Genomic DNA, 229,006 nt, shown 5'->3' with positions numbered 1-229,006 from the left:
GCAGAGCGGAATCGTACGCGCCTGCAGCGGGCTTGTCCTGGCGTCTGATCGCCGCGAATCAGCTCAGACCCAGTACGGCACCCGCGCGCGGTACTGCCGCATTGCGAACGCCGCCATCACCCAGCCGACGACCGTGAGCACTACCACCACCATCCAGTGCCGCAGCTCCTGCGGCGCGCCCAGCAGTGGCGCCCGCACGATGTCGAGGTAGTGCAGCAGCGGGTTGAGTTCGACGATCTTCGACCAGCGCCCGGCGCCCTGCTGCCGCAGGGTGTTGTCGTTCCAGATGATCGGCGTCATGAAAAACAGCAGTTGCACAACGGAATTGAGCAACGGGCCGATGTCGCGGTAGCGGGTGGCCAGGATGCCGAAGCACAGCGACACCCAGATGCAATTGAGCATGATCAACGCCAGCGCGGGAAGCACTGAGAGGTCCGCCCACGACCACGGCTTGGGATAGATGATCGCGATGACGACGTAGATGACGATGTTGTGCGCGAACAGGATCATCTGCCGCCACACCAGCCGGTACACGTGCACGCTCAACGGCGTCGGCAGTTGCTTGATCAAGCCCTCGTTGTGGACGAAGACGTCAGCACCCTCCAGAATGGCGGCGTTGATCAGGTTCCACACGATCAAGCCGAGCGTGACGTAGGGCAGGTGCTCGGAGAGGTCGAGATGGAACAGCTTGGAGTACAACCCGCCCATCGCGACGGCTGTGGTGCCGGTGGCGATCGTGATCCAGAACGGTCCCAGCACCGAACGGCGGTAGCGCTGCTTGATGTCCTGCCAGCCCAGGTGCAGCCACAGTTCGTGACGCCGGAACCCGGCGGTGAGATCACCCCAGGCACGGGCGAACGTCTTGGATTGGGCAGCAGCGTCAACGAACGTCATCGCGAACCTCCCGGCCGGGCGAACTTTTCCTGCCGGCCGAGCCGGCGCAGCCGCACCCATTCCAGCAGCCCCCGGGGATCGCGGCGGGTCACCAGGAAGAACCAGCCGAACCGGACCCACTCCTGGAACAGCAACTTGCGCAGCCCAGGCTGCGACAGCACGTAACCGCGATTGCGGTAGGTGAAGTACCGCTTGTTGGTGTCATCGGGGTACTGCGTGTGCATGCGCCCGCGCAGGATCGGCTTGAATTCGTCCGAGCCGCAGGGATGCAGGTAGACGGCGTCCAGGCAGGTCCCGAACGGCAGGCCGGAACGCACCAGCCTGCGGTGCATCTCCACTTCGTCGCCGCGGATGAACAGCCGCAGATCCGGGACCCCGATCGCCTCGAGTGTCGACGCGCGGAACAGTGCGCCGTTGAACAGCGACGCGATCCCGGGCAGCAGGTCCTGGCCGGCGCCCCCATCCGACGTGCGCAGTTCGCTGACCCGCCGCCGCCACACCAGGCCGCGGCGCAACGGGAACGCCAGCGCCTCGGGATCATCGATGTTGCAGACCATCGGGGACACCTCGGCCAGGCCGTGTTGCTGCGCGCACGCCATCAGCGTCGCCAGCACTTCGGTGTCGGCGGCGCGCCCGTCGTCGTCGGCCAGCCAGATCCAGTCCGCGCCGTGCGCCAACGCCAGCAGCATGCCCAGCGCGAAACCCCCTGCCCCCCCGAGGTTTCGCCGCGAGTTCAGATAGATCGACGGAACCTCTTGTGCGGCAACGAGATAATGCACCCGGCTGTCGCCGGAGTCGTCGTTGTCGATGACGATGAGCCGGTCCGGCGGCCGGCTCTGGGTGGACAGCATCTCCAGCGAGCGAGCGAGTTCCTCGGGACGCCGGTGGGTGACCACGACGGCGAAGACGTAATCACTCACGGTCACTCGCGCGCGTTCTCGGCGAGCACTTCGCGCACGTGCCGCGCGGCGTCGTCGCCCTCGTAGGCGCGCACCACGTCCTCGATCCCACCGCTCTGCCGGATCACGCCATGGTCGATCCACATGGCGGTCTTGCACAGCCGGGCCAGGAATTCGTTGGAATGGCTTGCGAACACCAGGATTCCGGATCGTTCCACCAGGCTCTGCAGGCGGGACTGCGCCTTTTTCAGGAATTCGGCGTCCACCGCGCCGATGCCCTCGTCGAGCAACAAAATCTCCGGGTCGATGCTGGTGACCACGCCCATCGCCAAGCGCACGCGCATACCGGTGGAGTAGGTGCGCAGCGGCATCGACAGGTAATCGCCCAACTCGGTGAACTCGGCGATCTCGTCCACCTTGGCCAGCATCTGCTTGCGGGTCTGTCCCAGAAACAGACCGCGGATGATGATGTTCTCGTAGCCCGAGATCTCGGGGTCCATGCCGATGCCTAGGTCGAACACCGGCGCCACCCGGCCGCTGACCTTCGCCCAGCCGCGCGTCGGTTCGTAGATGCCCGAAAGTAGCCGCAGCAGAGTCGATTTGCCGGCGCCGTTATGGCCCACCAACCCGACGCGGTCGCCGAGTTCCAGCGACATGGTGATGTCGCGCAGCGCCTCGATGACCACCACGTTGGATGCGTTGCGGCCGATCGCGCCGCCCGCCTTGCCCAGAAATGCCTTCTTCAGCGAACGGGACTTGGCGTCGAAGATCGGGAATTCGACCCACGCGTCGCGGGTTTCGATGTGTGGACCGCTCGACACGGCTTAGAGGTACTGTCCGGTGCCGTGTCCGTGCGGACCCGGCTTGCCGATCCCCGGCGGCAGCGCGCCCTGCCGCATCTGCTCCAGCTGTGCGCGGGCGGCCATCTGTTGTGCGAACAGCGCGGTCTGGATGCCGTGGAAAAGCCCCTCTAACCAGCCGACCAGCTGCGCCTGCGCGATCCGCAGTTCGGCATCCGACGGCGCCGCGTTCTCGTTGAACGGCAAGGTGAGTCGTTCGAGTTCTTCGCGCAGCTCCGGTGCCAGGCCGTCCTCGAGTTCGCGGATGCTGGTGGCGTGGATGTCCCGCAGCCGGGTGCGGCTGGCCTCGTCCAGCGGTGCGGCGCGCACCTCTTCGAGTAGTTGCTTGATCATGGTGCCGATGCGCATCACCTTGGCCGGCTGTTCGACCAGGTCCGTCAGCGAGCGCTCTTCGTCCTCGGCGTCCCGCATCGCCATCAGACGCGGATCGACGCCGCCGATTACCTCGATGCCGTCACTGTCTTCGGCATGGTCGTCATTGCCGTTGCCCACGCAATCACCGTCCTTGTGTGTCGTCTAGGGGTGCACCGGTGTGTCGCCGTGCCATTCGTAGATCTGGGCGCCGCCGTTGTCGTAGATCATGGTCCAGTACGGCGACTTGTCCAGAAAATATAGTCCTTCGGGCACTTTGAACCCCCGAATCGTCGGGCCGCTGGCCAGGACGTAACGGATGTTGAGGGCTTTGATCGCCTCCACCACCCGCGGATCGGAATCGCCCTTCTTGGCGTACGCCCAGAAGATGTAGCGGTGGTAGCCCGGGCCCATCTGCACCGGGTAGTCGTAGTGCGTCCACAGCGGGTGCAGATCGGCCACCGCGTACATCCACGAGGTGCCGTCGACGTTGGAGTCGCCGATCATGGTGTCGTGGGCGCCGGGCAGCTTCGCCAGGTATGCCATGGCCTCGAGGTCGCGTTGGTCGACGATTATCGAGTCGTATTTGTCGCCGAACAGGAACCGGTGCCGTGGGAAATAGTGCACCGCCAGCCCGACGCTGAGACCGACCAGCAGCACCGCCGTAGCCGTCGCCCAGAAACGCGACGGCATGGGTTTGCGCGGTTGGACGAATCTCTTGGCCAGGGCGACCGCGCCCGCCACGAGGGTAACCAGCGCGACCGCCGCCATCAGGTTGAACAACGGGGTCGTGGCAGCGGCGATGCGGCGCGGGTCCTTGTAGAAGAATTCGCCGAAGGCGCCCGCAATGCGACCGAACGGACCCCACAACGGAGTGCCGGCGTCGACATTGATCACGATGAACAGCAGCCACACGGCCAGCGGCCACCAGATCTTTTTAAGCAGCATGATGAGCCCGCCGACCGCACACAGGAAGCTCAGCGCCCACTGGTAGGGGAAGTCGTTGAGATGCCGGGAATGCATGAACACGGCGTCGAAGAGACCGTGCCTCATGCTGAGGTAGGTCAGGAACGAGTGCCCGGCGATGATGTCTTCCTGCTTGGTGACGCTGAGGAACTGCGGTAGCAGGATCAGGCCCGAGATCAGCCCGACGCCGGCCAGCACCGCCAGGTCCCGGACGCGGCCCCGAACCGGGTGCCGCAAGGGCTCGAACAGCCACCAGGCGCCGACCAGCAGCACGGTGATGATGCCGCCGGTGATGTGTGCCGAGAAGACACCGACCAGGGCCAGGACGGCCAGCGGGATGCGGTCGCGGTGTTGCAGCGTCGAGGTGATCAGGGCCATGGCGGGGATGGCCACCCCGTAGGCCGCGAGGTTGGGCATCGCGGCCGTGTCGAACTCGACATAGGGCACGGCGGTGAACGACGCCGAGAGCGCCGCGGCGGTGGCCGCGGTGATTGCGGTACGCCACTGGGTGGTGTGGCTGCGTAACGCGCGCCAGGTGAGCACGGCCGCGCTCACGGGAAACAGCCAGATCGCCGCCGCCAAGGAGTTCAACGTGTAGCCGGTGGTGGCCGCCGCGCCGGTCAGCTGACAGAAGACGGCCGTCAGAGCGTGGAAGACCGACGGGTAGTAGAGCACCGCGTGGGTTTCCACGTTGCGCAACTCGCCCATGTGGTTGGACGACGCCTGACCGACGTCGAGGATCCAGCGCACCTCGTTGGCGTGCCACACCGCGTCCCAGGTGCTGGGTATCGACTGCCAGTGCGGGATGCCGGCGAAGGCTGCCCAGCCGATGAGCACGGCGCCCAACAGCACACCGGCCGCGACGACGATCGCCGGGCCGGGGTTCATGGCGTGCGCTTCGGCCTGTTTATCCCGGAAGCGCGCCAGCAGCAACTGCAGCACCGTCGCCAGTAGGCAGACGACGGCCAGCGCCAGCAACGCTGTCCAACCGTTCCACGGGATGCCGAGCGCACCGTAAGGGATGATCGCAAGTGCCACTACGCCGTACGTCAGCGCTGGCCCGGCCGCGATGGCGATCGGCCAGTTCAACTGCGCGATACGTGCGACGATGGCACCCGGTGCGATCAGCACGACCAATGCGATCAGCGTTCCGAACCACAAGCTCACTCGACTAGTATGGCTGCCCGGGTGAGTTGACTCGGGAGGCCGGTAACGGCTGGAGCGTCTACGGCGCACCCGCTACCGACACCCATTTGTGGAAATTGCGTTAGCTCTAAGGTGGCTGGCATGGCCTACGACGTCGCCCGGGTGCGCGGACTGCACCCGTCGCTCGGTGACGGATGGGTGCACTTCGACGCTCCGACGGGCATGCTCATTCCCGATTCCGTGGCGACCACGGTGTCCACGGCGTTCCGCAGGTCCGGGGCCAGCACGGCCGGGGCACACCCGTCGGCGCGGCGCAGCGCCGCGGTCCTGGACGCCGCACGTGAGGCGGTCGCCGATCTGGTCAACGCCGATCCGGGCGGCGTCGTGTTGGGTGCCGATCGCGCCGTGCTGCTGGCGTCGCTGGCCGAGGCGTCGTCGGCCCGCGCCGGGCTCGGGTACGAGGTGGTCGTCAGCCGACTGGACGACGAGGCCAACATCGCTCCGTGGCTGCGCGCGTCGCACCGCTACGGCGCCAAGGTCAAGTGGGCCGAGGTCGACATCGAGACCGGCGAGCTGCCGACCTGGCAGTGGGAGAGCCTGATCAACAAGTCCACCAGGCTGGTCGCCGTGACGTCGGCCTCTGGGACTCTGGGCGCCGTCACCGACCTGCGGGCCATGACCAAACTGGCGCACGACGTGGGTGCGCTGGTAGTGGTCGACCACTCTGCCGCGGCGCCCTACCGGCAGATCGACGTCAAGGAAACCGAAGCCGACGTGGTGGCGGTGAACGCGGTGAATTGGGGCGGACCGCCGATCGGGGCCATGGTGTTCCGCGAGCCGGCGCTGATCAACACCTTCAGCTCGGTTTCCACCAACCCGTATGCCACCGGCCCCGCGCGGCTAGAGGTGGGGGCGCACCAATTCGGTCTGCTCGCCGGCGTGGTCGCCAGCATCGAATACCTCGCCTCCCTCGACGAGTCGGCCCGCGGCACGCGACGGGAACGGCTGTCGGTCTCGACGCAGTCGGCGTCGGCGTATCTGAACCGGATCTACGACTACCTGATGGTGTCGCTGCGGTCGCTGCCGCTGGTGATCATGCTGGGCCGCCCGGAGTCACGGATTCCGGTGATCAGCTTTGCCGTCAACGAGGTCCCGGCCGACCGGGTGGTGCAGCGGCTGGCCGACAACGGCATCCTGGCCATTGCCAATGCGAATTCCCGCGTGCTCGACGTGCTGGGTGTCAACGACATCGGTGGCGCGGTCACCGTCGGCCTGGCGCACTACTCGACGATGGCCGAGGTCGACCAGCTGGTGCGGGCGCTGGCATCGCTGGGTTAAACCGTCAGCAGGATCTTCCCGAACGTCTCGCCCGACTGCAGCAGGCGGTGGGCTTCGGCCGCGTCCTGGATCGGCAGCCGCCGACCGATGATCGGCCGGACCCGCTGGCTGGCGAACATCGGCCACACCGACGTCGTCACCGCGTCGACGATTGCGCTCTTGCTGTCGGGCCCCCGGACCGGCCGGGCGCGCAGGGTGGTCCCGATGACGCGGGCCCGTTTGGCCATCAGCTTGCCGATGTTGAGTTCGGCCTTCACCCCGCCTTGCATGCCGATGATGACCAGCTGACCATCGGTGGAAAGCGCCTCGATATTGCGGTCCAGGTATGCCGCACCCATGATGTCGAGGATCACGTCGGCACCCCTGCCGCCGGTCTCCTGCATCAGCCTCGCGACGAAGTCTTCGTCCTTGTACGAGATGGCGATGTTGGCACCCAACTCCCGGCACAGTTCGAGCTTCTCCGCCGAGCCGGCGGTGACCGCCACTCGGGCCCCCAACGCGCGCGCCACCTGGATCGCGTGGCTGCCGATGCCGCTGGCTCCGCCGTGCAGCAGCACCAACTGCCCCGGGCCCAGGTGCGCCGTCATCACCAGGTTGGACCAGACCGTGCAGGCCACTTCCGGGACGCCGGCGGCGTCGACGACGTCCAGCGGCCCCGGAATCGGCATCACCTGGCCGACGGGAACGGCGACGTACTCGGCATATCCGCCGCCGGCCAGCAGGGCGCAGACATCCTGTCCGACCGTCCATTCGGTGACCTCGGCGCCGATGTCGGCGATGGTCCCGCTGACCTCCATGCCGATGATCTCGCTGGCGCCCGGTGGCGGCGGATACTTGCCGGCGGCCTGCAGCACGTCGGCCCGATTGACCCCGGCGGCCGCCACCTTGATCAGTACCTCACCGGGTCTGGCGGACACGTCGGGCACGTCTTGCCAGAGCAGCTGCTCGGCGGATTCGGCGACGATGGCGCGCATGCCGGCCACGCTACAAGCACCGCTACCCTTATCTGCGGTGGCGTGGCAGAGCGGCCTAATGCACTCGCCTTGAAAGCGAGAGACGGCTAAAACCGTCCGGGGGTTCAAATCCCTCCGCCACCGCTCACCTGACTGCCGTGAGTCTGTGCAGAGGGCGCCTTCGTTCGAGTGTTAACCGCCCTGATCGCCGGCTCGATGCCGCAAGCGCAGGCTCAGTGCAGTGTCGGTGCGTACCGCAGCACCGCGGCGATACCGTCGGCCGGCGCGATCCGCTCGTCGGTGCGCACCAGCGACGCCCCGACTGATACCGCGAACATCGGCAATGCCTCGTCGGCGCGTAGCGTTTTGGCGGGAGCGGCGCCCTGTTCGGACAACACATTGGCATTGGGGGCCACGGTCGTCATGCCTTCGTCGGCGACCACTGTGGCGTCTCCGATGTCACCCACGATCAATGTGTCGACGGCGCCTTGCCGCAGCGCTGAGCAGACGGCGTCCAGGCCCTCGGCGGCGCGCCCGGATTGCCTACCCATTTCGGCGTCGAAACGCTGGGCGGCTTCGTCGACTTCGCGCAGCCTTCGCTTGGTGAACCACGATTCGATGTGGCCTTGCACCTCGGTGTGGTCGTGCCCGCTGTTGCGTGCTCCCACTTCCAGCGGCACCGCACGCTCTTGTACCCGCTCCGCGAAGGCATTGAGCAGGTCCGACCGCGACCGCACTTCCCCCACCACGAACACCGCATCGGCCGTCATTCCGGTCGAGGCTCCGTCCACCAGCTCGGTGACACGGTCGGCCACCGCGCGGATGTTCTTGCGCGCGGCTTCGTCGGTGCGCTGCTGAGGGTCTCCGTATCCGGCGGTTTCGGCGCCCGAGGCTTTGTGCACCGGATGGCCGCTGCCGTCGACGGCTTCGGTCTCGAAGACGCCGTCGACGTGTGGGTGATATCGGCGCCGGTGTGGTCGACCTCGACCAGGAGGTAATCGGGGGCGACGAAGCCGTGCTCGACGATCGGGACGATGTAGGGCAGCTCCGAGACCCGGACAACTGTGGTCGCGGTGGAACGCAACAGGTGCTCGTTGACCACGACCCCGTCGGCGCCCGCCACCACACCCCTACCGCTCCAGCCGACGGGTGGCCGCAGGTCTATGACCGCGCGCTCGATGTCACCGGTGACCGCGTCGGTGACGCCCTGGTTCTCCAACTCCTCGCGCAGCGCCCGCCATCTGAGCTCGAGTAGCTCCTCGGCGTCGGGAGTGTTGTGCGTGTCTTCGAAGTACACCGACACGAATGGGCCGGGCGTGTCCAGAAGCTTTCGGAAGCGTTCGGAATCCATCCGCGGTGGTTGCCCGCGCAGGTCTGGCACAAACGTTCAGACGCGTGCAATCGAGGAGGCGATCGTGTCCATCAGGGCCTTGTAGCGCTTGAGCTCGGGGTCCTTGCCGGGCTTGCCGCTGCTGATCAACCCAGCGGACATGCCGCGCGCCGGATCGGCCCAGATCGCGATGTTGGCCAGGCCGAGGTTGCCGAACGCCTGCGGGGCATTGCGGCCGAACGGACCGAACCGGTCGGTTCCCAGCATGTATCCAGTACCCCAGCGGGCCGGCATCAGGCCCACCGCGACGTCGGGCCGCAGCCGCCGGGATTCCTGCACGGCGCCGTACATCCGTTCCGGGCTCATGATGCGCACACCGTCGAGTTCGCCGCCGCGACGCCAGATCTCGGCGAACCGGGACAGTTCGTCGGCGGTGGAGATGGTGTTGGACGAGGGCACCACGGTGGACAGAAACGCCGGGGTGTTGGTGTAGGGGATGATCTCGTGCACGGTGCCGCCGATGGCCTTGCGGAAGATCGCCGCGATGGCCGGTGGCAACGGCTTGCCGGTCGGGTGACTGGGCGCGACCAGCGGGATGTCCTTGGGTGCGACGCCGAAGTTCGTCCAGCGGAAGTTCAACGGCTCCAGGATCTCGGTGGCCAGGATGTCCCGGATGTCTTTGCTGGCGGCGGCGTAGACGATCTCGCGCATGAGCGGACCCCAGGTCAGCGCGTGGTACATGTGCATCCGGCCCGGCGGGTACAGCGGCCGGAGTTTGCCCAGCTGTTCCTGCGCATAGTCGTGGTCGTCGGCGCGGCGCAGGTCCGGCTTGGGCCCGGTGGGGAACGGGACGCCGGCGCTGTGGGTGAGCACGTGGCGGATCGTCGTCCGGTCCTTGCCGTGGCTGGTGTAACTGGGGATGTATTCGCAGACGCGGTCGTCGAGGGCGAAGACTCGCTGCTCCACAAGCATGTGCACCACGGTCGCGGTGATGCCCTTGGCCGCCGAGTACACGCAGAAGGGCGTGTCGGTGGTGACGGGGACCTTGTCGGCGTCGGGTTCGTCGGTGGGCGCGTTGCCCCAGCCATGGCCGATCGCGCGGTTGAGCACGACCTTGCCGTTGCGCCGGATGCAGAGCTGGATGGCGGGATGCATGCCGGCCCGATACCAGTGCCGCGCGGCCTGCCAGATCTTGTCGGCGGCGACCTTGTCGATCTCGGAGTGATCTTCTTCGCCGATCGCGGTGACGGCGTCCAGGTCGGCCGGCACACGGATCCGGCCATCGGGTGTCGAGGTCATTCGGCGCCACTCCTCCTCATCGCTACGCTCTGCATCGTCGTTGGCGCGTCATTCGGCGCCACTCCTCCTCATCGCTACGCTCTGCATCGTCGTTGGCGCGTCATTCGGCGCCACTCCTCCTCATCGCTACGCTCTGCATCGTCGTTGGCGCGTCATTCGGCGCCACTCCTCCTCATCGCTACGCTCTGCATCGTCGTTGGCGCGTCATTCGGCGCCACTCCTCCTCATCGCTACGCTCTGCATCGTCGTTGGCGCGTCATCACCGCTCAGCCTAACTTTGAAGCCATGACCGGCCGCTCACGCTATGTCGAGGTGATCCTGATCGTCTTCGGCGCCTACTCGGTGGGCCTCGGATTGTTCATGATCGTGGCGCCGGGCGTTTTCTTCGACAGCCTCGGCGCCTTCGGCGCCCGCAACGACCACTACATCTTCGACAACGCGTCGTTCGAGTTGCCGTTGGGCCTGCTGCTGCTCGCGGCGCTGCGCTGGCCGTCCTGGCGAGTGCCGGCGTTGGCGTTCGCCACCGCGCACTGGGCGTTGCACGCGCTCAGTCACCTGGTCGACACCGGTCACCGCGACGGTGCGACGGTGGGATGGCTGGAGTTCGCCGGGTTGGTGATCTCGACGGGGTGGTTGGCCGGTGCCCTCTGGGTCACTACTCGCCGGTGAACTGCGGCGGACGCTTGGCGAACGTCGCCGAGATGCCTTCGGTCAGGTCCTTCGACGGCAGGAACGCCGCGTTCCAGGCGGCCACGTAGCGCAGGCTCTCCGACACCGCTGAGATGCGCTGCTGGTCCAGCACATCCTTGATGCCGTGCACGGTCAGCGGCGGGTTGGCTGCGATCTCGGCGGCGGTGGCGTGGGCCGCGGCCAGTGTGACCTCGGCGTCCTGGTAGACGTCGTTGACCAGGCCGATCTTCTCGGCTCGGGCCGCGTCGATGTCCTTGCCGGTCAACGCGAGCTCGCGCAGGTGTCCGTCGTTCAGGATGAGCGGCAGGCGGGCCAGGCTACCGACGTCGGCGACGATCGCCAGCTTGACCTCGCGCACCGAGAACTTGGCGTCGGCGCTGGCATAGCGGATGTCGACCGCCGAGATCAGGTCGACCCCGCCGCCGATGCACCAGCCGTGAACCGAGGCGATGGTGGGCGTGCGGCAGTCGGCGATCGCGGTGATCGCGCCTTGCATGCGCTTGACTTCACGGTGGAAGACCGCGCGCGGCCCGGCCAGGGCGTCGCCGGAGAGCAGCGGGGTGAACGAGCCACCCATGGCCGGCACGTCCAGGCCGTAGCTGAAGTTCCGACCCGACCCGGTGATGACGATGGCGCGCACGTCGGGGTCGGCGTCCAGCGTCTGGAACACGTCCGGCATCTCCGACCAGAAGGCGGGCCCCATGGCGTTGCCCTTGCCGGGACCGATCAGGGTTACCTGCGCTACCTGGTCCTTGATCTCGACGGTGACGGATTCGTATGTTTCGCCCATGCCGAGACCGTAGCGTGGCTGGCATGCCCGATGACTTGGTACCCGGTCCGGAATCTCCGCCCACCGACGAGCTGCGCAGCGCCGAATTGTCCCTCGGGGTGTTGCAACAGGTGCTGCACACCGTCGCCGGCTCGGACAAGTCCAAGCAGACGCCGTGCTCGGAGTACAACGTCAAGGACCTGACCGGCCACCTGGTCAATTCCATCACCAGTTTGGGCGGCATGGCCGGCGCGGCATTCGACGTGCACCCGGACACCGATTCGGTGGAACAGCTGGTGGTCACCGCCGCTAGGCAGGCCCTGGATGCCTGGCACAAGCGCGGTCTGGACGGTGAGGTCGCGTTCGGATCCGGATCGATGCCCGCGCGGGTCGCCGTCGCCGTCTTCTCCATCGAGTTTCTGGTGCACGCCTGGGACTACGCACGCGCCGTCGGACACGACGTCGAGGCCCCGGACTCGCTGGCCGAATACGTGCTGGGATTGGCCCAGGGCGTGATCAAGCCGGAACAACGCGGCTCGGCCGGGTTTGACGACCCGGTCGGGGTGTCCGCCGACGCCGGCGCTCTGATGCGGCTGATCGCTTTCACCGGCCGCAATCCCGCTTGGCGGGCCTGAGCCAGCTCCGCTGTCGCCGAGCGTGAACACAGGGCGGAAAAACCGCCGAGAAATCGTCCTCACTTCACGTTCGGCGTGCCGGCGTCCTCAGATCCAGCCATGGGCGAACCTCAGCAGGGCGTCGTTCTCCTCCGGCGCGCCGATGGTGACGCGGACACCGTCGGCGCCGTACTGGCGCACGACGATCAACTCCTTGGCGGCCTGCTCGACGAAGTCGTTCGTGCGGGGGCCCAACGGCAGCCAGACGAAGTTGGCCTGGGAGGCCGGCAGCTCGAAACCGGCGTCCCGCAGTGAGGCGCTGACGCGTCGGCGTTCGGCGACCACCGCGTCGGTGCGTTCCAGCAGTTCGTCGGCGGCCCGCAGCGACGCGATGGCGGCTGCCTGCGAGACGCTCGTCGCGGTGAACGGCACGTAGACCTTGTCCAGCGCGGTGATCACCTCGGGATGGCCGACGGCGTAGCCGATCCGCAGGCCCGCCAGACCATACGCCTTGGAGAAGGTCCGCAACACCACCACGTTGTCGCGGACGCGGACCAGGCCCAGGCTGTCGGGGGCCATCCCGTCGCGGACGTATTCGATGTAGGCCTCATCGATGACGATCAGGATGTCCGACGGCACGGCGTCGACGAAGCGGATCAGCGCCGCCGGATCGACGACGGTGGAGGTCGGGTTGTTGGGGTTGCAGACGAAGATGAGCCGGGTGCGGTCGGTGACTGCATCGAGCATCGCGTCGAGGTCGTAGGCGTGCTCGCACAGCGGCATCTGGATCGGGGTGGCGCCGGCGACCTGGACCTGCGGCGCATACAGCTCGAAGCTGCGCCACCCGAAGATCACCTCGTCACCCCCCGACGCGGTGATCTGCACGAGCTGCTGACACAGGCTGACCGAACCGCAGCCGACAGCGACATGCGCCGCCGTGAACCCGTCGCCCAGGTGCTCGGCCAGCGCGACTTTCAGCTGCACGCAGCCGTTGTCGGGATAGCGGTTGATCAGGTCGGTGGCGTTCTGAATGGCGGCGCGGACGCTGGGCAGGGGGCCGAATACGGTCTCGTTGCTCGCCAGCTTGATGGCGCCGGGCACGGTCTTGCCGGGAACGTAGACGGGCAGCCCGGCCAGCGCGGGCCGCAGGCGGGCGGTCACTTCGACAGCATATGTCGCGGCTGTGTACGCTATGCCTCCGGCGGCTTCGGTATCCGGGGTCGGGTACCCTTTGGAAGGCCATGGAGGCGTGCCAGAGCGGCCGAATGGGGCTCACTGCTAATGAGTTGTCCCCCTCAAAGGGGACCGGAGGTTCAAATCCTCTCGCCTCCGCCACGCAATACCTGCTAGACCACAACTGAAGACCGGCGCCCGTAGCTCAACGGATAGAGCATCTGACTACGGATCAGAAGGTTAGGGGTTCGAATCCCTTCGGGCGCGCTCGTGAGATTTCCCCGGCCGGTGGTCGGGGATTTTTTATTGGCCCGGGACCGCGTGTAAAGCCATTTTACAAGCGGCCGGCCATCTATAACGTTCCAATAACGATCCCGCGTCTATCAGCGATGAACCATTAGTATCGCTGAATTCCAGTCACCACATAGACCGAGAGCTGCCGCATGTCTTTTTTGTTTACACAGCCCCAATTGTTGGCGAGCGCGGCGACGGATTTGGCCGGGATCGGTTCGACACTCAGTGCGGCCAACGCGGCAGCGGCCCTGCCGACGACGAGTGTGATGGCGGCCGGAGCCGACGACGTCTCCGCGGCCATGGCGACCATATTCGGCGCCCACGCCCAGCAGTACCAGGCGATGGGAGCGCAGGCGTCGAAGCTGCATGACCAGTTCGTCCAGGCGATGAACGGCGCCTCCGGTGCGTACGCAGACGCCGAGTCGGCGAACGCGAAGCCCCTGCAGCCGGTTGCGCCGGTCACCGCACCGGCTCGGGCAGCGGTAAATTACTGCAGCACCCGAGCGGCCACTGTTAGCGCCGGCAGGCCCGTGGGATTGCTATCGGCGAGTCGCGCTAGTGTCGGGCCGGTTGGGCCGCCCAACCGGGGTGCGACCGGCGGCAGCACCAGGGCGAACGCCTTGGGACCGGCCGGCGCGACAACGATCGCGGGCAGGCGAGCCACGGCCGGCGGGCCCGGCGTCATCGCGGCCGCCGCCAAACGGCCTCACAGGTCCTTCGGGGCCGGTGGCCCCGGCGCCCGCGGCAACGCGACCGACCTGCGAGCCCGCTAAGCCCGTGTCTCGATCAGCGTCAGCGCCCGCTCGAACAGGTGCACCGTCGCCGCGTGCAGCTGATCGCCGACCGCCTTCTCGGCCTGCCCCGCGCACGCACGGGCCAGCGTGCCCTCGATGACTATGCCGAGCTTGAAGCACGCCAACACCGTGTACCACGCGATGTCCGACAGATCCCGGGTGGTGTTGGCGGCGTAGCGCTCTAACAACTCGTCGGTGCCGGCCAAGCCGTCGGTGCCGCCCAGGGCGTGGCTGAAGACGCTCGATCCGTCTGATTGCCGCCAGGTGGCCAGCAGCCAGCCCAGGTCCAACAGCGGGTCGCCGATGGTGCACATCTCCCAGTCGACGATGGCCACGACGTCGGGTCCGGTGCGGGAGAACATCACGTTGGCCGCGTGGTAGTCGCCGTGCATGATGCCCGGCGCCCAGTGGGTCGGCCGGTGCCGCTCCAGCCAGCTGGACACCTCGGCGATGCCAGGGATGTTCGGACCGGGATAGCTGTCGTATTCCTGGTAGGACTCGAGCTCGGCAAGCCAGCGCGGCACTTGGCGTTCCAGGAAGCCGTCGGGCTTGCCGAAGTCCGCGAGCCCGACGGCGACGTGGTCGACGGCACCCAGTCTGGCCAGCGCGTCGGCCATCGACAACCCCATCCCGTGCCGCACTTGCGGGTTGCCGGCGTGCAGCGGCGGCAGGCCTTCCCCGGCATTGAACCCGTCGATCGGCTCCATCAGGTAGAAGACCGCGTCACCGAGCACGCCGGTGTCCGCACACGTCGCGATCAACCGGGGGTGCGGCACGTCGGATCCGGCCAGCGCGGCCAGCACGCGTGTTTCCCGCAGGATCACGCTGTTGGTGCGGGGGCGCAGGTGCCGCGGACCCCGTCGCAGCACGTAGGGCCGCCCGGACCGGGTGAACCGCAGCATGACGTTCTGGGTGCCGCCGGTCACCGCGGTCACGTCCTGCAGTGGGCCCTCGCCCAGTCCCTGCTCCGTCATCCACCGGGCGACGGCGTCCAGGGCGTCCGTATCCATCGCTGTCATGCGTTGGCGCGCAGGGTGTAGCGCACCGTTTGCGCCCAGATCATGCCGTCGCGGAACACGAAGGTGTCCACGCCGTCGTCGGCTCGGCTACCCGCCGCCACGGCCGCCCATTCGAGGAAGAGCACATCGCCGGCAAAGATCTGGGACTTCAAATCCCAGTCCGCCTCGGGCAGATCGTCGAGCACCTTGACGAACACCTGGCGGATCTCGTCACGACCTCGCGCGACGCCGGCGGAGGTGATCACCACCGAGTCGTCGGCATAGTCGGCGACGATCTCGTCGAGGTCCCCGGTGACGAGCGACTGCCCGTGATGTGCGAAAACTTCCTGCGGCGTGCGTGTCATGCTGCTCCCTTGCAACCTGTAGACCCTCTGGGAAAAGGGTAGGCGAGCGGCGCGCGGCGCCCGCGGCGGGAAGAATAGTTTGCGAAACTCACTACTTGGCGAGGGGGCCGACATGCCGCGCACCGACAATGATTCGTGGGAGATCACCCAGAGCGTGGGATCGACCGCGCTCGGCGTGGCCGCGGCTCGCGCCGCCGAAACCGAGAGTGAGAACCCGCTGATCCAAGACCCCTTCGCGCGGGTTTTCCTGGACGCGGTCGGCGACGGCATGTGGAGCCTTTACGCCGATCCCGAGCTGCTGGCCCAGGCATCCGAGATCGACCCCCAGGTGCAAGCGCGGGCCCAGATGCTGGTCGACTTCATGGCCACCAGGACGGCGTTTTTCGACGAGTACTTCCTCGCGGCCGCCGACTCCGGGGTCCGGCAGGTGGTCATCCTGGCCGCCGGACTCGACGCGCGGGCGTGGCGGCTGCCCTGGCCCGACGGCACCGTCATCTACGAACTCGACCAGCCCAAGGTGCTGGAGTTCAAGACCGCCACCTTGGACCGGCACGGTGCCACGCCGACTGCGCGACTGGTCAACGTCCCGGTCGATCTGCGGCAGGACTGGCCGACAGCCTTGCAGGAGGCGGGGTTCGACCCCAGCCGGCCGTCGGCCTGGTCTGCTGAGGGGCTGGTGCGTTACCTGCCCGCCCAGGCCCAGGACCTGCTGTTCGAGCGGATCGACCACCTCAGCGCGCCCGGCAGCTGGTTGGCCTCCAATGTCCCCGGGGAGGGATTCATCGACCCCGACTTGGTGGCGCGCCAGCGGGAAGAGATGCAGCGCATGCGTGCGGTGGCGGCCCACGTCACGCACGCCCAGCTGCCGGCCGTGGAGGATCTCTGGTACGCCGAGGAGCGCACCGCGCTGGCCGAGTGGTTGGGCGATCGTGGCTGGGAGGCTTCCGCGGTGGATTTCCCCGGACTGATGGCCCGCTATGGTCGCCGGGTCGCCGACGGCGCCGAGGTCGCCATGCCCCCGACGCTGTTCGTGTCCGCGCAGCGACCGAAATAGCTGATCTGCCAGTATCTCCCGCAGACTCGGGAGGACGCGGTTATCGTGCGCCCATGGCATATCTCGAGGTGGTGCCGGAGCTTCTCAGTTCCGCGGCGACGGATCTGCACAGCATCGGCTCGGCGCTCGCTGCCGCTAACAACGCCGCGTCAGTGCCGACGACCGCAGTGCTGGCCGCCGGCGCCGACGACATCTCGGCCGCCGTTGCGGCGCTGTTTGCCGGGCATGCTCAGCGCTACCAGGCGCTGAGCGCACAGGTCGGCGCGTTCCATCAGCAGTTCGTGCAACTGCTGAGTTCGGGAGCGTCGTCATATGCGGCGGCCGAAGCGGCCAGCGCCGGCCCCCTGCAGCAGGCACTCGACCTGGTCAATCAGCCAACCCAGACGCTCTTCGGTCGTCCCCTGATCGGTGCTGGCGCCGACGGCACGGCGGCCAAGCCGAACGGCGCCCCTGGGGGATTGTTGTACGGCAACGGCGGCAACGGGTTCTCGCAATCGGCGCCGGGCGTCGCGGGCGGGGCCGGCGGTTCCGGCGGACTGATCGGCAACGGCGGCCGCGGTGGTTCCGGGGGTGCCAATGCAGCCGGTGGCGCGGGCGGCCACGGCGGATGGCTGTTCGGAAACGGCGGTGCTGGCGGCCAAGGTGGGGCGGGCGCAGCCGGAACCGCGGCCGCGGCGCCCGCCGGCGGCGGGACCGGAGGTGCCGGGGGCGCGGCGGGGCTGATCGGCACCGGGGGCGCCGGGGGTGCTGGCGGACTGGGCGGCAGCACCGCGGTGAATATCGCCGGGCCGCAGGCGATTGGCAGCGGTGGCAACGGCGGCGCCGGAGGGCGCGGCGGCTGGCTGTCCGGAAACGGCGGAGCCGGTGGTCTCGGCGGCAACGCCGGCAACCCCTATGTGGACGACGGCGCGACCATTCTCGCCGCGACGGCGACGTCGGGCGCCGGCGGACACGGGGGTGCGGGGGGCGCTGCGGGACTGCTCGGTTCCGGCGGCGTAGGTGGTGCCGGTGGGAACGGTGGATTCGCCGGACCGGACAACATCTTCACCCCGCCGGGCGGGTCCTCGATTCAGCTCAGCGGCGGTGCCACGTTTGCCTATCCGCTACAAGCTCAGGTCGCCGGCGTCGGCGGGGACGGCGGAGCCGGGGGTGGCGGCGGCCGGTTGTACGGCCAGGGCGGGGCCGGCGGCGCCGGCGGAATCGGCGGACCCGCCGCTTACTCCAGCGCGGCCGGCACCTTGGAGGCCGCGATCGGTGGGGTCGGCGGGGGAGGCGGCGCGGGCGGCGCCGCCGGTCTGCTGGGCATCGGGGGAGCGGGCGGATCCGGTGGCACCGGCGGCCTCAGTGGAGCGACCGGCGCCGGGCCGGGGGGTGTCGGCGGGATCGGAGGCCGGGGCGCAGCCGTGGGCGGGGCCGCGGACCGGACGGCCCTGTCGGCCCCGCCGGCCCTGTCGGATAACAGGGATCCGGCGAAGTTCCGTCGGGCGATACCGACCGAATGCCGCTCGGGGGATCGGGTGGTATGGCAGCTCCGGCACTGTTGACTGATGCAGCGAGGGATCTGGCGACCGTGGCAGTCAACCTGGATTCCGCGAATCTTGCCGCGGCGGTGCCGACTGCCGACATTTTCGACCGCAGGCGCTGACGAGGTGTCAGCGGCAATCGCTGCAGTGTTCTCCGGTTACGCGCGGCAGTATCAGGCACTCAGCAGCCGAGTCGGGGCGTTTCACCAGCAGTTCTTGGAGACGTTGACCGGGGCTGCGGAAAGCTATGCCTCCGCCGAAGCGGCCAACGTGACGCTGCAAGCCTGGCAACGGGACATCCTCGGCGGCATCAACGCTCCCACACAGGCCCTGCTGGGTCGGCCGCTGATCGGAGGCGGTGCCGACGGCACGCCGTCGAACCCCAACGGCGGAGCCGGCGGCCTGCTGTATGGCGATGGTGGTAAAGGTTTTTCGCAATCCGCGACCGACGCTGTGGCGAGTCACCCCAGGGCGTCTACGGCGGCGCCGGCGGCGCCGGCGGTTCGGCCGGCTTGATCGGCAAGGGTGGCGCCGGAGCGGCGGAGGGATCCGGCGGACTCACCGGCTACGTCGATTCCGCGAACCCCGAGGAGAGCGAATTCTTCATCGGTAGTGGCGGTCGCCGCGGCGGATGGCTCGGAGGCGCCGGCGGCTCTTCCTTCACCGAAGGCGGGGGTGACGAGAATGGTGCCGCGGGAGGCGCGGGTGGCAACGGCGGGGCCGGCGGTGCGTCAAGGCTGGTCGGCAGCGGCGGCAGCGGCGGCAACGGCGGCAGCGGGGCGATGGGCGGGTCGTCGGCACCCCAGGGCGCCATGGGACCCAGCGGCCGAAACGGTAGCGACGGTGCGGACGACGTCGTATCCAGCGGTGTCGGTCTGCTCGGTTAATACTCGTCTTCGATCGTCGTCACCCCGGCGAGCGAGTTGACTGCAGCTGTTCCACGTCCTCCTTGATCGCTGCGATCGCGTCCACTGGGGTCAGGTTCTGCCCCTGGCTGTTCTGTCCCAGTTGCGGCCAGCCCGCACCGTCGGGTCCGCGCAACTGGTCCCAGATGTCGCGCACCTTAGCCAACAGTTCGGTCTGTTCCTCATCGGTAAGAGCCATCAACCATCCTTCGCTCGTTGCGATGCCACACGCGGCGGCAAACTGTTGCGGTGTCAGTCCGTTGGCCGAATTCATGTCGCAACGCCCGAACGGCGGCGCGCCCTGCGGCAGATTCGGGCTGTAGCCGCTGCCGTCGGTGTATTGATGCGCCACCTGGCCCGGCAGATTCGGGTTGGACCCGTATCCCGCCGCGACCACCCGAAGCCCGGGCGGGCGCACCCGCCACATATTGAAGAAGTCATAGGCGTTGGCATATCCGATGATTCGCGCCGCCGATCCGGTGTAGTCGGCCAGATTCCAATACAGCTGGTTGATCCAGCTCGACCCGTCGCCGGGCGGGTTGCCTCCGGATTCGACATCGAGCATCAAGGCCACCCGTGGATGCAGGCCACCCTGAGCGTCGATCATCGAACGCACCGTGGCGGCGTTGGCCTGCCAATTGGGGCGGACGTAGGTGTAGACGATGCCGAATGTCAGCCGGCCGCTGTCTATTGCGCCGCGCATCCACGCGTAGTTGCGCGAGAAGTTGTGGTCCCGGTAGGTGCCGTCACTGACGCGAATGGACAGCACCTGATACGGATATGAGTCATCAACCGGCACTTGATATTCCGAGACATCAGCGAACAAGGTATCAGTCACCGCACCGTTATCCCCCTCTACTGCAACCCATTTACCGGTTGACCATGCTACAGAAGCGGACGGTCAGACCCGGCCCGGTATCGTCGCAGGTATGGCTGATCGGCCCGCCACGGTCGGCGACGTGCACCGGATCGCCGCGTCCATGCCACACGTCAAACGGCTCGAGGGGCCCAAAGGTAATCCGATCTATCAGGTGGGGGGAAAGTCGTTCGTGTTCTTCCGTACGCCGCAGCCGGATTGCACCGATCCCGACACCGGAGAGCGTTGGGCCGACGTGATCATGCTGTGGGTGGAGTCCGACAGCGACAAGCTCGCCCTGACCCAGGACCCTGGGTCGCCGTTCTTCAGCACTCCCCATTTCGACGGGCACCCCTCGGTGCTGGTGCGCGCCGGCCGGCTGGCCGAGATCGACGTGACGGAATTGACCGAGCTGGTTCAGGACGCGTGGTTGTGCCGCGCTTCGACTAAGCGCGCCGCTGCCTGGCTGGCCGCGCAGCCCACGCGCGGCGGCTGAATCCGCGGCATCCTCCTGCCTTTTTCATGTTTAGGCATGAGTACAACGGGCAACGCTCCTGGGGCGGGAATTGTTTCGGGCAACAATGGAGGTCTCTATGTATCGCGGTCGCGGAATTGTCGGGGTAATTGTTCTGGCCTGGCTGCTCATCGGAGTCCTCGCAGCCTGGCAGCGAAACTACTTCAAGGGCGAGGAAACCAGTTGTGCCTCACTGGGAACCGTCGCGGTAACGGTGATAGCGGGGCCATTGAATTACATGGGCGTAAATCCGAAAGTCAAAGATTGCCATGCGCCCAAGTTGCCGCAGCCCAGTGCAATGCAATCGATCAGTTATGTCCCTGCTAGGTAAAGGAAAGTTGTCATGATTGTCGTCGGCGCTCTGTTGCTCATCCTCGGCTTCGTCTTCGGGGTGCATTTGTTGACGGTGCTTGGAGTGGTCCTGCTTGTTGTCGGTGCGGTGATGTGGGCCATGGGCTCCGTCGGCCGGCCCGTCGCCGGCAGGCGAAACTGGTACTGATCGCGGCACACCGGGAAGGTCCCGTGACCGCAGCTGCGGTCACGGGATCCTTTCGTTTCACAGCGGGGGCATAGGGACGGCATAGCCTCGGCCCAGTCCGGTGCGGATACTGGAACTCGTGGCGGCTCCCCGAACTGAGCGCGTGGTCATGTGCCGCGCCGACGGTCAACCGGTCACCGTGCTGGTGGTGGACGACGAACCCGTGCTGGCCGAGATGGTGTCGATGGCCCTGCGGTATGAGGGCTGGAACATCGCCACCGCCAGTGACGGTTCGACGGCCATCGCCGCCGCCCGCGCCGAGCGCCCCGACGTCGTCGTCCTCGACGTGATGCTGCCGGACATGAGCGGCCTGGACGTCCTACACAAGCTGCGTCAGGAGCATCCCGGTCTGCCGGTTCTGCTGTTGACGGCCAAGGACGCCGTGGAAGACCGGATCGCCGGATTGACCGCCGGCGGAGACGACTACGTCACCAAGCCGTTCAGCATCGAAGAAGTGGTACTGCGGTTGCGTGCCCTACTGCGACGCACCGGCGTCACCACCGTCGACAGTGGCGCCCAACTCGTCGTCGGCGATCTGGTCCTCGACGAGGACAGCCACGAGGTGACCCGGGCAGGTGAGCCGATTTCGTTGACCTCCACCGAGTTCGAGCTGTTGCGGTTCATGATGCGCAACGCCAAGCGGGTGCTGAGTAAGGCGCAGATACTGGACCGCGTCTGGAGCTACGATTTCGGCGGCCGGTCCAACATCGTCGAGCTGTACATCTCCTACCTGCGCAAGAAGATCGATAACGGTCGCGAACCCATGATTCACACGCTGCGCGGCGCAGGTTATGTCCTCAAGCCGGCGCGCTAGAAGCCCGCGGGTCTGGTCGCTTCGGCTGCGCCTGATCGTCGGTCAGGTCGCGGTTCTCGCGGTCGTGTGCGTCGGCATCACCGCCGCAACCGAACTCGCGTTACGCCACCACTTGCTGGCACAGCTGGACAGCCAGCTCAGCGGTACCTCCTACCGTTCCTCGCTGCTGTACCCCGAATCGCCCCGGCACCGCGAGCCGCGCTTTCCCAAGACCGGTCCCGGCCCCCGTTTCCTGGACGCTCCGGGCCAGCCCGCCGGGATGGTCGCGGCGGTGGTCAGCGACGGCAAAACGTTGGACGCCGGCTACCTGACCGGCAGCGGCGCCCGCGCTGCGTTGACACCGACCGCCCAGCGCCAGTTGGAGCAGATCGCCGGCAGCCGCTCGCCGGTGACGCTGAACCTCGACGGCTTGGGCCGTTACCGGGTGGTCGCCGCCCCGAGCCGCAACCGGGCCGACGTCATCGTGACCGGGCTGTCGATGTCCAACATCGACGCCACCGAATTCCGGATGCTGGTCATATTCGGCATCGTCACCCTGATCGCCGTGGCCGCCGCTACCGTCGCCGGCGTCGTCATCATCCGGCGGGCACTGGCGCCGCTGCAGCGGGTGTCTCAGACCGCGACGAAAGTCGCGGATCTGCCGTTGGACCGCGGTGAGGTGGAGCTGCCGGTGCGGGTGCCGGAGTCCGATGCAAACCCGTATACCGAGGTGGGCCAACTCGGTTCGGCGCTCAACAGGATGCTCGATCACATCTCTGCCGCTCTGTCGACCCGGCAGGCCAGCGAGACCCGGGTCCGCCAGTTCGTCGCCGATGCCAGCCACGAACTGCGTACGCCGCTCGCGGCGATCCGCGGCTACACCGAACTCGCTCAACGCATGGGTGACGACCGCGAGGCCGTTGCGCACGCCATGAGCCGGGTGGCATCCGAGACCGACCGGATCACCCGCCTGGTCGAGGACTTGCTGCTGCTGGCCAGGCTGGATTCCGGTCGGCCGCTCGAGCGCGAACCGGTCGACCTGTCCCGCCTCGCGGTCGACGCCGTCAGTGACGCACACATCGCCGGGCCGGACCACCAGTGGGAACTCGATCTGCCGCCGGAACCCGTGTTGGTCACCGGAGACGAGGCACGCCTGCGACAGGTGATGGCAAATCTGCTGGCCAACGCCCGCATTCACACGGCGCCGGGCACGGTGGTCACCACCCGATTGAGCACCGAGCAGACTCAGACGCTACTGCAGGTCATCGACAACGGCCCGGGAATTCCGGCGGCGCAGCAGTCAGAGGTTTTCGAGCGGTTCGCACGCGGGGACAGCTCACGCTCGCGCAAGGGCGGCAGTACGGGGCTGGGTTTGGCGATCGTCTCCGCTGTCGTCAAGGCACACGACGGAACAATCACGGTGAACAGCCGGCCCGGCCGCACCGAGTTCGCGGTGCGGTTGCCGGGCAACGACCGGCAACCGTCCGCGAACGACTTTCAAGACACTGCAGGACGTCGAACTATGAGCAGGTGACGTCGATCTCGAAGGGCTTGTTCACCGGGGACATCGGGTTGGCCATGTCCACCCCGGTGGCGGTGCCGGTGATCTTGTAGGCGTTGCCGTTCTTGGTCGCCTCGGCCTTGCCCTGGCCGGTGCCGGATGTGTAGGCGAGGGTGACGCCGTTGACGTTGCCGAGGCCGACGGACTTCACCTCAGGCGGATTGGCGTCGGTGAGCACCGCGGCGATGCCTGTCGCCGCCCCACCGATCGCGATGTTGACGTTGCCGGCCGCCGTCGTGCACACGGTCGTGCCGGTCACGTGCTGGTCCTGCCCGTCGATGATCACCTTCGTGCCGGATGCGCCGGAGGATGCGCTTGCGCTCGAGGACCCGCTGCCCGTGTTGGACTTGTTGCTCGAACATCCGGAAAGACCCGCGACCAGAATGGCCGCTCCGGCCACCGCGACCGTCAGCCCACGCTTCACCTGTGTGCTCCTTTGCCTGTTGTAGCGGTCCATCGTCATTGCGGACCGCCACGGCAGTATGCGACTTCACCGGACGGAATGGCTAGGGTCCAACGAAAAGAATTTGCGCGCGAGTTGCCACTCAGGACGGCTCGATTAATGGCAAGGTAGTGCCGGTGGATCACAAGCCTCCTGCCCAGACAATCGAATCGGCACATAGCCGGCATCCGCTACCATTCGATGACACAAGGGATTTCGACGACGCAGACCGGGGTTTTATCGCCGCTCTGACGCCGTGCGTCATCAAGGCGGCCGACGGCCGCGTGGTGTGGGACAACGACGTTTACGCGTTCCTCGACGGGCCGGCGCCCACGTCGGTGCACCCCAGTCTCTGGCGGCAGTCCACGCTGGCTGCCAAGCAGGGCCTCTACGAGGTGGTGCCGGGGATCTATCAGGTGCGCGGGTTCGACATCTCCAACATCAGCTTCGTCGAAGGTGACACCGGAGTGATCGTCATCGATCCGCTGGTGTCCACGGAGGTGGCCGCCGCCGCACTGGACCTGTACCGCGCCCATCGGGGTGGCGACCGGCCCGTGGTCGCGGTGATCTACACCCACAGCCACGTCGATCACTTCGGCGGCGTGCTCGGCGTGACCTCGCAGGCCGACGTGGACGCCGGGAAGGTGGCGGTGCTGGCGCCGGAGGGCTTCACCGCACACGCCGTCCAGGAGAACGTCTACGCCGGTCCGGCAATGACCCGCCGCGCCACCTACATGTACGGCACGTTGTTGGAACGCGGTCCGCAGGAGCAGGTCGGGTGCGGACTCGGCCAGACGCCGTCGACCGGTGAAGTCGGGCTGATCGTCCCGACCGTCGATATCAGGCAGACGGGCGAGACGCACACCATCGACGGCGTGCAGATCGAGTTCCAGATGGCGCCGGGCACCGAGGCTCCCGCCGAAATGCACTTCTACTTCCCGCAGTTTCGCGCGCTGTGCATGGCCGAGAACGCCACGCATAACCTGCACAATCTGCTGACCCTGCGCGGTGCCCTGGTGCGGGACCCCCATGCCTGGTCGGGTTATCTCACCGAGGCGATCGACGCCTTCGCCGACCGCGCGGACGTGGTTTTCGCTTCGCATCACTGGCCCACCTGGGGGCACGACCACATCGTCGAGTTTCTCTCGCTGCAGCGCGACCTGTACGCCTACCTGCACGACCAGACGTTGCGACTGCTCAATCAGGGCTTCACCGGTGTGGAGATCGCCGAGATGTTCCAGATGCCACCGGCGTTGGACCGGGCCTGGCATGCGCGCGGCTATTACGGCTCGGTCAGCCACAACGTCAAGGCCGTCTACCAGCGTTACATGGGATGGTTCGACGGCAACCCGGGCCGGCTGTGGCCGCACCCGCCCGAGGCGCTCGGCCCCCGCTACGTCGCAGCCCTCGGTGGCATCGACCGGGTGGTCGAATTGGCCCGCGCGGCCTTCGATTCCGGCGATTTCCGTTGGGCGGCAACGTTACTCGATCACGCCATGTTCACCGACGAGCACCACGGCGCGGCCCGCGAGCTGTACGCGGACACCCTGGAACAGTTGGGCTACGGCGCCGAGAACGCGACGTGGCGCAACTTCTTCATGAGCGGTGCCACCGAACTGCGCGTCGGCAACTTCGGCACCGCGACCCAAGCTACGTCGCTGACCCTGCTGTCCCAGTTGACGCCCGAGCAGATTTTCGACGGCCTCGCCATCCGGGTGAATGGTCCACGCAGCTGGGATTTGGATATCGCCATCGACATCACGTTCGCCGACCTGGACGCCAATTACCGGCTGGCGTTGCGCAACGGCGTCCTGGTGCGGCGCCAGGTACCCGCCGATCCCGACTCCGCCACGGTTACGGTGAAGCTGGACACGACGTTCCGGCTTCTCGGTGTCGCGATGGGCGACTTCAGCTCGCCCGGCCTCGAGGTGTCGGGTGATGAGAGCGCCCTGCAATCGCTGTTGGCGGTGCTCGACGAGCCGGACCCCAACTTCAACATCGTGGTCCCCTAGACGGTATGGAGGCGACTTGAGGCCGAAGGCCTCGGGCTGCAATCGGTCGTGGGTTGCCGGTGTCGAGTGAACACTCGCACTGGTAGAGCCACAGTTGCAGATCAGGAGGCCTCCGGTGAGTTTCAACGGTACGAGTGTCGGGTTGGACGTGCACGCACTTTCGGTGGTTGCGCATGCATTCGATGAACAGACGGGTCGCGTTGAGCGGGCACGGTTGTGTCCGGATCAAGCCGAGATCCTGGATTGGTTGCATAGGCTGCCTGGCCCGGTCAGGGTCGCTTATGAGGCGGGTCCGACGGGTTTCGGGTTGGCCCGTGCGTTGGCCGAAGCTGACATCGAGTGCACGGTTGCCGCGCCGTCGAAATTGATCCGCCCGGCTGGGGATCGGGTCAAGACCGATGCGCGGGATGCCGCTCATCTGACTCGGCTGCTTCGCCTGGGTGAGATCACTGCGGTGTAGGTGCCCGAGCGGGAGGTGGAGGCAGCGCGGGATCTGGTGCGTGTTCGTGAGGACGCCCGCACTGATCTGATGCGCGTTCGCCATCGGCTTTCCAAACTGCTCCTGCGCCACGGCCGGGTCTATTCAGGTGGTAAGGCATGGACTGGGGTGCACGAAACGTGGCTTCGGCGGCAGCGTTTCGACAATCCGCACATTGTGGCGGCGTTCGATCATCACTTCGACGCGGTCCTTCACGCCACTGCCGCCCGGGATCGGCTCGACACCCAGATCATCGAGGTTGCCGCGTTGCCACGATTCGTCGACACCGTCAATCGCCTGGGTTGTCTGCGTGGAATATCGGCACTGACCGGCCTAGCGCTGACCGTGGAGATCGGTGATTGGACTCGGTTCACCGGTTCGTCCATCGGCGCCTATGTCGGGTTGGTGCCCTGCGAATACTTCTCGGGATCTTCACGGGTGCAGGGTTCGATCACCAAAGCCGGCAACGCCCACGTACGACGGTTGTTGATCGAGGCGGCCTGGCACCACCGCGCGGCCTACCGTAACCCCGGTCCGACCATGCGAGCCCGGTGGGCCAAAGTCGATCCTGCCCTCAAAGCCCGCGGGCATGCCGGGAACCGGCGTCTACACCAACGATGGTGTCGGTTCAACGAGCGCAAGAAGCCGCACGTGGTGGCCAACGTCGCTGTCGCACGCGAGCTGGCCGGCTGGTGCTGGTCACTGGCGACCCTGGACTAAGCGACCGCCACCGGGCTTGATCGGAGTCAGCCGGTCCACGGGCGAGGTAAGCGAACCGGATCTGCGTTACAGCTATGAGCCACAACGTAATCCAACTGGATTTCTGTGTGACGCCCGTCCCTAGAGAGCAGCCACCGTTCGCGCCGCACCATCGTCTTGCGGTAACCAACCCGCGTATATCAATCTGACACCACCGTCGTTGAGCAACGACCGCCAACAAACCGGCTGACACCGATCAAACGTAAGCCGCCCCGACATTCGCCGGGGCGGCTTTCACCTGCCTATTGACAAACCGTGCCTACATATCAGCTGTTCGCCGCGAGTCAGGCGACGTCGATGATGACCTTGCCCAGCACTTTGCGGTCGGCCACAAAGCGCAGCGCCGCGGCCGTTTCCGCCAACGGGAAGCGCGCGCCGATGTACGGGCGGATCTTGCCGTCGGCGAACATCTGTGACAGCTCGGCTAGATCGCGCGCGCACTCGTCGGGATAGTCGTCGGCGAATGTGCGGATCTCCATGCCGCGAATGGTGATGTCCTTGAGCATCACCAGATTCAGCGGAATGGCCGGTATGGATCCGGCCGCATAGCCGAGGGTGACGAACATGCCGCCGCGGGCCAGGCCCCGCAGCGCGGGCTCCGCATAGGATCCGCCGACCGGGTCCAGGACCACCCGGGCGCCCCCGCCGGTCAGCTCCCGGATGCGCAGCTTCAGGTCCTCGTCGTCGTAGTCGACGGTGGCCTCGGCGCCGCGCTCGCGGCACAGGTCCAGCTTCTTCGGACTGGACGCTGCCGCCAGCACCCGCGCCCCCATCGCTACCGCCAGATCGACGGCGGCCAGCCCCACGCCACCCGCCGCCCCCAGCACCACCACCCATTCCCCCGGGGCGACCCGGGCTACCGAGCGCAACGCGTGATACGCCGTGCGGTAGGTCACGCCGAACGCTGCGGCGGAGGCGAAGTCGACACCGTCGGGCACCGATGCGGCCGTCGCGGCGTCCAGCACCGCCGCCTCCGCGAACGCCCCGAACGTCGTGCCGAAGACCCGGTGGCCCGGCGTCGTGGTCGCTCCTGCGCCGACCGCTATGACCTCGCCGGCGATCTCGTTGCCGGGTATGAACGGCGGCGGGATCTTGACCTGGTACTTGCCCGCGATGAAGAGCACGTCCGGGAAGTTGACCGCCGCGGCATGTACCCGGACCAGCACCTGACCGGGTGCGGGCACCGGGTCGGCAACCTCGGCGAGCACCAGGTCCTCCGGGGGCCCGTAGGCGTTGCAGACGATGGCGCGCATCAACGGACTCCCAGCCCGAGCAGGCAGAACTTCACCAGGTGCTCGATATCTTCCCGGCCCGGCCGGTCGGCCGACCCCACGTACCGCCGCATCATCGCGACGGTGCCACCGTAGACCGCCTCGACGTCGCGCTCGATGTCGGTGCTACCGAGTGCGGTGATCGGTTCGGTGAGTAGATCGCGCAGCGGCCGCATCATTTCCCGGTCTGCGGCAAGCCAGTTCGACAGCTGCCCCGCCACCGCCCGGCTCATGCTGATCAGGTGCGGATCGGCGACCTGCGCCAGCGTCCCTTCGATCCAGCGGGCAATCTGGTCTCGTGGCCGGGGCTCTTTGGCCATCTGGTGCTGCAAATAGGACACCACGATCGCTATGCCGCGCTCCATCACCGCCAGGATGAGGTCGTCCTTTCCGGCGAAATACCGGTAGAACGCCTTGTTCGACGAACCCGACTCGGCCACGATATCGCTGACCCGGGGAGGGTCGGGAGCTACCCGCTCCATCACTCGTACCGCGGCGGCCAGGATGCGTTCCACTTCCTCGGTGGCCTCACGCTGGCGGTCGTCGAGGGCGCGCCCGACGGCCGCGGATACTCGGTCAGTCACGGCTAATCGGGAAGCGCCGGAACGCGATCGATCAGCCCGGCGTACTTCTTGCGCGCCGCCTCACGGCGAACGTCGAGCATCTCATTGGGCCATGCGCCTTCCTCGGCCTGGTAGTTCTTGAGCAACATCCGGGCCAAGTTGACCTTGTGCGCCTCGGTCGGCCCGTCGGCCAGACCGAGCGCAATGCCGCCCAGTAAGACGTTGACCAGCGGCAGCTGATCGCTGAGCCCCAGCGCGCCGTGAACCTGAATAGCGCGCAGTGCAATGGATTTCAGAACCTGCGAGGCCAGGATCTTGCAGACACCGATCTCGGCGCGAGCCGCGCGTTCGTCCCCGCTGTCGATCAGCCAGGCGGCGTGCAGCACCGTCAACCGGAACGGAATCAGCTCGGTGTGCGAGTCGGCGATGAACTCTTGCACCAGTTGCTTATCGGCCAGTGAACTGCCCTGCGTGAAACGGCTTTTCGCGCGGCGCGACATCATCTCGATGGCCCGCTGCGCCATCCCGATGGAGCGCATGGCGTGGTGCAGACGACCACCCGCCAGTCGGGTCTGCAGAATCAGGAAGCCCTGGCCCGGTTGGCCCAGCAGCGCATCCGCACCGACCCGGACGTCGTGGTAGCGCACCAGCGAGTGGCCGGGTTCGTGCGGATCGGCGCCGACCAGGTGGTGGTTGGCTTCGATGGTGAGACCCGGGGTGCCGGCCGGAATGAGGAAGGTGGATGCGCCGTGGTGCACCGGCACATCTGGGTCGGAGATGGCGACCACGATGAAGAACGAGGCGACCGATGCGTTGGACGAGAAGAACTTCTGTCCCGTGATCACCCAGGCGTCGCCGTCACGCACCGCACGGGTCGTGAAGACCCGCGGGTCCGCACCGCCTTGTGGTTCGGTCATCGAGAAGCAGGAGAAGATCTCCCCCGACAGCAGGCCGGCCAGATACCGGTCCTTCTGTTCCTGGGTGCCGAAGCGAGCCAGGATTTCCGCGTTGCCGGTGTCGGGCGCCTGGGTTCCGAAGATGATCGGCGCCCAGGGGCTGCGGCCGAGAATCTCGTTGATCAGCGTCAGCTTGACTGCGCCGAAACCCTGGCCGCCGAGTTCGGGCCCCAAATGTGGTGCCCACAAACCTTGCTCGCGCACCTGCTGCTTGAGTGGATCGACGATGCGGCGGCGTTCCTCGTTGAGCGGCAGGAACTCGCAGCCCGGAAACAGCACCTCGAGCGGTTCCACCTCGTCGCGTACGAACTCCCGGACCCACTCGAGCTTCTTCTCGAACGCCGGCTCGGTGGAGAAGTCCCATGCCATCGAATCACTCCTGCCTGTCAGGGAATGCCGCCGTCGGCCCGAACGATCGAGCCGGTAGTGAAACTGGACGCGTCAGACGCCAGAAACAATGCGGCACCGACAATTTCGGCGGGGTCCCCCGCGCGTTTGAGCGACAGGTGCCCGAACATCTCGGACCCGCGCTCCGCCAGGTTCCATGCCTTGCTGACGTCGGTCAGAAAGGGACCGGCCATCAGCGTGTTGACCCGGACGGTCGGCCCGAACGCGCGTGCGAAACCCTCGGTCATGGCGTTGAGCCCGGCCTTGGCCGAGGCGTAGGGGACGATGTCCGGGCTCGGACGCAGCGAGCCTGCCGAACTCACGTTGATGATCGAGCCGCGGCCGGCGGCCACCATCCGTTCGCCCACCAATGCCGAAAGTCGGAAGGGCCCTTTGAGATTGAGATTGAACACCGAATCGTAGAGCTTCTCGGTGACCTCCGAAAGCTTGCCGTACAACGGCGACATTCCGGCGTTATTGATCAGGGTGTCGACCTTGCCGAACGCGTCATAGGCCGCTTCCACCAATCCGTCGAGCTGATCCCATCGGCCCACGTGCACCTGGTAGGGCAGGGCGGTGCGGCCGGTCTCAGCCTCGATCTCCTTGGCGACGGCGACGCAGTTCTCCATGTTGCGGCTGGCGATCACCACGTCGGCGCCGCAACGCGCCAAGCCGAAGGCCATCTCCCGGCCCAGGCCGCGACTGCCGCCGGTGATCAGCACCACCTGGTCAGTTAGGTCGAAAAGCTGTTCCGCGTAGCCCATTTCAAGACCTCGTCAGCCCTGCGGCGGTCGCGATGAGCTGCGGGATCATCGCCCCGAACGTGTCCTTGATCTTCGGATCGACCTTCCCGGTGCGCACCCCCGCAGCGTAGGTCTTCTCCAGCACGATGCCCAGTTTCCAGTTCGCCAACACCAGGTAATAGCCGATGTGTTCGGTGGACAGCCCGCTGATCGACTCGTAGTGCGAAAGCAGTTCGCCGCGCCGGGGCATACCGGCCATGTCGAGGTAGAACCCGCCGGCGCGCGGTTCCTCACCGTCGTATCCCAGCAGCGCCCACGCCAGGTCTAACAGCGGGTCACCGACCGTCGTCATCTCCCAGTCCACAATCGCTGCCAGCCGGGCCGGCGCCCCGTGGGCGAACATCACGTTCGCGAACTGGTAATCGCCGTGCATGATGCCGGGCGTGTAGTGCGCCGGCCGGTTGCGGCGCAGCCAGTCCGCCGCCTCGTCGAGGCCGGGCAACTCGCGCACCTTGTAGGAGTCGAGGAAGGCCAGCCAGCGGTCGACCTGTCGTTCATGGAAGCCGTCCGGGCGGCCGAAGCCGTCCAGGCCCTGGCCGCGCCAGTCCACCCGGCCCAGCTTGGCGGCGCCTTCGACGAGCTGGAATGCCAGCTCTCGACGGGCCGCGAGGTCGGTGTCGAAAGGCGCTCGCCAGCCGCCGCCCATCGGGCTCCACCCGTCGATCGCGCGCATCACGTAGAACGGCATACCCAGCACCGAGCCGGTTTCGTCGGCGGCGATCAACTCCGCGTGCGGAACATCCGTGCCGGACAGGGCCCGCACCAGGCGGATCTCGCGGAGCAGGCCGTCGATGCGCGCGGCGTCGGCGCGCGGGCCGGGCATCCGCAGCACCATCCGTTCGGACCCCCGGCGGATGAGATACAGGGTGTTCTGTGAACCGCCGCTGAGCTGTTCTGAAGCCGCCCGTTCGCCATGCCCCGGCGCGTCATGCGCGTCGAGCCACCGGCCTAGCACACCGGCATCCGGTTCGGTTCCGCTCTCCGTCGACATGTCCGGCACACCCCACTCTCTCTGCAGAGAATAGCATTCTCCGCAGCGTCGCCAAGGGGATGCGACGTCGCGTGCGAGGCTTGGCGCATGCAACTGCTTCTGGTCCGGCACGCGTTGCCGTTGCGCAGCAACCACGGCGAGGGCGCCGATCCCGAACTGTCCGAAACCGGATTGCAGCAGGTCGCGCGGTTGCCCGAAGCGCTGGCCCGGTACCCCATCGCCCGGGTGGTGAGCAGTCCGCAGCGGCGCGCGATACAGACCGCGGAGCCGCTCGCCCAGGCCCGCGCGCTGCCCGTCGACATCGAGGATCGGCTGGCCGAATACGACCGGGACCAGACGTCCTACATTCCGATCGAGCAGATCCGCGCGGAGTTCCCCGACGAGTGGGCGCGTATGGCCCAGGGGCACCTGCCCAGCGCCGTCGACGAGGATGCTTTCCGTGCCCGGGTGCGTGGTGCGATCGACGACCTGGTGGCCGCCGCCGACCCCGACGAGACCGTCGCCGCGTTCAGCCACGGCGGAGTGATCAACGTGGTGCTGCACGAAATTCTGGGGACGGCCCGGCTGCTGTCGTTTCCCATCGATTACGCCTCGGTCACCCGGCTGCTGTTCTCCCGGACCGGGCAGGCGACCGTGGCCACGGTCAATGCCACCGAGCACGTGTGGGATCTGCTGCCCCGAAACCAGCGGGCGTGAGTCGACGATGCACGCCGCGCAGCGGCGTGCGGAGGAGCGAACATATGGCCGCGTGAGTCGACGATGCACGCCGCGCAGCGGCGTGCGGAGGAGCGAACATATGGCGCTGGTGAGTCACGGCCGTCCGGGCTTTGGTAAACAAGTGCGGTGACTTCCGTGGACCGACTCGACGGCCTCGAACTGGCTGCGCTGGACGGGTATCTGCGTTCACTGGATATCCCGCGGGAGGGGGAGCTGCGCGGCGAGTTCATTTCCGGCGGCCGCTCGAACCTGACCTTCCGCGTGTACGACGACGCCACGAGCTGGATCGTGCGCCGTCCGCCCTTGCACGGCCTCACGCCATCCGCGCACGACATGGCCCGCGAGTTCAAGGTGGTGGCCGCGCTGCAGGACACGGCGGTGCCGGTCGCGCGGGCGATCGCGCTGTGCGAGGACGACACGGTCCTGGGTGCGCCGTTCCAGATCGTCGAGTTCGTCGCCGGGCAGGTGGTACGTCGGCGTTCCCAGCTGGAATCGCTGGGGCGCCGCTCCATCGACGGCTGCGTAGATTCCCTGATCCGGGTGCTCGTGGACCTGCACAGCCTGGACCCCCCCGCCATCGGGCTCGGCGACTTCGGTAAACCCGACGGGTATCTGGAACGACAGGTGCGCCGCTGGGGCTCGCAATGGGATTTGGTGCGGCTGCCGGAGGACCGCCGCGACGACGACGTAGCGCGGCTGCATTCCGCGTTGGAGCAACACATTCCGCAGCAGAGCAGGACGTCGATCGTGCACGGCGACTACCGGATCGACAACACCATCCTGGACGCCGACGACCCGACCATCGTGCGGGCCGTCGTCGACTGGGAGCTTTCGACATTGGGCGATCCGATCAGCGACGCGGCCCTGATGTGCGTCTACCGCGACCCTGCGCTGGATCTGATCATCGACACCCAGGCCGCCTGGACGTCGCCGCTGCTGCCGTCGGCCGACGAACTGGCCGACCGGTACTCGCTGGTGTCCGGGCATCAGCTGGGGCAGTGGGAGTTCTACATGGCGCTGGCGTACTTCAAGCTCGCCATCATCGCCGCCGGCATTGACTTCCGTCGCCGCATGTCTGAGCAGGCCGAGGGGCAGGTCTCCGACGACGCCCCCGAGGTGGTGGCACCGCTGATCTCGCGGGGACTCGCCGAGATCGCCAGACTGGCCTAGCGGACGGCGGCGGTCAGGTTCTTCTTGGCCGCGCGGCGCAACTGAACGATCCGGGCCGTGCCCACCGCGACCGTGATCAACCCGCCGACGACGGCGGCGAGCAGGATCGCCACACCCAGCGGCAGGGTCCAGTGCCAGCCCAGGAAGGTGAACGGGGTGGGCGTGGTGTTCTGGGCGATGAAGACCAGTAGCAGGATCAGGACCAGGAACCCGACGATCAGCGACGACCACAGCGCCCCGGCGCGGGTGAACACCGATGCCTTGTCCTTCGGCAGCGGACGGGACTGGGGCGGCGGCGCCTTCCGGGACGGCGAAGGGTCGGGCCGGGACGCATCCGGTGGAAGCGAGCCAGGAGAGGTGCTGGTCATAGGTTCATCTTTCTCTATCCGGCGCGGAATGAAACCAAATCACGGGAAAACTCCTCACGTGGTGCGCCGCAGCACCTGGTGTGGCCACGTAGTCTCGGCAGGGTGAAAATGCTGCGGCGCGCAACGCTCGCCGCGGCCATGTGGTTGTTGGTGTACCCGGTGGCCGCCTGCGGCAATCCCGACCCCTTCGGTTCCGGAGCGGGCGGGCCGAAGTCCATCGTGGTCGGGTCCGGCGACTTCCCCGAGTCTCAGATCGTCGCCGAAATCTACGCGCAGGCGTTGCATGCCAACGGCTTCGACGTTGGGCGGCGGATGGGCATCGGCAGCCGCGAAACCTATATACCGGCACTCAAGGACCACTCCATCGACCTGGTGCCGGAGTACATCGGCAATCTGCTGCTCTACTTCGAACCGGACTCCAAAGCCACGGTTCTCGATGCTGTCGAGTTGCAGCTGTACCAACGCCTGCCCGGCGACCTGTCGATTCTGACGCCATCGCCGGCTTCCGACACCGACACCGTCACCGTCACCGCGGCCACCGCCGCCCGTTGGAACCTCAAGAGCATCGCTGACTTGGCGGCGCACTCCGCCGAGGTGAACTTCGCTGCGCCGTCAGCGTTCGCCACCCGTCCGTCCGGGCTGATCGGCCTCAAGCAGAAGTACGGGCTCGATATCAGTTCCACCAACTTCATGACGATCAACGATGGCGGAGGCCCGGTGACGGTCCGCGCGCTGGTGGACGGCACAGCGACCGCCGCCAACATCTTCAGTACCTCGCCCGCGGTGGTGCAGGACCACCTGGTGGCACTTGAGGATCCTGAGCACAACTTCCTCGCCGGAAACATTGTGCCGCTGGTCAATTCGCAGAAAAAGTCGGACCGCCTCAAAGACGTGCTGGATGCGGTCTCGGCCAAGCTGACCACTGGTGCGATCGCCCAACTCAACGCCGAAGTCTCGGGAAACGGCGGCGTCGATCCAGACGTTGCGGCCCGGAAATGGGTGCGCGACAACGGCTTCGATCGGCCGATCGAGCGATGACGTGATCACCTTCGACAACGTCAGCAAGGTGTATGCCGGTGGTGCCACGGCCGTCGACCGGTTGAATCTTGATGTTTCCGAGAGCAAGTTGACGGTATTCGTCGGCTCATCCGGGTGCGGCAAGACCACCGCGCTGCGCATGATCAACAGGATGGTCGACCCCACCTCGGGGACCGTCACTGTCGCTGGCAGAGACGTCTCGACTGTCGACCCGGTGCAGTTGCGCCGCGGCATCGGCTATGTGATCCAGAGCGCGGGTTTGATGCCCCACCAACGGGTTATCGACAACGTCGCCACCGTGCCGGTGCTGCGGGGTGAGTCCAGGCGAGCCGCCCGGGCTGCCGCCTATCAGGTCCTCGAACGAGTGGGGCTGAATCCGAAACTCGCGTCACGCTATCCTGCCCAGCTGTCCGGTGGCGAACAACAGCGTGTGGGTGTGGCACGGGCGCTGGCCGCAGACCCGCCCATTCTGTTGATGGACGAGGCATTCTCCGCCGTCGACCCGGTGGTCCGGCACACTCTGCAGAACGAAATACTCCGTCTGCAAAGCCAATTGCGGAAGACGGTGGTCTTCGTCACGCATGACATCGACGAGGCGCTGCGCCTCGCCGACCGCGTCGCCGTTTTCGGATCAGGCGGTGTACTACAGCAATACGACGAACCGGCACAACTGCTCGCGCGTCCGGCCAACGATTTCGTGGCGAGGTTCGTCGGCCTGGGCCGTGGCTACCGGTGGCTTCAGCTCATCGACGCGGCCGGACTGCCGCTGCACGATATCGACAAGATCCCGGCGGCCTCCATTGACACTGCCGCGACGCCGGACGGCTGGGCCTTGGTCATCGACGACGATGGCGCCGCGGCGGGCTGGATCGACGCCGAGGGACTGCGCCGACACCGAGGTGGCCAACCCCTGACGGAGGCCATGACGTCGGTCGGTTCGGTGTTCCACGTCGACGGCAACCTCAGTCAGGCGCTGGACGCCGCCCTGTCCTCGCCGTCGTCGATGGGCGTCGCCGTGGGCCGGGGGGAGAAGGTCGTCGGTGGGGTACTGGCCACCGATGTGTTGGCGGCGGCGCAAGCGCGCAGGCGGACCTAGGGCGGGCCGGATGCACTACCTCTTGACACACCTGGACGCCGCGTGGGCGCTGACCGTCATTCATCTGCGGCTGTCGCTGATTCCGGTGCTCGTCGGACTGGTTATCGCGGTGCCACTTGGTCTGCTCGTGCAGCGATCCGCGCTGCCCCGCCGGTTGACGACGGCGACCGCAAGCGTGATCTTCACGATCCCCTCGCTGGCGCTGTTCGTCGTTTTGCCGCTGATCATCGGAACCCGGATCCTCGACGAGGCCAACGTGATCGTCGCGCTGAGCGCCTACACCACCGCACTGATGGTCCGGGCGGTGCTCGAAGCTTTGGACGCGGTACCGGGGCAACTACGCGACGCAGCCATCGCCATCGGCTATGGTCCGCTGGCCCGGATGCTGAAAGTCGAACTGCCGCTTTCCATCCCGGTGTTGGTGGCCGGGTTGCGGGTGGTGGTGGTCACCAACATCGCGATGGTCTCGGTCGGTTCGGTGATCGGCATAGGCGGCCTCGGCAGCTGGTTCACCGCGGGATTCCAGACGAACAAGAGCGAGCAGATCGCCGCCGGCATCATCGCGATATTCACGCTGGCAGTGGTCATCGACAGCGTGATCAGCGTTCTCGGTCGGCTGGCCACGCCGTGGGAAGGTGGCCGCCAGATCCGGTCGCCGATCGTGGGTGGTGCCCGGTGAACTTCATCGGGCAGGCGCTGTCCTTCCTGACCACGGCGAGCAATTGGACCGGGTCCGCGGGCCTGGCGGCGCGCACCTGCGAGCACCTCGAGTACACCGCGCTGGCCGTGCTGGCATCGGCGGTCATCGCCATCCCGGTCGGGCTGATCATCGGGCACACTGGCCGTGGCCAACTGCTGGTGGTAGGTGCGGTCAACGGACTGCGTGCGTTGCCGACGCTGGGCGTGCTGCTGCTCGGCGTGCTGCTTTTCGGGCTGGGCCTGGCACCGCCGATCGTGGCGTTGATGCTGCTGGGCATTCCGTCGCTGCTGGCGGGCACGTATGCGGGGATCGCGAGCGTCGATCCGCTGGTGGTCGACGCGGCGCGCGCCGTGGGCATGGCCGAACATCAGGTGCTGTTCCGGGTGGAGGTGCCCAACGCGCTGCCGCTGATTCTGGGCGGCTTGCGGAGCGCGACCCTGCAGGTGGTTGCGACCGCGACGGTGGCCGCCTACGCGAGTCTTGGTGGACTGGGCCGTTATCTGATCGACGGGATCAAGGAGCGCCAATTTCACATCGCCTTGGTCGGAGCGGTGACGGTGGCGGTGTTGGCGCTGGTAATCGACGGGGTGATGGCGGCGGCGGTGTGGGCTTCCGTGCCGGGCAGCGGACGCCTGAGCAGGCGCAATCGAGGTTGTGATGCGGCAGTTGGGGACAAACCCGCCGCGGTTGACCGAGAGGTCCTACGGTAGAGATGTGACCGCAGCCCCTTCTGATTCGACGGCAAGCGTCTGGCCGCAAATGTTGACCTGGCGCGCGCAGGACATTTCGCGCATGGAATCGGTACGGATCCAGTTGTCAGGCAAGAGAATCAAGGCCAACGGCCGCATTGTGGCCGCGGCCACCGCAGCCAATCCCGCGTTCGGTGCCTTCTACGAGCTGCAGACGGACGAGAAGGGCGCCACCAAGCGGTTCGGGCTGACCGTAACGTTGGCCGAGCGCGAACGCCAGCTCGCCATCGCCCGCGACGAAGAGAACATGTGGCTGATCACCGACCACCAGGGTGAGCGGCGCTCGGGCTATAACGGCGCACTGGACGTCGACCTGGTGTTCAGCCCGTTCTTCAACGCCCTGCCTATCCGGCGGCTGGGTATCCACGAGCGGGCCGATTCGGTCGTGCTGCCGATGGTCTACGTGAACGTGCCGGAGATGACGGTCGACGCCGCCACCGTGAGCTACACCAGCGAGGGCCGGTTGGATGCCATCAAGCTGCGGTCGCCGGTGGCCGACACGACCGTGGTCGTGGACGCCGACGGGTTCATCGTCGACTATCCAGGGTTGGCAGAGCGGATCTGATCACCCCGCCGGCCCGGCCCGCCGCGGCCAATTGTTGTCGCCATCCGTCCGCGCCGACGACGACGGTGACGATGTCCGAGCGCGGGAAACTTTCGTACCGGGTGCGTGCCGCATGACCTTCGTCGACCAGTTCGGCCACCGATCCGTTGCGTGCCAGTGACTCGCGGGCGCGGCCGAGCAGTTCGATGACCCGGTCGGTGGCCGGCGTCAGTTGACTGGTATTGGCCTCGCACATGGCGCGCACCAGGTCCGGTGCGGTGCCCGCGACCCGGGTCGCGTCCCGGAACGAGCCAGCAGCCAGCGCGAACGCCAGGGGCACCTCGGCGGCGGTGATGGCCAGGGCTTCGGCCAGCAGGTGCGGCAGATGCGAAATGGCAGCCGCCGCGGCGTCGTGCTCGTCGGATTTGGCAGGCACCACGTGGGCTCCGCAGTCCAGGGCCAGCTCCGTCACCATCGACCACACCTGGGGGTCGACGTGGTCGTCCACGCTGACGACCCAGGGGGCTCGGTTGAACAGGCCGCCATGGCCGGCAGTCCAGCCCGAGTGAGCGGTGCCGGTCATCGGGTGTCCACCGACGAAGCGCGGCAGCAGGCCGGCCCCGACGACCTCGTCGAGCACCGCCTTCTTGACACTGGTGACGTCGGTCAGCGGGCAGTCGGGGGCCGACTCGGCGATGTGGGCCAGCATGTTGGCCAGGGCCGGCATGGGCACGGCCAGCACGATCAGGGCGCCGCTGCTCGCGGCGCGGTCCAGTGTCTCGTTGAGGTCGAGAGAAGCGTCGTACCCGTCCGCCCTGGCGCCGTGGGCGCCCTCCACCGAGCGGTTGTAGCCGAATACTTCGCGTCCCGCCCCGGCAGCGGCCCGCACGATGGAACCGCCGATCAGACCCAGCCCCAGCACGCACACCGGTGTCTTCCCCACAGTGCAAGGTTGGCACAGTTGGACCGGCGGCGGGTTGCTTGGGATGGCTTCATCTGGCCACCGGCCAGGTCAGGGACTAGCGTAGGCGGCCATGGGAGCACAACGGGCTTCAGCAGCAGGCCCGTCCACGGACACCCCCGACGGCTTCGGCGTCGCGGTCGTACGCGAAGAAGGCAAGTGGCGTTGCGCGCCGCTGGGCCCGAAAGCGCTGACCAGTTTGTCGGCCGTCGAGACCGAACTGCGGGAGCTGCGCAGCGCCGGCGCCGTATTCGGGTTGTTGGACGTCGACGACGAATTTTTTGTCATCGTGCGCCCGGCGCCGTCCGGAACGCGATTGCTGCTATCAGATGCCACGGCCGCGCTGGATTACGACATCGCCGCCGAGGTGCTGGATAGCCTGGACGCCGAGATCGACCCCGAAGACCTCGAGGACGCCGAGCCGTTCGAGGAAGGCGACCTGGGGTTGCTGTCCGATATCGGGCTGCCCGAGGCGGTATTGGGGGTCATCCTCGACGAGACGGACCTGTATGCCGACGAGCAGCTCGGCCGCATTGCGCGGGAGATGGGGTTCGCCGATCAGCTGTCGGCGGTGATCGACCGTCTCGGTCGGTGACCGCAAGCGCGGCCGTGGCGATCGCAAGCCCGGGGGAGCCGGGCGCCGCGGGTCGCCACGATGGGACGGAGCCGGGCGCAGCGGCTCGCTGCCATCAGAACGGGTCGGGGATTCCCGCTGACGAGGAGCTGATCCGCGCTGCGTTGGCGGTCGCCGAGACCGCCGGGCCCCGCGACGTGCCGATCGGTGCCGTCGTAGTCGGACCGGACGGCACCGAGCTGGCGCGGGCGGTCAATGCCCGCGAAGCCGACGGCGATCCGACCGCCCACGCGGAGATCCTGGCATTGCGGGCGGCTGCCCGAGTGCTGGGTGACGGCTGGCGGCTGGAGGGTGCGACGCTCGCGGTCACCGTCGAGCCGTGCACGATGTGCGCTGGGGCGCTGGTGTTGGCCCGGGTGGCTCGCCTGGTGTTCGGGGCGTGGGAACCCAAGACGGGTGCGGTCGGCTCGCTGTGGGATGTGGTGCGGGATCGACGGCTCAACCATCGGCCCGAAGTGCGCGGTGGCGTACTGGCCGCGGAGTGCGCCGCGCCGCTGGAAGAGTTCTTCGCCCGGCAGCGATTGGGGTGAGGGGCGGGTGGTTGGGTAAGCTGCTCGGCGGTGGCGTGTCCGAGCGGCCTAAGGAGCACGCCTCGAAAGCGTGTGACGGCTAAAACCGTCCGAGGGTTCAAATCCCTCCGCCACCGCTCATGTGATGAGTCGCGTCATAGGTGACAGACGAGTCGCGTCATTGGTTACAGATTCCCCGGCCATCGGCCGGGGTTTTTGTCTTGGTTGGGCCGTAGTCGGGGTCGATGGTGTGGCTGCTCAGGACCTGGTGCCCGGTTGTGCTGATGACGGTGACCGTGGTGGTGGCGAGCAGGATGAGGACTGGGGTGTGGACGTGGGTGCGGCCGATGCCGAGGTGGTGTAGGCGGCTGGCGTGGCGCAGGGTGAGTTTGCCGAATTGGTCGACGGTGTCGTGGCGGATGCGGAAGTGTGTGGTGGTTTGGTCGGCAGGATGTGCTTTGGGTCGGGCGGGGTAGGCATGGTGGGGGGTGAGGCGGGTGGGGTGGGCGCGGTGGGGGCGTTGGGTGGTGTAAATGGTGCGGAAGGCAGCGAGCAGGGCCAGGAGGTCGGCCAGGTCGGGGGCGGGCGCCTCAGAAATTCGGTCTCACCCACCCGCAAGGCAACGACATCGCCCCACCGGATACCGGTATAGGCGAGCTCCCGGACAAGCCGGCGATGTTTGCCGCATTCGTCGGCTAGCCTGCCGACATCGGCCGCTAGCAAGTAAACCCGGCGTTTGGCGGTCTTGCGCGGAGGTTATCGATTCCCCTGGCGGGGTTCGCCGATAGGCGTTTAGACGTACGCGGTCTAACGCTGATCGTGCCAGGACGGTATGAGGGAGTCTAAGACCGGATAACAAAACTTCTTATACGAGCTGATAGAGCCTTAGAAATGGATCCGGTCACCAATCCGTTCAGACCTGGCGCCGGTCGGCGGCCGCCGGCATTGGCCGGTCGCGATTCTTTGCTGACGGCTTTCGATGTGGCGGTGCGCCGGGCCGAGGAAATGGGTGAGGGCGGCCGCAGCTGGATCCTGAACGGTCTACGGGGCGTGGGCAAGACGCTTCTGCTCAACGAATTACTCGGCAGGGCCGGGGACAGGGAATGGATCACCGCGAAAGTTGAAGCGGGCATCGGTGAGTCGTTGTCGGTGTCGTTGTCGCGATCGCTGGTGAGGGGGATGCGTACCGCCACGGGTCGCCATCCCGAGCCGCGGCTACGGCGGCGGCTGGGTGTATTCAAGGCGTTCAGCATCAAAGCCGACGCCGCCGGCTCGGTGTCGCTGGGAGTCGAGGTCGACCCGATCCGCGGGATAGCAGACTCAGGTCGCTTCGCCGACGGCTTTGCAGCGCTACTCGAAGTGATGGGGGAGACGGCACGCGACCTGGGCATCGGCGTGCTGATCCTCGTCGATGAGCTGCAAGAGGCGACCGTCGGCGAACTCTCGGCGGTCAACGGACCCGGGTCGCAGAATTTCTACGAAGAGCCACGGCGACTACTCGTCGAAGAGTTCGCCGAAGAATTGCGCTTCTCATGAATGCTCGTCGATATAGTCGGCCGCGTCTTTGTCGCGATTGTCGACATCTCGCGTCGCGTCCCGTTCGGCGTGGAACCGCAACCATTTCAAGGCCAGTTCATTACGCAGCTCCAACGAGGCGCTCTTGATGAAGTCCGGCATCGCCTCGCGTTCTTCCTCGTCGAGGTGTTTGCCGTTCTCCCGGCGCGCATCGATCACGGCTTCGAACCACTCTGTGCTGCCTGGCTCGAGCCGGCGTGATCGACGGACCGCGTCGCGGATCGCATTGTGGTCGGTGATGGCGTCTTCGGTCTCGTCTTCCGGGTCGCCTTCGGGATTGCTGGGATGCTCCAGCCCGCCGTGCTGGAGCAACGCCGGATAGAAGACCGCCTCCTCGGCCTCGGCATGCATGTCGAGGCGGATACTGAGGCCGCTCCAGATGGCGGCGAGATCGTCGTCGGATTTGGCCTCGTCGAGCCGGAAGAACTGGCGCCGGATCCAGTCGTGATCGGCGTAGATGAGGTCGATGATGTCCGCCATGGTCAGTGCGACCTCATAGACACATTGGTCCCCTCCCGTCGAGCGTTGAGCACGACAAGAGTGTTCACGCGGGAAGCGTCGGTCAAACGGCGATTATCGGCTGCTACCCATGCGAGGTCGCGACCCCGCGTCATTCCCGTCACGATTCGCCGATCGTCGCAATAATTTTGACGCCGACGATGATATATATGCCGGCATGGGGTGGTACGGGTGAGGCGTTTGCTGGCGACGATTGCATTGGCATCGATAGTCGTTGCCTGCGCTATCGCGCCGGGCAAAGCCAGAGCCGCGGACGAAACCGCGCCCGCAACCGTCTTTACGATCAACCCGGCGTTCTTCCCGCTTCCCTCCAACTGGTTACGCGGTGAGCTTTTCGCCGCCCCTAATGTGAAAGTGAAAGTCCCCTACACGAATTTGCCCAACTCCTACTTCGTCCATCAGGGGGCCGACATCCTCAATCAGCTCCTGCATTCCACGCCGGGCCGCAAGATTGTCCTCGGTCACAGTGAAGGTGCGCAGGTCGAAGACGATTGGCTACGCAGATACGGGCCCACCAGTGATATCGACCCGGCCAGCGTCACGTTCGTCTTGACCGGGGATCCGGAAACCAAGTACGGCGGTTGCACCACGATCTCCAACAGCGGATGCACCGCGGCGTATGGGGGCCGGGGATTTCCGGCGGACACCCGGTATACGGTCAAAGTCCTGATTCGCCAATACGATTTCTGGGCGGACTGCCCCGGCGACCTCGCCAACTCCGTGGCGCGTTTCAACCGGGTGGCAGGTAACTTCGTCGGCGGCACCGGCGAATTGCGGGGCCCACACCTGGATTACAGCAAACTCAGCCTGACCGACCCGGGGAACAAGTCCTACGTCGAGGGAAACGCCACCTACATTCTGGGAGCGCCCGCCACGTACTACCTGCCGATGGTCACCTGGCGCTTGGAATCGGCCGAGAACAAGAGAATCCACGAGCTGCAATGGCGCCCGATGGTCGAATCCGCCTACAACCGCCCGATGGGGACACTCGATCTTCCGGGCTGATCACTCACGGTCTCGCCCGGTGGCCAGTTTGCGGATCGTCTGCACCTCGGCGTCTGCGAAGGGACGTCCGTCAGGCTGCAGCAGGTCGGCGAACCACTGCTTGGGCACTGAGGTCGCCGGATGGTCCCACGAACTCCACGGGAAGTACGTCTGAGTCTTGCCGGCGACCAGTCCCCAGTTGAACGCGCCGACGTTGTGCCGCCTGGCAATCGGCAGAATGCCCTCCACCGTGCTGCCCAGGGAGCGAGCCAGGTACTCGGTGCAGATGATCGGGCGTCCGAGCGGGGCCAGTTCGCCGATGCGGCCCTCGAACTCGCCCGGCGGGGCGTAGCTGTGAAACGTGATGACGTCGGCGTTGTCGAGCTGGATGCCTGCGATCGTGCTGCGGGCCCCAGGATCGCCCCAGCTGCCCTGCCACACGCCGCTCGTCAGCGGCTGCACCGGATCAACGGCCCGCGCCCAGCGGAACACCTGGGGGAGCAGGCCCGCGACCCGCTCCAGCTTGTCCTTGCGCTCGACCTTGCGGTACTCGCGGGCCGGATTGTCGGGTTCGTTCCACAGGTCCCAACCCAGCACACGATCGTCGTTGCGGAATTGGCTCAACACTCCGGTGACGTACTCCTGCATGACAGCCACGTATCGGGGGTCGTCGATGTGTTCGGCACCGGGGCCCTGCACCCAACCGGAGTTGTGCACACCCGGGCGGGGCGCGCGCTGACGACCTAGCCGGGGAAACGGATCCCAGCACGAGTCGAACAGCACGAACAACGGCTTGATGCCGTGGCGCGCCGCGATGCCGACGAACTGTGCCAGCCGGGTCTGAAATCCCTGCCGATCAGCAGCCCACAGCTGGTCATGCAAGAACACCCGCACGGTGTTGAACCCGTGAAATCGGGCGACCCCCAGCTCGTTGTCGATGCGGCGCGGGTCGTAGGTGCCGGCCTGGAACATCTCGAGCTGATTTATCGCCGTCGAGGTCACGTAGTTGACTCCGACGAGCCAGCCTTGCGCCTGATACCAGTTGTGCGCACGGTCCGCCGGCCATCGGCCCGCCTCGGCGGACGCGCGCGCCGTCCGGGTCAAGGCCGTGCCGAGTGCCAGTGCCAGCGGCAACTTGAGAGCGGTTCGACGTTGCACCCCGCGACGGTATTTTTCCCGACGCCACAACAGGCGCGGCATACCGGCCCGCGACCCTTAGAGAGTGGAAATTGTTATCCCGCTGTCACTTTGGTGACCGCTCGCAGCTAGCCACCGCTAACGATCAACGGCAGAGAGATCATGCCCGCCCCGCCGGTCACCACCAGGACCCAGCGGCCGTCGACGGGCAGGGTGACCTCGATCGGGAAGATCGCAAAGCCGAGTTCGGCGATGGTGGCGGCCTCGGGCAGTTCGAACTCGATGTTCAGCGGATCATCGCCGGTCGGCGGCCTGATCTCGACGTCGACGCGCCGATCCGGGCTGCCGGTCTCGGCCTGAGTCAGCACCACCAGCAGGAACTGGGCCAGCCGATCGTCCTCCACGGTGAATCGCAGCAGCACACCGCCCGAGACGTTGAGTTTGTTGTCTGTCGCCGAAGCAGCTTCGGCCAGAAAGGCCCCGACTATCACTGGGTGAAACTACCGCTCCGCCCGGAGTCAGGAACCTCCGAGGGGCCACCCCGGCTATTGCTGAGGCTGGGGCGCGGCGCCGTATCCCAGCTGCGATGCGGTGTAGCGGGCGCCATCGGTGACCGGCACCGCCTGCACCGCCGTCCCGTACGCGCAGATCTCGGTCCACACGTCGCCGAGTTCGGTGGTGTCGAAGCGCATCGCGACGATGGCGTTGCCGCCCTTGGCGCGTGCCTCGTTGATCAGCCGGGCCATCGCCTCGTTGCGGCTCTCGGCCAGGTTCTTGGTCATGCCCTGCAGCTCGCCTCCGAACATCGACTTGAACCCGGCGCCGAACTGGGCGAACGCATTTCGGGACCGTACGGTGAGCCCGAAGACCTCGCCGCACACGCGCTGGATTTCCCATCCGGGGATGTCATTGGTAGTGACGACGAGCACCGGCATGCCTTTCTGCTTGAGGGGAACGACGCAATTCCCGCTGCAGGTTACCGCTCAAGCTTGATGCGCGACGTACTCTCCGACCGTTTGTGCCGCGGCGCGGACCTGCTCGCCGATATCCGCGATCGCCACCCCGCTGAGTTCGGTGAACGGTGCGGCGCTGACGGACATGGTGACGATTCCGTCCGCATCGAAAACCGGAGCGGAGATGGTCGCGATGCTGTGCGAGCCGAGTTCGGCGAGCTCGGCGGCCAGCACGTCGATGACCGTCAGGTCGGCGAAGGCGCGCGCCAATCGCGCCGTGATGGCGTCCGGCTCGCTGTCGGCGGCGAGCGCACGAAGCGCGGTGTAGACGCGGATGAACTCCCGGCTGAGGCGTTCGATGACGTAGCCGCGGGCGCGGATCTCGTCGAACACGAGCGCCATTCGGCGCGACAGTGCGGCGGTCGGCTTGTCGACCCCCGCCAGCCAGACGCGCTGGGCTGTGCGGGTGCTCCAGGCGAGGTAGTCGCGGCCGAAAGGCGCAACCAGCGGCATTCGTAGTCCCCGGTCGACATGCATTCCCCATGGGGTTTCACCGGCGCTGTCGATCACCACAATCGAGTTGGCCTCCCGGCGGGCCAGGAAGACCTGCGCACCGATCGATTCGGCCAGAGCCTGCAGTACGCCGTGGTGTCTGAGCTCGCCGCTGGGCTGGCTCAACGAGGCGATTCCGGGACCCCAGGTGTAGGCGCCGCTTGCGGCGCGTACCACCCATCGACGGCCGGCAAGCGTGCTCATGATCGCGTGACCGGTGGCGCGGCTGATGCCCAGTTCCCGACTGATCTCGGCGAGGGTGAACCCTCGTGCGGGCCGAGAACCGAGCAGCTCCATGATGGCGATCACCCGCTCGGTGGGAGGGGAGGCGGGTTGACGTTGCGGGGCCTGCCCGTCTAGCGTTGCCGTCATATTTTCGAATCCTATATCGACTATTCGACATAGGAAAAGGTTCGGGAGTGCACCGGTGAATGCTGCGGACGTCGGGGCCACGCGCGCTGACCAGATCGACTTCGACGATCTGACGTCGCCTCGGTTGACCGACGTCCAGCGTCAGATCCTGGAGTTCACCGAGAGTCGTCACATCGAGTTCGACCTTGACGCGATGCTCGCCGAAGCTCGCGACCACGCCGGCGCTGCAGACCTCGACGACACCGACGGCTTCACCGATCGGCTCGACGCGCACGTCGCCGCGATCGAAAACGACGACGGGTTGCGTCAATTGTCGCGCTCCACCTTGCGGCAACGAGTCGTGCGGCTGCTGCGCAACCGACTGTCGTTGACCGACCTGATCAAGCGGTATCCCGAAATCGAGTCGATCCCGATCGAGCGTCCGATCATCGTCGTTGGGATGCCGCGTTCGGGCACTACCCACCTGGTGAACCTCATAGCGGCCGACCGTCGACGGCGTGCGTTGCCGTATTGGGAGAGTCAGGAGCCGATTCCCGTCCCCGGCGAAGGCCCCGACATCTTCGGTGTGGATCCTCGTTACACGCGATGCAAGCAGGAACACGACGCGCTCATGGCCAGCGCGCCGGTGGTGGCAGCCATGCATGATCGCTTCCCGGAGGCCATCGAAGAGGAAGTCGAGATCCTCGACCTGGACCTGGCCTCCTATGTGCTGGAATGGCATGCCCGGGTGCCAGATTGGCGTGACTACTACCTGGAGTTGGACCAGCACCGCCACTACCGGTATCTGCGAAAGGTGCTGCAGGCGCTGACATTCCTGCGCGGTCCGCGCACTTGGGTGCTCAAGAGCCCGCAGCACTGTGAGCAGTTGGGTCCGCTGATGGCGACCTTTCCCGACGCCACGGTCGCGTTCACCCACCGAGATCCCGTCGCGGTGATCCAGTCGGCGATCACCATGATGGCCTACTCCGACCGGCTGCGCCGGACCAGCATCGACCCAGGCTGGCTGTTGGACTATTGGAGCGACCGCGTGCACCGATTGCTCAGCGCGTGCGTGCGGGACCGTGAGCTGGTGCCGGCCGAACGCAGCGCCGACATCGGCTTCCACCAGCTCAACGGCAACGAAATGCCCCTGCTGACAGATCTTTACCGGCGTGGGGGGGAAGAGCTGACCGACAGAACGCGCCGACAATTCCAGAAGTACCTGGACGGCAACCCCCGTGGCAAGCATGGCCGGATCCGTTATGACCTGCAGCGCCACTTCGGCATCTCGCCTGACGAACTTCGCGCGCGATTCGACTACTACTTCGACCGATTCGACGTCCGCGCCGAATGAAAGGAGACTTCGTGACATCCGAGCCGGTGTACCGAAGCCGGCCCGGTGCCGACGCCATGCGCCCGGCATCGGCCGAGCGCGCCGAACAGATCGCCCCAGGACTGTGGTGTTCGCCGGGGTTGTCCAACGCCTACCTGCTCACCACCGGCGAGGGTCGGGTGATCGTCAACACCGGGATGGGATTCGAGGGCCCGGTGCACCGGGCCAACTTCGATGCCGTCGACTCCTCACCGGTGCGCTACATCATCTTCACGCAGGGCCACGTCGACCATGTCGGCGGTCTGGACACCGTCCGCGACCCGGATACCACCGTTGTCGCACAGGCGAACTGGAAGCTGTGGCGCGACGACAACGAACGCCTCATCCCGTATCGTGCGAGTCGCAGCGCGTTCGCCTTCAAAGACACGCTGGCCACCGGCATCCAGGCCATCCAACAGCGCCTCGGCATCATAAAGTTGCCCCCCCAAAGCGTCCCGTCCGTCGACCTGGACTTCGACGATGCCCTGACCCTGCAGGTGGGGGAACGCCGATTGGAACTGTACGCAGTGCCCGGTGGTGAAACCAACGACTCACTGGTAATTTGGCTGCCCGAAGAACGAATATGCCTGTGCGGTAACACATTCGGACCACTCTTCGGGCACATTCCGAACCTGGTCACCATCCGGGGCGACCGGTACCGCGACGCCCTGACGGCCATCGCGTCGGTGGAGCGGGTGCGTAAGTTGCAGCCCGAAATGTTGGTCACCGGCCACTTCGACCCGATCATCGGCGCGGACCACATCAACTCCGAGCTGACCCGGCTGCGCAACGCCATTGAGCACATCCATGACCAGACCGTCGCCGGGATGAACGCCGGCCAGGATGTTCGTGCGTTGATGCGGGATATCACGCTGCCCGCGGAGCTCGACGTGGGGCAGGGTTATGGCAAGGTCTCCTGGGACGTGCGGGCCATCTGGGAGAACTACTCCGGGTGGTTCCATCACCGCTCGACGACCGAACTGTATCCGGTCGGGTTCGACGAAGTGGCCGCCGACATCGTCGAACTCGCCGGTGCGGACGCTCTCGTCGACCGCGCGCGAGCCCAGCTGTGCGCGGGCCGCCCGCTGCACGCCATCCACCTCGCCGAATTGGTCACCCGCGACCACCCGGGCGCACGTGAAGTACTCAGAGAAGCCCACGAGGACCTACTGGCGGCAAGCGAGAACTTCTGGGAAACAGCCTGGCTCAAGCAACAGATTGCGAGCAACTCATGACGGCACGGGTCAGCTTCGACTTCACCGGGACCGCGGCACTGGTCACCGGGGGTACCAGCGGCATCGGCCACGGAATCGCCACCCTCTTCCGCGACGCCGGTGCCCAGGTCACCGTCACTGGAACCAAAGCCGACGCAGCCGAATACGAGACCGATCTCGCCGGCATGACCTATCGCCAATTGCAGATCACCGATCCGGACTCCGTTGACGCATTGACAGGGACATTCACCGAACTCGACGTGCTGGTGAACAACGCGGGTGCGAATTTCCCTGGGGGACTGGATGAGTCGAAGCCCGACGGGTTCGAGGCGTCGGTCGCGCTCAACCTGACCGGACCGTACCGGCTGACCGTCGGGCTGCGCCGCGCGCTGCAAGCGTCGGCGGCGGCGGGTGGTGCGAGCGTGGTCAACCTGGCCTCGATGTCGGCGCTGCGCGCCGTCCCACTGGTGCCCGGCTACAGTGCCGCCAAGGCCGGAATCATCTGCATGACAAGAAACCTCGCCGTGAAGTGGGCGCCGCTGGGTATCCGGATGAACGCGGTGGCCCCCGGCGCCATCGACACCCCGATGACCGCGCCCATGCACTCGGTGACCGAACTCGTCGACGCCGAGGTGGCGCATATCCCGCTGCGACGCTTCGGCGCGGTCGAGGAGATCGCGCCCACGGTAGCGTTCCTGTGCACCGGACAAAGCAGTTACACCACCGGTGCGGTGTTCGTTATCGACGGCGCGTCGGACTGCATCTGAGGACGAAAAATGGCGCTCGCACTGAGACCCGAAGACCTCTACCACATCGGCATCGTGGTACCCGATCTGGACGCTGCGATGACCCGGTTCACCGAGCTGGCGGGCTACCGGTGGATCAAGCCGCTGAAACACACGCTGCCCTTTCGCACCCCCACGGGCGCCCGCGAACTGACCTCCAACTTCGTCTACTCTCTACAGCCGCTACACCTCGAGCTGATCCAGGAGGTGCCGGGAACTCCGTGGGTGGCCGCGCCCGGCAACGCCGCCCACCATCTCGGCTACTTCGTCGACAGCCTCGCGGAGACGGCTACGATGCTGGAAGACAACGGGTTCTCCCTGGAAATGACCGCCGACATGCCCGGCTCGAAGCTGGCGCTGTTCGCTTACTACGTCGACGCCGCGGGCACACGCATCGAGATCGTCGACCGCGCGCTGTTTCCGGACTTTCCCGCTTTCCTGCAGTCCCAGGCCCAGTAGCCGACCATGATGCTGGCGGTGCTGCGGTTCAACTTCGGTTCCCCGCAGGGCGATCCACGCAGGCAAGGCGAATTGATCACTGCGGCAATGGAGTTGGCGCAGTGGGGTGAGTCGCACGGTATCACCACGGTCAGTGTGGACGAGCATCACGCGACCGGGCACGGCTGGAGCTGCAACCCGATCATGGCCGCGGCGATGTTCCTGTCGCGGACCTCGACCATGATCGCCAGTGTGGATTGCGCGCTGGGGCCGCTGTGGAATCCGGTTCGCCTCGCCGAAGACATCGCTCTGGTCGACAACATGAGTCGTGGCAGGCTGCACACCACCGTCGGGCTGGGCTATCGCACCGTCGAATTCCAGTCGCTCGGTGTGGATTTCAACCGACGCGGGCGGTTGATGGACACTCTGGTCGAGCGGATGCTGGCGGTCTGGTCCGGAGCCGAGCCGGGCGTGTGCACTGGAACCTGGACTCGGCCGCATCCGCCGTTGTACGTCGGCGGTGGATCGCCGGCGACCGCTCGGCGCGCGGCGCGGTTCGGTCTCCCGCTCAGTCTGGCCGACCACCTGCCCGACGTCGCGGCCCACTACCGGCAACTGTGCGCCGAAGAGGGCGTCAAGCCGTTCGTCATCATGCCCGGTCCGGTCAACCGCGGGATGATCTACCTGCACGACGACCCGGACCGGGCATGGGCGGAGCTGGGCGAGCACATCCTGTGGGAAGCGGTCACCTACGGTGGATGGTCTGCCGAACAACGCTCGTTGATGCACTTACCCGGCGTGCAGACGATCGAGGAGGTCAAGGCGTCTGGCCGATACCGGTTCCTGACGCCCGACCAACTCATCGCGGAGGTTCGCGACGCGGACTATTACGGACCGATCGTGTTGCATCCGCTGGTCGGCGGGATGCCTGTCGAGGAGGCATGGAAATCGGTGCAGCTGCTCACCGACGTGGTGCTGCCCGCGCTTGTCTGAGGGTCTGGCGGGCCCGCTCGGTGCGTGTGGTGTGGCGAGCACCCGGGTGTTGCCACTGACACAACGTGCCGGCCGGCATTGTGCGGTCGCTCGCGCCGCGCGACACCAGCGCCAGAACTACAGCCCGAACGACGGCGGCGCGGACGGCGGCGGCGGCGCAAACTCGGTCACCAGCACCGGCAGCGAGATGGCCCCGGTGCCGCCGGTCACCACCAGCACCCAACGACCGTCACTGGGAAGCCGCAGCTGAAGCTCGAAGAACGCGAACCCCGGGAATTCGGCGACCGAGGCCTCTGGCACCTCGAACTCCAACCGGATCGGCTCGTCGTCGTTCGGCGGCCGCATCTCGATCTTGACCATCCGGTCGGTGCTGCCGGGCTCCGCCTGGGTCAGCACCACCAGCACGAACCGCGCCGAACGATCAGGTCCGAGGGCGAATCGCGACAGCACCCCACCCGACACATTGAGCTTGTTGTCGACGACGGCGGCCGCATCGGCCAGAAAAGCGCCCGTAAGTATCACGCCGCTGAACCTACCGCAGCAGGTGAGCGCACCCTCACCGCCTCCGACATCGGCCCGCAGTGGGCCTCCGCAATGTCTGGGGTTTGACGGCCCAACGCGCGATACTGGGCTCATGCCTGATCGCAACGTGCTGGGTGGCCCGTTGGAATCCTGCGGCACCGAGCCGGTCACCGGCTTCTATCGTGACGGCTGTTGTTCCACCGGGGACGAGGACCGCGGGTTGCATACCATCTGCGCCGTTGTGACCGCGGACTTCCTCGAGCATCAGCGGTCGATCGGCAACGACTTGTCAACGCCGGTGCCCGAATACCGGTTTCCCGGACTGCTGCCCGGCGACCGCTGGTGCGTCACCGCCCGCAATTGGCTACGGGCTCACCAGGACGGCTGCGCCGCCCCGGTGGTGCTGGCCTGTACCCACGAGCGCACGCTCGATGTGGTGCCGCTCGAGGTGCTGCAGGAACACGCGGTGGACGTGCCGGACGACTTGGCGAATCTGTGAATCAGGGGACGTCGGTCGAGTACAGCCAGGCATCCCACAGCGGACGCAGTGACCCGTCGCTGTAGTTTGCCGCCAGCCCGGTGAAATCTTCAGTGGTGGCGGTGCCGTGACGGTACCGTGCTGTCCAATCCTTCAGCAGTGCAAAGAATTTCTGGTCGCCCAGCTGTCCCCGCAGGGCATGCAGGGTCAGCGCGCCGCGCTTGTATACCCGGTCGTCGAACATGTGCCGGGGCCCGGGATCGGACAGCAGCAGATCCTGCGGCTTCTGGCGTAGCTGGGTATGGTGGTAGCGGGCCAGAGCGGCCGTGCTGGACCCCCCGCTGCGCTCGGACCACAACCACTCGGCATAGGACGCGAAACCCTCGTGCAGCCAGATGTCCCGCCACCGGCGCGCCGTCACCGAGTTGCCGAACCACTGGTGCGCCAGCTCGTGCGCAATGAGCCTTTCGCTGGCCCGGGTGCCGGTGCAGTGATTGGCGCCGAAGATGGAAATGCCCTGCGCCTCAAGGGGAATCTCCAGCGCGTCGTCGGTCACCACAACGGTGTACCCGTCGGCGAGCGGATAGGGCCCGAACAGTTCGATGAACAACTCCATCATGTCGGGCTGACGGGCGAAGTCGTGATCGAAATTGTCCTTGAGGCGTCCGGGCAGCGCAGCCCGGATCGGCACCGGCGTTCTGGCCAGCCGGACCTGCTCGTACACCCCGATCTGCAACGTGACGAGATAGGTCGACGTCGGCTCCGGCTGTTCGTAGGTCCACACGGTCTGCGAGGCCCGCAGCCGAGACCCCACCAGCTTGCCGTTGGCGATCGCCCGGTACGCGCTCTCGGTGCTGATCTGGATCCGGAACGCGGCCTTGGCGCTGGGATGGTCGTTGCAGGGGAACCAGGAGGCGGCCCCGTTGGGTTGCCCGGCGACTAGGACGCCGTCGGTCAACTCCTCGAATCCCACTTCCCCCCAGAGGGTTCGGAGCGGTTTGGGGTTGCCGCCGTACCGGATCACCACCGACATCGCGGCGCCGGTCGGCAACTTCGACCCCAACACGATGCGCAACTTGCCACCCCGGCAGCTGAAACGGTCGGCGCGTTTCCCGTTCACCGAAACCCGGGACACCGACAGCGCGCTCGACAGGTCGAGGGTGAACTCACTCAACTCCGCCGAGGTCACCGCGGTGATGGTCGCGGTACCCGAGAGCCGGTTGATCGCGACCTTGTATTCGAGATCGAGTTCGTAGCGCGACACGGAGTAGCCGAAGTTGCCGTTCTGGGGTAGGTAAGGATCCACACCCTGGTGCTTCGCCGGAGACTTCATGCCGCGTTGTCCTTGACGTCCGCCGCGTCCTTCCGGCCCTTCTTCCGGGGCACCCACGGTCGGACCGGATTACCTTGCCAGCGTGTCGATGCCGGCACCTCGTCACCGCGCACCACCAGTGAGGCCGGGCCGACGGATGCTCCGGCGCCCAACCGGGCGGCGGGCAGCGCGACGCAGTGCGGACCGAGGGTGGCGCCGGCTTCCAGCACGACGGCGTCCATCCGCATGATCCGGTCGTGGAAAAGATGGGTCTGCACCACACAGCCCCGGTTGACGGTGCTGCCCTCGCCGAGGAAGACCAGATCGGCCTCGGGCAACCAGTACGTTTCACACCACGACCCGCGCCCGACCGTGGCACCCAGTCCACGCAGCCAGACGTTCATCACCGGTGTCCCGCTCGCGGCTCGCGCAAACCACGGTGCCGCAACGGTTTCGACGAACGTGTCGGCCAGCTCGTTGCGCCACACGAACGACGACCACAGCGGGAACTCACTCGCCCTGATCCGCCCGACCAGCACCCACTTCGCGGCCACCGTCACCAAGCCGGCGATCGCACCCGCGGCCAGTAGCACCAGGCCACCGGCCAGCGTTGCCCACCAGATCCCGAAAGTGATTGTCAGCGCCTGCAATGCGCCCAACACCGCCACTCCGATCGCGACGGTCACCACCACCGGCAGCAATCGGCAGATCTCCACCGCCGCTCGCAGCACCTTCAGGCGCCGGGACGGGCTGTATGTCGTCTCCTCATCCGCCTCGGCGGGCCGCCGGCGCAGTCGCATCGGCGGGCTGCCCAACCACGACGAGCCCCGCTTGGCCTTCGGCGGTGTCGCCGACAACACCGCGACCAAACCGTCGTCGGGAACCCGCCGCCCCGGCTGCGTGATGCCCGAATTGCCCAGGAACGCGCGTCGACCCACAGTGGTCTCGGCCGCGTAAATCCAGCCACCGCCAAGCTCATACGACGCGACCATGGTGTCGTCGGCCAGGAATGCCCCATCCTCGATGACGGCGAACTTGGGAGTCAGCAACACCGTGGAGATCTCCGTACCCCGGCCCACCCGGGCACCCAGGATGCGCAACCAGACCGGGGTGAACAGGCTGGCGTACAACGGGAACAGGTAGGTGCGCGCCGCGTCCATCAACCGCTCGGTGGTCCACAGCTGCCAGCCCACGCGGCTGCGCACTGGGTGATAGCCCTCGCGTAGCCCGATCGACAGCAACCGCACTGCCATTACCGTAACCACCGCATACGTGGCGAACCCGGTCAGCGCCGCCAACGGAGTCCACAGCAGCGCGGGCAGCAGCGCCTGCGCCAGACTGCGGGTGTGGCCGACGGCCACCCCGATGATGGACAACCCGGCGGCCAGGGCCAGCAGCGGCAGCCCGGCCAGCATCAGGGACGTGACCCCGTATACCGCCACCCAGTACGACTTGCGCGCCGGTCGCTCGTCGGGCCACGGGTGATTCACCCGGCCGGACTTGGCCGCCGGCGAACCTTTCCAGTACTGGCCGTTCTTGATCTTGTCGGTCACGCCCGAACCCGGCGCGACGTCGGCATTCTTGCCGACGACCGCGCCGGGCAGCAGGGTCGTGCGGGCGCCGATCGTCGCGTCGTTGCCGATGGTGATAGTGCCGAGATGAAACACGTCCCCGTCCAACCAGTGCCCGCGCAGGTCCACTTCGGGTTCGATCGCGCTGCGCTGGCCGACGGTCAACAGACCGGTCACCGGCGGTACCGAATGCAGGTCAACGCCTCTGCCGATCTCGGCGCCCAGTGCCCGCGCGTAGTAAACCAGCCAGGGCGCGCCGGCCAGATTTTCCGCGCCGCTTGCCTCGGCCAGTCGTTCGGCCAACCACACTCTCAGGTGCACCGAACCGCCGCGGGGGTAGCTGCCCGGTTTGACGTTCCACAGCAGCAGCCGGGCGAACAGCACCGCGATCCCCATCCGGCCTGGCGGGGTGATGAACAGGACGAACGCGATCACCACCCACCACCAGCTCACCGCCACGGTCCAGGGCACCAGATGCAGAGCACGAGCGATGTTGTTCCCCAGAGCCAGCCAGGTAATCCACTGCAGGGCCGACAGCGTGGCCAACGGCACCGTCAACCCGGTCTGAATCAGCTGGGTCAGCCGCGGAGTCGGCCTGACCACGCGCTCGTCCACCTGGGGCGGCGGACCGAACTCGTCGAGGAATGCGGCGAGCGAGCCCAGCCGCGGGTGGTCGTAGAGGTCGGCGACGGTGATGTGCGGGTATTGCTGGCGCAGGGTAGAAACCAACTGCGCGGCAGCCAGGGATCCCCCGCCCAGGGCGAAGAAGTCGGCCTCCTGGCCGGTTATGTTGGCGCCGAGCAGATCTCGCCACATCTCGGCCAGTCGGCCCGCGGTGCCGGCGAGGTCGGGGGTTTCCTCGGTGTCGGTGCTGCCCGGCGGCGGCCACGGCAACGCGTCGCGGTCGACCTTGCCCGACGTCCGGGTGGGCAAGTCCTCGATGAGCACCAGCCGGGGCACCAGCGCCGCGGGCAGATGCCCGGCAAGCTCCTTGCGCGCCTTGCCGATATCGAACGACGGATCCGCGCTGACCACATAACCGACCAACACCGCCGTACCGGACCCGGTGCGGCGGACCGCGGCGGCGCCGCCGCTGACGCCGGCCAGGTTGACCAGCGCGGCATCGACCTCGCCGAGTTCGATCCGCCTGCCGCCCACCTTGACCTGGTCGTCGGCGCGGCCGCAGAAGTACAACCCGTCTGTCTCCAGCCGCACCAGGTCACCGCTGCGATATGCCCGGTTCCAGCCGAGTGTCGGCATGGCCGCGTATTTTTCGGCGTCCTTGTCCTCGTCGAGGTAGCGGGCCAGGCCCACGCCACCGATCACCAACTCGCCAGTCTCGCCATAGCCGACCTGCCGGCCCTCGGCGTCGACGACGGCCAGGTCCCACCCGCGCAACGGCAGCCCGATGCTGATCGGGCCGGAGCCGTCGAGCCGTGCGGCGCAGGCCACCACGGTGGCCTCGGTGGGGCCGTAGGTGTTCCAGACTTCGCGACCTTCCTGGGCATTCTGCGCCAGCCGTTCGGCAAGCTCCGGCGGGCACGCTTCGCCGCCGAAGATCAACAGCCGCACCGCTTCCAGTGCCTCGGCAGGCCACAGCGCCGCCAACGAGGGCACCGTCGAGACCACGGTGACGTCCCGGGTGACCAGCCATGGCCCCAGATCCATCCCGCTGCGCACCAGCGACCGCGGCGCCGGAACCAGGCAGGCGCCGTGCCGCCACGCCAGCCACATCTCCTCGCACGAAGCGTCGAAGGCCACCGACAATCCCGCCAGCACCCGATCGCCGGGCCCGATCGGGCTGTCCTGGCAGAACAACTGCGCTTCGGCGTCCACGAAGGCCGCCGCGCTGCGGTGGCTGACCGCAACTCCCTTCGGCGTGCCGGTGGATCCGGAGGTGAAGATGATCCACGCGTCGTCGCGGGCAAGCGGGGCCTGGGCCCGCCAGCCCCTTGACGCGCCCTGGGTGCGCTCGATGCCTTTGTCGGTGATGACCGCGACGACGTTGGCCTCACGGAACACGAGTTCGGCCCGCTCCTCGGGATCGTCGGCGTCGACCGGCACGTACGCCGCGCCGGCGGCCAGCACGGCGAGGATCGCCGTGTAGAGCGAGTAGCTGCCCGAGGGCATCCGGATACCGATCCGGTCGCCGCGTCCGATACCGCGGGCAGCCAGCCAGGCGACGCTGTCGGTCATGTCCTCGATCAGCTCGCTGTAGGTCAGTTGCACCTCGCCGTCGTCGATCGCCGCGGCGTCCGGGTAGCGCGCGGCGGTGGCGCCGATGATGTCGATGAGCGTGCGCGGACTCGGTGCGTCAGCCGACAGCAGGTACTGCGCGGGGATCTCGGGCACTCAATAGTTCTACGCGAGCAGACCTACCCGCGCCGCTCGGGCCGCTCGGGCGAGTCATGCGGGTCACCGCCGGACCGCACGGTCGCGGGCGGAGCGGTCCCGCGGTCATGCCGCATCGCGAGGGCTGCTTCCCGCCTCCAATGAGCCAGGCCCGAGGCCGGCGGCGTCGATGCGCCGCTGAATTTGCGGCAGACTGATCCAGCGGTAGGTTCCCGCGTCGAGCACGGCGGCCCAGTCTTCCCAGCCCTCGAGGGCGGACTCCACCTCTGTCAGCGAGACGTCGGATCGGGTGATGGCGATGCGATGATTGCGGTCGGCCCGGCGAGCGTCTGCAACGACGGCTATCAGTTGGCCGGCCTGATCGTAGAACCGCTCGTCGCCGGGCGGCGCCGAGTTGGGGCGGAAGCGCAGATGGAAATATTTTCCCGCACTATCGAGAAAGTACCAGGCTTGGGCGAAGTCGATTTCTGTCATGGTTCCTCCTCCGTCGCTGGGGTTTCCGCCTGAATCGTCGGTTCTTCGATCTATCGTGGCCCTCCATTTATCAACTGCGGCAAAGGTTTACGCATTTCACGACGGTGTGGCCAGGTGGTGGGCGCTATCTGAACGCCCATTGTGGCGATCGGGATGCGATGCATCGCAGCTGTCGCCGGCGGCCTCCGTCGCTCTGCCCTGATCCTGAGTAGGTCACCAAATCGACCGTAGCACTGCGCAATCCGTACCGGAGCCGAGCGGATGCAGTGTTCTGTCCCACAGTGCGGATCGCGGCGGCGCTGCCACCCTACGGTGATGACTTCGAGTCGATAAACGGTCTATTCGAGATGATTTCGTTAGCGGACCGCGTCGCGTAACCGTCCCCGGTCTGCTAGTCCGTTGCCCGCTGTGGGACCCGGTCGAGAGTTCGGATGCTGGTCAGGCGGCCGGTGAATCGATTGCCTCGGTAGCCGCAGTGAATTGCAGCACCCTCGCGCCCACGCTGTGGCAGGGCTCACCGAAATCCTCACCGAGGTCCTCGCCGAAGTCAGTCCGACGCGTGAACTCGTCCGGGTGTCGCCGTCGGCGGGGGATAGTCTCGATTCAGTTCGAACAGTCACAAGCCGTGCCGAGGTGAGTTGATGGACAGTGCTCCAGAAATAGCCACTGAGTCGGGCGTCGTGCGGGGACGTCGATTCGGCGGCGTCGACTTGTGGCGGGCTGTTCCCTACGCGGCTCCGCCGGTCGGTCCGCTGCGCTTCCGTGCTCCGCAACCCGTGCCGGCCTGGACCGGCGTATTCGACGCGACCCGATTCGGTCATGCCGCACACTCCCACCGGCTGAGTTCGGCGTTGGGGCTACTGAAAAGACAGCTCCAGCACGAGGACTGCCTGACGCTCAACGTCTGTGCCCCGGCCGAACGCGGCGCACCTCCGCGCCCGGTACTGGTGTTCATCCACGGCGGCGGTTATTTCGAGGGCACCTCCGCGTTGCCCGTGCACGACCCCAAGCCGCTGGTGCGCAAGTTCGGGGTGGTGGTCGTCGGAATCAACTACCGGCTCGGCGGACTGGGATTCGTCGATTTTTCGCAGTACTCGTCCGACTTCGAGTCCAACCTGGGGCTGCGCGACCAGGTTGCGGCGTTGACGTGGGTGAGCCGCAACATCGCGGCATTCGGCGGAGACCCGGCCAACGTCACCGTGTGGGGCCAGTCGGCTGGCGCGAGCGCGGTCCTGAATCACCTGGCGATGCCGTCGACGAAGGGGCTGTTTAATCGCGCGATCGCGCAGAGCCCGGTACCCGATGCGGTGCGGACGCCCGAGCAGGCCGCCGACACGGCCCGGCGGTGCCTGGCGGCGCTGGATGCCGACCCGGCCACCGCAGCCGACGTGCTGCGCAACGCACCGGCCGCCGCGATCACCCGGGCGGCGATCCAGGTGATGCTCGGCGCGGCCCGCGAGATTCCCTGCCAGATGACGCTGGCGCCGGTCATCGACGGCGAGTTCCTGCCCGAGGACCCGACGGCGACCATCGCAGCCGGACGCGCCCACCGGGTGCCCTTGCTCATCGGCTCGATGCGCAACGAGTTGGGCCACGCGGGCTGGGGGCCGGTGCGGCGGGTGGTCGACATCGTCCCGACCACGCCGGAGCGGGTGGACCGCATGTTCGCCGCGACCGATCCCGCCGCCCTAGCGCGGGTCTTGGCGCACTACCCGGATTATCCGAGTCGGCGGGCACTGACCCGGCTGGCCTCCGACTGCTTCTTCGTGCGGCCGATGATCGCGGTGGCGGAAGGACACGCTCGACACGCCCCGACATACCTCTACCGCCTCGACTACGCCCCGCCGGTGTTGCGATGGATCGGGATGGGCGCCATACACGCCACCGATGTGCCGCTCGTATTCGGCTGCGAGATGCCCGAATTGCGAGCGCTCACGGCTGTCGGACGCCGGCGGTACCGCTGGATGAGCGACTGGGTGCAACAGCGGTGGGTCGAGTTCGCCCGGACCGGCACGCCGGGTTGGCCGACGTACTCCGAGGGCCGGGCGGCGCTGGTTATCGACGATCCCGATCCGCACCTCGTCCCCGGCCTGCACAGCGGCATGTGGGAGGCGTGGCGGCACTACGCGGGACCGCAACGCGGGGCGAGCCGTCGGGCAGCACAACCGGATCACCACTGATGCCGGAACCCCTGCCGCAGGTGGCGATTCTCGACGACTACGCCGGGGTCGCGCTCAAACTCGCCGACTGGTCCCCGGTCCGGGAGCTGGCCGAGATCACTGTGTTCGACCGGCACCTGTCGCAGGCCGAGGCGCCCGAGGCGCTGCGGCCCTTCGCTGTGCTCTGCACCCTGCGGGAGCGGATGGCGTTGCCGCGCACACTCATCGAGCGGCTACCGAACCTCAAGCTGATCACCGTCGTCGGCCGCAGCCTGCCCAACCTGGATATCGCCGCCGCCGCCGAGCGCGGTGTGCTGGTCGCGCACTCCAACTTCGCTCACCCGCGGTTCGCGGCGGTTCGCGACGCGACGCCGGAACTGGCGTGGGGACTGCTGATCGCGACGGTGCGCAACCTGGCCGAGGAGCACCGCCGGATGCGCGAGGGCGCCTGGCAGACGACGACCGGGATGACGCTGCACGGCAAGACGCTGGGGCTGCTTGGTCTCGGCCGTGTCGGTCGGCGAATGGCCCAGTACGCCAAAGCCTTCGGCATGGAGGTGATCGCGTGGAGCCAGAACCTCACCGACGAGGCGGCAACGGCGGCCGGCGCCCGGCGGGTGGAGAAGGCGGCGCTGTTCGCCCAATCCGACGTGGTCTCCATCCACGTGGTCTTGTCGGAACGCACGCGAGCCTTGGTCGGCGCCGGCGAATTCGCCCTGATGAAGCCGGATGCCTTTCTGATCAACACCTCTCGCGGCCCGATAGTCGACGAACAGGCCCTGATCTCGGCGTTGACGGGCGACCGCATCGCGGGCGCCGGACTCGATGTCTTCGACGCCGAACCGCTGGCCGCCGAGCATCCGCTACGCACCCTGCCGAATGTGACGCTGACACCGCACCTGGGCTATGTGACCAGGGAAATGCTGGGCGCCTTTTATGCCGACACCGTGGAAGCGGTGCTGGCCTGGCTGAACGGGACGCCGGTCAGGATTGCGAACTCCAGTATGGACTCGTGATCGCCTGCAGGGCCTGGGTGACGTAAAGGTCCAGCGACCGCGCGGTCCCGGATTGGCGTATCCAGCGCTGGAAGGCGAAATCGCCTGCTGCAAAACCGAGTTGGACCAGCAGGCCGGGACGGATGTCGACGTCGGGATCGCTGCCCATCCGCTCGGCGATCAGTTTGACCGCGCGTTCCTTGTCGGCTGCCGTATAGATCGTGACCTTGCCCAGCAGCTCCGGCGCGACCAGCAGCGCTTCGCGCCACTCTTCGCTTTCCACATCACCGAACGACCGCGTCCGGGTGATTATGGCATTGGTCAGCGCCACATCCGGCGCCTCGCCGGCCGGACGCTGCTCCAGTAGGTTGACCACCTCGGCGCCGCCGTGACGGATCGGACCGAGGAGCAATTCCTCCTTCGTCGGCACGTGCCGAAAGAAGGTGCGCGCGGAAACGCCTGCTGCAGTGGCGATTTCCTCAGTCGTCACCGCGTCATAACCGCGCTCGACGAACAGCCGGAACGCGGCCCGCCGGATGTCGGCGCGGACCTGGGCGCGCTGGCGGTCGCGCAGATTCATCGAAAACAGCCGATGCCGCCGTCGACGTGGATGGTCTGCCCGGTGATGAACGTCGCATCGGAGCCGAGTAGGAACGCCACCAGAGCGCCCACGTCGGTGCGAACGTCGCCGATGCGCTTCATCGGCACGCGCCGCACGGCTTTGGCGTAATCGTCGGGTGCGTGCTGCTTCCACCACTTGACGCCATCGGATTCGGCGAAGGGGCAGATGACGTTCACCCGGATGTTGTCACGTCCCCATTCCAGGGCTGCGACCTTGGACAGCCCGCGGATGCCCTCCTTGGCTGCCGCGTAACCGCCCCAGTTGGGTTCGCCACCTGTTCCCGTGCCCGAGCCCAGGTTAACGATCGATCCGCCACCGGCGGCCGTCAACAGCGGGTGCACGGCCTGCATGAGCAGGAACGTGGCGCGCGGGCCCACTTCGTAGCCGAGTGCCAGGTCCGCCACGGTGATGTCGACGAACCTCTTCGGCTCGTTGGTGGCGATCGCATTGTTGACCAGTCCGTGCACGGCGCCGAAGGCGTCGACCGCCGCCGTCGCGATCCGCTGTGCGCTATCCGGGTCACGCAGGTCGGCGATGAGCATCTCGACCCGGCCGATCTCCCTGAGCTCGGCGGTGGTGGCGTGCAGTGCGTCGTCCTGGATGTCCACCGCCAGCACCGCCGCGCCCCGCTCCAGCAGGGCGGCGGCCACGCCCTTGCCGACACCTTGGGCGGCGCCGGTGACGATCGCGACATGTCCGCGCAGCGACTGCGCGTGGGAGTAGCTCACCGCGCCGGCCCCAGCCGCAGTGGTACTCCCCGGTGCATCTCGTAGGTGCTACGCGCACCGCCGGGCAGTTCGATGAATTCGACCGTTGTCCCGTCCGGGTCCTTGACGAAAAACATTCGCACTCCGCCGATTTCGAAGGGCTCCTGTTCGGGTGGATGACCGGCTTCGGCGATGCGCCGATGGGTGTCGTCGAGGTCGGTGACCGACAGCGCGAGGTTGTGGATTCCGGTGATACCCCGTCTTGCCTGTTTGTGCTCCGGCGCCGCCCCGAGCGACAGCAGTTCGATCATTACCCCGCCCAGCAGGCCGCCGACCACGCGGCCCTCCTGCCTGCGTGTCGCATGCAGAACCGCGTCGAAAGGCTCGCCGGAGATCAGGGTTTCGAAGACGACCTCCATGCCGAGCACGCCGCGGTAGAACCGCAGTGCCCGGTCCATGTCGGTGACGCCGACGACGAGGTGGCATAGCGCCACGTCGCCCACGACGCCGGTCATGCGCGTCCGGCGATCAGTGGTAGGTCCAGGTAGGTCCTGATGCCCGGTTCGGCCGGGCAGACGTACGGGATGGCGTTGACGCAGTGGTTGGCGGTGGCCACCACGCCCGGATTGCGTCGCAGCCCTTCGGCGATCGTCTGTGGTTGCAGTCCTTTGAAGGTCAGGCTCACGCCGGGATCACCGGTGACCTCGACCTCGAAGCGTTCGCCTTGCTCGCCGAATTCCCAGGCCGGCTCCAGGTTGTCCTCGCCCATCAGCCAGTTGACCGCGGCGGTGATCACCGGTTCTCCGTCACGGACGGCCTGCCAGCGGAACCGCCGCGCCGCTACCGTTCCCGGCGTGATCGCGACGGGTTCGTAGTCGATGTCACCGGTCGCGACCGCGATCTCCTGCATCGTTCGGATGTTCGGATCGATCCGAAAACCCATGTGGTCGGCGATCATTCGCACCGATTGCTTAAAACCTGCGTCGAGCAGACCCGCCATCGGGCCCTGCATCGCCTCCTCGGGGGTGCCTCCGAATCCCATGATGTGGCGCACCACATTCGGTGCGTTGTAGGTGCGGATGTCGGAAAACTCCTCGGCCCGCACATGCGTGACCGCCGAGGACAGTGAGGACACCATGAGCGGGAAACGTTCGGTGATGCCGCCGGGGTGAATGCCCGACCCGTGCAGCGTGACCCCCGCTGCGATGGCGGCGTCGGCGATCAACCTGACACGCGGGTTGTCCAGGTCGGGGTACACCCAGCCGACTGGGGTGACGACGTTCTTGCCGGACCGCAGGATCGCGATGACCTCGTCGTCACTGGGAACGAGCGGGCTGTACATCACACAGTCGGCATCGATCGCCAGCACCTCGTCGAGGCTTGTGGTGGCGGTGACTCCGAGGGCGCTGCGGCCGAGGATGTCCCCGACGTCGACACCGTTCTTCCCGGCGCTGTGCACCCAGCAGCCGACCAGTTCGAGTTCGGGGTGGTTGAGCACACACTCGATGGCGGCTTTGCCGACTCCGCCGGTGGCCCACTGAATGACACGGAACTTGCTGGGTTTACTCATCGGCACCTCCGAAGCGGCCCAGTTGGCAGATCATGACGAAATGACAGTAACTGTCACTCCATGGCGATACCAGGGTGGCATTCCCCGTAACCGGCACCCGAGGGACGCGAATCTGTTAGCTTGCGTAAGCAGTAACCGTCGGGGTCGGGGGGCCACCATGCGCCGCGTCGTCATCGCAACCCTAGGGATCGTCGTCGCCGGCGGATGGCTCGGAGCGCCGCCGGCCCGGGCCGACAACCCGGTCTGCACCTCGACCTGGTGCTCCTTCCTACTGCCGTCGCGCAATATCGGCTGCGAGTTGAGCTTCCAACGCGGCAGTGGCATGCCGGACGAGACGTACTGCCAGTCGAACTCCCCGCCCCAGTCGGTGCGCATGGCCCCGGCGGGCACCGTGAAAACCTGCACCGGAGAGACCTGCCTGGGTAACGCCGGGGAGGGTACCCCGGTGCTCGGGTACGGGCAGAGCGCCGGCCTCGGACCCTTCACCTGCAAGTCGGACACCGGCGGCGTCACGTGCACGGTCGCGTCAGGTCGCGGCTTCACCCTGTCTAGCGCGGGCGTCGCAACGGTCGGATAGCGGACGCACCCGTGTCCTAAACGGTCAAAAAATTGTCCTCTATTGTCAAGTTTGATGACCCAACCTGTCGCACAGTGTGTCCATGGAATTGATGTCACCCGTGGACGCCTTGTTCTTGTCGGCCGAATCGCGCGAACATCCGCTCCACGTCGGCGCGCTGCAACTGTTCCAGCCACCGAAAGGTGCGGGACGCGCGTTCGCGCGGGAAGTCCACCGGGCGATGCTGGAGTGTTCCGACATAGCTCCGCTGTTCCGTAGACGCCCCAGCTCGTTTCATGGTGCGCTGACCAACCTCGGCTGGACACACGACGACGATGTCGACCTCGGCTACCACGTGCGCCGCTCCGCGCTACCCGCACCGGGCCGGGTCCGTGACCTGCTCGAGCTCACCTCGCGCCTGCACGCGAATCTGCTCGACCGGCACCGCCCCCTGTGGGAAACGCACGTGATCGAAGGCCTTCGAGACGGACGGCTGGCGGTCTACTCCAAGATGCATCACGCCCTGGTGGACGGGGTCTCCGGCCTGACGCTGATGCGCCGATCTCTGAACACCGATCCCGACGACGCGGCCGTCCGCGCGACGTGGACTCCGGCGCCTCGACGCGGCAGGCGGGAATCCCGCGGACTCCTGCAACAGGCCGGCTCTGTCGTGGGATCGCTTGCAGGACTTGGTCCCTCGACGCTGCGTTTGGCGCGGGCGGCACTTGTGGAGCAGCAACTCACGCTGCCGTTCGGCACGCCGCGCAGTATGCTCAACGTCCCCGTCGGGGGAGCGCGCCGCTGTGCCGCACAGTCCTGGGAGTTGGACCGCGTCAAAGAGATCAAAGATGTTGCGGGAGTGAGCCTCAACGACGTCGTGCTGGCGATGTGCGCGGGTGCGCTGCGGGGCTATCTGGATGAATACGACGCGTTGCCGGACACGCCGCTGGTGGCGATGGTTCCGGTCAGCCTGCGAAACGAGCGAGACGCGCCGGGCGGCAACATGGTTGGTGCGGTGCTGTGCAATCTGGCCACCCACCTCGACGATCCGGCGGAGCGCCTGCACGCGATCCACACCTCGATGCGCGACAACAAGCAGGTGTTGTCGCAGCTTCCGCGCGCCCAGGCGCTGGCGTTGTCGCTGCTGCTGCTGAGTCCCGCGGCGCTCAACACGCTGCCGGGACTGGCCAGGGCCACGCCGCCGCCGTTCAATGTGTGCATCTCCAACGTGCCCGGCGTGGCCGAGCCGCGGTACCTCAACGGTGCTCGCCTGCTGGGCAATTACCCGATGTCGCTGACGCTCAACGGTCAGGCGCTGAACATCACCCTGACCAGCACCGAGGACAGCCTCGACTTCGGGCTGGTGGGCTGCCGGCGCGGCATCCCGCATTTGCAGCGGCTGCTCAGTCACCTGGAGACGTCGCTGAAGGAGCTGCAGCGGGCTGTGGGCCTCTGACGACCGAGCGGGTCAGGTTTCGGTAGGACGCCGGCCCAGTGCCGAACCATCGCCTCGACGAACGTGACAGCACGCTCTGCTCGGCGTAGCCGAGTTCCCGGGCCAGGTGCGACAGACTGATACCCGTAGTACGTAGGTAGCGGTCGGCGATGTCTTTGCGTACCTCGTCGACCAGGGCGGCGAAGGTGGTGCCGTGGCCGGCCAGCCTGCGCTGCATCGTTTTCGGATGCAGGTGGAACTGTTCGGCCACTACGTCCAGGGTCGCCGCCCCGGTGGGCAGCAGCTGCCGGACGATCATGCGCACCGATTCCACGATGCCTGCCCCGAGCGGAGTGATGCTGCTCAAATAGTCAACGACGGCACGGTGGGCGAGATCGTCACGGTTGAGCGGGCGGGCCAGATCGGCGGTGCGCACGGTGAAGCCGGCACTGCGTTGGGCGAAGTAGGGCGTAGCACCAAAGTACTTGATATAACTGGCTTTCGGTGTCAGCGGCTCATGCGGCAGGTGCACCGAAAGACTGGCGAAGGTGGCGCCCATGAGCAGCCGGAAGACTCCGAGTGAGACACCCAGTGCCAATTCCATCGTCTGCGGGCATTCGACGGCCTCATCGAGGAGGAAGTCCAGGGCGATGAACGAATGCTGTGGGTCGGTCAGCGTCGCGACGGAGAGCACGATCGCGGGACTGTATGCCGCCATGAAGGTACTGAATATGGCCACCGCGTCGGCCACCGTCGCAGCGGTGCGAGCCGCCACGCCCACCGGTCCCAGAATCTCGATACCCTGGCCCCGGGCCAGTCGTCGCCCGAAATCTGGTGTAGCAGTTGCCTCCGCGGCGGTTTCGAGCGCCCGGATGATAGCCCGGATCGAGATGAACGCGTCATAATTGCCGACATCTTGTTCCCGGATGCCGGTGGCACGCAGCAGCGCTGCCGGGTCACCACCCAATGCGGCGACCAGCGTCGGGTAGTTCGAGAGCGCGGTCCCGCGTACCACCGACATGTCTGGTTATTGTGTCAGCCCGAGATCGGTAACCGGTGGGACTAACGACCCCAATTTTCCGCACACCTTCGCTCTGCGCCGGAATCTCGGGGTGTAATAGCGGGCATGGAACTGATGATGCCCACCGACTCGATGTTTCTGTTCACCGAATCGCGGGAGCATCCGCTGCACGTGGGTGGTTTGTCGCTGTTCCAGCCCCCGGAAGGGGCCGGCCCGGAGTTCGTCCGGGAGTTCTACGACAAGCTGGTCGCCAACGAGGAGTTCCAGCCGACGTTCCGCAAGCACCCGGCGACGATCGGCGGTGGCATCGCGCGGGTTGCCTGGGCCTACGACGACGAGGTCGATGTCGACTACCACGTCCGGCGCTCGGCCCTGCCGTCACCGGGCCGGGTGCGCGATCTGCTCGAGCTCACCTCGCGGTTGCACACCAGCTTGCTGGACCGGCACCGCCCGTTGTGGGAACTGCACGTCGTGGAGGGACTCAACGACGGCCGCTTTGCCATGTACACGAAGATGCACCATGCCCTGATCGACGGTGTCTCGGCGGTGAAGTTGATGCAGCGCACCATGTCGACCGACCCGGACGATACGCAGGTCAAGGCGATGTGGAATCTGCCGCGACCACCCCAGCCGCCCAAGTCGTCGTCGGACGGCGGCGGCTCGAACCCGCTGAGTTCCCTGGTCAAGATGGCGGGATCCGTTGTGGGAGTTGCCCCGTCAACCTTGAAGCTGGCCCGTGCCGCGCTGTTCGAGCAGCAGTTGACGCTGCCGTTCGCCGCGCCGCACACCATGTTGAACGTCAAGGTCGGGGGAGCCCGCCGGTGCGCCGGTCAGTCCTGGTCGCTGGACCGCGTCAAGGGCGTCAAGGAGGCGGCCGGCGTGACGGTCAACGACGCGGTGCTGGCGATGTGCGCCGGCGCGTTGCGCTACTACCTGCTCGAACAGGACGCGTTGCCGGACTCCCCGCTGGTTGCCATGGTGCCGGTCAGCCTGCGTTCGGAAGCCGATGCCGACAGCGGCGGCAACAAGGTGGGCAGCATCCTGTGCAACCTGGCCACCAACGTCGAGGATCCCGCCACGCGGCTGCAGATCATCGGCGACTCGATGCGCCGCAACAAGAAGGTGCTCGCCGAGTTGCCCTCCTACCAAGTGATGGCCCTTTCGGCGCTGAACATGGCGCCGTTGACGCTCGCGGGTGTGCCGGGCTTCCTCTCTGCGGTGCCGCCACCGTTCAACATCGTCATCTCGAACGTGCCCGGGGTCGGTGACCCGCTGTACTACGGCGGGGCACGGCTGGACGGCAGCTACCCGCTGTCCAACATCCCCGACGGTCAGGCGCTGAATATCACTCTGGTCAACAACGGCGGCAACCTGGACTTCGGGCTGGTCGGGTGCCGCCGCAGCGTGCCGCACCTGCAGCGACTGCTGGCCCACCTGGAGACCTCGTTGAAGGACTTGGAGCAGGCCGTCGGGGTCTGACCGCAATGCCGAAGCTGAGCGCGGGTCTGCTGTTGTACCGCACACGCGCCGGCGTCGTCGAGGTGCTGATCGCGCACCCGGGCGGGCCGTTCTGGGCGCGCAAGGACGAGGGCGCCTGGTCGATCCCGAAGGGCGAACACGCAACAGGCGACGATCCCTGGGCGGCGGCGCAGCGCGAATTCGCCGAAGAGCTCGGGTTGCCGGTGCCCGCCGGCCCGCGACTGGAGATCGGGTCGGTCAAGCAACCCAGTGGCAAGGTGGTGACGGTTTTCGCGGTCGACGCCGATTTGGACATCAGCGACGCGCGCAGCAACACCTTCGAGATCGAGTGGCCGCGCGGCTCGGGGCGCATGCGCGAATTCCCGGAGGTGGACCGTGTCGACTGGTTACCGGTGGCCCTGGCCCGCGACAAGCTGCTCAAGGGTCAGCGGGTTTTCCTGGATCGGTTGATGGCCCACCCGGAGCTGGCAGGATTATCGGAGGGCGACTGAGCGTCGCCGCCGATTTCGCCGCAGCACCGCCAGCAGCACGACCGCCACCACGATGACAGTCAGCGCGAACCCGGCGAGGACGAGCTCTAGCGGGAAAACGACGTCGTCATTGACCACGATCACCTGCCGGTACGGATCGTCGTTGGCGGCGTTGCCGAAGGTGAAATCCGACGTGATCGACGACGTGCGCGCGATGTCCATCTGTGCCTTGGTCAGATAGGAGCCGTGGTTGGCGGCCAGTTCGCGCAACAGGGGGTCGTGCACCGCGGCGGCGATGTTGCCGGCGAACCCGACTGTGGTTGTCTGCGTGGCCTTGTCGGCATCGGTGCGCTGCTGGCGGTGATCGGCCAGGGTGAAGACGGTGACATGTTGCGGGTCCGGCGCGGCGACCGAGAGACGCATCGGGTACACCAGGGTCGGTGACCCAAAGGTCAGCCGCACCGGATCGAGTCCGCCCACGATCGGTGCGGTGCTGGTGAGCCGCATTGCCACGAAAGACCAGCCGTCCCGCACATAGGGGCTCATCGCCTGCAGCACCGCCGCTTTGATGGCATAACCGTTGTCGCTCAACCAGTTCTGCAGCCCGGTCAGGTCACCACCGGCCAGCGTGGTGGCCTCCAGTGGGCCCAGGTGCACCTGATTGACCACGTTTGGTGCGCCGCTCGCGGCGCCCGGCCTCGCCCCTTCGAGGGGAGCGCGGGTGTTGCCCCCCAGTGTCCAGTGCCGCTGGTGTCGGATCTGCGGGGCGGTGAGCTGCTCAAGTTCGGTGAAGGTCGCTTTGTCGGCCGCCGCAACGGTGGCGGGTGTGGGAGTGGGCACCACCAGCGCGACATGATCGGTGGTGGCGTCCATTGCCAGCTGCATCACCATCGTCTCGGTGGCGCCATCCCAATGCACAAGTGCCACTTCGTGGTTCATGGTCGCATCGGCCCCGCCCGGCGCGATGGCCGCGCCGCAGGCGCACGCATGGCTAGGCGCCGACAAGATCGGCATGGCTGTGAGAACAGCCACCACAATCCCGAACCGGCACACCCGACGCACCGCCACCCCGACGATGCTAGCGCAGGCACAATGGCTTTCGTGTCGCTTACCGAACCAACCGAAGCGCAGACGTTGCTGTTGCGGCTGCTGGACCAGGCCACCCGGGCGGACCCGTACCCGGTGTGCGCCGAATTGCGTGACCTGGGCCCACTGACGCTGCCAGGTGGAGAGTCGGTGTTGTTCTCGACCTACCGGGACTGTGACGACGTGTTGCGGCATCCGTTGTCGAGTAGCGATCACCTGCGGTCGTCGGCCGCCCGCCGGATGCTCGAGGCGGATCCGTCGATGCGCCCGGAAGTGCCGCCGGGATTCCTGTTCCTCGATCCGCCCGATCACACCCGGCTGCGCAAGCTGGTCGGCAAGGCGTTCGCGCCGAAGGTGGTGGCAGGACTGCGGCCGGAAATCGACGCGCTGGTGGGCGGGCTGCTCGACCGGATCGCGGAGCAGGGCGGTTTTGATGTGGTGGCCGACTTCGCCTACCCGCTGCCCGTGGCCGTGATCTGCCGCCTGCTCGGCGTGCCGATCGAGGACGAGCCACACTTCAGCCGCGCGTCGGCGGTGCTGGCCAAGTCCCTGGACCCGTTCTTCAGCGAAGATCAGGCCGACGAGCTGGACGAGCAGATGGATGCCGCCGCGGGCCTGCGGGACTACCTGCATGGCCTGGTCGCGCGGCGCCGGTCGAAGCCCGGCGCTGACCTGCTGTCAGGGCTGGTCGCCGTGAACGAATCAGGCGATCAGCTCACCGAGGAGGAGATCGTATCGACGTGCTTGCTGCTGTTGGTAGCCGGGCACGAGACCACGGTGAACCTGATCGGCAACGTCATCCTCGCATTGCTACGTGACGGCCGGCAGTGGGCGGCGCTGAGCGCCGACCCCGGCCGTGCCCCCTCGATCGTCGAGGAGACCCTTCGCTACGACCCTCCGGTCCAACAACTCACGCGAATTGCGCTCGACGACATCAGGATTGGGGACACCCCGGTAGCCGAGGGGGACATGATGATATTGCTGCTGGCCGCCGCGCACCGCGATCCCGCCGAGTACCACCGGCCGGACACCTTCGACCCGGACCGGGGCACGTTGCGGCACTTGGGGTTCGGGCGTGGCGTCCACTACTGCCTGGGCGCCCCGCTAGCGCGGCTGGAAGCCACGGTGGCGTTGTCGGCGCTGGCTGCCCGCTTCCCGGATGCGCGGTTGGCGGGCGAACCGCTGTACAAGCCGAACGTCACCCTGCGGGGATTGTCGGCGTTGACGGTCGCGGTCTAGGCGCCGTTGCGTCCCGGCCGGCCCCCGGCCATGTTGATCATCAGGGGTATGGGAGTCGCGACCGGCCGGAGCGCTTCGGCCTCTTGGTAGACGCCGATGGTGTACTCGCCCGTCGTCTCGATCGCGAACGACAGCTGTGGGGTGAAGCAACGGTACTTCGACGGCTTGTCCTCGTCCGGCCACTGCCAGGCCGAACGGACGGTGCCCCGGATGGTCCCGCCGGGGTCTTTGCACACGATGAACAGCTCGGGATCGAAATCACCACCCGAGGGCGCGTGCACCACCAGAACGAGGGGGACCGTCAGCCACACCGGGGTCTGGTTCACCTCATAGCTGGTGATCGGCACGCGGGTCGCGTCGATCGCGGAATCGTCGATGTTGGCGGAGCCCGCCACGAGCAAAGCTGCTACATGCATCACGACATCTTAAGGGTGTCGGGCTCAAGCGCCAGACTATTCGGCAGGCTCGGTGAAAGTTGTTTCGCCGACGCCGCCGCTGCCGTCGGCGGGCGGCTCGGGCTCGGTCAACAGGATCGACATCGGCACCGGCGTGGACAGCTCGAACTTGCCGTCGGCGTCGTAGTACACGCCGAGGGTGTACTCGCCTTCGGTCTCCACCGGGAAGGAGAGTTCCTGGGTGAAGCACCGGTACTTGGACGCGCGGTTACCGTCGTCCGGCCAGTGCCACGCCGCCCGCAACGATCCGCGGGCGGCCCCCGACGGGTCCTTGCAGACGACGTGAATCTCCGGGTCGTAGTCGCCACCCGCCGGCGCGTGGACCACCAGAACGACCGGTACCGTTGCCCACAAAGGCATTTGATCCACCTGGAACCACGCCATGGGTATCGACGTGGCGTTGATGGCGCCCTGTTCGTTGAACGCGGCGCTACGCGGAACGAACAGCGCGGAGACGTGCAGCATTTCGATATCTTAAGGGCCGTAGGCGCCCAGGACCGTCATTGCTTGCGCAGCGCATGCCACGCCAGGTCGGCGATCGCCACGCAGTAAGCGTCGTCGACGGGGCCCTCCATATAGAGACTCCGAACGTAAATGGGGGCCGTCACGATCTGGATGGCCGCCACGGTGGGCACGCCCTCGCGGACTTCCCCACGCGCCCTGGCCCGGTCCATGACCGAGCGAATGACACTGAAACGATGCTGCCAGAACATCATTCGCGTCTCACCGTCGTGATGACCGGCACGGCTGTCCATCACCATCACCCGACTGAAGGTGCGGCCGATGGGGGTGTTGACATCCCCGGCGATGGCGCGGGCGAGGGCGAGGAGGTCGCCGCGTAACGAGCCGGTGTCCAACGTCGCGCGGAAAACTTCGGCATCGCGGACGGCGGCATCGACAATCAGTTGTTGGCGATTGCCCCAATAGTGGTAGATGGTCGCCACGTCCAGGTGGTGCCGCTCCGCCATGGCTTCCACGCTGAATCTCTCGACCCCCCAACGTGCCAGCTCGTCGAGCACGGCGGGCATCACCCGCGCGCGCAAATCCGTGGGGATGGCGGCCGGGGATACGTCCGGTCTCTGCCACGGCCGCATGTGCTCTACCGTACGACGCGGCGCTGCCGAGGAGAACTACTTCTTGCCAAGCCCGGGCACAATGTCGTCCAGGCTGAACATCATCGGTTGTTCCAGCTGTTCGTAGGTGCAGGAGCGCGGGTCGCGGTCGGGACGCCACCGGTTGAACTGGGCGGTGTGGCGAAACCGCGCACCCTCCATGTGGTCGTAACGCACCTCGACCACCCGCTCGGGGCGCAGCGGTACGAACGAGAGATCCTTACCCGCGTTCCAGCGGGATCCCTCGTTCTTGCGGGGAGTGCGTTCACCGGCTTCGTGCGCCGCCCAGTTCCAGGGATGGTCGTCGAGGCTGGTGACCAGCGCCTGCAGTTCGGTGAACAGCCGTCGGCGCTCGGCCATCGGGAAGGCGCCGATCACGCCCACCGAGGCGAGCCGGCCGTCGTCCTGGTACAACCCGAGCAGCACCGAGCCCACCGCGTCGCTGCCGGACTTGTGCACCCGGTAGCCGGCGACCACGCAGTCGGCGGTCCGTTCGTGCTTGATCTTGAACATGACCCGCTTGTCGGGCTGATAGGTCACGGTCAGCGGCTTGGCGATCAAGCCGTCCAGACCGGCGCCCTCGAACTCTTCGAACCAGCGCTGTGCGACAGCCCGGTCCGTGGTCGCCGGGGTGAGGTGAATCGAGGGGCCGGCCGGGCCCAGCGCGTCGACGAGTGCCGCGCGCCGCTCGCTGAACGGGCGCCCGGTGTAGTCGTCATCGCCCAGCGCCAATAGGTCGAACGCGATGAACGAGGCCGGAGTCTGCTCGGCGAGCATCCGCACCCGCGAATCGGCCGGGTGGATACGTTGTTGCAGCGCTTCGAAATCCAGGCCGTGATGGGTGCCGCGGGTTGTGGCGATGACGATCTCGCCGTCGATGACGCAGCGGGGCGGCAATTCGGACCGGACCGCGGCGACCAGCTCGGGAAAGTAGCGCGTCAACGGCCGCTCGTTGCGGCTGCCCAGCTCCACCTCCTCGTCGTCGCGAAAGCAGATAGACCGGAACCCATCCCACTTCGGCTCGTACGACGCGTCCGGCGGGATCGCCTTGACTGACTTGGCCAACATCGGTGAAACCGGCGGCATCACAGGTAAGTCCATGTATTCATTCTGGCGTGCGGCATGCTGGACTGTGGATATGGCTGCTGCAGCAGAAGAAATCGACATCGACGGCATCGCCGTCCGGGTGACCAATCGGGACAAGGTCTACTTTCCCGGTCTCGGCCGTCACGGCACCAAGGGACGGCTGATCGATTACTACGCGGCCGTCTCCCGGGGGCCGATGCTCGCTCCACTGCGCGACCGTCCCACTCATCTGCAGCGTTTTCCCGACGGCATCGACGGCGAGGAGATCTACCAGAAACGGGTGCCCCAGCATCATCCCGAATACCTCGAGACATGTCGGGTGACGTTCCCGTCCGGTCGGACCGCGGACGCGCTGAAGGTCACCCACCCGGCCGCGATCGTATGGGCGGCGCAGATGGGCACGATCACCCTGCACCCCTGGCAGGTGCGGTGCCCGGACACCGAGCACCCCGACGAGCTGCGTATCGACCTGGACCCGCAACCGGGCACCGGGTTCGACGAAGCCCGGACCGTCGCGGTTGACGTGCTGCGGCCGCTGCTCGATGAACTCGGGCTGACGGGTTACGCGAAGACCTCCGGTGGACGCGGAGTGCACGTGTTCCTGCGGATCGCCACGGACTGGGACTTCGTCGCGGTGCGCCGGGCCGGTATCGCGCTGGCCCGCGAGGTCGAACGCCGGGCCCCGGATCGGGTGACCACCTCCTGGTGGAAGGAGGAACGTGGCCAGCGGATCTTCATCGACTTCAACCAGAACGCCCGCGATCGCACCATGGCGTCGCCGTACTCGGTGCGACGAACCCCGATCGCGACCGTTTCGATGCCGCTGTCCTGGGACGACCTGGCCGGCGCCGACCCGGACGACTACACCATGGCCACCGTCCCCGACCTCGTCGCGCGCCGCGACGATCCCTGGGCCGGCATGGACGACGACGCGCAGTCGATCGCGGTGTTGCTGGACATGTCCGACGCAGACGAGGAGCACGGGCTTGGTGACATGCCGTACCCGCCGAACTATCCCAAGATGCCGGGCGAACCCAAGCGGGTGCAGCCGTCGCGGGATACCGATCGCAGTAGGAAAAACAAAGAGGAGTGATGTGCCGCTGTCGCTAGCGCGGCACGTGGTTGCCTGGTGTTGACATTGTGTGCCTAGTCCACTCCCGCCCGGCTGAAGACTTGAAGATCGTCGTTCGCGGAGCCTGCGATTGGCTGCAGATCAACCTTGAAATACCCCACAGTCGTTGCGGTCTCAGACCCGCCGTGCGTAACTCATCGGGCCGCCGATAACCCAAACGCCACTGGTGCTTTCACCGACGTGTTACTCAGTGGCGCGGGACACCCCCAGCCCGGGACACCGACCGCAAGTGTCAACGCCCCTGACATTGTCAGATGGCGGAGGAGGATGCTTGGCCGTCGATCCCGAAGATGCCAGGCGAACCGAAGCGGGTGCAGCCGAGCGTTCACTGACCACGTCAGCGTTAACGACACAAACAGACCAGAGCTGCGGGCATTGGTCGGTCAGGTATGTCTGTAGCAGGTGACGAAGTGGGTGGTCCCCAGCATGGATCGTCTGCCGGACTTGGTTAGACAGATCGATTCTGTCCAGGCACCTGTCCAGATTGGCTGGAGCACACATCGACACCACCGAACCTGCGCTCGGACCTCTCGATTAACGGGGTCCTTAATACGGTCCGTTCGTTCAAGAGTTGGGAAGACTTAGTTGCCTGACGAGACGCCGTACCTCGTGCGTGTAGGCGAGTTGCAGGAAGCTGCCGCAAAGCTCCTATTCACCGGTTTGCCGTCGGAGGGTTGGCAAAGGTACGAACTCTCGTATATGGAGGCGGGCCCTGTCGGGGAAATCGTTTCGGAAGTCGAAGACGACGCTGGCGGGAAGACTCGTGTACCCGCTCCGAAGACCTTAAATAATTTATTGAAACAGCTGCGGGCAGAAATGGCTACTCCGGGCAAAGGGGCGTGGCTATCGGCCCACATCACCGTCGAGCGCTCAGGAGATTACAAATTCTTCTACAACTACGATGAACGCCCTCAGTGGCGCTTCGCTCCTACAGATGATGGCTATATCGAAGACCTTCAGCAATATCCTCGTTCACCGCAGTCGATCCCAGACTGGTATCCGCGCTCTGCGCAGCCTAGAAACGGGGATTGATTGCTGACCGGCTCTCAATCTAGTGGATCGCGTTGCAGTCGCCGGTGGGCCCAGCTCTCGAACATATCGAAGCTGCGGCTGATTGAGGCGATACTCAGTACCCGAAGACCGCAAGGAGAATAACCCGCCCGGCTACCCGGACCCGCTTATTCTGTGGGCCGGGGATACGTGAAGCGGGTGACATGGACCTTCATCTGGCGGACAAGATCGCCGTTGTTACCGGCGCCAGCAAAGGCATCGGTCTGGCGGTGACGAAAGCGCTCGTCGGCGCGGGCGCCCATGTGGTGGCCGGTTCCCGAACCCCCGGCAAGGAACTGCCCGCGATGGAAGAGGCCGGGCAGGTGACCTACGTGTCGGTGGACCTGTCCCGGCCACAGCACGCGGAAGAATTGATCGGCGCCGCTGCGCGTCGCGGCGGGATCGACCTCCTGGTCAACAATGTCGGCAGCGCAACGCCGCGCCCGGGCGGCTTCGTCGGCATCACCGACGGCGACTGGCAGGCGTCCTGGGATCTCAACATGATGGGAATCGTGCGGCCCACCCGCGCCGCGCTGCCGCAGATCCAACGGCGCGGTGGTGGTTCTATCGTGATCATCGGGTCGATCAATGCCTATTACCCCGGCGCGGTGACCTACGACTATTGCGCCACCAAGGCCGCCGTCACCAACCTTGCCAAGGCGTTGTCAAAAGAGTTGGGGCCGTTGAATATTCGAGTCAACTCGATCAGCCCGGGACTGGTGTTGACTGAAAAGTGGACCGAGGACGGCCTGGCGGAGGGGCTGGCCGAGGCGAACGGCGAGCCCGCCCAGGACGTGCTGGCCAACATCCTCGAGGACACTCCCACCGGCCGATTCACTACCCGGGAGCAAGTCGCCGACCTCGTGCTCTTTCTGGCCAGTGAGCGTGCTGGCAACATCAACGGGTCCGACTACCGCATCGACGGCGGGTTTGTGCCCACGCTCTGAGCGACAGGCTTCCTGAACCGACGAGATCGTGGCTCCCCAAGAGCGGGACATCATTCGGTCGAAGTTGCAAATCGGAAGTTAGCTGCTCGCAGGTAAATAAATACCGGTGGCGTTTTCTGGGCGGCGTCAGGCCATTACACGAATTCATCTCATTGTTAGACACAAGACTCGCGTTAGCTCTATATCGTCCCAGCTCATAGCCGGTCTATGAGACGTCAGTCCGGCGGCTCCGTAGGGTATCCGTCGCAATTTGTTCGAACCTGTTGACCTGCAGAAAATCGCCGGTCATCCTCGTTCGAAGATTTTGCGGCATTGGTTTCTCGGAGGTGCGAAATGTCGTTCGTCAGTGCGGCGCCGGAGCTGGTTTCGGTGGCGGCTTTGGACTTGTCGGCTATCGGAGCGTCGGTCACCAAAGCCAACGCGGCCGCGGCGGGCTCGACCGCGACGCTATTGGCCGCCGGCGCGGACGAGGTGTCGGCGGCCATTGCGGCGCTGCTGGGCGAGCACGGGCAGGCATATCAGGCGATCAGCGCGAAAGTCGCTTCGTTCCAACATCGATTTGTGCAGGCTCTCAATGTGGGGGCAGGCGCCTATGCCACCGCGGAGGCGGCCAATGCCGCGTCGTTACAGTCCCTCGAGCAGCACGTCCTGAGTGCGATCAACGCGCCCTTCGACGCGTTGTTGGGGCGCCCGCTGATCGGCAACGGCAGAGCTGGCACCCCCGGGACCGGCCAGGCCGGAGGGCCGGGCGGGATCTTGTGGGGTAACGGGGGTCATGGCGGGTCCGGGGCGGCGGGGCAAAACGGCGGTGCCGGCGGGTCGGCGGGGCTGTTCGGTCATGGCGGAACTGGCGGGGCCGGCGGAGTGGGGCTGGTCGGCAAGACCGGTGCTGTGGGTCAGACGGGTGGTCCCGGCGGTATGGGTGGGGCCGGCGGCATCGGCGGCCAGGGCGGGCTGCTGTTCGGAAGCGGCGGCCACGGTGGTGGCGGTGGCGCCGGGGGAACTGGTGGGGTCGGGGGCCCGCCCAATGCTTCAGGCGTGTTCGGTGCCGGTGGGAAGGGCGGCACCGGCGGAATAGGCGGCGGGGGTGGCGCGCCCGGATTGTTCGGGAGCGCCGGTCACGCGGGCGTCACCGGCGCAACCGGGGCCGACGGCGCTACCGGCAGCGCCACCGGATTCGCGGTCGGCCCCTTCGTCAACAACACCGGTCTGCCCAACAGTCAGATCTACCTGACCGCGCTCGGGCAGACGTCACCCGGTCAGTGGTCGTGGATCGACCAGAACGGCGTTGCCCACGCAATCGACCACAACTCCGCGAATGCCTCCGATCACCTCACGCACAACGGGGTGAATTACGCCAATATGTCGTTCACCCTCGACCAGACGGGCAACTTCTCGATTCCGTCCGAGTTTCAGGGCGGCCGGATATTTATGTCGGTGGAGCAGCCGCTGTATATCGGCATCAGCTCCGACAATTTGGGCTGGGTCGGCCTGGACCCCGCGAATCCTCTTGATCCCAACTACAACACGGTTTACGACTGGTACGAACTGACCTACAAATACGGCGCAATTCCCTTCGGCGGCAACACAACGCAGGTGGACCAGTTCGGCCTGCCGTTCACCTTCACGCTGACTCAGGATTCCACCGGGTTCTCAGATACCCGTGGCATCACCCTGTCGAGGGATCAACTGTTCCATCAGTACACGACCACCCTCCCCGCCGAGTTCCAGTCACTGATCGTCAACGATGGCACCGGCAACCCGCTGCGAATTCTGGCCCCGCGCACCGCTCAACCCGGTGGACTCGCTACCTGGCTCGACCCGGCGATAAACAACTTCTGGTCGACTTATCAGACCCACCCATTCTCGTACGACGGCCCCGGCTACACGGTGACCGGCAACGTCGACGCCGCCGGCCAATTCGTCTACAACCTGACCCCTGACGGGGGCAGCGCCACGAGCTACACGATGGTCAAACCCACGACGGCGCAAACCTTCGCTGCCAATGGTCCTTTCGTCGGCATTGGTCAACAGGGGGCGTTCCTCGCCGAACTCAACGCCGCGTTCAACCGTGGCGTGGCCGATTCTCCCGAGCAGTGGGCCGATGTCGCCGCCTACTATCCGACGGGCGGGCGGTGGAATAACTGGTCACAGTTCTTCCACGCCAACAGCATCGACGGCCTCGCCTACGGCTTCCCCTTCGACGACGTGAACTCCCAGAGTTCGGTGCTGATCCTGGGCAACGCGCTGCCGCCGACCCGGCTGTCATTCGACCTTTCCTAGTGCCCCGCCAGTTGCCGGCGATGGCGCCGCCGTTGGTGGGCTGTCCCAAGACGAGAGGAACTTTCTGATGGTGTACGTGTTGGCCGCGCCGGAGTTACTAGCTTCGGCAGCAACGGATTTGGCCGTCGTCGGCGCGGCGCTGAAGTCCACGAATGTCGCGGTGGCGCTGCCGACGATGCAGTTGCCGGCCGCCGCCGCGGACGAGGTGTCCGCGGCGATTGCCGCGGTATGGGGCGAGTATGGGCAGGCATACCAGGCAATCAGTGCGCAGGCCGGGACCTATCACCGGCGGCTTATGCAGGCACTGAATTCAGCAGCGGGGGCTTACGCGACCGCGGAGGCCGGCAACATCTCGTTGCTCCAGACTTTCGAGCTGGACGTGATGGGCGTGATCAACGCGCCCTTCAACGCGTTGTTGGGACGCCCGTTGATCGGCAAGGGCACCAACGGAGCTGCGGGGACCGGGCAAGCCGGCGGGCCCGGCGGGATCTTGTGGGGTGACGGCGGTGACGGCGGATCCGGGGCGCCGGGACAAACCGGGGGCGCCGGCGGATCGGCGGGATTGTTCGGTACCGGCGGGAGGGGTGGGGCCGGGGGAGCAGGGGTGAGCGGCCCCACCGGCCTTGCGGGTCAGAGCGGTGGCACAGGCGGCATCGGCGGGGCGGGTGGGGCCGGCGGTCACGGTGGGCTGTTGTTCGGCAACGGCGGGGTGGGCGGCTCCGGCGGGGCCGGCGGCACTGGGGGGCTTGCTGGGCCGGCCGGCGGTTCAGGCGCGGTTGGTGCTGGCGGCAACGGCGGCACGGGCGGCCTCGGGGGCGCGGGTGGCGCGGCCGGCCTGTTCGGCCGCGCCGGTCAGGCGGGCGTCAGCGGGAACATCGGTGCCATGGGTGGCGGTACCGGTGGCGGCGCGGGTACTAATGGCTTCACTGAAATCTTCCGCGACGATTTCACCGGCGCCGCGGGTTCGGGCGTCAACCGTCTGAACTGGATATACGACATCGGCACGCAGTACGGATTCGGCAACTCAGCGCCCCAATGGGGCACCTGGGAGATCGAAACGATGACCGACAGCACCCAGAACGTCTACCTCGACGGCAGCGGCCACCTCGCGATCAAGCCGATCAGGGATCCGGCCGGGCACTGGACGTCCGGTCGTATCGAGACGGTGCGCACCGACTTCGCGGCGCCGACCGGCGGCGTGATGCGCATCGAGGCGTCGATTCAGCAGCCCAACGTCAACCCCACTAACGGGCAGGGCTACTGGCCGGCGTTCTGGGCGCTCGGTGAGGCGGCGCGACCCGTTGGCGCCACCAACTGGCCATCGATCGGCGAGATCGACATCATGGAGGCCATCAACGGTCGCGGCTCGGTGTGGTCAACTCTGCACGGCAACGTCTGGGCGGGCGGACCGCCGTTCAACGAGCCCACCGGAATCAGTTCCGGCGAACATGCTGTCCCGAACGCGGGAACGAGCTTTCACAACTACGCTGTCGAATTCGACCGCAGCACCGGCGTCGAGCAGTTGCGCTACTACCTCGATGGCGACAACTACTTCACCATCAACTCCAACCAGGTCTCCGCGACCGACTGGAACAACGCCACCCACCACGGGTTCTTCCTCATCCTGGACGTGGCGATAGGCGGATCCTTCCCGAACGCGTTCGGCGGCCCTCCTACCGGCGCAACGGTTTCCGGGCAGCCGATGCTGGTCGATTACGTCTCGGTGTCCACCAAAGGCTGATCCTGCTGAGGTCTCATCGACACGCTCTGCGCGGACTTTTTCAGCTCTTCGTAGGCATGCTGGGTGTAGTGGGCGAGCCGGGACATGTCGCCGATCGCCGCGGCATTGCCGACGAATCCGAAGTCCATGCTGTCGTGGTAGGACGCCAGCGTGGCGTTCAGCCCGATTGAAGCGGCCAACGCTGACACCGGGTAGATGCCGAGCAGGCGCGCGCCGTTGAGGTAGCGGGTCTCCCTGGCGCCCGCGACGTTGGAGATCACCAGGTTGCACGCGGGGTGGGTGACCCGGTCCAGATGGGTGGAGGAGCCCAGGCCGGCGAGCGCCACCAGTCCCACGGCGTAGGTCATCGCCGCTTCTTTGGACATGGCCGCCAGCTCCTTCTTGGCGGCGGCTACCGAGTCCGTCACTTGCCGGATCCGCTCGGCCATTTCGGCGCCAGGTTCGCCGAGCCGCACGAACAGCGCCGAGACTCGGGTACCGATCGTCGCGTCGTCGCCGCCGCGCAGCGAGACCGGGCACATCGCAATGAACGGGTGCCCGAACGCCCGTCCGGTCTCCCGCAGATACGCGTGAAGTCCCGCGTCGACAATGCTGGCCGCGACGTCGTTGAGGGTGGCCCCGAAGTGGTGGCCGACGTCGTGCATCTCCTCGAGCGGCAGCGACAGCGTCGCGAAGCTGCGCCCGATCTTGAGCGGCTCGTTGGTGGGGGCGTGGTGTGCGGCGAACGGCAGGCTGCCCTCGAGATGGGAGCTGAAGAGGCCGGCGAATACCTTGCGCAAGGCGCTCACCGAAACCTGGTTGAGCGCCCCGACCTGCGTGATCGCGCCGCGGATCGAGTCGGTGATACGCCCGAGCAGCGGTGTCGGCTGATGCGGCGGGGATACCGGGACGTCGAGCGCGAACGCGGGCTTGGGGATGGTCGGTTCGTCGGTCAGGTTCAGGCCGTCGTAGAGCCGCTTGAGTCCTGACTCGCCGTCGATGATGCAGTGGTGGGTCTTGGTGTAGATCGCGAACATCCGGTCCGGCAGTCCGTCGATGATCCAGCAGCGAAACAGCGGACGACTTCGGTCCAGCTGCGCCTCATGCAGGTCGGCAACCAGTCGCAGCAGGTCGTCGTAGCAGGCTCCTTCGGGCAGCGAGAGGTGCTCGACGTGATAGTGCGGGTCCCAGCTGTCCACCTCGCGGAAATGCGGCCCGCCGCGCGCCAGGAGCTCCGGCACGTAGTTGAACGGCGGCGCCGGTGCGCAGGACCGGTAGGAATCCACGATCTCGCGCACCAGGGACTCGTGGCCGGGCCGTTTCTGGAACAGCAGCATGGCTCCGACGTGGGTGGTGCTGCCGGGTGACTCGATCAGCAGCCACGAAAGGTCGAGCGGCGGAATCGGTTTAGTCATCGCACATCTCCTGTCCAAGGGGAGATGGTGCGCGCCACACGCCATGCCCGCGAGGGCATTACGGCCCTGTTCGGGCACCCATTGGTCACTTGCCGCCGTTCAGGCTTGTATTCGCGCCTTCTTATATACAGTGGGGGATCGTGCGCCAGTCCGAGAACGTGAGCTCCACTCGTAGCCTGCTGCCGTCGCCGGGTGCGCAGGAGGCGCACACGCCGCAGAGCGGATTCCGCGACGACATCGAGGGCTTGCGGGGCTTCACGCTGTTGGCGATCGTCGGCTGGCACATTTCCATGCCCGGTGTCAGTGGTGGCTTCGTCGGCCCGGACATCTTCTTCGAGATCTCGGGTTTCGTCATCACCGGGCAGCTCTGGAAACAGGTGAGCACCACCGGCACCGTCGGACTGAAGAAGTTCTACGGGGCGCGGTCCCGCCGGCTGCTTCCGGTGTCGGCCACGATCGGTGTCATCACTGCGATCGCCGCGGCGTTCCTGTTGCCGGTGGTGCAGGCCCAGAGCGCCCTCAAGGACGCCATCGCGTGTGCGCTGTACGTCCCCAACTTCTGGTTCATCGTCCAACAGGTCGACTATTTCGCCGGCGGTGTGCCCTCGCCGTTCCAGCACTACTGGACGCTGGGCGTGGAGGAACAGTTCTATCTGCTGTGGCCGCCCATGATCGTCGGGCTGGCATGGCTGATCAGGCGGCTGCGCCGCCGTGGCAAGGGCGCCGCGGGGTCCGAGCGAATCCCGTCGAAGACGCCGTTCCTGGTGCTCGTCACGTTCATCGCCGTTTCCTCCTTCGTGTTGTCGCTGCTGGTCACCTATGTGATGCCGCTCGCGGCGTACTTCTCGCTGTTCACCAGGGCCTGGCAGTTGGCGCTGGGCGCCCTGGTCGCGCTCACGGCCAACCAGTGGAGCCGGCTCCCGGCGCGGGCCGCCGTGCTCATCGGGTGGGTCGGCACCGCCATGGTGCTGCTGGCCTGCGTCTTCTTCACCCCGGACATCCCCTACCCCGGGACGGCGGCACTGCTGCCCGTCCTGGGCACCGCGCTGGTGCTCGGGGCCGGCTGCTCGACACCGTCGCAGGGCGCCGGGCGCGTCCTGGGCTGGTCACCGATGCGGGCGATCGGACGGCTGTCCTACTCGTGGTACCTGTGGCACTGGCCGGTGCTGGTATTCGCCCCGATTGTGGTGGGGCACCCGCTCGGCCTGTTCGGCAAGTTCATGGCGGCGGTCGTCGTCTCCGGTGGACTGGGGTGGCTCACCCTGCGCTACATCGAGAACCCGCTGCGCTACGCTGCTCCGCTGCGCAAATCTCCGATGAAGAGCCTGGCTGTCGGTGGTTTCGCCACTTCGCTGGCGGCGTGTGTGGGCGTGGCGTTGCTGATGTACGTGTCGTCGATCCCGATGCCCATCCCGGTCGGGCGCGGCGCGGCGGCGGCGCCGTTGACGATCAAGGCACCGCCGGTGCCCACCGGTGACGACATCGCGGCCTACGACGCGGCGATACAGAACGTGTTCGGCCAGGTACAAGCGGCGGTTGCGGCATCAGCCGAAGTGAAAGACGTTCCGTCGAACCTGGATCCGTCGCTGGCCGATGCGGCGGGCGAAGTCGGTCAGATGATGTTCGACGGCTGCTTGCGCCTGCCGATTCAAGCCGGCCAGCCCGAGTGCGCAATGGGCGACAAGACCTCCAAGACGACGGTGGCCGTAGTCGGTGACTCGCATTCCTCGATGTGGATTCCGGCGCTCCGGGAAATCGGCAAACAGCGGCCCTGGCGCATCGAAGCGATGGCCAAGGCGGCCTGCCCGATGATGGATCTGCCCATCGCCAACCGCTTCGTCGCCCCGATTGTCGAGGCCCTGCAACACTGCGAACAATGGCGGGGCGAGATCATGTCGCGGCTGCGTGCCGAGCACCCGCGCCTGGTGATCGTGAGCGTGTTCCGCGGATATACCGCAACCCACAGCAACGGCTTCCTCTCGGGTTTCTCCTCGTACGACCCAGCCTGGGTGAACGGACTGAAGGGTCTGGTGCAGCAGCTTCGCGGCATCGGCGCCAAAGTGATGGTGCTCGGCCCGCTGCCGCATCTGAACGCCGCGGTGCCGGGTTGCCTGTCCGAGCACCTCACCGACGCGACGGCGTGCGCGCCGCCCATGTCGACCGCATTCGACCGAGCCGGCATGGCGGCCGAGGCCGCGGCGGTCCAAGCCGGCGGGGGCCAGTACGTCGACCTCACCGACCTGTTCTGCACCAAGCAGCACTGTCCCGTCATCGTCGGTAACACCCTGGTCTACGTCGATGCCGGCCACCTCACGCTCGAATACTCAAGATTGATGGCACCGGCGCTGGCCGCGTTGTCCGATCGCGCGCTCGTCGCTAACGGGTGATCGAGGCGACCACTTCCGCAGTGGTCGGCACGGCGGGTTGCGCAGCCGCTCGAACAACGGATCAAGGTCCGTGTCGGCAAGTCCGTTGGAACACCAATGTTTCTGTACCACAACACCACTCGTCTGCGGTGCGAGTTCACCTGCCGCGCTACCGAATTCGGACGCGCAGCGTTGTCAGTGCGCCTTCAGCACGGCCGTGATGGGCCGCCAGATTCGCGTAATCGCCCATGCGCCAGCAGCGAACTCTTCCGACGTCAGGGGCGCAATCTGTCGGAGCTGCCGGGGCCGGGCGCGGCGGGCAGACCGTGACGACGCAATTGCCGAATTGCGGGCGGTAGTCGAGCATCTGGTGCGCGAAGGGCAACTGCTGACCGGGGGCAGCCCGGCCACCGGGGCGCTGTTTGAGACCCTGCTCGATCGCGGCGCCGACAGTGACGTGACCGAAGCCGCGGCCGCGATGAACACCGTGGCTGAGCAACGCCACGACCCGGACCTTCCGGTGCGCGACATCTGGCTGACGCTGATGCAGGCGTTGCTGGCCCGAAGCAGAGGCAGGAACGGGGAATACGGGCAACTCGCCGACCGCAATCTGGAGATGGCGGTGGCGCTGGACGTCGTGGGCGGCGGGTGGGTGTGCTCGGAAGTAGCTGCGGCATAGCGCGTTTCGACTCCTGCGGTGGCCTCGACGACGTCATCGCGGTGCCCGGCCGATGCGTGTCGTCACTCGCTTTCGCGGGAACCGAAATCTATGTCCCCGAGTCGGCGGGTTACTCCATATCGACGTCGGTGTGCAGGGCTCGGCGGTCCCGACCGCCACGATTGCGGTCTGAGGTGCGCGGCGTCACACCGGGCGCCGGTTTTCGCGCCGGTCGACCTGGGTATCTTCATTCTCACATTTGAGCCAGGAGGAAGACGTGGCAGTCGGGTTCGCAGATGTCATCAAGTCGAAGTACCTGTTGCTGACGACGTTCACCAAGGACGGCCGTCCCAAGCCGACCGCGATCTGGGGTGTGCCCGACGGTGATCGACTGCTCGTCATCACCGATGACGAATCGTGGAAAGTCAAGCGAATCCGCAACACCCCGCGGGTCACGCTCGCCAAGAGTGGTTCGCTCGGCAAGCCGAAGAGCGACGAGGTCGAAGGGGTTGCCCGCGTGCTGCCCAAGTCGGAGACTCGGCAGGTCTACAACGCGGTGCTGCGCCGCTACTGGTACCACGCCTGGTGGTTCCTCCCGCACTCGATCGTGCGCGGCGGCATCGACAAGGTGCACGTCGGACTGGAGGTCAAGCCGGCCGGCTGAGTCCGGGGCTGTCACCATGGTGGAGTGACCACCGCAATCATCCTGGTGATTCTGGTGCTGCTGGGACTGGGCATCGTGATCAACGGCCTGCTGAGGCTCCGTCGGTGGCTGGGCAACGTACCCCCGGATGTCGCTCCGCCGAGCGAAGAGGCCGGCGCGCACCCCGACGACGCCGAAGACTAGCGGCGGCTGCCCGGTCCGGGCATGCTGCGGATTCGCGGATCGCGGCATACTGGTGCAGTCGCGCCAAAAATGTTGGCGCCCACCAGTTCCAGCGACCCATGAGGTACATGAACGCCGGGACGAGAACCATCCGGACCAGGGTGGCGTCAACCAGCACCGCTATCGTCAGCCCGAGGCCGAACATCCGCATGAACGAGACCTCAGCCGTGGTCAGCGCCGCGAAGCTGATCGCCATGATCAGGGCGGCGGCGGTGATCACGCGCCCCGTATGGGCGAGCCCGAGGGTCACGCTTTCGTCGTTGGCCGCCCGCGGAGTCAGCGCCGAACCGTTCTGCTGCAATTGGCGCCAGTGCTCCCGGATCCTCGCGATCAGGAAGACCTCGTAGTCCATCGACAGCCCGAACGCGATACAAAAGAGCAGCACAGCCAAATTGGCGACCAGCGTTCCGGTGGTGGTCGTGCCGAGGCCGTCGAGGTGTCCCTCCTGGAAGACCCAGACCAGCGAACCGAAAACGGCGGTCAGTGATAGGCAGTTGAGAACAATCGCCTTCACCGGCAGCACCACACTGCCGGTGAGCAGGAACAACAGCGTGAAGGTCACTGCGCCAATGAAACCCAGCACCCACGGTATCCGGGACCGGATCGCGTCCACGCTGTCGCGGTTGGTCTCGGCCAGACCACCGAACTCGACCCCGCGACCCCGGGGTGGGTTGACCGCATGCAACGCCTCGAGTTGGGCATCCGAGACGCGGGAATACAGAGGCGCTCTGGTGTTCACGGTCAAAAAGGCGCTACCACCGGAGAGCCCGGTCAACGCGTCAGCCGGGCCGACGATCTTGCCGTCGGCATAGGTACCCGACGGTGCCGACACATCCACGACCCCAACGACTTTCGAGAGCGCGGCGGCGTACTGATCGAGTTGTGCGGCAGTCAGGCCGGTGGCATCGGGTATGACGACTTGAATGGACTTTGCGTTGTCCTCGGAGAAGGCGCTGCGCAATGTGTCGCCGACCTGACGCGACGAAGCCGAGTCCGGCAGCACACGGTCGTCCGGGTATCCCCACCGCGCCTGCGCGAAGGGCGCACCGAGTAACAGCAGGAGCGCCGCGGCGGCCAGTCCGACCGGCACTCGGTAATGCATCACGAATTTGCTTGTCCGATACCAGAAGAACCGCTCGACCGGACGTCGGTCGAGCTCGGGGCGCCGCGACATCCGGCGCAGGTCCACCGCATTCAACCGGTCGCCCAGCAACACGATCGCGGCCGGCGAGACGATGATTGCGCACGCCGCCGCGAAGGCCACCGTGGCAATTCCGGCGTAGGCGAACGACCGCAGGTAATACATCGGAAACACCACCAACGCGGCCATCGACAGCGCGACCGTGATCGAGGAGAACAGCACCGTGCGGCCGGCAGTCGACACGGTGCGGATGACAGCCTCGTCGCGGCCAGAGCCTCGAGCCAGTTCCTCGCGGTAGCGGCTGACGATCAGCAGGGTGTAGTCGATGGCCAGGGCCAGACCCATGGCCATGGTGAGGTTCAACGCGTAGATGGAGACGTCGGTGGCGTAAGTGATCAGACGGAGCACCGAGAGCGAGCCGAGGATGGCGAACACACCGACAGTGATCGGAACGGCCGCCGCGAACAGCCCGCCGAAGGCCCAGACCAGCACGGCGAAGCTGAGCGGAATGGCGATCAACTCCATGCGCAGCAGGTCGCTCACGGTCCGGTCGTTGACCTGGGCGTAAATCATCGCAGCGCCGCCGGCGCGGACGACGACCCCGTCCTGGTCGGTGGCAACCCCGCCGGAGAGTTCCTTCGCGTAACGCTGGGCCAGATTCTCCCCACCGGAGAGGTTGGCGATGATCAAGCCGGTCTTTCCGTCGGCACTGACCATGGCGCTGCGCACCGTATCCGGCTGAACCCACGCCGAGGTGACGCTGAGCACGTGCGGCGACGCGCGCAGCTTCCCGACGATGGCACTGGCCACGGTGCGTGCCGATGGACTGGCTGGTCCACCCGGTGCGGTCACCGTGAATACCAGTTGTTGGTCGCTCTGATTGAATTTCTGGGTCAGCAGCTCGCCGGCCCGTGTCGACTCCGAATGCGGGTCGTCGAATCCGCCGGCCGCAAGATGGTCGATGACCGGGATGCCGAATATGGCCGCACCGATCATCGCCAAGGTGGCGAAAATAAGGATGCGCCGCGGCGCGGTGGTGGCCAGTATGGCGATTCGGTGCAGCATTAGTTGACGATAAAGTAATCCATGATTCGGACGGCTTATCGGCAACGATTGCCCAGGAATTAGCCAGCTTTTCCGCAGGCATTGGTGGCGCCATCAATTGATAGCATGCACCAATGGAGCACCTCGACGTAATAGTTGTGGGCTCGGGCATTTCCGGTATCAGCGCGGCGTGGCACCTGCAGAACCGTTGTCCGGACAAGAGCTACGCCATCCTGGAAAAGCGGGACCGGATGGGCGGTACCTGGGATCTGTTTCGCTACCCGGGCGTCCGTGCCGACACCGATATGTATACGCTCGGCTTTCACTTCCACCCGTGGACCGGCCAGGCCATCGCCAAGGGCGGGCCCATCCTCGACTATCTCAAGAGCACGGCGGCCGAGTCGGGCGTCGATGCGCACATCCGCTTCAACCACAAGGTCATCAAGGCGGACTGGAGGAGTGCGGAAAACCGCTGGATCGTGCGCGTCGAGCGGGTCAGCCCAGGGAGCAGGATCGCCTCCTCGGTGACGTTGTCCTGCTCTTTTCTTGTCCTGTGCAGTGGCTACTACTACTACGAGGAGGGTCACTCGCCCCGCTTTGCGGGTTCGGAGGCTTTCCAGGGTGAGATTGTGCACCCTCAGTTCTGGCCTGACTCGCTGAGCTACACCGGCAAGCATGTGGTGGTGATCGGCAGTGGTTCGACCGCGGTCACCCTGGTTCCGGCGCTGGCTGACTCGGGTGCCGCACACGTGACGATGCTGCAACGCTCACCGACCTACGTGATGGCTGAACCGGACCGTGACATCCTCGCGGAGCGGCTGCGGCGCTTGCTGCCGCAGACCGCTGCGTACTCCGCCGTTCGCTGGAAGAACATCGTGCGCAAGTCCGCTTTCTACTGGGCCTGCCGGCGGTGGCCCCGACGCATGCGGGCCCGCTTGATCGAGATGGCCCGCCGTCAGCTCCCGGGGGGCTATGACGTGGACAGACACTTCGGGCCGCAGTACAACCCTTGGGACCAGCGACTCTGTGTCGCACCCAACGGGGATCTGTTCCGGACCATCCGCGAGGGGCGGACCGAGATGATCACCGACACCATCACGCGCTTCACCGCGACGGGGATCCTGCTTGATTCGGGGCGCGAACTGCCCGCCGACATCATCGTGACCGCTACGGGTCTGAACCTGCAGCTTTTCGGCGGTACGTCGGTGAGCATCGACGGCCGTCCGGTAGACCTCAGCCGGACCATGGTCTACAAAGGCTCGATGCTCACCGGGGTGCCGAACATGGTCTTCACCTTCGGCTACACGAATGCTTCCTGGACTTTGAAGGCAGACCTGGTGTCCGAATTCGCCTGCCGGTTGCTCACGTACATGGCGGCTCATGGCCTGGTGCGGGTGACGGCCGAGCACCCGGGCGATGACGTCGAAGAGCGCCCGTTCATCGAGGACTTCACGCCGGGCTACGTGCTGCGTGTGCTGGATTGGATGCCCAGGCAAGGGTCACGCAACCCGTGGCGGGTGAACCACAACTACCTGCGGGACCTCGCCGTGATTCGGCGTGGCGGCGTCGCCGGCGAGGGCCTGCGATTCGCGTCCGACTGCCCGGACGTAGTGGCCGCCACCCGCAACTGAAGTTCCTGTGTCAACCAAGGTTGACGTCTAAGGGTGACCGTGCTTACACTTGCTGCAGATAACAATTGCATATTGCTTCTTTTCTTTTCGGCCCGTCCCGCCCCAATCCGTAACGGTTGACACCAGCGCCGGCGGCTCGGCCGATCCTCATCGTCGTGCGTCGCGGCCAAGTCAAGGTCTGCAAAATGAAGGAGGAGGCGCATCATGGCGGCTCTTTGAATGAATCTGGACCGTTTCACGCGGCGGGAAATCACCGCCGTGGTTCCGCCCGGCCTTCCCTTCGGGTAATTCCCGTCATTATTTCTGACGGTGCGTCACATATATCAGCGCGCCATTACGGACCGATGTCCCGTTGAATCGCTGAAAACTCTTACGCAAATTTATCGATAATCGTCGTGCATCGGCGTGCCGGCAATCTGACACCTTGTCGACTCTTTTATTCACAAATTCTTCCAGCATTAGGAGTTACGCAAATGAGCCGAATAGCGATCGTTGGAATCGGCTGCCGCTACGCCGGCGGTATCGACACGCCGCAGTCGTTCTGGGACTTCGTGGTCGACAAGAAGGACGGCGCGATCGTCGACATACCCGCGGACCGATGGGACTACCGCCGCTTCTATGACCCCGACAAGGCCGCTGCCGGAAAGATGTACACCAAGCGCGGCGCCTTCCTGAACTCCGATCCTTGGCAGTTCGACCCGGAGTTCTTCGGCATCTCCCCGCGTGAAGCAACGAGCATGGACCCCCAGCAGCGGCTGATCATGGAGGTCGCCTGGGAGGCAGCCGATGATGCGGGCGTGGCCGGCCGGCTCTCGGGCCACTCGGTAGGCGTCTACGTCGGCGCGTTCAATGTCGATTTCTCAGTGACCACCATGGCCGCCTCGGCAGTGGCGCACATCGACATGAACACCTCCACCGCCGCCTCTTTCACCATGCTCTCCAACCGGCTGGCATACGCGCTCAACCTGATGGGACCTGCCCTGACGATCGATACGGCTTGTTCCTCGTCGCTGGTGGCGTTTCATCTGGCGTGCCAGGCGATCTCCAACGGCGACTGTGACATGGCCCTCGCGGGCGGGGTCAACCTGATGCTGCAACCGGAGACATTCGTGTCGATGTGCAAGGGCGGCTTTCTGGCGGCCGACGGCCGCAGTAAACCGTTCTCGGCCCGCGCCGACGGCTACGGCCGCGGGGAGGGCGCCGGGATGGTGGTGCTGCGCAGGCTCGAGGACGCGCTGCGCGACGGCGACCGCGTCTACGCGGTCGTTGCGGCGACCGGAAGCAATCAAGACGGCCGCACCAGCGCCATGACCGTCCCGAACGGCGATGCGCAGGAGGCACTGGCGCGTTCGGTGTGCGCCCGCTCTGGCCTCGCCCCGCGAGACGTGACCTATGTGGAGGCGCACGGTACCGGAACGCCGGTCGGCGATCCGATCGAGTTGGGCGCGCTGGGACGGGTGTACGGGTGCGTCGACGGCCGCGTGAAGCCGCTGCCGGTGGGCTCGCTGAAGGCCACCCTCGGACACACCGAGGCGGCGTCGGGCATCGCCGGGGTGATCAAGGGCGCTCTGGCGATCTACCACCGCACGCTGCCGCCGCAAGGCTGGTTCGACGATCCCAATCCCGATATCGCGTTCGACGAGCTGCGGTTGTCGGTTCAGACCGAACCGGAGGCCGTCGACATCGAGCGGATGGCCGTTGCTATCAACGGGTTCGGATACGGCGGCACCAATGCGCATGCCATCCTCGCCGAGTTGGAGCCACCAGTGGCGCCGACGCGGCCCGCCGCTCCCACCATGCGGCGCAATGCCGGCATATTTCCGTTGTCGGCGCGCAGCGAGGCCGCTACCCGCGCACTCGCCGGCAGGTATGCCGATCTGCTCGAATCAGGCACCGACCCAGGCGATCTGATCGACGCCGCGTGGAATCGGCGCGCGCACCAACGGCATCGGGCGGCAGTGTCGTATGTCGACCTGCCCGCGCTGACCGGGGGGCTGCGGCAGGTCTCCTCTGGCGGTGCCCCGGTGGGCTCCGTGGTGGACAACGCCGAGGGGCTGGTCTTCGTGTTCTCCGGAATGGGCACGCAGTGGTGGGCGATGGGCCGCGACCTGCTCAACGCGGGTGGCATCTTCGCCGCTGAAGCCGCCCAGATCGACGACACCTTCCGGCGAATCGCCGACTGGTCCATCATCGAAGAGCTGTCGCGTCCCGAAGAACAGTCCCGGATCACTTCCACGGCGATCGCACAGCCGGCGACGTTTCTTCTCCAAGTAGCGCTTACGCGCGAACTCGGCCAGTACGGAATCACACCCAGCGCCCTGGTGGGGCACAGCATGGGCGAAGTGCCGGCCGCCTACCTGGCCGGCGCGCTGTCACTGCACGACGCTCTGCTGGTGACCTATCACCGGGCCCGGTTGCAGGCTACGACGGCCGGCACCGGCGGCATGCTCGCCGTCGGGTTGCCCTACCGCGAGTTGCAACCGCTGATCGGCGATGACATGCGTATCGATGTCGCTGCCATCAACGGCCCGTCTGCGGTGACGGTGGCCGGCGTGGTGCGCGAGCTCGAAGCGCTCGCTCAAATCCTCACCGAGCGTGGCATTTTCAATCGGTTGCTGCGGGTGGAAGTGCCGTACCACAGTTTCCGGATGGATCCGATTCTCGCCGAATTGCGATCCGAGCTCAGTGCCCTCACCCCGCAACCGCCGCACCTGCGGCTCTATTCGACGGTCACCGCCGAACCGGTCACCAGCCCGCTGGACGCCGACTACTGGTGCGCCAACGTGCGGCAGCCGGTGCGCTTCGCGGACGCCGTCAAGGCGTTGATGGACACGGGCCACCGCAGCTTCCTGGAAATCGGCCCGCACCCGGCGCTGTCTGGGAACATCCGCGAACTCTTGCTGAAAACCCACGAGCCCGGCGTCGCAATCCCGACTCTGCACCGCGGCCAGCGCGACGCCGAAAGCGTCCGGCAGACACTCGCCGAGTTGTACACCGCCGGTGCGCTCGACGGGACAGACCTGTGCACGCGAGTCGGACCGCACGTCGAGCTTCCCCGGTATCCCTGGCAGCGTCAGCGGCTGCGCGACGAGATGCCCGAATTCGTGCAGATGAAATACGGGACCCCGGACGGCTACTCGATGCTGGGCGATCCGGTTCTCGACCAGCCCGGGGCGTGGGAACTCCAGCTCAGCGCGCAGGCACTGCCCTGGCTCTCCGATCACGTGGTCAATGGCGCGTGTGTGCTTCCCGGGATGGCCTACGTGGATGCCGCATTGAGCGCCGCGGCCGCACGCAGCGGCCTGCCTGCGGCGATAGCCGAGGACATCCGCTTCGCCGCTCCGCTCTACTTCGATCCCGTCGACGGCGCCGTCCTGCGCACCGAACTCGATGAGACCAGTCGCCGTTTCACCATCCGCTCCCGCGCCGCGACCGGCAGGACGTGGACGACCCACGCCACCGGCCGCCTGGTTGACGGAAAGTACCTGCCGACAAAGCATCCCGACACCACGGCCGGCGACCTGACCGCGATCGATCCCGCCGACTTGTATGCCGCCCTGACCACTAACGGCATGACCTACGGTCCCGGGTTCCGCCGTGTCACCGCACTGCGAGCCAACGCCACACAGGCAGTCGCCACCGTGGACGCCCGTTCGGATGACAGCACCAGGCACCTCGCGCATCCCGGCGTTATCGACGCCGCGCTGCACACCATCTCCCCGCTCATCGACCGATCCGTCGGCCGCACCCTGGGCACCATCGTCCCGATCGGGGTCGACGCGGTCCGGGTGTTCGCTCCCTTCCCCGACCGTGTCGAGGTGTTCACCAGCCTGCATCCCACCGATCCGCTGCGTGCCGACATCGTGATCCTCGACTCGCAACACCTCGCCTGTGCGGAGCTTTCGGGCGTGCGGTTCGGTTCCATCACGCCCGGGCAGGAGCCGATCGACCGTCTTGATCCGCTCTTCTACGAAGAGGTTTGGGAGCTGTGCGACGAGTTGGACACCGCGACGCTGCCCTCGCCCGAGCACACCGCGTCGGTGATCCTGGCACTCGGTGACCAGCCCAGCCCGCGAGCCAGACAACTGGCCGAAGCGCTGCCCCACGCCACCCTGTACCACTGCACGGACGCGGCCGAGCTGGACACCGAACTCACGCGCTTGCTCGATGCGGCAACGAAGAGACTTCCCCGAACACACGTCTGCGTCGTCGCGGGCCGCTGCGCCGACGCCAGCGCCGCGCTCTGGCTGCTCAAGCAGATCGCCGTCACCACCGAAAGATTCGTCCAGGACAGCAAGGGCGACCAAGCCGACGGGATCGAGGCGCTCGGGGACGACACGTGCTACGCCAGTCTCATCACCGAGATGGCGTTCGCCCATCCCAACGATGTCTCGGCGCCCGACGTGAGCCACGCCGGTCTGGCCGGAGCACGGCGTTCCCTGGTCGCCGAGCAGTCCCGGCTACGGTGGCGGCTGATCGACGTGGCGGCGGATACCGAACTCGGCCAACTGATGTCCGAGCTGGCAGTGCCGGGCGCGTTCTCCCCGGACAAGACCGACGAGATCGTCCTGCGCAGTGGGACGCGATGGGCCACCGTCGTGGCGCGGACGTTGCCGCAGCGGCTCGAATCGATGGCACGAGCAGAAGAGCTCACCGACCCGGAGGCGAACTTCGCCGTCGACGTCCCCAAATCCAGAATTCTGTCCGATCTCGGCTGGCGGCGGTGTCCCCGGCCGGAGCCGGGACCGGGCCAGGTCGAGCTGCGGATGCAGGTCGTCGGGCTGAACTACAAGGACGCCATCAAGGTGGTCGGACTGCTCGGAAAACGGGAACTGGAGGGCACGCATTTCGGCACCGAATTGGGCATGGAGGGTGTCGGGGTGGTCACCCGCGTGGGGCCTGGGGTGCACGGCTTCCACATCGGTGATGTCGTCACCACGGCCACGCGCGCCATGCTCGTCCGCTACCAGATCGCTGACGCGGCACTGTGCATCAAACTGCCGGATCCCAGCGATGGCCGCTTCCGTCCCGAATTCTGCACCAGCATGACCGCTTTCATCACCGCCGAATACGCTCTGCTGGAGTTGGCCCGGTTGCAGCCCGGTGAGACGGTGCTGATCCACGGCGCGGCCGGCGGCGTCGGACAAGCCGCCATCCAGATCGCCAAACTGTGCGGGGCAGAGGTCATCGGCACGGCCAGCACCAACGAGCGGCGCTCGTTCGCGCTCGGCTCGGGCGCCGATTACATGATCGATTCGCGTTCGCTGAACTTCGTCGACGACGTTCATCAATTGACCGGCGGCCGTGGCGTCGACGTGATCATCAGCAGCGCGCCCGGAGAGATCCTTCGGCACAACTTCAGAGCCGTCGTCGAGTTCGGCCGGATCGTGGAGGTCGGCAAGGCGGACATCTACGGCAACAGCACGCTGGACATGGCGGTGCTGGACAAGAATCTCAGTTACTTCCAGATCGATATGGATCGATTCATGGCCTTTGACCCGCAGGCCTGCCTGAAGCTGGAAGCTGAGATCTACGACAAGTTCGCCGATGGCACCTACCAGCCGCTGCCGGTGGACGTCTTCGATGCGGCCGAGATCGGCCGGGCCTGCGAAGAAGTGTTCCGCTCCAGCCGGACCAGCCGCGTAGCGCTTCGCCTCGGCGACATTCCGCCACCGGTGAAGCCGGGTTGGCGCGAAGTCGTCACCGATCCCGAAGGCCGCTATCTGATCACCGGCGGGCACGGCGGCTTCGGCCTGGCCACCGGCCGCTGGCTGGTCCGGCGCGGGGCGCGCCACCTCACCCTGGCCAGCCGCGGCGGCGCCACTACCGAGTTGGCGCGCAAGCAGATCGCGCAGTGGCGCGCCGCTGGGATCGAGGTGACCGAGGAGTTGGTCGACATGACCGACGCAGCCGCGGTCGGCGCCATGGTGGATCGCTGCGGTGCCGGCGGGCGCCCGCTGCGCGGCATCTTCCACGCCGCCGGAGCCATCGCGGACCAGCGGATAGCCGATATGGACCTCGTCGACCTCAAGCGGGTGTACGACGTCAAGGTTGACGGCGGCCGTGCCTTGTGGTCGGCCGTTCAGGCCGCGGGCATCACCTTGGACCAGTTCGTGTTCTACTCGTCGGCCGGCACGATGCTGGGTCTGCTCGGTCAATACAGCTACGCCGCCGCCAACCTGGCCGTGCAGGCCCTGACCGATTCGATTGCGCACCAGGGGCAGCCGGCGACGTGCATCGGGTGGGGTCACATGTCCGGTACGGCCGGCGGCATGGCCGGCGACGAGAACCTGGCCAGGCACATGATTGCCTGTGGCGTCGACCCGATCGAAATGGACGATGGACCAATATATTTGGAACAGGCGCTGCGGCTGGGTGTCCGGCAGGGATCGATCATCTCGATCAACTGGTCGCAGCTGGACACGGTGTTCGGCCACTTCCGCCAGTTGCTGCGCACCTCGGCGGTGATCTCCACGGCCGCCGAGTCGAACTCGGCTCAGGACCGATTGCGGGCCAGTCTGGTCGCCCTTGAGGAAGCCGAGCGGGGCGCGGTGCTGGGCTACCTGCTCGCAGAGCAACTCGCCACCGTGATGGGGGTGTCGAAGGAGTCCATCGACATCGACGTGCCCGTCATGGAACTCGGCCTGAATTCGCTGATGGCGGTCGAATTCAGTGCCCGCACCGGCGAGGCGATCGGCGTGTCACTGAACACGCTGATGCTGGGACCAAGCTACAACCTGCGCAAAGCCGGTGCCGCACTGGCCGAGACCATCGTTTCAGGAGCCAAGAAATGATCGAAACCCAGCGTGACGAAGCCGCGATGCGGGAGATGGCCAGCCGGCTGCTCGCCGGCGGCGGCCACGGCGACAACCTGGTCTCCGCACCGCCTCCGGTGGCGCCGATCGGCGCCACACCCGCAGTGCGGCAGAAGTTTTCCGACCACCCCCTGGTGGCGGCGGCGTGTGAAGTGAACGCACGCCGGCGCGCGATCTGGGAGCTGACCGGGATGCCCAGTCCGCTGTTCCTGGAGCGGAAGGGCTACAACACCGCCGTCATCGAAGGGCCGGACCGGGAGTTGACCAACTTCGCCGGTTACAACTATCTGGGGCTGGCCCACCACCCGAAAGTGGTTCGTGCAGTGCAGGATGCGGTGGCGCAGTACGGCGCTTCGGCGTCCAACAGCCGCATCACTTCGGGCGAGACCGCGTTGTATCCTCGGCTCGAACAACGGCTGGCCCAGATCTACGACGTAGACGCGGCCATCATCGCCAACAGCGGATTCCTCACCAATGCAGGGGTTCTCGGGTACCTGCTGGGTGAGGGTGACGCGGCCGTGTGCGACTCACTCATTCATGCCAGTGTCGTCGCCGGCGCCCGGTGGGCCGGCGCGCGCGTCATGACGTTTCGGCACAACGATCCGGAGTCCTTGCGGGCGATCCTGCGAACATCTCGGGACCGCTTCAAGCGGGTCCTGGTCGTCATCGAAGGTCTCTACAGCATGGACGGCGACATCGGGCTCCTTCCGCAGATCGCCGCCGTGGCGCGTGAATACGATTGCGGGGTAATGGTCGACGAGGCCCACTCCATCGGCGTTCTCGGGGCGCACGGGCATGGCGTCCGTGAGCACTTCGGGTTGCCCGGTGATGCGGTCGACATCTGGATGGGCAGTCTGTCCAAGGCGCTGGGCAGTTGTGGTGGTTTCATCGCCGGCAACGCGAACCTGATCGAAGCACTGGGCACCGCGCCCGCGATGCTGCTCACCGTCGGGTTCCCGCCCACCGCCGCGGCGGCCGCGCTCGCCGCCCTTGAGGTGCTCGACAGTGAGCCCGAGCGGGTGCAGCGCCTTTGGCGAAACACCAGACTGTTCACCTCGGCACTGCGCGACCGCGATATCGACCTCGGCATGTCGCAGCACACCCCGATCTGTCCGGTGCTGATTCCGAGTGTGGCCAGGGTCGTGTTCGCCTCTGCGTTGCTCCTGCAACGCGGCATCTACGTCGGGCCGGTGACGGCTCCGGCGGTGCAGCCGGGACAGGAACGGCTGCGGTTCTTCATCACCAGCGAACACACCGAGGAGCAATTGGCGACCGCGGTGGACTCGGTCGTCGAGGTGGTGGAGATCGCCGACCAGCTCGACAGCACGATCCCCGTCTGACATGCGTGCGGTGATCGTCGACGGGCCGCGCAGCATTAGGGTCGAAACACGGCCCGATCCGGCCCTTCCCGGACCCGACGGTGCGATTGTCGCCGTGACGGCGGCCGGTATCTGCGGATCCGATCTGCACTTCTACGACGGTGAAATCCCGGTACCCGGGTCGGTGGCCCTCGGCCACGAGGCGGTCGGCACCGTCGTCGAGGTGGGACCGGATGTGCACTCCGTCCGGGTCGGGGACCGGGTGATGGTGTCGTCGGTGGCCGGCTGTGGCACCTGCCCGGGCTGCGCCACGCGCGACCCGGTGACCTGCTCGGCGGGCCTGCGGATCTTCGGCTCCGGAGTGCTGGGCGGCGCGCAAGCCGACCTGCTCGCCGTGCCAGCCGCCGACTTCCAATTGCTCAAGATTCCCGCGGCAATATCCACCGAACAGGCGGTGCTGCTCACCGACAATCTCGCCACCGGATGGGCGGCGGCTCGGCGGGCCGACATCCCGTTCGGTGGCACCGTGGCGGTGATCGGCCTGGGAGCGGTCGGACTGTGCGCGTTGCGTTGCGCGTTAGCGCAGGGCGCGGCAACGGTTTTCGCTGTCGACCGGGTGCAGGGGCGACTGCAGCGCGCCGCCGCGTGGGGTGGTATACCGATCCCGTCGCCGGCTGCCGAGGCCATCATTGCCGCCACCGGCGGCCGTGGCGCGGATTCGGTGATCGACGCCGTCGGCACCGACGCGTCGATGACCGATGCGATCAACGCGGTCCGCACCGCGGGCACCGTCTCAGTGGTCGGATTGCATGATCTGCAGCCATTTCCGCTGCCCGCCCTGCCCTGCTTGTTACGCAGCATCACGCTGCGGTTGACTACCGCGCCGGTGCAGCGCACCTGGCCGGAATTGATCCCCTTGCTCGCATCCGGTCGGCTCGACGTCGAGGGCATCTGCACCACCACCATGCCCTTGGCTGCCGCCGCGGAGGGCTACACGATTGCGGGATCGCGGTCGGGCGACCAGGTGAAAATCTTGCTAACGCCGTGAGGGCGGGCAGGCTAGCTGGTGATCGCCCGGAACGCGGCGACGGTGTCGGCCACCGTGTCGCGCGCGTCCCGGTAGGTCAGGCCCAGCTCCTGCTCACTCGGCGAATCGTCCGACTTCGGCATCTGTGTGTAGTACTGCATGCCGGCTCCGGTGAACGGATTGTCGAACGGCAGATAGGGTCCCGCGAGATCGAGCACCGACCCGGCTACCCGCAGGACGGTGTCGGGGATAGGAATGGCGACCATCGGGGTGTCGGCGACCTGGCCCAGCATTCTGGCGAGCTCGGTCACCGGGACCCGGTGCCCGCCCGCCATGTACCGGCGCGGCCCGCGCCCCGGTTCCAGTAGGGCCACATGCAGGGCGGCGAGATCGCGCGCGTCGACGATCAACCAGGCGGCATTGCGTCCGGGGATGGTGTGCATTTGCAGCGCTGCCTTCACGCCCTCGCCGGCCTCGCCGAACTGGTCGCCCACCGGCGGCCCGAGCACCATCCCCGGGTAGGTGATGGTCACGGGCGCACCGGCGTCCTGCAGACCGCGGGCATAGATCTCCACCTGCGCTTTGGAGGTTCCGTAGCCGTCCGTGCCGCCCACTACCGGCAGATCGGCGGTCAGCATGTCCAGGTCGGGATGGAACAGCGCGGTGAAACTCGAGACGTGGATGATCGGGTCGAGTCCCAACTGCACGGCCTGGCCGAGCACGTTGCCGGCACCGTGCATGTTGGTGCTCAGCATCTCCGGAGTCTGACGAGGATCGGTGGCCACCAGAGCCGCGCTGTGCACAACGGCGTCGCACCCGGTCAGCGCCTCGCGCACGGATTCTCGGTCTTTGATGTCGCCTGCCACGTAGTCCGAGACGTCGACACCGAGCGCGCCCACCGACGTCTTCAGTTTTGCCGGTGTTCGCACCAGGAAGCGGACAGAGTGACCCGCATCGGCGATGGCCTTGGCCGTCCAACCGCCCACAAACCCGGTTCCACCGGTTACCAGAACACGCATGCTGCGATTCTCCAATGCCCGGTCAGCCGGTGGCGCGTCGGGGGGTTAGAGGCGGCCCGCGGCGAAGTCGGCTGCCTGTCCGGTCATCCCGTTCACCGGATAAGTGGTGTGCGCAAAAGTGGGGGTAGTGCCGCCGCCGTTGCAGATGGTGTCGCCGTCGGCACACAGCTCGATCGTCTTGGGCTGATACAGCGGGCCGATGGCGATCTGCGGGGCGTTGTACTGGCTCAGGAATTGCGGCGAGGGCGTACCGAACAGTGCCACTGCCGCAACATGATTTGCAATTTCCGGCGCCAGCGGCTTGGGAACCGCCCCGGCAGGCACACCCGGCGGCACGGCCGCTGAGGTGACGTAGCCCGCCACCGCGGCGCCCTGCGAGTAACCGCCCAGCACTTCTTTGGTGTTGGGGCAGCTCGACGCCATCGATTGGATGTGCGACCCCGCGTCACGAATCCCGTCGATGACGGTCAGCGGGAAATCGCTGCTACCGAAGTCGGTGCTGGCGGGGTAGTTGACGGCATAGACACCAAGTGATCTCGCGCCGATGTCCGGACGCAGCGAGTCGACGAAGGACTGTCCGACGCCACCGACGCCGGGCGGTTCCCCGCTGCCCCGGGCGAATACCACCTCGACGTCCGGGCATGGTTCGGCTGAGGCGGCCGGAGATGGAATACTAAGCAGCGCAGACGTACTCGCCGTGACTGCAATTCCGGCGGCCACGACAAGCCGTCGAGCGGATCGCACGATATGTTGCTTCATCAGCAGAGGGATAACCATAATTTGACTTCTCAATCAAACCCCAGGCTGCCCCGCACAACATCGGACGATTGCACCGGGCAGCCTGGGTTTGTTGGCTCGCAACGATTTCCGCTGCGTGCTACTTCTTGAAGGCGTCCTTCACCTTTTCGCCGGCATCCTTCAGGCTGGACTTGGCCTGGTCGAACTTGCCCTCGTTCTCGGTGCTGCGGTCACCAGTGGCCTTGCCGACGCCCTCTTTCGCCTTGCCGCCCAGGTCTTCAATCTTGTTCTTGATCTTGTCTTCGGCGCTCATGCCCGGCTCCTTCGTTCGCTTCTTGGCTGACTGCAGGGATGTACCCGACTGCGCCGGGTGCTAAAACCCTCAGTACCGCGCCCGGCGACGCCGAAACGCCTTCCGGACGTCCAGGCCGGCGTCCTTGACGTTCGCCTTGGCCTGGTCCAGCTTGCCTTCGTACCGGGTGCGGCGGTTCCCGGAGAGCCGGCCGAGGGCTTCCTTGGCTCGCCCACCCCAGTACTGGGCGGTGTTGCTCAATCGGTTGTTCCGGTTGTTCGTAGACATGGCCAACGGATACCCGCTGACCGGCGGCTTTATGCTCAGCCGGTCGGCACGTTGCCGCGCGGCAGGGTCAGCGGGAGGTCGGCGTAGGTGACGATGCCGGGGGCCGCCGCAACCACGGCCGGGATGGCGTTGATCGCGGGCATCGCCGTCATGATGTGGCCGAGTGCCATGAACTCGGCCAGCGTCGTGGCCTGGAAGTACGGGGGCGGAAGGAAGCCGACCTTGGTGGTCACCGTCGGCTGCCCGTCGATCTGGATCACCCAGCCGTCCTGGTCGATCTTCCAGTCGGGGTCCAGTGTCTGCCCCTTGCGCCAGCGCACGTTGAGGTCGATGACTGTTCGCCCGGCGACGATGCCCCGCCAGCTGATGTAGACGCCGGCGACGCATCCCGCCGCAATGGTCCATGATGCCATCTCGAGATCGGCTGTGGTCTGGGCGAATTCGGGAACGCACCGGATCTCGTCGAGGTCGACACCGAGCGCGTCGGCCACCAGGCGGACCGCTTCGCCGAAGATGGCGGTGCCCTTCTCGGCCATCTGCGCCAGTTCGGGGTGGTCGATCGGCTGGCCGAAGCCCACCGGTCGCTCGGTGTCCGGTGAGTCGTAGAAGGTGGTGTCGGCGGCCTCGCTGACGGTGACCTTGTCGACGCGATTGCACACCACTGCCGACACGATGGCCAACAACTCGGCGAAGCCGGGGCTGACACCGGAGCCGAACATCGTCGAGCCGCCCTCCTGGCAGGCCTGGGCGATGCGATCGCGGCCGTCGCCCAGGTTGTGTCCGGTGATGAACGACGCCGTCGTCACCACGTTCACACCCGCGGACAGGATGCGGACCAGTTCGTCGACGTCGATCCACATCGGGTTGTAGACCACGCAGTCCGGTTTCAGTGCCAACAACGCCTCGGCATCGCTGGTGGCGGACACCCCGATGGGATCGATACCGACCAACTCACCGGCGTCACGGCCGGCCTTCTCCGGCGACCACGCATAGCATCCGACCAGCTCGAACCGGGGATTGGCGACGATCGACCGCAGGGAACTCTTTCCGACATTGCCGGTCGTCCATTGCACGACGCGATATTTGTTGGGCACTCGCTCAGCATAGGTAAGGAGGGCTGAGTCTCAATAGGAGGACTCGCTGGCCAGTACTTCGGCAAGGTAGGCATCGGGCGGCGGTTGGTCCAGCCGTGCCCGCACCCAGGCGCGGACCCGGTCCCGGGCTTCCCGGGGTTCGCTCGTCGCCGCCACCGGGGCCCCGACGACTACCGAGGTCGCCGGCCAATCGTGGTTCCAGGCGGCCGATTCCGTCAGGACGCCGCGCCGGGCGTCGATCAGGGGGACGGCGGCCCGACCGCCGGGGTCTAGGGCGGCGGCGCCGGTGACGTCGCCGGACCGCACCCGCACCGCGATGTCGGTGGCCGGGTGTGGGCCGATGACAGCCGCGCGCACCACGGCGACGACGGCCGGACCGGCTGCCTCGACGCTCCAATCGACCGTGTCCTCGGCCGCGTCGAAGATGCCCGGCGGCACCGCCCCCCAGTTGATCGATGCGACGCCCCGTCCGATCGCGGCGTGCGATCGAGGGTCGGGCTGCGCACCCGCGGCCAACGCGTAGTCGTCGCGGTACCCGGTCGGCATGGTCGGAGCCAGGTTCGAATCCGCCGCCGCGTCCGACAGCTCCGTCCAGTCCGCGCCGTCCAGGCCGACTTCGTCGGCGAGCTCGGCGCCGGCCCGCACCAGTTCACGTATCCGTCCGTCACCGGTTCGTGCGTGACCGATCAGAGCGGCGGCGTGCGGCGCGAGCAGTTGGGTCACATCGGAATCCAGGGTGTCGTCGGTGAAGTAAGCCTGTGCGCGCACCGTGAGCAGAGCCACCTCGACGTCGAGCAGGGCCCGGTCGAGGGCGGGGATGCCGTCCCGCAGACTGGCCGGCCACCACCGCCGCAGCCAGTGTCCGAGCGCGAGGCGGTGCAGCGGGGCCACCGTCCCGGCGGCGATGTCGAAACCGGCGACTCCTTGATGCGGGTCTTCGACCGCCGACAGCAGCGCGACGTGGCCGGACTCGCCGGTGAGCCGCCACAGCCAGTCGGCGCGGGAGGGATCGGTGAAGGTGATGTTGGCGGCGTCGGCCGGGTCAGCCGGGCTGTCGATGATCCAGGACAGCACGGCGCCGCTGACTTCCAGCACCGCGACCAGGGGCAGGGGCTGCTCGACGTCTTCCACCAGTCTCATCCGGCCACCTGCAATTCCAGCATCGACTTGATTCGTTGCCGGTGGTCGAGGCTGACCGACCTGGCGACACCCTCCAGCAGCGACCGCACGTCGTCGACGTCCTGGCAGGGCTCCTGCCAGACATCGCGCCCGTGTAACCGCGCCCACAGCCGGCTTAGATACGGCTGCCGATACCGCGCCAGGTCGTCGACCACCTGCTGTTGCCGCGGATGGATCGGTCCGCCCTCGGCCAGATACCGCCGCGCATGCAGCACGTAGGCCTCCTTGCGCAGTCGTGCCTGGATCTGGGCGGCCAATGCGTAGTGGTTGGTGGCCGACCGGTCCAACGGCGCGAGTTCGCCGGCTACCTCGATCCCGGTGACCAACGTCGCCTGCTTGTCCTCGGCCAGCAGCCCCCACGGCGCGCAGGCCCGGTCGACTTCCTCCTCGCACAGCAGTGGAACGTCGGGCAATGCGTCGCGGTCCAGGGCGCGCCGCAGTGTGGAACGCACCCGATCCACCACGGTGCGATCCAACGGGCGGTCACCATCGGCACCGCCGGACACCGGCGGAGGGCGTTGCGGGGCAACGGAACTCAAGCCGAGTTCGACGATCGACCACGGCGGCTGCGCGTCGTCGACCCGGACCAGGGTCCCCAGGTTGAACGGCGTGGGGTCGGCGATCACCGCAGACCACACCCGTTGGCGGGCGGTGGCCGCGGTGTGGCTCCGGGCCGGGCCGAGCACCGTGGTCAGCGCCGCGAGCAACGGTTCCAGCACAACGGTTTCGGGCCGGACGTCGGCCCAGCTGGCCTCGAGTTGCGCCGTCAGGGTCGCTACGACGCCCGGCTCGGCGATGTAGTCGTTGAGTACCTCGATTGCGGTGCGGTCCCGGCCCTGGTGTATCTCGTGCAGCACCGCGGCGGCGGCCTCGCGATCCTGCGGTGTGGGTGCGCCTTTGGTCACCGCGAGCTCGAAGCACACCGGGAAGTACAGCTCCTGGGCGTTGCCGCTGCGGATCCGCAACCTGCGGCGCTCGAGTTTGAGCACTTCGAACCAGGCTGCGGCGAAACGTAATTGGCTGGCGTTCCCGACGATCAGGTCGTGCATCTCGGCCGCGATGTCGCCGCCGACCACCGGTGCGGAATATTGCGGGTTGGAGCGCAGTCGCAGAACCAGCGGATCGATGATGCGCTTGACGGTACGGGTCAGGGGACCGCCGTCGTCGCTGCTCAACACCTCGACACCGGGACCGATTGCCTGCCACGCCCGATCGATCACCGCGCGGCGGGGTTGGCCCGTCGCACGGCTGTAGGTGGCAGGCGGTGCCTGCGGATCGGCGCTCATCACCACAGGATAGGGGCACCGGTAAAAAACCCGGTACCCGAAAAGTTGGGTTCGGTAGCGCCGTAGACACTTGAAGCTGGTCGCATGAACATGTGGATGGCCATGACCGGTCTTGCCGTTGCGGGTATCGCCGCCGTGGTGGTCGGCCGGACCGCCTGCGCTGCCGGGCGCGGTGCGGACGGCCTCGCCGTCGGGGTGGGCACGGTGCGCACCGTGGTCGACGAACAGCCGGAAGCCGTTGGCGGAGAACGCCAGATCTGGATCGAAGTCTCCAGCGTGCACGGCGACAGCTTCATCGGCCGGTTGATGCACGATGAGGCCGACGCGGACCTGTCTGCCCTACGCCCGGGACTAGTCATGCTGGTAGCCTTCGATCCCGCTGCCCGCGAGCAGCTTTCGCTGCCCGACGACGTGCTGGCCGTGCGGGCATCGGGGTCGGAGCTGGCCTGAGCTCACCGCGCGCCATCTACGGCGAAGGTCACCAGCGCCGCCCAGAACAACGGGCTGGCACTGGTGTCGCCGCCGCGCCAGCGGCGCATTTGCGCGCGCTGCCAACGATTGACGGCACATCCTGCGTCGGGTTCTTCGTGCGCGGCGTCGACTGCGCTCGCCGCCTCGGCCATGGGATCGGAATCGTCTGGGACCGTGGTGAATTGCCGATACGCCGCGGTGGTGGGCAGCGACCAGAGGGTGGCGGTCACCAGCTGCGCTCCGCCCAGGATCATCGCCGCCACCAGCCCGGTCGCCTCGTCGAACTGGTAATCACCGCCGGACGCACACGCCAGCAGGGCCACTCGGGGTGGCATCGGCAACCGCAGCGACATCAGATCCGATGCGGTCAGGGGGCGATGATTCCCGATGGCCTCCGCGTCGCCGGGTGCGGCCGCGGTGCACGCGAGATGCAGTGCGGCCCGGTCGGCCTGGGCCGAGTCGCCATCGGCGGAGCTGGCATGTCCGACGTAGACAAGCCGGCTCGGACGCTGTGCCAGCGCGCCCGCCAGCCACGTTCGGTCAGCGTCCGGGCGCCGGAAAAGCTCGACCGAACTGGCGACGGCCGGTAGCACCGCGCGCCGCTGCATCACCTCGGCGAAGTACCGCGCCAGTGGCGTGTGCTCCGAGGGTCTGCCGAGCACCGAGCCCAGTGCCGAATCCGGCCGCTGTCCCGGCACCCTCGGATCGAGGACAAGGATCGGGGGGCCGTCCCGTCTGGCGTCCCACCGGTCGGCGGTGCGCGGTGCATGAACGATGTTCTGCGGCACCGCCAGCAACACATCGGCCAACTCCATCAACCGATGGCCGTCCGTATGTTCCCGGATGTCCGCCAGTTGCCAGGGGATGCGGGCGGCGACCCGGCCGCTGGCGGTGATCGCCTCTTGGCGGGCCCGCACCAGTTCCTCTTTGCCAGGACCGGACTTCGGTAGCGCCAGCAGCCCCCAGGGCACCCGGGCCAGGCGCGCGCTGGGGGAGACGAACAGCGTCGGCCGCGGCGATGCGACGCACTCCGCCAGCAATTTCCACCCGGCCTCGCCGATCAGCAGCACGCCGAGAATGTAGGCGGTGGTCAGCTCGGTTTCCGGGCTGGCGAACCCTCCCCGCGACAGGGATCTTTCGATGGCGTCCCGGCGGCTCTCGTCCCCGTACGGCTCGGGGAGTGCGCCGGTGAGTTCTTCCAGTGCCGCCAACAGCATCGGCTCCTCCACCAGCCAATTGACGGTGCGGGTCGGATCTTCGACCACCCACAGGCTCGCGTAGGTGGCGATTCCGACGTCGGCGTACCGCAGCACCAGAGTCTGCCGGTCCGGATCGCTCACGGCCAGGTGGCCCAGGCCGGCTCGGACGCGGTGACCGCACGGCCGTACCGTTGTAGCGCCAGTTCGCGGTAGTGGCTCATGATCGGCCCCGTCCCGGGTTGCATCTGCAGTGGAGGCAGCGGCCCGAGTGTGGTCAGGGAAGCAGTGTCTGGCGCCGACGGTCCGGCCGCCGCGGTCGCCGGTGCGAGTTCGTCACCGGCGTCGACGAATGCGGTTGCGGCAGCCGTCGACTCCCATTCACCGACTCGGCGCTGTGGCTTTTCGTTGTTGAAAGTTCCGCGCGCGCTGTGGTATTCGACCAATTCACTGACCAGCTGGGTATTCTCCCATTCCCAGGAAACCGCGAAGGCGCTCGCCAGGATGGGTGCCGAAATGCTTGCCGCCCAACGTGATCGCGCATCAGCATCGGCGATCGAATAGCGCACCGAGTCGACGGCCAGAGCCGCGGGTATCTTGAGTTCGGCGGCCTGCTCCAATTTAGCCATGGCGCGCCGGTATTCCGCGGTGCCCACCTCGCCGCGCAGCAGTCCCAGCGCCTCGGCCTGCCGGGCCTCGGTTTCCTGCAGCGACTCGTCGGGGTCGCCCGAACCGTCGAATCCCAGGTCAGACAGCGCATCGGCGCGCCACACCGTTCCGAGGTGGTTGTCGAGCAGGGCGTACTGCAGCCAGCTACTGCGCGGGGAGGAGTCGAGCAACTCGCGAGCCTGGGCGATCAGCTCGACCGCGTCGGCGAACCGGCCCCAGAAGATAGCGATCCAACTGCGCTGCAACAAGATACGGTGCAGATACAAGGGTTTACCCAGTTCGCGCCAGTGCCGTTCGGCCTGTTCCCAGCAGCGGTCGGCTTCTTCCAGTGCGCCACCGGCCAGCCGGGTCAGACCCAGGTATAGCCAGCAGCGTGAGACGTCGTGTGCCCGCGCGTAGCGGCTGATCACCTGGTAGGCCTCCGACGCGAGCTGCTCGGTACCGACGTGGTCACCGATCGACCAGGCGGCTGCGGCGCGTTCCAATTGTGTTCGAGCGGCAGCCAATTCCCAGCCTTTGGCCTCCGCCCGCGCGCCCGCGCGGCGCAGCCAGGGCTCGGCCTCGGACAGACGCCCGGTTTCGACGCAGAATCGACCGTAGTGGGTGGCCGCCATAACCCAGATGTGATCGGCGTATTCGGCAGCGGCGCCGGCCCGGTGCGGAATGTCGAGCACCTGCTTCCACAACGCAACGGACTGCACATGCAGGTCGTCGTCGCACAGTGCCGTCGCGCACAGCACCCGGGCGTGGGTGAGCAGAGCACCACCTTCCTCGGCGAGGTCGGGGAACTCGGTTCGCGGTTCGGCCAGCACATCCAGACGGGCCCGGCCTCCTCGTGCCGACCCTCTGCCGCGGCCAGACCGATCTGTAGGAACTGTGCGCGCCGCGAGTAACGGCAGATCATCCGCTCGATCTCGTGGTGCGGCATGTGCACCTGCTCGGCCGCCTGCGGGGAGCTACCGGCCAGAATGCTCCGGTAAATGGCCAACGGTTCATGAATGCGCCGAATGCATTCGCGCACGCCTTCATTCGCGCCCCGGGCCAGGTAGATCGCACCGAGCTGAGCAAAGACCTCCAGGGCCAGGTCGTCGCGATCCGCCTGCTCGATGCGCGGCATCAGCGACAGCAGCAGGTCTCGCGAGGCGTCCTCGTCGGCCGCGAGCGCCAGGCCGTGGGCCTGTGCAAGGGCACGTTCGAGGTCGTCGGAGATCGACACGGCTGCATCATAAGTCTGGATCGGCCGGCCAATCCGGAACGGCGGACATGCAGTGCATGCCCGCCGTGCCGAACCACCCCGGATCAGCCGCACGAGACCTTGATGTTGAAGTCCTTGGTGATCATCCCGGCCATCGGGTTCTTTAGGTCGGCGCCCTCGGCCTGACCGGTGATGGTGTAGGTCTTGCCGTCTACCGACACCTTGGCCGACCCCACCTTGGAGCCCATGTTGTCCGCGACCGACAAGGCGTTGCCGTCGACGACCATGGCCAGCGACTCAACCGTGGGCGGGTTGCCGTCGGCCATGACCACGGCTAGGGCCTGCTGGCCGCCGGTCGAACCACTGCCGATGTTGATCTTGCCGCCCTGCTTGACGCAGGTCACCGAGGAGGGGTTCAAACCGGGCAGGTCCGAGCCGCCGACCTTGACCTCGGTACCGGCCCCACCGTTGGTGGCCACGCTGGCCGGGCCGCCCGAAGCCGGGCTGGCACTGTGGCCGCCGCTGGAGCAGCCGACCAGCGCCGACGCGCAGCCAAGGGTTCCGATCGCCACCGCGATTACACGCTTCACTGGACTTCCTTCCGTAATGCGCCGCCCCAATGGCGTCGTCATGGCAGAAGTACAGATCGTCGCTCGCGCTACCGATCCCAATTATGGTGGCGCCGCGGCACGCCTTGGCGCGATCGCAGGCGGCTATCACCGGGTGTGCCACCGGCCATTGCCCCGATATCCCAGGGATCCTGGTGTAGTAGGGACTGTGATCGACGTCAAAGCCACAGGTTCTGTCCACGTGCTAACCCTGTCGTCGGGTCGGGTGAATGCTCTCGATGTCGACCTTCTCGGCGAACTGACCGAGGTGGTCGCGCGGCTGGCGCAATCAGGTGGCGAAGCGCTGGTCATCACCGGCGGCGGAAAGGTGTTCTCCGCCGGGGTCGACCTCAACCGCGTGGTCGAGGGTGGGTCGGCGTATACCGATCGGCTGGTGCCGGCGCTGTCCGACGCGTTCGAGGCGGTGTTCGGCTATCCAGGCCCGACGGTGGCCGCGATCAACGGCGCCGCGATTGCCGGCGGCTGCGTGCTGGCGTGCGCCTGCGACTGGCGCCTGGCCAGCCCCGAGGCGCAGATCGGGGCGGCCGAGGTTCGGGTCGGAGTGGCGTTTCCGGTCGCTGCGCTCGAAGTCATCCGCTATGCCTGCGGTGACCACGCCGAGGAAGTCGTGCTGGGCGCACGCAACTACCGCGGTGATGACGCCGTCGCCAGAGGTTTGGCCCACCGCGTCGTCGCCGATGACGTGCTCGGCGCGGCCGTTGCGGAGGCAACCGACCTCGCCGCTATTCCGCCGCAGGCGTATGGCCACACGAAATTTCAGCTGCGCGGTCCGGCGCTGGCCCGCATTCGTGCCGCTGCCGACATCGACGGTGAGGTCCGCGAGATCTGGGGAGCCCCGCGGACGTTGCGGGGCATTGCCGACTATGTGGAGCGCTTGCGTCGCCGGTGAGGAACTACTCCTCGACCGCGACGCCGCCTCGGGTGCGCCGCCGGCGATGCGAAGTCTTGCCGGTGGGACGGCGGTTGCGAAGCCGCGCCGACGTTTCCACGGTCTTTTCGGACGTGGGGGCCGGCGCTTCGACGGTTTCCGCGCTGGCCTCGTCGTCCGTAGCAGCCTCTGCGGCAGCCTCGTCGCCGGTTTCCGCACTGACTTCCGCGGGGGCTTCCTCGGTCTCGGCGTCCTCGGTCTCGGCGTCCTCGGTCTCGGCGTCCTCGGTCTTTTCCGTTTCCGCGGTCTCGTCGGTGTCGGCGGCTTCGTCCGTGTCTTCGACGGCCTCGTCTTCTTCGTCTTCTTCGTCGTCGGTGCCTTCGTCGTCCTCGTCGACAGCCTCGACGGCCTTCCCGCGCTTCTTGCTGCGGGCCCGGCGCTCCTTGACCTTCTTCGGCTTGATCGGTTTCGGCGGCGGCGGGGGCAGCTCAGCGACGAACGACAGGTAGAACGCAAGGAACCCAAGCACGCCGATCGCGGCAGCAGCCCCGTAGATCGCGAACAGCCACTGACCGGCGGTGTCCAGGCTGAACCAGTGCTCGCTGATCGCGGTGCCGATGATCAGTACCCCGGCGAGTACGTGGGCCACGATCGAGCAGATCCTGATGGTCAGTGCCAGCTGCGGCGTCGCCAGTTCCGGCTTGCGGGTGCGCAGCAGGGTAAACACCACCGGCAAAGCGGCCAGCCCGAGCAGGGCACCGGTCACGATACGCAGCGTCATCCCCGGCCCACTGCCGATTTCGCCCATCAACTCGGGCCACCGCGGCAAGACGAAATAGAAGAAGAGGACGCCGGCGCCGATCGTGAACAATGCGTGCCACAAGATGGCGACCTTGCGCCCCATACCACTCCCTCAAGCTGGTCGACTCGAGCCGCCGAACGTTGACCGGGCCCGATCGTCGGTTCCGGCATCGGTCCTGGTCAAACGGCAGACCGTACAGCGGAGGATGCGGGATTTGAACCCGCGAGGGCTGTTAACCCAACCCGCGTTCCAGGCGAGCGCCATAGGCCACTAGGCGAATCCTCCGTGGTCATGGTAACTGCTGATGCGGGCCGGGTGTTCTCGCGGCCGCCGCCGCGTCGAGAAAGCCAGGTACTACACTCGCCGGTGGACCCCGCGCGGCGTCTATCCTGTGAACTCCCCCAGGGCCGGAAGGCAGCAAGGGTCAATGGGCTCTGTCGGGTGCGCGGGGTCCCCTTTGTGCCCACGCGTGAAATGCGTTTTCGAGGGGAAGGGTCCCTGGTGTCGTTCGACTCCCTCAGCCCTGCGGAGCTCGCGGCTCTGCACGCGCGCCACCAGCAGGAATATGCGGACCTGCAGGCCAAGAAGCTGTCTTTGGACCTCACGCGCGGAAAACCGTCCCCCGAGCAGCTCGACCTGTCCAACCCGTTGCTGACCCTGCCCGGCGATGACTTCCGGGACCCGGAGGGCGCCGATACCCGCAACTACGGCGGCCTGCACGGGCTACCCGGCCTCCGCGAGATCTTCGCCGAGCTGCTCGGCCTGCCGGTGCAGAACCTGATCGCGGGCAACAACGCCAGCCTGGAGTTCATGCACGACGCGGTCGTCTTCTCCATGCTGCACGGCGGCGTGGACTCGCCACGGCCCTGGAAAGATGAGCCGGCCGTCAAGTTCCTGTGCCCCGTGCCCGGCTACGACCGGCACTTCTCTATCACCGAGACGATGGGCATCGAAATGATCCCGGTCCCGATGCTCGAGGATGGCCCGGACGTCGACCTGATCGAGGAACTGGTCGCAGCGGACCCCGCGATCAAGGGGATGTGGACGGTTCCGGTGTTCGGCAACCCCACCGGGATCACCTACTCCTGGGAGACCGTGCGGCGGCTGGTGCAGATGAAGACCGCGGCGCCGGACTTCCGGCTGTTCTGGGACAACGCCTATGCGGTGCACACGCTCACGCACGACTTCGTTCGGCAGGTGGACGTGCTGGGCCTGGCTACCAAGGCCGGCAACCCCAACCGGCCGTACATCTTCGCCTCTACCTCCAAGATCACCTTCGCCGGCGCAGGCGTGTCCTTCTTCGGCGGATCGCTGGGAAACATCGCCTGGTACCTGCAGTACGCCGCCAAGAGGTCGATCGGGCCGGATAAGGTCAACCAACTGCGGCACCTGCGCTTCTTCGGCGATGCCGACGGGGTGCGCCTGCACATGCGGCGCCATCAGCAAATCCTGGCGCCGAAGTTCGCGCTGGTGGCCGAGATTCTGGCGCAGCGGCTCGGCGAATCCAAGATTGCCTCGTGGACCGACCCCAAGGGCGGCTACTTCGTCAGCCTGGACGTGCTGCCCGGCACGGCGCGCCGCACCGTCGCGCTGGCCAAGGACGCCGGCATCGCGGTCACCGAAGCGGGCGCGTCGTTCCCGTACCGCAAGGACCCGGAGGACAAGAACATCAGGATCGCCCCATCCTTCCCGTCGCTACCGGACCTGCGCGACGCGGTCGACGGGCTGTCGACGTGTGCGTTGCTGGCGGCGACGGAGTCACTGCTCTAGCGATTGACTCTGCGCTCACGGTGCAGCAGTGCGACTTGGCCGCCACCCTGGACGCAGAATCAACTTCGCCCGGGCGCAGGTTTGCCCACTACCGCGAAGGCGCCGTGCGTTCGCACCCGGGGGGAACGTTCGCCATTCCATCGGTCGTCTGAATTTGCGCTCGCGCACAATTGTGTTGATTGCAGATGAAGTAACTGGGCGCGCGCAGATGTCGCCCTGCGCCCACGGCGACACAAGATGAGTACCCTCCGCCCTGGACGCAGCGTCAAGGGTCGCTGTCGAGGGTGCGTTGCTGACGGAGGCGGGCACGAAGATCCCCGATAACCCGCTCCGGATGATGGCACTGATCTAGAGCGTTCCTGACGAGATCCGGGCTTGCCGGCTTTCTGACGCCGAGATCGCTGGTTTCGGCTGCCGCACCGTCCTAAGATTTGGGATCGCGGGGTGGTGGTTGGAGGCGTGATGTCGACCCATGTGACGACCGTCCCAGCGGCGCTGGCCGTAACGTCGGCGGATTTGGACAGGATCGGCGCGGCGGTGCGGTCGGCTTCAGTGTCCGCCGCGCCCCCCACGGTGGCGTTGGTGCCGGCGGCAGTCGATGAGGTGTCGTTGGCCGTCTCAACGTTGTTCGGTCGCTACGCGGCGGAGTTTCAGGCGCTGGGCGCGCAGGCGGCGCAGGTTCATGAGCGGTTCGTGCAGGTGCTGCGCGCGAGTGCGGCCGCTTACGCGGGTGCTGAAGCCGCCAGTGTGTCGCCGTTGCAGGCACTGGAGCAGTCCGTGCTGGGAGTGATCAATGCGCCGACTACTGCATTGTTGGGGCGGCCGTTGATCGGTGACGGGGCGCCCGGAGGGGCTGGGACGGGACAGGCCGGCGGGGACGGCGGGTTGTTGTGGGGTAGCGGTGGTGCGGGCGGATCCGGGGCGCCAGGGCAGCCCGGCGGCAACGGTGGGTCGGCGGGTCTGTTCGGCAACGGGGGGGCCGGCGGTGCCGGCGGGGCCGGCGTCGGTGGGGGTGCCGGCGGAGCGGGCGGCACGGGGGGTGCCGGCGGGTGGTTAGCCGGGGCCGGCGGGGCCGGGGGTTTCGGGGGGACCGGCAGCGCCAGTGCCACAGGAGTGGGCGGGGCCGGCGGCTCTGGTGGGGCTGGTGGTGCCGGTCGGGCGCTGTGGCTGGGGGTAGGTGGGGCCGGAGGCTCAGGCGGAGCCGGAGGCTCAGGCGGAGCCGGCGGTTCCAGCCTCATGGTGGGCAGTGCTGGCATCGCCGGCGGAAATGGCGGGGTGGGTTTCGCCGGCGGGATAGGGGGGCAGGGTGGGGCCGGCGGGTCCAGCTGGGGGCTGCTCGGTGTCGGTGGCGCCGGTGGTGCCGGCGGTAACGGCGGGTCCGGTGGCTTCGGTGGGGTCGGTGGAGCAAGCACGACGTGGGGCGTAGCCGGCGGGATCGGCGGCACCGGCGGGGTTGGTGGTGACGCCGGGTTGGGTGGTGTGGGCGGCGCGGCTGGAATTCTCGGTTCGGGATTGTTCGGGTCCGCGGGATTGGCGGGCGTCACAGGTGTCGGGGGTTCCGGCGGAGGAGGTGGTACCGGCGGTCAGGGCGGTGCGAGTGCCGCCGGTTTCAGCGCGGCCGGAGCGATCGGTGGCACCGGCGGTGCGGCCGCCGGGCAGTTCGGTGGCGTGGGCGGGACGGGAGGCACCGCCGGCAGCAGTGGCACCGTGACGACGATAGGCGGCTTTGCTACGCCGACCGGTGTGGCGGTCAACCCGGGGGGCAACGTCTACGTCACCAACGCTGGCAACGCGACAGTAGCGATGATCGATCCGGTGACAAACACCGTGGTCGGTTCGCCCATCGGCGTCGGTGTCTCTCCGCGCGGGTTGGCAATTGTTCCGGGTGGCAACATCTACGTCGCAAACGTGTCGAGCGACACCGTGTCGGTGATCGACCCCGCCACCAATACCGTCATCGGTCCGCCCATCGGCGTCGGACACAGTCCAACGGCGGTGGCGATCAAGCCTGGTGGCAATGTGTATGTCACCAACCTCAGCAGCGGCACGGTCTCGGTGATCAATCCCGCCACCAACTCGGTGGTCGGCCCGCCCATCGGCGTCGGCATTACTCCATCCGGGGTGGCAGTAAATCCGGTTGGCAATGTCTATGTCGCCAACTCCAACAGTGACACAGTCTCAGTGATTGATCCTGCCACCAATTCGGTGGTTGGTCCGCCCATCAGCGTCGGCGATACGCCTAGCGGGATGGCGATCAGTCCGGCCAGCGGGTACATCTACGTTGCCAACATCACCAGCCAGACCATGTCGGTGATCAACCCCGCCACCAACCTTGTCACTGCGACCATCGCGATTGGCGACTTTCCCCGGTTTGTGGCCGTCAGCCCGACCAGCGGTTTCGTCTTCGTCACGACAGGGAACGACGCCGTTACGGTGATCAACCCAGCCACCAATGCCGTCACCGCCACCATCACCGTCGGCGAGTTGCCTGGCGGCCTCGCGGTCAATCCCGCTACCGGCGCGATTTATGTCGCGAACCGCTTCGGCAACTCGGTGTCAGTGATTTCCGGGTAGGTGTTCCAAGCCGACGGGTTTCACTCTGTCCTCACGGCGGGCAAGTGGGACTTGGATTCAGGTGGTCGCCGCCCAGGGCGCAGGATCAACGCCTCGGGTGTGGCCTGGGTTTAGTCTGGGACGCCGTTCACGCCTGGATCGCCGGGGTTGCCGCTACCCGCCTTTAGCAGCAGTGCCGCCGGTTATGTGGTCAACTCCGGCAGCAATACCGTCTCGGTTATCGACCCTTCTTCGAATGCCGTTACGACGACCATTGGCGTCGGTTCCGCCCCGGTAGGGATGGCGATCAACCCGGGAGGCGACGCCTATGTCACCAACCAGGGAAGCGACACGGTGTCGGTGATCGAACCGAACAGCAATACCGTGATCGGATCGCCGATCGGTGTCGGCACCGATCCTTTTGGGGTTGCTGCCGACTCAATCGGCCACGTCTTCGTTACGAACTTTAGCGACAACACCGTCTCGATGATCAACTCATTCAGCAATCCCGTCATGGGATCACCGATCGGAGTGGGTCAGTCACCGCTTGCGGTGGCGGTCAGCCCGGTCAGCCCGGTCAGCCCGGTCAGCCCGGTCAGCCCGGTCAGCCACTATGCCTTCGTCAGCAATTACGGTAGCGGCACGGTGTCGGTGATCGACCCGGTCACTCACACCGTCACCGCCGCCATCGGAGTCGGTGCTAATCCGTGGGGTGTGGCGGTCGACCCTTGCACCGGCGCGGTGTACGTTGCCAACCGCGCTAACAACACGGTTTCGGTGATCAGCGGATTGAGCGTCGTCGCTCTCTGCTGAGCCGCGGGGCGTGCATCGTCACCGGGCGGGGCTTGATGGCCCGCTTCCTCCTCGCGCCCTCCGGGGCGCGCATCGTCACCGGGCGTCGGTAGCCTGCTCACCGTGGCTCTCTACCGCAAGTACCGACCGGCAACCTTCGCCGAAGTGGTGGGGCAGGAGCACGTCACCGAGCCGCTGTCCATCGCGCTGCAGGCGGGCCGGATCAACCACGCCTATCTGTTCTCCGGGCCACGCGGCTGCGGGAAGACGTCCTCGGCGCGCATCCTCGCGCGATCGCTGAACTGCGAGCAGGGCCCGACGCCCACGCCGTGCGGTGTCTGCGACTCGTGCCAGGCGCTGGCGCCCAACGCGCCGGGCAGCATCGACGTCGTCGAACTCGACGCGGCCAGCCACGGCGGCGTCGACGACACCCGGGAACTGCGCGACCGCGCGTTCTACGCCCCGGCGCAGTCCCGCTACCGGGTGTTCATCGTCGACGAGGCGCACATGGTCACCACTGCGGGCTTCAACGCGCTGCTCAAGATCGTCGAGGAGCCGCCCGAGCACCTCATCTTCATCTTCGCCACCACCGAACCGGAGAAGGTTCTCCCGACAATCCGCTCGCGCACCCACCACTACCCGTTCCGGCTGTTGCCGCCGCGGACCATGCGGGCGCTGATCGGCCGGATCTGCGAGCAGGAAGGCGTGGTCGTCGACGAGGCGGTGTATCCGCTGGTCATCCGTGCCGGCGGGGGTTCGCCTCGCGACACCCTGTCGGTGTTGGATCAGCTGGTAGCCGGCTCGGATGGCGGCCGCGTTCATTACCAGCGCGCCCTGGGGTTGCTCGGCGCGACCGACGTGGCACTGATCGACGACGCCGTCGACGCCCTCGCCGCCGGCGACGCCGCGGCCTTGTTCGGGGCGGTCGAGTCGGTGATCGACGCGGGCCACGACCCGCGGCGCTTCGCCACCGATCTGCTGGAGCGCTTCCGCGACCTCATCGTGCTGCAGGCGGTGCCCGACGCGGTGTCGCGCGGTGTGGTCGATGCGCCCGAGGACATTCTCGACCGGATGCGCGAGCAGGCGGCCCGTATCGGCCCGGCCACCCTGACCCGCTACGCCGAGGTGGTGCAGGCCGGCCTCGGTGAGATGCGCGGTGCGACGGCCCCACGCCTGCTGCTGGAAGTGGTGTGCGCGCGACTGCTGCTGCCCTCGGCATCCGATGCCGAGTCCGCGCTGCTGCAGCGCGTCGAACGCATCGAGACCCGGCTGGCCATGTCCATCCCGGCCGCTGAATCAGAACCGGCCGCGCCCGCGGCCCCCGCCCGCCCGGTCCCCGTGCGCCGCTCGATGCAGCGGCCGGCCGCCCCGGAGCGCGCGCCCGACCCCGCTCCGGTGCCGGAACGTAAGCCCGAGCCGCCCCCGGCGCCCGCGCCAGAGCCGGTCCCGCCGCCCGCGGCTTCGGCCCCGGGCGAACTCAACGCGGCGGCGGTACGGAGTATGTGGCCGACAGTGCGCGACAAGGTCCGAGAACGCAGCCGCACCACCGCGGTGATGCTCTCCGGCGCAACGGTCTTAGCCGTAGAGGACAACACGCTGGTGCTGACGCACGAGGCCGCCCCGCTGGCCAGGAGGCTGTCCGAACAACGCAACGCCGACGTCATCGTCGAGGCACTCAAGGACGCCCTGGGGGTGAACTGGCGGGTGCGTTGCGAGACCGGCCCTCCGGCCGTTGCCGACATCAGTACGGTGCCGGTGAAGGTCGAAGAGCCAGTGCCCGAGCCGGATTCGGCGCAGCGCGACGAAGAGGAGAGCATGCTTGCCGAAGCCGGCCGCAGCGACCCGTCGCAGCCGCGCCGTGACCCCGAAGAGGTCGCGCTCGAGCTACTGCAGAACGAGTTGGGCGCGCGGCGCATCGACGGTTGACGGCGCAATGCGGCCGCCGGCCACCTATATCGTGGTCCTCGACAAACGCCTATCACAGCAGAGGAGTGCACCTGATGGGACAGGTGAAAGCATCCAGCACCGTCTTGATCGACGTCGAGCCCGCCAAGGTGCTCGACGCGGTTGCCGACTACAGAACCGTCCGCCCGAAGATCCTCTCCCGGCAGTACAGCGAGTACGAGGTACTCGAGGGCGGCCAGGGGCAGGGCACCGTCGCCAAGTGGCGGCTGCAAGCGACCGAGTCGCGGGTGCGCAATGTGCAGGTCAACGTCGACGTTGCGGGTCACACCGTCATCGAGAAGGACGCGAATTCGTCGATGGTGATCAACTGGACGGTGGCCCCCGCCGGGCCCGGGTCCAGCGTCACCTTGACGACCACCTGGAACGGCGCCGGCGGCGTCAAGGGATTCTTCGAGAAGACGTTCGCACCGCTGGGGCTGAAGAAAATCCAGGGCGAAGTGCTGGACAACCTGAAGAAGGAAATCGAAAGCTAGCGCGCCTGACCCTGCGTAGCCAGGAATCCGGCCACGCCCCGCACCAGCGCATCGGCGTATTTCTGCCTGCCCTCCGCGGACTCCATCAGCGCCGAGTCCGCGGGGTTCTTCATGTTGCCCAGTTCGACGAGTATCGACGGGTACTGAGCCAGGTTGAGCCCGGCCAGGTCAGCGCGCCCGTAGAGGCCGCCCTGGCCGATGTAGTTGGCGGGCGGGATGCCCGAGGCCTGCAGCTGGTCACGCATGACGCGGGCGAACTGCACCGACGGGCCGGCCTGGGCGGCGTTCAGCGGTGGGGCGGAGTAGTTGACGTGGAATCCCCGTCCGGACGCCGGCCCACCGTCGCCGTGCAGGCTGACGACGGCGTTGGGGTGCATCGCGTTGGCCATGTTGGCGCGCTCGTCGACGCACGGGCCCAGGGCGTTGTCGTTGCCGCGTGACATGGCGGTGCGCACACCCAGTGCGTTGAGCGCGGCGCGCAGGCGCAGCGCGGTGTCCCAGGTGAAGGTGTGCTCCGGATAGCCGCTGTTGGTCGCCGTGCCGCTGGCCTGGCAGTCTTTGGTGCCGCCGCGACCGGTGGGCACCTGCCGACCGATGGACGCGTCATTGGCGCCGTTGTGGCCGGGATCGATGAACACCACCATTCCGGCGAGGCTCCCAGGCGCTGCGACCGCGGTCGGCAACAGCGGCATCCCGGCTGCAACGAGCACCCCGATGACCATGGCGATCCCGACACGCAGGCTTAGACGTACGTCCACTGCGCCAAGGTAACGCGCCGCGGACTACGCTGAATGTTTCGAATCGCCCGACAACCGCAGGCGAAACCAACTCGAGACCAAGATGCGAGGGGACTGTCATGCAACCCGGAGGCGATATGTCGCAGCTGCTGGCGCAGGCGCAGCAGATGCAGCAGAAGTTATTGGAAGCTCAGCAGCAATTGGCCAACTCTGAGGTGCATGGTCAGGCCGGCGGAGGATTGGTCAAGGTCGTAGTCAAAGGCAGTGGTGAGGTCGTCGGCGTCACGATCGACCCCAAGGTCGTCAACACCGATGACATCGAGACCCTGCAGGACCTGATTGTCGGCGCGATGGGCGACGCATCCAGGCAGGTCACCGCGATGGCGCAGGAGCGCCTCGGTGCGCTGGCCGGTGGCATGCGCCCGCCGGCTCCTCCGGGACCGCCGCCCGGTGTGCCGGGGGTCTGAACTTCGGAATGTTTGAGGGACCGGTTCAGGATCTCATCGACGAGCTCGGCAAGTTGCCGGGCATCGGGCCCAAAAGCGCGCAACGCATCGCTTTCCACTTGTTGTCGGTGGAACCACCGGACATCGATCGGCTCACGGCGGTGCTCGCCAAGGTCCGCGACGGAGTCCGGTTCTGCGCTGTGTGCGGCAACGTGTCCGACGACGAGCGATGCCGGATCTGCGCCGATCCGCGCAGGGACGGTTCGCTGGTGTGCGTGGTCGAGGAGCCGAAGGACATCCAGGCCGTCGAGCGCACCCGCGAATTCCGCGGCCGGTATCACGTCCTCGGGGGTGCGCTCGATCCCCTGTCGGGAATCGGGCCCGAACAATTGCGTATCCGCGAACTGCTGACCCGGATCGGTGAGCGCGTCGACGACGTCGACATCGCCGAGGTGATCATCGCCACCGACCCCAACACCGAGGGCGAGGCGACTGCGACCTATCTGGTCCGGATGCTGCGCGACATTCCTGGTCTGACCGTGACGCGCATTGCGTCCGGGTTGCCGATGGGCGGTGATCTGGAGTTCGCCGATGAGCTGACCCTGGGTCGCGCGCTCACCGGCCGCCGCGCCATGGTCTGAGCCGCTTCACTGCTAACGCTTCGGGCCTGACGAGCGAAGTACATCTCGGGCGTCCGCGCGGTACGCAGCAGAAGGGGCACAGATGTCGTTTGTAAGCGCACGACCGGAGTTGCTGGAAGCGGCATCGGTGGACCTCGCGGAGATCGGGTCCACCCTCTCGTCGACCAATGCCTTCGTGGCAGCGCCGACGATGGCGGTGCCGGCGCCCGGCGCCGACGGCGTGTCCGCGGCGATATCGGCGATGTTCGGCTGGCACGGCCAGGCATATCAGCAGCTGAGCGCGCAGGCCAGCGCCTTTCACGACCAGTTCGTGCAGCTGCTGAGGGCGGGCGCGCAGTCGTATTCGACGGTGGACGCCGCCAATCGGGCCGCGTTGCAGGCCGAGACAGCCGGCAGTGCAGGTGCTGCTGGCGTCGGGCCCGCGGCTGGATCCGCGATCGCGCTGGAAGCCCAGATCACCCCGGTGGTCGGCCATGCGGCGGCGGACACCCCGCTCTATGCCGCGTTGGCGAACAGCCCGGCGTTCGAGGGCTTGAGCGACTGGCTCTAGCGCGCGCCGAGGCGTTCGCGCCGCAACAACTCCACCTCGGACAGCTCCAGCGGCGCCAACTCGCCCACCACCTTGCTCAGCAGATAGTCGGCCAGCTCCGGGTTGCGCGCCAGACACGGCCCGTGCATATACGTCGCCACCACGCTGCCCTGCACCACGCCGTCGAAACCGTCGCCGGCCCGGTTGCCGGCGCCCTTGGTGACCGCGGCCAGCGGCGACGCGGCCGATCCCAGCACCGTGCCGCCGCGGTGGTTCTCGAAACCGGTCAACCGCTCCGTCAACCCGGGTAGCAGCGGCTTGGACACCAGCTCGCCGATGGTTCGACTGTCTTGCGGCGAGGTCGTCGCATCCAGCATCCCGACGCCCTCCACCCGCTCCCCCGAAGAGGTTTCGTACCAGTGCCCGAGCACCTGGACCGCGGCGCAGATGGCCAGCACCGGTGCACCGCGGTCGGCCGCCCGCTGCAGCCCCGGGTACTGCAACAGATGCCGGGTGGCCAATCGCTGCGCATAGTCCTCCGCGCCACCCAACGTGTAGAGGTCCAGCGAGTCGGGAACCGGATCGGCCAGCGTGATCTCGACGATCTCGGCCGCGATACCGCGCAACCGCAACCGCTGCCGCAGCACCACCGCGTTGCCGCCGTCGCCGTAGGTGCCCATCACGTCGGGCAGCACGAGGCCGATCCGCACCGGGTCCGCTCGCAAGTCAGCCATGCCGCGCCAACCTCCGGTTCAGCTGCAGGAAAGCGGTGTAATTGGCCAGCACCTCGACCCGCCCGGGCGGGCAGGATTCGATGGCCGCCACGGTGTCGTGTACCAGGGTGTGCTCGACGCCGGCGTACCCGAGCCGTACCGCGAGGTCGGTACCTCGCTCGCCCGCAGCTACCACCCGGGTGTCCTCGAAGTTTTCGAACCGCACGTCCCACAGCCACGACAAGTCTTCGCCGTCGGGCACCTGGCCGTTGACCGCGATCACCACCCCGTCGGCGTGCTTGTCCACCATCGACAGCGCTTCCTGCCAACCGGCTGGGTTCTTGGCCAGCAGGATTCGGGCCTGGTGCGGGCCGATCCGGACCGTCCGGTAGCGCCCGGCGACTTCGTCGACCAGGCAGACGGCGGCCACCGCCTTGGCCGGGTCGGCGCCCAGCGCGACGGCGGCCGCCACCGCCTGGGCCGCGTTGCCGCGGTTCACCGCCCCCGGTAGCGCCAGGCGCATCGGGACGGCCACTCCGCCGGGTCCAAACAGCGTTTCGTCGTCGAACCACCACTGCGGGCTGGGCCGCTTGAAGTCGGCACCTGTGGAGTACCACTGGGCCCGCTCGCGCACGATCACCTCGCCGCTGCGCGGGCAACTCACCGAGTCGTTCGCCCAGGAACCGCCCGCGGCCACCCACACGACGTTGGAGCTGTCGTAGGCGGCAGAGGTCATCAGCACGTCGTCACAGTTGGCGACCACGACCGCATTCGGATGGCGAGCCAGGCCGGCCCGCAGGGTGCGCTCGATGACGTTGATCTCGCCGACCCGGTCCAGCTGGTCACGGGACAGGTTGAGCAGCACGACGGCGGTCGGCTCGATCGCATCCGACACGTGCGGCACGTGCATTTCGTCGACTTCCAGTGCTGCCAGGCCCGCCCGCCGATCTGCAGCCAGCGCCGCCACCAGCCCGGCGTCCATATTGGCGCCTTCGGCGTTGGTGGCCACAGCTCCCAGGGTGCCCAGGGCGGCCGCGGTCATCCGGGTGGTCGTGGACTTGCCGTTGGTGCCGGTGACGATCACCGTGCGCCGGCCGGCCCCCAGTTGTCGCAATATCGACCGGTCTAGGGTCATCGCGACCAGACCGCCGATCATGGCGCCGGCACCGCGACCGGTGACGCGCGACGCCCAGCGCGCGCTTGCCCCGGCGGCCAGGGCCAGACGTGCGCGAGTGGTGATCACCCGTGCAGGTTAACCGCCGACACGACGCGTCAGCGACTCCGTGATGTCGGTCCGACGTGCCATTCTCAAGCCATGAACCGGATGTGCTGGGGTCGGCCGGCGCGGGAGCCGGACGCCGGATGGGCCGTCATCGACGTCGAGACCTCGGGCTTTCGCCCGGGTCAGGCGCGGATCCTCAGCGTCGCGGCGCTGGGTCTCGACGCCGACGGTCGGGTCGAACAGTCCGTTGTGAGCTTGCTCAATCCGGGGGTGGATCCCGGTCCCACGCATGTGCACGGGCTCACCGCCGCGATGCTGGAAGATCAGCCACAGTTCGCCGACATCGTCGATGAGCTGGTCGATCTGCTGCGCGGACGCACGCTGGTGGCACACAACGTCGCCTTCGACTATTCGTTCCTAACCGCCGAGGCCGAGATCGCCGGCGTCGAGCTGCCGGTCGATTCCGTCATGTGCACGGTCGAGCTGGCCCGGCGGCTGGAACTCGGCCTCGACAACCTGCGATTGGAGACCCTTGCCACGCACTGGGGCGTCACCCAGGAACGCCCGCACGACGCGTTCGACGACGCGATGGTGCTGACCGGGATTCTGGCCCCCGCACTCGTAAGGGCGCGTGACCGCGACATCTGGTTACCGGTGCACCCGGTGACCCGGCGCCGCTGGCCCAACGGCCGGGTGACGCACGACGAGCTGCGACCGCTGAAGGCGCTGGCGGCCCGGATGCCCTGTCCCTACCTCAACCCCGGCCGCTACGTCATTGGCCGGCCCCTGGTGCAGGGCATGCGGGTGGCGCTGGCCGCCGAGGTGCGACGCACGCACGAGGAACTCGTCGAACGCATGCTGTTCGCGGGGTTGGCCTATAGCGACGACGTCGACCGGGAGACCTCCCTGGTGGTGTGCAACGAGACCGCTCCCGAGCAGGGCAAGGGCTATCACGCCCTGCAGCTGGGCGTGCCGGTGGTTTCCGACGTGCAGTTCATGGACGGCGTCGGTGCGGTGGTGGGGGGCCGCAGCATGGAGGAATTCGCCGACACCGCGATGGTGGACGAACAGTTCGCGCTGTTCTAGCGTGAAGCGCGGTTGACCGCCGACACCACCGCCCGCAATGACGCGGTGGTGATCGACGGCGCGATGCCCACGCCCCACACTGTGCGCCCCGACACCGAAGCCTCCACATAGGCGGCCGCCTGCGCGTCGTCGCCGGCGCTCATCGCATGCTCGGAGTAGTCCAGCACTGCCACGTCGAACCCGACGGTCCCCAGCGCATCGACGAACGCGGCCAGTGGGCCGTTGCCGGCTCCACTAATCTCGGTCTCCGCGCCGTCGATCTTGACGGTGGCGGCGATGCTGGTGGTGCCGGTGTCCTCCTCGGACGCGTCCACGCGTTGCTTGATGCGTTCCAGCGGCAGGATCGGCGCCAGGTATTCCTCGGAGAACGCCTCCCACATCTCCTTGGGCGAGACCTCGCCGCCCTCGCCGTCGGCCATCTTCTGAATGACCTGGGAGAACTCGATCTGCAGCCGCCGCGGCAGGGCCAGGCCGTGGTCGGCCTTCATGATGTAGGCCACCCCGCCCTTGCCGGACTGCGAGTTGACCCGGATCACCGCCTCGTAGGTGCGGCCGACGTCTTTGGGGTCGATCGGCAGATACGGCACCTGCCACAGCATGTCCTCGACGTCGGTGTCGGCCGCGTCGGCGTCGACCTTCATCTGGTCCAGACCCTTGTTGATGGCGTCCTGGTGGCTCCCGGAGAACGCGGTGTAGACCAGGTCGCCGCCGTAGGGATGGCGTTCGTGGACCGGCAGTTGGTTGCAGTACTCCACGGTGCGACGGATCTCGTCGATGTTGGAGAAGTCGATCTGCGGGTCGACGCCGCGGGAGAACAGGTTGAGCCCCAGCGTGACCAGGCAGACGTTGCCGGTGCGTTCACCGTTGCCGAACAGGCAGCCCTCGATCCGGTCGGCGCCGGCCTGATACCCCAATTCGGCCGCGGCGACGGCGGTTCCGCGGTCGTTGTGCGGGTGCAGGCTCAGAATGACGGATTCGCGGCGCGCCAGGTTGCGGCTCATCCACTCGATCGAGTCGGCGTAGACGTTGGGTGTCGCCATCTCCACGGTGGCTGGCAGGTTGAAGATGATCGGGTTGTCCGGAGTCGGCTGGATGACCTCGCCGACGGCGTCGCACACCTGCTTGGCGTACTCCAGTTCGGTCCCGGTGTAGGACTCCGGGGAGTATTCGAACCGCCAGCGGGTGCCGGGGTACTTCGCCGCCTCCTCGATGCACTTGCGTGCGCCGGCGGTGGCGATCTCCTGCACGGCGGCCCGGTCGGCGCGAAAGACGACGCGGCGCTGCAGGATCGAGGTGGAGTTGTAGAAGTGCACGATGACGTTCGCCGCGCCCTCGCATGCCAGGAAGGTGCGCTCGATCAGCTCGGGCCGGCACTGGGTCAGCACCTGGATGGTGACGTCGTCCGGGATGGCGCCGTCGGTGATGATGTCGCGGACGAAGTCGAAGTCGGTCTGGCTGGCCGAGGGGAACCCGACCTCGATCTCCTTGTAGCCCATGCGGACCAGCAGGTCGAACATGCGGCGCTTGCGCGCCGGGCTCATCGGGTCGATCAGTGCCTGGTTGCCGTCGCGCAGGTCCACCGCGCACCACAGCGGTGCGTTCTCGGTGACGCGGTCAGGCCAGGTGCGGTCGGCCACCCGGATGGGCTCGACTTCGTCGGCGAACGGCCGGTACCGGTGAACCGGCATCGCCGTCCCGCGCTGCGGATTCCACGCCGGCTGGCCGGGCCTGGGCGGGCCGGCGGGTTTGTTGATGGTGCGCGCTGAGGTGTACGCGTCGGGTGAATCGGGATTAGTCACGGTCGTTGCTCCAGGGATGTTTGAGAAGGAACCTCAGACCGGCGCATCGCGAACACCCGCGACGGGAAGCCGGTCTGGATCAGACCCCGTCGCGGCGTCCGAGAAGGAGCACCCGCTGCACGGACTGCACTCTACCGCGCCCGGGGCTTCGGCCAAAACCGCTCCGGGAGCCGCTGGACCGTCCCGAGCCGGCAGCATCGGGGACAAATCAAGATGCGCCGCCACGTATTCTGTTGTGGACTTAAACCAGGCCCGTCCAAGACAGGAAGAGTTCAGTGGCGCTCGTCGTGCAGAAGTACGGCGGATCCTCGGTGTCCGATGCCGACCGGATTCGCCGCGTTGCCGAGCGGATCGTGGAGACCAAGAAGCAGGGAAATGACGTGGTGGTCGTTGTTTCTGCGATGGGCGACACCACCGACGACCTGCTGGATCTTGCCCAACAGGTCTGCCCGGTCCCGCCGCCACGGGAGCTCGACATGCTGCTGACCGCGGGCGAGCGTATCTCCAACGCGCTGGTGGCGATGGCGATCGAATCGCTGGGAGCGCACGCCCGGTCGTTCACCGGCTCGCAGGCCGGTGTGATCACCACCGGAACCCACGGCAACGCGAAGATCATCGAGGTGACTCCGGGCCGGTTGCAGGCCGCGCTCGACGAAGGGCAGATCGTGCTGGTCGCCGGATTCCAGGGCGTCAGCCAGGACACTCGCGACGTCACCACGCTGGGCCGCGGCGGCTCGGACACCACCGCGGTCGCGCTGGCCTCTGCGCTGGGCGCCGACGTGTGCGAGATCTACACCGACGTCGACGGCATCTTCAGCGCCGACCCGCGGATCGTGCCCAACGCCCGCAAGCTGGACACCGTCACCTTCGAGGAGATGCTCGAGATGGCGGCCTGCGGAGCCAAGGTGCTGATGCTGCGTTGCGTCGAGTACGCCCGCCGCTACAACCTTCCGGTGCACGTCCGCTCGTCGTATTCGGACAAGCTGGGCACCGTCGTCGTCGGATCGATCAAGGACATAGCCATGGAAGACCCCATCCTGACCGGCGTTGCGCATGATCGCAGCGAGGCCAAGGTGACCATCGTCGGGATCCCTGACATCCCCGGCTACGCCGCCAAGGTGTTCCGGGCGGTCGCCGACGCGGACGTGAACATCGACATGGTGCTGCAGAACGTGTCCAAGATCGAGGACGGCAAGACCGACATCACGTTCACCTGCTCGCGCGATAGCGGGCCGGTGGCGGTGGCCAAGCTCGACTCGCTCAAAGAGGAGATCGGCTTCACCCAGCTGCTCTACGACGACCACATCGGCAAGGTCTCGCTGATCGGCGCCGGGATGCGCAGCCACCCCGGCGTGACGGCCACGTTCTGTGAGGCGCTGGCCGCGGTCGGCGTCAACATCGAGCTGATCTCCACCTCCGAGATCCGCATTTCCGTGCTGTGCCGTGACACCGAACTGGACAAGGCCGTGGTGGCGTTGCACGAGGCGTTCGGTCTCGGTGGCGAAGAGGAGGCGACGGTGTACGCGGGGACGGGCCGGTAATGGTAGCGGTCGGGGTCGTCGGCGCCACCGGTCAGGTGGGCCAGGTGATGCGCACCCTGCTGGACGAGCGCAACTTCCCAGCGACCAGTGTGCGGTTTTTCGCCTCGGCCCGCTCGCAGGGCCGCAAGCTGCCGTTCCGCGGCCAAGAGATCGAGGTCGAGGACGCCGAGACGGCCGATCCCACCGGACTGGACATCGCGTTGTTCTCCGCCGGAGGAGCGATGTCGAAGGTGCAGGCGCCGCGGTTCGCCGCAGCCGGGGTGACGGTGATCGACAACTCGTCGGCGTGGCGCAAGGACCCTGACGTGCCGCTGGTGGTCTCCGAGGTGAACTTCGCCCGGGACGCACACCGGAGGCCGAAGGGCATCATCGCCAACCCGAACTGCACCACCATGGCCGCGATGCCGGTGCTCAAGGTGCTGCACGAGGAAGCGCAGCTGGTCCGCTTCATCGCGTCGTCCTACCAGGCCGTCTCGGGCAGCGGCCTGGCTGGGGTCGAAGAGCTGGCGGTACAGGCGCGCGCGGTCATCGACGACGTGGAGCAACTGGTGCATGACGGCGGCGCCATCGATTTTCCGCCGCCCAGCAAGTACGTCGCGCCGATCGCGTTCAACGTCGTGCCGTTGGCCGGGTCGTTGGTCGACGACGGTTCCGGCGAGACCGACGAGGACCAGAAACTGCGCTCGGAGAGCCGCAAGATTCTCGGGATTCCGGACCTGCTGGTCAGCGGTACCTGCGTGCGGGTTCCGGTGTTCACCGGGCACTCGTTGTCGATCAACGCCGAATTCGCCCGGCCGCTCTCGCCGGAGCGGGCCCGGGAGCTGTTGGCTGATGCACCCGGTGTGAAGCTGGTCGACGTGCCCACGCCGTTGGCCGCTGCGGGCATCGACGAATCGTTGGTCGGCCGCATCCGGCAGGATCCGGGGGTGCCGGACGGGCGCGGCTTGGCGCTGTTCGTCTCGGGGGACAACCTGCGCAAGGGGGCGGCGCTGAACACGATCCAGATCGCCGAGTTGCTGGCCGCCGAACTCTAGTCGAGCGAGTTGCGTACCGCTTTCGCCGCGCGGTGCTTGCTTGTTGTGTTTTTCCTTGTCCCGCAATGGTTTTGCCCTGCGCACGCCGACCCGCCGGCGCCGGTTCCGCAACCTGTGCTGCAGCCGCTGGCGCCGGGTCATGTAGTGCGCATGGGTGCGACGGCCGGTACTGGGACACCGACCGCGGATTACGGCATCGGCGCCACCGACCTGTGTGAGTTCGTCGAGTTCCCCAGCCAGTTGCTGCAGGTCTGCGGCGACAGCTTCGCCGGCCAGGGCGTCGGATACGGCGGCTGGTATGCCCCGGTCGCCTTGCGGGTGGACACCGCATCGGTCGACGACCCCAACGGGGTTCGCTATACGAGGGTGATGGGCATCAGCCGGCCGCTGCTGGCCGATCCCACACCGCCCGGAGCGTCACAGCTGCCGGCCGGGGTGGTGCAGATCAACCGGCGCAACTATCTGATGGTGGCCACGACGAAGAATCTGGACCCGCAGAATTCGCGGCTGGTTCGGGTCGACCCCGCCCGCGGCGGCTGGGAGACGGTTTCCGGGTCGGTGCGGCCCGCGTCCTTCCAGGGCGGCCGCCAGACGCAGATCAGTGGCTACTACGACCCGATTCCGAAGCCGGACTCGCCCACCGGCTGGGTGTACATCGTGGCCGACAGTTTCACCCGGCGGCAGCCGGTGGTGCTGTATCGGGCCACACCCGAGGCGTTCACCGACCGGTCCTCCTGGCAGGGCTGGGCAGCCGGCCCGGGCGGAGGCTGGAACAGAACGCCGACGCCGCTGTGGCCTGACCTGGTCGGCGAAGTGAGCATCAAGCAGATCGACGGCATGACGGTGCTGTCGTATTTCAATGCCACCACCGGCGACATGGAGGTCCGGGTGGCCGCCGATCCGACCTCGCTGGGTGCCGCGCCGGTCACGACCGTCGTGCAGCACGACGACGAATGGCCCGATCCGCCGGAGAGCCTGCCGCCGCCGCAGGACAACCGGCTCGCGCAGCCCTACGGCGGCTACATCTCACCCGGCTCCACGCTCGACGAGTTGCGGATATTCGTCAGCCAGTGGAATACCGAAGCACGTCAGGATGCGCCGTACCGGGTGATTCAGTACGCGGTCAATCCGTTCCAGCCCTGAACTAACGCCAGCCCGGCGGTAGCTCGGCCGCGTGGTGGGGGCAGTGGGTACGAGTGGCGGCGGATATCACTTGCGCCGCGACGTCTGCCGGCATCTGCCTAGACAGCACCGCGTATGCGTATTGCGGGGTGGAGTTTCCGTACCCAAAATGGATTGCGGCGGCGCTGTCGTCCATCAGCGCGCATGCTTGCTGCTCTTGGCTGGGGTTGGCATGGGCGATGCCCAGGCCGCCGTTCCAGGCGGCGGAGCCGATGCCCGCTATGACGGTGAGCGCCCGGATCATGTGGTTGCCGCGGCGCTGGCGCGTGTGCAATTTCGTGGCGTACATAGTTGGCTATACCCGCAGGTAGAGCCCGTCAATCGAAGGAAGGTCTCGATTCGGTGGCATTAAGGACTTCGGTCCCTACCGGTTCACCGCACTGCCTGTTCGAATGGGAAGTGCAACGCCTGCGAAGGGATCGGAACATGGCGCCAGCTTCCGAGACGAACGTCATCGCCTTGCAGTCTCACCGTAGGTGGCGTGCCGCGCGGCGCCGGGCCGTGGAGATCGATGAGGCGAAGCGCCGGCATCCGTCGTCTTGGCCCAAGGGCGTCGGTGTCGCCACGGCGCTGGCCAGCGTCCCGGGTCCGTCCAGGTGAGAGGGTTTGTGCCCTCACAGCTGCTACCTAACCAGCGCATAGCGGTCACTACTGTTCGGCCCCGATCATTCGTGTCATGAGCGAAATTTCCGACACTCCGACCACGCGGACTTCGACCGCCGTAGCACCACCACCCGCTGAGCGGATGGAACGCCACACCCCCAAGGTCTTCAAGGCCGCGGCCTGGGTGGCAATCGTCGCCGGGATCGTCTTCATCGTCTCGGTCATCTTCTTCACCGGCTTCCGGCTGGGCCTGGCCGCCGGGCACGGCGGCGGTCATCACCGCCACCACAAGCACCACCCGGCGATGATGCACCGCTCGGGATTTCCCGCCAACGGGGGAACTCAGCAGTTTGGGCCGGGAAACGGACCGACCGGACCCGGCCAGGTTCCGAGCTCGGTAGCCCCGTCCGTCACGCCTTCACCCACACCCGGTCGCTGAACGCACTCAACCCGCAGCCCGGCGCTCACCTGCGAGCGCCGGGCTTCATCAATTCACGGCAACTTTGTGATCGTGCCCCTTTACGCTGCTCCGGGCGAGGACGATATTCGAAGGTATGAGTGAAACACCCGAACCCACCGCACCGCCGGCTTCGGTCGCGACCGCTCCGCCACCCCGGCCGGAGTTCCGGGACAAGCCGCCGCGCCTCTACGTAGTCGCGGCCTGGGTCGTGATCGTCGCCGGAATCGTGTTCATCGCGTCCACCGTCCTGTTCACCGCTGCCATGGTCTTCGGCGCCGGACACGGTTACTACCATCGCCACCACCACCACGGCATGTTCCGGCCCGACGGTCCCGACGGTCCCGACGGTTACGGCGGTTACGGCGGTCCCGGGTGGCAATTCCGCTACCCGGGTGGACCCCCTCCTCCGGGCATGGCTCCGGGCATCCCCGGTGCCGGACCCGGTCAAACGCCGACTTCCGCTCCGACGGCTCCCAGCAGTCCTGCTAACCGCCCCTAGTTTCGGGGCGCCGATGCGGGGTAACTCAGGGTAGATAAACCGAATTCTCGTTATGCGCTTAATTTTTCGATATTTCAGGTAGAGGAGATCGCGAAATGACCGAACGCTACACCACGACTGACGGCGGCAGCCCCGCCCCAAGCGACGAGCGGTCGTTGACGCTCGGCCCCGACGGTCCGATCCTGCTGCAGGATCATTACCTGATCGAGCAGATGGCGCAATTCAACCGGGAGCGCATCCCGGAGCGCCAACCGCATGCCAAGGGCGGCGGCGCTTTCGGTCACTTCGAGGTGACCCACGACGTCAGTCAATACACCAGGGCGGCGGTGTTTCAGCCTGGTACCAAGACCGACACCTTGATCAGGTTCTCCACCGTCGCCGGCGAGCGGGGCAGCCCAGACACCTGGCGAGACCCGCGGGGCTTCGCCCTGAAGTTCTACACGTCGGAGGGCAACTTCGACATGGTCGGCAACAACACCCCGGTCTTCTTCATCCGGGACCCGATGAAGTTCCAGCACTTCATCCGGTCCCAAAAGCGGATGCTGGCAACCAATCTGCGCGATCACACCATGCAGTGGGATTTCTGGACCCTGGTGCCGGAGTCGGCGCATCAGGTGACCTGGTTGATGGGCGATCGCGGGATCCCCAAGACCTGGCGCCACATGAACGGCTACAGCAGCCACACCTACAGCTGGATCAATGCCAACGACGAGATCTTCTGGGTGAAGTATCACTTCATCAGCGACCAGGGCATCGATTACCTGACGCAGCAAGACGCCGATCGGCTGGCCGGCGAGGACGGCGACTACCACCAGCGCGATCTGTACGAGACCATCGAGCGCGGCGACTTCCCGAGTTGGACGCTCAAGATGCAGATCATGCCGTTCGAGGAGGCGAAGACCTACCGGTACAACCCCTTCGACCTGACCAAGGTGTGGCCGCACGGCGATTACCCGCTGATCGACGTCGGCAAGTTGACGCTGACCCGCAACGTCGCCGACTACCACACCGAGATGGAGCAGGCCGCATTCGAGCCGAACAACATCGTCCCCGGCACCGGCCTGAGCCCGGACAAGATGCTGCTCGCGCGCGGGTTCTCCTACGCGGATGCGCACCGGGCCCGACTCGGGACGAACTACAAACAGATCCCCGTCAACACGCCGAAAGTGGAGGTCAACAGCTACTCGAAAGACGGCGCCATGCGGATCAAGAACGCGACGGATCCGGTATACGCGCCCAACTCTTTCGGCGGCCCGCACGCCGATCCGGCGCGCGCAGCCGAGGTGCGCTGGCAGGCTGATGGCGAAATGATCAGGGCTGCTTACACGCTGCGTCCCGAGGATGACGATTGGGGTCAGGCCGGCACCCTGGTCCGCGAGGTGCTCGATGACGATGCGCGGGATCGGTTGGCTAACAACATCATCGGACACATTTCCAAGGGCGTGAAGGAGCCGGTGCTGTCCCGCGTGTTCGACTACTGGCGCAACGTCGACCCCGACCTCGGCAAGAAGGTCGAAGAGGGCGTGCGGGCGAACCTCGGCTGAGGACAACCGGGCTGGCATGATCGAGCCCATGAGTATCGAAGTCGTTTACACCACCGCATCCACGGCGACAGGCGGCGGGCGGGACGGCCACGTGAAGTCCGACGACGGCCGGATCGACATGGACACTCGCCCGCCCAAGGCGATGGGCGGCAGCGGCGAGGGCACCAACCCCGAGCAGTTGTTCTCCGCCGGTTACGCGGCATGCTTCCTGGGCGCGCTGCGGCTGGTGGCCGGTAAGGCCAAGGTGAAGCTCGATGACGCCACCAACGTCACCGTCGAGGTCGGGTTCGGCAAGGACTCCGAGGGCGGGTTTGGCCTGACCGGCAAGATCGTCGGCTATCTGCCGGGCGTGGACCAGAGCACGGCCGACGACCTGGTGCACCAGGCCCATCAGGTGTGCCCGTATTCCAAGGCCACCAAGGGCAACGTTGACGTCGACGTATCGGCCAAGGTGTAGGACGGCATGCGGCTTGCCCTCATAGCGGCAGGTATCGGCCTGGCGGTCGGGGGAGCGGCCAGTGCGGCGGCCCATCCGTCGGAGCCGGGAGTGGTGTCCTACGCCGTGCTCGGCAAGGGATCGGTCGGCAATATCGTCGGCGCCCCGATGGGGTGGGAAGCGGTGTTCAACGAACCGTTCCAGGCGTACTCGGTGGACCTGCCGGCGTGCAACAACTGGGCGGAGATCGGCCTGCCGGAGGTCTACAACGACCCCGACCTGGCCGCCTTCAACGGGGCCACCGCCCAGACGTCGGCCAGCGATGAGAATCATCTCGTCAAGCAGGCGGTCGGCGTCTTCGCCACCAATGACGCGGCCGACCGTGCCTATCACCGGGTGGTGGACCGCACCGCGGGCTGCTCTGGACAGACGACCGCGATGCATCTGGACAACGGCACCACGCAGGTCTGGTCGTTCGCCGGGGGCCCCGCGACGGCGACCGACGCGAACTGGACCAAGCAGGAGGCGGGAACCGACCGCCGGTGCTTCGTTCAAACCCGGCTGCGCGAAAACGTGTTGCTCCAGGCCAAGGTCTGCCAATCTGGCAACGCCGGGCCCGCGGTGAGCGTGCTGGCCGGGGCCATGCAGAACGCGCTGGGCCAGTAGCCGGGATGAGAATTGGGTACCCGTCTCCCTCGTGCAACTGAAATGGTCGGGAATATGTCGGTGTTCTCTGGAAGATGAAGTGATGGTGGTTATCGTCCCGATGGCTACGCGTCCGGCTGCCGCGGAGGGATCGTGATATGAGTCGCACCGCCGCTTCCACGGGTCCGCAGCTGGACAACATCGACGTGGCCAATGCCGAGCTGACCAGCACGGCCGCCGTCGCGCAACACATCGCGGACGGGTGCCTGCTCGACGGTCCGGTGGGCCGTGTCGGTCTGGAAATCGAGGCGCACTGCTTCGACCCGGCCGATCCGATGCGACGGCCGACCTGGGACGAGATCACCGACGTGCTGAAGTGGCTGAATCCGCTCCCGGGTGGCAGCGCTATCACCATGGAGCCCGGCGGCGCCATCGAGCTCTCGGGTCCGCCTGCCAACGGCGTATTGCCTGCCGTCGAGGCGATGACCATGGACCAGGCGGTGTTGCGAAACGCCCTCGCCGAGGCTGGTCTGGGGTTGCTCTACATGGGGGCAGACCCGCTGCGCTCACCCGAGCGGATCAACCCGGGTGCCCGCTACCGCGCCATGGAGCAGTTCTTCGCCGCCAGCGACAGCGGCGCGGCCGGCGCGGCCATGATGACGTCGACGGCGTCGATCCAGCTCAACCTGGATGCCGGCCCGCAGTCGGGGTGGGCGGCGCGAGTCCGATTGGCCCACGCGCTCGGGCCGACGATGATCGCGATCGCGGCCAACTCGCCGATGCTGGCCGGTGAATTCTCCGGGTGGCAGTCCACCCGGCAGTGGGTATGGGGGCAGATGGACTCCGCGCGATGCGGTCCGGTGCTGGGGGTCAGCGGTGACGATCCCGGCACCGACTGGGCCCGATATGCCCTCAAGGCGCCGGTCATGATGGTGCATGCGCCCGACGCGGTGGCCGTCACACACTACGTGCCATTCACCGACTGGGTGGAGGGCCGGACGCTGCTCGGCGGCCGCCGGCCCACGATCGCCGACCTGGAATACCACCTGACCACGCTGTTCCCCCCGGTCCGGCCACGCCAGTGGCTGGAGATCCGCTACCTCGACAGCGTTCCCGACGCGGTCTGGCCCGCGCTGGTGTTCACGCTGACCACTCTGCTCGACGACCCGGCCGCCGCCGAGGTGGCCGCCGCGGCCGTCGAACCGGTTGCCACCGCGTGGGACACCGCGGCCCGCCTCGGGCTGCGGGATCGGCGTCTGTACACCGCAGCCAACCGGTGTCTGTCCATCGCCGCCGAGCGGGCGCCGGCCGGACTGGCCGCGGCGATGCAGCAGCTGATGCTCAACGTCGAAACCGGGCGATGTCCCGCCGACGACTTCTCCGACCGGGTCATCGAGCATGGAATCGCGACCACGGTCGCGCTGGCAGCGCGTTCGGCACAAGGGGAGCAGTGACAGCACGGGAACAGTTGGCCGGCGACCTGGAGCGGGCACGCACCCGGACATTGCGGCTGGTCGATTTCGACGACGACGAACTTCGTCGGCAGTACAGCCCACTGATGAGTCCGCTGGTGTGGGACCTGGCGCATATCGGTCAGCAGGAAGAGCTGTGGCTGCTGCGCGACGGCAACCCGGATCGGCCGGGCATGCTGCCTCGCGAGATCGAAGGACTCTACGACGCATTCGTACACTCTCGGGCCAGTCGGGTGGACCTGCCCCTGCTCTCCCCGGCCCAGGCACGGTCGTTCTGCCGCAACGTCCGCGACGCCGCGCTCGACGCGCTCGACGGCCTTCCCGAAGACGCTGCCGACTTCCAGTTCGGACTTGTCATCAGCCACGAGAATCAGCATGGCGAGACCATGTTGCAGGCATTGAATCTGCGCACCGGTGCGCCGCTGTTGCGGGAGACGTCCCCGGTCCCCGCCGGGCGGCCCGGGTTGGCGGGAACGTCGGTGCTGGTACCGGGCGGGCCATTCATCCTGGGTGTGGACGCCGCAACCGAGCCCTACTCGCTGGACAACGAACGGCCCGCTCATCTGGTGGAGGTCCCGCCCTTTCGGATCGGACGGGTTCCGGTCACCAACGGCGAGTGGCGCGAATTCGTCGACGACGGGGGCTATGCGCAGCCCCGCTGGTGGTCCGAGCGCGGGTGGCAGCATCGAGTGCAGGCGGGCCTCACCGCGCCTCAGTTCTGGAACGCCGACACCCGCACCCGATTCGGCTATATCGAGAACATCCCCCTCGACGAGCCGGTGCAACATATCTCCTATTTCGAGGCCGAGGCTTATGCTGCCTGGGCCGGTGCCCGCCTGCCCACGGAAGTCGAGTGGGAAAAGGCGTGCGCCTGGGATCCTTCGACGAATTCCCGCCGTCGTTACCCGTGGGGTGACCAGCCGCCCTCCGCTGAACGCGCGAATCTGGACGGCACCGCGCTGCGGCCCGCACCGGTTGGCGCGTACCCCACCGGCGCATCGGCCTACGGCGTCGAGCAGATGCTCGGCGACGTCTGGGAGTGGACCAGTTCGCCGCTGCGCCCGTGGCCCGGATTCGTGCCGATGATCTACGAGCGCTACTCCCAGCCCTTCTTCGACGGCGACTACCGGGTGCTGCGCGGCGGCTCATGGGCGGTCGAACAATCCATCCTGCGACCCAGCTTCCGCAACTGGGACCATCCTTACCGGCGGCAGATTTTCTCCGGCGTCCGATTGGCCTGGGACGCTTGATGTGTCGCCATCTTGGCTGGCTCGGAACCCCGGTCAGCGTCTCCTCGTTGGTCCTGGACCCACCCCAGGGTCTGCGGGTGCAGTCGTACGCGCCGCGCCGGCAGAAACACGGTCTGATGAACGCCGACGGGTGGGGCGTGGGCTTCTTCTCGGACCTGGCCGGAGACGTTACGCCGCGGCGCTGGCGCAGTCCGGTGCCGCTGTGGGGGGACACCTCCTTCGACTCGGTTGCCCCCGTGCTGCGGAGTCATTGCGTGGTAGCGGCGGTGCGCTCCGCGACCGTCGGCATGCCGCTCGAGGCCAGTGCCACCGCACCGTTCACCGATGGCCGGTGGCTGTTGTCGCACAACGGTGTTGTCGACCGCACGGTGTTGCCGATGTTGCCGACCGCCGAATCAGTCTGCGACAGTGCGGTTCTGGCTGCCACCATCTTCGATCAAGGGGTGGACGCGTTGGGTGACACGATTGTCGAGGTGGGCACCGCTGACCCGCTGGCCCGGCTGAACATCATGGCCGCCAACGGTTTCCGGCTGATCGCCACAGCCTGGGGCGACACACTGTCGATCCTGCGCCGTGCTGACGGCGTGGTGCTGGCCAGCGAGCCCTATGATGACGACCCGGATTGGGAAGACATACCGGACCGGCATCTGGTGGAAGTCACCGCCGACGGCGTCGTGTTGACTGCGTTGAACCGCTCGAAAGGATCCTGATGACGCTCACGCTGTCCAACCATCTGGCCGAGGACTCCGCGTTGCACGCGCTGCGCCGCGACGTCTTCTTCGGCCTGCAGCAGCAGCCGAAATCGTTGCCGCCCAAGTGGTTCTACGACGCGGCGGGCAGCGATCTGTTCGATCAGATCACCCGGCTGCCCGAGTACTACCCGACGCGGGCCGAAGCCGCCATCCTGCGCGTCCGCTCCGCCGAGATCGCCTCGGCCAGCCAGGCCGACACCCTGGTCGAACTCGGCAGCGGGACCTCGGAGAAGACCCGGCTGCTGCTCAATGCGCTGCGCGACCGCGCGTCGCTGCGCAGCTTCGTGCCCTTCGACGTGGACGCCTGCGTGCTGTCGGCGGCCGCCGGCGCTATCCAGGACGAGTATCCGGGAATCGAGATCAATGCGGTCTGCGGCGATTTCGAGGAGCATCTGGCCGAAATCCCCAGTAGTGGGCGGCGGCTCTTCGTATTTCTGGGCTCGACGATCGGCAACTTGACGCCTGAGCCGCGCGCCGACTTTCTCGCGGCGCTGTCGGCCGTGATGCATCCCGGTGACAGCCTGCTGCTGGGCACCGATCTGGTGAAGGACGCCGGCCGGCTGGTGCGGGCCTACGACGATGCGGCCGGAGTGACGGCGCGGTTCAACCTCAACGTGCTTGCCGTCATCAACCGACAACTCGATGCTGATTTCGACGTCGACTGTTATGAACACGTGGCGCGTTGGAACAGCGACGAGGAGCGCATCGAGATGTGGTTACGCTCCACCCGCCGCCAGCGGGTGAATGTCGAGGCGCTGGATCTGACGGTCGACTTCGAGGCCGGTGAGGAGATGATCACCGAGGTCTCGTGCAAGTTCCGCCCGGATGGGGTGGGAGAGGAGTTGGCCGCGGCGGGGCTGCGGCGGATCCGTTGGTGGACCGACGAGGCGGGTGACTTCGGCCTGTCGCTGGCCGCCAAGTGAGCCACCCCGACGAGCTTGCGCAGCAGTGGCGCGCGGCCCGACCGCCGGTCGCCGGACTGCACCTGGATAGTGCGGCCTGCTCACGACAGAGTTTGGCGGCCCTCGACGCGGCAGCCCAGCATGCGTTGCACGAATCGGAGGTCGGCGGGTACGTGGCGGCGGAGGCGGCGGCCACGGTGCTCGACGCGGGGCGCGCCGCCGTCGCGAAGCTCTGCGGCTTGGTCGATGCTGAGGTGGTCTATACCACGGGCTCGTTGAACGCATTGGATCTGCTGTTGAGCAGCTGGCCGCAGGACCGCCGCCAGTTAGCCTGTCTGCCCGGCGAGTACGGCCCCAACCTCGCGGTGATGGAGGCCCACGGATTCCGGGTGCGGCAGTTGCCAGTGCTCGACGACGGGCGGTTGGCGATTGACGACGCGGCGTTTCAGCTGCAGGAAGACCCGCCCGATCTGGTTCACCTGACGCCGGTGGCAAGCCACCGCGGCATCGTGCAGCCGCTCGCGATGATGGCCAAGCTGTGCCGCGAGCTCGATCTGCCGTTGGTGGTGGACGCCGCGCAGGCCTTCGGGCAGATCGACTGCGCGGTGGGAGCCGACGCCACGTATTCGTCGTCGCGCAAATGGATGGCGGGTCCGCGCGGGGTCGGGGTGCTGGCATTGCGGCCCGAGTTGATGGAGCGGCTGACCACGCGGCTGCCGGCGCCACTCGGGTTCGGTGAGGCCAATGTGGCCGCACGCGTCGGTTTCTCGGTGGCCGTGGGTGAGCATCTGGCGTGCGGCCCGGAGCGGATACGGTCCCGGCTGGCTGAGCTGGGTGGAATCGCCCGCTCCCTGCTGACCGATATCGACGGCTGGGCGGTGGTCGAAGCGGTCCAAGAGCCAAGCGCCATTACTACTTTGGCACCGCTCGACGGTGCCGATCCGCAAGAGGTGCGGGAGTGGTTGCTTGCCGAGCGCCGGATCCTGACCACCTACGGCGGCGTGCAACGCGCGCCGATGGAGCTGACATCGCCGGTGTTGCGAATTTCCCCGCATGTTGACACCACGGCGGACGATCTGGAAGCTTTCGCCGAAGCGCTGATAGAGGCGACGGCCGCTACCGCCGCGACCTGAGCCCAGCGGAACAAATGCTCCGTAATCGCAAAGTATGAACCCTGACCGTTCCGGTGCATATTGTGCGCGTGTGGAGTAACTTCGTCCTTCGATCGCGCAGCCTATTGGGCGGCTACCTGACGCTAACGCGATTGACCTCCTGGCGGGAAATCTTGGTGAGAAAGGTCCTCCGATGAACTTCGCTGTGCTACCGCCCGAGATCAACTCGCTTCGCCTGTTCGCCGGTGCCGGACCGGGCCCGCTGTTGCAAGCCGCCTCCGCCTGGGAAGGCCTGGCCGCCGAATTGAGTTCGGCCGCAGAGTCTTTCACTTCAGTGACCGCGGGATTGGCCGGTCAGGCATGGCAGGGGCCGGCCGCCGCGGCGATGGCCACGGCTGCCGTTCCGTACGCGGGATGGCTGAGCGCGGCGGCATCGGAGGCTTCCGGTGCGGCCGCCTCGGCCAAGTCCGTGGTCAGCGTGTTCGAGTCGGCGGTGGCGGCGGCCGTGCACCCGTTGGCTGTGTCGGCCAACCGTTCGGGTTTCGTGCGGTTGGTGCTGTCGAATCTGTTCGGCCAGAACGCGCCGGCCATCGCGGCTGTCGAGGCCGTCTACGAGGAGATGTGGGCCCAGGACGTGGCCGCGATGGTCGGCTACCACAGCGGAGCGTCGGCCGCGGTCTCGGCCTTGGCCCCGTTCACCCAACCGCTGCGGGGGTTGGCGGGTCTGGCCGCGGGATCGGCGGCGGCCGCTGCGGCGCCCGCGGCGACCGCGCGGTCCTGGCAGACGTCGCTTGGTTGGGCGAACGTCGGGGCGGACAACGTCGGCTTCGGGAACATCGGCGCCGGCAACCTCGGCAGTGGGAACTTCGGAGCTTCCAACCTTTTTGATGGCAACATCGGCAACTTCAACGTCGGCTCCGGGAACCTGGGAACCTCCAATATCGGCTTCGGGAACATCGGTTTCGGTAACAAAGGGCTGGCCAACAACGGCAACTTGAACATCGGCTTCGGCAATACCGGAGACAACAACATCGGAATCGGGCTCACCGGCAATAACCAATTTGGCATCAACCTGAACTCCGGCACTAACAACCTGGGGTTGTTCAACTCCGGCAACGGGAACATCGGGTTCTTCAACTCAGGCAACGGAAACTTCGGCCTGTTCAACACCGGAAGCTTCAACACGGGCGTCGCCAACTCGGGCATAGCCAACACCGGACTCTTCAACCCCGGCACTTTCAACACGGGAGCCTTCAACACCGGTTTCGCCAACACCGGCTCGTTCAACGCGGGCAACTTCAACACCGGAGACGTCAACCCTGGCTCGTACAACACCGGCGGCCTCAACACCGGCAACACGAACACCGGTCTGTCCAACTGGGGCAACGTCAACACGGGTGCCTTCAATGCGGGTGACCAGAACAATGGGTTCTTCTGGACCGGGGACCGACAGGGCGGCATCGTCTTCGCCGTCACCACTCCCGATATCAACCTGCCCCCGATCGACATCTCGGCTATCCTCGTCGGCGCTTTCAACACCCCGCAGATCACCATCCCGCCGATCACCATTCCGGCGTACACGAGTCCTGCGAATATCAGGATCCTTCCGTTCGACCTGCCCCCGATCACCATCCCTCCGATCAACATCGGGGCGTTCGCGTCGCCCGATGTGCTGGTGGGTGCGTTCGACCTGCCGCAGATCACCGTCCCGCCGATCAATATCGGCGCGTTCGTTTCGCCCGCTGGCTTCTTGAGTTCGTTCCAGACCCCGGCCATCACGTTGCCGTCGGTGAGTGTTCCGGCTGGGGCGACATTAGCGAATCTGCTACTCGGAGCGTTCGAGACGCCGGCGATCACGTTGCCGTCGCTGAGCATTCCGGCGGGGGCGACGTTGGCCCCGCTCGTCCTGACGGCGTTCGAGACGCCGGCGATCACGTTGCCGTCGCTGAGCATTCCGGCGGGGGCGACGTTGGCGCCGCTCATCTTGGGTGCGTTTGAGACGCCGGCGATCACGTTGCCGTCGGTGAGTGTGCCGTCGGGGGCGACGCTGGCGAATCTGCTGGTGGGCTCGTTCGAGACGCCGGCGATCACGTTGCCGTCGGTGAGTGTGCCGTCGGGGGCGACGCTGGCGAATCTGCTGGTGGGCTCGTTCGAGACGCCGGCAATCACGTTGCCGTCGGTGAGTGTGCCGTCGGGGGCGACGCTGGCGAATCTGCTGGTCGGCTCGTTCGAGACACCCGCGATCACCATCCCGCCGATCACCATCGCAGCGGGCCAGACGCCTGCCGGCGTGAGTGTCGGGGGATTCAGCCTGCCTCAGATCGTTACTCCGCCGATAGTCGTGCCATCCATCGGGCTGCCGCAAATCACTATTCCGCCCATTGAAACGCCCGACGTGGAAATCACCGGCTGGAATCTGCCGTCCGTCACCATTCCCCGGATCAACATTCCGCGGATACAGCTCCCGAACATTAATGTCCCAGGTGGAAACCAAACCCTTATCTCTTTGGAGACCGGCAATATCGTAGCTCCGAACTATGATATTATATTGCACTCTTTCAATATCAATGCGATTTCATTCGGCTTCTCCACGCAAGGCTTCATCGATCAATTCACCTTCCCGAGCATTCAGATCGGCTCGATGGACCTGCCCACGATCCGTATCAGCAACAACGGCGGCCCCTACACCATTCCGTCCATCTCCCTGTCCAGCTTCACCATCCCGTCGCTCACGATCAATCCCATCAATATCGCGCCCTTTGACCTGCCGCAGTTGAGCTGGCCGCAGTTTGGCACCCCGCAGGTGTCCATTCCGCCGATTTCGATCGCTGATTTCTTGCTGCCACAGTTGAGTTGGCCGGCGTTCAACACGGCGGAGTTGACGATTCCGCCGATTTCGGTCGCTGATTTCTTGCTGCCGCAGTTGAGTTGGCCGGCGTTCAATACGGCGGAGTTGACGATTCCGCCGGTGGGTATCGCCGATTTCCTGCTGCCGCAGCTGAGTTGGCCGGCGTTCAACACGGCGGAGCTGACCATTCCACCGTTCTCCATCGCCGATTTCTTGTTGCCGCAGTTGAGTTGGCCGGCGTTCAACACCGCGGAGTTGACGATTCCGCCGGTGGGTATCGCCGATTTCCTGCTGCCGCAGTTGACCTGGCCCGCGTTCAACACCGCAGAGTTGACGATTCCGCCGATTTCGATCGCCGACTTCCTGCTGCCGCAGTTGAGTTGGCCGGCGTTCGAGACCGCGGAGTTGACGATTCCGCCGATCGGGCTGGGCTCCTTGATCCTTCCGCAGCTCAGTACGCTGCCGTTCGCCCTGCCGCAGTTGGGTATTCCACCGATCTCACTCGGCGCGTTCAACCTACCGTTGATCAACTCGTCAGCGTTCGAACTGCCGGAGATCGTGATTCCGCCCATCGAGATCGGCGAGTTCGTCCTGCCGCAGATCAGTTGGCCGGAGTTCCAGACACCGCCGTTGGTCATCCCGCCGATCGGCATCGGCGCCTTCGACCTGCCGGAGATCAACATTCCCAGCATCTTCCTGCCCAGCCAGAAGCTGTTCGAGTTCCAGATCCCGCCGACGCCGGGCTACGGCAATACAACCGACGCCAGCCTCACCACGTCCGGCTTCTTCAACACCGGCGGCGCCAACAACTCGGGCTTCTTCAACAACGGCACCGGTGTGTCGGGCTTCTTCAGCGGCAACCCGTTGGGTCTGATCGGAGTGTCGGGCTACAACGTGTTCGGTGAGGGCTCCTCGGGACTCTCGGTGCTGGGCAGCGGCGTGTCCGGACTGGGCAACATCGGCACGCTGCCGGCTAACGTGAACAGCTTCGTGTCCGGCCTGCAGAGCATCGGTTCCAACCTGGCCGGGATCTTCCTGCAGAACTACTGATCCGTTTTGTGCGCCGTCAGCAGGTAGGCGGGCATCTTCGCGCGGCCCTTCTCGTCGCGGTCGTACTGCGGAAACTCGACCGGTGGGCCGGGCAGCTGCGGCGGGATCACGGGCGCGTTGACGTGAATGAAGGCCGGCCGTATCTCGTCGACCTCCCAGTACTTGCTCACTGCGGCGCGCAACTCGGCCTCGCTTACTTCGTTGGGCTTCGTTTCCAACTCGGCAGGGAAGGCGCCCTTGGCGAATACCAACACGAACAATCGGGCGCCCGGCGCGGCCGCTTGATGCACTGACCGCAGGTATCCGTCGCGCCCCTCAATGGGCAGTGAGTGGAACAGGGTGCTGTCCAGCACGGTGGAAAAGCGCCCGTCGTGGCCAGTGAAGGTCGTGATGTCGGCCTGCTCGAAGCTGGCGGTGGTCAGGCCGCGCTCCCGGGCGGCCTGGGTGGCCGCCGCGACAGCCGTCAGCGTGATATCGACGCCGAGCACGGTGTAGCCCGCGGCGGCGAGGGCGAGCGACAACTCCGCGTACCCGCATCCGGCGTCAAGGACGTCGCTGCGGACCTTAGCGTCGGCGATCACGCCCGCCAATTCGGGCTGCGGCTCGCCGATGTTCCACGGCGGCGGACCTCCGAAGACGCCCCCTTGCTGGTAGGCCTGCTCCCAGTCCATCACTTCTTCGCCCATGGCTCCCAACCTACGCGGGCTCAGACGGGCCAGGTGTGCACCGGTTCGTTGGCGTGCATGTGCTCGCAGTAGCGGCGCAGCATCTCCGCCAGGGCCCGCGGCCGGGTCATGCCGGCGTCCTCGAGCGCACCGACGGTGGACACCTGCCAGCTGGCGCCATTGCGCCCGGCGCGGGCTCGACCCTCGATGACGCCGAGAAAGCGGTCGCGGACTTCGACGTCGACCCCCCACCGGCGCAGGCCCTCATGAGCCATCGGCAACAGGGTGTCCAGCGCCAGCTTCTGAGTGTCCACCTCCCCGCTGATACCCGGCCAGTGCAGCTGCGCCCGGATGCCTTGCCGGGCGGCCTCCAGGAAATTCCGATGTGCCTGCGGGAAACTGAGCTGGGACCACACCGGCTGCTCGGCCTCGGACATGGTGCGCAGCATGCCGTAGTAGAAGGCCGAATTCGCGAGCATGTCAACAACTGTGGGTCCGGCCGGCAAGACCCGGTTCTCCAGGCGTAGTTGCGGCAGGTCGTGCGAGACGTCGTACACCGGTCGGTTCCACCGGTAGACCGTGCCGTTATGCAATCGCAGTTCGGCCAGGCGCGGCGTGCGCCCGGCCGTCAGCTCCGCCACGGGATCCTCATCGGACAGTTCCGGCAGCAGCGACGGGAAATACCGGATGTTTTCCTTGAACAGGTCGACGGCGGAGGTGATCCAGCGCTCGCCGAACCACACCCGCGGCCGCACCCCCTGAGTCTTCAACTCTTCGGGGCGGGTGTCGGTGGACTGGGCGAAAAGTTCGATGCGGGTTTCCGCCCAGAGGTGGTGTCCGAAGAAATACGGCGAGTTGGCGGCCAGCGCCAGCTGAGGACCGGCCAGGGCCTGCGCTGCGTTCCAGTTCGCGGCGAAGTCCTCCGGAGCCACCTGTAGATGCAATTGCATGCTCGTGCAAGCGGATTCGGGTGCGATAGAAGCAGCCTGCCAGCTCAGTGGTTCGGGGCCGGCGATGTTGATGGGGATGTCCTCGCCGCGCGCTTCCACGATCGATTCGTTCAGTGCGGTGTACCGGTTGGATTCGCTCATCCAGCCGTGCGACAGATGTTTGGGCATCAGGGTGGGCAGGATGCCGATCATGACGATGTGCGAGCCGCTGGCATTGGCTTTGAGCTCGGCGTCGTTGAGGCTTTCCCGGACCTCTTTCTCCAGGTCCACGGTGGTCTGTCCCGGCAGCGGGCGGGGTGGCACATTGAATTCGATGTTGTAGGCGCCCAATTCGGTCTGGTAGGCGGGATCGGCGATGGCGTCCAGCACGAATCGGTTCGACATCGCGGGCTGGTATTCAGCGTCGACGAGGTTGCATTCGATCTCCATGCCGGTGAGCGGCCGCTCTGAATCGAAGCGACCGCGGGCGAGCATCGTCTCGAAGACGTCCAAACACAGCCGCACTTTGCGCCGGTACTCCCGCCGTTGTGCGCGGTCATACGTGGTGCGCTTGACCTCTTCGCCCACCAGACCGATGCAACAGGTTTCCCGGGCCGCGCGCAACCCGGCCCGCCGTTGCGCCATCATGTACCTGCAGTGTCCAACGTCACCCTAGGAGAGGCCGAGTTGGCTGAGTCGCCGGAATTCATAGCAGCCATCGACCAGGGCACCACGAGTACTCGCTGCATGATCTTTGATCACGATGGCGCCGAGGTGGCGCGTCATCAGCTCGAACACGACCAGATCCTGCCGCGGGCCGGTTGGGTTGAGCACAACCCGGTCGAGATCTGGGAGCGCACCGCGTCGGTGTTGATGTCCGTTCTGAACTCCAGCAATATTTCGTCGAAAGAGATTGCGGCACTTGGTATCACCAACCAGCGGGAGACGACGCTGGTGTGGAACCGCCGAACCGGACGGCCTTACTACAACGCGATCGTCTGGCAGGACACCCGAACCGATCGCATCGCATCGGCGCTCGACCGGGACGGCCGTGGCGACGTGATCCGGCGCAAGGCGGGTCTGCCGCCGGCGACCTACTTCTCCGGCGGCAAGCTGCAGTGGATCCTGGAGAACGTCGACGGGGTGCGCGCGGCGGCGGAAAAGGGCGACGCGCTGTTCGGCACCGCCGACACCTGGGTGTTGTGGAACCTGACCGGCGGTCCGCGCGGTGGCGTGCACGTCACGGACGTGACCAATGCCAGCCGGACCATGCTGATGAATCTGGAAACGCTGGACTGGGACGACGAGTTGCTGTCGTTCTTCTCCATTCCCCGGGAGATGTTGCCCAAGATCGAGCCGTCGTCGCCGCTGCAGCCCTACGGCGTCACGTCCGATACCGGCCCCATCGGGGGAGAGGTACCCATCAGCGGCGTGCTCGGCGACCAGCATGCGGCGATGGTCGGCCAGGTGTGTCTGGACGCCGGAGAGGCGAAAAACACCTACGGCACCGGCAACTTCCTGCTGCTCAATACCGGCGAGACGATCGTGCGATCCGACAACGGCCTGCTCACCACGGTGTGCTACCAGTTCGGGGACGCCAAACCGGTCTACGCGCTGGAGGGGTCGATCGCGGTGACGGGTTCGGCGGTGCAGTGGCTGCGTGACCAGCTGGGCATCATCAGCGGCGCCTCGCAGAGCGAGTCGCTGGCTAGGCAGGTCGCCGACAACGGCGGGGTGTACTTTGTGCCGGCGTTCTCCGGGTTGTTCGCGCCCTACTGGCGATCCGATGCGCGCGGCGCGATCGTCGGGCTGTCGCGCTTCAACACCAACGCTCACCTGGCCCGCGCCACGCTGGAAGCGATCTGTTATCAGAGTCGCGACGTGGTGGACGCCATGGAGGCCGACTCCGGCGTGCGCCTGGAGATCCTGAAGGTCGACGGTGGTATCACCGGCAACGATCTGTGCATGCAGATCCAGGCCGACGTGCTGGGGGTGGATGTGGTGCGGCCGGTGGTCGCCGAAACCACCGCGTTGGGGGCTGCCTACGCGGCGGGCCTGGCGGTCGGCTTCTGGGCCGACCCGTCCGAACTGCGCGCCAATTGGCGAGAGGACAAGCGCTGGACCCCGAACTGGGACGACGACCAGCGCGCCGCGGGATACGCGGGTTGGCGCAAGGCGGTGCAGCGGACCCTGGACTGGGTCGACGTGTCCTGAGTTCACCGGGTGCGGCGACCGGGTGGGCTGACCAACTCCCCGATCATCCTCGGTGGCAATCGCTGCACCTCGTGTGTCGGCCGTGGCGGGCCGCTCTGTTGCATGGACGAGGAGAGGCTGAGGTGAAGCCAGTCCTGCAGACGCTTGATCAGTAGGCCGTTTTTGACCCGTTCCGGCGCTGGAGAACCGAGGAGCGTCTCTTCAGGCGGGCACATCTACCGGTCCGCTCACACGGCCTTCCTCAGTCCTCGCCGAGAATCCCGTAGATCTCCCGGCGTGCGTTGTTGAGCACGTCGACGATGCGTTGCTGTTGCTCCGCGTTGGCGGCGTGGACCGACTGTCCGACCGCCCCGAACAATTGGCGGGCCGCTGTCCGCAGGGTGATATGCCCCGGATCTACGCCTTCGGCGATCTCGTCCCACGGCGGGGTGTCCACCTTCGCCGCTGCGGCGCGGCCGTCGTCGGTCAGCTCGAACAGCTTCTTGCTGCCGTCGGTGTCGCTGGCGGTGATCAGACCCTCGTCGTCGAGCAGTTGCAGAGTCGGATACACCGAACCGGGACTCGGCTTCCAGATTCCGTTGCTGCGTTCGGCGATCTGCTGGATCATCTCGTAGCCGTGCATGGGCCGCTCGTTCAGCAGCACCAGGATGGCGGCCCGCACGTCACCGCGGCGGCTGCGCCCGCCTCGGCGTCCGCCGCGGCCACCCGGGCCGAATCCGAAGCCTGGGCCGAAACCAGGACCGAAGCCTGGGCCGAATCCGGGACCGAACCCTGCTGGTCCGCCGTGATCACCGGCCTGGTCGCGGAGGTTCTCGAAGAATTCCCGCCGGGCCTGACGCCGGGCGCCGTGGAGGGCTCGTCGCTGCAACGGGCCAGGGCCGAACCCGAAGCCGGGTCGCGGGCCGAAGGGGCCAGCGGGGGGAGTGAAGTGGCTGTTCATGTGTTGAGTCCTTCGGTTCAGGGGAGGTGTCGACGACACTCTCCGGTGTATCGTTATGCATCACGATATATCGCTAACTATCGGATGGCAACCTAGGGTTGCAACGGGCGATCGTTTGCGCACCCCGAACGCCGGGTAGCACCCCACGGGTGAACGGCAACAACGGCAACCAGACGATCGCCGAGGATGGACGGGCTCGTTCACGGGTCAACTGGGTGCTCGCGCTGCTGACGGTGCCCGGATCAGCGATAGCCATGCTTTTCGCGCTCGGTGCCGTGATGAGCACCGCCTCATGCACCGGGAACAGCTGCCCGAACCTCGGCGACGGGCTGAGTTTCGACCTCTTCTTCTACGGTCCGCCGCTGGTCGCCGTACTGGTGATCGTCGCCTCGGTCTTCACCGCCAAGCGGCGCGGAGGCATCGCGGTTCCGCTTCTCGGATTGGCGTTATTGGTGACGGATGTCGCCATCCTGGCGGCCAGCGTCGCCCAGTACTAAGTCGGCAATGAGAAGCCGCCTGACTCAGGGTCCGGCGGTGGTGCCGCAGGAGCGGGCGGCGGCGCGGGCGCGGGCGCCCAGCCCTGGGGCGGGTGTTGAGGCGGCCAACTCTGCTGCTGGGGCTGCTGGGGCTGCTGGGGCCAGCCCTGCTGCTGGGGCCAGCCCTGCTGCGGCGGCCAGCCCTGCTGCGGCGGCCAGCCCTGCTGCGGCGGCCAGCCCGCCGCCGTTGCTGGGCGCAGCCGAGCCAACTCCCGACGGTGCCGTTCGGCGAGTACCGCGGCGAGAATCAGCTGCGGCGGCACGCCGGGCGGGGGTGGGGGAGCGATGCGGGACACCACGTCGCTGGCTATCCGGTAGGCCATCTGATTACGTAGCGCCGGGTCGAGTTGATGTGCCCGCGAGAGAAACTGACGGGCCACCTCAGCCTGGCCGGAGGTCAACCCGGAGAGCTGCAACGACGCCGCCCAGCCGGCCAGGGCCGGTGGCATCACCGGTGGTGGCCCGATTCGGGGCCCGCGTTCGCTGACCACGACGGTGCCGGCGAACATGTCGCCGACCCGCTTGGCCTTCGGTGACAGCACGCTGCAGATCACCGCGGGACTCCCGAGCAGCATCCAGATCTCCACCACCGCGGCCAGGGCCCGAAATAGCGCTTGGCGGAATCTTTCTGGCCCGCCGTCGTCGGACACCACTCGCAGACCCATCACCATCTTGCCCACCGAGCGCCCCCGGGTCGCCGTCTCGATCCCGACCGGGTAGCCGACCATCGCCAGCACGGTGAAGATGATCAGGAATGCGACGGTCAGTGCCTCGTCGAACTGCGCCAGGGAGGCAGCCCACAGCATCAGGCCCAGGATGTACGCGATGAAGATGACGGCGATATCGATGATCGCGCTGACCGCGCGCACGGGTAACTGGGCTATCTGGACGTCGAGCACCACGGCGTCGCCGGTCACCACCTCCGACATACCTCGAAACGCTACAGGCTGGGTAGGCTGCCCAAGTGGACGTCGACGCGTTCCTTCTCACCCATAGAGGCACATGGGACCGGCTCGACCAGTTGATCAAGAAGCGCCGTTCGCTCACCGGCGCCGAGATCGACGAACTCGTCGAGCTGTATCAGCGCGTGTCCACCCATCTGTCGATCTTGCGGTCGGTGTCGTCGGACTCGCTGATCACCGGCCGGCTATCCAGCCTTGTCGCCCGCGCCCGCTCCGCGGTCACCGGCGCGCACGCCCCACTGAGCAGCACTTTCGTCCGGTTCTGGACGGTGTCGTTCCCGGTGGTTGCCTATCGCTCTTGGCGATGGTGGTTGGCGACTGCGGGCGCGTTCTTCGCTGTGGTCGTGGTCATGGCGTTCTGGGTGGCAGGCAGTCCGGAGGTACAGTCCGCCGTCGGAACGCCGGCCGATATCGATCAACTGATCAACCACGACGTCGAGTCCTACTACAGCGAGCACCCAGCCGCGGCGTTCGCCCTGCAGGTCTGGGTGAACAACTCGTGGGTGGCCGCGAAGTGCATCGCGATGTCGGTGGTGCTCGGCGCGCCCATACCGTTCGTGCTCTTCCAGAACGCGGCCAATGTGGCGGTGATCGCCGGTCTGATGTTCCCGGCCGGCAAGGGCACTCTGCTGCTTGGTTTGCTGCTGCCGCACGGGTTGCTGGAGCTGACGGCGGTGTTCCTGGCCGGAGCGGTCGGTATGCGGCTGGGGTGGTCGGTGATTTCCCCGGGCGACCGACCCCGGGGTCAGGTCCTGGCCGAAGAAGGCCGCGGCGTGGTGTCGGTGGCAGTGGGGTTGGTCGCCGTGCTGCTGGTCTCGGGGTTGATCGAGGCGATGGTGACGCCGTCGCCGCTGCCCACTTTCGCGCGGATCGGTATCGGTGTGCTCGCCGAGGTGGCGTTCCTTTCTTACATCGTCTATTTCGGTCGGCGCGGCGTTGCTGCGGGCGAAACCGGTGACATCGAGGACGCCCCCGACTATGTCCCCACCGGTTGAGCCTCTCCCCGCGCCGAGCGTGAATCGCGCGCCGCCACGCGCCGATACGGTGCCGTGAACCTTGCGGTGGGCGCCCGGGCTTAGAGCTGCCCGGTCGCCTTCATCGCCAGATAGCGGTCGGCAAGGCCGGGCGCGATGTCCGTCGGTGGCGCGTCGACGACCTCCACCCCGCTGCGGCGCAGGCGGGAGGCAATGCCCCGCCGCTCGTTGCGGGAACGTTCGGCGGCCGCCGCGTCGTAGACCGCGGCCGCGTCGCTGCGCCCGGCTGCCAGCTCGTCGACCCGTGGGTCGGACACCGCGGCTACTAGCACATGATGTTTGGCCGACAACTGCGGCAATATCGGCAGCAAACCCTCTTCTAGGGCGGTCGAGTTGAAGTCGGTGAGCAACACCACCAGCGATCGCCGTCGGGTACGCCGCAGGATAGCGGCAACCATTGCCCGCCAATCAGATTCGACGAGTGCCGGCTGCAGTGGGGCCATCGCGTCCACCAGTTGGGCAAGCAGTTCGGTGCGCGAGGCGCCAAAGACAGCGGCGCGGGTCAATCGGTCGTGGGCGAGGAAGTCGACATGGTCGCCGGCCCGAGATGCCAACGCCGCCAACAACAGCGCCGCATCCATCGCCCAGTCCAGCCGTGGCCAGCCGGCGGGGTCGGCGGCCGTCGGATCGACACCGACCCGTCCGGCTGCCATACGGCCGGTGTCCAGCACGATCACCACGCGGCGATCCCGCTCGGGCCGCCAGGTGCGGACCATGACGTCGGTCCGTCGGGCGCTGGCCCGCCAGTCGATCGAGCGGACGTCGTCACCGACGACATACTCGCGCAGCGAATCGAATTCGGTGCCCTGCCCCCGAATCAGCGTGGGCAGCAAGCCGTCGATTTCCCGCAACTTCGCCAGCCGCGACGGCAGGTGTTTGCGGGACAGGAAGGGCGGCAGCACCCGCACCTGTCCGGGCACCGATTGGGAACTCTGCCGGCCGGCGAAACCCAGCGGGCCGATCGAACGCCCCGTCACCACCGCGGCACGTTGGTCGCCTCGCCGCACCGGCCGCAATTGCGTGTGCACCTGCTGGCTCTGACCGGACGCGATGAGCAGTCGGTGGGTCCTCGGCTCGCCGCGCGCACTGGGCGGCCAGGCATCTCGCACCTGACCGCGGAACCGGCGCCGGCCGTCGTTGTGGATCAGCAGGCCCGCATCCACCGGCTGACCCAATCGCGCCGATCCATTCGGGGATCGGGTGAATCGCAGCCGCCGGGTGCTGGCAGCCAGGGCCACGTCGATGCTCACCACGACGGCCAGCAATGTCAACAGAATCACGAAAGCTCTTGCCGGCCATGGTGATACCGCGATCGGCAGTACGCTGAGGAGCGCGAAGAGCCCCGTCCGGCCGGTGAGAATCACTAGCGTGGCACCGGAACCGAGGCCAGGATGCCGTCCAGCACGCCGTCGGGCGTCGCGCCCTCCAGCTCGGCTTCCGGACGCAACATGATCCGGTGCCGCAGCGTCGGACGGGCCATGGCCTTCACGTCGTCCGGTGTCACGTAGTTGCGGCCGGACAGCCAGGCCCACGACCGGGCGGTACCGAGCAGTGCGGTGGCCCCGCGTGGCGACACCCCCAGCTGTAGGGCGGGGGAATTGCGGGTTGCTCCGACGATGTCGACGATGTAGCCGAGCACCTCGTCGGCGATCAGCACCTGGCGCACCGCTTCACGTCCCGCGGCCAGCTCGTCCGGCCCCGCGACGGGTTTGATCGCGGACAGGTCGCGCGGATCGAAGCCGTGAGCGTGTCGGCCGAGGATTGCGATCTCGGCCTCGCGCGGGGGCAGCGCGACGTTCAGCTTGAGCAGGAAACGGTCGAGCTGGGCCTCGGGCAGCTGATAGGTGCCCTCGTACTCGATCGGGTTCTGGGTGGCGGCCACGATGAACGGGTCGGGCAGCGGTTTCGGCTCACCGTCCACGCTGACCTGACGCTCTTCCATCGCCTCGAGCAGTGCCGCCTGCGTCTTGGGCGGCGTCCGGTTAATCTCGTCGGCCAGCAGCAGATTGGTGAAGACCGGCCCTGGCCGGAAGGCGAACTCGGCGGTGTGGGTGTCGTAGACCAGCGAGCCGGTGACGTCACCGGGCATCAGGTCCGGCGTGAACTGAACCCGCTTGAACTCCAGCTGCAGCGCCGCGGCCAGGGCCCGGACCATGAGCGTCTTGGCAACGCCGGGAACACCTTCCAGCAGCACGTGGCCGCGGCACAGCAGTGCGATCACCAGGCCGCTGACGACGCCTTCCTGTCCGACGACGGCCTTGCCGATCTCGGCGCGCAATCCCAGCAATGCCTGGCGGGCGGAATCCGGTTCTGTCACGAGTGGGTGACCTGCCTTTCGATGTCGTCGAGCGCGCGGGCTAAGTGGAGTAGGTCGGAGTCATTGGCCGGCGGGGGTCCGAACAGTTGGTACTGCACGAAGTCCGGGTCGGCGCCACCGCGCTGGGCCACCGTGATCACCACCGCGGGCGGTGCCGCGTTGGGCCCCAGACCGAGTCGGGGAACCAGGCGTTGCAGCGTCGCGGTGCGCAGCGCCTCGGCAGCGCGGTCCCGGGCCCGTCGCGAACGGTAGAGACGGCCCCGGCCTTCCACCGTCTCCGAGGCGCGCACCACCACCGGGAGTTCTTCGGCAACCAGCGGACCGATCCTGCGGCCCTTCCACAGCGCGACCAGAATCACCACCAGCCATAGCTGCCAGACGAGCCACGTCACGTTCCCCGGGATCAGGTCCATGATGGACCCGGGTGCCGACGTGTGCCCCTCCACGCGTTGTGGGGCGTACCAGATGAGGCGGGACCGGGTGCCCGCGAGATTCATCGCCAATGCGGCGTTGCCTTCTTCCAGCAGCCCGTCGTTCTGCATGAAGTGGCTGGTGCCGACCACCGTGACGGTGCGGCCGCCGTCTCGATAGCTGACCAGTGCCCCGCCGTAGCAGCTGACGAGGTCCAGATCGCCCTTCGCCCGGTACGCGTCGCTGGGCCCGAGATTCACCACACCAGCCCGATTAGCTTCTCGCAGAGGGCAATTCGGCTCGCTGATGAAGTTGCTGGCAGCCCCGATCCGCAGGTGTGGCGTCAGTGCCGCGCGGGCGCGTGAGGTCGGATCGACCAGCAGTAGATCGCCGGGGGCATCGGCCAGCTTGCGCAGCAGCTCGTTGTCGGTGACGTACTGCGACTGCGCCACCAGCAGCAGCGTGTCCGCCCGGGCCGCGCCGCGCACTTCGGCGACCGTGTTGGCGACGACGACCTCGACACCGGCCTCGCGCACCAGCGTTACCAGAGCGTGCGCGCCGGCCGGGCTGGTGGCTTCGGGGTCCATGGTGCCCCCGGGTCGTGGCGCCGTCAGGTAGGTGGTGATCGTCGCGACGATCACCAGCGCTGCCAGTGTGAGTAGCACCCCACGCCAGGGGCGTCTCTGCTGCACGGTGCCGGTCGGCGCATCGGGACGCGTGGACGTCATCGGACCTTCGCCCAGGAGTCCGGTGGCGTGGGTTGCGTCACGGCACTTGATGCGGCAGAGCGCGAGCGCAGATGATCGTCGAGATCGGCGATCATCTGGTAGGCAGCTTGAGTGCCGGGCCGCTCGCCGTAGGTGACATCGTTGAAAGCCGTTGCCGCTTGCGTTAACTCGGCGGCGAGATGAGGCAGCGCTGCACCGGCGTCGTGAGCCAGCTCGTTGGCGGTGCGGCCGGGAACCTGCGTCAACACGTTGGTCTCCTCCAGCTCGCGGGCGACTGCGCGTAGCCGGTGTCTGATGGCGGCCGCCCAGTTGCCTTCGGCCGCAAAGGCTTCTGCGGTAGCGCGGTGTTGTGCAGCGGTCAGTTGACCCGCGTCGAACAATTCGTAATCCCCACCGCGGTTGGTGCGTATGGTTCGCCGCGCGATGCGCACCGCGACGAAGACGGCGACGGCCACTACGATCAGCAGCACGGTGACGGTGAACCATCCGCCCGATATGTGGGACGTCTTGAGCAACAGCTTGAGCAGGAACTCGTTGATCTTGTCGAAGATCACGTCGGTCAGCGTCTGTTTGGGATAGATCGGCTTGTTCAGCTCGCGCTGCGCAGCGTCATGCGCGGCATCGCGGTCGATGTCGATGGCGGGCACTGTCAGTCGGTACTTCCCTAGTAAGGCCGGGTTAGCCAGAGGTTGTCGGTGGAATCCACGGCGGCCGGCCCGCCGGCAGCGCCGGTCTGCAACACCAGATCGAACGCCTCGGCACGGATCCTCCGGTCGGTGTACAACAAGACGACGACGCCGGCGACGAACGGCGTGGTGACTATCTGGCTGATGCCACCTCCGATGGACGAAAGTGCGGTGCCGACCAACAGCGTTGTGGTGCTCGACGCTCCCATCATCAGGATCTGGCCGACGATGCTGAACGGCGCCGAGATGGCACCGCCGACGATGCCCACCACCATGGCGGCCAGCACGCGGATGCCGAGTACGCGCCAGAAGCCGTTGCGCACCAAGCGGAAAGATCTTGTGATGGCGTCGAAAACGGGCAACCTTTCCAGCACGATCAGCACCGGTGCGAAGATCAGCACCGTGTACGCGTAGGTCACAAGCGCAGCCACCAGCAGGAGCAGCGGGAATCCGAGCAGTACTGCCACGCCGGCATTGGCGGCGACGCCGACGCCGATCAGGATCACCACCACCAACCCGATGATCACGGCCAATCCGACGGACTCCAACAGCGCGAGGCCGAGCAGGGCCAGGAGCCGACCGCGGACCTTGGCCCACGCTTCACCGATGGTGATCGGCGAGCCGAACACCGCCCGCCCGACGATGACGGTGAGCATCCCACTGAGCAGGATGCTGCCCAGCCAGCTGACCAGCGCGCTGCCGCCCAGCGATGCCATCCAGGCGCCGAGGGTTCCGAGGCTGGGCTCGGACCTGTCGGTTTCCAGCGAGTTCGCCGCGGCCAGTGGGCCGATGGCGGCGAGTAGGGAGATGACCTGCATGACCACTACGACCATCGCGGTGAGGCCCAAGGTCGGCTTCGGATTGGCGCGGATGTAGCCGACCGCCCCGTTGAAGATGTCACTCAGCGTGAGCGGGCGTAGCGGGATGATGCCGGGTTTGGCGGCCCCCGGGATCAGCGGCGGGCCGTAGCCGGGTTGGCCGTAGCCCGGTGGTGGGCCGTAGCCAGGCGGGCCGTAGCCGGGTGGCGGGCCGTAGCCAGGCGGGCCGTAGCCGGGTGGCGGGCCGTAGCCCTGGGGCGGGCCGTAGCCCTGGGGCGGGCCGTAGCCCTGGGGCGGGCCGTAGCCCTGGGGCGGGCCGTAGCCCTGGGGCGGGCCGTAGCCCTGGGGCGGGCCGTAGCCCTGGGGCGGGCCGTAGCCGGCCGGTGCGGCGTATGCCGGCGGCGGCCCGTAGGCGGGAGGCGGCTCGTAGGCGGGAGGCGGCTCGTACGCCGATGAACCCTCATCCGGGTGTTCAGGCGGCAGCGTGCTCACCGTAGGCAGCGGCTGTCGTCGATTGTCATGGGGTACATCCTGTCGGCGGTTGGTGCATTTCTCAATGTAGGTCCCCGGGTCAGCGCGTAGCGTCTCTGGAATGGCGGAACTCAAATCCCGGCTGCGGGCGGACCTGACCGACTCGATGAAGGCGCAGGACAAGTTACGGACTGCGACGTTACGCATGCTGTTGGCCGCGATTCAGACGGAGGAGGTCTCGGGGAAGGCGGCCAAGGAGCTCTCCGATGACGAGGTGCTCAAGGTGCTGGCCAGAGAGTCCCGCAAGCGTGGCGAGGCCGCCGAGATATATACGCAGAACGGCCGCGGTGAGCTCGCCGCCAACGAGCATGCCGAGGCGCGAATCATCGACGAGTACCTGCCGACGCCACTGACTGAGGCCGAAGTGGTCGATGTCGTCGAGACCGCGATCGCCCAGGTCGCCGAGACCCTCGGCCACGCGCCTTCCAAGAAGGAGATGGGCCTGGTGATGAAGGTCGCGACCGGAATCGCGGAGGGCAAGGCGGACGGGGCGCGGCTGTCTGCGGCGGTCAAAGACCGGCTCTGACCCACGGCGTGCGACGGCGGGTTGGGCGTCGGTGTTGTCATCGGTCAAGACACCGGTGACGTTTGCCGGTCTTGGCGTGTGACCGCGGGTTCATCCGTTGCCCACATATGTCACCGCGATCGCGAGCCGAGTGTGCTCGATCACCGATGTCAAGAGACATCGCAGTCAACGTGTCGCCGAGTTGCCTCATGTCAAGATGCGCGCGACGGACGGTTGGTTGCCGCACGTGAGCGTGCGCGCTTGGTGACTGGGGCGGGGATGCTCACTGGTGCTTTGCTGGTGGTCAGGGTGAAGAGACGGTTGGTCAACGCCTGAATCTGGCGTTGGGTGGCGGCTGGATTGATCAGCGAGTAGGTCCGCGTGAGCCCCACGATACGGTCCACGGTCATGCTCGGGTGGTCGGTCGCCGGGTGAAACGGGGTGGTGGCCTTGTCGTGTTTCCTGGATACCTTGGCGCCTGTGCGGATTTTGGATACCAGTTTCTGCTGGGATCGGGAACGGCATCGAGGCGGCGATGTGATTGAGGGCGGCCAGTACGTGTTTGGCCGTCCTATCCGGTAGCGGGCGGCTTCCGGTCCAACCGGTGGCGATGTCGGTGACCGTCAACGTGAACGCATGGCCTCCATCCCGGTTGCCGCCGTCGTGGAAGACCGTGTCGATCTCGACGAAGCCGGGCACAGCGTCATCCCATCGGGCCCAGGTACGTGTCGGGATCTGACTTCGGATCAGCGAACTCGGCTTGTGCCCACGCGCACACAGCCACCAGCCCGACGAGCATCGACGCGAGCCGTTTGCCGGCGGGCATGCCCAGCACCGTCCCGCAGATCGTCAGCGCCGCGATGACCTCGGGTCCGTACTTCACCGGCCGAGCACTGCGCATGGTGACGACCGTGGGCGCCAGCGCGGCTTTGAGCGCCTTACGGGCATGACTGCGATGCCAGCCGGTATTGGCACACAACTCATCCGGGATCACTCCCTTACCGCGCTTACTCGCCGCCTGGTAACGGGTCGCGGTCATCTCGGTGATTGCTGTGCGCTGTGCCAATCTGACGCGCCCGCGGTGTCGGGGTGAGCAGGTACTATAGAACGTATGTTCGATAGATTGCCGTTCGTTGCGCCGGGGATGGCGGAGTATGACGGCTATCGGGAGGTGTTGGCCCACCGGCGGGCTCTGTTGGAGGAGACTGAGCAATCGGTGGGTTGGATGGCGCGGATCGTGGGGGCGGCGCGCTCGGTCAACCAGGACATGGCTGCGGAGTTGGTGGCGATCGGGCAGTTGTTCGCCCACCGCCTGGTGCCGGGTGCAGAGGCGGGGCAGTGGGCGATCGACACGTTCAAGGCGGTGGCGGGGGAGGTGGCCGCGGGGCAGAAGATCAGCCAGGGGCGCGCGGAGACCAAGCTGCGGTATGCCCGGGCGATGCGGGAGCGGTTGCCGGCGGTGGCGGCGGTGTTTTGTGCCGGGGACATCGATCTGGAGGCGTTTTCCACGATCGTGTTCCGCACCGATCTGATCGAGGACCCGCAGGTGCTGGCGGCGGTGGATGCCGCCATCGCGGCGCGGGTGGCGCGCTGGCCGTCGCTGAGTCGGGGTCGGCTGTCGCAGAAGGTGGACGCGATCGTGACTCGCGCCGATGTGGATGCGGTGCGGCGCCGCCAGAAGGTGCAGGCCGAGCGGGAGGTGTGGATCGGCGGCGTGTATGAGGGGCTGTCTCAGATTGATGGGCGGCTGCGTGCCACCGACGCTCAGGCTGTCGATGCGCGGCTGTCGGGGTTGGCGGCCACGGTGTGCCCGAATGATCCGCGCACGCTGGCCCAGCGCCGCGCCGATGCGTTGGGGGCGCTGGCCGCCGGAGCGACCCGGCTGGGCTGTGAGTGCGGGCGCGACGATTGCACCGCGGGCGGGGGTAAGGCGTCCTCGCCGGTTGTGATCCATGTGATCGCCGAACAGGCCACCCTCAACGGCCACAGTGACGTCCCGGGGTGTGTGCTGGGCGGTGAGGACCTCATCACCGCCGAACTCTTAGCGGAGTTGGCGTTGACCGCTAAGCGGGTACCGCTGATCCACCCCGGCTACCACGCACCCGAACCCCACTACACCCCGTCGGCCGCGTTGGCCGCTTTCGTGCGGGCCCGGGATCTGACGTGCCGGTGGCCGGGTTGTGAGGTGCCGGCCACTGGCTGCGATCTCGACCACACCATCGCCTATGCCCGGGGCGGGCCCACCCATGCCGGCAACCTCAAGTGCTACTGCCGCACTCACCACCTGCTGAAAACGTTCTGGGGCTGGAGCGAACAACAACTCGCTGACGGCACCTTGATCCTGACCTCCCCGGCCGGGGACACCCACGTCACCACCCCGGGCAGTGCCTTGCTGTTTCCCAGCCTGTGCCACGCCGTGGGTGGGATGCCCGCCCCCGAAGCCCAAACCCCACCGCAGGACTACTGCGCCCAACGCACTGCGATGATGCCCCAACGCCGGCGCACCCGCACCCAAGACCGCGCCCAACGCGTGGCCGCCGAACGCCGCGCCAACCACCAAACCCGCATCGCCGCCCACCACACCACCGACGGCCCCGCCCCACCCGACAACGAACCCCCACCCTTTTAAGCCCAGCACCTCGGCGATCCCGCCGATGTCGGCACCACGCACCGTTTGCCGCGCGGGCAGCAGGGTACCCGTCAGGTATGGCACGGTTCGGGTATACCTTGATGACGGAGCAAACGGGCCCGAAAGAGCTTGTGCGCGATGCTGTTTCGGCAGAGCAGCGGGGATTCGACTTCGAAGTCTGCAGCGACCACTTCTCACCCTGGCTGGCTTCGCAGGGGCATGCCCCCAACGCCTGGGCGGTACTGGGCGCCGTGGCGCACGCCACCGAACGGGTGGATCTGTATTCCTACGTAACCTGTCCCACGATGCGCTACCACCCCGCGATCGTCGCGCAACAGGCGGCCACGGTGCAGATTCTCGCCGACGGACGATTCACGCTCGGCGTGGGCAGTGGTGAAAACCTCAACGAACACGTGGTCGGTAAGGGGTGGCCCACCGTCGAGCGCCGGCAGGACATGTTGCGCGAGGCGATCAAAATCATCCGCGAACTATTCGGTGGCGAACTGGTCGACTGGCGCGGTGACTACTTCCAGGTGGATTCCGCGCGCCTGTGGGACGTGCCTGACGTGCCGCCCGCAATCGGTGTGGCGATGGCTGGCGCCCGGGGAGTGGAGAAGTTCGGCAAACTGGCTGATCACCTCATCGCGGTGGAACCAGACCAGGAACTGGTCGACGCCTGGCGGACCGCGCGTCAGAGCGGCGGCTGGCCCGGGGCTGGCCGCGTTGTCGGACAGTTGCCGGTGTGCTGGGATCCCGACCGCGACGCGGCGATCGCCCGTGCCCATGATCAGTTCCGCTGGTTTGCCGGCGGCTGGGCGGTGAACGCGGACCTGCCGACGCCCGCAGGATTCGCCGGCGCAACCCAGTTCGTGCGGCCCGATGACGTCGCCGACCGAATTCCTTGCGGGCCGGATCTGGACGCGATCGTGGACGCTGCGAGGTCCTACTGGGAAGCCGGATTCACCGATATCGCACTCATCCAGATCGGCGGGCAGTCTCAGGAGCAATTCCTCAAGGAAGCCGCTGAACCACTGCTGGACGCCCTGCGCAGCGCCGCGGGTTGAGTCATTACGGGCGCCGCCACGTTTGGGCAACCATCGCCGGGGTATCTCGACAGCATCCGACGGCAGCCTCCGACGCCAGCATCCGTAGGCAGCATCCGGCGGCAGCGCTCGATGACGCGGCTGCCAAATTGTCGGCAAAGCAAGGAGTTTGGTACATGAATGATCCGTTGGCGAGCAAGACGGCGGCGTTGGTGAAGGGGCTGGGGGTCGCCAGTCTGGGCCTGGGCATCTCCGAGATTCTGCTACCGGGAAAGATTGCAGCCCTCGCCGGTGTTGACGAGACCACACGCTCACGCACCATCATCCGAGCCCTCGGTATGCGTGAATGTGGTCACGGCGCAGCGCTGTTGGCTGGCCCGGACCGACTCGTCTGGACCCGCGTCGCCGGCGACGTACTGGATGTCGCGTTTCTGGCGGCCGGAGTGCTCCGACGTGGCCCCGGCCGGCGTCGGCGCGGCATGATCACCCTCGGCGCGCTCACCGCGATCGGCGGGGCGGACCTGTATGCCACCCTGCGTGCCACCCGCGCAGATACCGCCCGCCATGGGGGCGCGCAGCAGCACCGCACGCTCCGCGCCTCGATCACCGTAATGCGCAGTCCGGAAGAGGTTTACGGCTTCTGGCGCGATCTGGAGAACCTGCCCGAGTTCATGTATCACCTACGTTCGGTCACCAACACCGATGACGGGCAGTCACATTGGGTTGCCAATTCGCCGGTCGGACAGCCTGTGCAGTGGGATGCCCGGATCGTCGAAGACCTGCCCGGCAAGCGGATCGCCTGGCAATCAGTGCCTGGCTCGGGAATTGAGAACAGCGGGTGCGTCGACTTCACACCCGATCACGCCGGCAGGGGCACTGAAGTGCGTGTCACCATCGCCTATCAGATGCCCGGTGGAGTACTCGGCAAAGCAGCGGCCAGCCTCCTGGGCGAGTCTCCCGAGCAGCAGGTCAGCGACGACCTCCGCCGCTTCAAACAGATTATGGAGACGGGTCAGGTGCTGCGCTCCGACGGATCCCCCGAGGGCACCGTCGCGCGGCGGCAACTCCATCAGCAGCCGGCTCAACCCACAGGCAAGGTGGTGCAACCATGAAGGCTACTGTCTGGGCGGGGCGCAATAGTGTTGAGGTGCAGTCGGTTCCGGACCCGAAAATTCTGAACGACCGGGATGCCATCGTGCGGGTCACCTCTACCGCCATCTGTGGCTCGGACCTGCATATCTACGATGGCTACATCCCGACCGTCAAACGCGGCGACATCCTCGGCCACGAATTCATGGGTGAGGTAGTCGAAGTCGGCAAGCGGGTCGACAACCTCACCGTCGGTGACCGGGTGGTGGTGCCGTTCCCCATCGCGTGTGGCTCGTGCTCGGCCTGTGACCGCGACCTGTATTCGCTCTGTGAGAACTCCAATCCCAACGCGGGAATGGCCGAGAAGCTGATGGGTCATTCGCCGGCGGGACTGTTCGGCTACTCGCACATGCTGGGCGGATTCGCCGGCGGGCAGGCGGAATACGCCCGCGTTCCGTTCGCCGACGTCGGGCCGCTGAAGATCGAGGACGACCTGACCGACGACCAGGCCCTCTTCCTCTCCGACATCTTGCCGACGGGCTACATGGCCGCCGAAATGTGCGACATCACTCCCGACGACGTCGTCGCGGTGTGGGGCGCCGGCCCGGTAGGGTTGTTCGCGGCGGTCAGTGCGAAGCTGCTCGGAGCGTCGCAGGTCATCATCATCGACCAGGTGCCCTACCGGCTGGAGTTGGCCGAACGACTGGGTGCGACGCCGCTGAACTTCGCGGAAACGTCGGTGCTCGAAGAGTTGCGGGAGATGACCGCCGGCCGCGGCCCGGACCACTGTATCGACGCGGTGGGCATGGAGGCCCGAAACGGATCGACCGTGGTAGACGCCTACGACCGGGTGAAGCAGGCGGCGCGACTGGAAACCGAACGGCCACATGCACTTCGGGAAGCGGCGATGAGCTGCCGCAACGGCGGCACCATTTCGGTCGTCGGCGTCTACGGCGGAATGATGGACAAGTTCCCGATCGGAGCGGTGATGAATCGCTCGTTGACCATCAAGACCGGGCAGTGCCACGTGCAGCGCTACATGCGTCCGCTGCTCGACCGGATCCGCAACGGTGAAATCGACCCGACAGCGATCATCAGCCATCATCTGCCGTTGAATCAGTCTCCCCAGGGCTACGAGATCTTCAAACACAAGCAGGACAACTGCACAAAGGTTGTCCTAAATCCATGAGGAGATAGTTCCAATGATTCTGGGCGGCAAAAAAATTGCGATCCTGGCAGCCGACGGCGTAGAAAAGGTCGAACTCGAGCAACCCCGCGACACCCTGCGAAAGGCTGGTGCGCAGGTAGACATCGTGTCGTTGAAAGATGGTGAAATCGAAGCTCGCAACCACGATCTCGAGCCCGCCGGAACGATCAAAGTCGACCGCATGGTGTCAGATGCCTCGCCCGGCGATTACGACGGGCTGGTGCTGCCCGGCGGCACCGTGAACCCGGACAAGTTGCGCCTGGACAAGTCCGCGGTCTCGTTCGTGCGGGACTTTGTAGAAAGCGGAAAGCCCGTTGCCGCAATATGTCACGGCCCGTGGACCCTGGTGGAGGCGGGCGTCGTGGCCGGACGCAAACTCACGTCCTACCCGAGCATCCGCACCGATCTCCGTAACGCGGGAGCGAGGGTCGTCGACGAAGAGGTGGTGGTCGACAAGAATCTGATCACCAGTCGGTCCCCGAAAGACTTGTCGGCCTTTTGTTCAACGATCTTGCGGCATTTCGCCGATGCGCCCGCCGATTCGTCCACATAGCCACAAATTCCTGAAATCGGTTTCAAAGAACCATTCCGGGGAAACTAAAATGCCGAGCCGTGATCGCCACGGCCTACTCCCTCGACGGGTCGAGAAAGGCTTGCCGTGACGACCACATATTCAGTGCCAGCCGAAACTCTGGTCGCCGAGCGGGTTTACCAACCCCAATATGACTCCTACCTGCTGGTCGACACGATGCGACGAACGGGTCTTATTCCCGGGCGGCGCGTGCTCGATCTGTGCACCGGGTCGGGATTCGTCGCGATAGCGGCTGCCGAGATGGGATGTGCCAGTGTGACGGCCTACGACATCTGTCCCTCCGCCGTCAACTATTCGCGAGGCAATGCCGCCGGCGCCGGCGTCGATGTCGACGTGCGGCAAGGATCTTGGGTGAAGGCTCTGGACCAGGGCCCGTTCGACGTCGTGGTGTCCAACCCGCCTTATGTGCCGACCCCGCCCCGTGACGACACGGGCGCGATCGCCTCGATTGCCGGCCCGTCCCGCGCCTACAACGCCGGCCCCGACGGGCGTCTGGTACTGGACCCGTTGTGCGGGTCAGCGTCGAAGCTGTTGGCGGACGGCGGGTCGCTGTTGCTGGTGCACTCGGCTCTCGCAGGTGTCGAGCAGACCTTGGAATCGTTGCGGGCGACCGGGCTCCAGGCCGATGTCGTTGCATCTCAGCTGATTCCGTACGGGCCGGTGTTGACCGCCCGAGCACAATGGCTGGAGCAGGCCGGTTTCGTAGCGCGCGGCTGCCAGAAGGAGAAGATCGTGGTGATCCGGGCAGACAAGCCGTGAGCACTACCCGCGTACAGGTGATACCCAACGGGCCGGTGCTGGTTTCTGGACCGGCGCGGATCGAGACGCCCAACGGTGACGTGATCGAGTCCGATCGCTTCATGGTTGCCGTGTGCACATGCCGGCGCAGCCAGGACTACCCGCTGTGCGACACCAGCCACCGCAGATGCCGCGGCCCCAAAGTCGAGGGCCTACTGAACGCGGAGCATTGACTCAGCTCAGCGGCCGCCGCAGCGACGATCGTTCCTGCTGCCAGGCGGTCATCAGCGCGTCGGCCAGCCGGTCTTCGACAGCGGCGTGCGCGCGAATGCCGAAGACGACGTCGCTGTCCAGTTGAGGTTCACGGGCCAGCAGATCGCCGACCACGTCGATGCGCACCACATGCTCATGGACCGCGTCGGCTTCCACGTGCTCGCGGTAGAAGTGCGCGCAGGCCTCCGGCGCCTGCATCCGCTGCAGCGCGTCGACCATGCGGCGGGAACCCGGCGGCGAGGTGATCTCGATGGAAGCGAAGTGCCCCACCGCGGCCCCGCGCAACCGCCGGTGCAGGCCGAACATCGACATAAGATTGACCGCTGCCAGCGACTCGGCCGGGACCGCGTCCAGATAGCCGAGATAGGTCGAATCCAGTTGCGCCGCGATCAACAGGTCCGCGAACAGCTGCTGATGCATCCGCGGACCCCGGCCGGCGCCGTACTCATCGAACTCGATCGCGACGAACGCCGCCTTGGCGGTGCCGGTCAGGCGCGGTATCGCAAACGCGTGCGGATCGCCCTCTTTGAGGTGATACAGCGAGCGATGGACGAAGTACTCGCGCATCTGCTCCCAGGTCCCGCTGTCCCGAAGATAGTAGGACGGGCCGGTGCCGCTCTTGGGCTCGATCGTCAGCGCTTCCATCTCCGCCGCGGCGGTGTGACCGGCGTCGATGGGTCCCACGTCGCGGCGAACGCCAGACAAGAACACGCGTTCCAGTTCTGCCCGCAGCGCCAGCAGGCCGGGATTCCATTCCCAACCCGGATCCACCGACGCGAAACCGCGGTAATGCAACTCGTAGCACATGTACAACGCCAGCTGCAGGTCCAGGCCGTAGGGATCGGAGTCGCGCACCGACGCCCCGACGCGGCTCGACGGCTCGCGCAAGGCCGGCGTGGTCAGAATCCGGCGCACGGCCGTCGACAGCGGACCGTGTGCCGCCGGCAGGGCGGGTTCAACGGTGATCGACGTGTGGGTCACCACGATGTTTTACCCCGCTAGCGGGCAGGCAAACGAAAGACGACGTCGACGGCGGTGCCGTCCGGGCGGTTGTCGATCTGCATCGACTCGCTCATGACCTTCATCAGCGGCAGGCCGCGGCCGCCGTTACCCGGGTCGGCGGCAGGTGGCTTCCACGACCCCGAGTCGGCGATCCGCGCACGGATCTCGTTGGCGGTCCCCGTCATCTCCAGCAGCATGGTCCCGACCTCGTGTCCTTCGTAGGCGTGCTCGACGCAGTTGGTGCAGGCCTCACTGATGACCAGCACGATGTCGGCGGCTTGCAGCTCCGAGATCTCCGCGGCGCCCAGCCAGGAACTCAACGCCCAACGGATAGGCGCCAGGTTTTCTGCGATGGCCTTGGTCTCGATGCGCAGTGGTGCCAGCCGATGCCGGTAGACGACCATGGCGACGTCGTCGTCGTATCCCCCGGCCGGCGCCAACTGGTCCAGCACCGCGTCGGCGACGGCGCTGATGGGCAGTCCGATCGCATCCGTCAGAACAGCCGCGACGCGGGCGAGCCCGTCGTCGATGGACTCGTGCCGGCGCTCCACCAAACCGTCAGTGAACCACATCAGCATCGAGCCCGGCGGCAGCAGCTCGGCAGCCTGCGGTCGAGTTTCGTTGCGCCGCACCGCAAGCGGTACCGAACTGGCGCCGGTGAGCAGCATCGTCTCGGTGGGTGCGCCGGCTTCGCTCTTGACGAGCACGGCGGGCATGTGACCGGCGTTGCTGTATTCGAGCACGCCGGATTCGGTGTCGAGTATCGCCAGAAACACCGTCGTGCAGTACGCGTCGGGAATCAGCGACGCCGCAGCGTCGAGTTGTTCGAGCAGCACGGCGGGTTTGGCGCCGGTGAGCAGCAAAGCCCGCGCGGAACTGCGCAGCTGGCCCATGATCGCGGCTGCCGGCAAACCGCGGCCCACACAGTCTCCGACGACGATGCCGATGCGGCGTTCGTCGATCTCCAGTACGTCGTACCAGTCGCCGCCGATCTCCAGCGGCGGCACCGCCGGCTCATAGCGCACCGCAAAGCCGGGCGGCGGCGTCATCGGCGGGAGCATCGCCCGTTGCAGCGTCATCGAAGTCACCCGTGCGGCCTCGAACTGCCGGACGTGCTGGATGGCCAGGCTCAAGTGACCGATGAGCATCGTCACCAGCAGCTTGTCCTCGGCGCTCACCCAGCGGGGTGAAGCCAGTTCCAGCCACAGGGCCACGTCCCCGGCGCCGGACAGCATGGCGACCAAACCCTGTGCCCGGCCGGGACTATCCGGGCACTCGACCGTCTTCGCGGTCAGCGGCAGCTGGTGCCGGGAGTCCTGGAAGATCTCGCACAGCAGTGGATCCATTGCGCGCCAGCTAGATTCAGGGGGGTCCCCGGCCGTCACGACGGTGGGTTCGCCTTCGCCGGACGGCCACATCACCGCGACGACGCGGCTTACGTCGACCGCGGTGCGGCTCTCGTCGAGGGTGATCTCGAGCACCTCGGCCACGCTCTTGGCCACGCTGACGGATGTGGCCAAGCGCATCACCGCGCTTTCCCGGGCGGCGAAGGCCCGCTGTGCGGTGACGTCGCGGACCGTTCCGACGTATACGGCGGGTCCACCGTCTGGATCGCGAACCGCGTTGATGCTCACGGCCACCCAGGCCAGGTGCCCGTCCTGATGGCGGACCGGGATCTCGTAGTCGGCACTGCCCAACTCACGGACCCGCTGCTGCTCCTGGTACGTGCCTTCCCTGTCCACCAGCCACGGCTGAGGCCACGGATACGGCAAACCCGCCGCGCCGTATCCGAGAATATCGGCGAAGGCGTTGTTGACCTCCACGACGGCGCCGTGCTCGTCGGCGACGAAGAATCCCTCCTGTAGCGAGTTCACCAGCGCCGTCCGGAACCTGTCCCGGTCGGCAAGGTCTTCGGCGCGCGCCCGTTCCTGCGCGTATCGCCTTGTGCCGTCGATGAACCCGCGGGTTGCGACGTCCAAGGGCGCCAGTGTCTGCAGCACGAACTCCAGTGCGGTGCCGCGGTCGACCGGTTCGGTCTTGGAGAGTTCGTCGAGCAGCCAGAAGGTGTTCTCGATGATGTCGAGCATGCTGATCTGTTCCTGCAGAGCCCTGCGGCCGAGTTCGTGCCCCACTGCCAGGCTGTCCTCGTTGCGGGTCTTTAGGTACGCCCGCAGCGCCGCCCGGTACTGGTCGTGAAAGTCGTCGGTGTAGGTCATGTCGAGATACCCCGGTGGCGTGCCGTCAGCACCATGGCGTCGTCGGATTCCTTGGCATGCTTTTCCAGCACCTGCTCTGCGATGTCAACAGCGGAAGCCGCGAAGTCGATATGGTCGACGTAGTCGTCGGAGATGCCGTCGCTGGTGATGACCAGCAGATCGCCGGTGCGCATCGAAACCACCTGGGCGGGGCGGGTTTCCGGGATCCGGTAGCCCACGATGCCGCCGACCAACCGGGCGCTGGATCGGACTTGGACGCCACTGACGCTCTTGGCCAGCAAGTTCGCGCGGACATTGCCGATCCCGGTCCAGCTCAGCTTGCTGCTCTGAAAATCGATGCGAGCCAACGACATCGCGGCGCCCCGGGTACCGGTCAGCACCCGGTGGCAGAGCGCGACCAGTACCTCCAGCCGCTCCCCACGGGCCCTGGTCAGCGCCTCGACGCCCGCGAGCGCGGCGCCGGCGGCGGCTGGTCCGTGGCCCAGGCCGTCCAGCACACCGAACAGCGCTGCCGCACCGTCGACGTCGACCGCGATGACCTGGTCGCCGCACAGTTGCTCGCCTGGGCGGGGGCGACTCGCCGCCGCCCACTCGATGGGTCCGAAACGACCCGCCGACCGGGCGCGGTCAGGCACGCGCCGGCACCCACTTCCACATCTCGATGACCGTGCCGCGGCCGAGTGATGACTCCACGACCAGGCGATCCATCAGCCGCCGCGCTCCCGGCAAACCCATGCCGAGTCCGCGACCGGTGGTGTATCCGTCCTCCATCGCACGGTCGATGTCGGCGATCCCGGGGCCTTCGTCCGCGGCGCGCACCACCAGCGCCTTGCGTCCCTCTCGCTCGTCGACGGCGACCCGTACCTCACCGTGTCCGGCATAGCTGGTGATATTGCGGGCGATCTCCGAGATCGCGGTGGCGATCATGGTGACGTCGGTCAACGAGAACCCCAGTTCCAGCGCGAGCTGGTGGCCGGCTTTGCGGGCAGCGACGATGTCGTCGGAGGTGTTGATAGCGACCACCGTCTCAGCCGCCACCGTCGCGCCCGATCATCGATTTGCCCAGCCCCAGCCCCAATTCCTTGTTCAGCAGGGCTATGCCCTCTTCGAGGTCGAGGGCGGTGCTCATGTCGTCGAAGGCCAGCCCCAACTGCACCATGGCAAACGCCACCTCGGGTTGCAGACCCACGATCACCGTGGTCGCCCCGCGTAACCGGGTCATGTGCGCGATCGTGCGCAGCGACCGGGCCGCGAAGGAGTCCATCACGTCGATGGCCGTGACGTCGACGACGATCCCCTGAGCGCGGAACCGGCTGACCCGCTCCATCAGGTCTTCACGCAACCGTTCGGTGTCGGAGTCGGTAAGGGCGGCCTGCACAGTGGCGATCAGGATCGCGCCCTGCTTCAAAATGGGTACGGGCATGGACTTCTCGCCGGACTATTCGCCGGTGCGGGTGACTTCGTACCCGAGCAAGCGCTCGGCTTCCTCGATGCCGCCCTGCAGGTCGCCGACGGCGTTCATCTTCGACAGGTCCAGTCCGATGGTCACCAGGGTCAGGGCGATCTCGGAGGACAGGCCGGTGATGATGACGCTGGCGCCCATCAGACCCGACGCGTCGACGGTCTGCACCAGGTGGTTGGCCACCGTGGAGTCGATGGTGGGGACGCCGGTGATGTCGATGACGACCACCTTCGCGCGATTGGCGCGAATGGCGCGCAGCAGTTGCTCGGTGACCTGCCGGGCTCGCTGGCTGTCGAGCACCCCGATGATCGGCAGAATCAGCAGCTGTTCGCGAACCTGCAACACCGGCGTGGACAGCTCGCGGATGGCCTCCTGCTGTTGGCGGATGATGCGCTCGCGTTCCTGCACGAAGCTGACGCCCACCGTGTTGGCGATGCGGTTGGCCGCCGGCTCGTAGGCGTCGAGCACCCGGTTGAGCATGTCGAATTCCGCCTGGTACTTCTCGAACAGCGACCGCGCCAGCACGTCGCGCAGCAGCAGCACGATGCCCAGCACCTCATCGGTCTCCACGCCGCGCGGGATGATGCGTTCGGAGAGGTCGCGGGCGTAGTCCTGTAGCGCCTCGACGCTACCGGTCTCGAGGACCTCGACGTAGTTGTCGTAGACGGCGGTCGCCTCGGAGAAGATCTCCTCCGGCGTCATCGCGGTCAACAGCTCGGCCTCGGTGATCCGGCGGGCCCACTCTTCGCGCAGCGCTGTCCGATTTCGCCGCAGGTGTTGGACGAGTTGCGGCAGCAAACCTTCGGAGGAGACGCTGTTACCGGTGCTGCTGGATTCTGACGGCAAATCTGACATGCGCCCCTCCTAGCCCACCGCAGGCCTCTATGGGGAGAGTAGCTTGAGCTGTGACGAGGGACGTGTTGAGGTCTTCTACTTCTTGCGGTAAGCACGGCAGGTTAGGCTTGCAGCACACTCGCCGACTCATGAGGCCCGGACTGAAGGATCGCCAGTTGTCAGCTCCTGATTCGATCACCGCCACGGTCGCCGACCATGACGGAATCGTTGTACTCAGCATTGGCGGCGAAATCGACCTGGTGACCGCTCCGGCTCTGGAGGAGGCCATCGGCGGCGTGGCGGTCAACAACCCGTCCGCGCTGATCATCGATCTGTCCGGAGTGGAGTTCCTCGGGTCGGTGGGGTTGAAGATCCTGGCCGCAACCTGCGAGAAACTCGGCGACGCGGCGGAGTTCGGTGTGGTGGCGCGGGGACCGGCGACGCGACGGCCGATTCATCTGACCGGCCTGGACAAGACTTTTCCGCTGTATCCGACGCTGGACGACGCCCTGACCGGTGCGCGTGAAGGCAAACTCAACCGGTAGACGGGCGGACACGGATAACATTTCTGTCACGAAATGGGATCATGGCCTCCTTAGAGTTCAAGACTTTTTCTAAGAATACTCATTTTTTGGCGATTTTCTGGCTTATTTGATCGGCTAAGTATGCCACGTGAGTTTCATGTGTCACATATTCATCAGCGCCGCCGCACGTCCTTCGTTTTCTGACCATTGACTTCGCCATTGGTTGCTTTTGCCTTCCGCTACCTTGGATTTCAGGGGATCGGGACCCCAACGATCGGTTCACTCATTCGGAGGAACAAACATCATGAAATTCAGCAGTATCGTCGCTCGCCACCGCGTCGCGGGTATCAGCGCCGGTTGTCTGCTCGGGGGAATCGCCATGGGTATCGTCGGCGCGCCGTCGGCCGCGGCGGCGCCCGACTGCAGCCCGCAGGGCGTCAACTCCACCGTCACTTCGGCGCGGGGCGCGGCCGAGCAGTACCTTGCCGGCCACCCGGGCGCCAACCAGGCGGTCACGGCGGCATTCGGGCAGCCGCGCGGAGAAGCCGCAGCCAACCTTCGGGGCTACTTCACCGCGCACCCCAACGAGTACTACGACCTGCGCGGAATTCTGGCGCCAATCGGCGACACGGAACGTCAGTGCAACGTCTCCGCATTGCCGCCGAACCTGGAATCGGCCTACCAGGAATTCATGGCCGGCTGATTCCGGTCATGAGGCAACGGCCCGCCACAGTGCAGTGGCGGGTCGTTCCTTATTCAAGGGCAGGTCTGCTGCGGGAGCCGGGTTACCAGCGGCCGGCAGGTGTGAGCGGCGGCTGAGCGGGTTATCCAGCGTTCAGCCGACACGACGTCGGGGACAGCGGAGGATTTCGATGCGGCTGCGCCGCAGTGACTTAACCAAGGCCGGCTTTACCCGCAAGCGCCGCGGCAAGGGTTTCGCCTACTACGGACGCGATGACGAGCGGCTGACCGATGCCGATGTGCTGCAGCGGATCAAGGACCTGGTGATACCCCCGGCGTGGAAGAAGGTGTGGATTTCGCCCTACGCCAACGGGCACATCCAGGCCGTCGGCACCGACGCGGCGGGGCGTCGGCAGTACCTCTACCACCAGAGCTGGCAGCAGGAACGGGCGGAGGAGAAATTCGACCGGGTGCTCGAGCTGTCCAAGGAGTTGCCGGCGTGGCGCGAGCGGATTGCCCGCGATCTGGACGGGCGGGGCCTGACCCGCGACCGCGTTCTCGCCCTGGGCCTTCATCTGGTCGACCTCGGCTACTTCCGCGCCGGCGGCGAGCAGTACGCCGAAGAGAACGAGTCCTACGGCCTGGCCACGCTGCTTTGTGAGCACGTGACGGTGCGCCGCGACGCGGTCGCTTTCGACTACCCCGCCAAGAGCGGGGTGCGTCGTCAGTATGAGATCGAAAACGCCCAGGTGGTGCGGGCGGTGCGCGCGTTGTTACGCAGAACCGACTGCGCGGGACGATTTCTGGTGTGGCGCAACGCCTCCGAATGGGTCGACGTGCACAGCGCCGACCTCAATGCCCGGTTCAAGGAGTTGGTCGGCTCCGACTACAGCGTGAAGGATCTACGGACCTGGCACGGCACCGTCCTGGCTGCAGCAGCCTTCGCCGACGCTGACCCGCCGGTGTGCGGGCGGGTGGCCAAGCGGGTCGAGGCCGCGGTGATGCGGGAAGTCTCCGAGGAGTTGGGCAACACGCCTGCGGTAGCTCGAAGTTCCTATGTCGATCCGCGGGTGATCAGCGGCTACCGGCAGGGTGTCACCATTGCCGCGGCGGTGCGGCGTGCCGTGCGCTGTGACCGCCCGGATGCGGCGCAAGGGGTGCTGGAGAAGGCCACCCGGGTGATGATCCATCGAGTCGCGAAGGGCGACAACAAGTCCCGGTCATCTGTGCTGGCCAAGTCGGCCTAGATCCGGCCTGGATAGACCGTTTCGCTTCGTGGACTTTGTCCGGAAAGCGAACCAAGCCACCACCGAAGTTCAGCCGGGGCGCTCCGGTCGGAATATTATGGTCCTGGTGTGTGCAGATTCGCGGCGAAAGAGGGGTCGCCGGTGGCCACTGGTGGGGAGATTTCGCTACCTGGCCCGTGAGGACCGGTGGGAGTGGTCGGAAGAGGTTGCCCGAATGCACGGCTATGAGCCGGGCAGCGTGCAGCCGACGACCCAACTACTGCTCAAACACAAGCATCCCGACGACAGGCCGACAGTTCCAGAGCTCATCGAGCAGGTGCGTAGGCACGGCGCCCCCTTCAGCAGCAGGCACCGCATCGTCGACACACGCGGTGAAACGCACGTTGTCGTCGTGGTGGGGGACCGGTTCGGCGGACCGGACGGCCGGCTGCTCGGCATCGGCGGCTTCTACATCGACGTCACCGACCAGTTCGACGCCGACCTGCAAAAACACCTGAGTGAGGCGCTGCTGGCCGTCGATTCGCGGCGGGCGGTGATCAATCAGGCGATGGGCATCCTGATGCTGCGCTACGGCGTCAACGCCGAGTCGGCATTCGATCTGCTGGTGAAGCTGTCACAGGAGTCCAACGTCAAGTTGCGCGACATCGCCGAGCGGGTGGTCGACGAGATCACCGCACAGGACGTGCTGAGCGACAACGCGGCCGATCGGGTGGACAGGTTGCTGCGCACCCGAAACGGGCTCTAGAAGTTACTGCTGGAGCGTGGCATGCGGGCTCTGGCCGTAGGTCTTGCGATACAGGGCTGCAAACCGGCCGGTGTGGGCGAAGCTCCACCGATGGGCCACTTCGCTGACGGTGGTATCGGACCGGTCGCTGTTGATCAGTTCCTGATGCGCATGGTGCAGCCGGACGCGCCGTAGATATTCGGTGGGAGTGGTCTCCAGGTGCTGCCGGAACAGGTACTGCACCGCGCGGGAGGTCATGCGCAGTGCGTCCGCGACGTCATTGACTCCGATGCCGTCTCCTGCGTGGCGGTGAATGAAGGAGATTGCGCCTTTCAGAGTCGGCGGCACCGACGGATTGCGCAGCAGGTCCTGGCCGTCGCTCATGTTCGACGGGAAACACTCAAGCAACGCGGCACCGAGTAGCTGACCCGCCGCGTTGACGAGAAGGGGGTGCTGTGCGGTTTCGGCGTAGGAGAAGCTGGCGATGACGTAGTCCAGCGCCTGGTTCCAGGCCCGCGCCGCGGCCGTCGAGCGTGGCCGGCAGCTCGCGAACCGGATCTGCTGGGGTAGCGGCCCGGTCTTCTCCGCCGCGACCTGGGCGAGATGGCGCAGATCCATCCGCACGACGTGAAATCGCGCCGTATTCGCCTGGATGGCGCAGGGTAGTCCGTCGGCCGCGATGACCGGGGTATCCATTCTGCTTCCCGGGTCACCGGCCAGCGTCAACGAACCCGCACGTGGGTGGATCACCACCGCAGTGTCGGTAGTGCGGATTTCGCAGCCCACCCGGCCCTCGATCAGCACCTCGTCGATGGTGACGGCTGCGGACTCGAAGCGTTGATGGGTGACCGAGGAGCCACCTGCCAGGCTGCTGGTACGCCAGCCAGGTTGGTAGGCCTGGGCGAAGAATCGCTTCGCCGCCTCGGATTCGCCGGTATGGAACTTCGCATACCGGATGGTCTCCGGGGGGCGAGTCTCCGTCGATTGGTCGGCAGTGTCCCCGGCATATGGCGCGGTTGTCATATCTTCGTTGTCCTAAGCTATGGCGCTGGTTTTCACGTGACTCGCCTGGTGATAAATGCTCAACGCGTCTTGGGCGATCCGGTCCCAGGTGAAGCGGGACGTCGCCCGGGAGCGTCCCGCCGAACCCATGCTCTGGCGCCGAAAACTGTGGTGCTGCATCGCTTTGAACGCCCCGACCAGTTCGTACGGTTTGGTGGGGGAAACCAGTAGGCCGGTGACGTTCCCGATCACGGCATCCATGAGGGCGCCCACGGTAGTTCCCACTACGACACGTCCACTGGCCATGGCCCGCAGTGCCGGGGTGGCGCGCGGTGCCAGCCTCGGGGTGCAGGCGACGATGTCGGCCGACCAGAACAGCAACGGAATGTCCTCGGGTGCAACATAACCGGTGAAATGCACTCGACTGCCCACGCCCAATTCGGCGGCCATCCGCTTGAGCTTGACCCGCTCCCGTCTGTTGCGGCTGTCGTCGGCGGACGTCTGCGCGATGACGAGTTCGCTGTCCGGAACGTGCGGCAGTGCCCGAATGGTTCTATCGAAGCCGTTGCAGGGCTGTAAGTTCGGCGCACATTGCAATATCCGGCAGCTGGAGTTGTCCGCCCATTTGGGATCGGTGCAGGTGTAGTGCTTGACGTCGACCCCGGTCGACAGGACAGAAGTGCGGGCCCGATGGCGGCGCAATCTCGTCAGCACGTCGAGTTCTTCGCTGCTACCGCCCGTCACCCAGGCTGCGCTACGGATCAACAACGGTTCGAGGCGGGCACGCTCGGAATCGGCAGACTGTGCGTGACCCGGACCCGACGTCGTCGCGGCCAGGCCGGAAAAGCTCTGGACGGTGACCAGTTGATTGCGGCGGGCCGCCAATTGTGCGGCCAGTCCGCCCAGCCAGCCGAAGCTGTGCACGATGTCGGGCGGTTCACTGGACCACTGAACGGAGAGCTCGGCGCCCCAATCGCCGACGAACGGCAACACCTTGGCTGGGGCCGCCGGTGCAGGTGGGCCGACGCTTTCGCGTGTGTGGACGGTCACGGTGTGACCCTGGGCTGCCAACGCCGCACAAAGGCTTCGGCACTCGTCTTCTACTTCGGTCCCGACGAGGTCCCGGTAATCGGCGCAGACGTCGTCGCCCCAAACGATGGCGATCTTCACGCAGTATCGGGTTACCGGGCCCGGTACCTGGCAAACGATGCCGAGCAACCGGTTCGCTTACTGGATAGGAGGTGCGGGACCCGGACGTAGCGCGATTCAGGCGCGAATCAGCCCAGGACCTCGATCGACAGCAACGAACCGGCGATGTCGCCGTCCGGTTCGGGCAGTGAGGTACAGATCACCCTTACCCGCGCCGGACGACCCCTCCGGTCCACCGCATCCACCACAGACTCACCCGAAGCGGCCGGGTCCACGAACGCATCGCCGACCAATGGCAGCACGCTTTGCATCGGAAGGCCGAAATCCAGCGCGGTCAGCTTCTTACCGATCGTTTCCTCGGTTCGTAGGCCCCAGAGGTCCTCGCAGGCGCGGTTCCACGTCAGTACCCGCATTTCGCGGTCGACGATCACCAAACCCTGTGGTAGCCCGGCGATCAACGCGCCGAGGAAGTTCCTCGCTTCATCCAGTTGAGCGCCGCGTTCCCGCAGTGCGGTGCTGCTGGCGTGCAATTCGTCGTTAGCGGACTCTAACTCCTCATTCATCGTCTCGAGTTCTTCGTTGGTCGACTGCAGTTCCTCGTTGGTGGTCTCGAGTTCCTCGACCATCGATTGCAGCTCTTCGTTGGTGGTTTCGAGTTCCTCGTTGGTGGACTGCAGTTCTTCATAGGCGGTTTCGAGCTGCCGATTGGTATGCACGACCTTGTCGAGCAGGGTTCGCGTGGCGGTGACGTCGAAGTAGGCGATCGAGACGCCGAGAAGGCCGTTATCGGCGCCCACGAGCGGATTGACGTCGATCTCAAACCACTCTGTATCGAGGCCCGGGCGTTGCCATTTCGCTTCCGGGATGCGCGCCGGCCGGCGCTCTACCTTCGCCTGTTCCAGATAGCCGCGTAACTCGACGGGCCGATAGGACACCTCGAGATCGCGCAGCGGTCGGCCGATGTCGCGCGGCGACAGGTCGAAGACGGCTTCGGCTCGTTGGTTGATCATCGCGACGGTGTCTTCGCTGGTGACAACGATCTGAGCCACCGGGCTGGCACGAAACGCCAACTCGCGCAATGTGGTCAAGTCCGACGCTTGGCCCGGCCGTTCGGGGCGCGCTACCTTCCGGTCGTAGCGGTCCGGCGCGGCGCGGGATCCGGTAGCCTTGACGAAGAACCGGTGCGCGAGGTTCAGGGGGGCGAATTTTTGCCTATGGCTCAGCAGCATCTCGGCGCGCCCGAGGAACAGGATGCCAGCCGGCGCGAGAGCGAAATTCAAGCGGCTCAACACATCTCGCTGAGTTTCGGCGTTGAGGTATATCAGCGTGTTGCGGCAGATCAGCAGATCGACCCGGGAGATGGGTGCGTCCTTGACGAGGTCGTTGCGACCGAAGATCACCGACCGGCGCAGGTCCTGGTTGAACACGTGCCGTTCGCCGACCCGCTCGAAATAGCGGTGCCGAAACTCCGCTGGCACCGACTCCACGGCGTTGGCGTCGTATGAAGCGGTGCGCGCCTGGCGAAGTGCGTCCTCGTCGATGTCGGTGGCGTAGATCTTCACGCGCTGCCGGAAGGCGTCGGTCCCCATCGCCTCGACCAGCAGCATGGCCAGCGAGTAGGCATCCTGTCCTGACGCGCATCCCGCACTCCATATTCGAATCGGGTCGTCAGTACCCGATCGGCCAGCAACCGAGGAATGACGTCGCTGGCTACGAAATCCCATGCCCCAGGGTCGCGGAAGAATGCGGTCACATTGATCAGGACGGTGTTGAACAGCGCAGCGAACTCGTCGGAACTGGCCTGCAGGATGTCCAGATAGCTCTCGAAGCTGACACAGCCGGCCTGTTCCATGCGATGGCGGACCCGACGCATCAGCGACGCCCGCTTGTAGCCGGTGAAGTCGAAGCCACGTGTATCGCGCAGGTAACGGACCAGAGCCTCGAAGTGCTCGTCGGTGGTGTCGTTCATCGCAGTGCCGTCCGCCTTGCGTTGCCGAAGAATGTGAACACTACCCGCGAGCGTTACAACTGATTTTCGTGTCCGACGACAGCCCATACCGTCTTGCCGGACGGAGTTGGCGTGCTGCCCCAGGCACGGCACAGGACCGAGACGACGGACAGGCCGGATACGAGGTCGGCGCCGTAGCCGGTGTCCTCGTGGCGGATCGCCGGTTGTTGGCTGCCGTCTTCTACGGCGACCGTCACGCAGCCTCCGTAACTTTCCGCAATCAAGACCGGTGCGCTCTCGGTGTGTTCCAACACGTTTTCGACGAAAACGGTCGCGACGGTGCTGGCGACCGGTATCAGGCCATCCCGCGACCACGCGGTAAGCCATTCGTCGATCAGGGTCCGAGCGGGGCGAATACCGACCCGGCCACGGGGGAGCACCGCGCGCCCCCGGCGGCGACTGCGCACGGCGGAGCCACTGACGGCACGCAGCGCGGCCTCGCGGGTCGGGTGCACCGGCACGTACCGGGCTACACCGCAGCGGGCGATGGCTCGTCGATCACGAATATCCCCGGATACCAACAGAATCGGGACGTCTGGCCAGATGTTGACATGCCAGCGCGCGCTGGTGAACACCGACCACGCCGACGGACCGGGCACTTCCAACCGATTGACGTCGACGATGACCGCGTTCGGCTCGTCCAGCGCCGCCTTGATGACGCAGTCGCGCAGACCCCGATAGGTCGAACTGTCCAGCACGCCGTCGACACGCAAGATGGCGGCGTCACCACAGCGGTCCGTGGCGATCACGACGGCGGGGCTGGGGTCAGCCATCCGCGTCATGTGGGCGCCCAGACAGCCCGAGTCGCTCGCTGAGCACGGCCAGGGAGCGTTCCGCTTCTTCAGCATTGTGGCGGTAGCGCTCGGCCATCAGCCCATGCCCGGTGCGGTCAGCCAATTTCCTGGCTAGTCCGGCCTTTTCCCGCAGACTGCGCAGCGCCACCCACAGCGCGGCTTCGAATTCGTCATCGCGAGCGGTGAGCAGCGACTCGGGCGACCAGGCGTGGCCGACCCGGCATCGGAAGTTGTTGTGGCCCAACGCGGTGAGGGATCCGTTGCAGTCGGGGCAGGTGTACCCCGAGGCGGGGCCCAAGCGTTCGGTGTCGAACTCGGTGGCGAATTGCGGTGCCATGGCGATCCGGTTCTCCAACTCCAGCGTCTCATCCGGTGCGGCGCCGCGACTGGTGATCTCACGCCGCGCGAGTTCTTTGAGTAGGGGGCCGACGCCGGCGGCGCTGACCTGGTAGTCCAGTATCCCGGCGGCGGCCGCGTTAGTCGGCATAGCGGGAAAAAGAGCGTCGTCCGGCGTCTGACCGATCGTTACCCCGCCGCGGGCGCGGATCGTCTCCAGCCCCTGCACGCCGTCGTCGAGCACCCCGGAGAGCAGCACTCCGATCGCACGGGGTCCGAAGACCAAGGCCGCAGAACGAAATAACGCGTTGATCGCCGGCCGGTGTCCGTTCTCGGTCGGTCCTCGCGACAGCACCACCCGGTGGTCGCCGACCAGCAGGTGGTGGTCCGGGATGGCTAGGTAGATGTGGGCCGGCTTGACTTCGGTGCCGTGTTCGGCGGCGACCGCGGGCAATGGACCGCGGCGACCGACGATGCTGGCCAGCACGCTCGGCGCCGCTGGCGACAGATGCAAAGTGACGAGAAATGCGTACGGGAGATCGGCAGACAGCCCTTCCGCCAACTGCGTCAGCGCCTCCACTCCCCCCGCCGAAGCGCCGATGGCAACCACACCGGCGAGGTCGCAGTCTCCATTGCTCATGTGCATCACATTTTTCGTTCCCGCTCAGAACCAGGGAAAACTGGACCGGGGGGATTGTTTCGGCGAATCATGTCTACAGTATTTCGCGCACCGGGCCCGCGGCCAGGGGCAAACGCCTACGATCTGCTGAATGCCGTTGCGGCACGTGCCTGGCGCGTGGACACAACAATTCGTCGCGGGACGGGCGAGCCAGGCGGGAAGCGTTGGGGCATAACGTATATGAGGCAGGTGCGGCCCTGGCTGAAAGGCCAGGGCCGCTGCCGCAGAACTGCTACTGGTTGGATTTCTGACGTTCTTCGGCGGCTTCGGCGCCGCTGCGTGCGGCCTCGGCCTCCGCCTCCTTCTTGGCGACGTCGCGCTGGGCGTCGGCCTTGTCCTGCTGGGCCTGGCCCTCGTTCTTCAGATCGTCGCTGCCGGTCACCGTGCCGACGGCCTCTTTGGCCTTGCCCTTGATGCCCTCGGCGACACCCTTGATGCCTTCTTGAGGTCCACTGTCCTTGTCGCTCATTTGCTTTCCCATCTATTTTTGGTTGCCGTTCCAAGTGGGCGGCAACGCATCCTCGGGTTCCCGGTATCCGCTGTCTGAAACAGCGGCGACCGGGACCCGCACCCCCTGGGGCGACAAGTCCGGTACCACGGCCCGGGTGGCAGGAGAGATGTCCTGCGGCGCGGTCCGACTACGTCAAGAACCTCGGCCGGCGGACGATTTCGTCGACCGGCGCAACGGTTTGATCGGCGCCGATACGGGCACCCTTACTCAATGTCGAGAGGTGGCCGCTGTGCCGAATTCGTCGGTCAAGAACGAAAAGCTCTATGAAGAACTACGCAAGAAGGGCGATTCGAAGCAGAAAGCCGCACGGATTTCCAATGCGGCCGCCGGACAAGGGAAATCCAAGGTCGCGCGCAAGGGAAGCAGGTCCGAGTCGTACCCGGACTGGACCGTGCCGGAGCTGAAGAAGCGTGCCAAAGAGCTGGGTACGAGCGGATATTCGAGCCTGACGAAAGACGAACTGGTCGACAAGCTGCGCAACCATTGATCAGTCCGGGGGCTCGTCCTGCGCTCCCCGCGTCGGCGCTTGTTCGCGTTCGGTCGCGTTGCCGGGGACGGCCTGATCCCGTCGTTCGTCGGTCACGTTCTGCTGCAGTTCGTCGACCACATCTTCGAGGTCTTGGTCACGGCGGAGTCCACGACTCGGTTGCGAGTCCATAGTGGTGGGAGATACCCGTATTCGGCGGATCTACGCAGTGATGCCCAACCGGTCCACCAGTATCAGGAAGGCGGCCGCGAAATCGTTGTCCGCTGTCTCTGCGGCGATGTGGTGCCAGTCCAGCTGTTCGCGGACCGCCCGCGCGGCCGGCAGCAGCTTCGCAAAATCGCAGTAGTGGTCGGTGAGGGCACGAAGCTTCTGAATGAATACCTCGGTAGGCGGCAGTACCGGGATCGAGATGGCCAACACCACGCGCTGCTCGGCGCAGTCCAAGGCGTCCGGAGTGACTGTCGCGCCGTTGACGCGGTGCAGAACGTCGACCACGGTCTCGCCGGTCTCGCCGAAGTGCGCCTTGAACAGCCAGTCCTCCGGTGGACGTTCGATGCGGAATTCAGCCTTACCGAGGGTGGTGGCGGCCGCCGGAATATCAGCTTCAGCCAGCACTATGTCGACATCGTGGTTCGGCTCGGGAGCGCCGTAGGCCCACAGCGCGTAACTGCCCGTCAGCGCGAACGGGGGGCCGTGCTCTTTGAGCGCCGACACCGCACAACGCAGCGCTTCGCGAAGTTCGGTGCAGCGTGGCTCGGCAGGCAAATCCATCGTCGCTGGTGCATACCCGGCCTTGGCCGATGGCAACCGTGACCGGGCTTGTGCTGTCGCCGCACCGTTTAGCCGGTATCGAAACGGGAAATTAGATTCATTATGTCAGCCGCAGTGTCGCGTACCTACGACCAGGTTGCCGTCGTAATACCAGCCCACAATGAGCGGAAACAACTTCCCCAGTGTCTTTCCGCGCTGGTCACCGCCGGTTTGTGTGTTTCGGTTCCAGTCACCGTCATCGTCGTGCTTGACGCCACCGAAGACGAGAGCGAACGGTTGGCCGGGGAGTACGGATCCGACGTCCACTTCGTGCGGGTCGAGTCCCACAACGTGGGCGCGGCTCGTGCTGCGGGCTTCGAGTTTGCCCGCGCGCTGCGCGGGCCGGATGCCGACTCCTGGTACGCCACCACGGATGCGGACAGCACCGTGGACCCGCAGTGGTTGGCGCGACAGTTGGTCTGTGACGCGGACATGTTCCTGGGCTTGGTCAGGGTGACCGACTGGCAAGACCATCGCTCGGAGGTGGCCGACCGGTATCAGCGGGTCTACGACTCGCGCGTTGACGAGGACCACGACCACGTGCACGGCGCCAACATGGCCTTCAGCTCCCGGGCTTACTGGCGCGTTGGTGGCTTTCGCGCCCTGGCATCCGGGGAGGACGTTGACTTGGTAGCCCGGTTCGAGCATGCTGGCTACCGAATTTGCCGAGACACCGCACGATCGGTTGTCACCTCGGCGCGAATCCAGGCTCGGGCGCCGCGCGGATTTGCTGATCACTTGAACACGCTTGCCGAAAGCGCGACGGGGGATGTCGCATGACCGCCGGATTAGTCAAACATTGGTTGGAATCGGGACGATTGGAACTGCCGCTGCCGGCGGCGGGGTATACCGCGGAGCGCCTGCAGCAGCTGACGCGTCTGGCGCAGGACGATATCGCGGCGGCTCGCATCGCCGAAGCTCACGTCGACGCCGTCGCGATATTGCACGAACTGGGCGGCAAACCGCCCGAACCGAGTCAACTCTGGGGTGTGTGGGCGGCCGAGGCTTCCGACGCGAAGTTGACCGCGACCAGTGTGTCCGGCGACGAGTTCCTGCTCAACGGCACCAAGGTGTGGTGTTCGGGCGCCGGGTTCTGCACCAACGCGCTGGTTTCCGCGCAGCTGCCGGAGGGGCAGCGGGGCCTGTTCGCCGTAACCCTCACCGACGCCGGGGTGAAGCCACTGCCCAGCACTTGGTGGAACCATGGCATGGCGGGCAGTGACACCCGGTCGGTGCAGTTCAACAACGTCCACGCGATTCTGGTCGGGGAGCCGGGGCAGTATCTGACCCGGGCCGGCTTCTGGCATGGGGCGATCGGCGTCGCCGCCTGCTGGCTCGGGGGGGCGCGCCGGGTGGCCGAGCCGCTGTATCGCAGCGCCCGCAGTGAGTCGGCTGACGCCTACGCCTTGGCGCACCTGGGTGCGGTCGATGCCGCGCTGGCAGCCGGCGACGCGATACTGGCCGCGGCCGCCGCTCAGATCGACGCCGACCCGTTCGACCGGGCGGGAACCGCTCAATTGCTGGCTCGCCGCGTCCGTGCGGTGGTGGAACACGCCGTCGACGAAGCAATCACCCGCACCGGACGCGCCCTCGGACCCGGTCCGCTGTGCCAGGACGGTCGGCACGCTCAGCGGGTAGCTGACCTGACCATCTATATCCGACAAAGTCATGCGGAGCGGGACCTCGCCGAACTGGGCCGCCTGGCCGGGCGACGCAGCCATTGAGGGGCACGCCGGCGACCAATGGGCCGCGATTTGCGGCCAGACCGTTGACCGGCGGCGGCACCCCGGTGCAGGCCTGGCTGGATGTGCCTCGGCCCCCCGAGTTGGACCTGACCGCATGCACCGGCTTGATCGTCATTGCGGCGCACCCCGACGACGAAACTTTGGGAATGGGAGCGACGATCGCTCAACTGGCCGCAGCGGGCGTCAACGTCGAGGTGGTGTCGGTGAGTGACGGAGGCGCCGCACGTCCGGACGCGTCGGTGGCCGAGCGGGCCCGGCTCGAAGGCGCGCGTCGTGACGAGTTGTTCAATGCCGCAGCGGTTCTGGGTGTTGGCACGCCGCGGACGCTGCGGTTGCCGGACGGGCGGTTGGGCGAGCACGAGGGTCGTCTCGCCGGGCTGATCGGCGAGATTCTGCGCGACTGCCCGCCTGGGTCCTGGTGCGCGGCGAACTGGCGCGGTGACGGTCACCCGGATCATGAGGCGGTCGGGCGGGCGGCGGCGACCGCGTGCGCCCGCACCGGTGTGACCCTGCTGGAGTATCCGGTGTGGATGTGGCACTGGGCTAGTCCCGGCGATCCCGTCGTGCCCTGGAACCGCGCCTTGTCGATGCCGCTGGAGCGGTGGGCGGTAGAGCGTAAAAGCGAAGCTGCACAGTGCTTTTCGAGTCAGTTCGAGGGCCGGGATCCGGTTTTGCCGGCGTTCGTGCTGCGCAGGCTCCTGGCGGTGGGCGAGGTGGTTTTCCGATGACCACCCGACTCCCCGACGACTACTTCGACCGCATGTACGCCCGCGCCGAGGACCCGTGGGAGCTCTCGACTCGCTGGTACGAACAGCGCAAGTATGCGATCACAATGGCGTTGCTGCCCGGGCAGCGATATCGGCATGCATTCGAGCCGGGCTGCTCGATCGGGATGTTGACCGCCGAATTGGCGCTGCGCTGTGACCACGTCACCGCCGGCGATGTGGCTGACGCGGCCATCCGGGCCGCCGATGAGCGGTTGCGGCGCAGCGGGCGTCTCGACGGGGTGACATTGATGCGCGGGTCGCTGGACGAGCCCTGGCCGGGCGGCCCGTTCGATCTGCTGGTGCTCAGCGAGATCGCCTACTACCTGAGCGCGGACACCTTGGCGCAGGTGATGCGCCGGGAGTGTCCTCGACTGCTGCCTGGGGCCACCGTCATCGCCGCCCACTGGCGGCACCCGGTCGACGATTACCCGCTCACGGGCGACGCGGCCCACACCGTGATCGCCGCGACGCCTGGACTCGTGCCGCTGGGGCGCTACCGAGATGACGACGTCGTCATCGACGTATTTGAGACCGGTCATGCGCTCTCGGTGGCGGCCCGGGAAAACGTGCCGGGAGTGCAGGAACGGTCGTGCGAATAGCGACCTTCAACATCCTGCACGGCCGCACCGTCGGAGACGGCGTGGACCCGCAGCGGCTGCAGGACTGCGTGCGGCGCCTGGACCCGGATGTACTCGCTTTGCAAGAGGTCGACTTCGACCAGCTCCGGTCCGGTCGGGCCGACCTCACGGCCGCCGCCGAGGCGATGGGTGCGGTGGAGCACCGGTTCGTGGCCGCTATCTCGGGAACACCCGGGGCGACGTGGATGGCGGCCACCGGCCGGGAACAACCCGGGACTGCGGCGTACGGAATCGCGCTGCTGTCGCGATTCCAGGCGACCAGCTGGCAGGTGGTGCGGCTGCCCCGCATCCCGATGCGCTTTCCTATGTATCTACCGGTACCCAACAAGGTGATGATCGTCGACGAGGAGCCGCGCGCGGCGGTGATCGCGCGCTTGCAGACGCCGCTGGGGCTGATGACGGTCGCTAACACGCACTTGTCCTACGTGCCGGCGTGGAACGTGCGCCAACTGCGTCGCCTGATTCGCGACCTGCGCGGTCTGCCGGGGCCACGGCTGCTGGTCGGCGACTTAAACCTCACACCGGCGCCCGTGCACCGCTGGACCGGTATGAGACCGCTGGCGACCGCGGCGACCTTTCCCGCCGATATGCCGACTCGTCAGCTCGATCACATCGTGACCGACGACAAGGAACTTTGCGCCGGCGCGACCATCGCCGAGATGATGTCGATTTCGGATCACCGGCCGTTGGTGGCCGACCTGCACCGCTGATTCAGTCCTGCTGGCTGCGCGCCTCAGCGCCTGTCAGCCCAGCATCGAAATCGTCGTCGGCAGCCGTGCGTCCTACGTAGTCGCCGTCGCTCTCGCGTCCTTCCCGTGAGTTGGCGACGTGCTCGTCGCCCTCCACGTCCTGCTCGCTCTTTTCCTTGCCACCGGTCATCACGACCTCCTTCGGTTGCGGGTGTGCCTGGCTTTGTCCTGCGCTACGGCAGGCAGTGTGCGGCCGACACGAGTTCGGCGCTCATGTTGCGCTCCATCATCTTCAGCGCGGCTGAACCGAGTTCCTCGTCGATGTTCGCGACCGCGTCGGGCGGTACCACCACCTCGTAATGGCGAAGGTAGCCGTCGAGGGCGCTGTAGAGGATGCACTGTTCGGTGACCTGACCGGACAGCACGAGCCGCTGGGTCTTCAGTCGATCCAGCAGATAATCCAGTGCCGTGGAGTAGAAGACGCTGTGGCGAACCTTCGTGAGCAGGTAGGTGTCGGCCGAGGGCACCAGCGGCTTGACCAGCTCAGGTCGCTTGCCCTGCAGTGCGCCGGAGATGACGGCTTCGCGGTCGGCGGTGAAGTTGCCGTGGTTGTCGTTGACGTAGATCAGGTCGACGCCGTCGTGCTCGCGGGCGTCGTTGGCCAGGCCGACCAGCGGATCGACGATGCCGGCGACGTTGTCGGCCAGTTGCTCGGCGTCGGGATGGTCGTAGGCGTTGAACATGTCGATGATCAACACGGCAGTATCACTCACAGACAGCTTGTACCCGGTCTGAGGGAACTCAACAGGATGCCGAGCGATCATTGAGGTCCGCCGCCAAAATTGGGTAGTGCAGCAACTGTATCCCTAGGATATAGTAACCCGTAATGAGGTTTCCTTCGTCTCTTGGAGTGAGCATGGTGTACATCGGGACAGACTCGTTCGTTCACGGGCCGGCCGCCAGCGACTCCGACGAGCGCGCCGTGAGCGTGCCCGGCCTGGTGGCCGCGGCAACCTGGGCCGTGGGCCTGGCCATCGGTCTCACGGCGATGGCGGCCGGGCATGAGCTGCTGGCCGGAGTGTCCTTGGTGTTGGCCATCATGTCGCCCTGGCTCGGGCTTGCCTGGGTCGCGCGCAATCAGCGGGTCGACATGCGTCGCCAGCGTGCGCTGGCGTCCCAGACGGTGCTCTACCCGGAGAGCTGGCCGGCGCTGCAACTGACCGCGCGCTGACCCATAGCACAACTCAGAATTCTTCCTTCCGAAGGGGTGTGGGCCGCGCCGGAAAGGGGTACTGCCTGTGCCAACGGGCGACCATCTGGTGAGCAGCCCGACCTTTGCAGGAAGGAACTGCCATGACGACCGTCAGTGATTACGACGCACGCCGTGTGACCGATGCCGACGCCGCGGACCAGTCCACGCTTCGTGAACTGGGCAGCGTGCCAAAACTGACGACGGCAGTTGTCGACGACGACCCCAACGAGTCGCTCTTCTTCGAGTTGCCGGGTGCCGACCTGTCCAGCGAGGAACTGTCGGTGGTGGTGATTCCCCAGCGCTCGGACGAGTTCACCTGCTCGAGCTGCTTCCTGGTGCAGCACCGCAACCGGCTTCGCGACACCAGCGGCGGCCGGCAGATCTGCGCGGACTGCGTGTGACGCTTCGCTCTCGCCGCGGCGAAGAGGACAATCGCTGGGCGTGAGCCCGCCGCCCGGACTGCCCGCTCCGCGCGGGTTCCGTGGCGTTTGCGCCGCCGCGTATGCGCTGGCCTACCTGGTGGGGGGCGAGCGCCGCATGATGCGACTGATCGGCCGGTACGGACCGATCATGACGATGCCGATTCTCGGCCTGGGTGACGTGGCTATCGTCTCGGACGCGGCGCTGGCCAAGGAGGTGTTCACCACTGCGACCGACGTACTGCTCGGTGGCGAGGGAGTGGGCCCGGCGGCGGCCATCTACGGGTCCGGATCGATGTTCGTGCAGGAAGAGCCGGAGCACCTGCGGCGGCGCCGTCTGCTGACGCCCCCGCTGCACGGTGTCGCGCTCAATGCCTACGTGCCGATCATCGAGGCATCGACGCGGGCGGCAATGCGCGGTTGGCCCGTCGACCGCCCTTTTTCGATGCTGCACGCCGCGCGGGCGCTGATGCTGGACGTGATCGTGCGGGTCATCTTCGGCGTCGAGGACCCCGGCGAGGTGCGCCGACTGGGACGGCCATTCGAACACCTGCTGAATCTGGGCGTATCGGAGCAGTTGACCGTGCGCTACGCGCTGCGCGGTCTCGGCACGCTGCGGGTGTGGCCGGCCCGGGCGCGGGCCAGGCGCGAGATCGACGAGCTCGTAATGCCGCTCATCGCCGCGCGCCGAGACGACCCGGCATCGGCCGATCAGCGCGACATCCTGGCACTGCTCATGCGCGCCCGGGGAGACGACGGAGAAAGGTTGTCCGACGGCGAGATTCGCGACGACCTGATCACCTTGATGCTGGCCGGCCACGAAACCACCGCGACCACGCTGGCGTGGGTGTTCGACCTGCTGCTGCACCATCCTGCTGCGCTGGCCCGGGTGCGAGAGGAGGCCGTGCGCGGCGGCGAGGAGTTCACGACGGCGGTCATCGAGGAGGCGTTGCGGATCCGCCCGCCCGCTCCGTTGACCTCCCGGGTGGCGGCGCAACCCTTCCGGCTGGGCGGCTATTCGATCGCCGCGGGGACACGGATCGTCGTGCACATCATCGCGATCAACCGCAATCCGGCCGTCTACGAGAATCCCCGGGAGTTCATGCCCGAGCGCTTCCTGGGCGTGCGGCCCCAGACCTATGCGTGGCTTCCCTTCGGCGGCGGTGTGAAACGGTGTCTGGGCGCCGCCTTTTCGATGCGGGAATTGGTCACCGTGCTACACGTGTTGCTGCGCGGCGGGGAATTCAGCGCCGTGGATTCCCGGTCGGAGCAAGTGGTGCGCCGGTCCATCATGCTTGCTCCGCGCCACGGCACACGGGTGCGATTTCGGCCGCTCCAAGAATTCATTTAGAACCCGTCAAGGTGCGACTGCCAGCCTGCCTGCCATGACCACCGACATTTCCGCCGGATCCGTTGCAGACGCCGCGCCCGAGCCGGCCACCAGTGGATACGCCTCGGCCGCCTTGGCATTCAGCATCGTCGGAGCGGTCCTGCTGGGCGTCTTCTGCGCGATCGCCGCGTTGACCGAGCCCGACACCAGCCTCCAAGGCCGCCGCGAAGCGATAGCGGCACTGGCGATCTCGGCCGGCTGGGTCGCCCTGGTGCTGGCCGCTGTGCACGGGCATCCGATGTAGATCTGTGACAGTGCGTTGTGATTGGACGCACATATCGCGGGGTACACCGATGTTGGATCTGCCAATTAGACAGCGTTCAACAGAAGGGGCGCGACGTGATCATCCTGGGAATTATTTTGCTGCTGATCGGCTATTTCGCCGGTATCCCAATTCTTTACACGATCGGCGGCATTCTCGTGCTCGTCGGTGTGATTTTGTGGATTCTGGGTGCGGTTGGGCGCCCGGTGGGAGGACGAAGAGTCTGGTTCTAGCGTTCCTGGGAGCGGGGAGGGGTGCGGGCGGCCGCCCGGTTGGAGGTCAATGAGTCTGGTGCTAGCCGCTCACGAGGTCGAGAACCGAGGCACTATGGCCTAGAGCGCATCTTGGTCAGCACGGATTCCAGCCGCACGGAGTCTAACCGCGATGGTTACATGGGACCGCCCGCACCTCCCGCACCACCCGAGCCACCGGATCCACCGTCGTCAGAACTCTGGCCGGGTAGGCCTGGGGTGGGAAGGCCGCCGGGCCCTGAGTTTCCGGAGCCGCCCATCCCCCCGTTCCCCCCACTGCCGCCAAAGCCGCTTTCTCCGCTTTGCCCGCCAGTGCCGCCGTCCCCCCCTCGGCCACCGGTGATGCCAGAGCCTCCCATTCCGCCGATGCCCCCGCCACCACCGTCGCCCGAATCCTCTCCGTTGCCGCCGGGGCCGCCGACGCCGCCCGTCCCGCCGGCGCCGCCCTTGCTGCCCGTGGTGACGACACCAGTTCCACCCAATCCGCCCGTGCCGCCGACGCCTCCGGTCCCTGCTTTCGCAGCGTCGCCCCCGGCGCCGCCTGCCCCGCCGGTGCCGCCCACTCCGCCGGTGCCGCTTCCCCCAAAAGTGCCGCTGGTGCCGCCGGCGCCGCCTGTCCCGCCGGCCCCGCCGGTCCCGCCGCCAGATATCGCCCCGACGTTATGAAGATCCCCTCGCCCGCCCGGGCCGCCCACGCCGCCTTTTCCGCCGGCGGCACCGGTCGAGCCGTCGCCGCTGGCGCCACCGCCGGCGCCGCCGTCGCCACCCTTACCGCCGGTCTTGGCGCTTTGGGTCCCGACTAAGTTGCCGCCGGCGCCGCCGTTGCCACCGTCGCCGCCTGGGCTGGGCGTGCCCGATGCGCCGTCGCTCGAACCAGAGGCGCCGCCGCCTGGGACGCCGCCGTCGCCACCGCTGCCACCCTTGCCGCCGTTGCCGCCGCTGACAGGCCCGTCTGTTTTGTTTCCGTCGCCGCCGTCGCCGCCAAGGCCCGCGGCCCCGCCGTCGCCGCCGTCGCCGCCGTTGCCGCCGATTCCGTTGGTGCCGGCATGGCCTGCGGTGGCGGCGCCGCCTGCTCCGCCGGTGCCGCCTGCTCCGCCGGAGCCGCCGGCCCCGCCGTTGCCGCCGTCTTGCCCGTTGTCGCCGGTATTGGCCTTGGCGGACGCGCCGTTGCTGCCTGCGCCGCCTTTTCCTCCGTCGCCGCCGGCGCCGGCGTCACCGCCGTTGCCGCCGTTGCCGGCGTGGGTGCCTGCTGCGCCGCCGTTTCCGCCGTTGCCGCCGGCTCCGGCAGCTTTGCCGTCGGTGCCGTGGGCGCCGGGGGTGGTGGCGTCGGCTCCGTCGGCTCCGTTGGCGCCTTTGCCGCCGGTGCCGCCGTTGCCGCCGTTGCCGACGGTGCCGCCGTTGCCGCCCGTGCCACCGGTGGCACCGGACTGGCCTGCGGTGGCGCCTGCTGCTCCGGCGCCGCCGTCTCCGCCGTTGCCGCCGCTGGTCGGGGTGGTTCCGGTTGCCCCGGGAGTACCGCTGGTGGCCCCGGTCCCGCCGGCGCCGCCGGCACCGCCGGCACCGGGATCTCCGCCGTGGCCGCCGCTGCCGCCGACACCGTTGTTCACCGTCCAGGAGCCTTCGGCCCCATGGCCGCCGTCGGCGGGTGTGCCTCCGCGCCCGCCGTTGCCGCCGTTGCCGCCGATTCCGTTGGTGCCGGCATGGCCTGCGGTGGCGGCGCCGCCTGCTCCGCCGGTGCCGCCTGCTCCGCCGGAGCCGCCGGCCCCGCCGTTGCCGCCGTCTTGCCCGTTGTCGCCGGTATTGGCTTTGGCGGACGCGCCGTTGCTGCCTGCGCCGCCTTTTCCTCCGTCGCCGCCGGCGCCGGCGTCACCGCCGTTGCCGCCGTTGCCGGCGTGGGTGCCTGCTGCGCCGCCGTTTCCGCCGTTGCCGCCGGCTCCGGCAGCTTTGCCGTCGGTGCCGTGGGCGCCGGGGGTGGTGGCGTCGGCTCCGTCGGCTCCGTTGGCGCCTTTGCCGCCGGTGCCGCCGTTGCCGCCGTTGCCGACGGTGCCGCCGTTGCCGCCCGTGCCACCGGTGGCACCGGACTGGCCTGCGGTGGCGCCTGCTGCTCCGGCGCCGCCGTCTCCGCCGTTGCCGCCGCTGGTCGGGGTGGTTCCGGTTGCCCCGGGAGTACCGCTGGTGGCCCCGGTCCCGCCGGCGCCGCCGGCACCGCCGGCACCGGGATCTCCGCCGTGGCCGCCGCTGCCTCCGACACCGTTGTTCACCGTCCAGGAGCCCGCAGCGCCGTCCGCGCCGTCACCACCCACTCCGCCTGCGCCCCCGGTCCCGCCAGGACCGCCGGCCCCTTGCCCGCCGGCCCGGCCAAGAAGACCAGAAGCACCGCCTTGGCCGCCGACCCCACCAGTGCCGCCGTTGCCGCCGGCAGCGCCATCGCCGCCATCGCCGCCGGCCATTCCGGCCCCCGCTGCACCCGCGCCGGCCGTCCCCGCACCGCCATGACCGCCCAACCCGCCGACCCCGCCGGCCCCTCCGGTCCCTCCGTTCCCCCACAGCCAGCCGCCCCTACCGCCGGTACCGCCGGTACCGCCGGTTCCGCCGGCACCCCCGGCCTCTCCGCCCCCTCCGGCAGCGCCTACGAACCCTGCCCCACCAGTGCCTCCAACGCCGCCGGCGCCGAACAAACTCGCATGGCCACCAAGCCCTCCCGTACCGCCAGCCGATCCCGGGCCGAGCGCCACCCCGCCGGTACCGCCGGGCCCCCCGTTGCCCCACAGCCAGCCACCGGTACCACCTGTCCCACCTGGTGCGCCCGCGCCGCCGATGCCACCGGTGCCGCCGGTGCCGAAGAGTCCTGCGGCGCCGCCCGCGCCACCCGCTATGCCGGGATTGGCACCGGCCGCTCCGTTGCCGCCGTTGCCGAACAACAGCCCAGCAGCCCCCCCCGATTGCCCGGGCGCGGTCCCATCGAGACCATTACCGACCAATGGCCGGCCCAACAGTAATTCGGTAGGTGCGTTCAGCACCGCCAGCACATCGCGTTCGAGACTCTGCAGTGGTGACGCAGCTATTGCCTCGGCACGCATATACGAGTCCGCGCTGGCGGACACGGCCCGCACAAATCGCTCGTGGAAAAACGCAATCTGCCGGCTCAGCGTCTGATAATCCTGGCCGTGAGTTCCAAACAGGCTCGCGATCGCTGTAGACACCTCATCAGCGGCAGCAGCCTCAAGTGCGGTGGTCGGCCACGCCGCCGCCTCGCAAGCCTCGGCGATCGTCCGTCCCACCCGGGCGAGATCCGACGCGGCAATTGTCACCAATTCCGGTGTCACAGTTAGTGACGTCATGACGAGACCCTTCGCTAAATTCGGTACTCGATAGTCAGATAACGCCGCCAAACCCTCTGCGTCTAGCGCACATATCGCAATAAAACGTTGCAGAACTCACAACGATTACCGCTTATTAACATTTTGTGCGGCAGGCGGGAAATTGCCCGAAGTGGCGTGTGTTCGCATCACCTGGACAACGGTGGCGGTGTGGGGGTGTCGAAGCGTGGTCTTGTGGCCAGGAACGTCGCGCCCACAGCGGATAGAGACCGGCATTCAGGATGAGCACAGCTGCGTCGCCCGAACCCACGCCCGATCCGCGCCTTGTGTCCACCAGGGACCACCCACCCCGCAGCATCCCAGCCGGCGCCCAGATAAACGCCTGGCCCTCGGAACGAGGTCCAGGCCGTGTGTGAGTGTCCTAGAGACATCAAAGTCGGGGTGGCGGTGTGTGGTTTCAGGACATAGGAATAGCGTGTCTTAAGACATCGGAATAGTTGATGGGTTCAGCGTCAGCGGGTGTCGAAAGCCCGCCTGGTCATCACTGCCGTCGTCATTGAGGGTCGTAGCCAATCTGAGGTAGCCCGTGATTACGGGGTGTCTCAGGGCTGGATCTCAAAGCTGGTCGCCCGGTACCGGCTTGAAGGCGAGGCCGCGTTCGAGCTGCGCTCGCGCCGGCCGCACACCAGCCCAACCCCGATTGCCGCAGGCCACCGTCGATCTGATCACCGGCTTGCGCGCTGAACTGCCAGCAAAGGACTCGACCACGGTCCCCACACCATCGCCTGGCACCTCAAGCACCACCACGGCCTGGTGGTGTCAGTACCCAGCATCCACCGCCACCTGGTCGCCTTCGGCCTCATCATTCCCACACCCCAGCGCCGGCCCAAGTCCTCCCCGCATCACCGGCCCCATCGTCCAGGCCGAATTCCGCAAAGCCTGTGCCACCCAGGGCATCCCGTACTCCACGCTCACTGACAACGGCATGGTCTTCACCACCCGCTTCTCCGGCGGCAAAGGCGGCCGCAACCACCTGGAATCCGAACTCCACCGCCTGGGCGTGGTCCAGATCAACTCCACCCCAATCACCCACCACCTGCGGCAAAGTCGAATGCTTCCACCAAACCCTCAAAAAATGACTCACCGCCCAACCCCGCGCCACCAACATCGCCGAACTACAAACCCAACTCGACCAATTCACCGACCTTTACAACCACCGCCGCCCACACCGCGAACTACCCCACCACGCCAGCCCGGCCACCGCCTACACCGCACGCCCCAAAGCCACCCCCGGGCAACGCCTAGACACCCACAACCGCCTCCGCACCGACCGCATCGACCAATAAGGAAAACGCACCCTGCGCCACGCCGGCCGACTCCACCACGTCGGCATCGGCCGAACCCACACCCGCACCCGCGTACTGATCCTCGCCCAAGACCTCAACATCAGAATCATCCACGCCACCACCGGCGAACTCCTCCGCCAGCTAACACTGGACCCCACCAGGGACTACCAACCCCGCGGCACCCCCACCGGCCGCCCAAAGAAAAAACCCGAACCCTAAACGAGGGTTCGGACAATTCCGATGTCTTGAGACATCACAAAAGTCGGGGTGGCGGGATTCGAACCCACGGCCTCTTCGTCCCGAACGAAGCGCGCTACCAAGCTGCGCCACACCCCGCTTGAAGCCTCGACAGCCTATCGCACCGGAGCGGCCACCTCCCAAACGGCAGGTCGGCGGCTCAGTCCCAGCGGCAGTAACGCTCGAATTCGACGAGCGCCCGGGCGGCATGGCCGGGATCGAGTCCCTGGGCGGCGACCCACTCGTCGTCGAAATAGGTGTCGGCGTAGCGGTCACCGCTGTCAGCCAGCAGCGTCACCACCGAACCTCGGCGGCCCGCGGCCACCATCTCGGCCAGCAGGCCGAACGCGCCCCACAGATTGGTGCCCGTCGACGGGCCGACCCGGCGGCCCAGGACAGCGCTGACATGGCGAGCGGCCGCGATTGAGGCCGCGTCGGGCACCGAGACCATCCGGTCGACCAGCGAAGGCAGAAACGACGGCTCGACCCGCGGCCGGCCGATGCCTTCGATCCGTGACGACGCGCCGGTCACCACGTCGAGCCGGTTCTCGACGAAGGCGGGAAAGAAGGCGGAGTTTTCCGGGTCGACGACGCACAACCTGGTCGCGTGGCGGCGGTAGCGGATGTAACGGCCGATCGTGGCGCTGGTGCCGCCGGTGCCGGCGCCCACCACGATCCAGGCCGGGATGGGTGTGCCTCGAACTCCATCTGCAAGTAGATCGACTCGGCGATGTTGTTGTTGCCGCGCCAGTCAGTGGCGCGTTCGGCGTTGGTGAACTGATCGAGATAGTGGCCCCCGGTCTGCGCGGCGACGCGCGCCGCCTCCGCATAGACCTCACTGGACTTCTGCACGAAATGGCAACGGCCGCCCTGTGATTCGATCAAAGCGATCTTGGCGGCGCTGGTCGCCGCCGGCATCACCGCGACGAACGGCAGCCCCAGCATCGCCGCGAAGTAGGCCTCCGACACCGCGGTGGAGCCCGAGGACGCCTCCACCACCGTGGTGCCCTCACCGATCCAGCCGTTGCACAACGCGTAGAGGAACAGGGAACGGGCAAGCCGGTGCTTGAGGCTTCCGGTGATGTGGGTCGTCTCGTCCTTGAGGTAGAGCTCCACTCCGGCGCTATCGCCCCACCCGGCGGGCAACGGGTAACGCAGCAGATGGGTGTCGGCGCTGCGTCTCGCGTCCGCCTCGATCAACCGGATCGCATTGTCGGTCCAGCTGCGGGAGAGGCTGCGGGCCGCGATGCGGGTTTGTGTCAACGCACGGACACTGTTGGCTGCGAGCGCCCCAGGTTGCTGGTCGAATCCCGGCCGCCCATCGGGGTGGCGATTAACGTCAGCAGGGTCGCCTCCGGCCGGCAGCAGAACCGCACCGGCGCGAATGGCGACGTTCCGATCCCCGCGGAGACATGCAGCCGGGTGTTGGAGCCCCACTGGGAGGCGCCCTTGGCCCGGGAGCGGTCCAGACCGCAGTTCGTGACCAACGCGCCGTAGAACGGCAGGCACAGCTGGCCACCGTGCGTGTGACCGGCCATGATCAGTTGGTATCCGTCGGCGGCGAAGCGGTCCAGCACCCGCGGTTCCGGCGAGTGCACCAGGCCCAGCTGCAGATTGGCGGCCGGACTGGCCGGCCCGGCGATGGTGTCGTAGCGGTCGCGGTCGATATGCGGGTCATCCACACCCGCTGCCGCGACGTGCAGGCCCGCCACCTCGAACTCGCGGCGATTGTGCGTGAGGTCCTGCCACCCCCGTTCGGTGAACGCCGCCCGCAGGTCCTGCCAGGGCAGCGGCTCGCCCTTGATCCGGTGATCCGGGTTGGTCAGATAGTTCATCGGGTTCTTTAGGCGGGGGCCGAAATAGTCGTTGCTGCCGAAGACGAAGACACCGGGCCGGGACAGTAGATCGCCCAGGGACTGCACCACCGCGGGAACCGCTTTGGGGTGCGCCAGGTTGTCGCCGGTATTTACCACTAGATCGGGCTCCCAGCTGGCCAATTCGCGCAGCCAGGCCTGTTTGCGCCGCTGGTTGGGTGTCATGTGCAGGTCGCTGATGTGCAGCACCCGCAGCGGGGTGGAACCGGGGCTCAAAACCGGCATGGTGATCTCGCGCAGCACGAAGGCGTTGCGCTCGACGAACGCGGCGTAGCCGATCCCGGCCACCGCTGAGCCGAGCGCCGCGGCGCCGGTCCTTAACACGACGGGGAGTACCTCAGCCATGCCAGGCAGTTTACTGCCCGGTGACCGACTCGACGCGCGGCTCTTCCCGCGATCAGCGCCTACCAGGCGCCTATGGGGGAGGAGCCGGCGGCGGAGGCGCCAACAGCGGAATGGTGATCGGTGGCAGCCCCGGAATTTCGACAACCTGCGATCCGACGACCTCCGGCGGCAACCCGCCGTCCGGCGGCGGCGGTGGTGGTGGTGGGATGCCGTTGCTGATCTGAATCGTCACGATTGAGCCCGGGATGGTCTGACCGGTGGGCGAAGTTCCGACCACCTCGCCGTACTTAGCGCTGCTGTTGACCGAGTTGGGCTGGTCGGCGACCTGGAAACCGGCATCCCTGAGCCGCTGACGCGCCTGGTCGATATCCAGACCGGCCACACTGGGCACCCGCCCGGCTGGTGAACCGTCCATGTACCGGGGATCGGTGGGCGGCAGATGCACCTCACCGAAGTTGTTGGCGATCGGCTGCAGCGCCGTGAACCAGGTGCGCGCGGGCTCGTTACCGCCGTATAGGTCACCGCTGCCGCAGTGCCGCAGCGGCGCCGAGCACAGGTCGGTAGGCGAGGGCGAGTCGTCGTAGATGTAGTTGGCCGCGGCGTAACGGTTGGTGAAGCCGACGAATCCGGAGGACCGGTGCGCCTCCGTGGTGCCGGTCTTGCCGGACATCGGCAGGGTCCAGCCCGCCGCTCCAGCGGACCCGGCGGCGGTGCCGCTGCCCACCGCGTCCTTGCTCATGGCGTTGGCGAGGGTGTTGGCCAGACCTTCGGGGACCACCTGCTCACAGGTCTCGGTAGTGACCGAGACTTCGTTGCCGTTGCGGTCGATCAGCTTGTCGATGGGGTTCGGCGGACACCACATGCCGCCGGACGAGAGGGTGGCCGCGACATTGGACAGCTCCAGTGCGTTGACCTCGATGGGGCCGAGGGTGAAGGACCCGATGTTCTGCCGTTTGACGAAGTCGGCCAGGCTCTCGTTGCTGTCCGGGTTGTAGTCGCGCGCGGTGCCGGGATTGGCGTAGGAGCGCAGACCGAGCTTGATGGCCATGTCCACCGTCCGCGACACCCCGACCTGCGAGATGAGCTTGGCGAAGGCGGTGTTGGGCGAGGTTGCCAGCGCGTCGGTCACGCTCATGCTGCCCCGGTAGTTGCCGGCGTTGATGACGCACCAGGTGTCCTTCGGGCAGCCCTTGGCGCCACCGCTACCCAGACCCTTGCCCTGGAAGCGGGGCGGGACATCGAGCTGGGCGTTGATGCCCATGCCCATATCCAGGGCGGCGGCCGTGGTGAAGATCTTGAAGATGGATCCGGCGCCGTCGCCGACCAGCGAGAACGGCTGCGGCCGCATCGTCTCACCGGCCTCGGTGTCCAGGCCGTACTTGCGGTTGCTGGCCATCGCCACCACTTTGTGCGATGTCTTGCCGGGCAGGATCACGCTCATCACGCTCGAGATGCCACTCAGCGTCGGGGGAGCGAACCTGTCGATGGCCGACTTCACCGGGATCTGGACGTCAGGGTCCAGCGTGGTGCGGATCAGGTAGCCGCCACGGGCCACCTGGTCTTTACTGATACCCGCGCGCGACAGGTACTCCTGCACGTAGTCGCAGAAGAAGGCGCGATCGCCGGCGGCGATGCAGCCGCGGGGCAGTTCGTTGGGCTGCGGCAGGATCCCCAGCGGCTGGGTTTTGGCCGCGCGCAGCGCGTCGGCCTCGCCGGGAATGTTCTCGATCATGGTGTCGAGCACCAGGTTGCGTCGGGCCAACGCGCCCTCGGGGTTGGTGTAGGGGTTGAGCGCGCTGGTCGACTGCACCATGCCGGCCAGCAGCGCCGCCTGCTGCCAGTTCAGGTCGATCGCATTGACCCCGAAGTAGGTCTGGGCGGCGTCCTGGATTCCGAACGAGTTGTTCCCGAAGGAGACCAGGTTCAGGTAGCGGGTGAGGATCTCGGGTTTGGTGAAGGTCTTGTCCAGCGTGAGCGCCATCCGGATCTCCCGCAGCTTGCGGGCCGGGGTGGTTTCGACGGCCGCACGCTTCTCCGCATCGGTCTGTGCCGTGACCAGCAGTTGGTAGTTCTTGATGTACTGCTGCTCGATGGTCGAACCGCCGCGGGTTTCGACGTCGCCGGAGGCGTAGCCGGCCAGGCCGGTCAGGGTGCCCTTCCAGTCCACACCGTTGTGGTCGGCGAACCGCTTGTCCTCGATCGAAACGATTGCCAGTTTCATGGTGTTGGCGATCTTGTCGGACGGCACCTCGAAACGGCGCTGGGAGTACAGCCACGCGATGGTGTTGCCCTTCGCGTCGACCATTGTCGACACCGCCGGCACCTGTCCCTCGAGAAGCTGGGCCGAGCCGTTGGCAACGACCTCCGAAGCCCGGTTGGACATCAGCCCGACGCCACCAGCGAGTGGGAACATCAGCGCGGTGGCCACCACGCTGGCGAGCAGACAGAAGCCTGCGAGCTTCAGCAGCGTGAGTGCGACCGGGGGGCGCTCGGACATGCGTACTACAGTAGCGACCTCTCGTCACGCCTCCGCGCCGTGCGGCTTGGGAAAAAAATTCTTTAGCAGTTGTTGAACAGGTTGGCTAGCCCTCGAAGCTGTGCAATTCCTGCGACATTACTGGTCAGAGGCCCAAAGCCGGACAAGTCGATCCTGTTTTCCCCGGCTGAGCGACGCAAGACGGCACGGACGTCCCAGAAAAAGCGTTATCGGACTGTTGCGCAATTGGCGGTCGACCCCCTAACTTAGACACGCAGTGAGATTCAGGTAACACCGATGTGCACTTTGTGGCTGTAAACGCATCGTCGGCTGGTACCCGAAGAGGGCCCCCGCGAGCGGGGGTCGGAAGGAAGGGATCAGCTCGTGTCAGGAACACGCCCGGGCGCACGAAGGACCAACCTCACGTCCACAGGGAACCTGCTCCGCAGCGTCGAAGCTGAAGAGCGCATCACCTGGGTGTCGCAGGCGTTGTGCCGGGCAACGGACCCCGACGAGCTGTTCGTACGTGGAGCCGCCCAGCGTAAGGCGGCAGTCATCTGCCGGCACTGCCCTGTAATGCAGGAATGCGGCGCGGACGCGCTCGACAACAAGGTCGAATTCGGCGTCTGGGGCGGTATGACCGAGCGTCAGCGCCGTGCGCTGCTCAAGCAACACCCCGAGGTCGTTTCCTGGTCGGAGTACTTCGACAAGCGCAAGCGCCGCAACATCGTCTGACAGTCACGGGCGCTGAGCCGTTCCGCCCCCGCGGCGGGTGTGTTGCTCATTACTTTCTTATTACAGCTTAGCTGCGCGCTGTTTTCGCTTAGGACGTTTTCGCTGTTCAGCGGCTGTTTTGCGGGTACCGGACAGGTGTCCGTTAGCGAGCGCCGCGGATTCGGCGTCAAATAACGCCTGCTGAGCACGGTATCGTCGCTGGTCGCGTCGCCTTTACAGAGTCAGCGACAGGCGTAACTCACCGAGCGTTCGAGCCGGATCTCGGGGCGCCGTGGGTGGGGATCGCCCGACGTCGTTTCGGCCGCGGCCCAGGCCGTCATTCATCATTACTTTATTGTTACAGCCTAGCTTAGCTAAGTATCCGAGGCGCTGTATTAATGCAGGTCAGATGGGTTTCGGGGGCTGTAGACATGCGCGGTGACCGTGGTCGCCGTTGAATGGACGTCAAATAACCCGTCGGATGCGCGGACATCACCGCAGGTCAAAGGACAATCAGGCAGACGTGATCTGGTCAGCCAGGGCGCGCAGCGCCTCCAGATCCGAGACGTCGAACGGGAGTGAGGGCACTCCGATCACCGGCACGTGCGGGTGGGCGCCGGTGAAGCGGGACAACAGCCGGATCTCTCGTTTGGCCGTTTGGCCGCGATCGGCATGGATGTGCAGCACGGCCGCCGCCAACGCCGCGGCGTCCGAGCCGCCTGCTTCGGACTCCAGCTTCTCGGTGGCATCGATGGCCCGCTCGACGGGTAGTGCACACAGCGGCGGGTGCGTGCGGTTCAAGACCAGTCCGGCCAGCGGCATCCCTTCCTGGGACAGCCGGTCGACGAAGAAAGCCGCTTCCCGCAACGCGTCGGGCTCGGCGGCCGAGACGACCACGAACTGGGTGCCACGCCGCTTCAGTAGCGCGTAGGTGCGGTCGGCCTTCTCCCGGAAACCGCCGAACGTCGCGTCCAGCGATTGCACGAACGCCGCCGCGTCGCCCAGCATCTGGGAGCCCAGGATCGTCGACATCGCCTTCATCGCCAGACCCATCGCGCCGGTGACCAGCCGCCCGATGCCGCGGCCGGGGGCCAGTAACAGCCGCCACAGCCGGCTGTCCATGAAGCTGCCCAGGCGCTTGGGGGCGTCCAGGAAGTCCAGGGCGTTGCGGGATGGCGGCGTGTCGACCACGACGAGGTCCCACCGGTCCTGTGCCAGCAGTTGGCCCAGCTTCTCCATGGCCATGTATTCCTGCGTGCCGGCCAGTGACGTGGCGACCGTCTGATAGAACTGGTTGTCCAAAATCGATTGGGCCCGATCGGATCCCGAGTACTGGACCACCATCTCGTCGAACGTGCGGCGCATGTCGAGCATCATCGCGTGCAGCTCGCCGGGCACCTCGGGCGCCAATGGAACGCGTTGCGGAGTGTTGCCGAGGTCGTTGACTCCCAACGCTTGTGCGAGTCGCTTGGCCGGGTCGATCGTCAAAACCACTACGGTGCGCCCATATTCGGCGGCGCGCAGCGCGATCGCCGCGGCGGTGGTGGTCTTGCCGACACCGCCGGCGCCGCAGCACACCACCACGCGGTTGGTCGTGTCAGCCAGAATCGCCGCCATATCAAGGGTCTTCGGCTTATGTGCCTGGGTCATGGTCACCGAACCCCCTGTTGCGCAAGTACTTCCGAAAGTTCATACAGGCTGCCCAGGTCGACCCCGTCGGAGATCGTCGGCAGTTCCAGCCTCGGCACTTGCAGCGATTCGAGTTGCTGGGCGGTCTCCGAGCGGGCGCTGATCCGGGTGGCGTGCTCGATGGTCTCGGTGAGCAGGCCCGCGAAGTCGTCGTCTTCGAGTTCGATCCCGGCCATGGCCAGCCCGGAACGTACGGCATCGGCGTCCACCACACCCTCGGCGGCTTTCGCCAGGTCGTCGTTGTCGAGATAGGCGGGGATGTTGCGGTTCACGATCACGCTGCCGATCGGTAGCTCCATCTCGGCGAGTTCCTCGATGGCTTCCAGAGTTTCCTGCACCGGCAGCGCTTCCAGCAGTGTCACCAGGTGGATGGCGGTCTGGTCGGAATGCAGCAGCTTGACCACCCCTTCGGCCTGCGAATGCACGGGCCCGCCCTTAGCCAGATCCGACACCGCCTTGGTGACATCAAGGAAGCGGGCGATGCGTCCGGTCGGGGGTGCGTCGACAACGATCGCGTCATAGACGGGATTCTTGGCCCCCTTGTTCAGCCGGATCACGGACTCCTTGATCTTGCCGGTCAGCAGCACGTCACGCAGACCGGGCGCGATGGTCGTGGCGAACTCGATGGCGCCGATGCGGCGCATCGCGCGACCCGCGATACCCAGGTTGTAGAACATGTCGAGGTATTCCAGAAAAGCGGCCTCGATGTCGATGGCCAGTGCATTGACCTGCCCGCCGCGTTCGGCGGTAGCGATCTTGAGTTCCTGGTAGGGCAGCGGCGGAACGTCGAAGAGTTGCGCAATCCCTTGACGCCCTTCAACTTCCACCAGCAGCACTTTGCGTCCACCAGCAGCCAGGGTCAGCGCCAGCGCCGCCGCGATCGTCGACTTACCGGTACCGCCCTTGCCGGTCACGAAATGTAGGCGAGCCTTCGACAACCGCGAAGGCCAGCCGACGGGACTACCGCCGCTCGATGTGTTAGCCACTATCGCATGCTAGCCGTTGCTGTTTTGCCGGATAAGCTCGCGATCATGACCCAACCCACCACATGGGAGTACGCGACGATTCCGCTGCTCACCCACGCCACCAAGCAGATCCTCGACCAGTGGGGCGCCGACGGCTGGGAGCTGGTGGCGGTGTTGCCCGGCCCCACCGGAGAGCAGCACGTCGCCTACCTCAAACGCCCCAAGTAAGGGCCGGGTGCCATGAGCGCGAAAGCCCGTCTGGAGGAACTCGGACTCACGCTTCCCCACGTGGTGGCGCCGCTGGCGGCCTATGTGCCCGCGGTGCGCACCGGCAATCTCGTCTACACCGCCGGCCAGTTGCCATTTGTGGACGGGAAGTTGGCCGCCATTGGCAAAGTCGGTGCTGACGTCGCCCCGGACGCGGGTAAGGCGCTGGCACGGGTGTGCGCCCTCAACGCCCTGGCTGCCGTGGATGCACTGGTGGAGCTCGACTCGGTGACCCGGGTGGTCAAGGTGGTGGGCTTCGTCGCCTCCGCGCCCGGCTTCCACGGTCAGCCGGGCGTCATCAACGGGGCCTCGGAACTGCTTGCAGAGGTCTTCGGCGACAGTGGCGTGCACGCGCGCTCGGCGGTCGGGGTCGCCGAGCTGCCGCTGGACGCGCCGGTGGAGGTGGAGATGATCGTGGAGGTCGGGTAGCGGCCGTGGCCGACCCAGCGCTCGCCCATCCCGCCTACGCCCAGCTGCGGACGGTCACCGACACCGCTTCGGTGCTGCTGTGCAACAACCCCGGCCTGATGACGCTGGAGGGCACCAACACCTGGGTGCTCCGTGGTCCGCGCAGCGACGAGTTGGTGATCGTCGATCCCGGACCTGACGACGACGAGCACATCGCGCGGCTGGCCGCTTTGGGGCGGATCGTCCTCGTGCTGATCAGTCACCGACATGGCGACCACACCGATGGCATCGACAAGCTGGTCGCGCGCACCGGGGCGACAGTGCGCTCGGCGGGCAGCGGGTTTCTGCGCGGGTTCGGCGGCGAGCTGCTCGACGGTGAAGTGATCGACGCAGCCGGTCTGAGGATCACCGTGATGTCCACACCCGGCCACACCGCCGATTCGCTGTCGTTCGTGCTAGACGATGCGGTGCTGACGGCCGACACCGTGCTGGGGCGCGGCACCACCGTGATGGACAAGGAGGACGGCAACCTGACCGCCTACCTGGAATCCCTGCAGCGGCTGCGCGGGCTGGGACGGCGTGCGGTGCTGCCCGGGCACGGCCCCGAGCTGGCGGACCTGGACGCCGTCACGCAAGGCTATCTGGCGCACCGGCACGAGCGGTTGGAACAGGTGCGTTCGGCGCTGCGTGAACTCGGCGAGGACGCCAGCGCTCGTCAGGTGGTCGAACACGTCTACACCGACGTCGACGAGAAGCTCTGGCACGCGGCCGAGTGGTCGGTGCAGGTCCAGCTGGAGTACCTGCGGACCTAGTGGCGCCCGCTCGGCGTGACTAGCGAGCTCTGCGGGCCAGTCTCTCGGAGTCCGAGATCAGCACGCTTTTACCCTCCAGGCGGATCCAGCCGCGGTGGGCGAAGTCGGCCAGCGCCTTGTTGACCGTCTCCCGGGAGGCGCCGACCAGCTGGGCGATCTCCTCCTGAGTCAGGTCGTGGGTGACCCGCATCGCGCCACCCTCCTGGGTGCCGAAACGCTGCGCGAGCTGCAGCAGCTGCTTGGCCACCCGGCCGGGCACGTCGGTGAAGATCAGGTCGGCCAGATTGTTGTTGGTGCGCCGCAGCCGACGGGCCAGCACGCGCAACAGCTGCTCGGCGATCTCCGGGCGGTCGGCGATCCAGGCCCGCAGCGCGTCGCGGTCCATCGAGACCGCGCGCACCTCGGTGATCGTCGTCGCGCTGGACGTCCGGGGTCCCGGGTCGAAGATCGACAGCTCGCCGAACATGTCCGACGGGCCCATGATGGTGAGCAGGTTCTCTCGTCCATCAGGTGAGCGACGGCCGATCTTCACCTTGCCCGCGACGATGATGTACAGCCGGTCACCCGGTTCGCCCTCGGCGAATACGGTGTGTCCACGGGGGAAGTCGACGGGCTGCAACTGCTTGGTCAGTGCGGCGACTGCGCTGGGCTCAACCCCTTGAAAGATTCCGGCCCTTGCCAGGATCTCGTCCACGTTGCCTCTTCTTGCCTCTTCAGTTTCGAACGAAGTTGATACGGGCAGGCCAAACTGTGACGGCCGACACGAGTCTAAACGTAGGCCAAACGGTGCGGCCTGCCAACGCTACACACGATTAATGTGTCGGGTCACCGTAAACTGCGTGTTGGTCACATACCGCCCTTGGATGCGGGTGGGCAGGCCGGATTCGATGCGGCCGACCATGTCGGCGGCGAAGAAAGTCTCGACGTGATGTCGTCCGGTGAGCGCTCGTGGCGCCGGGGCGGCTTCCACTCCGAGCGACTGGCGGCGGTGCAGCAACTCCAGCGCTTCCGGCATGCCCTCGCGGGCCAGCGTACGGACGTCGACGGCGTCGGCGTGGTCGAGAAAATCAGCCACATCCGAGGCTGACACGGTGTCATGGGTGAGCGACCTTTCCAGCCGCCCGAGCCCGAGCGTCGCCAACATCAGCAACGCCGGGATGCAGGCCACCAGCAACCACAACACACAAAGAGTAAACATGGCCAAGGTCTCAGCCAGATCACGAAATCAGTACTCTGTCGTAGGTGTCAGCGGCAAAGTCGTCCCCCCGCAAGGAAAAGGGGTTGGAGAAAGCGGTCGCCAAGCGCTTCGCCAACGAGACGCGCACCGGGTTGGTGCGGCGGGCGCGGAGAATGAATCGGGCGCTTGCGCAAGCATTTCCGCACGTGTACTGCGAGCTGGACTTCACCTCGCCACTCGAGCTCGCGGTCGCGACGATACTTTCGGCCCAGAGCACCGACAAGCGCGTGAACCTGACTACGCCGGCGTTGTTCGTGAAATACCGGACGGCACTGGATTATGCGCGGGCCGATCGCGAAGAACTCGAAGCTCTGATCCGCCCCACCGGCTTCTACCGCAATAAGGCCAACTCGCTGATCGGACTGGGCCAGGCTCTCGTCGAGCGGTTCGACGGTGAGGTGCCCCGCACCATGGAGGAGTTGGTGACGCTGCCCGGTGTCGGTCGCAAGACCGCCAACGTCATCCTGGGCAACGCTTTTGATATCCCCGGCATCACCGTCGACACCCATTTCGGGCGGTTGGTGCGCCGTTGGCGGTGGACCGCTGAGGAAGACCCGGTGAAAGTGGAGCACGCCGTCGGCGAGTTGATCGAGCGCAAGGAATGGACCCTGCTCAGTCACCGGGTGATCTTCCACGGCCGCCGGGTCTGCCATGCCCGCAAACCGGCGTGCGGTGTGTGCGTCCTGGCCAAGGACTGCCCGTCCTACGGGCTGGGACCCACCGAACCGTTGCTGGCCGCCCCACTCGTACAGGGTCCCGAGACCGACCACTTGTTGGCCCTGGCCGGGCTGTAACCGAGCCGGGCATGAAGGGGCTTTCCGGTGCTGCCCGCTGGACCGTTGCGGTCGTGGCGGTGGTGGCCGCTCTGGTCGTGGCGCTGGTCGCGCAGCTGCGTGACGACGCCGCCCCGAAGACCACCACCGCGGGGCCGGCCGGGCGCGAGCATCGGGACGCCGACACCCCGCAGGCGCTGGTCGAACCGCGCCGGCGGGCGGATCTGGCCCCCTGCCCGGCCGCAGGTGACGGGCCGGGCGTCCCGGCCCTGCGCGGGGTGGTGGTGGAGTGTGCGGCCGACGGCGCCGCGGTCGACGTGGCGCAGGCACTGGCCGGACGGCGGGTGGTGATCAATCTCTGGGCGTACTGGTGTGGGCCTTGCGCTGCCGAGCTGCCGGCGATGGCCGAGTATCAACGTCGGGCGGGGTCCGACGTGATGGTGGTGACGGTGCATCAGGACGAGAATGAGACCGCTGCCCTGCTGCGGTTGGCCGAGCTGGGGGTTCATCTGCCGACGCTGCAGGACGGCCGCCGCCGGGTGGCGGCTGCGCTGCGGGTGGCAAATGTGATGCCCGCGACGGTGGTGTTGCGGCCGGACGGTAGCGTTGCGCAGACCCTGCCGCGGGCATTCGACAGCGCCGACGAGATCGCGGCCGCGGTCGGGGAGTGAGGCGGGGTGAGCGAACCGAATGAGGTGCCGGTGACTGCTGCGGGTACTGCGCGCGAGCGCCGGACGGTCGCCCTGACCCCCGACGCCGGCCCGGCCTGGTTGCGGCCGCTGATCGACAACGTCGACCAGATCCCCGATGCGTTCCGTCGCCGCCTGCCGGCCGACGTGCTGGCGATGGTGACGGCGGCCAAGTCGCTGGGTCGAGGTGGGCGGGATGCCGCCGTCCTGGTGCTGTTCTCGGGGCCGGAATCCGGCGCGGCCGGGGGCGGGCTTCCCGACGACGCCGACCTGCTGCTGACCGTGCGGGCGTCGACCCTGCGCCACCATGCCGGCCAGGCAGCCTTCCCCGGCGGCGCGTCCGACCCCGACGACGACGGCCCGGTTGCCACGGCGTTGCGCGAGGCGCGCGAGGAGACGGGCATCGACGTCGACCGATTGCGGCCGCTGGCGACCATGGAACGCACCTTCATCGCCCCGTCGCGCTTCCACGTCGTCCCGGTGCTGGCCTACTCACCGGATCCCGGACCGGTGACGGTCGTCAACGACGCCGAAACCGCGATCGTGGCGCGGGTCCCGGTGCGCGCCTTCATCAACCCGGAGAATCGGCTGATGGTCTACCGCGGCACCTTGGGACGGCGCTGGGCCGGACCGGCGTTTCTGCTGAACCAGATGCTGGTGTGGGGTTTCACTGGCCAGGTGATCTCGGCGGTTCTCGACGTGGCGGGCTGGGCCCAGCCCTGGGACATCGGCGAAATGCGCGAGTTGGACGACGCGATGGCACTGGTCGGGGACTCCGATGCGTCGCGAGGTGGATTGCGATGAATACCATGACGCCCTCGCAATGGCTGGACATCGCCGTGCTGGCGGTCGCGTTCATCGCCGCGATCTCCGGCTGGCGTTCCGGCGCCCTGGGGTCGGTGCTCTCGTTCGCCGGCGTGGTGCTGGGCGCGGTGGCCGGGGTGTTGCTGGCACCGCACATCGTCAGCCACATCGCGGCCCCGCGGGCCAAGTTGTTCGCGGCGCTGTTTCTGATCCTGGCGCTGGTGGTGGTCGGTGAGGTCGCCGGCGTGGTGTTGGGGCGAGCGGTTCGCGGCGCGATCCGCAACCGGCCGATCCGCACCGTCGACTCGGTCATTGGCGTCGGCGTGCAGTTGATGGTGGTGCTGACCGCGGCCTGGCTGCTGGCGACCCCGTTGACCCAATCGAAAGATCAGCCAGAACTGGCCGCCGCGGTGCGGGGTTCGCGGGTGTTGGCCGAGGTCAACGAGGTTGCGCCGACCTGGCTGAAGACGGTGCCCAAGCGGCTGTCCGCGCTGCTGAACACCTCGGGTCTGCCCGCGGTGCTGGAGCCGTTCAGCCGTACGCCGGTGATCCCGGTGGCGTCACCGGATCCGGCGCTGGTCAACAATCCGGTGGTGGCGGCCACCGCGCCGAGCGTGGTCAAGATCCGCAGCCTGGCGCCGAGCTGTCAGAAGGTGCTGGAAGGCACCGGTTTCGTGATCTCACCCGAGCGGGTGATGACCAACGCGCACGTGGTGGCCGGCTCCAGCAGTGTCTCGTTGCAGGCCAACGGCAAGAACTACGACGCCACGGTGGTGTCATACGACCCCCAGGTGGACATCGCGATCCTGGCCGTCCCGGGATTGCCGTCGACGCCGCTGGTATTCGACGACACTCCCGCAAAAACCGGTACCGACGTGGTGGTGCTGGGCTATCCGGGGGGTGGCAACTTCACCGCCACCCCGGCCCGGATCCGGGAAGTCATCAAGCTCAGTGGGCCGGATATCTACCGCAGCCCGCAGCAGGTCACTCGCGACGTCTACACGATCCGGGCGAATGTGGAACAGGGCGATTCCGGCGGGCCGCTCATCGACCTCGACGGCCGCGTGCTCGGCGTGGTATTCGGCGCAGCCGTGGACGACGCGGACACCGGGTTCGTGCTGACGGCCGAGGAAGTGGCCGGCCAGCTGTCCAAGATCGGCGCCACCGCGCAGGTGAGCACCGGGGCCTGCGTCAGCTGACCGGGTGCACCTTCCGCAGGAATCGCATCAGGTGCCGGTTGATCTCTTCGGGCGCCTCCTCGTGGCTGAAATGTCCAGCGGCGGCGACGGATACATAGCGGCCGTGGGGTGCGTAGCGCTGGGTGCGTTCGACCGGTGCGGCCAGGACGTAAGGATCGGCGTCGCCGCGGATGTGCAGCAGCGGTACGGCCAGTTGCGCCGTGGTGGACTTGATGAAGCGGTGGCCCTCGCCGCGCAGCTGGCTGCGCACCGCCCATCGCTGATACTCCAGTGCGCAGTGCGCGGCACCCGGAATCTGGATGGCCTGGCGCAGGTACCGGATCGTCTGCGAATAATCCTCGGAGCCAATCCATTTGGTGCCACTGCGGCTGCGGACGAGGCGTTCGATCTCGGCGCCGTTGTGTCTGGTCAGCAGCCGCTCCGGCAGCAGCGGCGACTGGTAACGCAACAGTGTCGGTAGCAGCGCGCGGCTCTGGTCCCTACGGGTCAGCGTGGACCGCCGCAATGCCGCCGGATGCGGTGAGCTAACCAGGGCGATACCGCGCACCAGCCGCGAATGCAGCAGTGCGGTGGCCCAGCAGGCCAGCCCGCCGTCGGCGTGGCCGATCAACATCGCCGACGAATGCCCAAGGGCGCGAATGAGTCCGGCGGTGTCACCGGCCAGCGTCCAACCGTCATAGCCGCGGGGCGGCTTGTCGCTGCCGCCGTAACCCCGCAGGTCGACCGCGACCACCCGGGCGCCGGTCAGCGCACGCAACTGGTGACGCCACGACCACCAGAAGGACCCGAAACCGTGCAGCAACATCACGAGCGGTCGGCCGGTAGCTGCGCCGTTGGAGTTGTCGGCGTCGGCTTCGACGACGTGGAACCGGATGCCGTTGGCGTGCACATCCACATGGCGCCAAGGCCCGTCGATGCGGACGATCGACGGATCAGGAGCCGGCACTTACCAGCCCGAGGGGTCGGTGGGAGGGTTGCTCTCCGGCTTCTCGTGTTTGCCGTGGTGTTCGGGGAGCTGCTTGGGGCCGGCCGGTGTCTTGTCGTGCCCCGGCGCGAAGGCGGTGCGCGCCTCTTTCACGGATTCGATCGTCTTCTGGGGGCCGCGGATCCGACGGACCTTCAAGAACCCGAACAGGGCCAGCGCGACCGTGACGACGACCATGATCGCGAAGACGATGAGGAAAGCGGCCCAGCGCCACAGCCAGCTGTCCAGCAGTTCGGCGAGGAAAAAGAAGAAGAAGAACGTCGAGTAGAACAGCACTACCAGCGCGGAGATGAAGAAGACGCTGCCGGTCAGACCCTTTTTGACGTCCCGGGTGATCTCGGCGCGGGCCAGCTCGACCTCGGCGCGCACGAGGGTCGACATCTGGGTGGTGACGTCTTTGATCAGATCGCCGACCGACGGCTCGCCCGCCCTGGCGTGCGGGTCGGTCAACGGGATCGTGGTCAGCGTGCTCGGCACACCGGTCTTGCGATCGGGTTTGCTCACAGACGGTCCTCTCCGTTTCGCGGCTCGTCGGTGTCCCGCTGAACCGCGCAGTGCGCGTCGTCGCGGTTCATGTTGCCATGGGCCCCGGGACAAGACGAGGCCGGACGAGGCCAGCCGATGGCCGTCGCAAGCGCGGCGGACAGGATGCATTGATCCTCTACACTGGCCCACTGGCCTGAGATCTCACGCCAGTCTTTGACGATCGAACGGGGTATCACTTTGCAGCAGGCGCCCGGCGGCTCGAAACCGACCGCGAAATCGGCTTCTGCCGTGGCCATTCTGGCCGTTGTGTTGGGCCTCCTGTTCTTGCCGGCCAACGCCGCGTCCGCCGACGACAAGGTGGCGTTGGGCGGTGGGTCCGGCATCGTCGTCAATACCGGCACGCTGTGCACGCTGACCGCGATCGGCCACGACAAGTTCGGCGACCTCATCGGATTCACCTCGGCGCACTGCGGTGGTCCGGGCGCGCCGGTTGCGGCCGAGGACGCCGAGAGTCACGGCCAGATCGGCACGATGGTGGCCGGCAACGACGGGCTGGACTACGCGGTGATCAAGTTCGATCCGGCCAAGGTGAACCCGGTGAACAACGTCAACGGCTTTGCCATCAACGGCATCGGCCCGGAACCGGTGTTCGGTCAGGTGGCGTGCAAGCAGGGCCGCACCACCGGCAACTCCTGCGGTGTCACCTGGGGGCCGGGCCAGGACCCCGGCAGCATTCTCATGCAGGTCTGCGGTGGACCGGGTGACTCCGGGGCTCCGGTGACGGTGGACAACCTGCTGGTCGGAATGATCCACGGCGCCTTCAGTGACAGCCTGCCCAGCTGCGTCACCAAATACATCCCGCTGCACACACCGGCGGTGGTCATGTCGATCAACACCGACCTGGCCGACATCGTCGCCAAGAACCGCCCCGGCTCCGGGTTCGTTCCGGTCGGCTGAGCTACTTCGCCTCGCGGATCGCGTCGAACACGTTGGGGTCCAACAACGTTGACGTGTCCCCCAGGTCACGGTTCTCGGCCACGTCGCGCAACAACCGGCGCATGATCTTGCCGCTGCGGGTCTTGGGTAGCTCCGGCACGATGTGCACCTCGCGCGGCTTGGCGATCGGCGAGATCTCGTGGGCCACCTCGGCCCGCAACTCTTCGACGGTGCCTTCGCTGACTTCGTAGTTGGAGCGCAGCACGACGAACGCGCAGATGGCCTGGCCGGTGGTGTCGTCGGTGACGCCCACCACCGCGGCCTCGGCCACCCCGCGGTGCCCGACGAGTGCCGACTCGACTTCCGCGGTGGAGATGCGGTGCCCGGAGATGTTCATCACGTCGTCGATGCGGCCCAGTACCCAGATGGCGCCGTCCGGGTCGAAGCGGGCACCGTCCCCGGCGAAGTAGTAGCCCTTGTCGGCGAACTTGGACCAGTAGGTCTTGCGGTACCGCTCGGGATCACCCCAGATGCCGCGCAGCATCGACGGCCACGGCTGGTCCAGCACGAGGTAGCCGGTGACGTGGGTTTCGCCGTCTTCGTCCGGTGGTAGCTGCTCGCCGTGGTCGTCGACGATCTTGGCCGAGATGCCGGGCAGCGGCGTCATCGCCGAGCCGGGTTTGACCTCGCTGACGCCGGGCAGTGGGGAGATCATCGCCGAGCCGGTTTCGGTCTGCCACCAGGTGTCGACGACCGGCACCCCGCCCCCGCCGATGACGTCGCGGTACCACCGCCATGCCTCCGGGTTGATGATCTCGCCGACCGAACCGAGTAGTCGGATACTCGACAGATCATGCGCGTCCGGGATCTCGCGGCCCCACTTCATGAAGGTCCTGATCAGTGTCGGTGCGGTGTAATAGATTGTGACGCCGTACTTTTCGATGATCTCGAAGTGTCGGTGCTGGGTGGGCGCGTTGGGTGTGCCCTCGTACAGGACTTCGGTGACGCCGTTGGACAACGGGCCGTAGACGCCGTAGGTGTGCCCGGTGACCCAGCCGATGTCGGCGGTGCACCAGAACACGTCGGTCTCCGGCTTGACGTCGAAGATGGCGTCCATCGTGTACGCGCACTGCGTCAGGTACCCGCCGCTGGTGTGCACGATCCCCTTCGGCTTGCCGGTGGTGCCCGACGTGTACAGCAGGAACAACGGCTGCTCGGCGTCGAACGCCTCGGCGGTGTGCTCGGGTGAGGCTTTGTCGACGACGTCATGCCACCACAGGTCGCGATCGTCGTCCCAGGAGACGTCGACTCCGGTGCGCCGCACCACCAGAACATGTTCGACGGGGCTGTCGTCGACCGATAACGCTTCGTCGGCGGCGTCCTTCAACGGCGCCGGCTTGCCGCGGCGGAACTGCCCGTCCGCGGTGATCAGCAGCTTGGCCTGGGCGTCGGCGATCCGGGTCCGCAGCGCGTGCGCGGTGAAGCCGCCGAACACCACGCTGTGCATGATGCCCAACCGCGCGCAGGCCAGCATCGCGATGACCGCTTCGGGGATGAGCGGCAGGTAGATGGCCACCCGGTCACCGGCGACCAGACCCAGGTCGGTCAGTGCGTTGGCGGTCTTGCAGACCTCCTGCTGCAGGTCCGCATAGGTCAGGGTGCGGCGGTGGTCCTGCGGTTCGCCTTCCCAGTGGATGGCGACCCGGTCACCGTTGCCCGCCTCCACGTGGCGATCCACGCAGTTGTAGGCGACGTTGAGCTTGCCGCCGACAAACCACTTGGCGAACGGCGCGTCCGACCAGTCCAGAACTTCGGTATACGGCGTCGCCCAGGACAGCCGGTCGGCCTGTGCGGCCCAGAACGCCAGTCGGTCTTCTTCGGCCTGCTCGTACAGCTCCGGCCGAGCGTTGGCCTGCTCGGCGAACTGGGCCGGGGGTGGGTAAGACGACGGCTGTTCGGCATCGTTGGCGGTCACGGTTGTGAGCGTAACCCCGCGGCGATTACGGCTCCGCGCCCCTCATTTGGTGGCCACTTCTCGGTCAGGTGCTGGATAATTCGCGGGCATGACACGCGCACGGCTCATTGCGGCCCTCGCCGCGGCAACAGTAAGCGCCGTACCGGCGCCCGCCCAGGCGGCACCGGCCGATATGGCGCCGTGCACGGCAGGGCAGGTGGTGGTGACCTCCGCCGGGCCCGAGGCGGCTGTCGGGCACCGCGCGGTGACGCTGATCTTTGCACCGGCTCCCGGCGCTATGCCGTGCACGCTCACCGGCTATCCCACGGTCGAAGCGGTCGCCGGCGGCTCGCGCATCACCGCGCAGGCCACCCTTCGTGGTTACATGGGCGGACTGCCCGGTGACGTCGGTGTGCCCCCGACCGTGACGGTGTCGCCGTCCCAGCGTGCGGAGTCGGTGGTCGAAGGCATGTCCGTCAACGCCGGCGGCAACCCATGTCCCGCCTACACCGGATTGAGCGTCACCCCGCCGGGCGGGACCGAGGCGGTCACCGTCGCGACGACGATCGAGGGTTGCCAGCTGCAGGTGCACCCCGTCACCCAGGTCGTCATCGAGCCGGTGCCGCCGTCTTAGGCTCCAGGGTCGCCTCTAGGGTCGCTCATGTGTGTCGGATGATGCGGGTGGTGCTGGCTGTCTTGCTGACGGCCGGCTGCCTGGCCGGATGCGGCGGCGGTGGCGTGCTCACTCCTGACGTGGTGGTGGTCAACGGCGGCGAACCGCCCAATCCACTGATCCCGACCGGCACCAACGACAGCAACGGCGGCCGCATCATCGACCGGCTTTTCTCTGGCCTGGTTTCCTACGACGCGGGTGGCCGGCCATCGCCGGAGGTCGCACAATCGATCGAGAGTGTCGACAACACGAACTACCGGATCCTTCTCCGGCCGGGCTGGAAATTCACCGACGGCTCACCGGTGACGGCCCACTCGTTTGTGGACGCCTGGAATTTCGGCGCGTCGGGCGCCAACGCGCAGTTGCAGCAGCAGTTCTTCAGCCCGATCGAGGGATTCGACGGGTTGTCGGCGGCACCGGGCGACGGCAGGCCCGCCACCATGTCCGGGCTGCGCGTGGTGAGCGATCTCGAATTCACCGTGCGGCTGCGTGCGCCGACCATCGACTTCATGTTGAGCCTGGGCCACAGCGCTTTTTATCCGTTGCCCCCCTCAGCCTTTCGCGATATGGCGGCGTTCGGGCGGCACCCGGTGGGCAACGGTCCCTACAAGTTGGCCGACAGCCCCGACGAACCGGCGTGGGAACACAACGTCAAGATCGACCTGGTCGCCAACCCCGACTATCACGGCAATCGCAAGCCGCGGAACAAGGGCCTGCGGTTCGAGTTCTACGCCAATCTGGACACCGCTTATGCCGATATCCTGTCAGGCAATCTCGATGTGCTGGATACGATTCCGTCCAGTGCGCTGACGATTTATCAGCGCGATCTGGGTGACAACGCCGTGAAAGGCCCGGTGGCCGTGAGCCAGTCGCTCGATACGCCGCTGCGGTTGCCGCATTTCGGTGGCGAAGAAGGCAGGCTGCGCCGGCTGGCGATATCGGCGGCGATCAACCGGCCGCAGATCTGCCAACAGATCTTCAATGGAACACGGAGTCCGGCAAGTGATTTCACCGCAAGTTCGCTGCCGGGCTTCGATCCGAACATCCCCGGCAATGACGCGTTGGACTTCAACCCGCAACGGGCACAGCAACTGTGGGCGCAGGCCAACGCGATATCGCCGTGGACCGGGCGGTACGCCATCGCCTACAACGCCGACAGCGGCCATCAGGAGTGGGTGGACGCCGTAGCCAACAGCATCAAGAACGCACTGGGCATCGACGCGGTCGGCGCACCGCAACCCACCTTCGCCGGGTTTCGCACCCAGATCACCAACCGCACCATCGACTCCGCGTTCCGCGCCGGCTGGATCGGCGACTATCCGTCGATGATCGAGTTCCTGGCGCCGCTGTACGCCACCGGGGCCGGATCCAACGATGTCGGCTACTCCAGCCGGGAATTCGACGCCGCGCTGGCGGCTGCCGAGGCTGCGCCCGATTTGCGGGCGGCCGATGTGCTGGCCAACGTCGCGCAACGAATCCTGTTGCACGACATGCCCGCCGTCCCGTTGTGGTACTACATCAGTGTCATCGGATGGTCGAGCCAGGTCAGCAACGTCAAGCCCACCTGGAACGGGCTGCCCGACTACGAGAACATCGTGAAGGGCTGAGATGGGCTGGTATCTGGTGCGCCGGATCGCGTTGATGATCCCGGTCTTCCTGGGTGCCACGCTGCTGATCTACGGCATGGTGTTTCTACTGCCCGGCGACCCGGTGGCCGCAATCGCGGGTGACCGGCCGCTGAGTCCGGAAGTCGCCGCCCAGCTACGCGCCCGTTACCATCTCGACGATCCCTTCCTGGTGCAGTATCTGCGCTACCTGGGTGGCCTGTTGCACGGCGACCTGGGCCGCGCCTACTCCGGCCTTCCGGTCAGTGCTGTTCTGGCACATGCGTTTCCGGTGACGCTTCGGCTGGCGCTGATCGCACTGGTGGTGGAGGGCGTGCTCGGCATCGGGTTCGGAGTGGTCGCCGGACTGCGCCAGGGCGGCGGCTTCGACGCCACGGTGCTCGTCACCGGGCTGGTCATCATCGCCATTCCGATTTTCGTGCTGGGATTCCTGGCGCAGTTCGTGTTCGGCGTTCGGCTGGGCTGGGCGCCGGTGACGGTCGGCGGCCGAGCCACCTTCGGCCGGTTGCTGCTGCCTGGAATCGTACTGGGACTGGTGTCATTCGCCTACGTGGTGCGGTTGACGCGATCCGCGGTCGCCGCGAACGCGCATGCCGAGCATGTGCGAACCGCGACCGCCAAGGGACTGTCGCGGCCACGGGTGGTGACGGTTCACATTCTGCGCAATTCGCTGATACCGGTGGTCACTTTTCTTGGCGCCGATCTCGGGGCGCTGATGGGCGGAGCGATCGTGACCGAGGGGATCTTCAACATTCACGGCGTCGGAGGCGTGCTGTATCAGGCGGTCACCCGACAGGAAGCGCCCACGGTGGTGTCGATCGTGACGGTGTTGGTGTTGATCTATCTCATCAGCAATCTGTTGGTGGACCTACTCTATGCGGCGCTGGACCCGCGGATCCGCTATGTATAGACGCCCGAAATTCGTTGTCGCTGCCGCGCTGATCGCGCTGATTCTGATGGTTGCCGCATTTCCGTCGCTGTTCACCGGCATCGACCCCAGCTACGCCGATCCGGGCCAGAGTTTGCTGCCGCCGTCGGCGGCCCACTGGTTCGGTACCGACCTGCAGGGCCACGACATCTATGCGCGCACCGTTTACGGCGCCCGAGCGTCAGTCACCGTCGGAGTGGGTGCGACCCTGGCCGCGTTCGTCATCGGCGGCATGCTGGGCGCGCTGGCCGGCTTCTACGGGGGCTGGGTCGACGCGCTGGTATCGCGTATCACCGACGTGTTCTTCGCGTTGCCGTTGCTGCTGGCCGCCATCGTGCTGATGCAGGTGATGCATCACCGCACGGTGTGGACGGTGGTCGCTATCCTGGCCTTGTTCGGATGGCCCCAGGTGGCGCGCATTGCCCGCAGTTCGGTGCTTGAAGTACGGGGCAGCGACTATGTGCTGGCCGCGAAAGCGCTGGGGCTCAGTGGTACGCGGACGCTGCTGCGTCATGTGGTGCCCAACGCGATCGGTCCGGTGATCGCCGTGTCCACGATCGCGCTCGGCGTCTTCATCGTCACTGAGGCCACGTTGTCCTACCTCGGGGTCGGGCTGCCGACGTCGGTGGTGTCCTGGGGCGGCGACATCAATGTCGCGCAGATGCGGCTGCGGGCCGGCTCCACCATCCTGTTCTATCCGGCTGGGGCGCTGGCGATCACGGTGCTGGCGTTCATGATGATGGGCGATGCGCTGCGCGACGGGCTCGATCCGGCCTCCCGGGCGTGGCGGGCATGAGCGGGCAGGTACTGCTGTCCGTCGAGGGGCTGCAGGTGTGCTTCGGTCCCGACGAGCCGGTGGTGCGTGGCGTGGATCTCAACGTCTGTCGTGGTGAGACCGTAGCGGTCGTCGGCGAATCCGGGTCGGGGAAATCCACCACCGCGGCTGCGGTTCTGGGACTGCTGGCACCCGGCGGGCGAATCACCAACGGACGCATCATATTCGACGGCCGCGACATCACCGGGGCTGACCGGCGGGTGATGCGTGCGATCAGGGGGCGCGAGATCGGTTATGTGCCACAGGATCCGATGACCAACCTGAATCCGGTGTGGAGTGTCGGCTTTCAGGTCCGGGAGGCCCTACGGGTCAACACCGACGCTCGGGATGCGCGACGACGGGCGGCGCAGTTGCTCGCCGATGCCGGTATGCCGGATCCGGGCAGGCAAGCCCGGCGGTACCCACACCAACTCTCCGGCGGCATGTGTCAACGCGCGCTGATCGCCATCGGACTGGCGGGCAGGCCACGGCTGCTGATCGCCGACGAGCCGACCTCGGCGCTGGACGTCACGGTGCAGCGGCAGGTTCTCGATCATCTGCAACGGCTCACCGATGAGCTGGGAACGGCGTTGCTGCTGATCACCCATGACCTGGCGTTGGCCGCCGAGCGGGCTGAACAGGTGGTGGTCATGCACCATGGGACAGTCGTGGAATCCGGTGCGGCACAGATGATTCTGCGCGAGCCCGGTCATGAGTACACCCGCCGGCTGGTGGCCGCCGCGCCGTCTGTGACTGCGCGTGACCGACGCTCCGCCGATATCCGTGGGCGGGTGGCCGCCGAAGCCGCCGAACGCGCGGGCGCGCAAGACGACATCCTGGTGGTGTCGGGTCTGACCAAGACCTATTCGGAGAATCGGGGTCTGCCCTGGCGGCGCTCGGAACTCCGCGCCGTCGACGGCGTGTCGTTCCGGGTTCGGCGGGCCAGCACCCTGGCCGTGGTGGGAGAGTCCGGCTCGGGAAAGTCGACCGTGGCGAGGATGGTGCTCGGTCTGCTGCAACCGACGTCAGGCAGCGTCGTGTTCGACGGAACCGACGTCGGCGCGGTGCACAAGACCCTGGCATTCCGCCGTCGGATCCAGCCGGTCTTCCAGAACCCCTACAGCAGTCTGGATCCGATGTACACGGTGTCTCGCGCCATCGAGGAACCGCTGCGGATCCATCGGGTAGGGGACCGTCGCCAGCGCGCGAAAACCGTTCGTGACCTTCTGGAGCAGGTGGCGCTGCCGGCGGCGGTCCTCGAGCGGTTGCCCCGTGAGCTTTCCGGGGGCCAGCGGCAACGCGTCGCCATCGCGCGGGCGTTGGCACTGCGGCCCGACGTCCTGGTCTGCGACGAGGCGGTGTCGGCGCTTGACGTCCTGGTGCAGGCGCAGATCCTTGACTTGTTGGGGGAGTTGCAGGCCAATCTGGGGCTCACCTACCTGTTCATCAGCCACGATCTGGCGGTCGTCCGGCAGATTTCCGACGAGGTGATGGTGATGCGGGCCGGCCGGGTAGTCGAACACGCGGCCACTGAAGCGGTGTTCACCACGCCCGCTCACGACTACACCCGGCAGCTGTTGGAGGCCATTCCCGGTGCCGCGGCGCGACCCCGATAGGTTGGCAACCTGTGACTGACCCGCTGGCTCCGCTGATGGACCTGCCCGGCGTCGCCGAAGCGAGCGACCGTGCCCGCGAAGCGCTCGGGCGCGCACACCGGCACCGGGTGAACTTGCGCGGCTGGCCGGTGACGGCCGCCGAGGCGTCCCTGCGCGCGGCGCGGGCCTCCTCGGTGCTCGACGGTGGCCCGGTGCGGCTGGATGACGTCACGGACGCCGCGGGGGTCAGTGAACCGGTCTTCGGCGGTGCACTCCGGGTGGCTCAGGCATTGGAGGGCGGCGGAGGAGCGCTCGTCACGGTCTGGCAGAAGGCGCCGCTGCAAGCACTGGCCCGCTTGCACATGCTCGCCGCCGCCGATCTGGTTGACGATGAGCACCTGGGCCGCCCACGCGCCGATTCCGACATCGGGCGGCGGCTGGAATTGCTCGCCGAGGTGGTCAGCCGTCCCACTCAGGCCTCGGCGCCGGTGCTTGCTGCGGTGGCGCACGGAGAGTTGTTGACGCTGCGGCCGTTCGGCAGCGCCGACGGGATGGTGGCACGCGGTGTGTCGCGTTTGGTCACGATCTCCACCGGGCTGGATCCGCACGGACTCGGTGTGCCGGAGGTGAATTGGATGCGCCAGTCGGCGGCGTATCGGGACGCCGCGGCGAAGTTCGCGTCGGGTACCCCGAGCGGTGTGGCGACTTGGGTGGTGCTGTGTTGCCGGGCGTTGCGGGCCGGCGCGCAGGAGGCGCTGGCCATCGCGGAGGCGGTGCCCCCACGGTAGCTGGCACACCGCCAGAAGAATGGCGCAGAAATGCAAAGCGGGCGGCGATCCGAAAATGTCGAATCGCCGCCCGCCAACACGGTTCTCGGTTACCAAGCGTGCATTTCTGGGCTGCGTGGGTGGCCTCGGCGCGTTTGCGACACTTCCTGCTGCAACCCCACCCAAAGGGCCGTCGAGGCATTCCGTTCTTCGCAATTACGCAGGCCCGCAACACTTCTGCCATATCAGTGGCTATGACTCCGCGTGGGTGCCAAGAACCGTGCTGGGTGCCTGGATCGGGAGATCGAACCTTCTCTTCCGGATCGACCTTGGCCTCACCAGGCGGCCGTGACTCCTTTGTACTACTAGACCACAGGCACAGCAAGGCCTAAACGCGTCAAAGTTGTGCAACGCAATTTAATTGCGCGCACTAAGTATTTGCTGAACTGGCAACGGCTGGCAACGGCCGGCAAGGGGCGGTTAGAACGCGAAGCGCCGCAACAGGGCATACGTCACGGCGCCGGCGGCCGCCGCGGTGACACCGACCGCGGCTGTCGTGGCGATCGCGGCGCCCGACGGAGCGGGGATCCGATCTCGCAGCGATACCGGCCGGGAGAACGACAACACCGGCCACCCGCGTTCGACGGCTTCCCGGCGCAGCCCGCGGTCGGGGTTGACCACCGAGGGGTGTCCCACGGACTCGAGCATCGGGAGATCGGTGATCGAGTCGGAATACGCGTAGCAATGCTCCAGGGGGTAGCCCTCGCGGGCCGCCAACTCGCGGATCGCCTGCACCTTGCCTTCGCCGTAGCAGTAGAACGCGACCTCGCCGGTGTACTTCCCGTCCTCGACCACCATGCGGGTCGCCATGGCGTGCGTGGCGCCCAACGCGCGGGCGATGGGCCCAACGATCTCCTCGCCGGAAGCGGACACCACCACCACGTCGCGCCCACACAGCTTGTGCGCGGCGATCAGATCCGCGGCCTCGGCGAACACCAACGGTGTGACGATGTCGTGCAGCGTCTCGCCGACTATCGATTTCACCTGTGCGACATCCCACCCTGTGCACATGTTGGCCAAGTGGGTGCGCATCCGATCCATCTGGTCATGATCGGCGCCGGAAAGCAGGAAGATGAACTGCGCGTAGCTCGACTTCAGCACGGCCCGCCGGTTAAGCAGACCTTGCGCGAAGAAGGGTTTGCTGAACGCCAACGTGCTCGACTTGGCGATTATGGTCTTGTCGAGGTCGAAGAAGGCGGCCGTGCGGGCACTCGGTAGCGCCTGCTCGGATGTTTGCGGCGAGATTTGCTGCGGCGCGGCCTCGTCGGGGGCGGTCACCAGTCCAGCATAGGTCGGCGAACGCGTGCGGCCGCGATGTTGGGCCCAATGCGAACGGCTGAATACGCCTGTTGTCTTTCTGCCCACCGCATTTACACGGCTCAAGCCCGTATTTCCTTACACCGAGTACTTGCGTGAATCCCGGCTGGCATGTGTATAGTAAGCATTACTCGGCCTTGAGCCGAGGGTGTATCAGCCCGACCCCCCGGGGCTGATACACGACGACCTCCGCCTCCTCCCCCCCTGGCGGGGGTCGTCCCTTTTCTGGGGTAAAAATCTTCTCACCCGAGGCGAAATCCGGCAATTGGTGCGTTGCGGAGACGCCGTTCGCTTCAGGACGGACGGGTGTCCAGCGAACGACCTGGTACACAGACCGGGTTTTGTCCCCAGATTCCGCTTTGGCACTGGCGTCCAATACCGGCCGGCCGCACGGTGGAGTGGTGAACGAACTTGCGCCGGGCGGAGCCCACTCTGGGCGGGCCGGATCCGGAGTGCTGGCAATCCTGACGGAGTCACTCCTGCGCGAAGAGGTCGACCGTGTCGCCGCGGCCGTTGGGGTACGCGTCGTGCACGCTGGCGAGCGGAACTCGGTGAGCAGAAAGTCATGGTCGGCCGCTGCGGCGGTGGTGCTCGACCAAGCGGCGGCAGAGCGGTGTGGCCGGGCCACGTTGCCGCGACGCGGCCACGTCAGCGTCCTGACCTGTACCGAAGTCGCCCCGGCTGCCTGGGCGGCGGCGGTCGCCGTCGGCGCCGAGCGGGTGCTGCAGTTGCCTCAACAGGAGCACGACCTGGTCGGCGAACTCGCCGAAGCCGCGGAAGCGGTCCGTGAGGACAACCGCAGAGGCCAGGGCGTGGCGGTCGTCGGAGGCTGCGGCGGTGCCGGTGCCTCGCTGTTGGCCGCCGCTTTGGCCCAGGCCGCGGGTGACGCGCTGCTGCTAGACCTCGACCCGTGGGGCGGAGGCATAGATCTGCTGGTGGGCGGGGAGTCCATCCCGGGGCTGCGGTGGCCTGACCTGGCGCTTGCCGGTGGACGGCTGAACTGGTTGGCGATCCGCGAGGCGCTGCCGCGACAGCGCGGAGTGAGTGTCCTGTCGGGCACCCGCCACGTATACGAGTTGGAGCCCGCCCCGGTGGCCGCGATCGTCGATGCCGGTCGCCGCGGGGGCGTCACCGTGGTGTGTGACCTGCCGCGGAGGCTGACCGAGGCGACGCATGCCGCCCTGGACAGCGTCGACCTGGTGGTGCTGGTCAGCCGCTGCGACGTGCGGGCATGTGCGGCTACCGCGGCACTCGTACCCGTGCTGACCGCGGTGAATCCCAACCTCGGGTTGGTCGTCCGCGGGCCGGCGCCCGGTGGTCTGCGGGCGACCGAGGTCGCCAAGATAGCGGGGGCCCCGCTGCTGGCGTCGATGCGTGCCGAGCCGGGGCTGTCCGAGCGGCTGGAGCGTGGCGGCCTGCGGTTGGGCCGCAGGTCCGCGCTGGCCGCGGCAGCACGGACGGTACTCACCGTGATGCCGAGCCGGCGTAAGGCGCCCATCGGGGGCGCGGCATGAACGGACCACTGATCGAACGCGTGCGGGAGCGGCTGGCTTCCGAGTCCGGCCCGCTTCGGCCCGCCGTGGTTGCCGCGGCGATCCGTGCCGAGTCCGGCGGGATACTCGGCGACACGGAGGTGTTGGCCAATCTTCGACTGTTGCAGACGGAACTGACCGGCGCCGGCGTCCTCGAACCGCTGCTTCGTGCGACAGACACCACCGACGTGTTGGTGACGGCGCCGGATGAAATTTGGATAGACAATGGAAAGGGTTTGCGGCGCAGCCATATTCGGTTTGCCGATGAGGCCTCCGTGCGAAGACTCGCGCAACGGTTGGCGTTGGCTGCCGGCCGCCGACTCGATGATGCCCAGCCGTGGGTGGACGGACAACTGAGCGGAATCGGATTCGACGGATTCGCGGTGCGGCTGCACGCGGTACTGCCGCCGCTGGCCGTCCGGGGCACCTGCTTGTCACTGCGGGTGCTGAGGCCGGCCACCCAGGACCTGGCTGCGTTGACGGCTGCGGGCGCCATCGCGGCGGAGGTCGCGGCGCTGGTTTCCGACATCATCACCGCGCGGTTGGCCTTTCTGGTGTCCGGGGGGACGGGGGCGGGCAAGACCACGCTCCTGGCGGCGATGTTGGGTGCCGTCTCGCCGACCGAGCGGATCGTGTGCGTTGAGGACGCCGCCGAGCTCGCTCCCCGACATCCGCATCTGGTCAAGCTCGTCGCGCGGTGCGCCAATATCGAGGGCGTCGGAGAGGTCACGGTGCGCCAGCTCGTCCGTCAGGCACTGCGAATGCGTCCGGACCGGATCGTTGTCGGCGAGGTCCGAGGCGCCGAGGTGGTCGATCTGTTGGCCGCTCTAAACACCGGGCACGACGGGGGAGCCGGCACCGTTCATGCCAACAGCCCGGGTGAGGTTCCCGCCCGACTGGAGGCGCTGGGCGCGCTCGGTGGGCTCGACCGGAGTGCCCTGCACAGCCAGCTCGCGGCCGCGGTCCAGGTGCTCCTACACGTCACCCGTGACGGGGTCGGACGGCGACGGCTCGCCGAGATCGCGGTGTTGCGGCGCTGTGGGAGTGGGCTGGTTCGGGCGATCCCGGCCTGGCACGCCGACCACGGCAGGATGGAAGCGGCCGCTGAGTTGGATGCCGCGCTGCAAACTCGGATACCGGCATGACGGGCCTGCAACTTGCGGCACTGTTGTTGTCATCGGCGCTGCTGGTACTGCCTGCATCACCGCAGGGACGGCTCGTCACCGCAGTGCCCGCGGGTCGGCGAAAGCTGGTCGCCGGCCGCTCGGTCGGCTGGCTTTGCGGGTGTGTCTGCGCCGCTGCGGTCCTGTTGCTGCCGTGGACGACGGTGATGTCCGGCGCCTTGGCAGGCGCCGTGATGGGGGCCCGTTACCGTCGCCGCCGCAGCAGCCGGCGCGGTCGCGAAGAAGGGCGAGCGCTGGAAGCGGGTCTCGACGTCTTGGTCGGGGAACTGCGGGTGGGGGTTCATCCGGTTCAGGCGTTCGACGTTGCCGCCGCTGAGACCACTGGTGCGGTTTCTGCGGGGATGCGGGCGGTCGCTGCGCGGGCCCGGTTGGGTGCCGACGTGGCGGCAGGGTTACGCACCGCAGCGGGGTCGTCGGCGCTGCCGGACCACTGGGAACGGCTGGCCGTGTGCTGGCAGCTCGCCAATGACCACGGCCTGGCGATCGCCACGCTGATGCGGGCCGCCCAACGTGACATTGCGGAGCGACAACGATTTTCGGCGAAGGTCGCATCCGGGCTGGCCGGCGCCCGCGCCACTGCGGCCATCCTGGCGGGTTTGCCGCTGCTGGGATTGTTGCTGGGGCAGGCGATCGGCGCCCGGCCGCTGCGGTTTCTGTTCGGGGGCCACGCTGGCGGGTGGTTTCTGCTGGCGGGCGTGGTGCTGACCTGCGCCGGATTGTGGTGGTCGGACCGGATCACCGATCGCGCGGTCACGGCGTGAGTGTCGCGGCGGTGTTGTTGGCGCTGGCGGTGCTGGTTGGTGCGGGGCCCGCGGTGGTGCGCGCTCGAGCGGGGCTGCGGGCCCCGTCACGGCGTCGCCGTCGACAGCGCGTGCGCGCTTCGGACCCGTTGGGCATCGCGTCGAGTCTGGATGTGCTCGCGGTGTGCCTGACGGCGGGGATGGCTGTCCCGACGGCTGCATCGGCGATCGCCGGGTCCGCCCCGCCGCGACTGGCGCTGGCGCTGCGTCGGGCGGCCGATTTGTTGGCGCTGGGTGCCGACTCGGCGATTGCGTGGTCGACGCCGACGGAACTGGGCGCGGCCGACGGACAAGTCGATGCCCTGCTGCGGCTGGCACGTCGATCGTCGTCGTCGGGCGCGGCGCTGGCCGCCGGCGTTGCCGAACTCGCGGTGCAGGCGCGGCACGACGCCGCGTCGGGGGCCGCGGCTGCCGCCGAGCGTGCCGGAGTCCTGATCGCAGGTCCGCTCGGGTTGTGTTTTCTGCCGGCCTTCGTGTGCCTCGGCCTCGTTCCGGTGGTCGCCGGGTTGGCCGGCAATGTCCTGCAGTCGGGGTTGATATGAGAGAGGAAGATGTTGATGGGCAACAGGTTTCGCGTGATCACGGCACGTCTGACGATGCTCATGAGCGACGAGACGGGTATGTCGACGGTCGAGTACGCGATCGGCACCATCGCGGCCGCGGCGTTCGGGGCGATCCTGTACACCGTCGTGACCGGCGACTCAGTGGTGTCCGCGCTCAACCACATCATCGGTCGTGCGCTGAGCACCAAGGTCTAGCCGGCAGTGCGGGCGCTAGCACTGTCGAGGCGGCCTTGGCAATCGCCGCCTTGGTGGCGGTACTGGTGCTGTGTCTGGCCGGCCTCACCGCCGTATCGATGCAGCTACGCTGCCTCGACGCGGCACGTGAAGCGGCCCGACTGGCAGCTCGGGGCGACCAAAGCAACGCCCTGGAAGCGGCCCGGCGGATCGCGCCGGCCGGGGCGCGTGTTCAGGTACAACATGACGGCGGCTACCTGGTCGCCACCGTGGTGGCGCATTCAAAGCTGTTGCCTGCACTGGATATTGCCGCTAGAGCGGTCTCGGCCGAGGAGCCGGGATGATCGCGGCTCGGCCACGGTGGTCGCCGTCGCAATGGTCGCCGTATTGCTGTTCGTCACCGCAACGGGGGTCTACCTCGGGTCGGTGGTGGTGGCGCGCCATCGGGCACAGGCGGCTGCCGATCTCGGTGCCCTGGCCGGGGCCGCCGCGCTGCCGCAGGGGGTTGCGGTGGCGTGCGCACGCGCGACGGCGGTGGCCCACGGGACGGGGGTTCGTGACGCTCAATGCCGGGTGGACGGTCTCGACGTGATTGTCACCGCGGAAGTGGACGTCTCCCCTCGCGGTGTGGCCTGGGCATCTGCGCGGGCTGGACCGGCCGGCCGCTACGGGTGAGGGTTACTACGGCTTGCCGTTGTTACCGTTATTGCCGAGCAGCACTCCGCCGGTCCCGCCGGTCCCCGCGTTGCCGCCGGCGCCGCCCGCGCCGCCGAATAACCCGCCGTCCCCACCGATCCCTCCTTTCCCGCCTGCCGAGCCGCCCCCTCCGGTGCCACCGGCGCCAAAGAGCAGGCCGTTGCCGCCGGTGCCCCCGGTACCGCCGCTGCCGAAGAAGACGCCGCCTGCGCCACCGGCGCCGCCTGCTCCGCCGGCAATCCCGGTAGCACCGTGTGTTCCGTTTCCGCCGTTGCCGAACAACCAGCCGCCGTCCCCTCCGGGCGCCCCGCTGCCCGGAGTTCCATTGACGCCGTTGCCGATCAGCGGGCGCCCGGTCAGCGCCTGGACAGGCTGATTCACGATCTTGAGCACATCTTGCTGCAAAGTGTGCACCGGGTTGGTGCTGGGCGGGGCGTTGAAGCCGTCGAGCCCCAGAAGCGCGCCACTGACGCCACCAAGACCGGCGTTGCCCCGGGTAGCGCCGGTCCCACCGCCACCGCCGTTTCCGCCGTTCCGATCAACACGCCATTGCCGCCGGCCTGCCCGTTACCGCCGGCGGCGGCCTGGCTGGCACCGCCGTCACCGCCGTTACCGCCGTTACCGCCGTTATCGAAGACTGCACCCTTGCCACCGGACCCGCCGACTCCGCCAGCGGCGGTGCCGCCGGTGCCGCCGGACCCGCCTGCGCCACCTGATCCATTGAAGATGCCGGCGTCGCCGCCGGCTCCTCCGACCCCTCCCTTGGTGGTGCTGAACCCGCCGGCGCCACCCGCACCGCCAGAACCGAACAACGTGCCGGCGTTACCCCCGGCGCCGCCGGCGCCGCCGGCCGCTCCGAAAGCCAGCGAGCCGGCATTGCCACCGGCCCCAACGTCGCCGACCAGCACGGCGTTGCCGCTGGCCCCCCCAGCACCGCCGGCCTTGCCGGCCGCAGATGTGCTCCCGCCGGTACCGCCCGCGCCACCAGTGCCGAACAATCCGCCCGCCGCGCCGGCTCCGCCCGGTCCGCCATAGTTGGCGGTCGAGGACGTTCCGGAACCGCCGGCACCACCATTACCAAGCAACCATCCACCCCGGGGTGCCGTTCTGCCCCGTACCGGGGGCGCCGTTGACGCCATTGCCGACAAGCGGCCGGCCAGTCTGGGCCACAAACTGCGCGTTGACGATGTCGATGAGGCTCTGGAAGGGCTGGGCGGCGCCCAACTCTGCAGTCGCCTAGGTCCCGGCCCCCGTCGTCAGCAGGTGCACAAATTCGCTCTGGAATGCCGCAGCCTGTGCGCCGAGGGCTTGGTAGGCCTGCCCGTGCGACCCGAAAAGGCCGGCGATGGCGACCGAGACTTCGTCCTCGGCGGCAGCCGGCACCGCCGAGGTGCGCGCAGCCGCGGCCTGATTGGCCGCAGTCACCGCAGAGCCGATTCCAGCCGAGTCCGTCGCTGCAGTCCCGATCAGCGCTGGCAGCACGCTTACGAATGACATCTTGGCACCTCCCAGTGCGACTATTGCGTCACACCGACCCGGGGCCCCGTCCGAACTCCCGAAAAGTGGGGAACATAGCGGCGTAGTACTCTCTGCGCAACTTGGTAGCGAAATTGCCTGATCGCGGCTACTCGGGCGCCTCGATCTTCGAAAACGGTGCGCCGGCCACTTCTTCCTCAGTCGGCAGCCGCAGCGAGAGCAGCCCGGCAAAGGTTTCGGGTTCCAGCTCCACCCGGTTGGCCGTGACGTGCACCGGCACCCAGTCGGCGTCGTTGCCCGGCAGCCGCAGCACTCGACTGGTCGCGCCGTCGGCGAATTCCTTTGTCATTGAATGCAATACAGCTTCGTCATCGGGATGGACCCGCTGTTTGTCGTCATTGCCGCGCCAGTCGTAGAACGAGCACGGCTCGTCCAGCCACTTCAGCAGCGTCCAATTCTTGAGGTCCACGAGTGCTCGGTGTACACCTGCCTGGGCAAGGCCGTTGAGGATCCGCAGCGCCAGGTCGTCGGCAACCACTGGTGGGCCGCCCTTGCGTTCGGCGCGCCAGTTCATCGCCCGGGCGACCAGGTGGTCGCGGCCGTCAGGTCCTGGTTCCAGCGCGCTACGCGCGGTAAAGCCGATCCGGACGGGATTCCCCTGCCAATCTGTGAGGTCCCATGTGCTGCAAAGTGTTTGGCCTGGCTCGGCCTTCACCGCCATAGCCAGGACTTTGGTTTCGTTGGGGTTGAGTTCGCGTGACGGCAGATCCTCCGCGAAAGCTCTCCCGTAGGTGACCTCGGCCTCGGGATTCTTGCCGCTGTTGGCCAGCGACTCGCGGGTATCGGTGGCCACTCCGCGGGTCAGGTCCCACTTCAGCGGACCCACGACGGGTCGCTCAGGAGGTTCCTCGTCTATCGGCCCGGTCCACACATGCACGCCGTGCATGCGTCCGTCCGACATCATCACCGGCTCGGTGCGGATGACGCGATCGCTCTTGGGGGTGATGCTGGTCAGCGCCTGACCGGTCTGTACCGATTCGGCAATCGCCGTCTTGACGGCGGCAAGATACGGGCTGCGGCGCAGGAAGGTGGTAATCGGAACGAGGTTCTTGAGTTGCCGTCCCTGCGCTACGACGGCGGGTTCGTCTCCCAGTGTCTCCACGAGCAACCAGTCGTGGCTCATAGGGGGCAGCTTAGGCGATCACGCGTCGACTCGTTGACAGGGCGGGGTGTGGCCGCCAACACTCCATGCCGGCTGCCCAGGTGAGAGCTGGTCGCGGAATGTCATTGGAGTTCAAGGCAGATACGGCCGCTCCCAGAGTTCGTCGACTGCGAGGAACGGGTGAGTGCCGGCCGCCGCTGACGGTTCATGCGACCGGCCCACCGGCGCCGACAAGTCCCCGGGTCGGTCAACGCCTGGCTGCGCCGAGGGATTCGCCGCTGCCACCCGGCTAGGCGGATGCGACCGGTGCCATCGGGCTGCAGTAGCGGCGCCCCTGTGATCTCCCGATCTCACCACCTGACCGGCGCCGGCACGCCGGCCGCGGCCCCACCCGGGGTCGAAGGCGGATTCAATGCAGGTCAGCCTCGCTGGCGTAGTTATGAGGCATGCGGAGCCGGCATTCAGATACGACTTGTGCTGCTTCGTGGGTGACGCAGCGGGTGAACTTGTGGCGATGCACTGGCTGCGGCGTCAAATCCCTTGTCTCAGATGCTTTTGCGTCTACAGCCAGATTGCGGCAGGCCGCCAGTTGAGTGCCGTGGTAGGTATTTCGGAATTGTGCAACACATCTGGGTCTACAGTGACGCGGTTTGTCATACCGTCAGGCGGATTTGGGCTCAAATTTTTTCGTGAAATGGCCCACTTGTGTGTTGCGTTTGAGGCTTGAACCTGGGTACGTTGCTGCTGCATTCACGTGTAAGCAGTGCGATCTCGGATTCTGTTGTCCGACCGCACAAAGCGAATCCGTGGAAGTCGACCGTTCGAGGGGTCGGTCGCCGTCCACCGGATTGCGCAACGTAATCCGTGTTCGACAACACGTTGACCGTCTTCCATTGCTGATCGGGCAGCATGGAATACGTTGTCATACAGAATGTTTCACCGAATTCGGTGACCCGGTGCCGTTCAAATCGTCGAGCGCTGTCACGGCGACTGCGACGGCGACGACGGCGACGGCGACGACGGTGCTGTCGAGCGACCCGTAACTCAGCTTGATCAATTCAGTGACTTGTCCTGGCAACAGGACATGATCGCTCCGTCGAGCCGAATTTCTTCAGGCATCAGCGTCGGTGCCGATGCCGTTCGTCAAATCCGTTGTGTGCCATGAGTGCATCGCATTGCACCGCCATGTTCGATGAGTGGGAGGCGGGCGGCGATGTGTTGCGATGCCCGTCGACGGATCGCCTCCGGCTACGAGCCGCAACTACCGCTGGCGCCCGTTGACGGCCCGACATCAGCGGCTGCGCCTGAGCCGCGCCGGAAGACAGGCGTCCAGCCGGCACCGACCCATCCGCGGCCGCTCGCGCCACCGGCCGCGCCGCCGCGGTTGGGGCCGATGGTCACGGCGGCTCCGCGGATTCCGTCAAGCCAGACGCCGTTGCGCGCGCCGGCGCCGGTCCGGTGGTTCGCACCTTCGGCACCGAGAAGTCGGTTCAGCAGCCCGCCGGACGCACCGGCCCTGGTGGCACTGGCCGACAAGCCGCCGCCGGGCGCGCTGAGCCCGCCGGCCCGTAGCAACAACCCGCCGTTGCCGCAGCTCCCGCAGGACGTAGCCGATTCGGTTGACGAGCCCATGCTGTCGGCCACTACCGCGCCGGCCGGCTCCGTGGCGGCGCCGGCTCGTGAACCCGCGATGCTGCCGCGCGTCTGGCCGGCGCTGACCGGGACGGTGCTGGTGGTGGCGGGTGCTTCGGTGCTCGCCGTGACAGCCTCGTCGTTGACCGGCGCGGTGTCCGGGGTGGCATTGAGCAATTGTTGCAGCGGGGACGAGTTGGCGGCTTCAGCCGAGGCGTAGGAGTTCGCGCCGGCACTGAGTGCCTGTACGAACTCGGTGTGAAACTTGGCTGCCTGGGCGCTCAGCGTCTGGTAGCCCCGGGCATGTCCGGAGAAGAACGCCGCGACCGCAGCCGATACCTGATCGCTGGC

Annotated in this window: 222 protein-coding genes, 6 tRNA genes, 1 other RNA gene and 7 pseudogenes (1 of these 236 cut by a window edge); 132 read left to right on the top strand and 104 right to left on the bottom strand. The window is 66.8% G+C overall.

All coding sequences use genetic code 11. The annotated features are described in order from the left end of the window. Positions 1-63: 63 nt before the first annotated feature. The 5 genes from wzm to JX552_RS29885 all read right to left on the bottom strand — a co-directional run bounded on the left by wzm (position 64) and on the right by JX552_RS29885 (position 5,137). Entirely contained in the window at positions 64-894 is an 831-nt protein-coding gene (wzm, locus tag JX552_RS29905; protein ID WP_205875391.1) for a galactan export ABC transporter permease subunit Wzm/RfbD, read from the bottom strand. Continuing rightward, a complete protein-coding gene (glfT1, locus tag JX552_RS29900) occupies positions 891-1,814 on the bottom strand; it encodes a galactofuranosyltransferase GlfT1 (protein WP_205875390.1) in 924 nt (307 codons plus the stop codon). Before glfT1 ends, wzm begins: the two co-directional genes overlap by 4 nt. 2 nt (positions 1,815-1,816) lie before the next feature. After that, on the bottom strand, positions 1,817-2,614 hold the full coding sequence (gene wzt, locus JX552_RS29895; protein WP_205875389.1) for a galactan export ABC transporter ATP-binding subunit Wzt/RfbE: 798 nt from the start codon (positions 2,612-2,614) through the stop codon (positions 1,817-1,819). A 3-nt stretch (positions 2,615-2,617) separates the two neighbouring features. Continuing rightward, positions 2,618-3,070 (bottom strand): bacterial proteasome activator family protein, encoded by a 453-nt coding sequence (locus JX552_RS29890; RefSeq protein WP_241011235.1) that lies wholly within the window; start codon positions 3,068-3,070, stop codon positions 2,618-2,620. 99 nt (positions 3,071-3,169) lie between these two features. Continuing rightward, a complete protein-coding gene (locus tag JX552_RS29885; protein WP_205875387.1) occupies positions 3,170-5,137 on the bottom strand; it encodes a DUF6541 family protein in 1,968 nt (655 codons plus the stop codon). A 120-nt stretch (positions 5,138-5,257) separates the two neighbouring features. On the opposite strand from JX552_RS29885, the gene JX552_RS29880 reads away from it, so the two are divergent. Next, on the top strand, positions 5,258-6,454 hold the full coding sequence (locus JX552_RS29880; RefSeq protein WP_205875386.1) for a cysteine desulfurase-like protein: 1,197 nt from the start codon (positions 5,258-5,260) through the stop codon (positions 6,452-6,454). On the opposite strand, the gene JX552_RS29875 is transcribed toward JX552_RS29880, so the two are convergent. Continuing rightward, positions 6,451-7,428, bottom strand: coding sequence for an NAD(P)H-quinone oxidoreductase (locus JX552_RS29875; protein WP_205875385.1), 978 nt, complete (start codon positions 7,426-7,428; stop codon positions 6,451-6,453). The two genes, JX552_RS29880 and JX552_RS29875, sit on opposite strands and share 4 nt — an antisense overlap. Before the next feature lie 36 nt (positions 7,429-7,464). On the opposite strand from JX552_RS29875, the gene JX552_RS29870 reads away from it, so the two are divergent. Continuing rightward, positions 7,465-7,551, top strand: a tRNA-Ser gene (locus tag JX552_RS29870). A gap of 89 nt (positions 7,552-7,640) precedes the next feature. Here JX552_RS29870 and JX552_RS29865 read toward each other — a convergent pair. Both JX552_RS29865 and lipE read right to left on the bottom strand, forming a co-directional pair. Next, positions 7,641-8,758: pseudogene (locus JX552_RS29865) on the bottom strand (Rv2629 family ribosome hibernation factor). 36 nt (positions 8,759-8,794) lie between these two features. Next, positions 8,795-10,036, bottom strand: a complete 1,242-nt coding sequence (gene lipE / locus JX552_RS29860) for a lipase LipE (RefSeq protein WP_205875384.1) — start codon at positions 10,034-10,036, stop codon at positions 8,795-8,797. Between the two features lie 285 nt (positions 10,037-10,321). Here lipE and JX552_RS29855 point away from each other — a divergent pair, with 285 nt between their 5' ends. Then, complete coding sequence (locus tag JX552_RS29855; protein WP_205875383.1) at positions 10,322-10,705, top strand: hypothetical protein; 384 nt, start codon at positions 10,322-10,324, stop codon at positions 10,703-10,705. Here JX552_RS29855 and JX552_RS29850 read toward each other — a convergent pair. Beyond that, the gene (locus JX552_RS29850; RefSeq protein WP_205875382.1) at positions 10,692-11,516 is read right to left on the bottom strand and encodes a crotonase/enoyl-CoA hydratase family protein; all 825 of its coding nucleotides are present in this window, start codon (positions 11,514-11,516) and stop codon (positions 10,692-10,694) included. The two genes, JX552_RS29855 and JX552_RS29850, sit on opposite strands and share 14 nt — an antisense overlap. Before the next feature lie 23 nt (positions 11,517-11,539). Between JX552_RS29850 and JX552_RS29845 the strand changes: the two genes are divergently transcribed. Next, positions 11,540-12,130 carry a TIGR03086 family metal-binding protein gene (locus JX552_RS29845; protein ID WP_205875381.1) on the top strand — a complete coding sequence of 197 codons (591 nt, stop codon included), beginning with the start codon at positions 11,540-11,542 and terminating at the stop codon, positions 12,128-12,130. 87 nt (positions 12,131-12,217) lie between these two features. Here JX552_RS29845 and JX552_RS29840 read toward each other — a convergent pair whose 3' ends face one another. Next, positions 12,218-13,270: an aromatic amino acid aminotransferase gene (locus JX552_RS29840; protein WP_205875380.1), complete on the bottom strand. Its 1,053-nt coding sequence runs from the start codon at positions 13,268-13,270 to the stop codon at positions 12,218-12,220. Positions 13,271-13,352: 82 nt separating this feature from the next. On the opposite strand from JX552_RS29840, the gene JX552_RS29835 reads away from it, so the two are divergent. The 3 genes from JX552_RS29835 to JX552_RS33585 all read left to right on the top strand — a co-directional run bounded on the left by JX552_RS29835 (position 13,353) and on the right by JX552_RS33585 (position 14,349). After that, a tRNA-Ser gene (locus tag JX552_RS29835) sits at positions 13,353-13,444 on the top strand. Between the two features lie 32 nt (positions 13,445-13,476). Continuing rightward, positions 13,477-13,549, top strand: a tRNA-Arg gene (locus JX552_RS29830). 176 nt (positions 13,550-13,725) lie between these two features. Beyond that, positions 13,726-14,349 carry a PE family protein gene (locus JX552_RS33585; RefSeq protein WP_205875379.1) on the top strand — a complete coding sequence of 208 codons (624 nt, stop codon included), beginning with the start codon at positions 13,726-13,728 and terminating at the stop codon, positions 14,347-14,349. Here JX552_RS33585 and JX552_RS29820 read toward each other — a convergent pair. Both JX552_RS29820 and JX552_RS29815 read right to left on the bottom strand, forming a co-directional pair. Further along, a complete protein-coding gene (locus JX552_RS29820) occupies positions 14,346-15,380 on the bottom strand; it encodes a phosphotransferase family protein (protein WP_205878762.1) in 1,035 nt (344 codons plus the stop codon). The two genes, JX552_RS33585 and JX552_RS29820, sit on opposite strands and share 4 nt — an antisense overlap. A gap of 5 nt (positions 15,381-15,385) precedes the next feature. Next, positions 15,386-15,733, bottom strand: a complete 348-nt coding sequence (locus tag JX552_RS29815; protein ID WP_205875378.1) for a nuclear transport factor 2 family protein — start codon at positions 15,731-15,733, stop codon at positions 15,386-15,388. A gap of 112 nt (positions 15,734-15,845) precedes the next feature. On the opposite strand from JX552_RS29815, the gene JX552_RS29810 reads away from it, so the two are divergent. From JX552_RS29810 to JX552_RS32960, 4 genes are all read left to right on the top strand, one after another. Continuing rightward, positions 15,846-16,787 (top strand): class I SAM-dependent methyltransferase, encoded by a 942-nt coding sequence (locus JX552_RS29810; protein ID WP_205875377.1) that lies wholly within the window; start codon positions 15,846-15,848, stop codon positions 16,785-16,787. A gap of 53 nt (positions 16,788-16,840) precedes the next feature. Continuing rightward, positions 16,841-18,331 (top strand): PE domain-containing protein, encoded by a 1,491-nt coding sequence (locus tag JX552_RS33580; RefSeq protein ID WP_205875376.1) that lies wholly within the window; start codon positions 16,841-16,843, stop codon positions 18,329-18,331. 105 nt (positions 18,332-18,436) lie between these two features. Further along, positions 18,437-18,826 (top strand): PE family protein, encoded by a 390-nt coding sequence (locus tag JX552_RS29800; protein WP_205875375.1) that lies wholly within the window; start codon positions 18,437-18,439, stop codon positions 18,824-18,826. Next, entirely contained in the window at positions 18,823-19,197 is a 375-nt protein-coding gene (locus JX552_RS32960; RefSeq protein ID WP_241011253.1) for a hypothetical protein, read from the top strand. Before JX552_RS29800 ends, JX552_RS32960 begins: the two co-directional genes overlap by 4 nt. 19 nt (positions 19,198-19,216) lie before the next feature. Here the strand turns inward: JX552_RS32960 and JX552_RS29790 are convergent, their stop codons facing one another. Then, entirely contained in the window at positions 19,217-20,053 is an 837-nt protein-coding gene (locus tag JX552_RS29790; protein WP_205875374.1) for a glycoside hydrolase family 25 domain-containing protein, read from the bottom strand. Between the two features lie 91 nt (positions 20,054-20,144). Here JX552_RS29790 and JX552_RS29785 point away from each other — a divergent pair, with 91 nt between their 5' ends. The 5 genes from JX552_RS29785 (at position 20,145) to JX552_RS29770 (ending at position 23,450) form a co-directional block, all read left to right on the top strand. After that, complete coding sequence (locus tag JX552_RS29785; RefSeq protein WP_205875373.1) at positions 20,145-20,567, top strand: MmcQ/YjbR family DNA-binding protein; 423 nt, start codon at positions 20,145-20,147, stop codon at positions 20,565-20,567. Between the two features lie 85 nt (positions 20,568-20,652). Next, positions 20,653-20,916: a hypothetical protein gene (locus tag JX552_RS32955; RefSeq protein ID WP_241010771.1), complete on the top strand. Its 264-nt coding sequence runs from the start codon at positions 20,653-20,655 to the stop codon at positions 20,914-20,916. Positions 20,917-20,928: 12 nt separating this feature from the next. Beyond that, on the top strand, positions 20,929-21,084 hold the full coding sequence (locus tag JX552_RS29780) for a DUF6131 family protein (RefSeq protein WP_167544975.1): 156 nt from the start codon (positions 20,929-20,931) through the stop codon (positions 21,082-21,084). Between the two features lie 148 nt (positions 21,085-21,232). Then, positions 21,233-21,937, top strand: coding sequence for a two-component system response regulator TcrX (gene tcrX, locus JX552_RS29775; protein ID WP_205878761.1), 705 nt, complete (start codon positions 21,233-21,235; stop codon positions 21,935-21,937). Beyond that, entirely contained in the window at positions 21,915-23,450 is a 1,536-nt protein-coding gene (locus JX552_RS29770) for a sensor histidine kinase (RefSeq protein ID WP_205875372.1), read from the top strand. Before tcrX ends, JX552_RS29770 begins: the two co-directional genes overlap by 23 nt. Here JX552_RS29770 and JX552_RS29765 read toward each other — a convergent pair. After that, positions 23,437-23,901, bottom strand: a complete 465-nt coding sequence (locus JX552_RS29765; protein WP_205875371.1) for a lipoprotein LpqH — start codon at positions 23,899-23,901, stop codon at positions 23,437-23,439. The genes JX552_RS29770 and JX552_RS29765 overlap by 14 nt on opposite strands. A 149-nt stretch (positions 23,902-24,050) precedes the next feature. On the opposite strand from JX552_RS29765, the gene JX552_RS29760 reads away from it, so the two are divergent. Next, positions 24,051-25,931, top strand: coding sequence for an alkyl/aryl-sulfatase (locus JX552_RS29760; protein ID WP_205875370.1), 1,881 nt, complete (start codon positions 24,051-24,053; stop codon positions 25,929-25,931). Between the two features lie 115 nt (positions 25,932-26,046). Continuing rightward, positions 26,047-27,129: pseudogene (locus JX552_RS29755) on the top strand (IS110 family RNA-guided transposase). 323 nt (positions 27,130-27,452) lie between these two features. Here the strand turns inward: JX552_RS29755 and JX552_RS29750 are convergent. From JX552_RS29750 to JX552_RS29730, 5 genes are read right to left on the bottom strand one after another with little or no spacing between them, the layout of a single operon-like run. Next, a complete protein-coding gene (locus JX552_RS29750; protein ID WP_205875369.1) occupies positions 27,453-28,421 on the bottom strand; it encodes an NADPH:quinone oxidoreductase family protein in 969 nt (322 codons plus the stop codon). Further along, positions 28,421-29,023: a TetR/AcrR family transcriptional regulator gene (locus JX552_RS29745; RefSeq protein ID WP_205875368.1), complete on the bottom strand. Its 603-nt coding sequence runs from the start codon at positions 29,021-29,023 to the stop codon at positions 28,421-28,423. Before JX552_RS29745 ends, JX552_RS29750 begins: the two co-directional genes overlap by 1 nt. 2 nt (positions 29,024-29,025) lie before the next feature. Beyond that, the gene (locus JX552_RS29740) at positions 29,026-30,327 is read right to left on the bottom strand and encodes an acyl-CoA dehydrogenase family protein (protein ID WP_205875367.1); all 1,302 of its coding nucleotides are present in this window, start codon (positions 30,325-30,327) and stop codon (positions 29,026-29,028) included. A 17-nt stretch (positions 30,328-30,344) separates the two neighbouring features. After that, on the bottom strand, positions 30,345-31,109 hold the full coding sequence (locus JX552_RS29735) for an SDR family NAD(P)-dependent oxidoreductase (RefSeq protein ID WP_205875366.1): 765 nt from the start codon (positions 31,107-31,109) through the stop codon (positions 30,345-30,347). A 1-nt stretch (position 31,110) separates the two neighbouring features. Continuing rightward, positions 31,111-32,139 carry a phosphotransferase family protein gene (locus JX552_RS29730; RefSeq protein WP_205875365.1) on the bottom strand — a complete coding sequence of 343 codons (1,029 nt, stop codon included), beginning with the start codon at positions 32,137-32,139 and terminating at the stop codon, positions 31,111-31,113. Positions 32,140-32,226: 87 nt separating this feature from the next. Between JX552_RS29730 and JX552_RS29725 the strand changes: the two genes are divergently transcribed. Then, the gene (locus tag JX552_RS29725; protein WP_205875364.1) at positions 32,227-32,835 is read left to right on the top strand and encodes a histidine phosphatase family protein; all 609 of its coding nucleotides are present in this window, start codon (positions 32,227-32,229) and stop codon (positions 32,833-32,835) included. Between the two features lie 147 nt (positions 32,836-32,982). Next, positions 32,983-34,026, top strand: a complete 1,044-nt coding sequence (locus JX552_RS29720) for a phosphotransferase family protein (protein WP_205875363.1) — start codon at positions 32,983-32,985, stop codon at positions 34,024-34,026. Here JX552_RS29720 and JX552_RS29715 read toward each other — a convergent pair. Continuing rightward, a complete protein-coding gene (locus tag JX552_RS29715) occupies positions 34,023-34,394 on the bottom strand; it encodes a LapA family protein (protein WP_205875362.1) in 372 nt (123 codons plus the stop codon). The genes JX552_RS29720 and JX552_RS29715 overlap by 4 nt on opposite strands. 108 nt (positions 34,395-34,502) lie before the next feature. Between JX552_RS29715 and JX552_RS29710 the strand changes: the two genes are divergently transcribed. Genes JX552_RS29710 through JX552_RS29690 form a run of 5 tightly spaced genes read left to right on the top strand, consistent with a single transcriptional unit; the run spans position 34,503 to position 38,542 of the window. Further along, a complete protein-coding gene (locus JX552_RS29710; protein WP_205878760.1) occupies positions 34,503-35,432 on the top strand; it encodes an ABC transporter substrate-binding protein in 930 nt (309 codons plus the stop codon). 1 nt (position 35,433) lies between these two features. Beyond that, positions 35,434-36,528 carry an ABC transporter ATP-binding protein gene (locus JX552_RS29705; protein WP_205875361.1) on the top strand — a complete coding sequence of 365 codons (1,095 nt, stop codon included), beginning with the start codon at positions 35,434-35,436 and terminating at the stop codon, positions 36,526-36,528. A gap of 10 nt (positions 36,529-36,538) precedes the next feature. After that, positions 36,539-37,207 (top strand): ABC transporter permease, encoded by a 669-nt coding sequence (locus JX552_RS29700; protein WP_205875360.1) that lies wholly within the window; start codon positions 36,539-36,541, stop codon positions 37,205-37,207. After that, the gene (locus JX552_RS29695) at positions 37,204-37,938 is read left to right on the top strand and encodes an ABC transporter permease (RefSeq protein ID WP_205875359.1); all 735 of its coding nucleotides are present in this window, start codon (positions 37,204-37,206) and stop codon (positions 37,936-37,938) included. Before JX552_RS29700 ends, JX552_RS29695 begins: the two co-directional genes overlap by 4 nt. Before the next feature lie 4 nt (positions 37,939-37,942). After that, positions 37,943-38,542, top strand: coding sequence for a putative glycolipid-binding domain-containing protein (locus JX552_RS29690; protein WP_205875358.1), 600 nt, complete (start codon positions 37,943-37,945; stop codon positions 38,540-38,542). On the opposite strand, the gene JX552_RS29685 is transcribed toward JX552_RS29690, so the two are convergent. After that, positions 38,505-39,449 (bottom strand): prephenate dehydrogenase, encoded by a 945-nt coding sequence (locus JX552_RS29685; RefSeq protein ID WP_205878759.1) that lies wholly within the window; start codon positions 39,447-39,449, stop codon positions 38,505-38,507. The two genes, JX552_RS29690 and JX552_RS29685, sit on opposite strands and share 38 nt — an antisense overlap. A 106-nt stretch (positions 39,450-39,555) precedes the next feature. On the opposite strand from JX552_RS29685, the gene JX552_RS29680 reads away from it, so the two are divergent. The 5 genes from JX552_RS29680 to JX552_RS29660 all read left to right on the top strand — a co-directional run bounded on the left by JX552_RS29680 (position 39,556) and on the right by JX552_RS29660 (position 42,161). Continuing rightward, positions 39,556-40,077: a tRNA adenosine deaminase-associated protein gene (locus JX552_RS29680; protein ID WP_205875357.1), complete on the top strand. Its 522-nt coding sequence runs from the start codon at positions 39,556-39,558 to the stop codon at positions 40,075-40,077. Positions 40,078-40,187: 110 nt separating this feature from the next. Continuing rightward, entirely contained in the window at positions 40,188-40,646 is a 459-nt protein-coding gene (locus tag JX552_RS29675) for a nucleoside deaminase (RefSeq protein ID WP_205878758.1), read from the top strand. A gap of 29 nt (positions 40,647-40,675) precedes the next feature. Beyond that, positions 40,676-40,762, top strand: a tRNA-Ser gene (locus JX552_RS29670). 236 nt (positions 40,763-40,998) lie between these two features. Next, on the top strand, positions 40,999-41,277 hold the full coding sequence (locus JX552_RS29665; RefSeq protein ID WP_205875356.1) for a hypothetical protein: 279 nt from the start codon (positions 40,999-41,001) through the stop codon (positions 41,275-41,277). A gap of 239 nt (positions 41,278-41,516) precedes the next feature. Beyond that, complete coding sequence (locus tag JX552_RS29660) at positions 41,517-42,161, top strand: AAA family ATPase (RefSeq protein WP_205875355.1); 645 nt, start codon at positions 41,517-41,519, stop codon at positions 42,159-42,161. On the opposite strand, the gene JX552_RS29655 is transcribed toward JX552_RS29660, so the two are convergent. Next, positions 42,156-42,680: a hemerythrin domain-containing protein gene (locus JX552_RS29655; RefSeq protein WP_205875354.1), complete on the bottom strand. Its 525-nt coding sequence runs from the start codon at positions 42,678-42,680 to the stop codon at positions 42,156-42,158. The two genes, JX552_RS29660 and JX552_RS29655, sit on opposite strands and share 6 nt — an antisense overlap. Before the next feature lie 210 nt (positions 42,681-42,890). On the opposite strand from JX552_RS29655, the gene JX552_RS29650 reads away from it, so the two are divergent. Further along, positions 42,891-43,724 (top strand): PE-PPE domain-containing protein, encoded by an 834-nt coding sequence (locus JX552_RS29650; RefSeq protein ID WP_346779294.1) that lies wholly within the window; start codon positions 42,891-42,893, stop codon positions 43,722-43,724. On the opposite strand, the gene JX552_RS29645 is transcribed toward JX552_RS29650, so the two are convergent. From JX552_RS29645 to JX552_RS29630, 4 genes are all read right to left on the bottom strand, one after another. Further along, the gene (locus JX552_RS29645) at positions 43,725-44,861 is read right to left on the bottom strand and encodes a glycoside hydrolase 5 family protein (protein WP_205875353.1); all 1,137 of its coding nucleotides are present in this window, start codon (positions 44,859-44,861) and stop codon (positions 43,725-43,727) included. A 107-nt stretch (positions 44,862-44,968) separates the two neighbouring features. Beyond that, a complete protein-coding gene (locus tag JX552_RS29640) occupies positions 44,969-45,331 on the bottom strand; it encodes a hypothetical protein (RefSeq protein ID WP_205875352.1) in 363 nt (120 codons plus the stop codon). A 54-nt stretch (positions 45,332-45,385) separates the two neighbouring features. Next, entirely contained in the window at positions 45,386-45,769 is a 384-nt protein-coding gene (locus tag JX552_RS29635) for a YbjQ family protein (protein WP_205878756.1), read from the bottom strand. A gap of 54 nt (positions 45,770-45,823) precedes the next feature. Next, positions 45,824-46,717, bottom strand: a complete 894-nt coding sequence (locus JX552_RS29630; RefSeq protein ID WP_205875351.1) for a helix-turn-helix domain-containing protein — start codon at positions 46,715-46,717, stop codon at positions 45,824-45,826. A gap of 55 nt (positions 46,718-46,772) precedes the next feature. Here JX552_RS29630 and JX552_RS29625 point away from each other — a divergent pair, with 55 nt between their 5' ends. The 5 genes from JX552_RS29625 to JX552_RS29605 are packed head-to-tail and all read left to right on the top strand — an operon-like array spanning position 46,773 to position 51,498. After that, positions 46,773-48,050, top strand: a complete 1,278-nt coding sequence (locus tag JX552_RS29625; protein ID WP_205875350.1) for a sulfotransferase family protein — start codon at positions 46,773-46,775, stop codon at positions 48,048-48,050. After that, positions 48,047-49,303: an MBL fold metallo-hydrolase gene (locus JX552_RS29620; RefSeq protein WP_431195903.1), complete on the top strand. Its 1,257-nt coding sequence runs from the start codon at positions 48,047-48,049 to the stop codon at positions 49,301-49,303. The genes JX552_RS29625 and JX552_RS29620 overlap by 4 nt, the downstream gene beginning before the upstream one ends. Further along, positions 49,300-50,049 (top strand): SDR family NAD(P)-dependent oxidoreductase, encoded by a 750-nt coding sequence (locus JX552_RS29615; protein WP_205875349.1) that lies wholly within the window; start codon positions 49,300-49,302, stop codon positions 50,047-50,049. The genes JX552_RS29620 and JX552_RS29615 overlap by 4 nt, the downstream gene beginning before the upstream one ends. Before the next feature lie 9 nt (positions 50,050-50,058). Beyond that, entirely contained in the window at positions 50,059-50,526 is a 468-nt protein-coding gene (locus JX552_RS29610; RefSeq protein WP_205875348.1) for a VOC family protein, read from the top strand. A gap of 6 nt (positions 50,527-50,532) precedes the next feature. Beyond that, on the top strand, positions 50,533-51,498 hold the full coding sequence (locus JX552_RS29605) for an LLM class flavin-dependent oxidoreductase (protein WP_205875347.1): 966 nt from the start codon (positions 50,533-50,535) through the stop codon (positions 51,496-51,498). 117 nt (positions 51,499-51,615) lie between these two features. Here JX552_RS29605 and JX552_RS29600 read toward each other — a convergent pair whose 3' ends face one another. Further along, positions 51,616-52,020, bottom strand: a complete 405-nt coding sequence (locus tag JX552_RS29600) for a hypothetical protein (protein ID WP_205878754.1) — start codon at positions 52,018-52,020, stop codon at positions 51,616-51,618. A 112-nt stretch (positions 52,021-52,132) separates the two neighbouring features. Here JX552_RS29600 and JX552_RS29595 point away from each other — a divergent pair, with 112 nt between their 5' ends. Then, positions 52,133-52,519 carry a DUF2237 family protein gene (locus JX552_RS29595; RefSeq protein ID WP_205875346.1) on the top strand — a complete coding sequence of 129 codons (387 nt, stop codon included), beginning with the start codon at positions 52,133-52,135 and terminating at the stop codon, positions 52,517-52,519. A gap of 1 nt (position 52,520) precedes the next feature. On the opposite strand, the gene JX552_RS29590 is transcribed toward JX552_RS29595, so the two are convergent. The 3 genes from JX552_RS29590 to JX552_RS29580 all read right to left on the bottom strand — a co-directional run bounded on the left by JX552_RS29590 (position 52,521) and on the right by JX552_RS29580 (position 58,207). Further along, a complete protein-coding gene (locus tag JX552_RS29590; protein ID WP_205875345.1) occupies positions 52,521-53,831 on the bottom strand; it encodes a M1 family metallopeptidase in 1,311 nt (436 codons plus the stop codon). Continuing rightward, complete coding sequence (locus tag JX552_RS29585) at positions 53,828-57,733, bottom strand: Pls/PosA family non-ribosomal peptide synthetase (protein ID WP_205875344.1); 3,906 nt, start codon at positions 57,731-57,733, stop codon at positions 53,828-53,830. Before JX552_RS29585 ends, JX552_RS29590 begins: the two co-directional genes overlap by 4 nt. Before the next feature lie 105 nt (positions 57,734-57,838). After that, the gene (locus tag JX552_RS29580) at positions 57,839-58,207 is read right to left on the bottom strand and encodes a hypothetical protein (protein WP_205875343.1); all 369 of its coding nucleotides are present in this window, start codon (positions 58,205-58,207) and stop codon (positions 57,839-57,841) included. A 641-nt stretch (positions 58,208-58,848) separates the two neighbouring features. On the opposite strand from JX552_RS29580, the gene JX552_RS29575 reads away from it, so the two are divergent. After that, positions 58,849-60,387, top strand: coding sequence for a carboxylesterase/lipase family protein (locus JX552_RS29575; protein ID WP_205875342.1), 1,539 nt, complete (start codon positions 58,849-58,851; stop codon positions 60,385-60,387). 11 nt (positions 60,388-60,398) lie between these two features. After that, positions 60,399-61,382 carry a D-2-hydroxyacid dehydrogenase family protein gene (locus tag JX552_RS29570; RefSeq protein WP_241011233.1) on the top strand — a complete coding sequence of 328 codons (984 nt, stop codon included), beginning with the start codon at positions 60,399-60,401 and terminating at the stop codon, positions 61,380-61,382. Here JX552_RS29570 and JX552_RS29565 read toward each other — a convergent pair. Genes JX552_RS29565 through JX552_RS29550 form a run of 4 tightly spaced genes read right to left on the bottom strand, consistent with a single transcriptional unit; the run spans position 61,351 to position 64,260 of the window. Further along, on the bottom strand, positions 61,351-61,941 hold the full coding sequence (locus tag JX552_RS29565; protein ID WP_431195902.1) for a TetR/AcrR family transcriptional regulator: 591 nt from the start codon (positions 61,939-61,941) through the stop codon (positions 61,351-61,353). The genes JX552_RS29570 and JX552_RS29565 overlap by 32 nt on opposite strands. Beyond that, on the bottom strand, positions 61,938-62,711 hold the full coding sequence (locus JX552_RS29560; protein WP_205875340.1) for an SDR family NAD(P)-dependent oxidoreductase: 774 nt from the start codon (positions 62,709-62,711) through the stop codon (positions 61,938-61,940). Before JX552_RS29560 ends, JX552_RS29565 begins: the two co-directional genes overlap by 4 nt. Continuing rightward, positions 62,708-63,205 carry a VOC family protein gene (locus JX552_RS29555; RefSeq protein ID WP_205875339.1) on the bottom strand — a complete coding sequence of 166 codons (498 nt, stop codon included), beginning with the start codon at positions 63,203-63,205 and terminating at the stop codon, positions 62,708-62,710. The genes JX552_RS29560 and JX552_RS29555 overlap by 4 nt, the downstream gene beginning before the upstream one ends. Then, a complete protein-coding gene (locus JX552_RS29550; RefSeq protein WP_205875338.1) occupies positions 63,202-64,260 on the bottom strand; it encodes an NAD(P)H-dependent amine dehydrogenase family protein in 1,059 nt (352 codons plus the stop codon). The genes JX552_RS29555 and JX552_RS29550 overlap by 4 nt, the downstream gene beginning before the upstream one ends. 157 nt (positions 64,261-64,417) lie before the next feature. Between JX552_RS29550 and JX552_RS29545 the strand changes: the two genes are divergently transcribed. Continuing rightward, positions 64,418-64,837: a hypothetical protein gene (locus JX552_RS29545; RefSeq protein WP_205875337.1), complete on the top strand. Its 420-nt coding sequence runs from the start codon at positions 64,418-64,420 to the stop codon at positions 64,835-64,837. Positions 64,838-64,928: 91 nt separating this feature from the next. After that, a complete protein-coding gene (locus JX552_RS29540) occupies positions 64,929-66,272 on the top strand; it encodes a WS/DGAT/MGAT family O-acyltransferase (RefSeq protein ID WP_205878752.1) in 1,344 nt (447 codons plus the stop codon). Here the strand turns inward: JX552_RS29540 and JX552_RS29535 are convergent. Then, the gene (locus tag JX552_RS29535) at positions 66,220-67,272 is read right to left on the bottom strand and encodes an AraC family transcriptional regulator (protein WP_205875336.1); all 1,053 of its coding nucleotides are present in this window, start codon (positions 67,270-67,272) and stop codon (positions 66,220-66,222) included. The genes JX552_RS29540 and JX552_RS29535 overlap by 53 nt on opposite strands. 105 nt (positions 67,273-67,377) lie before the next feature. On the opposite strand from JX552_RS29535, the gene JX552_RS29530 reads away from it, so the two are divergent. Beyond that, positions 67,378-68,751, top strand: a complete 1,374-nt coding sequence (locus JX552_RS29530; protein WP_205875335.1) for a WS/DGAT/MGAT family O-acyltransferase — start codon at positions 67,378-67,380, stop codon at positions 68,749-68,751. A 5-nt stretch (positions 68,752-68,756) separates the two neighbouring features. Then, entirely contained in the window at positions 68,757-69,242 is a 486-nt protein-coding gene (locus JX552_RS29525) for an NUDIX hydrolase (protein ID WP_205875334.1), read from the top strand. Here JX552_RS29525 and JX552_RS29520 read toward each other — a convergent pair. Continuing rightward, positions 69,225-70,289 (bottom strand): DUF2330 domain-containing protein, encoded by a 1,065-nt coding sequence (locus JX552_RS29520; RefSeq protein WP_205875333.1) that lies wholly within the window; start codon positions 70,287-70,289, stop codon positions 69,225-69,227. The two genes, JX552_RS29525 and JX552_RS29520, sit on opposite strands and share 18 nt — an antisense overlap. A gap of 24 nt (positions 70,290-70,313) precedes the next feature. Here JX552_RS29520 and JX552_RS29515 point away from each other — a divergent pair, with 24 nt between their 5' ends. Continuing rightward, a complete protein-coding gene (locus JX552_RS29515; RefSeq protein WP_205875332.1) occupies positions 70,314-71,546 on the top strand; it encodes a cytochrome P450 in 1,233 nt (410 codons plus the stop codon). On the opposite strand, the gene JX552_RS29510 is transcribed toward JX552_RS29515, so the two are convergent. Genes JX552_RS29510 through JX552_RS29495 form a run of 4 tightly spaced genes read right to left on the bottom strand, consistent with a single transcriptional unit; the run spans position 71,543 to position 74,214 of the window. Beyond that, positions 71,543-71,962, bottom strand: coding sequence for a hypothetical protein (locus JX552_RS29510; RefSeq protein WP_205875331.1), 420 nt, complete (start codon positions 71,960-71,962; stop codon positions 71,543-71,545). The two genes, JX552_RS29515 and JX552_RS29510, sit on opposite strands and share 4 nt — an antisense overlap. 36 nt (positions 71,963-71,998) lie before the next feature. After that, the gene (locus tag JX552_RS29505) at positions 71,999-72,466 is read right to left on the bottom strand and encodes a hypothetical protein (protein ID WP_241010770.1); all 468 of its coding nucleotides are present in this window, start codon (positions 72,464-72,466) and stop codon (positions 71,999-72,001) included. A 35-nt stretch (positions 72,467-72,501) separates the two neighbouring features. After that, positions 72,502-73,095: a TetR/AcrR family transcriptional regulator gene (locus JX552_RS29500; protein WP_205875330.1), complete on the bottom strand. Its 594-nt coding sequence runs from the start codon at positions 73,093-73,095 to the stop codon at positions 72,502-72,504. Between the two features lie 36 nt (positions 73,096-73,131). After that, positions 73,132-74,214: an ATP-dependent DNA ligase gene (locus tag JX552_RS29495; protein ID WP_205875329.1), complete on the bottom strand. Its 1,083-nt coding sequence runs from the start codon at positions 74,212-74,214 to the stop codon at positions 73,132-73,134. Positions 74,215-74,251: 37 nt separating this feature from the next. Here JX552_RS29495 and JX552_RS29490 point away from each other — a divergent pair, with 37 nt between their 5' ends. The 5 genes from JX552_RS29490 to JX552_RS33575 all read left to right on the top strand — a co-directional run bounded on the left by JX552_RS29490 (position 74,252) and on the right by JX552_RS33575 (position 81,352). Further along, positions 74,252-75,292 (top strand): DNA polymerase domain-containing protein, encoded by a 1,041-nt coding sequence (locus JX552_RS29490; protein ID WP_205875328.1) that lies wholly within the window; start codon positions 74,252-74,254, stop codon positions 75,290-75,292. A gap of 624 nt (positions 75,293-75,916) precedes the next feature. Continuing rightward, positions 75,917-76,363: a hypothetical protein gene (locus JX552_RS29485; protein WP_205875327.1), complete on the top strand. Its 447-nt coding sequence runs from the start codon at positions 75,917-75,919 to the stop codon at positions 76,361-76,363. A gap of 182 nt (positions 76,364-76,545) precedes the next feature. After that, entirely contained in the window at positions 76,546-77,328 is a 783-nt protein-coding gene (locus JX552_RS29480) for an SDR family NAD(P)-dependent oxidoreductase (protein ID WP_205875326.1), read from the top strand. A gap of 333 nt (positions 77,329-77,661) precedes the next feature. After that, complete coding sequence (locus JX552_RS29475; protein WP_205875325.1) at positions 77,662-79,611, top strand: glycoside hydrolase family 64 protein; 1,950 nt, start codon at positions 77,662-77,664, stop codon at positions 79,609-79,611. Between the two features lie 67 nt (positions 79,612-79,678). Next, the gene (locus JX552_RS33575; RefSeq protein ID WP_205875324.1) at positions 79,679-81,352 is read left to right on the top strand and encodes a PE domain-containing protein; all 1,674 of its coding nucleotides are present in this window, start codon (positions 79,679-79,681) and stop codon (positions 81,350-81,352) included. Here JX552_RS33575 and JX552_RS29465 read toward each other — a convergent pair. Further along, entirely contained in the window at positions 81,325-82,746 is a 1,422-nt protein-coding gene (locus JX552_RS29465) for a wax ester/triacylglycerol synthase family O-acyltransferase (protein ID WP_205875323.1), read from the bottom strand. The two genes, JX552_RS33575 and JX552_RS29465, sit on opposite strands and share 28 nt — an antisense overlap. Before the next feature lie 140 nt (positions 82,747-82,886). Between JX552_RS29465 and JX552_RS29460 the strand changes: the two genes are divergently transcribed. The 3 genes from JX552_RS29460 (at position 82,887) to JX552_RS29450 (ending at position 86,434) form a co-directional block, all read left to right on the top strand. Further along, positions 82,887-85,133 carry an acyltransferase family protein gene (locus tag JX552_RS29460; protein ID WP_241010769.1) on the top strand — a complete coding sequence of 749 codons (2,247 nt, stop codon included), beginning with the start codon at positions 82,887-82,889 and terminating at the stop codon, positions 85,131-85,133. Between the two features lie 325 nt (positions 85,134-85,458). Further along, complete coding sequence (locus tag JX552_RS29455; protein WP_205875322.1) at positions 85,459-85,791, top strand: hypothetical protein; 333 nt, start codon at positions 85,459-85,461, stop codon at positions 85,789-85,791. 256 nt (positions 85,792-86,047) lie between these two features. After that, a complete protein-coding gene (locus JX552_RS29450) occupies positions 86,048-86,434 on the top strand; it encodes a PPOX class F420-dependent oxidoreductase (RefSeq protein ID WP_205875321.1) in 387 nt (128 codons plus the stop codon). Between the two features lie 79 nt (positions 86,435-86,513). Here the strand turns inward: JX552_RS29450 and JX552_RS29445 are convergent, their stop codons facing one another. Beyond that, the gene (locus JX552_RS29445) at positions 86,514-88,862 is read right to left on the bottom strand and encodes an MMPL family transporter (protein ID WP_205875320.1); all 2,349 of its coding nucleotides are present in this window, start codon (positions 88,860-88,862) and stop codon (positions 86,514-86,516) included. Between the two features lie 113 nt (positions 88,863-88,975). Here JX552_RS29445 and JX552_RS29440 point away from each other — a divergent pair, with 113 nt between their 5' ends. The 4 genes from JX552_RS29440 to JX552_RS29425 all read left to right on the top strand — a co-directional run bounded on the left by JX552_RS29440 (position 88,976) and on the right by JX552_RS29425 (position 99,654). Next, complete coding sequence (locus JX552_RS29440) at positions 88,976-90,472, top strand: flavin-containing monooxygenase (protein ID WP_205875319.1); 1,497 nt, start codon at positions 88,976-88,978, stop codon at positions 90,470-90,472. 473 nt (positions 90,473-90,945) lie between these two features. Next, positions 90,946-97,266, top strand: a complete 6,321-nt coding sequence (locus JX552_RS29435) for a type I polyketide synthase (RefSeq protein ID WP_205875318.1) — start codon at positions 90,946-90,948, stop codon at positions 97,264-97,266. After that, the gene (locus JX552_RS29430; protein ID WP_205875317.1) at positions 97,263-98,627 is read left to right on the top strand and encodes an aminotransferase class I/II-fold pyridoxal phosphate-dependent enzyme; all 1,365 of its coding nucleotides are present in this window, start codon (positions 97,263-97,265) and stop codon (positions 98,625-98,627) included. The genes JX552_RS29435 and JX552_RS29430 overlap by 4 nt, the downstream gene beginning before the upstream one ends. 1 nt (position 98,628) lies before the next feature. After that, positions 98,629-99,654 (top strand): alcohol dehydrogenase catalytic domain-containing protein, encoded by a 1,026-nt coding sequence (locus tag JX552_RS29425; RefSeq protein ID WP_205875316.1) that lies wholly within the window; start codon positions 98,629-98,631, stop codon positions 99,652-99,654. 11 nt (positions 99,655-99,665) lie between these two features. Here JX552_RS29425 and JX552_RS29420 read toward each other — a convergent pair whose 3' ends face one another. The 7 genes from JX552_RS29420 to JX552_RS29390 all read right to left on the bottom strand — a co-directional run bounded on the left by JX552_RS29420 (position 99,666) and on the right by JX552_RS29390 (position 105,529). Continuing rightward, positions 99,666-100,652 carry an NAD-dependent epimerase/dehydratase family protein gene (locus JX552_RS29420; protein ID WP_205875315.1) on the bottom strand — a complete coding sequence of 329 codons (987 nt, stop codon included), beginning with the start codon at positions 100,650-100,652 and terminating at the stop codon, positions 99,666-99,668. Between the two features lie 45 nt (positions 100,653-100,697). Next, on the bottom strand, positions 100,698-101,411 hold the full coding sequence (locus JX552_RS29415; protein WP_205875314.1) for a cutinase family protein: 714 nt from the start codon (positions 101,409-101,411) through the stop codon (positions 100,698-100,700). Between the two features lie 118 nt (positions 101,412-101,529). Then, a complete protein-coding gene (locus tag JX552_RS29410) occupies positions 101,530-101,703 on the bottom strand; it encodes a CsbD family protein (RefSeq protein WP_055580265.1) in 174 nt (57 codons plus the stop codon). A gap of 69 nt (positions 101,704-101,772) precedes the next feature. Continuing rightward, on the bottom strand, positions 101,773-101,970 hold the full coding sequence (locus JX552_RS29405) for a CsbD family protein (RefSeq protein WP_205875313.1): 198 nt from the start codon (positions 101,968-101,970) through the stop codon (positions 101,773-101,775). Positions 101,971-102,005: 35 nt separating this feature from the next. Beyond that, positions 102,006-103,064, bottom strand: a complete 1,059-nt coding sequence (locus tag JX552_RS29400; RefSeq protein WP_205875312.1) for an NAD(P)H-dependent amine dehydrogenase family protein — start codon at positions 103,062-103,064, stop codon at positions 102,006-102,008. A 30-nt stretch (positions 103,065-103,094) separates the two neighbouring features. Further along, positions 103,095-104,204: a hypothetical protein gene (locus JX552_RS29395; RefSeq protein ID WP_205875311.1), complete on the bottom strand. Its 1,110-nt coding sequence runs from the start codon at positions 104,202-104,204 to the stop codon at positions 103,095-103,097. Continuing rightward, on the bottom strand, positions 104,201-105,529 hold the full coding sequence (locus JX552_RS29390) for a hypothetical protein (protein ID WP_205875310.1): 1,329 nt from the start codon (positions 105,527-105,529) through the stop codon (positions 104,201-104,203). Before JX552_RS29390 ends, JX552_RS29395 begins: the two co-directional genes overlap by 4 nt. 84 nt (positions 105,530-105,613) lie before the next feature. On the opposite strand from JX552_RS29390, the gene JX552_RS29385 reads away from it, so the two are divergent. Beyond that, entirely contained in the window at positions 105,614-105,979 is a 366-nt protein-coding gene (locus tag JX552_RS29385) for a hypothetical protein (RefSeq protein WP_241010768.1), read from the top strand. A 2-nt stretch (positions 105,980-105,981) separates the two neighbouring features. On the opposite strand, the gene JX552_RS29380 is transcribed toward JX552_RS29385, so the two are convergent. The 3 genes and pseudogenes from JX552_RS29380 to JX552_RS29370 form a co-directional block, all read right to left on the bottom strand. Next, positions 105,982-107,340, bottom strand: a complete 1,359-nt coding sequence (locus tag JX552_RS29380) for a CHAT domain-containing protein (protein ID WP_205875309.1) — start codon at positions 107,338-107,340, stop codon at positions 105,982-105,984. Further along, positions 107,337-109,081, bottom strand: a pseudogene (locus tag JX552_RS29375) (ATP-binding protein). The gene JX552_RS29380 and the pseudogene JX552_RS29375 overlap by 4 nt, the downstream one beginning before the upstream one ends. An 83-nt stretch (positions 109,082-109,164) precedes the next feature. Then, positions 109,165-109,650 carry a lipoprotein LpqH gene (locus tag JX552_RS29370; RefSeq protein ID WP_241010767.1) on the bottom strand — a complete coding sequence of 162 codons (486 nt, stop codon included), beginning with the start codon at positions 109,648-109,650 and terminating at the stop codon, positions 109,165-109,167. 40 nt (positions 109,651-109,690) lie between these two features. Here JX552_RS29370 and JX552_RS29365 point away from each other — a divergent pair, with 40 nt between their 5' ends. Continuing rightward, positions 109,691-110,578, top strand: a complete 888-nt coding sequence (locus JX552_RS29365) for an enoyl-CoA hydratase/isomerase family protein (protein ID WP_241010766.1) — start codon at positions 109,691-109,693, stop codon at positions 110,576-110,578. Between the two features lie 4 nt (positions 110,579-110,582). On the opposite strand, the gene lucA is transcribed toward JX552_RS29365, so the two are convergent. Beyond that, on the bottom strand, positions 110,583-111,461 hold the full coding sequence (gene lucA, locus JX552_RS29360) for a lipid uptake coordinator LucA (protein ID WP_205875306.1): 879 nt from the start codon (positions 111,459-111,461) through the stop codon (positions 110,583-110,585). Between the two features lie 97 nt (positions 111,462-111,558). Further along, positions 111,559-111,644, bottom strand: a tRNA-Ser gene (locus JX552_RS29355). A gap of 80 nt (positions 111,645-111,724) precedes the next feature. Here JX552_RS29355 and ffs point away from each other — a divergent pair. From ffs to JX552_RS29325, 6 genes are all read left to right on the top strand, one after another. Further along, positions 111,725-111,819: signal recognition particle sRNA small type (ffs, locus tag JX552_RS29350), an RNA gene on the top strand. 41 nt (positions 111,820-111,860) lie between these two features. After that, complete coding sequence (locus tag JX552_RS29345; protein ID WP_205875305.1) at positions 111,861-113,129, top strand: aspartate aminotransferase type Ic; 1,269 nt, start codon at positions 111,861-111,863, stop codon at positions 113,127-113,129. A gap of 462 nt (positions 113,130-113,591) precedes the next feature. Further along, on the top strand, positions 113,592-115,703 hold the full coding sequence (locus tag JX552_RS33570; RefSeq protein WP_205875304.1) for a PE-PGRS family protein: 2,112 nt from the start codon (positions 113,592-113,594) through the stop codon (positions 115,701-115,703). 147 nt (positions 115,704-115,850) lie between these two features. Next, a complete protein-coding gene (locus JX552_RS29335; protein ID WP_205875303.1) occupies positions 115,851-116,495 on the top strand; it encodes a YncE family protein in 645 nt (214 codons plus the stop codon). Between the two features lie 102 nt (positions 116,496-116,597). Further along, positions 116,598-118,400: a DNA polymerase III subunits gamma/tau gene (locus JX552_RS29330; RefSeq protein WP_205875302.1), complete on the top strand. Its 1,803-nt coding sequence runs from the start codon at positions 116,598-116,600 to the stop codon at positions 118,398-118,400. Positions 118,401-118,474: 74 nt separating this feature from the next. After that, positions 118,475-118,912, top strand: coding sequence for an SRPBCC family protein (locus tag JX552_RS29325; RefSeq protein WP_205875301.1), 438 nt, complete (start codon positions 118,475-118,477; stop codon positions 118,910-118,912). Here JX552_RS29325 and JX552_RS29320 read toward each other — a convergent pair. Next, positions 118,909-119,670, bottom strand: coding sequence for an Rv3717 family N-acetylmuramoyl-L-alanine amidase (locus JX552_RS29320; protein ID WP_205875300.1), 762 nt, complete (start codon positions 119,668-119,670; stop codon positions 118,909-118,911). The genes JX552_RS29325 and JX552_RS29320 overlap by 4 nt on opposite strands. A gap of 98 nt (positions 119,671-119,768) precedes the next feature. Between JX552_RS29320 and JX552_RS29315 the strand changes: the two genes are divergently transcribed. From JX552_RS29315 to JX552_RS29305, 3 genes are all read left to right on the top strand, one after another. Further along, positions 119,769-120,116, top strand: a complete 348-nt coding sequence (locus JX552_RS29315; RefSeq protein ID WP_083271033.1) for a YbaB/EbfC family nucleoid-associated protein — start codon at positions 119,769-119,771, stop codon at positions 120,114-120,116. A gap of 8 nt (positions 120,117-120,124) precedes the next feature. Beyond that, a complete protein-coding gene (recR, locus tag JX552_RS29310; protein ID WP_069432948.1) occupies positions 120,125-120,736 on the top strand; it encodes a recombination mediator RecR in 612 nt (203 codons plus the stop codon). Between the two features lie 82 nt (positions 120,737-120,818). Further along, on the top strand, positions 120,819-121,286 hold the full coding sequence (locus JX552_RS29305) for a PE family protein (protein ID WP_205875299.1): 468 nt from the start codon (positions 120,819-120,821) through the stop codon (positions 121,284-121,286). Here the strand turns inward: JX552_RS29305 and JX552_RS29300 are convergent. Then, positions 121,283-121,999 carry a type 1 glutamine amidotransferase gene (locus JX552_RS29300; RefSeq protein WP_205875298.1) on the bottom strand — a complete coding sequence of 239 codons (717 nt, stop codon included), beginning with the start codon at positions 121,997-121,999 and terminating at the stop codon, positions 121,283-121,285. The genes JX552_RS29305 and JX552_RS29300 overlap by 4 nt on opposite strands. After that, complete coding sequence (locus tag JX552_RS29295) at positions 121,992-123,221, bottom strand: Mur ligase family protein (RefSeq protein WP_205875297.1); 1,230 nt, start codon at positions 123,219-123,221, stop codon at positions 121,992-121,994. Before JX552_RS29295 ends, JX552_RS29300 begins: the two co-directional genes overlap by 8 nt. 72 nt (positions 123,222-123,293) lie before the next feature. On the opposite strand from JX552_RS29295, the gene JX552_RS29290 reads away from it, so the two are divergent. Then, a complete protein-coding gene (locus tag JX552_RS29290; RefSeq protein WP_205875296.1) occupies positions 123,294-124,286 on the top strand; it encodes a DEDDh family exonuclease in 993 nt (330 codons plus the stop codon). Here the strand turns inward: JX552_RS29290 and leuA are convergent. Continuing rightward, positions 124,283-126,085, bottom strand: coding sequence for a 2-isopropylmalate synthase (gene leuA, locus JX552_RS29285; protein ID WP_205875295.1), 1,803 nt, complete (start codon positions 126,083-126,085; stop codon positions 124,283-124,285). The two genes, JX552_RS29290 and leuA, sit on opposite strands and share 4 nt — an antisense overlap. A gap of 275 nt (positions 126,086-126,360) precedes the next feature. Here leuA and JX552_RS29280 point away from each other — a divergent pair, with 275 nt between their 5' ends. Genes JX552_RS29280 through JX552_RS29270 form a run of 3 tightly spaced genes read left to right on the top strand, consistent with a single transcriptional unit; the run spans position 126,361 to position 129,803 of the window. After that, complete coding sequence (locus JX552_RS29280; RefSeq protein ID WP_205875294.1) at positions 126,361-127,626, top strand: aspartate kinase; 1,266 nt, start codon at positions 126,361-126,363, stop codon at positions 127,624-127,626. Continuing rightward, positions 127,626-128,660, top strand: coding sequence for an aspartate-semialdehyde dehydrogenase (locus tag JX552_RS29275; RefSeq protein ID WP_205875293.1), 1,035 nt, complete (start codon positions 127,626-127,628; stop codon positions 128,658-128,660). Before JX552_RS29280 ends, JX552_RS29275 begins: the two co-directional genes overlap by 1 nt. Before the next feature lie 9 nt (positions 128,661-128,669). Beyond that, on the top strand, positions 128,670-129,803 hold the full coding sequence (locus JX552_RS29270) for a DUF4185 domain-containing protein (protein ID WP_241010765.1): 1,134 nt from the start codon (positions 128,670-128,672) through the stop codon (positions 129,801-129,803). A gap of 1 nt (position 129,804) precedes the next feature. Here JX552_RS29270 and JX552_RS29265 read toward each other — a convergent pair whose 3' ends face one another. After that, entirely contained in the window at positions 129,805-130,116 is a 312-nt protein-coding gene (locus JX552_RS29265; RefSeq protein WP_205875291.1) for a hypothetical protein, read from the bottom strand. 152 nt (positions 130,117-130,268) lie between these two features. Between JX552_RS29265 and JX552_RS29260 the strand changes: the two genes are divergently transcribed. The 12 genes from JX552_RS29260 to JX552_RS29205 all read left to right on the top strand — a co-directional run bounded on the left by JX552_RS29260 (position 130,269) and on the right by JX552_RS29205 (position 143,415). Next, a complete protein-coding gene (locus tag JX552_RS29260) occupies positions 130,269-130,442 on the top strand; it encodes a hypothetical protein (RefSeq protein ID WP_205875290.1) in 174 nt (57 codons plus the stop codon). 67 nt (positions 130,443-130,509) lie between these two features. Then, positions 130,510-130,884 carry a hypothetical protein gene (locus tag JX552_RS29255; protein WP_431196019.1) on the top strand — a complete coding sequence of 125 codons (375 nt, stop codon included), beginning with the start codon at positions 130,510-130,512 and terminating at the stop codon, positions 130,882-130,884. A 115-nt stretch (positions 130,885-130,999) separates the two neighbouring features. Continuing rightward, positions 131,000-131,404, top strand: a complete 405-nt coding sequence (locus tag JX552_RS29250; RefSeq protein ID WP_205875289.1) for a hypothetical protein — start codon at positions 131,000-131,002, stop codon at positions 131,402-131,404. Positions 131,405-131,499: 95 nt separating this feature from the next. Beyond that, positions 131,500-132,948, top strand: coding sequence for a catalase (locus JX552_RS29245; protein ID WP_205875288.1), 1,449 nt, complete (start codon positions 131,500-131,502; stop codon positions 132,946-132,948). Positions 132,949-132,976: 28 nt separating this feature from the next. Then, entirely contained in the window at positions 132,977-133,405 is a 429-nt protein-coding gene (locus JX552_RS29240; RefSeq protein ID WP_205875287.1) for an organic hydroperoxide resistance protein, read from the top strand. Positions 133,406-133,411: 6 nt separating this feature from the next. Continuing rightward, a complete protein-coding gene (locus JX552_RS29235; protein ID WP_205875286.1) occupies positions 133,412-134,050 on the top strand; it encodes a sensor domain-containing protein in 639 nt (212 codons plus the stop codon). Positions 134,051-134,187: 137 nt separating this feature from the next. Continuing rightward, positions 134,188-135,483 (top strand): ergothioneine biosynthesis glutamate--cysteine ligase EgtA, encoded by a 1,296-nt coding sequence (gene egtA, locus JX552_RS29230; protein WP_205875285.1) that lies wholly within the window; start codon positions 134,188-134,190, stop codon positions 135,481-135,483. Next, positions 135,480-136,751, top strand: a complete 1,272-nt coding sequence (gene egtB / locus JX552_RS29225; RefSeq protein ID WP_205875284.1) for an ergothioneine biosynthesis protein EgtB — start codon at positions 135,480-135,482, stop codon at positions 136,749-136,751. The genes egtA and egtB overlap by 4 nt, the downstream gene beginning before the upstream one ends. Next, complete coding sequence (gene egtC, locus JX552_RS29220) at positions 136,751-137,461, top strand: ergothioneine biosynthesis protein EgtC (protein WP_205875283.1); 711 nt, start codon at positions 136,751-136,753, stop codon at positions 137,459-137,461. The genes egtB and egtC overlap by 1 nt, the downstream gene beginning before the upstream one ends. Continuing rightward, entirely contained in the window at positions 137,461-138,426 is a 966-nt protein-coding gene (gene egtD / locus JX552_RS29215; RefSeq protein ID WP_205875282.1) for an L-histidine N(alpha)-methyltransferase, read from the top strand. Before egtC ends, egtD begins: the two co-directional genes overlap by 1 nt. Then, positions 138,423-139,538, top strand: a complete 1,116-nt coding sequence (gene egtE / locus JX552_RS29210; protein WP_205875281.1) for an ergothioneine biosynthesis PLP-dependent enzyme EgtE — start codon at positions 138,423-138,425, stop codon at positions 139,536-139,538. The genes egtD and egtE overlap by 4 nt, the downstream gene beginning before the upstream one ends. Before the next feature lie 172 nt (positions 139,539-139,710). Beyond that, complete coding sequence (locus JX552_RS29205; protein WP_205875280.1) at positions 139,711-143,415, top strand: PPE family protein; 3,705 nt, start codon at positions 139,711-139,713, stop codon at positions 143,413-143,415. Here JX552_RS29205 and JX552_RS29200 read toward each other — a convergent pair. Both JX552_RS29200 and JX552_RS29195 read right to left on the bottom strand, forming a co-directional pair. Next, positions 143,409-144,101 carry a class I SAM-dependent methyltransferase gene (locus JX552_RS29200; protein WP_205875279.1) on the bottom strand — a complete coding sequence of 231 codons (693 nt, stop codon included), beginning with the start codon at positions 144,099-144,101 and terminating at the stop codon, positions 143,409-143,411. The two genes, JX552_RS29205 and JX552_RS29200, sit on opposite strands and share 7 nt — an antisense overlap. 20 nt (positions 144,102-144,121) lie before the next feature. Then, positions 144,122-145,597 (bottom strand): glutamate-cysteine ligase family protein, encoded by a 1,476-nt coding sequence (locus tag JX552_RS29195; protein ID WP_205878748.1) that lies wholly within the window; start codon positions 145,595-145,597, stop codon positions 144,122-144,124. 69 nt (positions 145,598-145,666) lie between these two features. Between JX552_RS29195 and glpK the strand changes: the two genes are divergently transcribed. After that, a complete protein-coding gene (glpK, locus tag JX552_RS29190; protein ID WP_205875278.1) occupies positions 145,667-147,223 on the top strand; it encodes a glycerol kinase GlpK in 1,557 nt (518 codons plus the stop codon). A 241-nt stretch (positions 147,224-147,464) separates the two neighbouring features. Here the strand turns inward: glpK and JX552_RS29185 are convergent, their stop codons facing one another. Next, positions 147,465-148,163, bottom strand: coding sequence for a PadR family transcriptional regulator (locus tag JX552_RS29185; protein ID WP_205875277.1), 699 nt, complete (start codon positions 148,161-148,163; stop codon positions 147,465-147,467). Between the two features lie 149 nt (positions 148,164-148,312). On the opposite strand from JX552_RS29185, the gene JX552_RS29180 reads away from it, so the two are divergent. Continuing rightward, a complete protein-coding gene (locus JX552_RS29180) occupies positions 148,313-148,660 on the top strand; it encodes a hypothetical protein (protein ID WP_205875276.1) in 348 nt (115 codons plus the stop codon). On the opposite strand, the gene JX552_RS29175 is transcribed toward JX552_RS29180, so the two are convergent. Continuing rightward, entirely contained in the window at positions 148,657-149,628 is a 972-nt protein-coding gene (locus tag JX552_RS29175) for an RDD family protein (RefSeq protein ID WP_205875275.1), read from the bottom strand. The genes JX552_RS29180 and JX552_RS29175 overlap by 4 nt on opposite strands. 35 nt (positions 149,629-149,663) lie before the next feature. On the opposite strand from JX552_RS29175, the gene JX552_RS29170 reads away from it, so the two are divergent. Then, entirely contained in the window at positions 149,664-150,656 is a 993-nt protein-coding gene (locus tag JX552_RS29170) for a stage II sporulation protein M (RefSeq protein WP_205875274.1), read from the top strand. Between the two features lie 80 nt (positions 150,657-150,736). On the opposite strand, the gene JX552_RS29165 is transcribed toward JX552_RS29170, so the two are convergent. The 5 genes from JX552_RS29165 to JX552_RS29145 are packed head-to-tail and all read right to left on the bottom strand — an operon-like array spanning position 150,737 to position 156,249. Continuing rightward, a complete protein-coding gene (locus tag JX552_RS29165) occupies positions 150,737-152,059 on the bottom strand; it encodes a DUF58 domain-containing protein (RefSeq protein ID WP_205875273.1) in 1,323 nt (440 codons plus the stop codon). After that, complete coding sequence (locus JX552_RS29160; protein WP_205875272.1) at positions 152,059-153,012, bottom strand: AAA family ATPase; 954 nt, start codon at positions 153,010-153,012, stop codon at positions 152,059-152,061. Before JX552_RS29160 ends, JX552_RS29165 begins: the two co-directional genes overlap by 1 nt. Then, positions 153,009-154,151 (bottom strand): DUF4350 domain-containing protein, encoded by a 1,143-nt coding sequence (locus JX552_RS29155; protein ID WP_205875271.1) that lies wholly within the window; start codon positions 154,149-154,151, stop codon positions 153,009-153,011. The genes JX552_RS29160 and JX552_RS29155 overlap by 4 nt, the downstream gene beginning before the upstream one ends. Beyond that, positions 154,148-154,798 (bottom strand): DUF4129 domain-containing protein, encoded by a 651-nt coding sequence (locus JX552_RS29150; RefSeq protein WP_205875270.1) that lies wholly within the window; start codon positions 154,796-154,798, stop codon positions 154,148-154,150. Before JX552_RS29150 ends, JX552_RS29155 begins: the two co-directional genes overlap by 4 nt. Before the next feature lie 17 nt (positions 154,799-154,815). Then, a complete protein-coding gene (locus JX552_RS29145) occupies positions 154,816-156,249 on the bottom strand; it encodes a DUF7847 domain-containing protein (protein WP_431196018.1) in 1,434 nt (477 codons plus the stop codon). Between JX552_RS29145 and JX552_RS29140 the strand changes: the two genes are divergently transcribed. Beyond that, complete coding sequence (locus JX552_RS29140) at positions 156,248-156,712, top strand: GatB/YqeY domain-containing protein (RefSeq protein WP_205875268.1); 465 nt, start codon at positions 156,248-156,250, stop codon at positions 156,710-156,712. The genes JX552_RS29145 and JX552_RS29140 overlap by 2 nt on opposite strands. Before the next feature lie 191 nt (positions 156,713-156,903). On the opposite strand, the pseudogene JX552_RS34355 reads toward JX552_RS29140, so the two are convergent. After that, a pseudogene (locus tag JX552_RS34355) lies at positions 156,904-157,730 on the bottom strand (hypothetical protein). Between the two features lie 105 nt (positions 157,731-157,835). Between JX552_RS34355 and JX552_RS29130 the strand changes: the two are divergent. The 7 genes from JX552_RS29130 (at position 157,836) to JX552_RS29100 (ending at position 164,222) form a co-directional block, all read left to right on the top strand. Next, positions 157,836-159,320: an HNH endonuclease signature motif containing protein gene (locus JX552_RS29130; protein ID WP_205878300.1), complete on the top strand. Its 1,485-nt coding sequence runs from the start codon at positions 157,836-157,838 to the stop codon at positions 159,318-159,320. Positions 159,321-159,397: 77 nt separating this feature from the next. Next, complete coding sequence (locus JX552_RS29125; protein WP_205875267.1) at positions 159,398-160,384, top strand: LLM class F420-dependent oxidoreductase; 987 nt, start codon at positions 159,398-159,400, stop codon at positions 160,382-160,384. A gap of 155 nt (positions 160,385-160,539) precedes the next feature. Continuing rightward, positions 160,540-161,475, top strand: coding sequence for an SRPBCC family protein (locus tag JX552_RS29120; protein ID WP_205875266.1), 936 nt, complete (start codon positions 160,540-160,542; stop codon positions 161,473-161,475). Beyond that, positions 161,472-162,641 (top strand): zinc-dependent alcohol dehydrogenase, encoded by a 1,170-nt coding sequence (locus tag JX552_RS29115; RefSeq protein ID WP_205875265.1) that lies wholly within the window; start codon positions 161,472-161,474, stop codon positions 162,639-162,641. Before JX552_RS29120 ends, JX552_RS29115 begins: the two co-directional genes overlap by 4 nt. A 13-nt stretch (positions 162,642-162,654) precedes the next feature. After that, the gene (locus JX552_RS29110; RefSeq protein ID WP_205875264.1) at positions 162,655-163,212 is read left to right on the top strand and encodes a type 1 glutamine amidotransferase domain-containing protein; all 558 of its coding nucleotides are present in this window, start codon (positions 162,655-162,657) and stop codon (positions 163,210-163,212) included. Positions 163,213-163,317: 105 nt separating this feature from the next. Then, the gene (locus tag JX552_RS29105; RefSeq protein WP_205875263.1) at positions 163,318-164,010 is read left to right on the top strand and encodes a HemK2/MTQ2 family protein methyltransferase; all 693 of its coding nucleotides are present in this window, start codon (positions 163,318-163,320) and stop codon (positions 164,008-164,010) included. Next, positions 164,007-164,222, top strand: a complete 216-nt coding sequence (locus tag JX552_RS29100; protein WP_241010761.1) for a CDGSH iron-sulfur domain-containing protein — start codon at positions 164,007-164,009, stop codon at positions 164,220-164,222. Before JX552_RS29105 ends, JX552_RS29100 begins: the two co-directional genes overlap by 4 nt. Before the next feature lies 1 nt (position 164,223). Here JX552_RS29100 and JX552_RS29095 read toward each other — a convergent pair whose 3' ends face one another. The 6 genes from JX552_RS29095 to JX552_RS29070 are packed head-to-tail and all read right to left on the bottom strand — an operon-like array spanning position 164,224 to position 169,797. Beyond that, positions 164,224-165,243, bottom strand: coding sequence for an iron-containing redox enzyme family protein (locus tag JX552_RS29095; RefSeq protein ID WP_205875261.1), 1,020 nt, complete (start codon positions 165,241-165,243; stop codon positions 164,224-164,226). 17 nt (positions 165,244-165,260) lie between these two features. Beyond that, positions 165,261-167,480: a SpoIIE family protein phosphatase gene (locus JX552_RS29090; protein ID WP_205875260.1), complete on the bottom strand. Its 2,220-nt coding sequence runs from the start codon at positions 167,478-167,480 to the stop codon at positions 165,261-165,263. Then, positions 167,477-168,076, bottom strand: a complete 600-nt coding sequence (locus tag JX552_RS29085; protein WP_241011230.1) for a SpoIIE family protein phosphatase — start codon at positions 168,074-168,076, stop codon at positions 167,477-167,479. Before JX552_RS29085 ends, JX552_RS29090 begins: the two co-directional genes overlap by 4 nt. A 31-nt stretch (positions 168,077-168,107) precedes the next feature. Next, positions 168,108-168,518: an anti-sigma regulatory factor gene (locus tag JX552_RS29080; protein ID WP_205875258.1), complete on the bottom strand. Its 411-nt coding sequence runs from the start codon at positions 168,516-168,518 to the stop codon at positions 168,108-168,110. Further along, the gene (locus JX552_RS29075) at positions 168,508-168,903 is read right to left on the bottom strand and encodes an STAS domain-containing protein (RefSeq protein ID WP_205875257.1); all 396 of its coding nucleotides are present in this window, start codon (positions 168,901-168,903) and stop codon (positions 168,508-168,510) included. Before JX552_RS29075 ends, JX552_RS29080 begins: the two co-directional genes overlap by 11 nt. 15 nt (positions 168,904-168,918) lie before the next feature. Further along, the gene (locus JX552_RS29070; RefSeq protein WP_065132436.1) at positions 168,919-169,797 is read right to left on the bottom strand and encodes an STAS domain-containing protein; all 879 of its coding nucleotides are present in this window, start codon (positions 169,795-169,797) and stop codon (positions 168,919-168,921) included. Between the two features lie 155 nt (positions 169,798-169,952). On the opposite strand from JX552_RS29070, the gene JX552_RS29065 reads away from it, so the two are divergent. The 4 genes from JX552_RS29065 (at position 169,953) to JX552_RS29050 (ending at position 172,973) form a co-directional block, all read left to right on the top strand. Continuing rightward, positions 169,953-170,321, top strand: a complete 369-nt coding sequence (locus tag JX552_RS29065) for an STAS domain-containing protein (RefSeq protein WP_241010760.1) — start codon at positions 169,953-169,955, stop codon at positions 170,319-170,321. Positions 170,322-170,604: 283 nt separating this feature from the next. Beyond that, positions 170,605-171,003, top strand: a complete 399-nt coding sequence (locus tag JX552_RS29060) for a heme-binding protein (protein ID WP_205875255.1) — start codon at positions 170,605-170,607, stop codon at positions 171,001-171,003. Between the two features lie 169 nt (positions 171,004-171,172). Next, positions 171,173-172,228, top strand: a complete 1,056-nt coding sequence (locus tag JX552_RS29055) for a DNA topoisomerase IB (protein WP_205875254.1) — start codon at positions 171,173-171,175, stop codon at positions 172,226-172,228. Positions 172,229-172,379: 151 nt separating this feature from the next. Continuing rightward, on the top strand, positions 172,380-172,973 hold the full coding sequence (locus JX552_RS29050) for a PAS and ANTAR domain-containing protein (RefSeq protein WP_241010759.1): 594 nt from the start codon (positions 172,380-172,382) through the stop codon (positions 172,971-172,973). Positions 172,974-172,976: 3 nt separating this feature from the next. Here JX552_RS29050 and JX552_RS29045 read toward each other — a convergent pair whose 3' ends face one another. The 6 genes and pseudogenes from JX552_RS29045 to mbp1 form a co-directional block, all read right to left on the bottom strand. Beyond that, a complete protein-coding gene (locus JX552_RS29045; protein WP_205875253.1) occupies positions 172,977-173,975 on the bottom strand; it encodes a helix-turn-helix transcriptional regulator in 999 nt (332 codons plus the stop codon). Positions 173,976-173,987: 12 nt separating this feature from the next. Continuing rightward, the gene (locus tag JX552_RS29040; protein ID WP_241010758.1) at positions 173,988-175,124 is read right to left on the bottom strand and encodes a glycosyltransferase; all 1,137 of its coding nucleotides are present in this window, start codon (positions 175,122-175,124) and stop codon (positions 173,988-173,990) included. Positions 175,125-175,231: 107 nt separating this feature from the next. Beyond that, positions 175,232-177,072 (bottom strand): annotated as a pseudogene (locus JX552_RS29035) (CheR family methyltransferase). Positions 177,073-177,125: 53 nt separating this feature from the next. Then, positions 177,126-177,884, bottom strand: a complete 759-nt coding sequence (locus JX552_RS29030) for an STAS domain-containing protein (protein ID WP_205875252.1) — start codon at positions 177,882-177,884, stop codon at positions 177,126-177,128. Continuing rightward, a complete protein-coding gene (locus JX552_RS29025; RefSeq protein ID WP_205875251.1) occupies positions 177,877-178,881 on the bottom strand; it encodes a chemotaxis protein CheB in 1,005 nt (334 codons plus the stop codon). Before JX552_RS29025 ends, JX552_RS29030 begins: the two co-directional genes overlap by 8 nt. A 271-nt stretch (positions 178,882-179,152) precedes the next feature. Next, positions 179,153-179,389, bottom strand: coding sequence for a microaggregate-binding protein 1 (gene mbp1 / locus JX552_RS29020; RefSeq protein ID WP_205875250.1), 237 nt, complete (start codon positions 179,387-179,389; stop codon positions 179,153-179,155). A gap of 271 nt (positions 179,390-179,660) precedes the next feature. Here mbp1 and JX552_RS29015 point away from each other — a divergent pair, with 271 nt between their 5' ends. Further along, positions 179,661-179,918, top strand: coding sequence for a DUF7218 family protein (locus JX552_RS29015; RefSeq protein ID WP_205878745.1), 258 nt, complete (start codon positions 179,661-179,663; stop codon positions 179,916-179,918). Here JX552_RS29015 and JX552_RS29010 read toward each other — a convergent pair whose 3' ends face one another. Both JX552_RS29010 and JX552_RS29005 read right to left on the bottom strand, forming a co-directional pair. After that, positions 179,919-180,089 carry a hypothetical protein gene (locus tag JX552_RS29010; RefSeq protein ID WP_205875249.1) on the bottom strand — a complete coding sequence of 57 codons (171 nt, stop codon included), beginning with the start codon at positions 180,087-180,089 and terminating at the stop codon, positions 179,919-179,921. A 30-nt stretch (positions 180,090-180,119) separates the two neighbouring features. Beyond that, entirely contained in the window at positions 180,120-180,689 is a 570-nt protein-coding gene (locus JX552_RS29005) for a nucleotidyltransferase family protein (RefSeq protein WP_205875248.1), read from the bottom strand. Between the two features lie 102 nt (positions 180,690-180,791). On the opposite strand from JX552_RS29005, the gene JX552_RS29000 reads away from it, so the two are divergent. The 5 genes from JX552_RS29000 to JX552_RS28980 are packed head-to-tail and all read left to right on the top strand — an operon-like array spanning position 180,792 to position 184,588. Continuing rightward, positions 180,792-181,508, top strand: a complete 717-nt coding sequence (locus JX552_RS29000) for a glycosyltransferase family 2 protein (protein WP_205875247.1) — start codon at positions 180,792-180,794, stop codon at positions 181,506-181,508. Continuing rightward, entirely contained in the window at positions 181,505-182,452 is a 948-nt protein-coding gene (locus JX552_RS28995; RefSeq protein ID WP_205875246.1) for an acyl-CoA dehydrogenase family protein, read from the top strand. The genes JX552_RS29000 and JX552_RS28995 overlap by 4 nt, the downstream gene beginning before the upstream one ends. Beyond that, the gene (locus JX552_RS28990) at positions 182,449-183,201 is read left to right on the top strand and encodes a PIG-L deacetylase family protein (protein WP_205875245.1); all 753 of its coding nucleotides are present in this window, start codon (positions 182,449-182,451) and stop codon (positions 183,199-183,201) included. Before JX552_RS28995 ends, JX552_RS28990 begins: the two co-directional genes overlap by 4 nt. Beyond that, complete coding sequence (locus tag JX552_RS28985) at positions 183,198-183,839, top strand: SAM-dependent methyltransferase (protein ID WP_205875244.1); 642 nt, start codon at positions 183,198-183,200, stop codon at positions 183,837-183,839. Before JX552_RS28990 ends, JX552_RS28985 begins: the two co-directional genes overlap by 4 nt. Further along, on the top strand, positions 183,830-184,588 hold the full coding sequence (locus tag JX552_RS28980; RefSeq protein ID WP_205875243.1) for an endonuclease/exonuclease/phosphatase family protein: 759 nt from the start codon (positions 183,830-183,832) through the stop codon (positions 184,586-184,588). The genes JX552_RS28985 and JX552_RS28980 overlap by 10 nt, the downstream gene beginning before the upstream one ends. A 1-nt stretch (position 184,589) precedes the next feature. Here JX552_RS28980 and JX552_RS28975 read toward each other — a convergent pair whose 3' ends face one another. Both JX552_RS28975 and JX552_RS28970 read right to left on the bottom strand, forming a co-directional pair. Then, entirely contained in the window at positions 184,590-184,757 is a 168-nt protein-coding gene (locus JX552_RS28975; RefSeq protein WP_205875242.1) for a hypothetical protein, read from the bottom strand. 43 nt (positions 184,758-184,800) lie between these two features. Beyond that, entirely contained in the window at positions 184,801-185,340 is a 540-nt protein-coding gene (locus JX552_RS28970) for a cysteine hydrolase family protein (RefSeq protein ID WP_205875241.1), read from the bottom strand. Between the two features lie 113 nt (positions 185,341-185,453). Here JX552_RS28970 and JX552_RS28965 point away from each other — a divergent pair, with 113 nt between their 5' ends. The 5 genes from JX552_RS28965 to JX552_RS28945 all read left to right on the top strand — a co-directional run bounded on the left by JX552_RS28965 (position 185,454) and on the right by JX552_RS28945 (position 188,123). Continuing rightward, positions 185,454-185,798 carry a hypothetical protein gene (locus tag JX552_RS28965; RefSeq protein ID WP_205875240.1) on the top strand — a complete coding sequence of 115 codons (345 nt, stop codon included), beginning with the start codon at positions 185,454-185,456 and terminating at the stop codon, positions 185,796-185,798. Positions 185,799-185,920: 122 nt separating this feature from the next. Continuing rightward, on the top strand, positions 185,921-186,220 hold the full coding sequence (locus JX552_RS28960) for a DUF4193 domain-containing protein (protein WP_205875239.1): 300 nt from the start codon (positions 185,921-185,923) through the stop codon (positions 186,218-186,220). Positions 186,221-186,260: 40 nt separating this feature from the next. Further along, on the top strand, positions 186,261-187,589 hold the full coding sequence (locus tag JX552_RS28955) for a cytochrome P450 (RefSeq protein WP_241010757.1): 1,329 nt from the start codon (positions 186,261-186,263) through the stop codon (positions 187,587-187,589). Between the two features lie 34 nt (positions 187,590-187,623). Continuing rightward, positions 187,624-187,872 (top strand): hypothetical protein, encoded by a 249-nt coding sequence (locus JX552_RS28950; RefSeq protein WP_205875238.1) that lies wholly within the window; start codon positions 187,624-187,626, stop codon positions 187,870-187,872. A 95-nt stretch (positions 187,873-187,967) separates the two neighbouring features. Further along, entirely contained in the window at positions 187,968-188,123 is a 156-nt protein-coding gene (locus JX552_RS28945; protein ID WP_120794271.1) for a hypothetical protein, read from the top strand. Positions 188,124-188,278: 155 nt separating this feature from the next. Here the strand turns inward: JX552_RS28945 and JX552_RS28940 are convergent, their stop codons facing one another. Beyond that, positions 188,279-191,482: a PE family protein gene (locus JX552_RS28940; RefSeq protein ID WP_205875237.1), complete on the bottom strand. Its 3,204-nt coding sequence runs from the start codon at positions 191,480-191,482 to the stop codon at positions 188,279-188,281. A 498-nt stretch (positions 191,483-191,980) separates the two neighbouring features. Here JX552_RS28940 and JX552_RS32920 point away from each other — a divergent pair, with 498 nt between their 5' ends. Beyond that, positions 191,981-192,205: a helix-turn-helix domain-containing protein gene (locus JX552_RS32920; protein ID WP_241010756.1), complete on the top strand. Its 225-nt coding sequence runs from the start codon at positions 191,981-191,983 to the stop codon at positions 192,203-192,205. A gap of 118 nt (positions 192,206-192,323) precedes the next feature. Here the strand turns inward: JX552_RS32920 and JX552_RS32915 are convergent, their stop codons facing one another. The 6 genes and pseudogenes from JX552_RS32915 to ponA2 form a co-directional block, all read right to left on the bottom strand. Continuing rightward, positions 192,324-192,566: a hypothetical protein gene (locus tag JX552_RS32915; RefSeq protein ID WP_241010755.1), complete on the bottom strand. Its 243-nt coding sequence runs from the start codon at positions 192,564-192,566 to the stop codon at positions 192,324-192,326. 196 nt (positions 192,567-192,762) lie between these two features. Next, on the bottom strand, positions 192,763-192,921 hold the full coding sequence (locus JX552_RS28930; protein WP_205878780.1) for a hypothetical protein: 159 nt from the start codon (positions 192,919-192,921) through the stop codon (positions 192,763-192,765). 148 nt (positions 192,922-193,069) lie between these two features. Continuing rightward, a tRNA-Pro gene (locus JX552_RS28925) sits at positions 193,070-193,143 on the bottom strand. A gap of 61 nt (positions 193,144-193,204) precedes the next feature. Further along, positions 193,205-194,307: pseudogene (cds1, locus tag JX552_RS28920) on the bottom strand (L-cysteine desulfhydrase Cds1). After that, entirely contained in the window at positions 194,304-195,263 is a 960-nt protein-coding gene (locus JX552_RS28915; RefSeq protein ID WP_205875236.1) for a metallophosphoesterase, read from the bottom strand. Before JX552_RS28915 ends, cds1 begins: the two are co-directional and overlap by 4 nt. 70 nt (positions 195,264-195,333) lie before the next feature. Continuing rightward, positions 195,334-197,760: a transglycosylase/D,D-transpeptidase PonA2 gene (gene ponA2 / locus JX552_RS28910; protein ID WP_205875235.1), complete on the bottom strand. Its 2,427-nt coding sequence runs from the start codon at positions 197,758-197,760 to the stop codon at positions 195,334-195,336. Positions 197,761-198,123: 363 nt separating this feature from the next. Here ponA2 and JX552_RS28905 point away from each other — a divergent pair, with 363 nt between their 5' ends. After that, the gene (locus JX552_RS28905) at positions 198,124-198,474 is read left to right on the top strand and encodes a WhiB family transcriptional regulator (protein ID WP_205875234.1); all 351 of its coding nucleotides are present in this window, start codon (positions 198,124-198,126) and stop codon (positions 198,472-198,474) included. Between the two features lie 492 nt (positions 198,475-198,966). Here JX552_RS28905 and bagB read toward each other — a convergent pair whose 3' ends face one another. Continuing rightward, positions 198,967-200,103, bottom strand: coding sequence for an ATPase BagB (bagB, locus tag JX552_RS28900; RefSeq protein WP_205875233.1), 1,137 nt, complete (start codon positions 200,101-200,103; stop codon positions 198,967-198,969). A 2-nt stretch (positions 200,104-200,105) separates the two neighbouring features. Next, positions 200,106-201,131: an ATPase BagA gene (bagA, locus tag JX552_RS28895; RefSeq protein WP_205878743.1), complete on the bottom strand. Its 1,026-nt coding sequence runs from the start codon at positions 201,129-201,131 to the stop codon at positions 200,106-200,108. A gap of 42 nt (positions 201,132-201,173) precedes the next feature. On the opposite strand from bagA, the gene sp36 reads away from it, so the two are divergent. Genes sp36 through JX552_RS28880 form a run of 3 tightly spaced genes read left to right on the top strand, consistent with a single transcriptional unit; the run spans position 201,174 to position 202,594 of the window. Next, complete coding sequence (sp36, locus tag JX552_RS28890) at positions 201,174-201,335, top strand: Sp36 family protein (RefSeq protein ID WP_120794267.1); 162 nt, start codon at positions 201,174-201,176, stop codon at positions 201,333-201,335. Positions 201,336-201,347: 12 nt separating this feature from the next. After that, positions 201,348-201,803 (top strand): RidA family protein, encoded by a 456-nt coding sequence (locus tag JX552_RS28885; protein WP_205875232.1) that lies wholly within the window; start codon positions 201,348-201,350, stop codon positions 201,801-201,803. A 5-nt stretch (positions 201,804-201,808) separates the two neighbouring features. Further along, positions 201,809-202,594: an MBL fold metallo-hydrolase gene (locus JX552_RS28880; protein ID WP_205875231.1), complete on the top strand. Its 786-nt coding sequence runs from the start codon at positions 201,809-201,811 to the stop codon at positions 202,592-202,594. A 19-nt stretch (positions 202,595-202,613) separates the two neighbouring features. On the opposite strand, the gene crp is transcribed toward JX552_RS28880, so the two are convergent. Both crp and JX552_RS28870 read right to left on the bottom strand, forming a co-directional pair. Continuing rightward, the gene (gene crp, locus JX552_RS28875; RefSeq protein WP_036362963.1) at positions 202,614-203,288 is read right to left on the bottom strand and encodes a cAMP-activated global transcriptional regulator CRP; all 675 of its coding nucleotides are present in this window, start codon (positions 203,286-203,288) and stop codon (positions 202,614-202,616) included. Positions 203,289-203,396: 108 nt separating this feature from the next. Further along, a complete protein-coding gene (locus JX552_RS28870; RefSeq protein WP_205878742.1) occupies positions 203,397-203,792 on the bottom strand; it encodes a hypothetical protein in 396 nt (131 codons plus the stop codon). Between the two features lie 152 nt (positions 203,793-203,944). Here JX552_RS28870 and nth point away from each other — a divergent pair, with 152 nt between their 5' ends. The 4 genes from nth to marP are packed head-to-tail and all read left to right on the top strand — an operon-like array spanning position 203,945 to position 207,296. Further along, entirely contained in the window at positions 203,945-204,625 is a 681-nt protein-coding gene (gene nth, locus JX552_RS28865; RefSeq protein ID WP_205878741.1) for an endonuclease III, read from the top strand. Between the two features lie 11 nt (positions 204,626-204,636). Beyond that, a complete protein-coding gene (locus JX552_RS28860) occupies positions 204,637-205,275 on the top strand; it encodes a TlpA family protein disulfide reductase (RefSeq protein WP_205875230.1) in 639 nt (212 codons plus the stop codon). A gap of 6 nt (positions 205,276-205,281) precedes the next feature. Beyond that, on the top strand, positions 205,282-206,097 hold the full coding sequence (locus tag JX552_RS28855) for an NUDIX hydrolase (protein ID WP_205875229.1): 816 nt from the start codon (positions 205,282-205,284) through the stop codon (positions 206,095-206,097). Positions 206,098-206,102: 5 nt separating this feature from the next. Beyond that, positions 206,103-207,296, top strand: a complete 1,194-nt coding sequence (gene marP / locus JX552_RS28850) for an acid resistance serine protease MarP (protein ID WP_205878740.1) — start codon at positions 206,103-206,105, stop codon at positions 207,294-207,296. Here the strand turns inward: marP and JX552_RS28845 are convergent. From JX552_RS28845 to JX552_RS28835, 3 genes are read right to left on the bottom strand one after another with little or no spacing between them, the layout of a single operon-like run. After that, entirely contained in the window at positions 207,289-208,242 is a 954-nt protein-coding gene (locus tag JX552_RS28845) for an alpha/beta fold hydrolase (RefSeq protein ID WP_205875228.1), read from the bottom strand. The two genes, marP and JX552_RS28845, sit on opposite strands and share 8 nt — an antisense overlap. Beyond that, positions 208,243-208,785, bottom strand: a complete 543-nt coding sequence (locus tag JX552_RS28840) for a phage holin family protein (RefSeq protein ID WP_205875227.1) — start codon at positions 208,783-208,785, stop codon at positions 208,243-208,245. Continuing rightward, complete coding sequence (locus JX552_RS28835; protein WP_205875226.1) at positions 208,782-209,063, bottom strand: hypothetical protein; 282 nt, start codon at positions 209,061-209,063, stop codon at positions 208,782-208,784. The genes JX552_RS28840 and JX552_RS28835 overlap by 4 nt, the downstream gene beginning before the upstream one ends. On the opposite strand from JX552_RS28835, the gene JX552_RS28830 reads away from it, so the two are divergent. Next, on the top strand, positions 209,056-209,724 hold the full coding sequence (locus JX552_RS28830; protein WP_205875225.1) for a S1 family peptidase: 669 nt from the start codon (positions 209,056-209,058) through the stop codon (positions 209,722-209,724). The genes JX552_RS28835 and JX552_RS28830 overlap by 8 nt on opposite strands. Position 209,725: 1 nt before the next feature. Here the strand turns inward: JX552_RS28830 and acs are convergent, their stop codons facing one another. Further along, positions 209,726-211,678 carry an acetate--CoA ligase gene (gene acs / locus JX552_RS28825; RefSeq protein WP_205875224.1) on the bottom strand — a complete coding sequence of 651 codons (1,953 nt, stop codon included), beginning with the start codon at positions 211,676-211,678 and terminating at the stop codon, positions 209,726-209,728. 88 nt (positions 211,679-211,766) lie between these two features. On the opposite strand from acs, the gene JX552_RS28820 reads away from it, so the two are divergent. Genes JX552_RS28820 through JX552_RS28795 form a run of 6 tightly spaced genes read left to right on the top strand, consistent with a single transcriptional unit; the run spans position 211,767 to position 218,080 of the window. Beyond that, a complete protein-coding gene (locus JX552_RS28820) occupies positions 211,767-212,291 on the top strand; it encodes a DUF4232 domain-containing protein (RefSeq protein ID WP_241010754.1) in 525 nt (174 codons plus the stop codon). A 29-nt stretch (positions 212,292-212,320) separates the two neighbouring features. Beyond that, on the top strand, positions 212,321-213,937 hold the full coding sequence (locus JX552_RS28815; RefSeq protein ID WP_205875223.1) for a peptide ABC transporter substrate-binding protein: 1,617 nt from the start codon (positions 212,321-212,323) through the stop codon (positions 213,935-213,937). 1 nt (position 213,938) lies between these two features. Further along, positions 213,939-214,865 (top strand): ABC transporter permease, encoded by a 927-nt coding sequence (locus tag JX552_RS28810; RefSeq protein ID WP_205875222.1) that lies wholly within the window; start codon positions 213,939-213,941, stop codon positions 214,863-214,865. Then, the gene (locus tag JX552_RS28805) at positions 214,831-215,679 is read left to right on the top strand and encodes an ABC transporter permease (protein ID WP_205875221.1); all 849 of its coding nucleotides are present in this window, start codon (positions 214,831-214,833) and stop codon (positions 215,677-215,679) included. The genes JX552_RS28810 and JX552_RS28805 overlap by 35 nt, the downstream gene beginning before the upstream one ends. Next, positions 215,676-217,313, top strand: coding sequence for a dipeptide ABC transporter ATP-binding protein (locus JX552_RS28800; RefSeq protein ID WP_205875220.1), 1,638 nt, complete (start codon positions 215,676-215,678; stop codon positions 217,311-217,313). The genes JX552_RS28805 and JX552_RS28800 overlap by 4 nt, the downstream gene beginning before the upstream one ends. Positions 217,314-217,348: 35 nt before the next feature. Continuing rightward, positions 217,349-218,080, top strand: coding sequence for a Fic family protein (locus JX552_RS28795; RefSeq protein WP_205878738.1), 732 nt, complete (start codon positions 217,349-217,351; stop codon positions 218,078-218,080). Positions 218,081-218,539: 459 nt separating this feature from the next. Here JX552_RS28795 and JX552_RS28790 read toward each other — a convergent pair whose 3' ends face one another. Then, the gene (locus JX552_RS28790; protein WP_205875219.1) at positions 218,540-219,397 is read right to left on the bottom strand and encodes an HAD-IB family hydrolase; all 858 of its coding nucleotides are present in this window, start codon (positions 219,395-219,397) and stop codon (positions 218,540-218,542) included. 500 nt (positions 219,398-219,897) lie between these two features. Between JX552_RS28790 and ssd the strand changes: the two genes are divergently transcribed. Genes ssd through JX552_RS28755 form a run of 7 tightly spaced genes read left to right on the top strand, consistent with a single transcriptional unit; the run spans position 219,898 to position 224,364 of the window. Then, the gene (gene ssd / locus JX552_RS28785; protein ID WP_205878737.1) at positions 219,898-220,950 is read left to right on the top strand and encodes a septum site-determining protein Ssd; all 1,053 of its coding nucleotides are present in this window, start codon (positions 219,898-219,900) and stop codon (positions 220,948-220,950) included. Next, positions 220,947-222,113: a TadA family conjugal transfer-associated ATPase gene (locus JX552_RS28780; protein WP_205875218.1), complete on the top strand. Its 1,167-nt coding sequence runs from the start codon at positions 220,947-220,949 to the stop codon at positions 222,111-222,113. The genes ssd and JX552_RS28780 overlap by 4 nt, the downstream gene beginning before the upstream one ends. After that, positions 222,110-222,913 (top strand): type II secretion system F family protein, encoded by an 804-nt coding sequence (locus tag JX552_RS28775; RefSeq protein WP_205875217.1) that lies wholly within the window; start codon positions 222,110-222,112, stop codon positions 222,911-222,913. The genes JX552_RS28780 and JX552_RS28775 overlap by 4 nt, the downstream gene beginning before the upstream one ends. Continuing rightward, complete coding sequence (locus JX552_RS28770; protein ID WP_205875216.1) at positions 222,910-223,494, top strand: type II secretion system F family protein; 585 nt, start codon at positions 222,910-222,912, stop codon at positions 223,492-223,494. The genes JX552_RS28775 and JX552_RS28770 overlap by 4 nt, the downstream gene beginning before the upstream one ends. Before the next feature lie 9 nt (positions 223,495-223,503). Then, positions 223,504-223,710 carry a DUF4244 domain-containing protein gene (locus JX552_RS28765; protein WP_205875215.1) on the top strand — a complete coding sequence of 69 codons (207 nt, stop codon included), beginning with the start codon at positions 223,504-223,506 and terminating at the stop codon, positions 223,708-223,710. A gap of 35 nt (positions 223,711-223,745) precedes the next feature. Next, complete coding sequence (locus JX552_RS28760; RefSeq protein WP_205875214.1) at positions 223,746-224,033, top strand: TadE family type IV pilus minor pilin; 288 nt, start codon at positions 223,746-223,748, stop codon at positions 224,031-224,033. Positions 224,034-224,064: 31 nt separating this feature from the next. Next, the gene (locus JX552_RS28755) at positions 224,065-224,364 is read left to right on the top strand and encodes an Rv3654c family TadE-like protein (protein WP_241010753.1); all 300 of its coding nucleotides are present in this window, start codon (positions 224,065-224,067) and stop codon (positions 224,362-224,364) included. Positions 224,365-224,412: 48 nt separating this feature from the next. Here JX552_RS28755 and JX552_RS32910 read toward each other — a convergent pair. The 3 genes and pseudogenes from JX552_RS32910 to JX552_RS33565 form a co-directional block, all read right to left on the bottom strand. Beyond that, positions 224,413-225,882, bottom strand: a pseudogene (locus tag JX552_RS32910) (PE family protein); the annotation flags it as partial. 127 nt (positions 225,883-226,009) lie between these two features. Next, a complete protein-coding gene (locus JX552_RS28735; RefSeq protein WP_205875211.1) occupies positions 226,010-227,044 on the bottom strand; it encodes a PAS domain-containing protein in 1,035 nt (344 codons plus the stop codon). 1,227 nt (positions 227,045-228,271) lie between these two features. Beyond that, a protein-coding gene (locus JX552_RS33565; protein WP_205875210.1) for a PE family protein crosses the window boundary here: on the bottom strand, positions 228,272-229,006 show its 3' portion. It continues 126 nt past the right edge of the window; only the last 735 of its 861 coding nucleotides appear in the window; its start codon lies off the right edge, out of view — the gene reads right to left on this strand; its stop codon occupies positions 228,272-228,274.

Origin of the sequence: Mycobacterium gordonae (assembly GCF_017086405.1) — a bacterium.
Classification (GTDB): Bacteria; Actinomycetota; Actinomycetes; order Mycobacteriales; family Mycobacteriaceae; genus Mycobacterium; species Mycobacterium gordonae_D.
The sequence above is the reverse complement of the archived record's forward strand: the minus strand, read 5'-3'. Positions and strand labels throughout refer to the sequence as shown.

Excerpts from the sequence above, each read along its gene's own strand:
- JX552_RS29090 (WP_205875260.1), bottom strand. The coding sequence starts at position 167,480 with ATGACCTACACCGACGACTTTCACGACCAGTACCGGGCGGCGCTGCGG.
- JX552_RS28835 (WP_205875226.1), bottom strand. The coding sequence starts at position 209,063 with ATGGCCACGGCAGAAGCCGATTTCGCGGTCGGTTTCGAGCCGCCGGGC.
- JX552_RS29415 (WP_205875314.1), bottom strand. The coding sequence starts at position 101,411 with ATGAAGCAACATATCGTGCGATCCGCTCGACGGCTTGTCGTGGCCGCC.
- JX552_RS29155 (WP_205875271.1), bottom strand. The coding sequence starts at position 154,151 with ATGACGTCCACGCGTCCCGATGCGCCGACCGGCACCGTGCAGCAGAGA.
- JX552_RS29850 (WP_205875382.1), bottom strand. The coding sequence starts at position 11,516 with ATGGGCGAAACATACGAATCCGTCACCGTCGAGATCAAGGACCAGGTA.
- JX552_RS29440 (WP_205875319.1), top strand. The coding sequence starts at position 88,976 with ATGGAGCACCTCGACGTAATAGTTGTGGGCTCGGGCATTTCCGGTATC.
- JX552_RS29465 (WP_205875323.1), bottom strand. The coding sequence starts at position 82,746 with ATGACTAAACCGATTCCGCCGCTCGACCTTTCGTGGCTGCTGATCGAG.
- JX552_RS29130 (WP_205878300.1), top strand. The coding sequence starts at position 157,836 with ATGGCGGAGTATGACGGCTATCGGGAGGTGTTGGCCCACCGGCGGGCT.
- JX552_RS29420 (WP_205875315.1), bottom strand. The coding sequence starts at position 100,652 with ATGCGTGTTCTGGTAACCGGTGGAACCGGGTTTGTGGGCGGTTGGACG.
- JX552_RS29550 (WP_205875338.1), bottom strand. The coding sequence starts at position 64,260 with ATGAGTAAACCCAGCAAGTTCCGTGTCATTCAGTGGGCCACCGGCGGA.
- JX552_RS28765 (WP_205875215.1), top strand. The coding sequence starts at position 223,504 with ATGTTGATGGGCAACAGGTTTCGCGTGATCACGGCACGTCTGACGATG.
- JX552_RS29030 (WP_205875252.1), bottom strand. The coding sequence starts at position 177,884 with ATGGCTGACCCCAGCCCCGCCGTCGTGATCGCCACGGACCGCTGTGGT.
- JX552_RS29890 (WP_241011235.1), bottom strand. The coding sequence starts at position 3,070 with ATGGCGATGCGGGACGCCGAGGACGAAGAGCGCTCGCTGACGGACCTG.
- JX552_RS29575 (WP_205875342.1), top strand. The coding sequence starts at position 58,849 with ATGGACAGTGCTCCAGAAATAGCCACTGAGTCGGGCGTCGTGCGGGGA.
- JX552_RS29530 (WP_205875335.1), top strand. The coding sequence starts at position 67,378 with ATGGAACTGATGATGCCCACCGACTCGATGTTTCTGTTCACCGAATCG.
- JX552_RS28775 (WP_205875217.1), top strand. The coding sequence starts at position 222,110 with ATGACGGGCCTGCAACTTGCGGCACTGTTGTTGTCATCGGCGCTGCTG.
- JX552_RS29260 (WP_205875290.1), top strand. The coding sequence starts at position 130,269 with ATGGCGCCAGCTTCCGAGACGAACGTCATCGCCTTGCAGTCTCACCGT.
- JX552_RS28810 (WP_205875222.1), top strand. The coding sequence starts at position 213,939 with ATGGGCTGGTATCTGGTGCGCCGGATCGCGTTGATGATCCCGGTCTTC.
- JX552_RS28915 (WP_205875236.1), bottom strand. The coding sequence starts at position 195,263 with ATGGCTGAGGTACTCCCCGTCGTGTTAAGGACCGGCGCCGCGGCGCTC.
- marP (WP_205878740.1), top strand. The coding sequence starts at position 206,103 with ATGACGCCCTCGCAATGGCTGGACATCGCCGTGCTGGCGGTCGCGTTC.
- JX552_RS29540 (WP_205878752.1), top strand. The coding sequence starts at position 64,929 with ATGTCACCCGTGGACGCCTTGTTCTTGTCGGCCGAATCGCGCGAACAT.
- JX552_RS29655 (WP_205875354.1), bottom strand. The coding sequence starts at position 42,680 with ATGGCGGACATCATCGACCTCATCTACGCCGATCACGACTGGATCCGG.
- JX552_RS29725 (WP_205875364.1), top strand. The coding sequence starts at position 32,227 with ATGCAACTGCTTCTGGTCCGGCACGCGTTGCCGTTGCGCAGCAACCAC.
- JX552_RS28780 (WP_205875218.1), top strand. The coding sequence starts at position 220,947 with ATGAACGGACCACTGATCGAACGCGTGCGGGAGCGGCTGGCTTCCGAG.
- JX552_RS28795 (WP_205878738.1), top strand. The coding sequence starts at position 217,349 with ATGGACCTGCCCGGCGTCGCCGAAGCGAGCGACCGTGCCCGCGAAGCG.
- JX552_RS28960 (WP_205875239.1), top strand. The coding sequence starts at position 185,921 with ATGACGACCGTCAGTGATTACGACGCACGCCGTGTGACCGATGCCGAC.
- lipE (WP_205875384.1), bottom strand. The coding sequence starts at position 10,036 with ATGACCTCGACACCCGATGGCCGGATCCGTGTGCCGGCCGACCTGGAC.
- JX552_RS29680 (WP_205875357.1), top strand. The coding sequence starts at position 39,556 with ATGGGAGCACAACGGGCTTCAGCAGCAGGCCCGTCCACGGACACCCCC.
- JX552_RS29240 (WP_205875287.1), top strand. The coding sequence starts at position 132,977 with ATGAGTATCGAAGTCGTTTACACCACCGCATCCACGGCGACAGGCGGC.
- JX552_RS29750 (WP_205875369.1), bottom strand. The coding sequence starts at position 28,421 with ATGCGCGCCATCGTCTGCAACGCCTACGGGCCCCCGGAGGACCTGGTG.
- JX552_RS29410 (WP_055580265.1), bottom strand. The coding sequence starts at position 101,703 with ATGAGCGCCGAAGACAAGATCAAGAACAAGATTGAAGACCTGGGCGGC.
- JX552_RS29515 (WP_205875332.1), top strand. The coding sequence starts at position 70,314 with ATGGCTTTCGTGTCGCTTACCGAACCAACCGAAGCGCAGACGTTGCTG.
- JX552_RS29110 (WP_205875264.1), top strand. The coding sequence starts at position 162,655 with ATGATTCTGGGCGGCAAAAAAATTGCGATCCTGGCAGCCGACGGCGTA.
- JX552_RS33585 (WP_205875379.1), top strand. The coding sequence starts at position 13,726 with ATGTCTTTTTTGTTTACACAGCCCCAATTGTTGGCGAGCGCGGCGACG.
- JX552_RS29385 (WP_241010768.1), top strand. The coding sequence starts at position 105,614 with ATGAACATGTGGATGGCCATGACCGGTCTTGCCGTTGCGGGTATCGCC.
- lucA (WP_205875306.1), bottom strand. The coding sequence starts at position 111,461 with ATGGGGCGCAAGGTCGCCATCTTGTGGCACGCATTGTTCACGATCGGC.
- JX552_RS29660 (WP_205875355.1), top strand. The coding sequence starts at position 41,517 with ATGGATCCGGTCACCAATCCGTTCAGACCTGGCGCCGGTCGGCGGCCG.
- JX552_RS28975 (WP_205875242.1), bottom strand. The coding sequence starts at position 184,757 with ATGACCGGTGGCAAGGAAAAGAGCGAGCAGGACGTGGAGGGCGACGAG.
- sp36 (WP_120794267.1), top strand. The coding sequence starts at position 201,174 with ATGACCCAACCCACCACATGGGAGTACGCGACGATTCCGCTGCTCACC.
- JX552_RS28965 (WP_205875240.1), top strand. The coding sequence starts at position 185,454 with ATGAGGTTTCCTTCGTCTCTTGGAGTGAGCATGGTGTACATCGGGACA.
- JX552_RS28805 (WP_205875221.1), top strand. The coding sequence starts at position 214,831 with ATGCGGCGCTGGACCCGCGGATCCGCTATGTATAGACGCCCGAAATTC.
- JX552_RS29500 (WP_205875330.1), bottom strand. The coding sequence starts at position 73,095 with ATGCGGCCGTGGCAGAGACCGGACGTATCCCCGGCCGCCATCCCCACG.
- JX552_RS29000 (WP_205875247.1), top strand. The coding sequence starts at position 180,792 with ATGTCAGCCGCAGTGTCGCGTACCTACGACCAGGTTGCCGTCGTAATA.
- JX552_RS29770 (WP_205875372.1), top strand. The coding sequence starts at position 21,915 with ATGTCCTCAAGCCGGCGCGCTAGAAGCCCGCGGGTCTGGTCGCTTCGG.
- JX552_RS29075 (WP_205875257.1), bottom strand. The coding sequence starts at position 168,903 with ATGCCCGTACCCATTTTGAAGCAGGGCGCGATCCTGATCGCCACTGTG.
- JX552_RS29120 (WP_205875266.1), top strand. The coding sequence starts at position 160,540 with ATGAATGATCCGTTGGCGAGCAAGACGGCGGCGTTGGTGAAGGGGCTG.
- JX552_RS29235 (WP_205875286.1), top strand. The coding sequence starts at position 133,412 with ATGCGGCTTGCCCTCATAGCGGCAGGTATCGGCCTGGCGGTCGGGGGA.
- JX552_RS29815 (WP_205875378.1), bottom strand. The coding sequence starts at position 15,733 with ATGACACGCACGCCGCAGGAAGTTTTCGCACATCACGGGCAGTCGCTC.
- JX552_RS28950 (WP_205875238.1), top strand. The coding sequence starts at position 187,624 with ATGACCACCGACATTTCCGCCGGATCCGTTGCAGACGCCGCGCCCGAG.
- JX552_RS29430 (WP_205875317.1), top strand. The coding sequence starts at position 97,263 with ATGATCGAAACCCAGCGTGACGAAGCCGCGATGCGGGAGATGGCCAGC.
- JX552_RS29325 (WP_205875301.1), top strand. The coding sequence starts at position 118,475 with ATGGGACAGGTGAAAGCATCCAGCACCGTCTTGATCGACGTCGAGCCC.
- JX552_RS29715 (WP_205875362.1), bottom strand. The coding sequence starts at position 34,394 with ATGACCAGCACCTCTCCTGGCTCGCTTCCACCGGATGCGTCCCGGCCC.
- JX552_RS29730 (WP_205875365.1), bottom strand. The coding sequence starts at position 32,139 with ATGTCGACGGAGAGCGGAACCGAACCGGATGCCGGTGTGCTAGGCCGG.
- JX552_RS29845 (WP_205875381.1), top strand. The coding sequence starts at position 11,540 with ATGCCCGATGACTTGGTACCCGGTCCGGAATCTCCGCCCACCGACGAG.
- JX552_RS29205 (WP_205875280.1), top strand. The coding sequence starts at position 139,711 with ATGAACTTCGCTGTGCTACCGCCCGAGATCAACTCGCTTCGCCTGTTC.
- JX552_RS28870 (WP_205878742.1), bottom strand. The coding sequence starts at position 203,792 with ATGTTTACTCTTTGTGTGTTGTGGTTGCTGGTGGCCTGCATCCCGGCG.
- egtD (WP_205875282.1), top strand. The coding sequence starts at position 137,461 with ATGACGCTCACGCTGTCCAACCATCTGGCCGAGGACTCCGCGTTGCAC.
- JX552_RS29115 (WP_205875265.1), top strand. The coding sequence starts at position 161,472 with ATGAAGGCTACTGTCTGGGCGGGGCGCAATAGTGTTGAGGTGCAGTCG.
- JX552_RS29395 (WP_205875311.1), bottom strand. The coding sequence starts at position 104,204 with ATGAGACTGGTGGAAGACGTCGAGCAGCCCCTGCCCCTGGTCGCGGTG.
- JX552_RS28820 (WP_241010754.1), top strand. The coding sequence starts at position 211,767 with ATGACACGCGCACGGCTCATTGCGGCCCTCGCCGCGGCAACAGTAAGC.
- tcrX (WP_205878761.1), top strand. The coding sequence starts at position 21,233 with ATGTGCCGCGCCGACGGTCAACCGGTCACCGTGCTGGTGGTGGACGAC.
- JX552_RS29580 (WP_205875343.1), bottom strand. The coding sequence starts at position 58,207 with ATGACAGAAATCGACTTCGCCCAAGCCTGGTACTTTCTCGATAGTGCG.
- JX552_RS29480 (WP_205875326.1), top strand. The coding sequence starts at position 76,546 with ATGGACCTTCATCTGGCGGACAAGATCGCCGTTGTTACCGGCGCCAGC.
- JX552_RS29300 (WP_205875298.1), bottom strand. The coding sequence starts at position 121,999 with ATGGCTGACTTGCGAGCGGACCCGGTGCGGATCGGCCTCGTGCTGCCC.
- JX552_RS29185 (WP_205875277.1), bottom strand. The coding sequence starts at position 148,163 with ATGAACAGCCACTTCACTCCCCCCGCTGGCCCCTTCGGCCCGCGACCC.
- JX552_RS29475 (WP_205875325.1), top strand. The coding sequence starts at position 77,662 with ATGTCGTTCGTCAGTGCGGCGCCGGAGCTGGTTTCGGTGGCGGCTTTG.
- JX552_RS29315 (WP_083271033.1), top strand. The coding sequence starts at position 119,769 with ATGCAACCCGGAGGCGATATGTCGCAGCTGCTGGCGCAGGCGCAGCAG.
- JX552_RS28735 (WP_205875211.1), bottom strand. The coding sequence starts at position 227,044 with ATGAGCCACGACTGGTTGCTCGTGGAGACACTGGGAGACGAACCCGCC.
- JX552_RS29445 (WP_205875320.1), bottom strand. The coding sequence starts at position 88,862 with ATGCTGCACCGAATCGCCATACTGGCCACCACCGCGCCGCGGCGCATC.
- JX552_RS29045 (WP_205875253.1), bottom strand. The coding sequence starts at position 173,975 with ATGACAACCGCGCCATATGCCGGGGACACTGCCGACCAATCGACGGAG.
- JX552_RS29250 (WP_205875289.1), top strand. The coding sequence starts at position 131,000 with ATGAGTGAAACACCCGAACCCACCGCACCGCCGGCTTCGGTCGCGACC.
- JX552_RS29025 (WP_205875251.1), bottom strand. The coding sequence starts at position 178,881 with ATGAGCAATGGAGACTGCGACCTCGCCGGTGTGGTTGCCATCGGCGCT.
- JX552_RS29365 (WP_241010766.1), top strand. The coding sequence starts at position 109,691 with ATGGCAGAAGTACAGATCGTCGCTCGCGCTACCGATCCCAATTATGGT.
- JX552_RS29605 (WP_205875347.1), top strand. The coding sequence starts at position 50,533 with ATGATGCTGGCGGTGCTGCGGTTCAACTTCGGTTCCCCGCAGGGCGAT.
- JX552_RS29565 (WP_431195902.1), bottom strand. The coding sequence starts at position 61,941 with ATGAATCTGCGCGACCGCCAGCGCGCCCAGGTCCGCGCCGACATCCGG.
- JX552_RS29005 (WP_205875248.1), bottom strand. The coding sequence starts at position 180,689 with ATGGATTTGCCTGCCGAGCCACGCTGCACCGAACTTCGCGAAGCGCTG.
- JX552_RS29060 (WP_205875255.1), top strand. The coding sequence starts at position 170,605 with ATGAAATTCAGCAGTATCGTCGCTCGCCACCGCGTCGCGGGTATCAGC.
- JX552_RS29620 (WP_431195903.1), top strand. The coding sequence starts at position 48,047 with ATGAAAGGAGACTTCGTGACATCCGAGCCGGTGTACCGAAGCCGGCCC.
- wzm (WP_205875391.1), bottom strand. The coding sequence starts at position 894 with ATGACGTTCGTTGACGCTGCTGCCCAATCCAAGACGTTCGCCCGTGCC.
- JX552_RS33575 (WP_205875324.1), top strand. The coding sequence starts at position 79,679 with ATGGTGTACGTGTTGGCCGCGCCGGAGTTACTAGCTTCGGCAGCAACG.
- JX552_RS29140 (WP_205875268.1), top strand. The coding sequence starts at position 156,248 with ATGGCGGAACTCAAATCCCGGCTGCGGGCGGACCTGACCGACTCGATG.
- JX552_RS29630 (WP_205875351.1), bottom strand. The coding sequence starts at position 46,717 with ATGACGGCAACGCTAGACGGGCAGGCCCCGCAACGTCAACCCGCCTCC.
- JX552_RS29595 (WP_205875346.1), top strand. The coding sequence starts at position 52,133 with ATGCCTGATCGCAACGTGCTGGGTGGCCCGTTGGAATCCTGCGGCACC.
- JX552_RS28940 (WP_205875237.1), bottom strand. The coding sequence starts at position 191,482 with ATGACGTCACTAACTGTGACACCGGAATTGGTGACAATTGCCGCGTCG.
- JX552_RS29390 (WP_205875310.1), bottom strand. The coding sequence starts at position 105,529 with ATGAGCGCCGATCCGCAGGCACCGCCTGCCACCTACAGCCGTGCGACG.
- egtC (WP_205875283.1), top strand. The coding sequence starts at position 136,751 with ATGTGTCGCCATCTTGGCTGGCTCGGAACCCCGGTCAGCGTCTCCTCG.
- JX552_RS29820 (WP_205878762.1), bottom strand. The coding sequence starts at position 15,380 with ATGGATACGGACGCCCTGGACGCCGTCGCCCGGTGGATGACGGAGCAG.
- JX552_RS28995 (WP_205875246.1), top strand. The coding sequence starts at position 181,505 with ATGACCGCCGGATTAGTCAAACATTGGTTGGAATCGGGACGATTGGAA.
- JX552_RS29200 (WP_205875279.1), bottom strand. The coding sequence starts at position 144,101 with ATGGGCGAAGAAGTGATGGACTGGGAGCAGGCCTACCAGCAAGGGGGC.
- JX552_RS29435 (WP_205875318.1), top strand. The coding sequence starts at position 90,946 with ATGAGCCGAATAGCGATCGTTGGAATCGGCTGCCGCTACGCCGGCGGT.
- recR (WP_069432948.1), top strand. The coding sequence starts at position 120,125 with ATGTTTGAGGGACCGGTTCAGGATCTCATCGACGAGCTCGGCAAGTTG.
- JX552_RS28800 (WP_205875220.1), top strand. The coding sequence starts at position 215,676 with ATGAGCGGGCAGGTACTGCTGTCCGTCGAGGGGCTGCAGGTGTGCTTC.
- nth (WP_205878741.1), top strand. The coding sequence starts at position 203,945 with ATGAATCGGGCGCTTGCGCAAGCATTTCCGCACGTGTACTGCGAGCTG.
- JX552_RS29545 (WP_205875337.1), top strand. The coding sequence starts at position 64,418 with ATGCGCCGCGTCGTCATCGCAACCCTAGGGATCGTCGTCGCCGGCGGA.
- JX552_RS29010 (WP_205875249.1), bottom strand. The coding sequence starts at position 180,089 with ATGGACTCGCAACCGAGTCGTGGACTCCGCCGTGACCAAGACCTCGAA.
- JX552_RS29590 (WP_205875345.1), bottom strand. The coding sequence starts at position 53,831 with ATGAAGTCTCCGGCGAAGCACCAGGGTGTGGATCCTTACCTACCCCAG.
- JX552_RS29505 (WP_241010770.1), bottom strand. The coding sequence starts at position 72,466 with ATGCTGCACGTCTCCGCGCTGTTCGTTCCGCGTAGCGCCGCGTTCAAC.
- JX552_RS29615 (WP_205875349.1), top strand. The coding sequence starts at position 49,300 with ATGACGGCACGGGTCAGCTTCGACTTCACCGGGACCGCGGCACTGGTC.
- JX552_RS29780 (WP_167544975.1), top strand. The coding sequence starts at position 20,929 with ATGATTGTCGTCGGCGCTCTGTTGCTCATCCTCGGCTTCGTCTTCGGG.
- JX552_RS29305 (WP_205875299.1), top strand. The coding sequence starts at position 120,819 with ATGTCGTTTGTAAGCGCACGACCGGAGTTGCTGGAAGCGGCATCGGTG.
- JX552_RS28860 (WP_205875230.1), top strand. The coding sequence starts at position 204,637 with ATGAAGGGGCTTTCCGGTGCTGCCCGCTGGACCGTTGCGGTCGTGGCG.
- JX552_RS29425 (WP_205875316.1), top strand. The coding sequence starts at position 98,629 with ATGCGTGCGGTGATCGTCGACGGGCCGCGCAGCATTAGGGTCGAAACA.
- JX552_RS29875 (WP_205875385.1), bottom strand. The coding sequence starts at position 7,428 with ATGCGCGCCATCGTCGCCGAATCCGCCGAGCAGCTGCTCTGGCAAGAC.
- JX552_RS29175 (WP_205875275.1), bottom strand. The coding sequence starts at position 149,628 with ATGTCGGAGGTGGTGACCGGCGACGCCGTGGTGCTCGACGTCCAGATA.
- JX552_RS29490 (WP_205875328.1), top strand. The coding sequence starts at position 74,252 with ATGGCTGCTGCAGCAGAAGAAATCGACATCGACGGCATCGCCGTCCGG.
- JX552_RS29855 (WP_205875383.1), top strand. The coding sequence starts at position 10,322 with ATGACCGGCCGCTCACGCTATGTCGAGGTGATCCTGATCGTCTTCGGC.
- JX552_RS33580 (WP_205875376.1), top strand. The coding sequence starts at position 16,841 with ATGGCATATCTCGAGGTGGTGCCGGAGCTTCTCAGTTCCGCGGCGACG.
- bagB (WP_205875233.1), bottom strand. The coding sequence starts at position 200,103 with ATGACCCAGGCACATAAGCCGAAGACCCTTGATATGGCGGCGATTCTG.
- JX552_RS29555 (WP_205875339.1), bottom strand. The coding sequence starts at position 63,205 with ATGACCGGCGTCGTGGGCGACGTGGCGCTATGCCACCTCGTCGTCGGC.
- JX552_RS28885 (WP_205875232.1), top strand. The coding sequence starts at position 201,348 with ATGAGCGCGAAAGCCCGTCTGGAGGAACTCGGACTCACGCTTCCCCAC.
- ponA2 (WP_205875235.1), bottom strand. The coding sequence starts at position 197,760 with ATGTCCGAGCGCCCCCCGGTCGCACTCACGCTGCTGAAGCTCGCAGGC.
- JX552_RS29785 (WP_205875373.1), top strand. The coding sequence starts at position 20,145 with ATGGCTGATCGGCCCGCCACGGTCGGCGACGTGCACCGGATCGCCGCG.
- JX552_RS29810 (WP_205875377.1), top strand. The coding sequence starts at position 15,846 with ATGCCGCGCACCGACAATGATTCGTGGGAGATCACCCAGAGCGTGGGA.
- JX552_RS29880 (WP_205875386.1), top strand. The coding sequence starts at position 5,258 with ATGGCCTACGACGTCGCCCGGGTGCGCGGACTGCACCCGTCGCTCGGT.
- JX552_RS29495 (WP_205875329.1), bottom strand. The coding sequence starts at position 74,214 with ATGGACTTACCTGTGATGCCGCCGGTTTCACCGATGTTGGCCAAGTCA.
- JX552_RS28755 (WP_241010753.1), top strand. The coding sequence starts at position 224,065 with ATGGTCGCCGTATTGCTGTTCGTCACCGCAACGGGGGTCTACCTCGGG.
- JX552_RS29405 (WP_205875313.1), bottom strand. The coding sequence starts at position 101,970 with ATGTCTACGAACAACCGGAACAACCGATTGAGCAACACCGCCCAGTAC.
- JX552_RS29700 (WP_205875360.1), top strand. The coding sequence starts at position 36,539 with ATGCACTACCTCTTGACACACCTGGACGCCGCGTGGGCGCTGACCGTC.
- egtA (WP_205875285.1), top strand. The coding sequence starts at position 134,188 with ATGAGTCGCACCGCCGCTTCCACGGGTCCGCAGCTGGACAACATCGAC.
- JX552_RS33570 (WP_205875304.1), top strand. The coding sequence starts at position 113,592 with ATGTCGACCCATGTGACGACCGTCCCAGCGGCGCTGGCCGTAACGTCG.
- JX552_RS29125 (WP_205875267.1), top strand. The coding sequence starts at position 159,398 with ATGGCACGGTTCGGGTATACCTTGATGACGGAGCAAACGGGCCCGAAA.
- JX552_RS29290 (WP_205875296.1), top strand. The coding sequence starts at position 123,294 with ATGAACCGGATGTGCTGGGGTCGGCCGGCGCGGGAGCCGGACGCCGGA.
- JX552_RS32955 (WP_241010771.1), top strand. The coding sequence starts at position 20,653 with ATGGAGGTCTCTATGTATCGCGGTCGCGGAATTGTCGGGGTAATTGTT.
- JX552_RS29510 (WP_205875331.1), bottom strand. The coding sequence starts at position 71,962 with ATGCATGTAGCAGCTTTGCTCGTGGCGGGCTCCGCCAACATCGACGAT.
- JX552_RS29535 (WP_205875336.1), bottom strand. The coding sequence starts at position 67,272 with ATGTCGGTGGTACGCGGGACCGCGCTCTCGAACTACCCGACGCTGGTC.
- JX552_RS29525 (WP_205875334.1), top strand. The coding sequence starts at position 68,757 with ATGCCGAAGCTGAGCGCGGGTCTGCTGTTGTACCGCACACGCGCCGGC.
- JX552_RS29055 (WP_205875254.1), top strand. The coding sequence starts at position 171,173 with ATGCGGCTGCGCCGCAGTGACTTAACCAAGGCCGGCTTTACCCGCAAG.
- JX552_RS28985 (WP_205875244.1), top strand. The coding sequence starts at position 183,198 with ATGACCACCCGACTCCCCGACGACTACTTCGACCGCATGTACGCCCGC.
- JX552_RS29070 (WP_065132436.1), bottom strand. The coding sequence starts at position 169,797 with ATGTCAGATTTGCCGTCAGAATCCAGCAGCACCGGTAACAGCGTCTCC.
- JX552_RS29735 (WP_205875366.1), bottom strand. The coding sequence starts at position 31,109 with ATGGGCTACGCGGAACAGCTTTTCGACCTAACTGACCAGGTGGTGCTG.
- JX552_RS29245 (WP_205875288.1), top strand. The coding sequence starts at position 131,500 with ATGACCGAACGCTACACCACGACTGACGGCGGCAGCCCCGCCCCAAGC.
- JX552_RS29740 (WP_205875367.1), bottom strand. The coding sequence starts at position 30,327 with ATGGCATGGGACTTCTCCACCGAGCCGGCGTTCGAGAAGAAGCTCGAG.
- JX552_RS29710 (WP_205878760.1), top strand. The coding sequence starts at position 34,503 with ATGCTGCGGCGCGCAACGCTCGCCGCGGCCATGTGGTTGTTGGTGTAC.
- JX552_RS29275 (WP_205875293.1), top strand. The coding sequence starts at position 127,626 with ATGGTAGCGGTCGGGGTCGTCGGCGCCACCGGTCAGGTGGGCCAGGTG.
- mbp1 (WP_205875250.1), bottom strand. The coding sequence starts at position 179,389 with ATGAGCGACAAGGACAGTGGACCTCAAGAAGGCATCAAGGGTGTCGCC.
- JX552_RS29610 (WP_205875348.1), top strand. The coding sequence starts at position 50,059 with ATGGCGCTCGCACTGAGACCCGAAGACCTCTACCACATCGGCATCGTG.